The organism is Comamonas aquatica (assembly GCF_018064205.1).
Classification (GTDB): domain Bacteria; phylum Pseudomonadota; class Gammaproteobacteria; order Burkholderiales; family Burkholderiaceae_C; genus Comamonas; species Comamonas aquatica.
The window spans coordinates 2,091,050-2,318,990 of sequence record NZ_CP072916.1 but is presented as its reverse complement, the minus strand read 5'-3'; the positions used below and the strand labels follow the sequence as shown (position 1 = coordinate 2,318,990).

At 64.7% G+C, this 227,941-nt stretch carries 202 protein-coding genes, 11 tRNA genes, 3 rRNA genes, 1 other RNA gene and 2 riboswitches (2 of these 219 cut by a window edge); of the genes, 155 read left to right on the top strand and 62 right to left on the bottom strand.

All coding sequences use genetic code 11. From position 1 onward, the window contains the following. Positions 1-297: the beginning of a hydroxymethylbilane synthase gene (hemC, locus tag KAQ61_RS11000; RefSeq protein WP_210929196.1), read on the bottom strand. It extends 639 nt beyond the left edge of the window; 297 of the gene's 936 nt are visible here — the first part of the coding sequence; its start codon is at positions 295-297; the stop codon falls past the left edge of the window. Between the two features lie 83 nt (positions 298-380). Between hemC and ppc the strand changes: the two genes are divergently transcribed. Beyond that, on the top strand, positions 381-3,239 hold the full coding sequence (gene ppc, locus KAQ61_RS10995; RefSeq protein WP_210929195.1) for a phosphoenolpyruvate carboxylase: 2,859 nt from the start codon (positions 381-383) through the stop codon (positions 3,237-3,239). Between the two features lie 427 nt (positions 3,240-3,666). Here the strand turns inward: ppc and KAQ61_RS10990 are convergent, their stop codons facing one another. Continuing rightward, complete coding sequence (locus KAQ61_RS10990) at positions 3,667-4,122, bottom strand: Fur family transcriptional regulator (protein WP_210929194.1); 456 nt, start codon at positions 4,120-4,122, stop codon at positions 3,667-3,669. Positions 4,123-4,234: 112 nt separating this feature from the next. Further along, on the bottom strand, positions 4,235-5,251 hold the full coding sequence (locus KAQ61_RS10985; RefSeq protein WP_043386976.1) for a cytochrome-c peroxidase: 1,017 nt from the start codon (positions 5,249-5,251) through the stop codon (positions 4,235-4,237). A gap of 325 nt (positions 5,252-5,576) precedes the next feature. Between KAQ61_RS10985 and KAQ61_RS10980 the strand changes: the two genes are divergently transcribed. The 7 genes from KAQ61_RS10980 to KAQ61_RS10950 all read left to right on the top strand — a co-directional run bounded on the left by KAQ61_RS10980 (position 5,577) and on the right by KAQ61_RS10950 (position 14,223). Further along, positions 5,577-7,223 (top strand): acyl-CoA synthetase, encoded by a 1,647-nt coding sequence (locus tag KAQ61_RS10980; protein ID WP_183301902.1) that lies wholly within the window; start codon positions 5,577-5,579, stop codon positions 7,221-7,223. A 114-nt stretch (positions 7,224-7,337) separates the two neighbouring features. Continuing rightward, positions 7,338-7,456, top strand: a riboswitch (TPP riboswitch). A 309-nt stretch (positions 7,457-7,765) separates the two neighbouring features. After that, positions 7,766-9,700, top strand: a complete 1,935-nt coding sequence (gene thiC / locus KAQ61_RS10975) for a phosphomethylpyrimidine synthase ThiC (RefSeq protein WP_244982871.1) — start codon at positions 7,766-7,768, stop codon at positions 9,698-9,700. A gap of 45 nt (positions 9,701-9,745) precedes the next feature. Continuing rightward, complete coding sequence (locus KAQ61_RS10970; protein WP_210929193.1) at positions 9,746-9,946, top strand: hypothetical protein; 201 nt, start codon at positions 9,746-9,748, stop codon at positions 9,944-9,946. Positions 9,947-10,063: 117 nt separating this feature from the next. After that, positions 10,064-10,504: a tripartite tricarboxylate transporter TctB family protein gene (locus KAQ61_RS10965; protein WP_210929192.1), complete on the top strand. Its 441-nt coding sequence runs from the start codon at positions 10,064-10,066 to the stop codon at positions 10,502-10,504. 8 nt (positions 10,505-10,512) lie between these two features. Beyond that, positions 10,513-12,012, top strand: coding sequence for a tripartite tricarboxylate transporter permease (locus KAQ61_RS10960; RefSeq protein ID WP_042413897.1), 1,500 nt, complete (start codon positions 10,513-10,515; stop codon positions 12,010-12,012). A 117-nt stretch (positions 12,013-12,129) separates the two neighbouring features. Further along, entirely contained in the window at positions 12,130-12,825 is a 696-nt protein-coding gene (locus tag KAQ61_RS10955; protein ID WP_042413894.1) for a response regulator transcription factor, read from the top strand. Further along, on the top strand, positions 12,826-14,223 hold the full coding sequence (locus tag KAQ61_RS10950; protein WP_210929191.1) for a sensor histidine kinase: 1,398 nt from the start codon (positions 12,826-12,828) through the stop codon (positions 14,221-14,223). It abuts the gene before it with no gap. A gap of 35 nt (positions 14,224-14,258) precedes the next feature. Here the strand turns inward: KAQ61_RS10950 and KAQ61_RS10945 are convergent, their stop codons facing one another. The 5 genes from KAQ61_RS10945 to KAQ61_RS10925 form a co-directional block, all read right to left on the bottom strand. Continuing rightward, a complete protein-coding gene (locus tag KAQ61_RS10945) occupies positions 14,259-15,470 on the bottom strand; it encodes an ABC transporter substrate-binding protein (protein ID WP_210929190.1) in 1,212 nt (403 codons plus the stop codon). A 131-nt stretch (positions 15,471-15,601) separates the two neighbouring features. Next, on the bottom strand, positions 15,602-16,762 hold the full coding sequence (gene mltB / locus KAQ61_RS10940; RefSeq protein ID WP_210929189.1) for a lytic murein transglycosylase B: 1,161 nt from the start codon (positions 16,760-16,762) through the stop codon (positions 15,602-15,604). After that, entirely contained in the window at positions 16,759-18,783 is a 2,025-nt protein-coding gene (locus tag KAQ61_RS10935; protein WP_210929188.1) for a transglutaminase TgpA family protein, read from the bottom strand. The genes mltB and KAQ61_RS10935 overlap by 4 nt, the downstream gene beginning before the upstream one ends. Positions 18,784-18,841: 58 nt before the next feature. Beyond that, positions 18,842-19,861 (bottom strand): DUF58 domain-containing protein, encoded by a 1,020-nt coding sequence (locus KAQ61_RS10930; protein WP_210929187.1) that lies wholly within the window; start codon positions 19,859-19,861, stop codon positions 18,842-18,844. Continuing rightward, positions 19,861-20,778 carry an AAA family ATPase gene (locus tag KAQ61_RS10925; RefSeq protein WP_210929186.1) on the bottom strand — a complete coding sequence of 306 codons (918 nt, stop codon included), beginning with the start codon at positions 20,776-20,778 and terminating at the stop codon, positions 19,861-19,863. Before KAQ61_RS10925 ends, KAQ61_RS10930 begins: the two co-directional genes overlap by 1 nt. Before the next feature lie 44 nt (positions 20,779-20,822). On the opposite strand from KAQ61_RS10925, the gene KAQ61_RS10920 reads away from it, so the two are divergent. From KAQ61_RS10920 to KAQ61_RS10845, 16 genes are all read left to right on the top strand, one after another. Beyond that, positions 20,823-21,776, top strand: coding sequence for a histone deacetylase family protein (locus KAQ61_RS10920; protein ID WP_244982870.1), 954 nt, complete (start codon positions 20,823-20,825; stop codon positions 21,774-21,776). A gap of 12 nt (positions 21,777-21,788) precedes the next feature. Next, positions 21,789-22,568, top strand: coding sequence for an enoyl-CoA hydratase (locus tag KAQ61_RS10915; RefSeq protein ID WP_210929185.1), 780 nt, complete (start codon positions 21,789-21,791; stop codon positions 22,566-22,568). A gap of 88 nt (positions 22,569-22,656) precedes the next feature. After that, the gene (locus KAQ61_RS10910; RefSeq protein ID WP_210929184.1) at positions 22,657-23,961 is read left to right on the top strand and encodes a mechanosensitive ion channel family protein; all 1,305 of its coding nucleotides are present in this window, start codon (positions 22,657-22,659) and stop codon (positions 23,959-23,961) included. 199 nt (positions 23,962-24,160) lie between these two features. Then, on the top strand, positions 24,161-24,910 hold the full coding sequence (locus KAQ61_RS10905; RefSeq protein ID WP_210929183.1) for an electron transfer flavoprotein subunit beta/FixA family protein: 750 nt from the start codon (positions 24,161-24,163) through the stop codon (positions 24,908-24,910). A gap of 20 nt (positions 24,911-24,930) precedes the next feature. Then, positions 24,931-25,863 (top strand): electron transfer flavoprotein subunit alpha/FixB family protein, encoded by a 933-nt coding sequence (locus KAQ61_RS10900; protein ID WP_210929182.1) that lies wholly within the window; start codon positions 24,931-24,933, stop codon positions 25,861-25,863. A gap of 106 nt (positions 25,864-25,969) precedes the next feature. Continuing rightward, a complete protein-coding gene (locus KAQ61_RS10895) occupies positions 25,970-27,118 on the top strand; it encodes an ABC transporter substrate-binding protein (protein WP_244982869.1) in 1,149 nt (382 codons plus the stop codon). A 66-nt stretch (positions 27,119-27,184) separates the two neighbouring features. Beyond that, entirely contained in the window at positions 27,185-28,975 is a 1,791-nt protein-coding gene (locus KAQ61_RS10890) for an acyl-CoA dehydrogenase (protein WP_210929181.1), read from the top strand. Positions 28,976-29,118: 143 nt separating this feature from the next. Continuing rightward, positions 29,119-30,081: an NAD(P)H-dependent flavin oxidoreductase gene (locus KAQ61_RS10885; protein WP_210929180.1), complete on the top strand. Its 963-nt coding sequence runs from the start codon at positions 29,119-29,121 to the stop codon at positions 30,079-30,081. 264 nt (positions 30,082-30,345) lie between these two features. Continuing rightward, positions 30,346-30,675, top strand: coding sequence for a hypothetical protein (locus tag KAQ61_RS10880; protein ID WP_210929179.1), 330 nt, complete (start codon positions 30,346-30,348; stop codon positions 30,673-30,675). After that, positions 30,621-30,986 carry a hypothetical protein gene (locus tag KAQ61_RS10875; RefSeq protein WP_210929178.1) on the top strand — a complete coding sequence of 122 codons (366 nt, stop codon included), beginning with the start codon at positions 30,621-30,623 and terminating at the stop codon, positions 30,984-30,986. Before KAQ61_RS10880 ends, KAQ61_RS10875 begins: the two co-directional genes overlap by 55 nt. Before the next feature lie 275 nt (positions 30,987-31,261). Next, on the top strand, positions 31,262-32,950 hold the full coding sequence (gene cydD / locus KAQ61_RS10870; protein ID WP_210929177.1) for a thiol reductant ABC exporter subunit CydD: 1,689 nt from the start codon (positions 31,262-31,264) through the stop codon (positions 32,948-32,950). After that, positions 32,947-34,686 (top strand): thiol reductant ABC exporter subunit CydC, encoded by a 1,740-nt coding sequence (gene cydC / locus KAQ61_RS10865; protein WP_210929176.1) that lies wholly within the window; start codon positions 32,947-32,949, stop codon positions 34,684-34,686. The genes cydD and cydC overlap by 4 nt, the downstream gene beginning before the upstream one ends. An 18-nt stretch (positions 34,687-34,704) precedes the next feature. Continuing rightward, on the top strand, positions 34,705-36,291 hold the full coding sequence (locus KAQ61_RS10860) for a cytochrome ubiquinol oxidase subunit I (protein WP_042415749.1): 1,587 nt from the start codon (positions 34,705-34,707) through the stop codon (positions 36,289-36,291). Positions 36,292-36,306: 15 nt separating this feature from the next. Beyond that, complete coding sequence (gene cydB / locus KAQ61_RS10855) at positions 36,307-37,458, top strand: cytochrome d ubiquinol oxidase subunit II (protein WP_210929175.1); 1,152 nt, start codon at positions 36,307-36,309, stop codon at positions 37,456-37,458. 120 nt (positions 37,459-37,578) lie between these two features. Beyond that, entirely contained in the window at positions 37,579-37,716 is a 138-nt protein-coding gene (gene cydX, locus KAQ61_RS10850) for a cytochrome bd-I oxidase subunit CydX (RefSeq protein ID WP_052369891.1), read from the top strand. A gap of 139 nt (positions 37,717-37,855) precedes the next feature. Then, the gene (locus KAQ61_RS10845) at positions 37,856-38,758 is read left to right on the top strand and encodes a DUF3014 domain-containing protein (protein ID WP_210929174.1); all 903 of its coding nucleotides are present in this window, start codon (positions 37,856-37,858) and stop codon (positions 38,756-38,758) included. A gap of 69 nt (positions 38,759-38,827) precedes the next feature. On the opposite strand, the gene KAQ61_RS10840 is transcribed toward KAQ61_RS10845, so the two are convergent. The 6 genes from KAQ61_RS10840 to KAQ61_RS10815 form a co-directional block, all read right to left on the bottom strand. After that, the gene (locus KAQ61_RS10840) at positions 38,828-39,442 is read right to left on the bottom strand and encodes a GbsR/MarR family transcriptional regulator (protein ID WP_154164865.1); all 615 of its coding nucleotides are present in this window, start codon (positions 39,440-39,442) and stop codon (positions 38,828-38,830) included. A 142-nt stretch (positions 39,443-39,584) separates the two neighbouring features. Next, complete coding sequence (gene rnk / locus KAQ61_RS10835) at positions 39,585-39,998, bottom strand: nucleoside diphosphate kinase regulator (protein WP_210929173.1); 414 nt, start codon at positions 39,996-39,998, stop codon at positions 39,585-39,587. A 215-nt stretch (positions 39,999-40,213) separates the two neighbouring features. After that, positions 40,214-41,548 carry a phosphoglucosamine mutase gene (gene glmM / locus KAQ61_RS10830; protein WP_210929172.1) on the bottom strand — a complete coding sequence of 445 codons (1,335 nt, stop codon included), beginning with the start codon at positions 41,546-41,548 and terminating at the stop codon, positions 40,214-40,216. 17 nt (positions 41,549-41,565) lie between these two features. Next, complete coding sequence (gene folP, locus KAQ61_RS10825) at positions 41,566-42,408, bottom strand: dihydropteroate synthase (protein ID WP_210931862.1); 843 nt, start codon at positions 42,406-42,408, stop codon at positions 41,566-41,568. A gap of 75 nt (positions 42,409-42,483) precedes the next feature. Continuing rightward, on the bottom strand, positions 42,484-44,409 hold the full coding sequence (gene ftsH / locus KAQ61_RS10820) for an ATP-dependent zinc metalloprotease FtsH (protein ID WP_042415728.1): 1,926 nt from the start codon (positions 44,407-44,409) through the stop codon (positions 42,484-42,486). A gap of 171 nt (positions 44,410-44,580) precedes the next feature. Next, on the bottom strand, positions 44,581-45,234 hold the full coding sequence (locus tag KAQ61_RS10815) for an RlmE family RNA methyltransferase (RefSeq protein ID WP_042415726.1): 654 nt from the start codon (positions 45,232-45,234) through the stop codon (positions 44,581-44,583). A gap of 32 nt (positions 45,235-45,266) precedes the next feature. On the opposite strand from KAQ61_RS10815, the gene KAQ61_RS10810 reads away from it, so the two are divergent. The 8 genes from KAQ61_RS10810 to KAQ61_RS10775 all read left to right on the top strand — a co-directional run bounded on the left by KAQ61_RS10810 (position 45,267) and on the right by KAQ61_RS10775 (position 51,954). Then, on the top strand, positions 45,267-45,734 hold the full coding sequence (locus KAQ61_RS10810) for a YhbY family RNA-binding protein (RefSeq protein ID WP_043387171.1): 468 nt from the start codon (positions 45,267-45,269) through the stop codon (positions 45,732-45,734). Positions 45,735-45,752: 18 nt separating this feature from the next. Next, a complete protein-coding gene (locus KAQ61_RS10805; RefSeq protein ID WP_210929171.1) occupies positions 45,753-46,502 on the top strand; it encodes a glycosyltransferase in 750 nt (249 codons plus the stop codon). Positions 46,503-46,581: 79 nt separating this feature from the next. Continuing rightward, a complete protein-coding gene (locus tag KAQ61_RS10800; protein ID WP_210929170.1) occupies positions 46,582-46,824 on the top strand; it encodes a VF530 family protein in 243 nt (80 codons plus the stop codon). Between the two features lie 558 nt (positions 46,825-47,382). After that, complete coding sequence (locus tag KAQ61_RS10795) at positions 47,383-48,315, top strand: GGDEF domain-containing protein (protein ID WP_244982868.1); 933 nt, start codon at positions 47,383-47,385, stop codon at positions 48,313-48,315. A gap of 5 nt (positions 48,316-48,320) precedes the next feature. Continuing rightward, positions 48,321-48,620 carry a putative quinol monooxygenase gene (locus KAQ61_RS10790; protein WP_210929168.1) on the top strand — a complete coding sequence of 100 codons (300 nt, stop codon included), beginning with the start codon at positions 48,321-48,323 and terminating at the stop codon, positions 48,618-48,620. 66 nt (positions 48,621-48,686) lie between these two features. Beyond that, the gene (locus KAQ61_RS10785; RefSeq protein ID WP_210929167.1) at positions 48,687-49,097 is read left to right on the top strand and encodes a DUF2946 family protein; all 411 of its coding nucleotides are present in this window, start codon (positions 48,687-48,689) and stop codon (positions 49,095-49,097) included. A 202-nt stretch (positions 49,098-49,299) separates the two neighbouring features. After that, on the top strand, positions 49,300-51,360 hold the full coding sequence (locus KAQ61_RS10780) for a TonB-dependent copper receptor (protein WP_210929166.1): 2,061 nt from the start codon (positions 49,300-49,302) through the stop codon (positions 51,358-51,360). A 114-nt stretch (positions 51,361-51,474) separates the two neighbouring features. Continuing rightward, positions 51,475-51,954, top strand: a complete 480-nt coding sequence (locus KAQ61_RS10775; protein WP_210929165.1) for a VOC family protein — start codon at positions 51,475-51,477, stop codon at positions 51,952-51,954. 39 nt (positions 51,955-51,993) lie between these two features. On the opposite strand, the gene fghA is transcribed toward KAQ61_RS10775, so the two are convergent. Next, positions 51,994-52,857 (bottom strand): S-formylglutathione hydrolase, encoded by an 864-nt coding sequence (gene fghA, locus KAQ61_RS10770; RefSeq protein ID WP_210929164.1) that lies wholly within the window; start codon positions 52,855-52,857, stop codon positions 51,994-51,996. 289 nt (positions 52,858-53,146) lie between these two features. On the opposite strand from fghA, the gene KAQ61_RS10765 reads away from it, so the two are divergent. Next, complete coding sequence (locus tag KAQ61_RS10765) at positions 53,147-53,653, top strand: hypothetical protein (protein ID WP_210929163.1); 507 nt, start codon at positions 53,147-53,149, stop codon at positions 53,651-53,653. A gap of 38 nt (positions 53,654-53,691) precedes the next feature. Here KAQ61_RS10765 and KAQ61_RS10760 read toward each other — a convergent pair whose 3' ends face one another. Further along, complete coding sequence (locus KAQ61_RS10760) at positions 53,692-54,978, bottom strand: DEAD/DEAH box helicase (protein WP_210929162.1); 1,287 nt, start codon at positions 54,976-54,978, stop codon at positions 53,692-53,694. A gap of 157 nt (positions 54,979-55,135) precedes the next feature. Between KAQ61_RS10760 and KAQ61_RS10755 the strand changes: the two genes are divergently transcribed. After that, a complete protein-coding gene (locus KAQ61_RS10755; protein WP_244982867.1) occupies positions 55,136-55,594 on the top strand; it encodes a methyltransferase family protein in 459 nt (152 codons plus the stop codon). Between the two features lie 107 nt (positions 55,595-55,701). On the opposite strand, the gene KAQ61_RS10750 is transcribed toward KAQ61_RS10755, so the two are convergent. Both KAQ61_RS10750 and KAQ61_RS10745 read right to left on the bottom strand, forming a co-directional pair. After that, complete coding sequence (locus KAQ61_RS10750; protein ID WP_210929161.1) at positions 55,702-56,811, bottom strand: S-(hydroxymethyl)glutathione dehydrogenase/class III alcohol dehydrogenase; 1,110 nt, start codon at positions 56,809-56,811, stop codon at positions 55,702-55,704. Between the two features lie 160 nt (positions 56,812-56,971). Further along, positions 56,972-57,703, bottom strand: coding sequence for a hypothetical protein (locus tag KAQ61_RS10745; RefSeq protein ID WP_244982866.1), 732 nt, complete (start codon positions 57,701-57,703; stop codon positions 56,972-56,974). 236 nt (positions 57,704-57,939) lie between these two features. Here KAQ61_RS10745 and KAQ61_RS10740 point away from each other — a divergent pair, with 236 nt between their 5' ends. Next, the gene (locus tag KAQ61_RS10740; protein ID WP_210929160.1) at positions 57,940-58,935 is read left to right on the top strand and encodes a GlxA family transcriptional regulator; all 996 of its coding nucleotides are present in this window, start codon (positions 57,940-57,942) and stop codon (positions 58,933-58,935) included. Positions 58,936-58,968: 33 nt separating this feature from the next. Here KAQ61_RS10740 and KAQ61_RS10735 read toward each other — a convergent pair whose 3' ends face one another. The 4 genes from KAQ61_RS10735 to gltS all read right to left on the bottom strand — a co-directional run bounded on the left by KAQ61_RS10735 (position 58,969) and on the right by gltS (position 64,344). Further along, positions 58,969-59,346, bottom strand: coding sequence for a helix-turn-helix domain-containing protein (locus KAQ61_RS10735; protein ID WP_210929159.1), 378 nt, complete (start codon positions 59,344-59,346; stop codon positions 58,969-58,971). A 54-nt stretch (positions 59,347-59,400) separates the two neighbouring features. Continuing rightward, positions 59,401-61,005: a phospholipase D family protein gene (locus KAQ61_RS10730; protein ID WP_210929158.1), complete on the bottom strand. Its 1,605-nt coding sequence runs from the start codon at positions 61,003-61,005 to the stop codon at positions 59,401-59,403. A 69-nt stretch (positions 61,006-61,074) separates the two neighbouring features. Next, entirely contained in the window at positions 61,075-62,934 is a 1,860-nt protein-coding gene (locus KAQ61_RS10725; protein WP_210929157.1) for a gamma-glutamyltransferase family protein, read from the bottom strand. A gap of 171 nt (positions 62,935-63,105) precedes the next feature. Beyond that, the gene (gene gltS / locus KAQ61_RS10720; protein ID WP_183301868.1) at positions 63,106-64,344 is read right to left on the bottom strand and encodes a sodium/glutamate symporter; all 1,239 of its coding nucleotides are present in this window, start codon (positions 64,342-64,344) and stop codon (positions 63,106-63,108) included. Between the two features lie 111 nt (positions 64,345-64,455). Here gltS and KAQ61_RS10715 point away from each other — a divergent pair, with 111 nt between their 5' ends. Further along, entirely contained in the window at positions 64,456-64,704 is a 249-nt protein-coding gene (locus KAQ61_RS10715; protein WP_210929156.1) for a hypothetical protein, read from the top strand. Positions 64,705-64,876: 172 nt separating this feature from the next. On the opposite strand, the gene KAQ61_RS10710 is transcribed toward KAQ61_RS10715, so the two are convergent. After that, the gene (locus KAQ61_RS10710; RefSeq protein WP_210929155.1) at positions 64,877-66,412 is read right to left on the bottom strand and encodes a GGDEF domain-containing protein; all 1,536 of its coding nucleotides are present in this window, start codon (positions 66,410-66,412) and stop codon (positions 64,877-64,879) included. Between the two features lie 149 nt (positions 66,413-66,561). Here KAQ61_RS10710 and surE point away from each other — a divergent pair, with 149 nt between their 5' ends. The 30 genes from surE (at position 66,562) to KAQ61_RS10560 (ending at position 97,009) form a co-directional block, all read left to right on the top strand. Further along, positions 66,562-67,350 carry a 5'/3'-nucleotidase SurE gene (surE, locus tag KAQ61_RS10705; RefSeq protein ID WP_043386562.1) on the top strand — a complete coding sequence of 263 codons (789 nt, stop codon included), beginning with the start codon at positions 66,562-66,564 and terminating at the stop codon, positions 67,348-67,350. Beyond that, entirely contained in the window at positions 67,347-68,135 is a 789-nt protein-coding gene (locus tag KAQ61_RS10700; RefSeq protein ID WP_183301864.1) for a protein-L-isoaspartate(D-aspartate) O-methyltransferase, read from the top strand. Before surE ends, KAQ61_RS10700 begins: the two co-directional genes overlap by 4 nt. 13 nt (positions 68,136-68,148) lie before the next feature. Beyond that, positions 68,149-69,012: a peptidoglycan DD-metalloendopeptidase family protein gene (locus KAQ61_RS10695; RefSeq protein WP_210929154.1), complete on the top strand. Its 864-nt coding sequence runs from the start codon at positions 68,149-68,151 to the stop codon at positions 69,010-69,012. A 96-nt stretch (positions 69,013-69,108) separates the two neighbouring features. Continuing rightward, on the top strand, positions 69,109-70,122 hold the full coding sequence (locus KAQ61_RS10690; protein ID WP_210929153.1) for an RluA family pseudouridine synthase: 1,014 nt from the start codon (positions 69,109-69,111) through the stop codon (positions 70,120-70,122). 117 nt (positions 70,123-70,239) lie between these two features. After that, positions 70,240-70,950, top strand: a complete 711-nt coding sequence (scpB, locus tag KAQ61_RS10685) for an SMC-Scp complex subunit ScpB (RefSeq protein ID WP_210929152.1) — start codon at positions 70,240-70,242, stop codon at positions 70,948-70,950. Positions 70,951-71,024: 74 nt separating this feature from the next. Further along, positions 71,025-72,275, top strand: a complete 1,251-nt coding sequence (gene rluB / locus KAQ61_RS10680) for a 23S rRNA pseudouridine(2605) synthase RluB (protein ID WP_244982865.1) — start codon at positions 71,025-71,027, stop codon at positions 72,273-72,275. A 106-nt stretch (positions 72,276-72,381) separates the two neighbouring features. Continuing rightward, positions 72,382-72,807, top strand: a complete 426-nt coding sequence (gene ndk / locus KAQ61_RS10675; protein WP_042415683.1) for a nucleoside-diphosphate kinase — start codon at positions 72,382-72,384, stop codon at positions 72,805-72,807. An 88-nt stretch (positions 72,808-72,895) separates the two neighbouring features. Continuing rightward, positions 72,896-74,020, top strand: a complete 1,125-nt coding sequence (gene rlmN / locus KAQ61_RS10670) for a dual-specificity RNA methyltransferase RlmN (RefSeq protein ID WP_210929150.1) — start codon at positions 72,896-72,898, stop codon at positions 74,018-74,020. 46 nt (positions 74,021-74,066) lie between these two features. Beyond that, entirely contained in the window at positions 74,067-74,873 is an 807-nt protein-coding gene (locus tag KAQ61_RS10665; protein WP_210929149.1) for a tetratricopeptide repeat protein, read from the top strand. After that, positions 74,866-75,855, top strand: coding sequence for a helix-turn-helix domain-containing protein (locus KAQ61_RS10660; RefSeq protein WP_210929148.1), 990 nt, complete (start codon positions 74,866-74,868; stop codon positions 75,853-75,855). The genes KAQ61_RS10665 and KAQ61_RS10660 overlap by 8 nt, the downstream gene beginning before the upstream one ends. Positions 75,856-75,858: 3 nt before the next feature. Beyond that, complete coding sequence (gene ispG, locus KAQ61_RS10655; protein ID WP_045267103.1) at positions 75,859-77,130, top strand: flavodoxin-dependent (E)-4-hydroxy-3-methylbut-2-enyl-diphosphate synthase; 1,272 nt, start codon at positions 75,859-75,861, stop codon at positions 77,128-77,130. A gap of 126 nt (positions 77,131-77,256) precedes the next feature. Continuing rightward, on the top strand, positions 77,257-78,552 hold the full coding sequence (gene hisS / locus KAQ61_RS10650; RefSeq protein ID WP_210929147.1) for a histidine--tRNA ligase: 1,296 nt from the start codon (positions 77,257-77,259) through the stop codon (positions 78,550-78,552). Positions 78,553-78,571: 19 nt separating this feature from the next. After that, positions 78,572-79,252, top strand: a complete 681-nt coding sequence (locus KAQ61_RS10645) for a YfgM family protein (RefSeq protein WP_042415674.1) — start codon at positions 78,572-78,574, stop codon at positions 79,250-79,252. A 65-nt stretch (positions 79,253-79,317) separates the two neighbouring features. After that, a complete protein-coding gene (gene bamB / locus KAQ61_RS10640) occupies positions 79,318-80,418 on the top strand; it encodes an outer membrane protein assembly factor BamB (RefSeq protein ID WP_210931856.1) in 1,101 nt (366 codons plus the stop codon). Between the two features lie 13 nt (positions 80,419-80,431). Beyond that, positions 80,432-81,766 carry a ribosome biogenesis GTPase Der gene (gene der, locus KAQ61_RS10635; RefSeq protein WP_210929146.1) on the top strand — a complete coding sequence of 445 codons (1,335 nt, stop codon included), beginning with the start codon at positions 80,432-80,434 and terminating at the stop codon, positions 81,764-81,766. Between the two features lie 113 nt (positions 81,767-81,879). Then, positions 81,880-82,134, top strand: a complete 255-nt coding sequence (gene hfq, locus KAQ61_RS10630; RefSeq protein WP_042415668.1) for an RNA chaperone Hfq — start codon at positions 81,880-81,882, stop codon at positions 82,132-82,134. Positions 82,135-82,189: 55 nt separating this feature from the next. Continuing rightward, on the top strand, positions 82,190-83,401 hold the full coding sequence (hflX, locus tag KAQ61_RS10625) for a GTPase HflX (RefSeq protein WP_210929145.1): 1,212 nt from the start codon (positions 82,190-82,192) through the stop codon (positions 83,399-83,401). A 69-nt stretch (positions 83,402-83,470) separates the two neighbouring features. Further along, positions 83,471-84,829 (top strand): FtsH protease activity modulator HflK, encoded by a 1,359-nt coding sequence (gene hflK, locus KAQ61_RS10620; RefSeq protein WP_210929144.1) that lies wholly within the window; start codon positions 83,471-83,473, stop codon positions 84,827-84,829. Positions 84,830-84,840: 11 nt separating this feature from the next. Continuing rightward, entirely contained in the window at positions 84,841-85,731 is an 891-nt protein-coding gene (gene hflC, locus KAQ61_RS10615) for a protease modulator HflC (RefSeq protein WP_042415662.1), read from the top strand. Positions 85,732-85,777: 46 nt separating this feature from the next. Then, positions 85,778-85,969 (top strand): DUF2065 domain-containing protein, encoded by a 192-nt coding sequence (locus tag KAQ61_RS10610; protein ID WP_045267101.1) that lies wholly within the window; start codon positions 85,778-85,780, stop codon positions 85,967-85,969. An 89-nt stretch (positions 85,970-86,058) separates the two neighbouring features. Continuing rightward, positions 86,059-87,207: an ATP phosphoribosyltransferase regulatory subunit gene (locus KAQ61_RS10605; RefSeq protein ID WP_210929143.1), complete on the top strand. Its 1,149-nt coding sequence runs from the start codon at positions 86,059-86,061 to the stop codon at positions 87,205-87,207. 30 nt (positions 87,208-87,237) lie between these two features. Further along, positions 87,238-88,614, top strand: coding sequence for an adenylosuccinate synthase (locus KAQ61_RS10600; RefSeq protein WP_154164544.1), 1,377 nt, complete (start codon positions 87,238-87,240; stop codon positions 88,612-88,614). Between the two features lie 54 nt (positions 88,615-88,668). Further along, positions 88,669-89,193 carry a phosphoribosyltransferase gene (locus KAQ61_RS10595; RefSeq protein ID WP_042415649.1) on the top strand — a complete coding sequence of 175 codons (525 nt, stop codon included), beginning with the start codon at positions 88,669-88,671 and terminating at the stop codon, positions 89,191-89,193. A 240-nt stretch (positions 89,194-89,433) separates the two neighbouring features. Then, entirely contained in the window at positions 89,434-90,273 is an 840-nt protein-coding gene (locus KAQ61_RS10590) for an EI24 domain-containing protein (protein WP_244982864.1), read from the top strand. A gap of 270 nt (positions 90,274-90,543) precedes the next feature. After that, positions 90,544-91,959: a type I glutamate--ammonia ligase gene (gene glnA, locus KAQ61_RS10585; RefSeq protein ID WP_042415646.1), complete on the top strand. Its 1,416-nt coding sequence runs from the start codon at positions 90,544-90,546 to the stop codon at positions 91,957-91,959. Positions 91,960-92,178: 219 nt separating this feature from the next. Beyond that, positions 92,179-92,691 carry a hypothetical protein gene (locus KAQ61_RS10580; protein WP_210929141.1) on the top strand — a complete coding sequence of 171 codons (513 nt, stop codon included), beginning with the start codon at positions 92,179-92,181 and terminating at the stop codon, positions 92,689-92,691. A 28-nt stretch (positions 92,692-92,719) separates the two neighbouring features. Then, positions 92,720-93,793: a nitrogen regulation protein NR(II) gene (glnL, locus tag KAQ61_RS10575; RefSeq protein ID WP_210929140.1), complete on the top strand. Its 1,074-nt coding sequence runs from the start codon at positions 92,720-92,722 to the stop codon at positions 93,791-93,793. Positions 93,794-93,837: 44 nt separating this feature from the next. Continuing rightward, the gene (ntrC, locus tag KAQ61_RS10570) at positions 93,838-95,391 is read left to right on the top strand and encodes a nitrogen regulation protein NR(I) (RefSeq protein WP_210929139.1); all 1,554 of its coding nucleotides are present in this window, start codon (positions 93,838-93,840) and stop codon (positions 95,389-95,391) included. Between the two features lie 204 nt (positions 95,392-95,595). Beyond that, complete coding sequence (locus tag KAQ61_RS10565) at positions 95,596-96,471, top strand: ferritin family protein (protein WP_210929138.1); 876 nt, start codon at positions 95,596-95,598, stop codon at positions 96,469-96,471. Positions 96,472-96,670: 199 nt separating this feature from the next. Further along, entirely contained in the window at positions 96,671-97,009 is a 339-nt protein-coding gene (locus KAQ61_RS10560) for a MoaF-related domain-containing protein (RefSeq protein ID WP_231499244.1), read from the top strand. A 220-nt stretch (positions 97,010-97,229) separates the two neighbouring features. On the opposite strand, the gene KAQ61_RS10555 is transcribed toward KAQ61_RS10560, so the two are convergent. Beyond that, entirely contained in the window at positions 97,230-98,033 is an 804-nt protein-coding gene (locus KAQ61_RS10555; RefSeq protein WP_210929137.1) for an META and DUF4377 domain-containing protein, read from the bottom strand. Positions 98,034-98,287: 254 nt separating this feature from the next. Here KAQ61_RS10555 and KAQ61_RS10550 point away from each other — a divergent pair, with 254 nt between their 5' ends. After that, positions 98,288-98,890 (top strand): DUF2242 domain-containing protein, encoded by a 603-nt coding sequence (locus KAQ61_RS10550; RefSeq protein WP_183301844.1) that lies wholly within the window; start codon positions 98,288-98,290, stop codon positions 98,888-98,890. 65 nt (positions 98,891-98,955) lie between these two features. Here the strand turns inward: KAQ61_RS10550 and KAQ61_RS10545 are convergent, their stop codons facing one another. Continuing rightward, the gene (locus KAQ61_RS10545; RefSeq protein ID WP_210929136.1) at positions 98,956-99,807 is read right to left on the bottom strand and encodes a peptidoglycan DD-metalloendopeptidase family protein; all 852 of its coding nucleotides are present in this window, start codon (positions 99,805-99,807) and stop codon (positions 98,956-98,958) included. Positions 99,808-100,029: 222 nt separating this feature from the next. On the opposite strand from KAQ61_RS10545, the gene KAQ61_RS10540 reads away from it, so the two are divergent. The 4 genes from KAQ61_RS10540 (at position 100,030) to KAQ61_RS10525 (ending at position 104,111) form a co-directional block, all read left to right on the top strand. Then, on the top strand, positions 100,030-100,407 hold the full coding sequence (locus KAQ61_RS10540; protein WP_042415629.1) for an oxidoreductase: 378 nt from the start codon (positions 100,030-100,032) through the stop codon (positions 100,405-100,407). A 192-nt stretch (positions 100,408-100,599) separates the two neighbouring features. Further along, the gene (locus tag KAQ61_RS10535) at positions 100,600-101,571 is read left to right on the top strand and encodes an AAA family ATPase (protein WP_210929135.1); all 972 of its coding nucleotides are present in this window, start codon (positions 100,600-100,602) and stop codon (positions 101,569-101,571) included. Positions 101,572-101,583: 12 nt separating this feature from the next. Continuing rightward, positions 101,584-102,738, top strand: coding sequence for a DUF58 domain-containing protein (locus tag KAQ61_RS10530; protein WP_210929134.1), 1,155 nt, complete (start codon positions 101,584-101,586; stop codon positions 102,736-102,738). Continuing rightward, the gene (locus KAQ61_RS10525; RefSeq protein ID WP_210929133.1) at positions 102,735-104,111 is read left to right on the top strand and encodes a hypothetical protein; all 1,377 of its coding nucleotides are present in this window, start codon (positions 102,735-102,737) and stop codon (positions 104,109-104,111) included. The genes KAQ61_RS10530 and KAQ61_RS10525 overlap by 4 nt, the downstream gene beginning before the upstream one ends. 33 nt (positions 104,112-104,144) lie before the next feature. Here the strand turns inward: KAQ61_RS10525 and KAQ61_RS10520 are convergent, their stop codons facing one another. Both KAQ61_RS10520 and KAQ61_RS10515 read right to left on the bottom strand, forming a co-directional pair. After that, positions 104,145-105,506, bottom strand: coding sequence for a DUF945 family protein (locus tag KAQ61_RS10520; RefSeq protein WP_210929132.1), 1,362 nt, complete (start codon positions 105,504-105,506; stop codon positions 104,145-104,147). Between the two features lie 262 nt (positions 105,507-105,768). Further along, positions 105,769-107,580, bottom strand: a complete 1,812-nt coding sequence (locus KAQ61_RS10515; protein ID WP_210929131.1) for a glutamine--tRNA ligase/YqeY domain fusion protein — start codon at positions 107,578-107,580, stop codon at positions 105,769-105,771. A gap of 175 nt (positions 107,581-107,755) precedes the next feature. Between KAQ61_RS10515 and KAQ61_RS10510 the strand changes: the two genes are divergently transcribed. The 7 genes from KAQ61_RS10510 to KAQ61_RS10480 all read left to right on the top strand — a co-directional run bounded on the left by KAQ61_RS10510 (position 107,756) and on the right by KAQ61_RS10480 (position 112,095). Then, the gene (locus KAQ61_RS10510; RefSeq protein ID WP_154164976.1) at positions 107,756-108,100 is read left to right on the top strand and encodes a hypothetical protein; all 345 of its coding nucleotides are present in this window, start codon (positions 107,756-107,758) and stop codon (positions 108,098-108,100) included. 85 nt (positions 108,101-108,185) lie between these two features. Then, positions 108,186-108,632 carry a type II 3-dehydroquinate dehydratase gene (gene aroQ, locus KAQ61_RS10505; protein WP_042415618.1) on the top strand — a complete coding sequence of 149 codons (447 nt, stop codon included), beginning with the start codon at positions 108,186-108,188 and terminating at the stop codon, positions 108,630-108,632. Between the two features lie 11 nt (positions 108,633-108,643). Then, on the top strand, positions 108,644-109,579 hold the full coding sequence (locus KAQ61_RS10500; protein ID WP_210929130.1) for an alpha/beta fold hydrolase: 936 nt from the start codon (positions 108,644-108,646) through the stop codon (positions 109,577-109,579). An 8-nt stretch (positions 109,580-109,587) separates the two neighbouring features. Further along, positions 109,588-109,989: an alternative ribosome rescue aminoacyl-tRNA hydrolase ArfB gene (gene arfB / locus KAQ61_RS10495; protein WP_210929129.1), complete on the top strand. Its 402-nt coding sequence runs from the start codon at positions 109,588-109,590 to the stop codon at positions 109,987-109,989. A gap of 76 nt (positions 109,990-110,065) precedes the next feature. Next, positions 110,066-110,887 carry a DODA-type extradiol aromatic ring-opening family dioxygenase gene (locus KAQ61_RS10490; RefSeq protein ID WP_210929128.1) on the top strand — a complete coding sequence of 274 codons (822 nt, stop codon included), beginning with the start codon at positions 110,066-110,068 and terminating at the stop codon, positions 110,885-110,887. A gap of 95 nt (positions 110,888-110,982) precedes the next feature. Then, positions 110,983-111,642, top strand: coding sequence for an alpha/beta hydrolase (locus KAQ61_RS10485; protein WP_210929127.1), 660 nt, complete (start codon positions 110,983-110,985; stop codon positions 111,640-111,642). A gap of 156 nt (positions 111,643-111,798) precedes the next feature. Continuing rightward, positions 111,799-112,095, top strand: coding sequence for an HP1242/YdcH family protein (locus KAQ61_RS10480; protein ID WP_081770817.1), 297 nt, complete (start codon positions 111,799-111,801; stop codon positions 112,093-112,095). Between the two features lie 49 nt (positions 112,096-112,144). On the opposite strand, the gene KAQ61_RS10475 is transcribed toward KAQ61_RS10480, so the two are convergent. The 5 genes from KAQ61_RS10475 to KAQ61_RS10455 form a co-directional block, all read right to left on the bottom strand. Further along, entirely contained in the window at positions 112,145-112,993 is an 849-nt protein-coding gene (locus KAQ61_RS10475) for a M90 family metallopeptidase (RefSeq protein WP_210929126.1), read from the bottom strand. Next, positions 112,990-113,820 carry a UDP-2,3-diacylglucosamine diphosphatase gene (locus KAQ61_RS10470; RefSeq protein ID WP_420839313.1) on the bottom strand — a complete coding sequence of 277 codons (831 nt, stop codon included), beginning with the start codon at positions 113,818-113,820 and terminating at the stop codon, positions 112,990-112,992. Before KAQ61_RS10470 ends, KAQ61_RS10475 begins: the two co-directional genes overlap by 4 nt. Before the next feature lie 9 nt (positions 113,821-113,829). Continuing rightward, positions 113,830-114,357: a peptidylprolyl isomerase gene (locus tag KAQ61_RS10465; protein WP_183301832.1), complete on the bottom strand. Its 528-nt coding sequence runs from the start codon at positions 114,355-114,357 to the stop codon at positions 113,830-113,832. Positions 114,358-114,402: 45 nt separating this feature from the next. Beyond that, positions 114,403-114,987 (bottom strand): peptidylprolyl isomerase, encoded by a 585-nt coding sequence (locus KAQ61_RS10460; protein WP_210929125.1) that lies wholly within the window; start codon positions 114,985-114,987, stop codon positions 114,403-114,405. Between the two features lie 115 nt (positions 114,988-115,102). After that, complete coding sequence (locus KAQ61_RS10455) at positions 115,103-115,630, bottom strand: tetratricopeptide repeat protein (RefSeq protein ID WP_154164969.1); 528 nt, start codon at positions 115,628-115,630, stop codon at positions 115,103-115,105. A 190-nt stretch (positions 115,631-115,820) separates the two neighbouring features. Between KAQ61_RS10455 and cysS the strand changes: the two genes are divergently transcribed. From cysS to KAQ61_RS10395, 12 genes are all read left to right on the top strand, one after another. Beyond that, complete coding sequence (gene cysS, locus KAQ61_RS10450; protein WP_210929124.1) at positions 115,821-117,200, top strand: cysteine--tRNA ligase; 1,380 nt, start codon at positions 115,821-115,823, stop codon at positions 117,198-117,200. A 19-nt stretch (positions 117,201-117,219) separates the two neighbouring features. Next, the gene (locus tag KAQ61_RS10445) at positions 117,220-117,876 is read left to right on the top strand and encodes a DNA-3-methyladenine glycosylase family protein (protein ID WP_210929123.1); all 657 of its coding nucleotides are present in this window, start codon (positions 117,220-117,222) and stop codon (positions 117,874-117,876) included. A 46-nt stretch (positions 117,877-117,922) separates the two neighbouring features. After that, the gene (locus tag KAQ61_RS10440) at positions 117,923-118,894 is read left to right on the top strand and encodes an acetyl-CoA carboxylase carboxyltransferase subunit alpha (RefSeq protein ID WP_043386455.1); all 972 of its coding nucleotides are present in this window, start codon (positions 117,923-117,925) and stop codon (positions 118,892-118,894) included. Positions 118,895-119,097: 203 nt separating this feature from the next. Beyond that, entirely contained in the window at positions 119,098-120,045 is a 948-nt protein-coding gene (tilS, locus tag KAQ61_RS10435) for a tRNA lysidine(34) synthetase TilS (protein ID WP_210929122.1), read from the top strand. A 99-nt stretch (positions 120,046-120,144) separates the two neighbouring features. Next, entirely contained in the window at positions 120,145-121,410 is a 1,266-nt protein-coding gene (locus tag KAQ61_RS10430; protein ID WP_210929121.1) for an aspartate kinase, read from the top strand. A 54-nt stretch (positions 121,411-121,464) separates the two neighbouring features. Further along, positions 121,465-121,557: transfer RNA gene (locus KAQ61_RS10425), tRNA-Ser, on the top strand. 302 nt (positions 121,558-121,859) lie between these two features. Beyond that, positions 121,860-123,388, top strand: a 16S ribosomal RNA gene (locus KAQ61_RS10420). An 85-nt stretch (positions 123,389-123,473) separates the two neighbouring features. Then, a tRNA-Ile gene (locus tag KAQ61_RS10415) sits at positions 123,474-123,550 on the top strand. Positions 123,551-123,574: 24 nt separating this feature from the next. Then, a tRNA-Ala gene (locus KAQ61_RS10410) sits at positions 123,575-123,650 on the top strand. A gap of 375 nt (positions 123,651-124,025) precedes the next feature. Continuing rightward, positions 124,026-126,903: ribosomal RNA gene (locus KAQ61_RS10405) — 23S ribosomal RNA — on the top strand. A gap of 122 nt (positions 126,904-127,025) precedes the next feature. Further along, positions 127,026-127,138 (top strand): 5S ribosomal RNA (gene rrf / locus KAQ61_RS10400). The 16S, 23S and 5S rRNA genes sit together here with 3 tRNA genes alongside, the layout of an rRNA operon. A gap of 190 nt (positions 127,139-127,328) precedes the next feature. Beyond that, positions 127,329-128,066 (top strand): 16S rRNA pseudouridine(516) synthase, encoded by a 738-nt coding sequence (locus KAQ61_RS10395; protein ID WP_042419877.1) that lies wholly within the window; start codon positions 127,329-127,331, stop codon positions 128,064-128,066. 172 nt (positions 128,067-128,238) lie between these two features. Here the strand turns inward: KAQ61_RS10395 and KAQ61_RS10390 are convergent, their stop codons facing one another. Further along, positions 128,239-129,162, bottom strand: a complete 924-nt coding sequence (locus KAQ61_RS10390) for a Ppx/GppA family phosphatase (RefSeq protein ID WP_210929120.1) — start codon at positions 129,160-129,162, stop codon at positions 128,239-128,241. A gap of 199 nt (positions 129,163-129,361) precedes the next feature. Here KAQ61_RS10390 and ppk1 point away from each other — a divergent pair, with 199 nt between their 5' ends. Further along, the gene (ppk1, locus tag KAQ61_RS10385; protein ID WP_420839310.1) at positions 129,362-131,479 is read left to right on the top strand and encodes a polyphosphate kinase 1; all 2,118 of its coding nucleotides are present in this window, start codon (positions 129,362-129,364) and stop codon (positions 131,477-131,479) included. Positions 131,480-131,651: 172 nt separating this feature from the next. Here ppk1 and KAQ61_RS10380 read toward each other — a convergent pair whose 3' ends face one another. Further along, positions 131,652-133,124 carry a Ppx/GppA phosphatase family protein gene (locus KAQ61_RS10380; RefSeq protein ID WP_210929118.1) on the bottom strand — a complete coding sequence of 491 codons (1,473 nt, stop codon included), beginning with the start codon at positions 133,122-133,124 and terminating at the stop codon, positions 131,652-131,654. A 272-nt stretch (positions 133,125-133,396) separates the two neighbouring features. Between KAQ61_RS10380 and pstS the strand changes: the two genes are divergently transcribed. From pstS to phoR, 7 genes are all read left to right on the top strand, one after another. After that, positions 133,397-134,437, top strand: a complete 1,041-nt coding sequence (gene pstS / locus KAQ61_RS10375) for a phosphate ABC transporter substrate-binding protein PstS (RefSeq protein ID WP_043384963.1) — start codon at positions 133,397-133,399, stop codon at positions 134,435-134,437. A 94-nt stretch (positions 134,438-134,531) separates the two neighbouring features. Further along, on the top strand, positions 134,532-135,548 hold the full coding sequence (gene pstC, locus KAQ61_RS10370; RefSeq protein ID WP_225890751.1) for a phosphate ABC transporter permease PstC: 1,017 nt from the start codon (positions 134,532-134,534) through the stop codon (positions 135,546-135,548). After that, entirely contained in the window at positions 135,545-136,429 is an 885-nt protein-coding gene (gene pstA, locus KAQ61_RS10365) for a phosphate ABC transporter permease PstA (RefSeq protein ID WP_042419867.1), read from the top strand. Before pstC ends, pstA begins: the two co-directional genes overlap by 4 nt. Positions 136,430-136,447: 18 nt before the next feature. Next, positions 136,448-137,248: a phosphate ABC transporter ATP-binding protein PstB gene (gene pstB, locus KAQ61_RS10360; protein ID WP_045267077.1), complete on the top strand. Its 801-nt coding sequence runs from the start codon at positions 136,448-136,450 to the stop codon at positions 137,246-137,248. 19 nt (positions 137,249-137,267) lie between these two features. After that, positions 137,268-137,969: a phosphate signaling complex protein PhoU gene (gene phoU / locus KAQ61_RS10355; RefSeq protein ID WP_042419860.1), complete on the top strand. Its 702-nt coding sequence runs from the start codon at positions 137,268-137,270 to the stop codon at positions 137,967-137,969. Between the two features lie 20 nt (positions 137,970-137,989). Continuing rightward, on the top strand, positions 137,990-138,688 hold the full coding sequence (phoB, locus tag KAQ61_RS10350) for a phosphate regulon transcriptional regulator PhoB (protein WP_043384957.1): 699 nt from the start codon (positions 137,990-137,992) through the stop codon (positions 138,686-138,688). Positions 138,689-138,700: 12 nt separating this feature from the next. Next, a complete protein-coding gene (gene phoR / locus KAQ61_RS10345) occupies positions 138,701-140,068 on the top strand; it encodes a phosphate regulon sensor histidine kinase PhoR (RefSeq protein WP_420839410.1) in 1,368 nt (455 codons plus the stop codon). A 57-nt stretch (positions 140,069-140,125) separates the two neighbouring features. On the opposite strand, the gene KAQ61_RS10340 is transcribed toward phoR, so the two are convergent. From KAQ61_RS10340 to trxA, 5 genes are all read right to left on the bottom strand, one after another. After that, positions 140,126-141,466, bottom strand: a complete 1,341-nt coding sequence (locus tag KAQ61_RS10340) for an MATE family efflux transporter (protein WP_210929117.1) — start codon at positions 141,464-141,466, stop codon at positions 140,126-140,128. Between the two features lie 12 nt (positions 141,467-141,478). Next, positions 141,479-143,176: a hypothetical protein gene (locus KAQ61_RS10335; protein WP_210929116.1), complete on the bottom strand. Its 1,698-nt coding sequence runs from the start codon at positions 143,174-143,176 to the stop codon at positions 141,479-141,481. Between the two features lie 163 nt (positions 143,177-143,339). Then, on the bottom strand, positions 143,340-143,585 hold the full coding sequence (locus KAQ61_RS10330) for a type B 50S ribosomal protein L31 (RefSeq protein ID WP_042419852.1): 246 nt from the start codon (positions 143,583-143,585) through the stop codon (positions 143,340-143,342). Positions 143,586-143,726: 141 nt separating this feature from the next. Then, entirely contained in the window at positions 143,727-144,989 is a 1,263-nt protein-coding gene (rho, locus tag KAQ61_RS10325) for a transcription termination factor Rho (protein ID WP_042419847.1), read from the bottom strand. 275 nt (positions 144,990-145,264) lie between these two features. After that, positions 145,265-145,597: a thioredoxin TrxA gene (trxA, locus tag KAQ61_RS10320; RefSeq protein WP_043384947.1), complete on the bottom strand. Its 333-nt coding sequence runs from the start codon at positions 145,595-145,597 to the stop codon at positions 145,265-145,267. Positions 145,598-145,841: 244 nt separating this feature from the next. Between trxA and KAQ61_RS10315 the strand changes: the two genes are divergently transcribed. Further along, complete coding sequence (locus KAQ61_RS10315; protein ID WP_244982862.1) at positions 145,842-147,179, top strand: TIGR03862 family flavoprotein; 1,338 nt, start codon at positions 145,842-145,844, stop codon at positions 147,177-147,179. 326 nt (positions 147,180-147,505) lie between these two features. On the opposite strand, the gene ffs is transcribed toward KAQ61_RS10315, so the two are convergent. After that, an RNA gene (gene ffs / locus KAQ61_RS10310) (signal recognition particle sRNA small type) lies at positions 147,506-147,601 on the bottom strand. A 102-nt stretch (positions 147,602-147,703) separates the two neighbouring features. On the opposite strand from ffs, the gene dnaX reads away from it, so the two are divergent. The 3 genes from dnaX (at position 147,704) to recR (ending at position 150,725) form a co-directional block, all read left to right on the top strand. Continuing rightward, positions 147,704-149,647 (top strand): DNA polymerase III subunit gamma/tau, encoded by a 1,944-nt coding sequence (gene dnaX, locus KAQ61_RS10305; RefSeq protein ID WP_210929114.1) that lies wholly within the window; start codon positions 147,704-147,706, stop codon positions 149,645-149,647. A gap of 82 nt (positions 149,648-149,729) precedes the next feature. Continuing rightward, complete coding sequence (locus KAQ61_RS10300) at positions 149,730-150,062, top strand: YbaB/EbfC family nucleoid-associated protein (protein ID WP_042416157.1); 333 nt, start codon at positions 149,730-149,732, stop codon at positions 150,060-150,062. Between the two features lie 72 nt (positions 150,063-150,134). Next, complete coding sequence (gene recR / locus KAQ61_RS10295) at positions 150,135-150,725, top strand: recombination mediator RecR (RefSeq protein ID WP_210929113.1); 591 nt, start codon at positions 150,135-150,137, stop codon at positions 150,723-150,725. Between the two features lie 183 nt (positions 150,726-150,908). Here recR and KAQ61_RS10290 read toward each other — a convergent pair whose 3' ends face one another. Both KAQ61_RS10290 and gloB read right to left on the bottom strand, forming a co-directional pair. Next, positions 150,909-152,420, bottom strand: coding sequence for a transglycosylase SLT domain-containing protein (locus tag KAQ61_RS10290; protein WP_210931850.1), 1,512 nt, complete (start codon positions 152,418-152,420; stop codon positions 150,909-150,911). Beyond that, entirely contained in the window at positions 152,417-153,193 is a 777-nt protein-coding gene (gene gloB, locus KAQ61_RS10285; protein ID WP_210929112.1) for a hydroxyacylglutathione hydrolase, read from the bottom strand. The genes KAQ61_RS10290 and gloB overlap by 4 nt, the downstream gene beginning before the upstream one ends. Between gloB and KAQ61_RS10280 the strand changes: the two genes are divergently transcribed. The 16 genes from KAQ61_RS10280 (at position 153,192) to cobT (ending at position 169,244) form a co-directional block, all read left to right on the top strand. Continuing rightward, positions 153,192-153,965, top strand: coding sequence for a class I SAM-dependent methyltransferase (locus tag KAQ61_RS10280; RefSeq protein ID WP_234686559.1), 774 nt, complete (start codon positions 153,192-153,194; stop codon positions 153,963-153,965). The two genes, gloB and KAQ61_RS10280, sit on opposite strands and share 2 nt — an antisense overlap. Then, positions 153,962-154,411 carry a ribonuclease HI gene (gene rnhA, locus KAQ61_RS10275; RefSeq protein ID WP_042416145.1) on the top strand — a complete coding sequence of 150 codons (450 nt, stop codon included), beginning with the start codon at positions 153,962-153,964 and terminating at the stop codon, positions 154,409-154,411. The genes KAQ61_RS10280 and rnhA overlap by 4 nt, the downstream gene beginning before the upstream one ends. Positions 154,412-154,582: 171 nt before the next feature. Continuing rightward, positions 154,583-154,808, top strand: a riboswitch (cobalamin riboswitch). Between the two features lie 61 nt (positions 154,809-154,869). Then, the gene (locus KAQ61_RS10270) at positions 154,870-156,750 is read left to right on the top strand and encodes a TonB-dependent receptor domain-containing protein (protein ID WP_276514440.1); all 1,881 of its coding nucleotides are present in this window, start codon (positions 154,870-154,872) and stop codon (positions 156,748-156,750) included. A 55-nt stretch (positions 156,751-156,805) separates the two neighbouring features. Next, positions 156,806-158,203, top strand: coding sequence for a cobyrinic acid a,c-diamide synthase CobB (locus KAQ61_RS10265; protein WP_154163346.1), 1,398 nt, complete (start codon positions 156,806-156,808; stop codon positions 158,201-158,203). Between the two features lie 15 nt (positions 158,204-158,218). Beyond that, complete coding sequence (locus tag KAQ61_RS10260; RefSeq protein ID WP_244982861.1) at positions 158,219-158,821, top strand: bifunctional adenosylcobinamide kinase/adenosylcobinamide-phosphate guanylyltransferase; 603 nt, start codon at positions 158,219-158,221, stop codon at positions 158,819-158,821. Beyond that, on the top strand, positions 158,818-159,738 hold the full coding sequence (locus tag KAQ61_RS10255; protein ID WP_210929111.1) for an ABC transporter substrate-binding protein: 921 nt from the start codon (positions 158,818-158,820) through the stop codon (positions 159,736-159,738). Before KAQ61_RS10260 ends, KAQ61_RS10255 begins: the two co-directional genes overlap by 4 nt. After that, on the top strand, positions 159,728-160,765 hold the full coding sequence (locus KAQ61_RS10250; protein WP_210929110.1) for a FecCD family ABC transporter permease: 1,038 nt from the start codon (positions 159,728-159,730) through the stop codon (positions 160,763-160,765). Before KAQ61_RS10255 ends, KAQ61_RS10250 begins: the two co-directional genes overlap by 11 nt. Before the next feature lie 21 nt (positions 160,766-160,786). Continuing rightward, the gene (locus KAQ61_RS10245) at positions 160,787-161,563 is read left to right on the top strand and encodes an ABC transporter ATP-binding protein (protein ID WP_420839306.1); all 777 of its coding nucleotides are present in this window, start codon (positions 160,787-160,789) and stop codon (positions 161,561-161,563) included. A 61-nt stretch (positions 161,564-161,624) separates the two neighbouring features. Next, positions 161,625-162,302: an energy-coupling factor ABC transporter permease gene (locus KAQ61_RS10240; RefSeq protein WP_210929108.1), complete on the top strand. Its 678-nt coding sequence runs from the start codon at positions 161,625-161,627 to the stop codon at positions 162,300-162,302. A gap of 172 nt (positions 162,303-162,474) precedes the next feature. Further along, complete coding sequence (gene cobO, locus KAQ61_RS10235) at positions 162,475-163,044, top strand: cob(I)yrinic acid a,c-diamide adenosyltransferase (protein WP_210929107.1); 570 nt, start codon at positions 162,475-162,477, stop codon at positions 163,042-163,044. A gap of 10 nt (positions 163,045-163,054) precedes the next feature. Then, positions 163,055-163,768, top strand: coding sequence for a 5,6-dimethylbenzimidazole synthase (bluB, locus tag KAQ61_RS10230; RefSeq protein WP_042416121.1), 714 nt, complete (start codon positions 163,055-163,057; stop codon positions 163,766-163,768). Next, positions 163,765-164,832, top strand: coding sequence for an adenosylcobinamide-phosphate synthase CbiB (gene cbiB / locus KAQ61_RS10225; RefSeq protein WP_210929106.1), 1,068 nt, complete (start codon positions 163,765-163,767; stop codon positions 164,830-164,832). Before bluB ends, cbiB begins: the two co-directional genes overlap by 4 nt. Continuing rightward, entirely contained in the window at positions 164,825-165,847 is a 1,023-nt protein-coding gene (locus KAQ61_RS10220) for an aminotransferase class I/II-fold pyridoxal phosphate-dependent enzyme (protein ID WP_210929105.1), read from the top strand. The genes cbiB and KAQ61_RS10220 overlap by 8 nt, the downstream gene beginning before the upstream one ends. 68 nt (positions 165,848-165,915) lie before the next feature. Then, positions 165,916-167,343, top strand: a complete 1,428-nt coding sequence (locus KAQ61_RS10215) for a cobyric acid synthase (RefSeq protein WP_210931842.1) — start codon at positions 165,916-165,918, stop codon at positions 167,341-167,343. Positions 167,344-167,461: 118 nt separating this feature from the next. After that, a complete protein-coding gene (locus KAQ61_RS10210) occupies positions 167,462-168,016 on the top strand; it encodes a hypothetical protein (RefSeq protein ID WP_210929104.1) in 555 nt (184 codons plus the stop codon). Between the two features lie 148 nt (positions 168,017-168,164). Then, positions 168,165-169,244, top strand: a complete 1,080-nt coding sequence (gene cobT, locus KAQ61_RS10205) for a nicotinate-nucleotide--dimethylbenzimidazole phosphoribosyltransferase (RefSeq protein ID WP_210929103.1) — start codon at positions 168,165-168,167, stop codon at positions 169,242-169,244. A gap of 229 nt (positions 169,245-169,473) precedes the next feature. On the opposite strand, the gene KAQ61_RS10200 is transcribed toward cobT, so the two are convergent. The 3 genes from KAQ61_RS10200 to KAQ61_RS10190 form a co-directional block, all read right to left on the bottom strand. Then, positions 169,474-170,781 (bottom strand): NAD(P)/FAD-dependent oxidoreductase, encoded by a 1,308-nt coding sequence (locus tag KAQ61_RS10200; protein WP_210929102.1) that lies wholly within the window; start codon positions 170,779-170,781, stop codon positions 169,474-169,476. Between the two features lie 279 nt (positions 170,782-171,060). Further along, on the bottom strand, positions 171,061-172,500 hold the full coding sequence (locus KAQ61_RS10195; RefSeq protein WP_210929101.1) for a sensor histidine kinase: 1,440 nt from the start codon (positions 172,498-172,500) through the stop codon (positions 171,061-171,063). After that, positions 172,497-173,195, bottom strand: a complete 699-nt coding sequence (locus KAQ61_RS10190) for a response regulator transcription factor (RefSeq protein ID WP_210929100.1) — start codon at positions 173,193-173,195, stop codon at positions 172,497-172,499. The genes KAQ61_RS10195 and KAQ61_RS10190 overlap by 4 nt, the downstream gene beginning before the upstream one ends. Before the next feature lie 176 nt (positions 173,196-173,371). Between KAQ61_RS10190 and KAQ61_RS10185 the strand changes: the two genes are divergently transcribed. The 3 genes from KAQ61_RS10185 (at position 173,372) to KAQ61_RS10175 (ending at position 176,516) form a co-directional block, all read left to right on the top strand. Next, complete coding sequence (locus KAQ61_RS10185; RefSeq protein ID WP_045267962.1) at positions 173,372-174,331, top strand: Bug family tripartite tricarboxylate transporter substrate binding protein; 960 nt, start codon at positions 173,372-173,374, stop codon at positions 174,329-174,331. Between the two features lie 107 nt (positions 174,332-174,438). Then, positions 174,439-174,993: a tripartite tricarboxylate transporter TctB family protein gene (locus KAQ61_RS10180; protein ID WP_042416107.1), complete on the top strand. Its 555-nt coding sequence runs from the start codon at positions 174,439-174,441 to the stop codon at positions 174,991-174,993. Next, entirely contained in the window at positions 174,993-176,516 is a 1,524-nt protein-coding gene (locus KAQ61_RS10175; protein WP_042416104.1) for a tripartite tricarboxylate transporter permease, read from the top strand. Before KAQ61_RS10180 ends, KAQ61_RS10175 begins: the two co-directional genes overlap by 1 nt. Before the next feature lie 113 nt (positions 176,517-176,629). Here KAQ61_RS10175 and nth read toward each other — a convergent pair whose 3' ends face one another. Then, positions 176,630-177,280 (bottom strand): endonuclease III, encoded by a 651-nt coding sequence (gene nth, locus KAQ61_RS10170; RefSeq protein ID WP_154163357.1) that lies wholly within the window; start codon positions 177,278-177,280, stop codon positions 176,630-176,632. A gap of 180 nt (positions 177,281-177,460) precedes the next feature. On the opposite strand from nth, the gene KAQ61_RS10165 reads away from it, so the two are divergent. Together KAQ61_RS10165 and KAQ61_RS10160 are read left to right on the top strand one after the other, a co-directional pair. Then, entirely contained in the window at positions 177,461-178,657 is a 1,197-nt protein-coding gene (locus KAQ61_RS10165) for an aminotransferase-like domain-containing protein (RefSeq protein WP_210929099.1), read from the top strand. Then, positions 178,654-178,881 (top strand): SlyX family protein, encoded by a 228-nt coding sequence (locus KAQ61_RS10160; protein ID WP_210929098.1) that lies wholly within the window; start codon positions 178,654-178,656, stop codon positions 178,879-178,881. The genes KAQ61_RS10165 and KAQ61_RS10160 overlap by 4 nt, the downstream gene beginning before the upstream one ends. Before the next feature lie 175 nt (positions 178,882-179,056). On the opposite strand, the gene KAQ61_RS10155 is transcribed toward KAQ61_RS10160, so the two are convergent. Together KAQ61_RS10155 and map are read right to left on the bottom strand one after the other, a co-directional pair. Then, positions 179,057-181,648, bottom strand: a complete 2,592-nt coding sequence (locus KAQ61_RS10155; RefSeq protein ID WP_210929097.1) for a [protein-PII] uridylyltransferase — start codon at positions 181,646-181,648, stop codon at positions 179,057-179,059. A 169-nt stretch (positions 181,649-181,817) separates the two neighbouring features. Beyond that, the gene (map, locus tag KAQ61_RS10150; RefSeq protein WP_210929096.1) at positions 181,818-182,633 is read right to left on the bottom strand and encodes a type I methionyl aminopeptidase; all 816 of its coding nucleotides are present in this window, start codon (positions 182,631-182,633) and stop codon (positions 181,818-181,820) included. A 241-nt stretch (positions 182,634-182,874) separates the two neighbouring features. Here map and purL point away from each other — a divergent pair, with 241 nt between their 5' ends. Then, entirely contained in the window at positions 182,875-186,885 is a 4,011-nt protein-coding gene (purL, locus tag KAQ61_RS10145) for a phosphoribosylformylglycinamidine synthase (protein ID WP_210929095.1), read from the top strand. Between the two features lie 121 nt (positions 186,886-187,006). Here purL and KAQ61_RS10140 read toward each other — a convergent pair whose 3' ends face one another. Then, the gene (locus tag KAQ61_RS10140; protein ID WP_210929094.1) at positions 187,007-187,243 is read right to left on the bottom strand and encodes a hypothetical protein; all 237 of its coding nucleotides are present in this window, start codon (positions 187,241-187,243) and stop codon (positions 187,007-187,009) included. A 48-nt stretch (positions 187,244-187,291) separates the two neighbouring features. On the opposite strand from KAQ61_RS10140, the gene KAQ61_RS10135 reads away from it, so the two are divergent. The 4 genes from KAQ61_RS10135 to KAQ61_RS10120 all read left to right on the top strand — a co-directional run bounded on the left by KAQ61_RS10135 (position 187,292) and on the right by KAQ61_RS10120 (position 190,911). After that, on the top strand, positions 187,292-188,161 hold the full coding sequence (locus KAQ61_RS10135) for a rhodanese-like domain-containing protein (protein WP_210929093.1): 870 nt from the start codon (positions 187,292-187,294) through the stop codon (positions 188,159-188,161). 102 nt (positions 188,162-188,263) lie between these two features. Then, positions 188,264-189,271, top strand: coding sequence for a DUF808 domain-containing protein (locus KAQ61_RS10130; protein WP_045267053.1), 1,008 nt, complete (start codon positions 188,264-188,266; stop codon positions 189,269-189,271). A 196-nt stretch (positions 189,272-189,467) separates the two neighbouring features. Continuing rightward, positions 189,468-190,055 carry an OmpW/AlkL family protein gene (locus KAQ61_RS10125; RefSeq protein ID WP_210929092.1) on the top strand — a complete coding sequence of 196 codons (588 nt, stop codon included), beginning with the start codon at positions 189,468-189,470 and terminating at the stop codon, positions 190,053-190,055. 94 nt (positions 190,056-190,149) lie between these two features. Then, a complete protein-coding gene (locus tag KAQ61_RS10120; protein ID WP_210929091.1) occupies positions 190,150-190,911 on the top strand; it encodes a LysR family transcriptional regulator substrate-binding protein in 762 nt (253 codons plus the stop codon). 10 nt (positions 190,912-190,921) lie between these two features. On the opposite strand, the gene KAQ61_RS10115 is transcribed toward KAQ61_RS10120, so the two are convergent. Both KAQ61_RS10115 and KAQ61_RS18970 read right to left on the bottom strand, forming a co-directional pair. After that, the gene (locus KAQ61_RS10115) at positions 190,922-192,199 is read right to left on the bottom strand and encodes an O-acetylhomoserine aminocarboxypropyltransferase/cysteine synthase family protein (RefSeq protein WP_210929090.1); all 1,278 of its coding nucleotides are present in this window, start codon (positions 192,197-192,199) and stop codon (positions 190,922-190,924) included. Positions 192,200-192,511: 312 nt separating this feature from the next. After that, on the bottom strand, positions 192,512-194,158 hold the full coding sequence (locus KAQ61_RS18970) for a methyl-accepting chemotaxis protein (RefSeq protein ID WP_210929089.1): 1,647 nt from the start codon (positions 194,156-194,158) through the stop codon (positions 192,512-192,514). Positions 194,159-194,307: 149 nt separating this feature from the next. On the opposite strand from KAQ61_RS18970, the gene KAQ61_RS10105 reads away from it, so the two are divergent. Then, complete coding sequence (locus KAQ61_RS10105; protein ID WP_210929088.1) at positions 194,308-194,553, top strand: hypothetical protein; 246 nt, start codon at positions 194,308-194,310, stop codon at positions 194,551-194,553. A 46-nt stretch (positions 194,554-194,599) separates the two neighbouring features. On the opposite strand, the gene KAQ61_RS10100 is transcribed toward KAQ61_RS10105, so the two are convergent. From KAQ61_RS10100 to KAQ61_RS10085, 4 genes are all read right to left on the bottom strand, one after another. Next, positions 194,600-194,767 (bottom strand): hypothetical protein, encoded by a 168-nt coding sequence (locus tag KAQ61_RS10100; protein ID WP_162858919.1) that lies wholly within the window; start codon positions 194,765-194,767, stop codon positions 194,600-194,602. A 17-nt stretch (positions 194,768-194,784) separates the two neighbouring features. Further along, complete coding sequence (locus KAQ61_RS10095) at positions 194,785-195,882, bottom strand: YeeE/YedE thiosulfate transporter family protein (RefSeq protein WP_210929087.1); 1,098 nt, start codon at positions 195,880-195,882, stop codon at positions 194,785-194,787. Between the two features lie 126 nt (positions 195,883-196,008). After that, positions 196,009-196,956, bottom strand: coding sequence for a sulfurtransferase (locus tag KAQ61_RS10090; protein ID WP_210929086.1), 948 nt, complete (start codon positions 196,954-196,956; stop codon positions 196,009-196,011). Between the two features lie 106 nt (positions 196,957-197,062). After that, positions 197,063-197,983: a LysR family transcriptional regulator gene (locus KAQ61_RS10085; RefSeq protein WP_210929085.1), complete on the bottom strand. Its 921-nt coding sequence runs from the start codon at positions 197,981-197,983 to the stop codon at positions 197,063-197,065. Between the two features lie 201 nt (positions 197,984-198,184). Between KAQ61_RS10085 and KAQ61_RS10080 the strand changes: the two genes are divergently transcribed. Genes KAQ61_RS10080 through KAQ61_RS10070 form a run of 3 tightly spaced genes read left to right on the top strand, consistent with a single transcriptional unit; the run spans position 198,185 to position 201,418 of the window. Beyond that, on the top strand, positions 198,185-199,408 hold the full coding sequence (locus tag KAQ61_RS10080; protein ID WP_210929084.1) for a CaiB/BaiF CoA transferase family protein: 1,224 nt from the start codon (positions 198,185-198,187) through the stop codon (positions 199,406-199,408). Further along, complete coding sequence (locus KAQ61_RS10075) at positions 199,405-200,382, top strand: hydroxymethylglutaryl-CoA lyase (RefSeq protein ID WP_210929083.1); 978 nt, start codon at positions 199,405-199,407, stop codon at positions 200,380-200,382. Before KAQ61_RS10080 ends, KAQ61_RS10075 begins: the two co-directional genes overlap by 4 nt. Before the next feature lie 55 nt (positions 200,383-200,437). Then, positions 200,438-201,418, top strand: a complete 981-nt coding sequence (locus tag KAQ61_RS10070; protein ID WP_210929082.1) for a Bug family tripartite tricarboxylate transporter substrate binding protein — start codon at positions 200,438-200,440, stop codon at positions 201,416-201,418. A gap of 76 nt (positions 201,419-201,494) precedes the next feature. Here KAQ61_RS10070 and KAQ61_RS10065 read toward each other — a convergent pair whose 3' ends face one another. From KAQ61_RS10065 to hemH, 3 genes are all read right to left on the bottom strand, one after another. Then, on the bottom strand, positions 201,495-202,733 hold the full coding sequence (locus KAQ61_RS10065; protein WP_210929081.1) for an MFS transporter: 1,239 nt from the start codon (positions 202,731-202,733) through the stop codon (positions 201,495-201,497). Between the two features lie 305 nt (positions 202,734-203,038). After that, positions 203,039-203,557 (bottom strand): nucleoside deaminase, encoded by a 519-nt coding sequence (locus KAQ61_RS10060; RefSeq protein WP_210929080.1) that lies wholly within the window; start codon positions 203,555-203,557, stop codon positions 203,039-203,041. Between the two features lie 80 nt (positions 203,558-203,637). Next, positions 203,638-204,705 carry a ferrochelatase gene (gene hemH, locus KAQ61_RS10055; RefSeq protein ID WP_210929079.1) on the bottom strand — a complete coding sequence of 356 codons (1,068 nt, stop codon included), beginning with the start codon at positions 204,703-204,705 and terminating at the stop codon, positions 203,638-203,640. A 79-nt stretch (positions 204,706-204,784) separates the two neighbouring features. Between hemH and KAQ61_RS10050 the strand changes: the two genes are divergently transcribed. From KAQ61_RS10050 to KAQ61_RS10040, 3 genes are read left to right on the top strand one after another with little or no spacing between them, the layout of a single operon-like run. Beyond that, entirely contained in the window at positions 204,785-205,483 is a 699-nt protein-coding gene (locus tag KAQ61_RS10050; protein ID WP_043384853.1) for an HAD family hydrolase, read from the top strand. 35 nt (positions 205,484-205,518) lie between these two features. Beyond that, the gene (locus KAQ61_RS10045; protein WP_045267041.1) at positions 205,519-206,364 is read left to right on the top strand and encodes a DUF2189 domain-containing protein; all 846 of its coding nucleotides are present in this window, start codon (positions 205,519-205,521) and stop codon (positions 206,362-206,364) included. A gap of 19 nt (positions 206,365-206,383) precedes the next feature. Further along, positions 206,384-206,596 carry a DUF2788 domain-containing protein gene (locus KAQ61_RS10040; RefSeq protein ID WP_042416044.1) on the top strand — a complete coding sequence of 71 codons (213 nt, stop codon included), beginning with the start codon at positions 206,384-206,386 and terminating at the stop codon, positions 206,594-206,596. A 90-nt stretch (positions 206,597-206,686) separates the two neighbouring features. Here the strand turns inward: KAQ61_RS10040 and hpnE are convergent, their stop codons facing one another. Beyond that, complete coding sequence (hpnE, locus tag KAQ61_RS10035) at positions 206,687-208,009, bottom strand: hydroxysqualene dehydroxylase HpnE (RefSeq protein ID WP_210929078.1); 1,323 nt, start codon at positions 208,007-208,009, stop codon at positions 206,687-206,689. 5 nt (positions 208,010-208,014) lie between these two features. Beyond that, positions 208,015-208,854, bottom strand: a complete 840-nt coding sequence (gene hpnD / locus KAQ61_RS10030; RefSeq protein ID WP_210929077.1) for a presqualene diphosphate synthase HpnD — start codon at positions 208,852-208,854, stop codon at positions 208,015-208,017. Between the two features lie 149 nt (positions 208,855-209,003). On the opposite strand from hpnD, the gene KAQ61_RS18965 reads away from it, so the two are divergent. After that, on the top strand, positions 209,004-210,725 hold the full coding sequence (locus tag KAQ61_RS18965; RefSeq protein WP_210929076.1) for a methyl-accepting chemotaxis protein: 1,722 nt from the start codon (positions 209,004-209,006) through the stop codon (positions 210,723-210,725). 63 nt (positions 210,726-210,788) lie between these two features. Here the strand turns inward: KAQ61_RS18965 and hpnC are convergent, their stop codons facing one another. Beyond that, complete coding sequence (hpnC, locus tag KAQ61_RS10020) at positions 210,789-211,655, bottom strand: squalene synthase HpnC (RefSeq protein WP_210929075.1); 867 nt, start codon at positions 211,653-211,655, stop codon at positions 210,789-210,791. A gap of 82 nt (positions 211,656-211,737) precedes the next feature. On the opposite strand from hpnC, the gene KAQ61_RS10015 reads away from it, so the two are divergent. From KAQ61_RS10015 to KAQ61_RS09990, 6 genes are all read left to right on the top strand, one after another. Next, positions 211,738-212,850, top strand: a complete 1,113-nt coding sequence (locus tag KAQ61_RS10015) for an efflux RND transporter periplasmic adaptor subunit (protein WP_210929074.1) — start codon at positions 211,738-211,740, stop codon at positions 212,848-212,850. A gap of 14 nt (positions 212,851-212,864) precedes the next feature. Beyond that, positions 212,865-216,056: an efflux RND transporter permease subunit gene (locus tag KAQ61_RS10010; RefSeq protein ID WP_210929073.1), complete on the top strand. Its 3,192-nt coding sequence runs from the start codon at positions 212,865-212,867 to the stop codon at positions 216,054-216,056. A gap of 96 nt (positions 216,057-216,152) precedes the next feature. Further along, positions 216,153-216,238: transfer RNA gene (locus tag KAQ61_RS10005), tRNA-Leu, on the top strand. Positions 216,239-216,310: 72 nt separating this feature from the next. Continuing rightward, complete coding sequence (locus KAQ61_RS10000; protein ID WP_210929072.1) at positions 216,311-216,553, top strand: hypothetical protein; 243 nt, start codon at positions 216,311-216,313, stop codon at positions 216,551-216,553. Positions 216,554-216,600: 47 nt separating this feature from the next. After that, positions 216,601-217,452: a DNA adenine methylase gene (locus KAQ61_RS09995; RefSeq protein WP_210929071.1), complete on the top strand. Its 852-nt coding sequence runs from the start codon at positions 216,601-216,603 to the stop codon at positions 217,450-217,452. A gap of 30 nt (positions 217,453-217,482) precedes the next feature. Further along, positions 217,483-219,150: an AlwI family type II restriction endonuclease gene (locus KAQ61_RS09990; RefSeq protein WP_210929070.1), complete on the top strand. Its 1,668-nt coding sequence runs from the start codon at positions 217,483-217,485 to the stop codon at positions 219,148-219,150. 42 nt (positions 219,151-219,192) lie between these two features. Here the strand turns inward: KAQ61_RS09990 and KAQ61_RS09985 are convergent, their stop codons facing one another. Continuing rightward, positions 219,193-219,444 carry a helix-turn-helix transcriptional regulator gene (locus KAQ61_RS09985; RefSeq protein ID WP_210929069.1) on the bottom strand — a complete coding sequence of 84 codons (252 nt, stop codon included), beginning with the start codon at positions 219,442-219,444 and terminating at the stop codon, positions 219,193-219,195. 9 nt (positions 219,445-219,453) lie between these two features. Between KAQ61_RS09985 and KAQ61_RS09980 the strand changes: the two genes are divergently transcribed. The 13 genes from KAQ61_RS09980 to KAQ61_RS09920 form a co-directional block, all read left to right on the top strand. Continuing rightward, positions 219,454-219,879: a helix-turn-helix domain-containing protein gene (locus KAQ61_RS09980; protein ID WP_210929068.1), complete on the top strand. Its 426-nt coding sequence runs from the start codon at positions 219,454-219,456 to the stop codon at positions 219,877-219,879. Between the two features lie 509 nt (positions 219,880-220,388). Next, positions 220,389-221,699, top strand: coding sequence for a trigger factor (gene tig, locus KAQ61_RS09975; protein WP_043384835.1), 1,311 nt, complete (start codon positions 220,389-220,391; stop codon positions 221,697-221,699). Positions 221,700-221,842: 143 nt separating this feature from the next. Next, positions 221,843-222,451 carry an ATP-dependent Clp endopeptidase proteolytic subunit ClpP gene (gene clpP / locus KAQ61_RS09970; protein WP_042420295.1) on the top strand — a complete coding sequence of 203 codons (609 nt, stop codon included), beginning with the start codon at positions 221,843-221,845 and terminating at the stop codon, positions 222,449-222,451. Between the two features lie 104 nt (positions 222,452-222,555). After that, entirely contained in the window at positions 222,556-223,818 is a 1,263-nt protein-coding gene (gene clpX / locus KAQ61_RS09965; RefSeq protein ID WP_043384832.1) for an ATP-dependent Clp protease ATP-binding subunit ClpX, read from the top strand. A 132-nt stretch (positions 223,819-223,950) separates the two neighbouring features. After that, complete coding sequence (gene lon / locus KAQ61_RS09960) at positions 223,951-226,398, top strand: endopeptidase La (protein ID WP_210929067.1); 2,448 nt, start codon at positions 223,951-223,953, stop codon at positions 226,396-226,398. 108 nt (positions 226,399-226,506) lie between these two features. Continuing rightward, positions 226,507-226,582 (top strand) — tRNA-Gly (locus KAQ61_RS09955). A gap of 34 nt (positions 226,583-226,616) precedes the next feature. After that, positions 226,617-226,692: transfer RNA gene (locus KAQ61_RS09950), tRNA-Gly, on the top strand. Between the two features lie 34 nt (positions 226,693-226,726). After that, a tRNA-Gly gene (locus KAQ61_RS09945) sits at positions 226,727-226,802 on the top strand. A gap of 34 nt (positions 226,803-226,836) precedes the next feature. Beyond that, a tRNA-Gly gene (locus tag KAQ61_RS09940) sits at positions 226,837-226,912 on the top strand. A 31-nt stretch (positions 226,913-226,943) separates the two neighbouring features. Continuing rightward, positions 226,944-227,017: transfer RNA gene (locus KAQ61_RS09935), tRNA-Cys, on the top strand. A gap of 4 nt (positions 227,018-227,021) precedes the next feature. Further along, a tRNA-Gly gene (locus KAQ61_RS09930) sits at positions 227,022-227,097 on the top strand. A 94-nt stretch (positions 227,098-227,191) separates the two neighbouring features. Beyond that, a tRNA-Leu gene (locus KAQ61_RS09925) sits at positions 227,192-227,281 on the top strand. A gap of 433 nt (positions 227,282-227,714) precedes the next feature. Then, positions 227,715-227,941 carry the 5' portion of a DUF6806 family protein gene (locus KAQ61_RS09920; protein WP_210931840.1) on the top strand. It continues 409 nt past the right edge of the window, so the window shows 227 of its 636 coding nt (coding positions 1-227); its start codon is at positions 227,715-227,717; its stop codon lies beyond the right edge, outside the window.

Sequence of the window (227,941 nt, the reverse complement as noted above, 5' to 3'; positions counted from 1 at the left end):
GCAGGCCAGGGCAAAGCCATCCGGCATGTCCATGGGCACGTCCTTGAGCGAGTGCACGGCGATGTGGGCGGTGCCTTCTTCCAGGGCCACTTCCAGCTCCTTGACGAACAGCCCCTTGCCACCGACCTTGGACAGGGTGCGGTCCAGGATCTGGTCGCCCTTGGTGGTCATGCCCAGCAGTTGCACCTGGTGCCCCTGTGCTTGCAGCAAGGCCTTGACATGCTCGGCCTGCCACAACGCCAGGCGGCTCTCACGGGTGGCGATGACAAGCGGGGGGAGGGGTGTGGCGAGGGTCATGACTTCAGTGGTTTGGCGTGTGCCTTCGGATCAACGGGGGATGCTAGCATGGCAAGTTGCCATAGAAACCGGTGGGAGTATTCATGAAAAAGCTTGCTGCGCGAAAGAACGACCAAGATCAAAACGCTGCTTCTTTGCAGGCCAGGGCGGCACGCAAGCACGACAAGGATTTGCCGCTGATCGAGGACATCCGTCTGCTGGGGCGCATTCTGGGCGACATCATTCGCGAGCAGGAAGGGGTCGCGGTCTATGAGCTGATCGAGCAGGTGCGCCAGTTGTCGGTGGCCTTTCGCCGCGACCACGACCATGAGGCCGACAAGGCGCTGAAGAAGCTGCTCAAGGGGCTGAGCACGGACCAGACGGTCAGTGTGATCCGTGCCTTCACCTACTTTTCCCATCTGGCGAACCTGGCTGAAGACCGGCACCACATCCGTCGCCGGGCGGTGCACGAGCGTGCCGGCAATACGCAGGAGGGCAGCGTCGAGGTGGCCCTGTCGCGCCTGCGCTGGGCCGGCATCACGCCCGATGAGATCGCGCAGACCCTGGCCCAGGCCTATGTCTCCCCGGTGCTGACGGCCCACCCCACCGAGGTGCAGCGGCAGAGCATCTTGCAGGCCGAGCACGACATCGCCCGCCTGCTGGTGGAGCGCGATGACATCCAGGCCCGTGCCCAGCTGTTCAACAGCGCCAAGGACGCACTCACGCCGCGTGAACTGGCCAGCAATGAGTCCATGTTGCGTGCCCGCGTGGCGCAGCTGTGGATGACGCGCTTGTTGCGGTATTCCAAGCTCACGGTGGCCGATGAAATCGAAAACGCCTTGAGCTATTACGAGGCCACTTTTCTGCGCGAAGTGCCCAGGATCTACGCTGCGCTGGAGGATGCGCTGGAAGGGCGTTCCATCCACAGCTTCCTGCGCATGGGGCAGTGGATTGGCGGGGATCGCGATGGCAACCCGAATGTCACGGCCGACACACTGAAGCTGGCGCTGTGCCGCCAAAGCGAAGTGGTGCTGCGCCACTACCTGACCGAGGTGCACTACCTGGGGGCCGAGCTGTCCATGTCGGTGCGCCTGGTGGATGTGTCGGCAGCAATGCGGGCGCTGGCGAATGCATCCCCGGACAGCAATCCACACCGCCAGGACGAACCTTATCGCCGTGCCTTGACCGGTATTTATGCGCGTCTGGCCGCCACGCTGGAACACCTGACTGGGGGGCAAGCGGCCCGCCATGCCGTGGCGCCGCAGAACCCGTATGTGCAGGCCGAGGAACTGCTCAGCGATCTGCTGGTGATTGGCGATTCCCTGCGTGCCCACCATGGCGAGAGCCTAGCCGCGCAGCGCCTGAACCCCTTGATTCGCGCGGTGAAGGTGTTCGGTTTCTGCCTGTCGACGGTGGATTTGCGCCAAAGCTCGGACAAGCATGAGGCGGTGGTGGCGGAGTTGGTGGCGGTGGCCCAGGTCGACGCCAACTACGCGCAGCTGGATGAGGCCCACAAGTGCGCGTTGCTGCAGCGTTTGTTGCAGGAGCCGCGGCCACTGCGCGTGGTGGCCGGTCAGTATTCGGATTTGGCCTGCAGTGAACTGGCGATTTTCGAGGCTGCCAAGGAGATGCGTGCCCGTTATGGGCGGGATGCCATCATCCACTACATCATCAGCCACACCGAAACAGTTAGCGACCTGCTGGAAGTGCTGCTGCTGCAAAAAGAGGTGGGCCTGCTGCAGGGCTGCCTGGACCAGCCGGATGCCCGACTGGATCTGATCGTCGTGCCCTTATTTGAGACCGTCGGTGATCTGCGCGCCGCCGCCGACATCATGCAGGCCTACTACGCCATCCCCGGTGTAGCCGCGCTGCTGCAGCGTTCGGGCGGCGTGCAGGACATCATGCTGGGTTATAGCGACAGCAACAAGGATGGCGGCATTTTCACCAGCAACTGGGAGCTGTACCAGGCCGAGCTGGCGCTGGTAGAGCTGTTCGATCAACTGGGTCAGCAGCATGGCTTGCGGCTGCGCATGTTTCATGGCCGTGGCGGCACGGTGGGCCGCGGCGGTGGCCCCAGCTACCAGGCCATCCTGGCGCAGCCCCCAGGCACCGTGCGCGGCCAGATCCGTCTGACCGAGCAGGGCGAGGTGATTGCCTCCAAGTATGCGAATCCGGAGATCGGCCGGCGCAACTTGGAGACCCTGGTTGCCGCCACGCTGGAGGCCACGTTGCTGCAGCCCACCAAGCCGGCCACCAAGGCCTATCTGCAGGCGGCAGAGCAGCTGTCCCAGGCCAGCATGGCGGCCTATCGCAAGCTGGTGTACGAGACCCCGGGGTTTGCCGACTACTTCTTCGGCTCCACACCCATCCGGGAGATTGCCGAACTCAACATCGGCTCACGCCCGGCGTCACGCAAAGCCACGCAGGCGATTGAAGATCTGCGTGCCATCCCCTGGGGGTTCAGCTGGGGGCAGTGCCGCTTGACCTTGCCAGGCTGGTATGGCTTTGGTTCTGCGGTGGAGGCCTTTGTGCAGCTGGAGGGGGCGGATCCACGCCGTCAGCTGGCATTGCTGCAAAAAATGTACCGCCAGTGGCCGTTTTTCCGCACGCTGCTGTCGAACATGGACATGGTCATCGCCAAAAGCGATCTGGCCCTGGCATCGCGCTACAGCGAGCTGGTGACCGACACCCGCCTGCGCAAACGCATCTTCTCCAGCATCGAAGCCGAGTGGCTGCGCACCACCGATGCCTTGGCGCGCATCACGGAAGAGAAGGACCGCTTGGCCAGTAACCCGGCGCTGGCGCGTTCGATTCGCCACCGTTTCCCGTACATCGACCCGCTGCACCACCTGCAGGTGGAACTGGTGCGGCGCTGGCGTGCCGGTCAGGTGGATGAACGCCTGAAAAACGGCATCCATATCTCCATCAACGGGATCGCGGCCGGCTTGCGCAACACGGGCTGATTCTCTACGTCGCGCACGCTTGAAAAACTCCATCCAGTGCGCCCAGGGCGCTGGGTGGAGTTTTTTTACGTGGCCCAAGAAAAAAGGCCTGCATCAGTGATGCAGGCCTGGCCTCCTCCGCTCTGGTGAGTCCCAGAGCATTCCTCATTTGTTTGTCTCGCCGCACTGTGTGTGGCGATGGGATGGATTGTAGGAACGAAATGGCAGTCTGTCAGCAGAAAGGCCATTTTTTCGTAAAAGATGTCTTATATAAAACATGTTTTCTTTTGGTGATAAAAGGCATTCTTTGAGAGACATATTTTTGTTTTAAGTGATTGATTTTTAAATGATTAATAGATTTCTATAATTATTGAATGGCAAGATTGATCATTGGGTTTTTTGCAAATACCCCACCCGGGATGTCAGTCATTGACCCGGAAAAATGGCATCACTGAGGCTGGGGATGCACGGTTTTCTGGCGGACCCGCACGATGAGATCCAGACCCACCAGCTCCAGGTGTGCGGGAATGTCCGGAATGCTGGGCCACTGCAGCATTTCGGCCGGCAGGTCTTCCAGGGTTCCCGTGTCTTCATGGTAGATGTGCGAGTGCGTGTCGGTGCGGGAGTCGTAGACCGTGCGCTCGGGATCCAGGCGCAAGGCACGCAGCAGGCCTTTTTCGACAAACAGCGGCAAGGTGTTATAGACCGTGGCCCGGGACAGGCTGGGCAGCAGCTTGCGTGCTGCGGCCAGGATGTCGTCGGCCGCCAGGTGTACGGGGGCATGCAGCAGCACCTGGGCAATCGCCATGCGCTGGCGTGTTGGCTGGATGTCCGCGCTGCGCAGCCGGGCTTCCAGGGCGTGTGGGGTGGTGGTGTGGGAGGCGGAAAGAGGCTGGGCTGTCATGTCGGTGGGTGGTGAGAACCTGAAAAAGCGGCATCCGCACAAGGCGCTGCAGCACCTTGGCGGATGAATGCGCGCTCAAAAGTCAGCGCAAAGTCCCGAGGACCAGACGTTCTTACTTTTTAGCGAAAGGCTGGGGGCGCGGGGTCTTGTCGCTGGAGGGCGGCAGGATGGGCATGGTCAACTGGGGCTGATCGCCGGTCAGGGTCTTCAGGAAGGCCACGATCTTGGCGTTCTCCTGGGGCGTGAACTTCTTGCCCAGCTGAATGCGGCCCATGGTGTCCACGGCTTCGCTCAGCGTGTCCGCCGCACCGTCGTGGAAGTAGGGGTAGGTCAGCTCGACGTTGCGCAGGGTGGGTACCTTGAAGTTGAAGCGGTCGGCATCGGTGCCGGTCACTGCCACGCGGCCTTCGGCGGGGTTGTTGGTCTTGTAGGCTTCGACCACGCCCATGCGCTGGAAGGAGTTGCCGCCCACGGCCGTGCCGTTGTGGCAGGCCACGCAGCCGCTGTCGCGGAACAGCTTGTAGCCTTCCAGCTCGTCCTTGCTCAGTGCCTTCTGGTCGCCCTTGAGCCACTTGTCAAAGCGCGAGTTGGGGGTCACCAGGGTTTCTTCGAAGGCGGCGATCGCATCGGTCACCTGGTCAATGTCGATCTTATCCTTCTTGAACACCTGCTTGAACTCGCCCAGGTAGCCGGGGATGGAGTTCAGCATGTCCACCGCCAGCTCGTGAGTGAACGCCATCTCCATGGGGTTGGCAATCGGACCACCGGCTTGTTCCTTCAGGTTGGCGGCACGGCCATCCCAGAACTGGGCCACGTTGAGGCTGGAGTTCAGCACCGTGGGCGAATTGATGGGGCCTTCGGCCCAGTTGTGGCCGATCGAGGTCTTGAGGTTGTCGCTGCCGCCCATGGACAGGTTGTGGCAGGAGTTGCACGAAATGAAGCCGGACTTGGACAGGCGTGGATCGAACCACAGCTTCTTGCCCAGTTCCACCATCGCGGGGTTGGTCACCTTGTGGGCGACCAGGGGAGAGATTGGCTCGTTGTTGGGGGACATCGCCCAGGTGGCGGCGGATGCCAGGGCTGCAACGGTCATGGCAGCAGCAACGAGGGGGCGCAGTTTGAGTTTCATGTGTGGCTCCAAAGCACTTGTCGTTTTCAAAGGCACGGACAACCCGGATCGAGCGGACCGTGGCCATCTGCTCCGTCTGGCGGTGCGACCTCAGGATGCACACAGGGTGTTCCCATGGATGACTTGGCTTAGACCCAGTCCAGATGGCAATCCCATTTCACTGGATACTGAAATTTGTGACATTGCGCCGCATCAAACCCAGGGCCGTTGCCGGTTTGTCAAGTGACTTGCGGACCCTGGGGGTCCACGCTTAGCATGCGTGCGGCCGGCGGTATGCCAACATACGGTCACGTCAAAAATCACAACCCACAGGGAGACAACAGCCATGACCAGCACCTTCGACCAACACCTGGATCGCAATGCCGCCAACTTTGCAGCGCTGACCCCGCTGAGCTTTCTAGAGCGCACCGCCAGCGTCTACCCCGAGCGCCTGGCCATCATCCACGGTGACTTGCGCCAGACCTGGGCGCAGACCTATGCGCGCTGCCGCCAGCTGGCCAGCAGCCTGCGCCAGGCCGGGATTGGCAAGAACGACACCGTGGCCGTGATCCTGCCGAATACACCGCCGATGGTGGAAGCCCACTTCGGCGTGCCCATGGCCGGGGCGGTGCTGAACACCTTGAACACGCGCCTGGATGCCGAGGCCCTGGCCTTCATGCTGGACCACGGCGAAGCCAAGGCCTTGATCGTGGACCCTGAGTTCGCACCGGTGATCGCCAAGGCCCTGCAGTTGCGCGAACGCACCCAACCCATTCTGGTGATCCAGGTGGACGATGCCCTGTACGGCGAGGCCGCCGTGCAGGTCGGCAGCATCCGCTACGAGGACTTCGTGGCCCAGGGCGATGCCGCCTATGCCTGGGAGCTGCCCGAGGACGAGTGGGATGCGATTGCCCTCAACTACACCAGTGGCACCACCGGCAACCCCAAAGGCGTGGTCTACCACCACCGCGGTGCAGCCATCAACGCCATCAGCAACGTGCTGGAGTGGGACATGCCCAAGCACAGCGTGTACCTGTGGACCTTGCCCATGTTCCACTGCAATGGCTGGTGCTTCCCCTGGACCGTGGCGGCCCGCGCCGGGGTCAATGTCTGCCTGCGTCGGGTCGAGGCCAAGGCCATCTTTGACGCCATGCGCGAGCACGGCGTCACCCACTACTGTGGTGCGCCCATCGTGCAATCCCTGCTGGTGAATGCGCCGGCTGAGCTCAAAGAGGGCATCCCTGCCGGGGTGAAGGCCATGGTGGCCGGTGCCGCGCCCCCGGCCTCGATGATCGAAGGCATGGAGGCCATGGGGTTCGACCTGACCCACGTCTATGGCCTGACCGAAACCTACGGCCCCGCCACCGTCTGCGCCAAGCACGCGCGCTGGGACCAACTCGACATTGGCGAGCGTGCCCGCCTCAATGCCCGCCAGGGCGTGCGCTACCACCTGCAGCGCGAAGTGCGGGTCATGGACCCCGAGACCCTGCAGCCCGTGCCCCTGGATGGCGAGACCATGGGTGAGATCATGTTCCGTGGCAACATCGCCATGAAGGGCTACCTCAAGAACCCCAGCGCCACGGACGATGCCTTCCGCGGCGGCTGGTTCCACAGCGGCGACCTGGCCGTGCAGTACCCCGATGGCTACATCCAGATCAAGGACCGCAGCAAGGACATCATCATCTCCGGCGGCGAGAACATCTCCTCGATCGAGGTCGAGGACGTGCTCTACCGCCACCCCGCCGTGCTGGCGGCGGCGGTGGTGGCCAAGCCCGACCCCAAGTGGGGCGAGACTCCGTGCGCCTTCCTGGAAATCAAGCCGGGCGCCCAGGTCAGCGAGGCCGACATCGTGGCCCACTGCAAGCAGCACCTGGCTGGCTACAAGGTGCCGCGCGCCGTGGTGTTTGGCGAACTGCCCAAGACCAGCACTGGCAAGATCCAGAAGTTCGAGCTGCGCAAGCAGGTCGGCTCGGCCAGTGCCATCGTGGTCTGATTTTCAGCATTGATAGCTGCCAGCGCATGCCTGACAAGCGCTGGAGTCGGTTTTGATGCTGAAAGCCTAGGCGTTTGCCCGGTGTCCAGTGCCGGCGCAGATGCGCCTATACTCACGGCTGCTCCGGGGTGTGCGAAAGCGCTGAGATGCGAACCGCTGTGAAAACAGTGGCCAGCGAACCCGACGAACTTGATCCGGTTCATACCGGCGGAAGAAGAGCGGGACCCTGAAGCAGGGCCAGGAATGGACAGGCACATGGGCTTTTGTAAGGCCAGGCAGGTGCCCACCATCCCCAGGCACAGCAAACCCCAGGCGCCTCGCGCACTGGGGTTTTGTCTTTTTGGGGATGGAACACCGGGCGTGGCAGCCTTGGTCGGAATCGGTGGATTCCGGTGGCGTCGGTCAGGCATTGTGGGAGCAATGCCAGGGCTGGAGCCAGGTGCAGGCGAAGGTGGATGGCGCCAGCCATCTCCCACGCCATCAGAGCGTCCCAGCACTCCACGGAGCGTTTGATGAACTTCACACGCTTTTTGGAGACTGCGATGAACGCCCCCGATGCCATCTTTACGCCCGCCGCCGGCAATGCCCCCGATGCCGCCCGTTTCGCCGACCTGCTGGCCCAGTCGCGCCAGCCATTTCCGGCATCCACCAAAAGCTACCTGAGCGGTGCCATCCACCCCGATCTGCGCGTGCCGGTGCGCGACATCGCGCTGACCAACGGCGAGCAGGTCAGCGTCTATGACACCTCGGGCCCCTACACCGACCCCACCGCCCATATCGACGTGCGCCAGGGCCTGGCCAGCGTGCGCGGCGCCTGGATCGAAGCGCGTCGTGACAGCGAGTTCTATGTCGGCCGCCCGCGCGTGGCGCTGGACGACGGCGGCAAGCGTGGCGAGGAAGACGCGCGCGTGGCCCAACTGCGCGCCGAGGCGGCCGCGCTGCAACGCCAGCCGCGCCGCGCCAAATCCGGCCAGAACGTGACCCAGATGCACTACGCCAAGCGCGGCATCATCACGCCCGAGATGGAATACGTGGCCCTGCGCGAGAACGGCCGCCGCGAATGGATGGCGCAGTACCAGCAGGACGCGGCGCGGGAAGCACGCCTGGCCGGCAACAGCCTGGGCGCCGCCATCCCCAAGATCATCACGCCCGAATTCGTGCGCGACGAAGTGGCGCGCGGCCGCGCCATCATCCCGGCCAACATCAACCACCCCGAGATCGAGCCCATGGCGATTGGGCGCAATTTCAAGGTCAAGATCAACGCCAACATCGGCAACTCGGCCGTGACCTCGAGCATCGAGGAAGAGGTGGAAAAGCTGGTCTGGGCCATCCGTTGGGGCGCGGACAATGTCATGGACCTGTCCACCGGCAAGAACATCCACACCACGCGCGACTGGATCGTGCGCAACTCGCCCGTGCCCATTGGCACCGTGCCCATCTACCAGGCGCTGGAGAAGGTCGGCGGCATTGCCGAAGACCTGACCTGGGAGATCTTCCGCGACACCCTGGTCGAGCAGGCCGAGCAGGGCGTGGACTACTTCACCATCCACGCCGGCGTGCGCTTGGCCTACATCCACCTGACGGCCCAGCGCCGCACCGGCATCGTCTCGCGTGGCGGCTCCATCATGGCCAAGTGGTGCATGGCCCACCACCGCGAAAGCTTCCTGTACGAGCACTTCGAGGACATCTGCGACATCATGAAGCAGTACGACGTATCCTTCAGCCTGGGTGACGGCCTGCGCCCTGGCTGTGCCTCGGACGCCAACGACGACGCCCAGTTTGCCGAACTCAAGACCCTGGGCGAGCTGACGCAAGTGGCCTGGAAGCACGACGTGCAGACCATGATCGAAGGCCCCGGCCACGTGCCCATGCACATGATCCAGGCGAACATGACCGAGCAGCTCAAGCACTGCCACGAGGCGCCGTTCTACACCCTGGGCCCGCTGACCATCGACATCGCCCCCGGCTACGACCACATCGCGTCGGCCATCGGCGCGGCCATGATCGGCTGGTTCGGCACGGCCATGCTGTGCTACGTGACGCCCAAGGAGCACCTGGGCCTGCCCGACCGCGACGACGTCAAGCAGGGCATCATTGCGTACAAGATCGCGGCCCACGCCGCCGACGTGGCCAAAGGCCACCCGGGCGCGCGTTCGCGCGACGATGCGCTGTCGCAAGCGCGTTTCGACTTCCGCTGGGAAGATCAGTTCAACCTGGGCCTGGACCCCGACACGGCGCGCGCCTTTCACGACGAAACCCTGCCCAAGGACAGCGCCAAGGTCGCCCACTTCTGCAGCATGTGCGGGCCCAAGTTCTGCTCCATGAAGATCACCCAGGAGGTGCGCGACTTTGCCAAGCAGCAGGGCGTGGCCGAAGAGCAGGGGATTGCCGCCGGCATGCAGGCCAAGGCCGAGGAGTTCAACCGCACGGGCGGGGAGTTCTACATCCCCATCGCCAGCGATACCACGGCGCGTTAAGTGCAAAATTGGCTATCAGCGCTTGTCTGGTAAGCGCTGATAGCTATGAAAAGCAAAGCGCCCCTGGGCTGCGGAATACCCCCGCTGGCCCAGGGGCGTGGCCGTGAGGTGGCGGGTGGTATTCAGGCACACGGCCTGGGGGCTTTGATGATTATTTTTTGCATTACCCGATGCCTGGATGATGTCGAAAAATTAATTCCTTTTAATAAAAAACTGCAAATCAATACCTGGATTGGATTTGCATGATTATTTTTTAATGTTTTGCATGAAGCGTGGTTAATATAATCTGCGCTAGGTGGTATTACGTAAAAAAATCGCCATTTCTGCCATGAAGATACGCCTCCTCAATGCAATGGAGGTGTGATGTTACCTAGAGATTTACGGGATATTCTGGCCGGCCTGTTTGTGGCCGCGGTCGGATTATTTTTTGCCATCGCTGGAAGCGGCTACGCCATGGGTTCCGCCGCGCGCATGGGGCCCGGGTATATGCCGGTGATCCTGGGCTGGGTGCTGTTTGCCCTGGGGGTGTTGATCGTGTTGCCCGCCTGGTTCCGCCAAGGCGACCGCATCGTCGTGCACTGGGACAGTCTGGCGGCTTCCTTGGGGTCGCTGGTGGTATTTGCCTTCTTGCTAAATACCCTGGGCGTATTTTTCAGCACCATGGTGGCCGTATTGGTGGCCAGCCTACCCAAACCGATGCACATGGGTATGCGCTTGGTGATTGCCGGCATCATTGCCGTGATTACCGTCCTGATTTTCATCGTCGGTCTGAATATGACGATTTCCATGTTTCCTGAATTCTGATTGTCACGATGGAACTATTCAATAATCTGTTGATGGGGCTGCAGGTGGCTTCCGATCCCACCATCCTGTGGTATTGCTTCCTGGGGGTGTTTCTCGGCACGGCCGTGGGCGTCCTGCCCGGCATCGGTGCCCTGGCGGCCATCTCGCTGCTGCTGCCGATGACCTACCACATGTCGCCCACCGCGGCGATCGTGATGCTGGCCGGCGTGTACTACGGCGCGCAGTACGGCGGATCGACGGCCTCGATCCTGATGAATTTGCCCGGGGGGCCCGCGTCGGCGGTCACCTGCCTGGATGGCTACCCGATGGCCAAGAACGGCAAGGCCGGCATTGCCCTGTTCATCACCACGATCGCGTCCCTGGTCGGCGCCATGATCGGCCTGGTGCTGCTGGTGCTGTTCTCGCCCGCGATTGCCGAGGTGGGCCTGAAATTCGGTCCCGCGGAACTGTTTGCCATGATGGTGCTGGGCCTGGTGGCGGCCTCGTCCATGGGCACCGGCTCCCCGGTCAAGGGGTTGGCGATGGTGGTCATGGGTGTGCTGCTGGGCATGGTGGGCACGGACGTGAATTCCGGTGCCGCCCGCTTCACCTTCGATATTCCGGAGCTGATGGACGGCATCAACCTGGTGGCCCTGGCCATGGGCCTGTTCGGTGTGGCCGAGGTGGTGCGCAACATCCACGGCCAGGACGACTCGCAGAAGGTGGAGAAGGTCACGCTGCGCTCCATGATCCCCGCGCGCGAGGAGATGAGGCGCAGCTATCCCGCCATGCTGCGTGGCTCGGCGCTGGGCTCGGCCCTGGGGGCGCTGCCAGGCGTGGGTCCGTCGATTGCCGCGTTCATGTCGTATGCGATTGAAAAGCGTGTGGCCAAGGACCCCAGCCAGTTTGGCCAGGGCGCCGTGCAAGGCATTTCTGCCCCCGAGTCCGCCAACAACGCCGCGGCGCAGACCGCCTTCGTGCCGTCGCTGTCGCTGGGCATTCCCGGGGATGCGGTGATGGCCATCATGCTGGGGGCGCTGATCATCCACGGCATCACGCCCGGGCCGATGCTCATTAACGAGCAGCCCGAAATGTTCTGGGGCCTGGTGGTCAGCTTTGCCATCGGCAATCTGATGCTGGTGCTGCTGAACATTCCCACCATCAGCATCTGGGTGTCGCTGCTGCGCATTCCGTTCACCTGGCTCTATCCCGCCATCCTGGTGTTCGTGGCCCTGGGGGTGTACAGCGTCAACAACAACCACTTCGACATCTACATGGTGGCCGGGCTGGGGGTGCTGGGCTACCTGTTCATGCTGCTGCGCTTCGAGGCCGCGCCACTGCTGCTGGGCTACATCCTGGGGCCGATGGTGGAGGAAAACCTGCGCCGCGCGCTGCTGCTGTCGCGTGGCGATCCGGCCATCTTCTTTGACCGGCCCATCAGTGCCACCCTGCTGTACGTGACCCTGGCCATGCTGGGCTGGACCCTGTTCAAGTTCCTGCGCCGCAGCCTACGTACATCTCACATCTGAGCGCGCTGCGCTTCCCGACAGAATGGCTCTGGGGCATGGTGGTGCCCCAGAGCCATTCGTGAACCTGCCGCCCCCTGGGGCGGCTTTGTCCTGTGCCCACCGTTGTGGTGTTGACGCATGAAGCATATTTTGTTGATTGAAGACGATGCAGCGATTGCGGAGTACATCTCCAGCAACCTGTGTCCAGCCACCTACCAGGTCGTGCATGTGACCGAGGCCAACAGCGGCCTGCAGCATGCGCTGTCACGCGCCTGGGATTGCATCTTGCTGGATCGCATGCTGCCCATGGGGGTGGATGGGCTGGATGTGCTCAAGGCCCTGCGGGCCGTGGCCAACACCACGCCGACCATGGTGGTCAGCGCGCTGGGCCAGACGGACGAGCGCGTGCGCTGCCTCAAGGCTGGGGCGGACGACTACCTGCCCAAGCCTTTCATCATGGAGGAGCTGGAGGCCCGCATCGAGGCCCTGGTGCGCCGCACGGCAACGTCCACGCCCCCAGCCAGCCATGTGCTGCAGCTGGGGGACCTGCAGGTGGACCTGATTGCGCACGCGGTGTTCCGCGCGGGCGAGCGGATCGCACTCAACCCGCGCGAATTCAAGCTGCTGGGCTATCTGCTGAAGAACGCCGGGCAGACCGTGACGCGCACCATGGTGCTGGAGAACGTCTGGGCCTACGACTTCCAGCCCGAGACCAACATCATCGACGTGCACATCAGCCACCTGCGGCAGAAGATTGACGTGGGCGGCGGGCCTTCGCTGATCCGCACGGTCCGCGGCATGGGCTACCGCATCGACGTGCCCGTGGCGATGTAAATGACCACGGCGACACACCCCGTGCTGGGGCCCTTGCACCGGGCCTGGAAATCCAGTTCCTTTCGGCTGGCGCTGTGCTTCAGCGCCGTGGTGGTCAGCATCCTGGTGGGCACGCTGTCCGTGTACTACGTGGAGATCGTGGGCACGGTCAGCCAGCGGCTGGATGACTACGCGCTGCGCAACAGCAAGCGCCTGCTCAGCGTGTATGCCCAGCAGGGTGAGGCCGGACTGGTGGAGGAGATCCAGCGCCTAGTCAGCGACGGCATCGACAGCCAGGACGAGATCTTCATTTATCAGCACCTGGATGGCGCGGTCTGGGCGGGCAATGCCACCATCGACCTGGTGCATGCGCCGCGCGTGGCGGCGCTGCAGGATTTGCCCGTGGAGCAGGAGGCGCGCAGCTTCAATGGCCGGCTCAAGATCGACGACCTGGGGCAGCAGCGCTTCTTGATTGTTGGCAGTGACCTGCAGGCCCTGACCGACATCCAGCACCGCTACATGAAGGCCACGGCGCTGGCACTGGGTCTGGCAGTGGGCCTGTCGCTGCTGGGCGCAATGGTGTTCCGCCGCCTGATGGACAAGCGCGCCGCGGAAGTCCGCCAGGCGATCCGCCAGGCTGGCCAGGGCAACCTGCACTTTCGCATTCCCATGAACCGCAAGAGCGATGAGTTCAGCCTGCTGGAGCAGGACATCAACCAGATGCTGGAACAGCTGGAGCAACTGGTGCGCGGTATCCGCCATGTCTCGCACATGGTGGCGCACAACCTGCGCACGCCGTTGAACCGTGCATTGCACCGGGTGCAGGCGGCCAAGCTGGCGCCGGAAAGCCTGCGCCCGGCGCTGCTGGACCAGGTGCAGGAGGAGCTGGACCACCTGCAGCGCCTGTTCAGCAAGATGCTGTTGCTGGCCGAGGTGGAGGCCGGGGTGGGGCAGCACAACTTCGAGCCCCTGGATCTGCAGCAGGTCCTGCAGGAGGTGCTGGAGTACTACGAACCGCTGTTCAGTGACCGGCAGGTGGAACTGCAGCTGGCACTGGAGCCCGGTGGCTGGGTGCTGGGGGACTCGCACCTGCTGGCGAATGCGATGTCCAACCTGCTGGACAACTTCCTGAAATACGGGCTGTCCGCCGAGCAGCGCTGCCTGGAAGTGCACCTGCAGCGCCAGGGCCACGAGGTGCAACTGCGGTTGCGCGACCATGGTGCCGGCGTGGCGCCCGCGATGCTCGAGCGCCTGTCCGAGCATTTCGTGCGCGACCCGCAGCACCAGCAGCAGCCGGGGCATGGCCTGGGGTTGGCCAGTGTCAAGGCCATCGTGCGCTTGCACCAGGGGCGCATCGGCTGGCGGCTGGCGCAGCCTGGGCTGGAGACCTGGGTGCGCCTGCCGTTGCACCAGCCCTGAACGGAGGCCGGGCCGTCAGGGCCCGGGTCACCCGTTCACTTCCAGTACTGGCACTTGCTTTCGGCCTTGGTGGTCCAGACCTGGTCGGCGGGCAGCTTCTTGATCAGCTTGTAGTAATCCCAGGTGCCTTTGGATTCGGCCGGGGACTTCACTTCCATCAGGTACATGTCGTGGGCGTAGCGGCCATCGGGGCGGATCACGCCTTCGCCAAAGAAGTCCTTGATGGGCTTGCTCTTCCACTCGGCCATGACCTTGTCGGCTTCCAGCGTGCCGGCGCGCTGGGCGGCCTGCAACCAGGTCATGGTGGCCGAATAGTCGGCGGCCTGGATTTCGCTGGGGCGGCGCTTGGTCTTGGCCATGAACTTGTCGGCGAACTTGCGCGACTCGTCGTTCATGTCCCAGTACCAACTGGTGGTGAACTGCAGGCCTTCGGTGTTCTTCACGCCCAGGCTGTGGATGTCGCTGAAGAAAATCAGCAGACCGGCCAGCTTCATGCCCTTGGTGACGCCGAATTCGCGGGCCGCCTTGATGGAGTTGATGGTGTCGCCACCGGCATTCGCCAGACCCAGGATCTGGGCCTTGCTGTTCTGGGCCTGCAGCATGAAGCTGGAGAAGTCGCTGGCGTTCAGCGGCGTCCGGACCGCACCCACCACCTTGCCGCCATTGGCCTCGACGATCTTGGAGGTGTCGGCTTCCAGCGCATGGCCGAAGGCGTAGTCGGCGGTCAGGAAGAACCAGCTCTTGCCCCCGGCTTCCACCACGGCCTTGCCCGTGCCCTTGGCCAGGGCCACGGTGTCGAAGGCGTAGTGCACGGTGTAGGGGCTGCACTGCTCATTGGTCAGGGCCGAGCTGCCGGCGCCGTTGTCCACAAAGATGCGTTTCTTCTCCTGGGCGACCTTGGCCATGGCCAGGGCGGTGGCGCTGTTCGTGCCGCCAAACACCAGGCTGATGTCCTGCTGGTCGATCCATTCGCGGGCCTTGCTGGCGGCGATGTCGGCCTTGTTCTGGTGGTCGGCGGTGAGCAGTTCGATGGGCTTGCCCAGCAGCTTGCCGCCAAAGTCATCGATGGCCATCTGGATGGCGACCGCCCCGTTCTTGCCTTCCACGTCGGCATACAGGCTGGACATGTCGGTGATGAAGCCGATCTTGACGATGTCGGGCTCTTTGAAGGTCTGGGCCTGGGCAGCGGCAGACCACAGGCCCATGCCGCACAGAGCCAGAACCAGGGGAGAGAGAGCGTGGCGCATTCCGAAAACTCCTTGTGTACCGTGTGACAAAAAGGGGTTCAGATTGCGCCGCCGACGCCATCTTTCCAACTGGGGCAAGCACGGGCGGGGAATGTCCTTGCTTGCCACGCAGGTGGACTTTGTGCTGCGCTCTAGGGCGCTGTGGCGGTGGCCGCGGCGGCGAGGCCGGGGATGGTGGCCGGCTGGGCCACCTCGGGCGCGCGGTTCTGGCGCGCGGCCTTGACCTCCTGGCCCAGGTCGTACACGGCGGTGGCGTAGTAGCTGGACCAGTTGTAGCGCGTGATGGTGTAGAAGTTCTGGGTGCCGACGAGGTAGCTGGGCGCGGCTTCGCCGTTTTTCAACTCGATCAGCGCCAGTGGGCCGTCATGGTCCAGCCCGCCCTGGGGCACCACGCCCAGCTCGACCATCTGGGCCGCTGTGAAGCTGGGGCGGATGTCCGGTGCCAGCAGGGTCGGCAGGTTCAGGCGGTCGGTGTTGAACAGGGCGGGGTACCAGACTGGCTGCCCGCTGACCCAGCCATGGGCCTTGAAGTAGTTGGCCACCGAGCCGATGGCATCGGCCGCGCTGTTAAACAGATCGATGCGTCCATCGCGGTCAAAGTCGACGGCCCACTGGGCCCAGCTGGTGGGCATGAACTGGCCCAGCCCCATGGCCCCGGCGTAGCTGCCGCGCGGCTCTGTGGTGGGGGTGCCAACGTTGTGCATCATCACCAGGAACTGCTCCAGCTCACCCTGGAAATAGCGCTGGCGTTCTGCGGCCCTTGGATGTGCCTGTGGGAAATCGAAGGCCAGGGTGGCCAGGCTGTCCAGTACGCGCAGGTTGCCCATGTTGCGGCCGTAAATGGTCTCGACGCCGATGATGCCGACCACCATTTCGGCGGGCACGCCAAACATCGCCTCGGCGCGTGCCAGGGTGTCGGCGTTCTGGTCCCAGAAGCGCACCCCGGCGTTGATGCGCACCGGGTCGATGAAGCGGCGGCGGTAGTCGCCCCAGTCGCGCGCGGTGGTGCTGGTCTTGGGGGCCGGCGTCATCAGGCGCGGCACCTGCGGCAGGAAGCGCGCCTGCGCCAGCTGGGCCTGGATCCATGCCAGGTCCAGGTGCTGGCGCGCGGCCATTTCGCGTGCCCAGCGCTGGGCATCGGCGCGTTGTGCATACGGGGCGCTGGCGGCCGTGCTCTTGGGAGGGGTGTTTTTGGGCGCGCGGGGTGCGCTGTTCTGGGCGTCTGCAGGCAGGTGGGTGGCGCAGCCTGTGACCAGGCCGAGCAGGAACAAGGAGGGAAGCAAACGTTTCATGGAGTACGGGGGCTGGGCCAAATCAAAGCGCGGTATGCACGCCGCAGCTGGGCCAGGCTGGGCGTCTGGGGGCCATGCGGTGCATAGCGCCATTGTTCCATCTGCAGCAGCCAGTGCTGCAGTGGCTGGGATTCATCCCCCCATTGTGCTTGGGCAGCGGCCGCCAGGGCCTGCAGCCCCCGCGTGTCCGCATGTTCCAGGCCATGGCGCTGCAACTGCTGACGGGCCTGCTGCATCAGGCGCAGCCAGGGGTCGGCCACCCAGCGCCGGCGCCAGCGCTGCCAGGCCGCACCGAGGGTGGCGAGGGCCAGCAGGCCGCTGAGCCCGGCCGCCAGTTGCGGGATGCTCCAGTCGGTCCAGCCCAGGCGCTGCAGCAGGGCCGACTGGTCGCGCGGGGTGTAATTCAGCACCCAGTCGTTCCAGCGGTGGTTGAGGGCTTCCCAGTTGGCGCGCAGGCGGCGCAGGACGTCGGGGCTGATGACCTGCTCCATGGCGCCACCGAAGGCCGAGGTGGGCGGTGACAGCCGTTGCAGCTGCTCGGTGCGCGAGGGCGCCACGGCCGAGGTGGGGTCGATGCGCAGCCAGCCCTCGTGGGGCAGCCAGACTTCGGTCCAGGCGTGGGCGTCGCTTTGGCGCACGGTCCACAGCCCGTCCACCGGGTTGCGCTCGCCACCCTGGTAGCCGGTGACGATGCGTGCCGGAATCCCGGCGGCGCGCATCAGCACCGTGAAGGCCGAGGCGATGTGCTCGCAAAAGCCGTTGTGCGTCTCGAACCAGAAGGCGTCGGTCGTGTGTGGGCCGGGCACCACATCCGGCGCCAGGGTGTAGACGTAGCGGCCGCTGCCCAGGTGATTGAGGGCGGCCTGGACGATGGCGGTGTCATCCGTGCCGTGGTCGCTGCGCAGCGTCTGCGCCCATTGCATGGTGCGGGGGTTCAGGTCGGGTGGCAGCTGCAGGTGCTGGCGGCGCTGGAAGTCCGACAGTTGCTGGCCATAGGCGTAGTGCAGGTGGGCCTGGGCGCGGTAGCGCAGCACCTCGGTGAGGGGGCGCGCCGTCAGCCACTGCAGGTCGGCGGTGCGCTGCACCTGGCGCTGGGCGTCCGGGGGCGACAGGGTGGCATCCAGGGTCAGCAGCCAGCGCTGCTGGTGGGCCTCCAGGGTGATTTCATAGTCGATGGCCGTCCCCAGCCCCGCGGCGGCGTCCTGGGCCGTGGCCGGCAGCGCATACGGGGCGCCGTCGGCGTCCGCTTGCCAGTTGCGCCCGTCAAAGCGGCTCAGCACCGGCCCCCGGAAGTACAGCAAGCGCTGCGGCGGGGCTTTGCCATCGGGGCTGTCAAAGCGCACGCGCAGGGCCACGCTGTGGTTTTGCGCCAGCTCGGCCACCTGGCCGACGGTCATGTCGTTGGACAGGCCGGTCGTGCCTTTGCTGGCCTGCGTGGGCAGGCCCCACAGCGGTGGCAGGCGCGGGAAGGCCAGGAACAGCACCAGCATCAGGGGCGCGCCCAGCAGCATCAGCAGGCCCGCGGTGCGCACCAGTTGCCGCAGGCTGGGGTAGCCGGACGGCATGTGCGCATTCACCAGGCAGACCAGCAGCCCCCATACGGCCACCAGCATGGCGAGGGCCATGCTCAGCGACTGGGACTGTAGGAACAGGGTGAGCAGCGTGAAGAAGCCCAGGAAGAAAATCACCATGGCGTCGCGGCGGGCGCGCATCTCCAGTGTCTTGAGCACCAGCAGCAGGATCACCAGGACCACGCCGGCCTCGGGGCCGACGATGGAGCGGAACTGCAGCGCCGTGGCACCCACGGCCAAGGCCAGCAGGGCCGCCAGCAGCCAGGTGCCCGGCAGGCGCTGGCCGCTGTGGGCCAGCCACATGCGCCAGCCCAGCAGCAGTGCCGCCAGCGCACTGGCCCACGGCGGCAGGTAGGCCACCTGCGGCAGCAGCACCAGGGCCACCACCCCCAGCACCAGCAAGGTGTCGCGGGTCTCGCGCGGCAGGGGAGGGGTGGTGGTGGAATCCATTTTTGATAGCTGCTTGCGTAGGCTGTATGCGCGCTGGAAGGTGATTTGATTCAAAACTCTAATGGGGTGCAGCGGATTTGCCGTCCACGGCCAGTGCCGCCAGGCAGGCGTGCAAATGTGGCTCGCCCATGGCCTGGGGCAATTGCTGGCCGCTGGGCAGTCGCAGCCCCCACAGCGCCTGTTGGGCGTGGGCCTGCAGCACCCAGGCGGTGAGGCGGGCGATCTGTGCCTCGGGATCGGTCAGGCCCGTGGCGCGGGCATCCAGCCACAGGCGGTCGGTCTGGGGCGCCGTGCCGCTGCGCACCACCAGGTCGCCGTGGCCCAGGGCCAGGGCCGAGGCGGCTTTCTTCCACACGATGCTGCGCAGGCTGTCGCCGCGCTGGTAGTGGCGCACGTTGTCGGGCTCGACCATGCCGCTGTGCTGCGGCAAGCTGGTGCCGGAGTGGGCGTGGTCCAGGTGCTGGATGGGGGGCGCCGGTGTTTCGGGGCACGGGTAGACCAGCACCCGGCCATCGGGCTGCCAATAGCTCCACAGGCGGAACACGCCCAGCGGGTAACGGCTTTCCAGCACCACCCGGGGCACGCGGTGCCAGCCGCGCTGGTGTGGCACGCTGCCCAGCTCGACCACCTGTGTGTGGCCGGCGGCTACGTCGGCATGCACCCAGGCCAGCGGGCCTTGCGAGCGGTTGAGCGCCACGGACAGTCCGTGGCGATGCGGACCGGCGGCCGGGGCCTGCAGGTGCAGCGGCACGGTGGCGCGTTCGCCCTGGAACACGGGCTGCAGCGGTCCCAGGTGCAGTTGCAGGCCCTGCAGGTTGCGGTGGCCCACCCAGACGCTGGCCAGTGCGCTGCCTGCTATCAGGAAGGTGAGCAGGTAGCCCAGGTTGAGCTGGAAGTTGATCGACGCGACCAGCAGCACCAGCAGCGTGGCCGCCAGCATGCAGCCGGCGGCCGAGGGCAGCACATAGATGTTGCGGTGCCCCAGCGTGTGCTCGGCACTGGGTACCTGGCCGCGCGTGACCCAGTTGTGCAAGCGCTGTCGCCAGCGGCTGCGGGTGGGGCGCTGTGGCTCGGACATCAGGGCAGGGCGACCGTGTGCAACAGCGCCTGGACCTGCGCGACCGTACCCCGGCCGGCGCGCGCCACAGCGTGCAGGCGGTGTGCCATGGTGGGCACGAACATGGCCTGCACATCGTCGGGCGATGCGTAGTCGCGCCCGTGCAGCAGGGCATTGGCCTTGGCCGCGCGCAGCAGGGCAATGCCGGCGCGGGGGGACAGGCCCTGCACAAACCACTGCCCGTTGCGCGTGGCATCCACCAGGTCCTGGATGTAGTGCAGCAAGGGCTCGGCCGCATGGACCTGCAGCACCGCCTGCTGCAACGCGGCCAGTTCCTCGGGCGTCAGCTGGGGCGGCATCTGGTCGGCGTGGGCGCGGTGGCCGTGGTGGGCCAGCAGTTGCAGCTCCGACGCGCGGTCGGGATAGCCCAGGCTGACGCGCATCAAGAAACGGTCCAATTGGCTCTCGGGCAAGGGGTTGGTGCCCAGCTGTTCCTGCGGGTTCTGGGTGGCAATCACGAAAAACGGCGTGGGCAGCGGGTGGGTCCGGCCTTCGATGGAGACCTGTTTTTCCTCCATGGCTTCGAGCAGCGCACTCTGGGTCTTGGGGCTGGCCCGGTTGATTTCATCGGCCAGCAGCACCTGCGCAAACACGGGGCCGGGGTGGAACACAAAGCCTTCGCGGCCCCGGTCGTAGACGGACACCCCGGTCAGGTCGCTGGGCATCAGGTCGGCGGTGAACTGCACGCGGGCAAACTGCAGACCGAACGCATGGGCCAGGGCATGGGCCAGGGTGGTTTTGCCCACGCCCGGCACATCCTCGATCAGCAGGTGTCCACCGGCCAGCAGGCAGGCCACGCAGTCCTGGACCTGCTGTTTTTTGCCAACGATCACCGTGTTAAGCTGATCCAAAAGAGACCGGATTTTTTGTGATGTCATGCACAGAAGGTATCCGAAAACAATGACAACAGGGGACAAGAAAAGTGGGCAAGACAGGCTATTTTTCTCATCACTCATGCCGACAGCATGAGATGGGGCCAGGGCATCCGGAGTGTCCGCAGCGCCTGGATGCGATCGAGGACCGGTTGCTGATGACCGGGGTGCTGGACGGTCTCGAACGGATCGATGCACCCGCCGCCGCGCTCAGCGATGTCGAGCTGGCCCATGACCGCATGCATGTGGCGGCCCTGCGTGGCCTGACCGACAGGCTGGTCGAAGAGCAGGCCGCCGGCGGCCCCGAGTACACCCAGCTGGACACCGACACCTCCATCAACGCCCACACCTTCACTGCCGCGCTGCACGCGGCCGGCGCGGCGGTGGCGGCCACCGATGCGGTGCTGGACGGCGAACTGGAAAACGCCTTTTGCGCCATCCGTCCCCCCGGCCACCACGCCACGCGCGACAAGGCTATGGGCTTTTGCTTTTTCAACAATGTGGCGATCGCCGCCTTGCACGCCCTGCAGCGGCGCAACCTCAAGCGGGTGGCGATCGTGGACTTCGACGTGCACCACGGCAATGGCACGGAAGACATCCTGGCCGGTGACAACCGCGTGCTGATGGTGAGTTTCTTTCAGCACCCCTTCTACCCGTTCAGCGGCGACAAAGAGCCGGCCGCGAACATGCTCAACATCCCGGTGGCGGCCTACACCAAGGGCATGGACATCCGCGAACTGGTCGAGATGCTGTGGATCCCGCGGCTGGAGGCTTTCAAGCCCGAGATGATCTTCGTCAGCGCCGGTTTCGATGCCCACCGCGACGACGACATGGGACAGCTGGGCCTTACGGAAAACGACTACATCTGGCTGACCGAGCGCATCAAGGACATTGCCCGCCGCTTCAGCAAGGGGCGCATCGTCTCCTGCCTGGAAGGGGGCTACATGATGGGGCCGCTGTCACGCAGTGTGGAAGCGCACCTGCGTGTGCTGGCCGATGTTTGAGTGGAGGTGGGTATGGATGCAGAGATGCTGGTGCAAACGCGCGATGCGCGCGGCGTGGTCACGCTGACCTTGAACGATCCGGTGCGCTTCAACGCCCTGGGGGCCCCCATGCTGGAGGCCTTGCAGTCGGCCCTGACGGAGCTGGCCACCGACACCGACGTGCGCGTGGTGGTGCTGGCCGCCCAAGGCAAGGCCTTTTGTGCCGGGCATAACCTCAAGGACATGGCGGCCCACCCGCAGCTGGACTATTACCAGGACTTGTTCGCGCAATGCTCGCGCATGATGCTGAGCATTGCGCGCCTGCCCGTGCCCGTGATCGCGCGGGTGCAGGGCATGGCCACGGCGGCGGGCTGCCAACTGGTGGCGCAGTGTGATCTGGCGGTGGCCAGCACGCAGGCCAGCTTTGCCACCAGTGGCATCCAGTACGGGCTGTTCTGTGCCACGCCCAGCGTGCCCCTGGTGCGCAACATCCCTTTCAAACAGGCGATGGAAATGCTGTTGACGGGCGACTTCATGGACGCCGAGACGGCCCAGTCCCGGGGTCTGGTGAACCGCGTGGTGGCCCCCGAGGATCTGGATGCCGAGGTGCAGAAGCTGGTGCAGGCCATCGTGCAGAAGCCGGCAACGGCGGTGCGCATGGGCAAGGAACTGCTGTATCGCCAGCGTGAGCTGGGCCTGCAGGCGGCCTACCAGCTGGCCGGCGAGGTCATGGCCTGCAACATGATGGATGCCGATGCCCAGGAGGGCGCGCAGGCCTTCGCGCAAAAGCGCGTGCCCCACTGGCGCCAGTAGGCCGGGGCATGCTGGGTGGGCCGCAGGCCGGCCACCCCGGCAGACTGCGCCACAATCAGCCCATTCATAGCCGCAGGGTGGTTGCACCATGGACATCGTTGACAAGCTGATTGATGACTTCAACAACTCCAGCGCCTGGCTGGAGTTTTTTATCGTGCTCGGCGGTTTGCTGCTGGCCTACGTCTGCGTGCGCTTCTGGGGCCGCCACCTGAAGCACAAGGGGCGCGCCGCCTCGGTCTGGTTTGGCTCCAAGCCGCTGAATGGGGCGATGTTCCCCTTGATGGCGTTGCTGTGGATCTACATCGCGCAAGCCATCATGGTGCAGTACATGCCAGTGTTCTGGCTGCGGATCGCCATCTCGTTGCTGTGCTCGCTGACCGTGATCCGCTTCGTGGCCCGGGTGCTCAGCAAGTCGTTCCCCCAATCCACCGGCATGCGCCTGATCGAGCGGGTGTTCTCGTGGATGGTCTGGGGGCTGGCCGTGCTGCACAGCCTGGGCCTGCTGACGCAGGTGCTGGAAGAGCTGGATGCCGTCCGGCTGACGCTGGGCAAGTCACAGATTAGCCTGCTGAGTCTGATTGAGGGTGCGCTGTCCACTGGCCTGATGCTGGTGGTGGTCCTGTGGGTGTCCAGCCTGTTCGAGCAGCATGTGATCAACCGCTGGGTCGGCGACCTGTCCATGCGCAAGGTCAGTATGAATGTGACCCGCGGGGTGCTGATCACCGTGGGCCTGCTGCTGGCGCTGTCCTGGGTTGGCATGGATCTGACCACGCTGTCGGTCATGGGGGGCGCGATCGGCGTTGGCCTGGGGTTCGGCATGCAGAAAATTGCCTCCAACTACGTCAGCGGCTTTCTGGTGCTCATCGAGCGGGCCCTGCGGATTGGCGACAACGTCCGCGTCGATGGGTTCGAGGGCCGCATCACCGACATCAAGACCCGGTTCACGGTCATCCAGGCCTTGAATGGCCGCGAATCCATCGTGCCGAATGAAACCCTGATCACCCAGCGGGTGGAGAACCTGACGCAATCCGATCGCCGGTTCAGCCTGTCAACCACGATGGTGGTCGGCATGGACAGCGATGTGGAGCAGGTGCGCCAGGTCCTGCTGGCGGCGGCGACCAGCCAGCCCCGCGTGCTGGCCCAGCCGGGGCCCTCGGTGCAACTGGTGGATTTCCTGGAGCATGGCCTGCAGTTCAGCCTGAACTACTACATCAGCGACCCGCAGAACGGGCAGGGCAACATCCGCTCCGACGTCAACCTGGCGGTGCTGCAGGGCTTGCGCGCGGCGGGCATCCAGCTGCCGGTGCCACGGCAGGTGCTGGAGTGGTCGGGCGGTGCGCCCGGTGCCAAAGACGTCAAGGTTGACCCTGAGGCTGTGGACCATCGCGCCTAGGTGAAGACCCTAGGTTGATCAAAAAACGCTGGGGATTTCACAAGCTGCGTGCATAAAATGGAACGATCGTTCTTTTTTATCCGCCCTGCTTGGCAACGTCTTTTTACGGGACTTGCTGCATCGCGGCATAGAATGTTCCAAGTTTACGTTTACGTCAATTCAAACAACTTGCAATCACACTGATCCAAGGAGCAGCAGCATGAAGGTATTGGTTCCAGTCAAGCGCGTGGTGGACTACAACGTCAAAGTCCGCGTGAAGTCCGACGGCACAGGCGTGGACATCGCCAACGTCAAGATGAGCATGAACCCGTTTGACGAAATCGCCGTGGAAGAGGCGGTGCGTCTGAAGGAAAAGGGCGTGGTCAGCGAAGTGATCGCCGTGTCCTGCGGCGTGACCCAGTGCCAGGAAACCCTGCGCACCGCCATGGCGATTGGTGCCGACCGCGCCATCCTGGTGGAGAGTGATGCCGAGCTGCAGCCGCTGGCCATTGCCAAGCTGCTCAAGGCCCTGGTGGACAAGGAGCAACCCGGCCTGGTGATCCTGGGCAAGCAGGCCATCGACGGCGACAACAACCAAACCGGCCAGATGCTGGCGGCCCTGGCCGACCTGCCCCAGGCCACCTTCGCCTCCAAGGTCGAAGTCGCTGGCGACAAGGTCCACGTGACGCGCGAAGTGGACGGCGGCCTGGAAACCCTGGCGCTGAGCACCCCCGCCATCATCACCACCGACCTGCGCCTGAACGAGCCCCGCTACGTGACGCTGCCCAACATCATGAAGGCCAAGAAAAAGCAGCTGGATGTGGTCAAGCCCGAAGAGCTGGGCGTGGACGTCGCACCCCGCATCCAGACCCTGAAGGTGGCCGAGCCCGCCAAGCGCGGCGCTGGCGTCAAAGTCCCTGACGTTGCCACTTTGGTGGACAAACTGAAGAACGAAGCCAAGGTCATCTAAGCGTCCAGGAGAGAAACATCATGTCCGTACTCGTTATTGCTGAACACGACAACGCCTCCATCAAGGGCGCCACCCTGAACACCGTGACCGCGGCCAAGGCCTGCGGTGGTGACGTGCACGTGCTGGTCGCCGGTGAAGGCGCCGCTGCCGCTGCCCAGGCCGCCGCCCAGATCGCCGGTGTGTCCAAGGTCATCCACGCCGATGGCGCCAGCCTCAAGGACGGCCTGGCCGAGAACATCGCCGCCCAGGTGCTGGCCATCGCTGGCAGCTACAGCCACATCCTGTTCCCCGCCACCGCCTCGGGCAAGAACGCCGCCCCCCGCGTGGCCGCCAAGCTGGACGTGGGCCAGATCAGCGACATCACCGCCGTGATCGCCGCCGACACCTTCGAGCGCCCCATCTACGCCGGCAACGCCATCGCCACCGTGCAGTCGGCCGATGCCACCAAGGTCATCACCGTGCGCTCCACCGGCTTTGACGCCGCGGCAGCCACCGGTGGTTCTGCGGCGGTGGAAACCGCCGCTGCCGTGGCCGACTCTGGCAAGAGCGCCTTCGTGGGCCGTGAAGTCACCAAGAGCGACCGTCCCGAGCTGACCGCCGCCAAGATCATCGTCTCTGGTGGCCGTGCCCTGGGCAGCGCCGAGAAGTTCAACGAAGTCATCACCCCCCTGGCCGACAAGCTGGGCGCGGCCATCGGTGCCAGCCGTGCGGCGGTCGATGCGGGCTACGCCCCCAACGACCTGCAGGTGGGCCAGACCGGCAAGATCGTGGCGCCGCAGCTGTACATCGCGGCGGGTATCTCGGGCGCGATCCAGCACCTGGCGGGCATGAAGGACTCCAAGGTGATCGTGGCGATCAACAAGGACCCCGAGGCGCCGATCTTCTCGGTGGCCGACTATGGGCTGGAGGCCGACCTGTTTACCGCGGTGCCTGAACTGGTGAAGGCACTGTAAGCAGCGAAGACAAAAAGGAGGGGCGTGCCCCTCCTTTTTTGCATCGGGGGATGCAGGGCGCCAGGACTTTTCACACAACAACAGCCTGCGAACACGGAGACGGGATATGCAAGAGACAAGCATGCGTATGCGCTATCGGCTGGCCTTGGCCGTGGTGTGCGTCGCCAGCGCCAGTCTGGCGCACGCGGACTGGGTGGTGGCCCAAGTGGCGCCGTTGACCGGGGCCACGGCGGTGCAGAGCAAGGCCTACGCCCAGGGCATGCGCCTGTATTTCAACGAGGTGAACAAGTCCGGCGGCGTGCACGGCGACCGCCTGCGCCTGGTCTCCGCCGATGACCGCGGCAGTCCTGAGGAAACGGTCAAGCAGACGCAGCGCCTGCTTCAGGAGGCCAAGCCCGTGGCCCTGGCTGGCTACTTTGGCAACCGCAACCTGCAAGCCCTGCTGGACAGCAAGCTGCTGGAACAGGCCTCCACCAGCCTGGTCGGCTTTCACAGCACCGACATGCGGGTGCTGAAGGCGCCCCAGCTGTTCAGCACGCGTGCCGGCTTGCCAGAGGAGGTGGAGAAGATTGCCAAGCACTTGGCCACCCTGGGCCTGACGCGCCTGGCCCTGGTGTACGACGAGCGCAGCGAGGACGAGGCCAAGGCCCTGACCCAGCTGGTCGGCAGCCTGGTGACCGTGTCCGGCGGACAGTTGCTGGCGCACGTGCCCTGGAAGGCCGGCAAGCAGGCACAGGAGGCGGCCATCGACAGCTTGCAGCGCGCGGAGCCGCGTGCGCAGGCCGTGCTGGTGGTGGCGTCCAGCCCCGCCAGTGCGGCGTTCCTGGAGGCCTACCGCCTGGAAGGCGGGGCCGCCCAGGTGTATGCCACCTCCAGCGCCGACATCGAGCAGCTGGCCACCCGCCTGCCCGTGGAGCTGATGCGCGGGGTGTCGATCGCGCAGGTCGTGCCCAACCCCTACCGCTCCACCAACCGCCTGAACAAGGAATTCCGCGACCTGCTGGCCAAGCAGCCCAAGGACGAGGCGCTGAGCGTGAGCTATCCCATGATGGAAGGCTATGTGAACGCCAAGGTGCTGGTCGAAGCCATGCGCCGCACCCAGCCACTCAGCAGCGAGCGGCTGGCCGACAGCCTGCGCAGCATCCAGTCGCTGGACCTCGGTGGCTACTGGGTCACCTTTGCGCGGGGCTCGCAGTCGGGCTCCCGGTTTGTGGATTTGAGCATCGTCAACGCGCAAGGCCGTGTGACGCAATAAATAGCAGTCAGCGCAAGCTGGACAAGCGCTGGAACCCATTTTTACTCTCAAGAAGAAAGCTGAGACATGAGCTATACCGCCCCCATCAAAGACATGCTGTTTGCCATGGAACACCTGGCCCATCTGGACCAGGTGGCGCAGATTCCGGGTTTCGAGGATGCCGGTCTGGAGACGGCGCAGGCCGTGCTGGAAGAAAGCGCCAAGCTGTGCGAGGGCGTGGTGGAGCCGCTGAACATTCCCGGCGACACCCAGCCCTCCAGCTTTGAGGGCGGTAAGGTCACCACCACCCCGGGCTTCAAGGAGGCCTACCAGCAGTTCGTGGAAGGCGGCTGGCAAGGCCTGCAGCACCCCGCGGCCTATGGCGGCCAGGGCCTGCCCAAGACGATTGGCGCGGCCTGCGTGGAAATGCTCAACAGCTCCAACATCAGCTTTGCGCTGTGCCCGCTGCTGACCGATGGCGCCATCGAAGCCCTGCTGACCGCCGGCAGCGACGACCTGAAGGCCACCTACCTGGAAAAGCTGATCACCGGCGAGTGGACCGGCTCCATGAACCTGACCGAACCCCAGGCCGGCTCGGACCTGGCCCTGGTGCGCACCCGGGCCGAGCCCCAGCCCGATGGCAGCTACAAGGTGTTCGGCACCAAGATCTTCATCACCTACGGTGAGCACGACATGGCGGACAACATCGTCCACCTGGTGCTGGCCCGGGTGGCCGGTGCGCCCGAGGGTGTCAAGGGCATCAGCCTGTTTGTGGTGCCCAAGTTCCTGGTGAACGCCGATGGCTCGCTGGGCGCGCGCAACGACGTGCACTGCGTCTCCATCGAGCACAAGATGGGCATCAAGGCCTCGCCCACGGCCGTGCTGCAGTACGGCGACCACGGTGGCGCCGTCGGCTATCTGGTGGGCGAGGAAAACCGCGGTCTGGAATACATGTTCATCATGATGAACGCCGCGCGCTATGGCGTGGGCATGCAGGGCATCGGTGTGTCCGAGCGGGCCTACCAGCGCGCCGTGCAGTACGCGCGCGACCGGGTGCAAAGCCGCCCCGTGGATGGCAGCGTGGCCGGCAGCGCCGCCATCATCCACCACCCCGATGTGCGCCGCATGCTGATGACCATGCGCGCCACCACCGAGGCCTGCCGCGCCATGGCCTCCACGGCCGCGGCGGCCTATGACGCGGCCCACCACCACCCCGATGCCGAGGTGCGCAAGGCGAACGCCGAGTTCTATGAATTCATGGTGCCCCTGGTCAAGGGCTACAGCACCGAGATGAGCCTGGAAGTGACCAGCCTGGGCGTGCAGGTGCACGGCGGCATGGGCTTCATCGAGGAAACCGGCGCCGCCCAGTACTACCGCGACGCCAAGATCCTGACCATCTACGAAGGCACGACCGCCATCCAGGCCAATGACCTGGTGGGCCGCAAGACGGCCCGTGACGGTGGCAAGAACGCCAAGGACATTGCCGCCCAGATCGCCAAGACCGAAGAGCAGTTGCGGGCCAGCGGCACCGCCGCCGCCCAGGCCATGGCCCTGCGCCTGCAGGCCGCGCGCGAGGCGTTCCTGGACGTGGTGGACTTTGTGGCCGGCAAGGCCAAGGCCTCGCCCAACGCCGTGTACGCGGGCAGCGTGCCCTACCTGATGCTGACCGGCAATCTGGTGGCCGGCTGGCAGATGGGCCGCGCCCTGCTGGTGGCGCAGGACAAGCTGGCCCAGGGCGAGGACGTGGCCTTCATGCAGGCCAAGGTGGCCACGGCGCAGTTCTACGCCGAGCACATCCTGACCCGCACGACCAGCCTGCGCGACAGCATCCTGGCAGGCGGCGACAGCGCCTGCGCCCTGGCACTGGACGCCTTCTGACGCCCTGGCGACAGACAGCACCGCAGTAAGGGCAGACCATGGGATGGCTGCTCTTATCATTAGAAAAGTGAGCTGCTGGCGCTTGTCTGGTCAGCGTTTGAAGCTGTTTTTCTATCAATCACAATAGATTCGGAGACCGTTGCATGTCCAAAATTCCTGCAGTGCTGCAAAACTTGGCATTGCCCGTGATCGGCTCGCCCCTGTTCATCATCAGCAACCCCAAGCTAGTCATTGCCCAGTGCAAGGCCGGCATCGTGGGCTCCATGCCCGCCCTGAATGCCCGCCCTGCAGAAATGCTGGAGGACTGGCTGGCCGAGATCACCGAAGAGCTGGCCGCGCACAACCGGGCGCACCCTGAAGCGCCGGCCGCCCCGTTTGCCATCAACCAGATCGTGCACAAGAGCAACGACCGCCTGGAGCACGACCTGCAGGTCTGCGCCAAGTACAAGGTGCCGCTGATCATCACCAGCCTGGGCGCGCGCGAGGACGTGAACCAGGCCGTGCACAGCTGGGGCGGCGTGGTGATGCACGACATCATCAACAACAAGTTCGCCCACAAGGCCATCGAGAAGGGCGCGGACGGCCTGATCGCCGTGGCGGCGGGGGCTGGCGGCCATGCCGGCGTGAAAAGCCCGTTTGCCCTGATCCAGGAAATCCGCCAATGGTTTGATGGTCCGCTGGCGCTGTCGGGCTCGATGGCATCGGGCGGTGCCATCCTGGCCGCCCAGGCGATGGGGGCGGACTTTGCCTACATCGGCTCGGCCTTCATCGCCACCGAGGAGGCCCGTGCCGCCGAGGAGTACAAGCAGGCCATCGTGGCGTGCAACTCGGACGACGTGGTGTATTCCAACCTGTTCACCGGCGTGCACGGCAACTACCTGGCGCCGTCGATCCGCGCAGCCGGCCTGGACCCGGACAACCTGCCGGTGTCGGACCCCAGCGCCATGAACTTTGGCTCGGGCCGCACCAAGGCCTGGAAGGACATCTGGGGCTGCGGCCAGGGCATTGGCGCCATCGACAAAGTGCTGCCTGCGGCCGAGCTGATCGCGCGTTTCAAGCGGGAATACCAGGAAGCCCGCCAACGCCTGCAACTGGCCACGACCTGACCCCTGGGCTGCCTCCCATCGGGGACTGGAAGCGCAGGACATAGAAAGTTACAATTCGGGCGCCTCGATAGGCCATGGTCTGCCGTGCCCAGCCCCTGTGTGCCAGGCTATCTTCTGCGAAGTGGGCGGTCTGTACCACAGGGGCTTGTCTTTTTTCAGTGCGCTCTCGCGTGCGCTGTTTTGTGAATTTTTTATGCAATTGACATCCTTCGGCGCCGTGGCGCTGGCATCGCCGGCCCTAGCCGCCGAATCCACCCCCAGACGGTGACCGCCCTGGGCCTGAAGTCCATCGTCCAGATCGATGTCAAGTCCATGGAAGCCCTCAACGCCTACCTGCGCCCAGCGCGGTCCTTCCCTGGCCAGGGGGATTTCATCAACGTTGCCGAGATGCAGGAGGTCGACCGGGACTATCCCAAGGACCTGGCCGCGACCTTCCTGGAAAACGTCCGCCTGAGCGATGCCGACAAGCAGGCGCTGGAACCTGCCGCGGTGCAGCTGTTTGCCAACGTGCGCGATTCGCAAAAGCGCATCACCTCTACTTGGGCAAGCCCCAGAACGTCACCGAGGGCGTGCACCCGGCGATGGTGGCCGTGAACGTGCCCTTCAACTGCCTGGCGCCCAATCCGCCAGAGAAGATCGTGGCCTTCCTGCAGCGCGCCGGTGTCGCCCAGCGGGACCTGCAGCAGTACCGCGAGCAGGTGCAGGCCCTGGCCAAGGGCTTTGAGGCCGCCCCGCTGACCCAGGCCGGGGAAGGTGAGCTGCCGCTGGCCGCCGAGAAGAAGAAAAAGCCCCTGGTGTGGCAGAACAACTTCCGCGCAAAAGCATCGACGTCACGCCCCTGCAGTACTGCGCCACGCGGCCAAGCACGGCCCCTGCGATGGCTACGCATGGCAACCATGCGCTGAACGCGGCAGACCATGCGGCGCACCGCGTGTGTGACATCGCTGCGGCATGCCGCCATCACCCAACAGCGCCTTTCGGGGAGTTTTTTTTTGACCTGCGCACCACGGGGGCTTGGTGTAGGTCATGACACGGCCATTACCCCTCTTGCTATTTGGGTGATTTGATGGAAATCAACGCCGCAGTGTTTCACTCGACTACCTGAGCCCGTGTGGAAGTTGTTCTGCAGAAACCCTAGCATCTGCACAAATTTCAGTAAATACTGAAAATTCGGAATCAAATGGAATCCACTGACTTCGATCAAACGGCAAGCAAGCCCCGCGCCCAGCGTCGCCGTCCCGACCGCGGTACCGCGTGGTCGGTCGTGGCCTCGCTGTTGTGGCTGCCGCAGGCGGCATTGCTGGCCACCGCCGTGCAGTGGATGGCCACAGGCCGTGCCGCCGAGGTGGGTGGGTTGGCGCTGGGTCTGCTGGTGCTGGGTGCGGCCAAGGCCTGGTGCGAGGGCCATGGCATGCGCTTGAGCTTTGAGGCTGCCCGGGCCCAGGTGGACACCCTGCGGGCCCAGGTGGTGCAAGCGCTGGCCAGCAGCTCGCCCCTGGACACACGGCGCGTGCCGTCGGGCCAGGCCGCCAGCGCCGTGGCCGAACAGGCGGAGGCGATTGTGCCCTGGCTGTCGCGCTACCAGACCGCGATGTGGCGCACCCGGGTGCTGCCGCTGGTGATTGCTGCCGTGGTGGCCTGGCAATCCTGGGTGGCGGCGCTGATCCTGGTGGTGGCAGCGCCCTTGATTCCCCTGTTCATGGCCATTGTGGGCTGGCGTGCCCAGGTGGCCAGCCAGGAGCAGATGGTGCAGCTGGGTCAGATGAACGGTTTTCTGCTGGACCGCCTGCGCGGCCTGACCACGCTGCGCGCCCTGGGCGCGGTCGATGCTACGGCCCGGCGGCTGCGTGCACATGCCGAATCCCTGCGCCAGCGCACCCTGCGCGTGCTGCGCATCGCCTTCCTGTCCTCGGCCGTGCTGGAGCTGTTTTCGGCGCTGGGCGTGGCCATGGTGGCCGTGTACGTGGGCTTTCACCTGCTGGGCTATCTGGAGTTCGGCACCTGGCACGGCCGCCTGAACCTGGGGCAGGCCCTGTTCGTGTTGCTGCTGGCGCCCAGCTTTTTCGAGCCGCTGCGCGAACTGGCAGCCGTGTGGCACGACCGCGCCGCCGGCGAGGCCGCAGTGCAGACCCTGCAGGACATGGCCCGTGAGGCCCAGCCCTTGCCCGGGGCGCTGGCGGCCCACGCGCCCCAGGTCCCCGGGGCGCGGCAGGACGCAGCGCGGGTGACGCTGCACAACGTGCACATCCAGGCGCCGGGTGTCGCCGCTTCGGCCGCACCGGTGCACCTGGACATACAGCCGGGCGAACATGTTGCCCTGTGGGGGGCTAGTGGCAGCGGCAAGTCGGTGCTGCTGGCGCAGATCGCCGGCCTGCTGCCCACCCACCAGGGGCAGGTGCGGGTGGATGGCGTGCCCATAGAGGACTGCAACGCAGCGACATTGCGCCAACGCATGGCCTGGATGGGCCAGCACCCGCATGTGTTTGCGGGTTCGGCCGCCCGCAACATCCGCCTGGACCGTCCCGACGTGGCCGAGGCCGACGTGGCCACAGCCATGCAGGCCGCAGGCCTGGGGGCCGTGCTGCAGGCGCGCCCCATCAGCAGCCTGGGGGAAGGCGGGCAGGGCCTGTCGGGCGGCGAAGCCGTGCGCCTGGCGCTGGCGCGCCTGGCCGTGGCGGCGCCCCAGGCCGGGGTGCTGCTGGTGGATGAACCCACGGCCCACCTGGATCCGATGACGGCCTCGCAGGTCATGCAGGCCTTGCTGCAGCTGGCCCAGGGGCGCACCCTGATCGTGGCCACCCACGACCCAGTGCTGGCGGCGCGCATGGACCGGGTGGTGCCGGTGCAGGGCGCGGAGGTACTGGCATGAAGGCATCCCGCAGCAGCACACGCGCCATGCTGGTGGCGCTGGCGGCCATGGCGCCGCGCCACCTGTGGCTGGGGGGCATGGCCCTGGCCAGCTTGACCGTGCTGATGGGCATGGCGCTGCTGGGCCTGTCCGGCTGGTTCATTGCCGCCACGGCGCTGGCCGGGCTGGTGCCGGCCACTGCCCTGGTGTTTGACGTCTTCATGCCCAGTGCTGGCATCCGCTTGCTGGCCCTGGGGCGCACCGGGGCGCGCTATGGCGAGCGCCTGGTCACGCACGATGCCACGCTGGCCGTGCTGGCGGCGCTGCGCGAGCGCCTGTTCCGCAGCTGGGCCCCGGCCGGTGCTGCGTGGCAGCTGTGCCTGCGGCCCGCACGCTGGCTGCAGCGCCTGACCAGCGATGTGGACGCGCTGGACAGCCTGTACCTACGCCTGGCCGTGCCCCTGGTGTCGGCCTGCGCGGCCGCGCTGCTGGCGGCCGTGGTGCTGGGCACCATGCACGCGGGCCTGGGCCTGCTGCTGGGCCTGTGGCTGCTACTGACGGGCATGGCGATTGCCGCCGTGCTGGCCCTGCGTGCCCGCCGCCCGGCCTTGCGCCGTGCGGCCGCCCTGGAGCGCCTGCGCACCCAGGCCGTGGACCTGGTGGCCGGCCAGACCGAGCTGTTGATGGCCGGCCGCCTGCCGGCGCAATGTGCCCGCCTGGCGGCCACGGAGCGCAGCGTGGCCCAGGCCGACCGCCAGCTCAACCGCCTGGAAGCCCGGGCCAGCATGGCCTTTGGCATGGCCAGCACGCTGACCCTGGTGGGCGTGCTGCTGGCGGTGGGCTGGCTGGTCGAGCAGGGCGTGGTGGGGGCGCCGGGGGCGGCCCTGGCCCTGCTGGTGGCCCTGGCTGCGATGGAGCCTTTCGCCGCCTTGCGCCGTGGCGCGGTGGAAGCCGGTCGTACCTGGTTGTCCATCAAACGGCTGGCACCCCAGGTGGTGCAAGCGCCAGTAGCTATCGAAATCAAAGTGACTGAACCACCGCCAGGCTGTGCCGTGCGGCTGCAGCAGGCGGCGGCCCAGCACCGCGGCAGCCCGCACCGGGCGCTGGCGGCCATGGATCTGCAGATTCCCGTGGGCACCCAGGTGGCGCTGATCGGCGCCAGCGGTGCCGGCAAGAGCACGCTGCTGTCGCTGATCGCCGGCGAGCTGCCCGCCGTGCACGGCCAGGTGCTGGCCCAGCCCTGCACCTGGCTGACCCAGCGCACCGAGCTGTTCCAGGACAGCCTGCGCGACAACCTGCGCTTGGCCCAGCCGGACGCCAGCGATGCCCAGCTGTGGCAAGCGCTGGAGGATGCCGGCCTGGCCGCCGATGTGCGCGCCCTGCCCCAAGGGCTGGACACGCGCCTGGGAGAGGGCGGCTTGGGCTTGTCCGGCGGGCAGGCCCGCCGCCTGGCACTGGCGCGGCTGCTGCTGCACCCCGCTGCGTGCTGGCTGCTGGATGAGCCCACCGAAGGATTGGATGCCGCCACGGCCCGGGACGTGCTGCAACGCCTGCGCCAGCAGATGCACGGGCACACCGTGATCGTTGCGACCCACTGGCGCAGAGAGGCTGAAACAGCGGACCGTCTGCTCTGGGTGGAGGGGGGCCGCTTGCTGGCAGAGGCCCGGCGCGGCACGACGGATTTCGACAAGCTGCTGGGCCGGCTGCGCGAGGACGCAGCGGTGGTGGCAGCACCTGCAACGGCCAAGGGTTTTTAAGAGAGAAAGGACTTCCCCATGGACCTCGACATCGTCGACCTATCGCGATTGCAATTCGCGGTAACGGCGCTCTACCACTTCCTGTTCGTACCGCTGACCATTGGCCTGGCGGTGCTCGTGGCCATCATGGAGACCGTCTACGTGATGACCGGGCGCACCATCTGGCGCGACATGACCAAGTTCTGGGGTGTGCTGTTCGGTATCAACTTCGCCATGGGCGTGGCGACCGGCGTGGTGATGGAGTTCCAGTTCGGCATGAACTGGAGCTACTACAGCCACTATGTGGGCGACATCTTCGGCGCGCCGCTGGCCATCGAAGGGTTGATGGCCTTCTTCCTGGAAGCCACCTTTGTCGGCCTGTTCTTCTTCGGCTGGGACCGCATGACCAAGGTGCAACACTTGATCGCCACCTGGCTGGTGGCCATCGGCTCCAACTTCTCGGCGCTGTGGATCCTGATCGCCAACGGCTGGATGCAAAACCCCGTGGGCGCGGCGTTCAACCCGCAGACCATGCGCATGGAGGTGACTGACTTCTTTGCCGTGCTGACCAACCCCGTGGCCCAGGCCAAGTTCGTGCACACCGTGTCGGCCGGCTACACCGTGGCGGCGATCTTCGTGCTGGGCATCTCGGCCTGGTACCTGCTCAAGGGCCGTCACGTGGCCCTGGCCAAGCGTTCGATGACGGTGGCGGCCTCGTTTGGCCTGGCGGCCTCGCTGTCGGTGGTGGTGCTGGGGGACGAAAGCGGCTATTTGTCGTCAGAGCACCAGAAGATGAAGCTGGCCGCGATCGAAGCCATGTGGGACACCGAACCCGCGCCGGCCGCCTTCACGGCCGTGGGCATTCCGGACACGGCGGCGCGCGAGACGCACTATGCCGTGCACATCCCCTGGGTGATGGGGCTGATCGGCACCCGCTCGCTGGACACGCAGATCCCCGGCATCAACGACCTGGTGGCGCGTGCCGAAGAGCGCATCGAATCCGGCATCAAGGCCTATGACGCGCTGCAGACCATCCGCAGCTACAAGAAGCCGTCGGAAGTGCCGCAGAGCGCCGTCGACACATTCGAGGAGCATGGCGCCAACATGGGCTACGCCCTGCTGCTGATGCGCTATACCGACGATCCGCGCCAGGCCACCCGCCTGCAGATCCAGAAGGCCGCGGCGGACACCATCCCGCCCGTGGGTCCACTGTTCTGGTCCTTCCGCGTGATGGTGGCCCTGGGCATGTTCTTCATCCTGCTGACGGCCACCTTCTTCGTGCTGTCGGCCCGCCACAAGCTGGACGCCTACCCCTGGTTGCTGAAGGTGGCGGTGTTTGCCATCCCTCTGCCGTGGATTGCGGCCGAATGCGGCTGGATCGTGGCCGAGCTGGGCCGCCAGCCCTGGATCATTGAAGGCGTGTTGCCCACGGCCATGGCGGTGTCCAACCTGGGCGCCAGCACGGTGCTGCTGACGATTGCGCTGTTCGTGGCCATCTACACCGTCATGTTCGTCATCGAAATGGTGCTGATGCGCAAGGCCATCCTGAAGGGCCCGCAGGAGGAAAGTGCCCCCCACCTGAGCAGCTACGCGAAAAAGCTCGTGGATGCCTACAGCGCCAAGTAACCGAGGGAGTCACACATGATCTTGCATGAACTTTTGAGCTATGACGTGCTGCGCGTCATCTGGTGGCTGCTGCTGGGCATTTTGCTCGTGGGCTTTGCGGTCACCGACGGGTTTGACCTGGGGGCCGCCGCCTTGCTGCGCGCCACCGGCAAAACCGATGTCGAGCGCCGCGTGGTGATCAACACCATCGGCCCGGTGTGGGAGGGCAACCAAGTCTGGCTGATTCTGGGGGGGGGCGCCATCTTTGCCGCCTGGCCCCAGCTGTATGCCATCTCCTTCTCGGGCTTTTACCTGGCCATGTTTGCGGTGCTGGTGTGCCTGATCTTGCGCCCGGTGGCCTTCAAGTTCCGCAGCAAGCGCGAAGGTGCCGCCTGGCGCAATGGCTGGGACTGGGTGCTGACCCTGTCCGGCTGGGGCGCGGCCCTGGTGTTTGGCGTGGCCATGGGCAATGTGCTGCTGGGCGTGCCATTCCGCCTGTCGGATGACATGCGCATCTACTGGGATGGCAGCTTTTTTGACCTGTTCACCCCCTTCGCGCTGCTGTGCGGCCTGGTGTCGCTGAGCATGCTGCTGATGCACGGCGCAGCGTGGCTGGTGTTCAAGACCGAAGGTGCCGTGCAGGCGCGTGCCACCCGCTGGGGCGTGGGGGCCGCGGTGCTGACCACGGTGCTGTTTGCCGGTGCCGGCGTCTGGCTGGCGCAGCTGAGCGGCTATGTGCTGACCGAAGCCATGAGCACCACCGGTCCGTCCAACCCGCTGCTCAAGTCAGCAGCGGTGGGGCAGGGCGCCTGGATGGCCAATTACGCCCAGCAGCCGCTGCTGTGGATCGTTCCCGCGCTGGGGGTGATCATGCCTTTGATCGCGGCCCTGGGCATGAAGCTGCGCCGTGAGTGGCTGGGCCTGCTGTCCAGCGGCCTGGGCATTGCCGGCATCGTGCTGAGTGTGGGCGTGTCCATGTTCCCCTTCATCCTGCCGTCGTCGGTCAACCCGCAGTTCAGCCTGATGGTGTGGGACGCATCGTCCAGCCACCTGACCCTGTTCATCATGCTGGTGTCCACCATCATCTTCCTGCCCATCATCCTGGCCTATACCAGCTGGGTGTTCCACATCATGCGGGGCAAGGTGAGCCCGGACGAGATTGCGCAGGGCAAGGGCCATGCTTACTAAAAAGTGAGTGGCCAACGCTTGTCCCATCAAGTTATTTCAAATGTTTCATCTCGAAATGTTTGATGGGCAAGCGCCACGCGCTCTGTTTTTTGAACAATGAATCGCTGAAAGGAAGTTGCTATGTGGTACTTCGCCTGGATTTTGGGACTGCCGCTGGCGGCCGCGTTTGCCGTGCTCAACGCCATGTGGTTTGAGTTGATGGACGACGAGGCCACGCGCAAGGAGCTGCTGGCCAAGGCCGGCGCCACGCACGACTGACGCGCGGGCTCGCACACCATGACCGCCTTCCCGGGAAGGCGGTTTTTTTATGCCTGCTCGCACCATGGGTAGGCAAGCGCGGCAGGGCGCGGTATGGTGGGACACCTGATCAAGCCCGCAGACAGGAGGACCCCAGGCCATGACCGATCACGACCTCAGACCCCCAAGGCCATCCGCGTCCCGTGCCCGCGGCAACAAGCTGGCGGCTGCCGCCCTGTTGCTGGCGCTGGCGGCGGGCGGCTGGTATGCCTGGCAGCGCATGCAGACCCCGCCAACCGTGGCACCGCCAGCACCGGTGCCGAGCGCAGCCCCGGAGGCCGCCCCTGTGCCGCAGCCCCCAGAACCTGCGCCCGCTGCCGCACCGGCACAGCCCGAAGGCCCACAGCACCCGGTGGCCGAACCCACCCAGGCCGGTGCGCCTGCGCCCGATGCGGCCGGGTTGGAACAGGCGGTCAGCGACTGGCTGGGTCGCACGCAGGTGCTCAAGTTCGTTGCCTTGCAGGGCCTGGCCCACCACATCGTGGCCACCATCGACAACCTGCCACGCGGCCATGCCGCGCCGCGCCTGTGGCCCTTGTACCCCATCGGGGGGCGCATGCTCACACAGCAAACAGCCGATGGCCGCTTGCAGATCGCCCCGGAGAACAGTGCGCGCTATGACGCAGTGGTCGGCTTTGTGGCTAGTGTGGACGTCGCCCAGGCGGCAGCACTGTACCGCCGCTTCTATCCTGTGCTGCAGCAGGCCTACGAGGCGCTCGGCTACCCCGGCCAGTACTTCAACGACCGGCTGGTGGCGGTGATCGACCACCTGCTGCAGGCGCCCGAGGTCCAGGGCCCGCTGGCCTTGCGGCTGGTCGAGGTGCAGGGCACAGTCGCGCCCCAGCAGCCCTGGCTGCGCTATGAATTGGCCGATCCGCAGTGGCAGTCGCTGTCGGCAGGCCACAAGATCCTGCTGCGCCTGGGGCCTGCGCATGCACAGACCCTCAAAACCCAGCTGCGTGCCTTGCGCAGCCAGATTGCCACCGTGCGCCCGGGGGGCTGAGGGCCGTGCCCGGCGCCGCCAAAACAAAGGGCCTGCATGGCAGGCCCTGGGGTGCGGGAGGCGGGGTGGTTACGCGCCTGCGGGTGGCTCGGTCGAGGATGCGTCCTTGGCGGCCTTGCCCTTGCCCCCGATCAGGCGGTCCTTGAAGTCCAGCACCCGGGTCACGGCAGCACCCATGCCCATGAGCTGCATAGCAGTCTCTGGCTTGAGGCGCTGCACATCGTCGAACCAGGTCATCAGCTTCTCGATCAGTTCGTACATTTCCTGCATGCGCTGCTGGGCGTGGCGCTCGTCATCGGACGAGGCCTCTTCCAGCAGGGCCGAGCGCAGCATGGACTGGGTCGGCTCGATCTCGCGGCGGCGGCGTTCCTCGGCCAGGCGGCGGAAGATTTCCCACACGTCCTGCGGCGCTTCGAAGTACTCGCGCCGATCACCGGGGTGGTGGCGCAGGTTGACCAGCCGCCACGATTGCAGCTCCTTCAGCCCCATGCTGACGTTGGAGCGCGAGAACTCCAGGGTTTCCGAGATTTCCTCCGCATTCAGCGCACGTGGCGACAGGTAGAGCAACGCGTAGATCTGCCCGACGGTGCGGTTGATGCCCCAACGGCTGCCCATCTCGCCAAAGTGCGAGACGAATTGCCGGTTCAGTGGAGGAAGTGGGGGTGTCTGTGTCATGGCGGACATTGTGCCTAGGAATGGATGCTTTTCAGCATTGTCTGAATTCACAGGCTCGGCAAGGATGGGTAATTCCCAGTGCCGCTGCCTTGTGGTTCGGTGTTTCGCTAGGCAGTGCAGGTGCGTGAAGCTGCGCCAGGGCTTTGCGGGTTCAGCGGTGCAGCTCGCCAGCGCTTTCGGGCTGGTAGGTGATGGCGTCCACGCGCACGGTGACGCGCTTGCCGGCCGGGCTGGGCAACGCAAACACATCGCCTTCACGCAGGCCCAGCAGGGCCGTGCCCACGGGCGCAAACACCGAGACCTTGTCCGGGCTGCCATCGGCTTCCTTGGGGTAGACCAGGGTCAGGGTCTGGCTCTTGTCGCTTTCCAGCAGGGTGAAGCGGACGGTGGAGTTCATCGTGACCACATTCGCGGGCATTTCGTGCGGCTCCAGCACGTCCGCGCGGTTGAGTTCTGCCTCCAGGGCTTGCAGGCCCGCGAAGTTGCTGGGCAGCTTTTCCATCAGGGTTTCGAGGCGGTCCATATCCAATGCAGACAGGGTGATAGCAGGCTTGGTAGTGGCCATGAGGTGCTTCCTAGCGGATGTGTGGAACAAACCGTGTGTCAAAGGTCAGACGCCTACACGGAGAAAGGCCCGGGCAACAGGGTTGTCCGGGCCATAAGGCTGCACAAAAGTGGTGCGTTTCGTGGATTGTGGCCGCTTGCCAAATAAATGCAAGCAATTCGCACGCAGTTGGTGCGGATCTGGGCCCGGGGCCGGCCCCGCGCTGCCACCGTGGGTCAGCCCGCCCGGGCGGCGTCGGCCAACTGCTGGGCGCAGTGGCGGGCTTGGGCGGCATCGCGCGCTTCCACCATCACGCGCAGCAGCGGCTCAGTGCCACTGGCGCGGATCAGCACGCGGCCGCTGTCGCCCAGCTGCTGTTCGATGGCCGCTTGGGTCTGGGCCAGCTGGGTGTTGCTCTTCCAGTCCTGGCCCGGGGCCAGGCGCACGTTGATCAGCTCCTGCGGGAACAGCGTCAGCTCCTGCAACTGCTGTGCCAAGGTCTTGCCGCTGCGCACGCAGCTTTGCAGCACCTGCAGTGCGGAAACCAGGCCGTCGCCCGTGGTGTGCTTGTCCAGGGCGAGCAGGTGGCCGGAGCCCTCGCCACCGATCTGCCAGCCCTTGTCGTTCAGGGCTTCCAGCACGTAGCGGTCGCCCACCTTGGCGCGCACAAACTCGATGCCGCGCTGCTTGAGGGCCACCTCCACGGCCATGTTGGTCATCAAGGTGCCCACGGCACCCGGCACCTGCATGCCGCGCTGCACGCGGTCCTGCACCATCAGGTACATCAGCTCGTCACCGTTGTACAGGCGGCTGGCCTGGTCGACCATCAGCAGGCGGTCGGCATCGCCGTCCAGCGCCACGCCATAGTGGGCGTGGTTGGCACGCACCGCGAGTGTCAGCGCTTCGGGGTGGGTGGCGCCGACATCGTGGTTGATGTTCAGGCCATCCGGCTGGCAGCCAATCGCAATGACTTCGGCCCCCAGTTCATGGAACACCTTGGGGGCGATGTGGTAGGCCGCGCCGTGAGCGGCATCGACCACAATCCGCAGCCCGCGCAGGGACAGGTGGTTGTCGAAGGTGCTCTTGCAAAACTCGATGTAGCGGCCTGCGGCGTCATCCAGGCGCTTGGTCTTGCCCAGCGCGGCCGAGTCGACCCATTGCGGGGCTTCGTCCAGGGCGGTCTCGACAGCTTCTTCCCAGGCATCGTCCAGCTTGGTGCCCTGGGCACTGAAGAACTTGATGCCGTTGTCATAAAACGGGTTGTGGCTGGCGCTGATGACCACGCCCAGGCTGGCGCGCTGGGTGCGCGTCAGGTAAGCGACGCCGGGGGTGGGCAGGGGGCCCAGCAAGGTGACATCCACGCCGGCGGCGTTGAAGCCCGCTTCCATGGCGGCTTCGAGCATGTAGCCCGAGATGCGGGTGTCCTTGCCGATCAGCACGGAGGGGCGCTCCTGGGTGCGCTTGAGCACCCGCCCCACGGCATGTGCCAGGCGGAGTGCGAAATCCGGGGTGATGGGCGACTGGCCTACTTTGCCGCGGATGCCATCGGTGCCGAAATAGGTGCGTGCCATGCGTGTTGTCCTTGGTTTTATGCGGAGGTGGCGGGTGGTTGCATGGCTTGCCAGACGGACAAGGCGGCCCGGGTCTCCGCCACATCGTGGACCCGGACCACCCGTGCGCCGCGCTCGACGGCCAGCAGCGCCGCAGCGACGCTGGGGACCATGCGTTGCTCGACCGGAAGGCCACTGACTGTGCCCAGGGAGCCCTTGCGCGACCAACCTGCCAAAAGCTGGAAGTCTAGTTCCAGCAGCTCGTGCTGGCGCGCAAGCAGTGAAAAATTTTGTGCCACGCTCTTGCCAAAACCAATTCCGTAGTCCCAGACGATGCGGTTGCGCTGCACCCCGCGCTGCAGCAGCGACTGGGTTTCGTGCAGCAGGAAATCACGCACCTGCGGCACCGGGTCACCGACCATGTGGTCCAGGTGCATGTTCTGGGGCGTCTGGTGCATGTGCATCAGGCAGACCCCACAGCTGGGGTGGCGGGCCACCACATCCTGGGCGCCGGGTTGCCGCAGGCCCCAGATGTCGTTGACGATGTCCGCACCAGCGTCCAGCACGGCCTGCATCACGGCGGGCTTGTAGGTGTCCACGGAAATCGGGACCCCAAGCTTGACGGCTTCCTGCACCACGGGCAGGACGCGGCGCATTTCCTCGTCCTGCGGCACGGCTGGGGAGCCCGGGCGTGTCGATTCGCCGCCGATGTCCAGGATGTCGGCGCCGTCGCGAATCAGCTTTTCCGCGTGGCGCACGGCCTCCAGATCCCGGTATCGACCCCCGTCGGAAAAGGAGTCCGGGGTGTTGTTGACAATGCCCATGATCAGCGGGCGTTGCAGGTCCAGTAGAAAGCGTGAGGTTTGCCAATGCATGGGCAGGCTCCTAAAGAATCGCGCCAGGAGGCGGCCAAAAGAAAACGGGGCGCGAAGGCCCCGTTGCTGTGCTGTGTCCGCTTAAGCCGCAGTCGGTGATGGGTCGGCGTCCACAGCGGGTGTGCCGCCCCCGGACGAATTGCCATCATCGCTGGACTTGGGCGTGCGGGGGACCCAGTCCTTGGGAGGACGGGGATCCTTGCCGGCAAAAATGTCATCCAGCTGTTCGGTGTCGATGGTTTCCCATTCGAGCATGGCCTTGGCCATGGCGTGCATCTTGTCGCTGTTGTCTTCGATCAGCTTGCGCGCCAGGTTGTACTGCTCGTCAATGATGCGGCGCACTTCATCGTCCACCTTCTGCATGGTGGCCTCCGAAAGGTTGGCACCCTTGCTGAAGCTGCGGCCCAGGAAGGGCTCACCATCCTGTTCGGAATAGACCATGGTGCCCAGGGCGTCGCTCATGCCGTAGCGCGTCACCATGTCGCGCGCGATCTGGGTCGCACGCTCGAAGTCGTTCGAGGCGCCGGTGGTCATCTGGTTCATGAACACCTCTTCGGCGATGCGGCCCCCAAACAGCATGGCGATCTGGTTCAGCATGTACTCCTTGTCGTAGGAGTAGCGGTCCTTCTCGGGCAGGCTCATGGTCACGCCCAGTGCACGGCCACGCGGGATGATGGTGACTTTGTGCACGGGATCGCACTTGGGCAGCAGACGGCCGATCAGGGCGTGGCCGGCTTCGTGGTAGGCCGTGTTGCGACGCTCTTCCTCGGGCATGACCATGGACTTGCGCTCGGGGCCCATGATGATCTTGTCCTTGGCCTTCTCGAAGTCCTGCATCTCCACGGTGCGGGCGTTGCGGCGTGCTGCCATCAGGGCGGCTTCGTTGCACAGGTTGGCCAGATCGGCGCCGGACATGCCGGGCGTGCCGCGGGCAATCACGGACGGATTCACGTCCTGGCCCACGGGGATCTTGCGCATGTGCACGTTCAGGATCTGTTCGCGGCCACGGATGTCGGGCAGCGTCACATAGACCTGACGGTCGAAGCGGCCGGGGCGCAGCAGGGCAGCGTCCAGGATGTCGGGACGGTTGGTGGCCGCTACGACGATCACGCCGAGGTTGGTTTCAAAACCATCCATCTCGACCAGCATCTGGTTCAGCGTCTGCTCGCGTTCGTCATTGCCACCGCCCATGCCGGCACCGCGCTGGCGACCCACGGCATCGATTTCGTCGATGAAGATGATGCAGGGGGCATTCTTCTTGGCGTTCTCGAACATGTCGCGCACACGAGCTGCGCCCACGCCGACGAACATTTCCACGAAGTCGGAGCCGGAAATCGAGAAGAAGGGCACCTTGGCCTCGCCGGCAATCGACTTGGCCAGCAAGGTCTTGCCGGTACCGGGCGGGCCGACGAGCAGCAGACCACGGGGGATGCGGCCACCCAGCTTCTGGAATTTGTTGGGGTCCTTCAGGAAGTCGACGACTTCCTTGACTTCTTCCTTGGCTTCATCGCAGCCGGCCACGTCGGCAAAGGTGACGGTGTTGTTGTTCTCGTCCAGCATGCGCGCCTTGGACTTGCCAAAGCTGAACGCACCGCCCTTGCCGCCGCCCTGCATCTGGCGCATGAAGTACACCCACACGCCAATCAGCAGCAGCATGGGGCCCCAACTGATCAGCAGGCTCATCAGCAGCGAGCCTTCTTCGCGGGGTTTGACGTCGAACTTGACATCGTTGGCAATCAGGTCGCCGACCAGACCGCGGTCCAGGTAGGTGGCCGTCGTGCGAATGCGACGATCGTCGGTGGTCAAGGCAACGATCTCGGTGCCGCCCTGACCTTCCTGAATGGTTGCACTCTTGATGCGGTTGTTGCGCACCTCAGAGAGGAATTCCGAATAGCCGATGTGGTTTGCACCAGTGCTGCTGCGGTTATCAAATTGCTTGAAAACCGTAAACAACACCATGGCAATGACCAGCCAGACGGCAATTTTTGAAAACCACTGATTGTTCAAGCGGGGCTCCAAGGAAAAAAGGAGAAATACAGTCACACATGGACGCTATGCATCCATATGCGACCCATTTTAGGTCTTTCAAGCAGCAGGGCCGAACCCTTATTCCCGCCAAGGCAATAGGAAACTGGGTTTTTCCGCTGTGCGTTGGGTCAATCCTGGCGTTCCTGGTTTTTATTTTAGGCCCATGCCGATCAGGAAAGTCTCGGACGATTTGTCGCGCGAGGACTTGGGCTTGAGGGTCTTGACGACCTTGAAATGCTCACGGAACAGCTTGACCAGATCGTCGTAGCCGGGGCCATGGAAGACCTTGGCCACCAGGGCACCTTCGGGGCGCAGGTGGTGGCTGGCAAAGTCCACGGCCAGCTCGATCAGGTGCTCCACCCGGGCACCATCGGTGGTGCTGTTGCCAGACAGGTTGGGGGCCATGTCGGAGACCACCACGTCGACAGGGCGTCCCTGGACGACGGCTTCCAGCTGGGTGAGTACAGACTCTTCACGGAAGTCGCCCTGGATGTAGTGCACGCCCTCGATGGGCTCCATGGGCAGCAGGTCCAGCGAGATGATGGTGCCGTTCAGCGTGCCGGCGGCAGCCCCGGCGGGCGACATCTTGCGCCGCACATACTGGCTCCAAGCGCCGGGCGTGCAGCCCAGATCCACCACGATCTGCCCGGGGCGGATCAGTTTGAAGGTTTCGTCGATTTCCTTGAGTTTGTAGGCCGCGCGGGCGCGGTAGCCGTCCTTTTGGGCGGCTTGCACATAAGGGTCGTTCAGGTGGGCATTCAGCCAATTCTTGTTGACCTTCTTGCTTTTCGTTTTGGTATTCATCGCAAATTTCTTCCAGCCTCGATAATACGGGCATGCCCCAAATTGAATTAACTCCCGCGGAGCGCCGGGAACACCGCGCCAACGCCCACCATCTGGACCCCGTGGTCATGATCGGTGGTGACGGCTTGACACCCGCCGTCCAGAAGGAAGTTGACGCCGCCCTGAATGCCCATGGCCTGATCAAGGTGCGTGTGTTCGGCGACGACCGTGCCGCGCGCGAACAGGTCTACCTGCAACTGTGCGACGAACTCAACGCCGCTCCCATCCAACACATCGGCAAGCTGCTGGTCCTGTGGCGCCCCATTCCCGACAAGGAAAAGGCGCTGGACGAAGACCGCAAGGCCGGCCCCCGCGACATCAAGTTGCTGAAGTTCGGCCGTGCCGGCAGCAAGCCCGAGGTCAAGCAGATCCGCGTGCTGGGCAACCAGCGCCTGACCCAGGGTGGTCTCGTCAAGCGTGCCAAGAAGGCAGGCCCCAAGTCGACCAAAAAAGGCCACTAAGCCTTGCCGCGCACCAGCATGAGCACAACCACCTCCACCGCGCCACAGCGCCATATCCTGTGCATGAAGTGGGGCACCAAATACGGGCCGGAATACGTGAACCGCCTGTACGCCATGGTGCGCCGTCATCTCAGTGGTGATTTTCGCTTTGTCTGCCTGACCGACAACGCTGAGGGGATTCGTTCCGAGGTCGAATGCCTGCCCATTCCCTCGCTGGACCTGCCCCCGGGCATCCCCGAGCGCGGCTGGACCAAGCTGACCACGTTCACCAAAGACCTGCACGGCCTGCGCGGAACGGCGCTGTTCCTGGATGTGGACGTGGTCATCACCGGTCCTCTGGATGACTTCTTCACCTACCCCGGTGAGTTCCTCATCATCCACGACCACAAGCGTCCGTGGCGCATCACGGGCAACTCGTCCGTGTACCGCTTCGAGCTGGGGGCGCATGCCGACGTGCTGGAGTATTTCCGCGGCCACTTCGAGGACATCCGCAAGCAGTTCCGCAACGAGCAGGCCTACTTGTCGGATGCGATCCACAAGCAAGGCAAGCTCAAGTACTGGCCGGCCGAGTGGTGCCCGAGCTTCAAGTACCACTGCATCCCGACCTGGCCGACCAATTTCTGGAGGCCCACGTTCGTGCCACCGAATGCGCGCATCGTGATCTTCCATGGCGAATGCAACCCGCCCGATGCCCTGGCGGGCCGCCGCAACCGGCGCTTCCGCTACATCCAGCCTGCCACCTGGGTGGCGGAGCACTGGCGCGAGTGATACCTTGCCCGCGATGCGCGAGCAAGCCCCTCCTGGCCCACGGCCGGAGGGGCTTTTTTAACGATTCCATGATCTGGTGATGACTTCCCAAGAACAACCGCGCAACCCCCTGCATGGCCTGACGCTGGAGCGCATGCTCACCGACCTGGTCGGCCACTACGGCTGGGCCGAGCTGGGCGCGCGCATTCCCGTGCGCTGCTTCAACCTGGATCCCAGCATCCCGTCCAGCCTGCGCTTTCTGCGCAAGACCCCCTGGGCGCGCGAGAAGGTGGAGCAGCTGTACCTGTACACCTTGCGGCAACACCAGCGTGCCCAGCGCTGACCATGAATCACCCCGCACCCGATGGTGATGGCGCACCGACGAACGGGAGACGGGCCTGCCACAAGGCGGGTGAGGGCCTGTTGGCAGCGACCCCGGCAACAGCAACGCGGCTCAATGTCTGCGTCATGACAGCGTGAACCCCACCCAGCTCGGGCGTGGCGTCTCACCCGGTGTTCAGGGCGGTTCGTCTGTCTGATGGGCTGTGGATGGACATCACCGAGAAATGTGCCAAAAAATTGGCGGATAGTGCTTATCCAGACTGCGCAAGCCGCTATGTATTTTTTGCAGCTGGAATCCATGGTCAGCATCAATCATCTGCCTGCCTGCCTGCCTGCCTGCCTGCCTGCCTGCCTGCCTGCCTGCCTGGCGGGTGGTGCCGCCGGTTGCACAGGGTTATAGGCTGGACTGTGTGGCGCCGGGGAGCGCCGTGCCTGTGCCCGACATCCAGGCGCAACCCGGAGGGTGTCAGTGCCCACCTCCGTAGTTTCCAGGGCGGTGGCGGCCCTTTCGCGGCGGATGAATCTGAGAGAATTTGCTGTCCCTGCTCTGGCACTTGTCATGACCGATACCACTTTCTTCACGGCCAGCCAGTACGAAGCCATCTGCGCCAGTCTGCCCGACCCCACCTTCATCCTGACGGAGACGGGGCGCTACGCGGCCATCCTGGGCGGCAAGGACAAGCGCTACTACCACGACGGCAGCTCCCTGGTCGGCAAGTACATCGCCGATGTGCTGGTGGCGTCCAAGACCGACTGGTTCTTGCAGCAGATCCGGGATACGTTGGCCCGCCAGCAAATGCTGGTGGTCGAGTACGAACTGAGCGCCCACGATGTGCTGGGCCTGCCCACCGACGGACCGGTGGATGCCATCTGGTTCGAAGGCCGGATCACCGCCTTGGACCAGCCTTACTGCGGCGAGCGCGCCGTCGTCTGGGTGGCCAGCAACATCACCGCCAGCAAGCGGCTGCAGCAGCAATTGCAGCAGCAGGCCATGAACGACGAGTTGACGGGGCTGCACAACCGCCGGCGCTTCATGCAGGTACTGGAAGAGGCCTACGCCGCCTTCCAGCGGCAGGCCACGCCCACCTGGTTGGTGAGTTTTGATGTGGACCACTTCAAGGCCATCAACGACGATTTGGGCCACCCGGCGGGCGACCAGGCGCTGCGCGATCTGGCCGGCATGGTGCAACAGGCCGCGGCGGTCGAGGACCTGGTGTGCCGCCTGGGTGGGGATGAGTTCGCCCTGCTGTGCCCCGTGCGCAGCCTGGCGGAGGTCACCGCGCTGGCGCAGCGCCTGCTGCACGGTGGGCGCCAGGTGCTGCAGCCCTATGCCACGGGGGCGCCCGCCCCCACGCTGAGCATCGGGATCGCCCATTTCCTGCCCCAGGACCGCAGCACCGAAGACATCCTGCGCCGTGCCGACCAGGCCCTGTACCTTTCCAAGACCCAGGGGGGGCACCAGATGAGCACCACCGGCTGCGCCCCGGAGTGAACACCATGTTGTTGATCGTCGGTACCGTCTCTCTGCCCGCTGAGAACCTCGTGCACGCGCGCCCCGCTATGCGGGCGATGGTCGATGCCTCGCGCGCCGAAGCCGGCTGTCTGGCCTACCACTACGCCGAGGATGTGCTGGTGCCCGGTCTGATCCATGTCAAAGAACTGTGGACGGACCAGGCGGCCCTGGATGCCCATTTCGCCTCGGCCCACCTGCAGGCCTGGCGGGCCAGCTGGCCCGCGCTGGGCCTGGGCAACCGGGATTTGCAGGTGTACGAAGTCGGCGCGCCGCGCGCCACCTAGGCCTTTTTTCAGTCCCTGCGTGCCCGTTCAGGGGGCGGTTTGTGCACGTTACACTGCGCAACATCTATGTTGCAGCGCATCCGTCAACACAAAACTTTCGCCGCGGTGGTCATCGCGGTGTTCGCTTTGCTGTTGCTGGCGGCCGCGCTGTCCGGCGCACGGGTGCGTGCGGCATCGCCCGCCGACCTGGTGGGTGCCGATGTGTGCACCACCAGCCAGATGCTGGCCGTGGGCCATGAAGACCACGCGGTGCACGCCCCCTGGGACACGGTGGCGGCCGATGGCTCGCACGGTGCGCACACGCCCGATTGCGTGCTGTGTATTGCACTGGCGCCGCCGGTGCTGTGGGCGGCCGATGTGCACCGTCCACCCGCTCCGTCCTTCCACCTGAAGTGGCGCAGCCTGCCCGCCCAGCTGGCCCTGCTGGAGGTGGCAGCCCCCCCGCCAGCACGCGGCCCGCCCCAGCGCTTCGTGTGATGGCGTGCAGGCAGGCCTGACGGCCTGCCACCTCGCGCGTCCTGCATCTTCCCCGCATCAGTCCTGGCCACCGCGCACTGCGCCGTGGCGGGCTGTGCCTTTGATGATTGGCTGGTGTGCCTGCCCTGCGGGGCGGTGCACCAGCCTGGCCGCTCGCGCCGCCCCGCTTGGGGCCGGGGCGCAGTGGGCCGAGGATTTTTCTATGCATATTTCCACGAAGACCGCAGGCTCTGCCGCGGCAACCCGCCGTCCTTCCGCCTTGTCCCAGGCCCATGCCGCCCGTACGGCGGTGGCCCTGGCCGTGCTGAGCCTCGGTGGCTGGCAGTCGAGCGCCTGGGCGCAAACGCCCGAGGCCGCCTTGCAGGAGGTGGTGGTGACCGCCGTGCACGACCACGCCCCGGTGCAGGTCGTGGCCGACCCCAAGCAGCCACGCCAGCCGGTGCCGGCCAGCGACGCGGCCGATTACCTCAAGAGCATTCCCGGCTTCTCGGCGATCCGCAGCGGCGGCTCCAACAGCGACCCGGTGTTCCGCGGCCAGTTCGGCTCGCGCCTGCCGCTGCTGACCAACGGCACGACGCTGCTGGGTGCCTGCCCGGGGCGCATGGATGCGCCCAGCTCCTACATCTCTCCCGAAACCTACGATGCGCTGACCGTGATCAAGGGGCCGCAGACCGTGGCCTGGGGCCCGGGGGCGTCTGCGGGCGTGGTGCGCTTCGACCGCGAAAAGCCCCAGCTGAGCGAGCCAGGCATCGAGTTTTCGGCCAGTCTCCTGGCGGGCACGGCAGCGCGCAGCGACCAGAACGTGGACTTTCTGGCCGGTAATGACCAGTTCTATGTGCGCCTGACGGCCAACCACTCGCAAAGCAAGGATTACCGCGACGGCAATGGCCGCGTGGTGCCCGCGCACTGGGACAAGTGGAATGCCGATGTCGCCCTGGGCTGGACGCCCGATGCCGACACCTGGCTGGAGCTGACCGCCGGTGCCGGCGACGGCGAGGCCCGCTATGGCGGCCGTGGCATGGACGGCACGCAGTTCCAGCGCGAAAGCGCCGGGCTGCGTTTCGAGAAAACCGATCTCTCGCCCGTGCTGCGCAAGCTGGAGGCGCAGATCTACACCAACCGTGCCGACCATGTGATGGACAACTTCAGCCTGCGCAGCTTTGCGCCAGGCGGTGGCATGGCCATGCCCATGGCCAGCAATGTGCGGCGTACGACCACAGGGCTGCGCACCGCAGCCACCTGGCAGTGGAGCCCGGCGACCACGCTGCTGACCGGGGTGGATGCCCTGCGCAGCCCGCACGACAAGCGCATGGGCTCGCAGATGGTGCCCTACACCACCAAGCCCTGGGTGCGGGATGCCAAGTTCAGCAATCTGGGGCTGTTTGCCGAGCTGACGCAGCAGTTGGATGCCGACGACAAGCTGCTGACAGGCCTGCGCCTGGACCGTGCCCAGGCTTGGCGCTACCCCGGCGTGCAGGGCGACAGCAACCACCGCGAACGCCAGGCGCTGCCCAGCGGTTTTGTGCGCTGGGAGCGCGCATCGCCGGATGGCACCACCGTGTACGCCGGCCTGGGCCATGTCCAGCGCTTTCCGGATTACTGGGAGCTGATCTCGCCGGGCAACAGCACGACCGCCTTCCAGCGCCTGCAACCCGAAAAGACGACGCAGATCGACGTGGGCGCGAGCTGGAAACGCCAGGACTGGCAGGCCTGGACCTCGGCCTATGTGGGCCAGGTGCAGGACTACATCCTGTTTGACTACCAGGGGGGCATGTCCTCCTCGGTGCGCAACGTCCAGGCGCGCATCGCCGGCTGGGAGGCTGGTGCCAGCTACCGCCTGAATGCGGCGCTGACGGCCCAGGGCACGCTGGCCTACGCCTGGGCGCAGAACACCACGGACGACCGTCCGCTGCCCCAGACCCCGCCGCTGGAAGCCAAGCTGGGCCTGGATTACCAGCAGGGCGCCTGGAATGCCGGGGCCCTGTGGCGCCTGGTGGCGGCCCAGCACCGCCATGCCACCGGCCAGGGCAATGTCGTCGGCAAGGACTTCGGGCCCAGCGCAGGCTTTGGCGTGTTATCGGTGCATGCCGGCTACAAGGTGGACCGCAGGCTCAAGCTCACGGCCGGCATCGACAACCTGTTCGACCGCGCCTACGCCGAGCACCTGAACCTGGCGGGCAACGCCGGCTTCGGTCTGCCGGCCGGTGTGCGCATCCACGAACCCGGCCGCACGCTGTGGCTGCGTGCCGATCTGCGCTATTGAGGCACCGTGGGGCTGCCCGCCGGTGACGGCGGGTGGCCGCTGTGGCACGGCCTTGCCTGCGGAGGATGCCGGGGGCCAGAATGGCCGCTGGCGCTGCTGCACAGGAGGTTCGCCATGGCATCCCCGATCACCGTGTGTCTCTGGTTCGATGGCGCCGCCCTCGAGGCGGCCGAGTTCTATGCCCAGACCTTTGCCGACAGCGCCGTGCAGGCCGTGCACCGTGCGCCCGCGGACTATCCGGCGGGCCGCCAGGGCGATGTGCTGACCGTGGAATTCACCGTGCTGGGCCTGCCCTGCATGGGGTTGAACGGTGGGCCGACCTTCCCGCACAGCGAGGCCTTTTCCTTCCAGGTGGTGACCGAGGACCAGGCCGAAACCGACCGCCTGTGGCAGGCGGTGGTCGGCCACGGCGGGCAGGCCAGTGCCTGCGGCTGGTGCAAGGACCGCTGGGGCGTCTCCTGGCAGATCACGCCGCGCGTGCTGCTGCAGGCGATCGTCCACCCGGATGCCGCCGCGGCCCGGCGTGCCTTCATCGCCATGATGGGCATGGGCAAGATCGACATTGCCGCCATCGAGGCCGCGTTGCGCGGCTGAGCGCCGCCCGGGACATTCGCCGCATGGCGCGGCGCAGGCTCAGGCGTCCAGTTGTGCCGCGTGGTGGCGCAGGTGGTCGTCGATGAAGCTCTGGATGAAGTAGTAGCCGTGGTCGTAGCCGGCCTGGCGGCGCAGCGTCAGGGGCTGGCCGACCTGGGCGCAGGCGGCTTCCAGCGCTTCGGGCAGCAATTGCTGCTCGTGCAGGAATTTGTCGGCCAGGCCCTGGTCGACCAGGATGCCGGCTGGGTAGGGGGCCTTGCCCTGCGCCGCCATCAGGCGGCTGGCGTCGTGCTGGGCCCAGACGGCCTGGTTGTCGCCCAGGTAGCCGCTGAAAGCCTTCTGGCCCCAGGGGCAGTTCATGGGGTTGGCGATGGGCGCGAAGGCCGACAGGCTCTTGAACACGCCGGGGTGGCGCAAGGCCAGGGTCAGCGCACCATGGCCGCCCATGCTGTGGCCGAAGATGCCCAGGCGCTGTGTGTCGATGGGCAGGTAGCGGCCCAGCAGCGGCAGCAGTTCCTCGATCAGATAGCTTTCCATGCGCCAGTGCTGCTCCCACGGCGCCTGTTGGGCATTCAGGTAAAAGCCGGCGCCCACGCCGAAGTCCCAGGCCTCGGCCTCGCCCGGCACGTTGGCGCCACGCGGGCTGGTGTCGGGGGCGATCAGGGCCAGGCCCAGTTCGGCCGCCAGGCGCTGCGCACCGGCCTTGGTCATGAAGGTTTCCTCGGTGCAGGTCAGGCCCGCCAGGTACAGCAGGGCGGGCACTTTCTCGCCCATCACCGCCTTGGGGGGCAGGTAGACCGAGAACTTCATGGGCAGCCCGATTTCGCGCGCCTCGTGCTTGTAAAAGCGCTGGGCGCCGCCGAAGCAGGCGTGGGCGGTGAGCAGTTCGAAAGGCGTGGACATGGATACTCCTGAAAGAAGAGCTGTTGGCGCTCGTGTTGCAAGAACTTTAGAGGTTTTTATGCCCGAAGTGCACGCTGGGTGAGCGCATCCAGCTCTTGTTTTTGATGTGGTGCTGTGGGCCAGCGCAGGCTGGCCAGGGCCTGTGGCGCAGTGTAGGGGCTTCCGCTTGTCCCCATGGGGGCGGGGTGCTTGCCGGACTGGGACTGCCGGCGCCTGCCTGCACCGTCCTACGCGGGGTGGGGTGTGGCAATGGAAAGATGCGCCTTTTCCATGTTGGAGGGGCAGGCCCATGAAACTGGTTCATTCGTTGTTTGTCGGGGTGCATGTGCTGATGGCGCTGCTGTTCGCCCTGGTGTCGATGGCCCTGCTGTGGATGGCCGTGAGCAAGGGCTGGGGCACGCTGGTGCTGGGCCTGGACGACGGCGCCACCTTGCACCTGGTGGAGGCCCTGGGCACTCTGGCGGCGGCCGTGGTGGCGCTGCAGATTGCGCAGACCGTGGTCGAGGAGGAGGTGGTGCGCGATGCCAGCATTGCCGGGCCCACGCGGGTGCGGCGTTTCCTGTCGCGGTTTCTGGTGGTGATTGTGGTGGCCCTGGCCATTGAGGGCCTGATTGCCACCTTCAAGGCCCAGGAAGACCCGGCCACCCTGCGCTATGCCGCGCTGCACATCGCCAGCGTGGGCGTGCTGCTACTGGGCTGGGGGCTGTTCGTGCACCTGAACCGCTCGGCAGAGGAGCTGGAGCCCGAGGCCCTGCATGCGGCCAAAAGCGAGGACGCCGCGGTGGATGGCACCTGACGGTGCCGTTTCAGCACGCGCAGCCCCGAGGCCTGGCTTCAGGCCTTGCCGGTGCCGGGCGTGTTGGCAGCGGCGGCCGCGGCGCGCAGCTTGTCCTTCTTGCTCATGCGCTTGCCCTTGACGCCGCCGCGGTCGCCGTCTTCGTGCGCGGCGCGCTCGGGCACGGTTTCGGTGACGGGGTGGTCCGGCAGTGTTTCCAGCTCCAGCTGCAGCTGGTTGCGCTTGGCAATCAGCTTCCAGTGCGCGGCGGTGGTGGGGGACACCAGGCTGATGGCCGTGCCAGACAGGCCGGCGCGGCCGGTGCGGCCGATGCGGTGGGTGTAGTCGTCGGCCGAACGCGGCAGGTCGTAGTTGATGACCACGGGCAGGGCATCAATGTGGATGCCGCGCGCCGCCAGGTCGGTGGTCACCAGCACCTGCCACTGGTTGGCCTTGAACTCCTGCAGCACGCGCTGGCGCGCGCCCTGGCTCAGCTCGCCATGCAGGGCGGTGGCAAAGATCTTCTTGGCATACAGCTTGTTGGCCACATGCTCGGCGCTGTAGCGGCTGGCCACGAACACCAGCATGCGCTGGCCGGGGTGCTGGACGATCAGCGCGCGCAGCACATTGGTGCGCTGGGCGGCGTCCACATACAGGGCGCGCTGGGCGATGGTGGCGTCTTGCTGGTGGGTGTTTTCCACTTCCACGCTGGCGTGGCCGGGGCACAGCAGTTGCGCCACCAGGTCTTGCACGGCAGGGCCGAAGGTGGCCGACAGCAGCAGGGTCTGGCGCTGGCCCTTGGCGGGCAGCAGGGCCAGCACTTGTTCCAGTTCCTCGGCAAAGCCCAGGTCCATCAGGCGGTCAGCCTCGTCCATCACCAGGGTCTGCAGGCTGTGCAGCTTGAGCTGGCTGTGCGCCACCACGTCCAGCAGCCGCCCGGGGGTGGCGATCACCCAGTCCACGCCGCCGCGCAGCGCCATCAGCTGCGGGTTGATGGAGACGCCACCGGTCAGTACCGCCACCTTGGGGCGCTGTCCCAGGGCTTCGCCCAGGTGGTAGACCTGCTCGGCCACCTGGGTGGCCAGCTCGCGCGTGGGCACCAGCACCAGGGCCTGCGTGGTGCGCGGCCCGGAGCGCTGGCCGGCATCGCCCAGCATCCAGGCCTGCAGCAGCGGCAGCACATAGGCCGCTGTCTTGCCCGAGCCCGTGGGCGCGCAGACGCGCAGGTCCTGGCCATCCAGCACGGCGGGGATGGACTGGGACTGCACCGGCGTGGGCGCGATCAGGCCTTGGGAGGCGGCGGCATGGGCCAGCGATGGGGCAAGGCCAAGGGCGGTGAAGGGCATGGGCGAAGGGCCAAAAAGCAGCAAAGGCGGTGATTGTCGGGCTTTGGCGGCAGGCGATGCCTGGCGCAAGCAGAAGCCGCAGCAAATGACATGGCATAGCCCGCCGGCCGCCGGTCTTTGCACCATGCCTGCATCCCTGACAACAAGGAGAGCACGGGTGAATGCTTGGGAATTGAAGGTGCCGCCGGTAGCCCTGGTGCTGGTGTGTGGGCTGCTGATGGGGGGCATGGCTGCGGTGTGGCCGGCGGCCACACTGTGGGCCGTGCCCTGGTGGTGGGGGGCGCTGCCCATCGCGCTGGGGGCGGGCGTGGCGCTGGCCGGGGTGCTGGCCTTCCGCCGTGCGGCCACGACAGTGAACCCGACCACGCCGCAGGCCTTGTCCCGCGTGATGACCACGGGCATCTATGGCAACCGCCGCAACCCCATGTACCTGGGCTTTGCCCTGGCGCTGCTGGGCCGGGGCCTGTGGCTGGGCCATGCCGGGGCGCTGCTGGTGCTGCCAGCGTTTGTGCTGTACATGAACCGCTTCCAGATCGTGCCGGAAGAGCGCATGCTGGCGCAGAAGTTCGGCGCGCCCTACACCCGCTATCTGCAGCAAGTGCGGCGCTGGCTGTAAGCCGGGCTGGCGCTCTGCGGGCGTGCCCAGGACGCCGCCGCAGTCGCCCGGCCATAAAAAAAGCCACGGTGGCAACACCGTGGCGGGGGGCATCAACCCTGGCCGGGTCAGTACTTGACCACCGAGCGGATGGACTTGCCCTCGTGCATCAGATCGAAGGCCTCATTGATCTGGTCCAGGCCCATGGTGTGGGTCACGAACGGTTCGAGCTGGATCTTGCCGGACATGGCGTCTTCCACCATGCCGGGCAGCTCGCTGCGCCCCTTCACGCCGCCAAAGGCCGAGCCCAGCCACTTGCGGCCGGTCACCAGCTGGAAGGGGCGGGTGGAGATTTCCTGGCCCGCGCCGGCCACGCCGATGATGACCGACTGGCCCCAGCCGCGGTGGGCGCATTCCAGCGCGGCACGCATCACCTGGGTGTTGCCGATGCACTCGAACGAGTGGTCCACGCCCCAGCCGGTCATCTCCACGATGACTTGCTGGATGGGCTTATCGAAGTCCTTGGGGTTGACGCAGTCGGTTGCACCAAACACCTTGGCCAGGTCGAACTTCGAGGGGTTGGTGTCGATGGCGATGATGCGCCCGGCCTTGGCCAGCTTGGCGCCCTGGATCACGGCCAGCCCGATGCCGCCCAGGCCAAACACGGCGACGGTGTCACCTTCCTGCACCTTGGCGGTGTTCTTCACGGCACCCAGGCCGGTGGTCACGCCGCAGCCCAGCAGGCAGACCTGCTCGGGGTTGGCGTTGGGGTTGATCTTGGCCAGCGACACCTCGGCCACCACGGTGTATTCGCTGAAGGTGGAGCAGCCCATGTAGTGGTAGATGGGCTGGCCGTTGTAGGAAAAGCGGGTCGTGCCGTCGGGCATCACGCCCTTGCCCTGCGTGGCGCGCACGGCCACGCACAAGTTGGTCTTGCCGCTCTTGCAGAACAGGCATTCGCCGCATTCCGCGGTGTACAGCGGGATTACGTGGTCGCCGGGCTTGACGCTGGTCACGCCTTCGCCCACTTCGACCACGATGCCGGCGCCTTCGTGGCCCAACACCACGGGGAACAGGCCTTCGGGGTCTTCACCGCTCAGGGTGAAGGCATCGGTGTGGCACACACCGGTGTCGGTGATCTTGATCAGCACTTCGCCTGCCTTAGGTGGGGCGACGTCGATTTCGACGATTTGCAGGGGTTCTCCGGCCTTAAAGGCCACGGCGGCGCGGGATTTCATGATGGTCTTTCTGTTGAAGGCGTGGGAAGGCGAGGCGCGGGACGGCTTCGCGGTGCAAGTCTCTGACTCTAAAGCATGCCGGGCCGCGGTGGCGGGCCATGGCCGCAGGTGCAGGTGTGTTGGCCGCAGATGCAGGTGCGCATCCGGGCGGCCGCGGTGTTCAGGGGCCGGCGTTCGGTGGCAGCGCGCCCCAGACGGGTGTGGCATCGGCAGGGCCGGCCGGCTGGAGTTCGATGGGTCCCCAGCTGCTTTCGCAGTGCGTCACCGCCCACTGGCTGGGGCGGAAGCGCGCGGCGGGCCCGTCGGGCTCGGGTTGGCCGAATTCGGCCTCGATGTCGTAGTCGATCAACGGCCGGTGGAACCAGGCGTATTCGCCCTGCTGGCAGTCCAGATCCGGACGGGCGGGGTCTGAGACCCAGGCGCCATACCCATCGCCAGCTTGGCGGTCGAAGTGGGCGACAGGGCGAATTTGCTGGTCGTGCGCCAGCTCCAACCGGGTGGGGTTGATCTCCATGGCCGTGGCCCAGGTGCCGGCCACCTGTACCGGGTGGGGGAAGCGCACGGCCCGTAAGCCGCGCAGGCTCAGCGGTCGTTGGGGTTCACCGTGGTCAAACGGGTCATAGCGGTCGATCAGGCTGCCCAGGGGGATCAGTAGCTCGCCATACTGAAAATCCTGCGGCAGCACGAAGTGCTGGCGGCTGTGGCGGTAGCGGTGCTGCTGCTCCAGCGTCTGCTGGATCTGCCAGACTTGGTGCACCAGCACCAGCCCCCAGAGGCTGCCAACCGTTGCCAGCACCGACAGCGCCACGATCCCCGCCCGCCAGAAGCGGGGGCGCTGCGCAGCGGGCAGGCGGCGGTGGCGCCAACACCACCGCAGGCGGTACAGCAGCAAGCCTGCGCCCAGCGCCGCAGCCAGCCACGGGGCCAGGAAAACAAAGGGCCGGGAATCATGGGTCGGGGAGTGGGCAGCGCAGGCGGCGATGCCCCAACTGTAGCGATGGTTGCCAGACGCGCCGCGTGGGCGCAGGTACGGGCCTGCGTATAGTCGGCGGTAGCGCGGTGGCCGGTTTTGAATCAAAAATGCCTGTCGCCCTCTGTTTACCTGTGTTTTAAGCTACTTTTTTTGATATGGAACACCGCCACGCAGGCGCCCACCGCGTCGATATTGTCGTCTACCCCGGCTTCAAGGCGCTGGAGGCCATCGGCCCGATGTCGGTCTTTGAGTACGCCAATGTGTACCTGCGCGCCAAGGGTCTGGCCGATGGCTATGCCCTGCGCGTGGTGGCCGCGCAGCGCGGGCTGGTGCGCTCGGACACGCTGATGGCGCTGGAGGCCACGCACACCCTGGCCGATGTGGAGCAGGACACGGGCTGCACCGTGCTGCTGGTGGGCGCGCGCCACATTGCCACGGTGCTGCAGGCCAGCGCGCCGCTGGTGGACTGGGTGGGGCGTGTGGCGCCCCAGGTGGCGCGCACCATTGCGTTGTGCAGCGGCAGCTTCTTCCTGGCCGAGGCCGGGCTGCTCAATGGCCGTCGCGCGGCCACGCACTGGAGCGTGGCGCAAGAGCTGCAGCGCCGCCACCCCCTGGTGCGGGTGGATGCCGACGCCATCTATGTGCGCGAGGGGCCGTACTGGACCTCGGCCGGGGTCACGGCCGGCATCGATCTGGCCCTGGCCGTGGTGGAGCAGGACTTTGGCCACGCGCTGGCGCTGGAGGTGGCGCGCGACCTGGTGATGTACCTCAAGCGCCCCGGCGGGCAGTCGCAGTTCAGCGTGCAGCTGGCCAGCCAGGCCGTGCAGCACAGTGGTGTGCGCCTGGTCCAGCAGTGGGTGCTGGCGCATCTGGACCAGCCCATGCCGCAGGCGCTGCTGGCCGACAAAGCTGCCATGAGCGAGCGGCACTTCCGCCGCGTGTTCCAGCAGGAAACCGGCGTCACGCCCAGCGCCTTTGTCGAGAACGCGCGCCTGGAGGGCGCCAAGCAGTTGCTGGAGACGCGTGGCGATCTGCCCCTGAAGACCGTGGCGGCCAAGGTGGGGCTGGGGTCGGAACAGGCGCTGCGCCACCTGTTCCAGAAAAGGCTGGGCATCACGCCCGTGGCCTACCGCGAGCGCTTCGGGGATTAGGCGTCGGGCGCACGGGGCTTGCGTGGTGCGGGCTCAGAGTGCCGGGGTGCTCCAGGACGCCAGCAGATCGGCCAGCTCGTCGGCGGCCGATGGTGGCGGGCTCTGTGCTGGCGCTGGGGTGGCCGCCGCCTGTGCCGGGGGGACTGCGGGCAGCCCCGAGGGCAGCAGCTGCCGCAGGTCCAGCTGCGGGTTGACCAGCCACAGGCACATCACATAGGTGGCCGTGGCAATCGCCGGGTCACCGCGCTCCAGGCGGGCCATGGTCGGTTGGGAGATGCCCAGCCGCTGTGCCCACTGTGCCTGGGTTTCCCCGCGCGCCTTGCGGGTGGCGACGATCTGCTGGGCCACTTGCTCGATCTGCGACAGGATGAACGGCGGAAAGTCGGCGGGACAGGTGTTCTGGCGGGGCATGGAGGCCGATGGTAGTACCGTTCATCGGACTTCTGGACAAGTCTATGAATAATTTCACAGCAGCCATTCGATCGGCAGCAGACCCAGGAACCAGAGCGACAGGCGCTGGTGCCAGCGGCTCTGGGGCTCGGTGCCGTACACCGGCGCGGGATCGCCGACGCCGCTGTGCCAGCGCAGTTGTCCCTGCGCGTTCAGGCTGACGCGGTAGGCCAGGGCCGGGATGGTCTGGTCGAAGCTGTGGCTGATCTGCTGGGCCAGGCGTGGGCTCTCGATCATCAGGCCCATCTCGGTATTGAGCTGCAGCGAGCGCGGGTCGAAGTTGAAGGAGCCGACAAAGGCCCGCTGCCCGTCGACCGCGAAGGTCTTGGCATGCAGGCTGCTGCCGGAGCTGCCCAGGGCCGTCAGTTGCAGGCGCAGCCGGTCGCCGTCCTCGGCATAGTCCGGCGGTGCGCCGCGTTTCTCGTACAGCGCGATGCCGGCTTGCAGCAAGGGCTTGCGGTACTTGGCGTAGCCCGAGTGCACGATGGCCACGTCGGTCGCCTCCAGGGCGTTGGTCAGGATGCGAACGCGCAGGCCCTGGGCGCGCAGCTGGGCGAAGGCCTGGACTCCGGCTGCTGTGGGCACGAAGTAGGGCGACACCAGGTCCAGCGACTGCGTGGGTGTGCCGATGGCGCGGCGCAACTGCTCGCCGATGAGGGCGGTGCTCGGGGCCTGGCCCTGGATTTTTTCGGGCGGGTCGCTCACCAGGTGGGCCACGGCCCAGTCCATGGGCAATTGCGCCTGCAGCAGGTGCTGCACGAAAGGGGTGGCCTCCAGCGCCTGGCGGTAGTCCTGGGCTGCGGGTGACTGCCCCAGCGCCTGGCCGCTGCGGCGCAAACCCTCGAGTGCCCCGGGGGCGACCGGGCGCGCCACCTGGTCGACGGGGTAGGCGGCGACATGGTTCCAGTAGCGGTCGAAGTCCTGCTCGATGGCGAGCACGGCCGGGCCGATGGCCAGCACGTCCAGGTCGGCAAACACGACGCCATCGGTGGCGCCGAAGTATTCGTTGCCGACATTGCGTCCGCCCACGATGCTGGCCTGCCCGTCGGCCGAGAACGACTTGTTGTGCATGCGCCGGTTGGTGCGGCGAAAGTCCGTGACATAGCCCAGGGGCTTGAGCCAGCCGCGCAGGGGCAAGGGGTTGACCAGCCGCACTTCGGCGTTCGGGTGGCTGTGCAGGGCCTGCAGGGCGTCGTCCAGCCCGGTGGTGCCACCGTCGTCCAGCAGCAGGCGCACGCGCACGCCGCGGTCGGCGGCCAGCAGCAGCTCGTGCAGCAGCAGCAGGCCGGTCTTGTCGTGGCGCCAGATGTAGTACTGCACATCCAGCGTGTGCTGGGCCGCACGGGCCAGCAGGCTGCGGGCGGCGAAGGCTTCGCGCGGATCGCCCAGGGCGTAGACGCCGGAGTGCGTGGCCGGGGCCTGCGCCTGCTGCCGCAAGGCCGCATGGGCCTGGCCCAGGGCGGTCTGTGCGGACACGTCCGGGGCAATGGCCTGCGTGGCCTGGGGCGGCTGGACGGGGGCGGGCAGGCTGCAGGCGCCCAGCCCGCCCGCCAGCACGGCAGCCCCGAGCCACGGCAGGCGCCGGTACCGGTGCTGGGGCGTGGTCTTGCTAAAAAGCATAGCTTTCAGCGCTTGCTGGATAAGCGCTACAGGCTAAAGCGTCGTGGAAAACGGTGGACTGCACCGGCATCAGTCGCCCATCACCACGCCTTCGCGGCGCGGATCGGCGCCGCCAAACCAGAAGCGCTTGCCGTGGGCTTCGCCGCGCGTGATGGCCTGCAGGCCGCTGGTCAGGTCCTGCTCCTTCACTTCGGCGCCGCGTGCCTGCAGGGCCTGCACGGTGGCGGCGGGGAAGCGCTTCGCCTCCAGCAAGGTCGGGCCGTTCAGGCTGCTGAAGTTGGGCAGGTTGATGGCCTGCTGCGGCGTCAGCCCCCAGCCCAGCACGCCCTGCAGCGTCTTGGCCGTGTAGTGGATGATCTGCGCGCCGCCGGGGCTGCCGGCGCTCATGATGACCTGGCCCGTGGCCTTGTCGAAGACCAGGGTGGGGGCCATGGACGAGCGCGGGCGCTTGCCGGGCTGCACGCGGTTGGCAATCGGCTGGCCGTCGGCGGCCCGGGGGGCCATGCTGAAATCGGTCAGCTCGTTGTTGAGCAGAAAGCCCTGGACCATCTGGCGGCTGCCGAACTGGTCCTCGATGGTGGTGGTCATGGCCAGGGCGTTGCCAAAGGCATCGACGATGCTGATGTGGCTGGTGCCGTATTCGATCTGCTCGGGCATGGGCGCATGGCCGACCTTGAACTGGGCCGGGTTGCCGGGCTTGGCCACCTGCATGCTCTGCGCGCCGATCAGGCGGGCGCGCTCCTGCAGGTAGCGGTGGTCCAGCAGGGTGTGCCAGCTGCCGCCCGGGGGCTGGACGAAGTCGGGGTCGGCCACGTACAGGGCGCGGTCGGCAAAGGCCAGGCGTGCGGCCTCGGTGTAGTAGTGCAGCCAGTCGGCGCTGGGCAGGCCGTCGCTGCCCAGCGGCATGTGCGCGGCGGGCGTGTGGCCCAGGATGCCCAGGATTTGGCCCACGGCGATGGCGCCTGAACTGGGCGGCGGAAAGCCGCAGAGGGTGTAGCTGCGTGCGGTGCCACCGGGCGCGCTGGCGGGCAGGTTCCAGTCGTGGCACAGGGCCTGACGCTTCTTGGGCTGGTAGCCGGCCAGGTCCTGCAGCGACAGCACGCCGGGGTTGGTGGGGTGGTTGCGCACCTTGTCGACGATGGCCTGGGCCACGGGCCCTTCGTGCAGCGCCTGGCTGCCGTGCTGGGCGATGGCGCGCAGCACCTGGGCGTATGCGGGGTTCTTCAGCAGCGTGCCCACGGGCAGGGGCTGGCCGTCGGCGCCATAGAAGTAGGCGTGCGCGACGGGGTCGCTGGGCAGGAATTTCTCGCTGCGCAGCAGGGTGTGCAGGCGCGGGCTGACCTTGAAGCCCTGCTCGGCCAGCTGGATGGCTGGCTGCAGCAGGCTGGCCCAGGGCAGCTTGCCGTGTTCCCGGTGGGCCAGCTCCAGCATGCGCACAGCGCCGGGCGTGCCCACCGAGCGGCCGCCGACGACGGCATCGTGGAAAGCCATGGGCTGGCCGTCGGCCTTCAGGAACAGGTTCTCGGTGGCGGCGGCCGGGGCGGTCTCACGCCCGTCATAGGCCAGCACCTGGGAGCCCGCGGCGTGCAGCAGGAAGGCACCGCCGCCGATGCCGCTGGACTGTGGCTCGACCAGGCCCAGCACCATTTGCACGGCAATCGCGGCATCGATGGCGCTGCCGCCGGCCTTGAGCACCTGGTAGCCAGCATCGGTGGCCAGCGGGTTGGCCGCGGCGACGGCGAATTGCTCGGTGGCCCAGCCGGGTTTCTCGGTGTAGCCAGAGCTGCCTTCGGGCTGTGCGGGGATCTGGTAGTTCAGTCCTGTGGTTTGACTGGGGGATGTCGAGCCGCAGGCCGCCAGCAAGGCGGCAGAAATGGCGACGCCCAGCGCACAGGCTGGGCGTCGGAAGGTGTGGCTTAGATCACGCACAGGGCAGTCTCCTTGGTGGGTGGGAATGCCTGCAGTGTGCGTGAAAACAGCGCGCTTGGCTGTAGGTCTGCCACGCAGCTATCGGCGGCGTGCCGCCTGGATGGGGACACACCGCCGAGTGCTGGCAGACCACTCCGGTGCGAGGCCTGTGGCTGCGCCCGGGGCGGGTGCTTAACGCACCAGGTTGATGGCGGCCTGGATCAGGAAGGCGTTCACGATGTCGATGAAGAAGGCGCCCACCAGTGGCACGATCAGGAAGGCCTTGTGCGAGGGGCCGTACTGGTTGGTGATGGCCTGCATGTTGGCGATGGCCGTGGGCGTGGAGCCCATGCCGAAGCCCACTTGGCCGGCCGCCAGCAGGGCCGCGTCGTAGTCCTTGCCCATGGCGCGGAAGGTGATCCAGTAGGCGAACAAGGCCATGGCCAGCGTCTGCGCCACCATGATGATCAGCAGCGGCGCGGCCAGATCGGCCAGTTCCCACAGGCGCATGGACAGCAGGGCCATGGCCAGGTACAGCGACAGGGCGGCATTGCCGAAGACGTCGATGGCGCGGTCGAAGACCTTGAAGCCGAAGATGTAGTCCAGCACGTTGCGGATGATCACGCCGCCACCTAGGCACCACACGAAGGTGGGCATCTGGAAGGCAGTACCCGCGGTCAGGTTGCGCATCAGCTCGCCAAAGGCCAGGCAGCCGGCGAACAGGGCCATGGTTTCGATGGCGGCATCGGCGGTGATCAGGCGGGGGGCCTTGTTCGGCGTTTCAAAGTTCAGGGCATCGCTGCCTTCGACGACGGGGGGCAGGTCCTCGCGGGTCTGCTCGCTCAGGCTGCGTGGCTTGGCCAGCTTGTAGCGGGTGACCAGGCGCTTGGCCAGGGGGCCGCCCATGATCGAGCCGATGACCAGGCCGAAGGTGGCGCAGGCGATGCCCAGCGTCGTGGCGCCGGTCAGGCCGTATTCCTTTTCCAGCACCGGGCCCCAGGCGCCGGCCGTGCCGTGGCCGCCCACCAGGGTGATGGAGCCCGCGACGATGCCGATCAAGGGGTCCAGCCCCACGGCGGCCGCAATGCCCATGCCCACGCCGTTCTGCACGACGATGAAGCCGGAGATCACCACCAGGAAGACCACCAGGCCGATGCCGCCTTCGCGCAGCTTGGCGAAGTTGGCGCTCAGGCCGATCGACGAGAAGAACACCAGCATGAAGGCGGTCTGCAGGTCGGTGGCGAAGCCGAAGGTCCAGCCCAGCGAGAGGTTCAGCGTCAGGATGACTGCGGCCACCACCAGACCGCCGGCCACGGGCTCGGGGATGTTGTAGTCGCGCAGGAAGCGGATGCGCGAGACCAGGAGCTTGCCCAGCAGCAGCACCAGCACGGCGAGGATGAGCGTGTAATACGCACTGAAGTTCACATGCATGAAGGGTCCTCTTTCACAAGAAGCAGCAAAGCGACTGTCCATGTCCGGCTGCAGCAGGGACATGACCAAAAGCGCTTAAGTTGGAAGGTCAAAGACTTGTGACTGCCAGTTATGCGTGATGCATATATCTGCAGCTATCAAGCAGATAGCTGGAAGCGCATTGAAATGAAGCGCTGTCTGGCAAATGTCTTTGGATTTTTTGAAAAGCCATCTATGACTTTTCGAGATGTGACTGTCCTGCCGCAGGGGCAGAACGTCCTGCGCGCGGACTATGCACCAAGATGTGCGCTAGCGCTTGCTGATTGCGGGTTTTCCCTGTTGCATTCTGGGAATGCGATGGGAGCTATCTGCGAAATGTGATAGCAGTTTTGTACCAGACGCCGGGGCGCTGCGTGGCCCATGGCCTGTGGATCGCGCAGGTGCGGGCTGTGCGCCGCAGTGGGCACTGGCGCACCCTGTGCACCAGCGTGGTGCAATGCCATGCAGCGGGTGGGGCTGAAGGCGGCACGCGGCGCGCCTTCGCCAGCGGTGATTAGGACAGTGCCACGCGGGCACGTCCCATGCGCTGGGCCTGTTCGCAGGTCTGGGTGGCCCGTGCCAGGGCTTCGGCCGGGGTCTCGGAGCTGCGCACGGCGATCAGCCCGGCGCTGAAACTCAATCCCAGCTTGTGTTCGGCATGCAACAGCGGGCGCTGCGCCAGCTCGGTCTGTAGGCGTGCCAGCGCCTGGGCGGCATCACCGGGGTCGGTGGCCGGAAAGACGATGGCGAACTGCAGGTCATTCACCCGCCCCAGGGCATCCTGCGGGCGCAGGGTGCTGCGCACCAGCCGCGCCACATGGGTCAGTGCGGCCAGCTCGGCCGGCGGCAGGTCCTGGCTGGGCAGGTCCGTGGCCGCCAGCGGGTCCAGCTGCAGCGTGGCCAGGCTGACATGCTGCGCATGGCGCTGGGTGCGGGCCACTTCCGCCTGCAGGGTTTCCTGCAGACCCTGCAGGTTCAGGGCGCCCGTCAGTGGGTCGTGGCGGGTGCTGCTCTCGAACTGGGTCAGGATGTCGGTCAGCTCGGCAATCTTGCGCTCCTGGGCCAGGGCCTGGGCGCGCAGATCTTCCAGCTGGGCCTGGGCCATGCGGTTTTCGGTAGCCAGGGCATGGCCGGACTGGACCACGGATTCCAGCACCTGCGCCAGGCTGCCCAGGTCCTGGGTCTGCTGGATCTGCTGGGCGCAGTCCTGCAAGGCCTCGGCGTGGGTGGCGCTGAGCTTGCCCAGACTGGCCAGCTGGCTGGTGTGCTCGCCCAGCAGCTGCTTGAGCTGCTGGTAGGCATCGTTGCGCGCGCCTTCGATCTGCAGGTGGCGGAACAGCAGGTTCTTCAGGTGCGTCTGCATCGTGTCGAGCTGTGCCAGGGTCCAGGGTTGCTGGATGGCGATCGTCAGCGCCTGGGCCTGTTGCTGCAGGGTCTGGTCCTGCGCGGCGATGGCGGCGATGTGCTCGGCCACCATGCGCAGCATGGCCAGCATGCTCTGCCGGCGCTGCGCCTGGTCCTCGGCGGTGAAGGACAGCCGGTAGCTGTAGTTGTGCAGCATTTGCTCCAGCGCGGGCAGCGGCGGCGGCGCGGTGCGCAAAAAAGTGGCCAACTGGTCGGTCAGCTCGTGCATGCGCTGGTCTTCATCGCCCAGCACGGCCAGGGTGCTTTCCATCATGCGCGCCATCTGGTCGGCCAGGGCCGGGGGCAGGACGTGCACGGTCTCGGTCACGGGGCCGGGTGGGGGTAGCAAGGTGGAATTGCCCAGGTCCAGCTTGGCGAAGCTGGCAATGGCGCTTTGCAGGCCGGTCCAGTCTTCGGCTTCCACCGCTGCGGCAAACTCGTGGGTGATGCGTTTTTGCGCCGGGGTCTGGGTGGGCAAAATGCTGGCGATGCGGCGCAGCGGTGGCTTGGGGAAGGGTAGCTTGGGCAGCAGGCCGGCGACTTCTTCGTAGATGGCCTGGTAATTTTCCGGGGTGGGGGGCAGCCGGCGCGAAGCCAGCAGCTTCAAGGTGTCGCGTGCAATTTCAGCGGGTGAGAGGGCGGCCACAGCAATGCCTTCTAGTTATGGGGTGGATTTCAGGAGTGTGCCGAATTTCGGGGCGGTCTCGCGGCCCAGAGGGTGTGTAAGTGTGCCCTCATACTCCGCTGGAGATTGTCTGGATGCCACCTACAATCGGTGTAATCTGTTTAGAGCCCATGAAGATTCTCATTTCCAACGACGACGGTTATCAGGCCCCCGGCATCGTCGCGCTGCACGCTGCCTTGACTTCCATTGAGGGGGTGGAAGCCGAGGTCGTCGCCCCCGAGCACAACAACAGCGCCAAGTCGAATGCGCTGACACTGCATTCTCCGCTGTACGTGCACCGTGGCGCGAATGGCTTTCGCTATGTCAACGGAACCCCCGCGGATTGCGTGCACATCGCCATGACCGGCTTGCTGGGCTACCGCCCGGACCTGGTGGTCTCCGGCATCAACAACGGCGCCAACATGGGTGACGACACCATCTACTCCGGCACGGTGGGCGCCGCGATGGAGGGCTACCTGTTTGGCGTGCCCGCCATCGCCTTCTCCCAGGTGCAACGCGACTGGGTCGAGCTGCAGGCGGCCGCGCAGAAGGCCAAGCAGATCGTGCAGCAGATGCTGCAGCAGCAACTGGTGGGCCAGGCCCCCTGGCTGCTCAACGTGAATATTCCCAATCTGCCGCTGGAGCAGATGGGGGGCGTCAAGCTGTGTCGCCTGGGGCGCCGCCATTCGGCCGAGCCCGTGATCACCCAGGTCAGCCCGCGCGGAGAGACCATGTACTGGATCGGCAGCGCGGGCGCGGCCAAGGACGATGCGGAGGGGACGGATTTCCATGCCACCGCCCAGGGTCATGTGTCCATGACGCCGCTGAAGGTGGACCTGACGGACCATGAGCATTTGGTCTATTGGGCGCAGACGGCTTCCCGCCTGGATGGCAGCGCAGGTGCGAGGGCCGCGGCATGAACCAACCCAAGCGGCCCGGTTTCCCGGCATGGATTGCGTCCTCCGCGGCGCCCAAACCTGCAGCAGGTGCGCGCACGCCCGTGGCGGCCGGCACCACCCAGCGCCCGGCGATGGCGCCCGTGGGGTGGGGGCTGGATTCGGTGGCTGTGCGCATGCGCATGGTGCAGCGGCTGGCGGCCTCGGGCATCCAGTCGCAGGCGGTGCTGTCTGCCATGGGTGGCGTGGAGCGGCACCTGTTTGTGGACAGTGCCCTGGTGAACCAGGCCTACGAAGACACCAGCTTGCCGATCGGCTTGCAGCAGACCATCTCCAAGCCCAGCGTGGTGGCCCGCATGATCGAGCTGCTGGAAGGCGCCGAGTGCGCGCGTGCTCCGGGAGGCTTGGGGCGCGTGCTGGAAATCGGCACCGGCTGCGGCTACCAGGCTGCGGTGCTGGGGCGCGTGGCGCGCGAGGTGTATTCCATCGAGCGGCTGCGCGGCCTGCATGAAAAAGCGCGGAACAATTTGCGGCCGCTGCGACTCAGGAATGTGCACCTGTTGTTTGGTGACGGAATGCAAGGGTATGCGCAAGGTGCACCCTACGCGGGCATCATTGCGGCCGCGGGCGGCGATGCCGTCCCCCAGGCATGGCTGGATCAGCTGGCCGTGGGAGGGCGTCTGGTTGCGCCCATGGTGAGAAATGCCGGTCAGCAGGTGCTGCTGGTGATCGATAAAACGTTGCACGGGTTTACGGAATCCGTGCTCGAGGCAGTGCACTTTGTCCCCCTAAAATCGGGGATTGCCTGAAAGGGAAATGAATATGTTGTTATCGCGAGGTCTTGGTTCTTTGGGTGCGGTCTTGGTGGTTGGCGGATTGCTGGTGGGGTGCGCTCAGGTGAACAAGGCTCCGGTGGAAGACCGTGGTGGCTGGGGCGGTGGGTCCGCTGCGCGCGTTGACCCTGCCACGCTGCCTGGTGCAGAGAATGCGGGCAAGCCGGGTTACTACACGGTGCAGCCTGGTGATACCTTGATCCGGATCGGCCTGGAGCACGGTCAAAGCTGGAAGGACATTGCGCGCTGGAGCAATCTGTCCAATCCCGACCTGATCGAAGTGGGTCAGGTGGTGCGCGTGGTGCCGCCAGGGGGCGCGGATGGTGAAGGTGCCCGCCCCGTGGTCAGCACCAAGGTGCAGGCGACGCCCTTGCCGCCGGCCGGCAGCTCGGGCAGCGCAGCGCCCGCACCTGCTCCAACGCCCACACCCGTGGCGACCCCTCCGTCCGACGCGGCGAAGAATGGTTCGGTGGGCGGCGATGCCAGCGGTCTGGGCTTCATCTGGCCCGCTGCGGGTCCGGTGATTGCCGGCTTCAACGAGTCGACCAACAAGGGGGTGGATATTGCCGGCAAGGCTGGCGATCCCGTGATGGCCGCCGCCGATGGCCGTGTGGTGTATTCGGGGGCTGGCCTGCGCGGCTATGGGCATCTGATCATCCTCAAGCACAACAACACCTACCTGACGGCCTACGCCCACAACCAGAAGCTGCTGGTCAAGGAAGACCAGAATGTGAAGAAGGGGCAAAAGATTGCGGAGATGGGCAACAGCGATGCCGACCGCGTCAAGCTGCACTTCGAGGTGCGCCGTCAAGGCAAGCCGGTCGACCCTTCGCGCTATCTGCCTGCACGTTGATGTGCGGCCGGAGGTCTGTCGGATCTCTGGTGCAAATGCCCGGTGCAACCCGCACCGGGCATTTTTGTTTTGACATCTTTTGACCCAGGAGCTGGTGTGAGCGAAACGTCCTTGCCCCCCGATCATGACCTGTCCGTTGAGGACGATGCCGCCGACGTGGAGGTCGCGACGACGGAGGTGGAGTTGCGCGTGCTGCAGGTGTCCCTGGAGCAGCACGGCAACCGGCTGGACAAGGCGCTGGTGGACCTGGTGCCGGAGTTCTCGCGCAGCTATCTGCAGCAGTTGCTGGCGCAGGAGGCCGTGCAGGTCAATGACCGCCGGGTGACTAAGGCCTCGCACAAGGTCAAGCTGGGTGATGTGCTGGCGGTGGAGATGCGTCCTACGGCGCAAAGCCAGTCCTTCCGGGCGGAGGCGATGGCGCTGGACGTTGTCTACGAGGATGAGCACCTGCTGGTGGTCAACAAGCCGGCCGGTCTGGTGGTCCACCCGGCGCCAGGCAACTGGAGCGGCACCTTGCTGAACGGCTTGCTGGCCCACCATGCCGGAGCAGCGGCCGTGCCGCGCGCCGGCATCGTGCACCGTCTGGACAAAGACACCAGCGGTCTGATGGTCGTCGCCAAGACGCGTGCCACCATGGACGCGTTGGTGGCCTTGATTGCACGCCGCGACGTCAGTCGACGCTATCTGGCCCTGGCGCACAAGCACTGGAGCGGCCCGGAGCTGCAGGCGGTGAATGCGCCGATCGGGCGCGATCCGCGCAACCGCCTGCGCATGGCGGTGGTGGATCTGGCGCAGCATGCCGGCAAGGAAGCACGTACCGACATCACCTGCTGGGATACAACGCAGGCGCATTGTCTGGTGCATTGCAAGCTGCACACCGGGCGCACCCACCAGATCCGTGTGCACATGCTTTCCTTGGGGCACCCCTTGGTGGCCGATGCCTTGTACGGGGGCGCGCAGGCCGGTGGCATGGTGCGGCAGGCACTGCATGCGTTTCGCCTGTCGTTCGCCCATCCGGTCACAGGCGCGAGCCTGGAGCTGGCGGCCGAGCCGCCTGCGGATTTCCTGCGGGCCATCGAAGAATTGGGCCTGCGCTACAATCCGTCCTGATTCTGAAGCTGGGCGCCTTGTGGGTGCCCATGCGATTGTTGGTGCACTTGCCCGTGAGGGTCCGGTCCATCTGTCTGCCATCCCCCTCTTTTGATGAGGCTATCCCGCGCTTGAACCATGCATACGGTTGACGCCAAACGGGTTCTGGAAACCGCTTTGATCTGTGCGCAGCAGCCTTTGCCGCTGCGGGATCTGCGCGCGCTGTTCGATGGCAACCTGGGGGCGGACACCCTCAAAGACTTGTTGCTGGGCCTGCAGCAGGAGTGGGTGGGGCGTGGGGTGGAACTGGTGCAGGTGGCCTCGGGCTGGCGTTTTCAAAGCCGCCCGGAAATGCGGGCCTTCCTCGACAAGCTGCACCCCGAGAAGCCTCCGCGCTACAGCCGTGCCGTGCTGGAGACCCTGGCCATCATCGCCTACCGTCAACCCGTGACGCGTGGCGATATCGAGGACATTCGCGGCGTGACGGTCAACAGCCTGATCATCAAGCAGCTGGAAGACCGTGGCTGGGTGGAAGAGATCGGTCACCGGGAAACGGTGGGGCGTCCCGCCTTGCTCGCCACAACGCGCCAGTTTCTGGATGATCTGGGGCTGAAGTCGCTCGATGAGCTGCCCATGCTGGATGAGCCGGAGGCACAGGCCACCTTGTTCTCCGCCCTGGATGCAGAGGCGGGCGACGCCGTGGTGGCGCAAGACCCTGCCGTAGCTGTGGACACCGCACCCGACGATCTGTTTGCCGAACCTGCGTTGCCCATGGACCAGGTGTTTGTGCCGGTGGAAGCGCCGGCTGCCGTGGATGCGGTGGACACCGGCGAGGCCGATCCCGCCTGAATCTGGGGCAAGTTGCCTCGTATTGAATGCAAGCGTCGTGCCGATAGGAATGGGCGGGCGCAGAAATGGAAATCATGACCAAAGAACACAAGCCTGCTCGCCGTGCGCCACGCAGCACCGAGCGCAAGCCACAGGTGGACCGTGCGTCCGCGCCCGAAGTGACAAATGCCCCTCAGCTCGTTTCGACGGATGTCTCGAATACCGAATCTGGCTACGATTTTGCGGCCGTGATTGCCGGGGAGCTGGATGCGGCCGAGACGCAGCCCGAGTCCGCGATGGTCAAACGCGTGCTCAAGCCCGAGGTGGAGTCGCCGAAGCTGCACAAGGTGCTGGCGCAGGCCGGCCTGGGCTCGCGCCTGGAGATGGAGCGCATGATTGTCGAGGGGCGTATCACCGTCAACAGCGAGCCAGCCCACGTGGGGCAGCGCATCCAGTTGGGTGACAGCATCAAGGTGGACGGCAAGCCCATCAAGGTGCGCATCGATCCACCGGCTGTGCGCGTGCTGGCTTACCACAAGCCGGCTGGTGAAGTGGTGACGTTGGATGATCCGCAAAACCGCCCCACCGTGTTTCGTCGTCTGCCCAAGCTGCACAACGGCAAGTGGCAGTCGGTCGGTCGCCTGGACTTGAACACCGAAGGCCTGTTGCTGTTCACCAGCTCGGGCACCCTGGCCAACAACCTGATGCACCCCCGCTTCGGCCTGGAGCGCGAGTACGCCGTGCGCGTGCTGGGTGCGTTGACCAAGGAAGAAAAGCAGCTGCTGACCAGTGGTGTGCAGCTGGAAGATGGCGAGGCCGCCTTCGGTTCCATCGAGGATGGCGGGGGTGAGGGCGCCAATGTCTGGTACCGCGTGACCATCTCCGAAGGCCGCAACCGTGAAGTGCGTCGCATGTTCGAAGCGGTGGGGCGCGCCGTCAGCCGCCTGATCCGTATCCGCTACGGCGCCATGCAGCTGCCCCGCGGCCTGCGCCGTGGCGCCTGGATGGAGCTGGACGAGCAGGACGTGCAGGCCTTGATCCAGGCCACCGGCATCGCCATGGCCAAGCCGCGCAAGCCTGTGCAGCAGGGCAGTGCGCGCCGCGAGTCGGATCGTGCCGGTTCACGTGCCAAGGCCCGGGTGACAGCCGCTGCAGAGGCGCGCGAGCTGCGTGCGCGGCGCAAGGCCAAGTCCGCGCCCAAGCGGACCAGCAACAACGACTACCAATTGCCGTCCGTTCAGCCGGATCCGTTGAAGACCTCGGTCGGCTACATCGGTCACGACAGCCTGGCGCGTGCTCGCGCACAGGCGAAGCGCAAGCCTGGCGCGCGGCGCGGCGGGCGCTGATTGGCTGGGCTAGGTCAGCGCTTTCTAGGGTTGCCCACTGGCCCGTTAGAATCAAGGGTTTTGCCGATACGGCAAAAAATCATTCCATTTTCACTAGGAAAACCAAATGGCTATCGAACGCACCCTCTCCATCATCAAGCCTGACGCCGTTGCCAAGAACGTGATCGGCCAAATCTACAGCCGTTTCGAAGGCGCTGGCCTGAAGATCGCCGCTGCCAAGCTGGTGCACCTGTCGCGCGCCGACGCCGAACAGTTCTACGCTGTGCACGCTGCCCGTCCTTTCTTCAAGGACCTGGTGGACTTCATGATCTCCGGCCCCGTGATGATCCAAGTGCTGGAAGGTGAAAACGCCATCCTGAAGAACCGCGAACTGATGGGCGCTACCGACCCCAAGAAGGCTGAAGCCGGCACCATCCGCGCTGACTTCGCTGACAGCATCGACGCCAACGCTGTGCACGGTTCGGACGCCGCTGAAACTGCTGCTGTCGAAGTGGCTTTCTTCTTCCCTGGCATGAACGTCTACGCACGTTAATACCATGTCTCCCATGCTGGCCGTGCTTGCTGTAACGGCGGCACCCCTGCATGGGAGTGCCGCCCTGTAAGTGGTCCAGGTACTGCATATGACCACGAATCTTTTGAATTTCGACCTCCAGGGGCTGACCGCATATTGCGAGTCGCTGGGGGAAAAACGTTTTCGCGCCACGCAGCTGTTCCGCTGGATCCACCAGCGCGGTGCCAGCGACTTCGACCAGATGACCGATCTGGCCAAGTCCCTGCGCGAAAAACTCAAGGGCAACGCCTGCATCGAAGGCCTGTCCGTCATCACCCAGCACGAATCGCAGGACGGCACCATCAAGTGGCTGTTCGACGTGGGGGATGGCAACGCGGTGGAATCGGTCTTCATCCCCGAGGATGATCGCGGCACGCTGTGCGTGTCGTCCCAGGCCGGTTGCGCCGTGGGTTGCCGTTTTTGCTCCACCGGCCACCAAGGCTTCAGCCGCAACCTGACCACGGGCGAAATCCTTGCCCAGCTGTGGTTCGCCGAGCATTTCCTGCGCAAGCACCTTAAGACCGATGAACGCGTCATCACCAATGTGGTGATGATGGGCATGGGCGAGCCCCTGCAGAACTACACGGCCCTGGTCCCCGCGCTGCGCACCATGCTGGACGACCATGCCTACGGCCTGTCGCGCCGCCGCGTGACCGTGTCGACGTCGGGCGTGGTGCCGATGATGGGCCGCCTGGCACAGGACTGTGCCGTGGCATTGGCAGTGTCGCTGCATGCGCCCAACGATCCCTTGCGCGAGAACCTGGTGCCCTTGAACAAGAAGTACCCGCTGGACGAGCTGATGCAGGCCTGCGTGCGTTATCTGGAATTTGCACCGCGCGACTTCATCACCTTCGAGTACTGCATGCTGGACGGCGTCAACGACCAGCCGGAGCATGCCCAGCAACTGATCGACCTGGTGCGCAAATACAGCCACCAGGGCAAGCCCTGGTGCAAGCTGAACCTGATACCGTTCAACCCCTTCCCGGCTTCCGGGTTGCTGCGGTCCTCGAATGCGGCGGTGACGGCCTTTGCCAAGGCGCTCAGCGATGCGGGCATCGTGACGACGGTGCGCAAAACCCGCGGGGATGACATCGATGCCGCCTGCGGGCAGCTCGCCGGCGATGTCAAGGACCGGACCCGGGCTGCGGAACGCATGGCAAAGCAACGTACCATACCGCTGACGCCCATTTCGTAACCGTTTCTTGACCGCAAGGATGTGCATGCCAGCCCCATTCATTCCCATGAAGCAGATATTCAGCAAGGCCCATCTGGGCGTGGGGGTGGTGGCAGCATGTATCTTGGCCGGGTGTGTGTCCACGCCGGCGGCAGTCAAGCCGGAGGCCATTCCCGGGTCTGCCGCCGAAACAGAGGTGCACCGCCTGGCCAAGACGCGCTTGCAACTGGCGGCCTTGCACTTTGAGGAAGGCCGCGCCGAAGTGGCGCTGGGCGAAATTGCCCAGGCGCTGCAGGCCTACCCCCGTTACGTCGATGCCTTCAACCTGCAAGGCTGGATCTACCTGAGCCTGCAGGACTACAAGAATGCGCACCAGAGCTTTGTGCAGGCCCTGGCCCTGCGCCCCGGCGATGCCGACAGCCTGTACAACCTGGGCTGGGTGCAGTGCCTGCAAAAGCAATTCGCGGTGGCCGATGGCAATTTCGATGCTGCCTTGGGTGCGCCGCGTGTCAGCGGCCAATCGGTGGCACGCATCTGGCTAGCCAAGGGGGTGTGCCTGCGCCAAGCTGGTCAGATCGACAAGGCCTTGCAGGCGCTGGAAAAAGCCAACGAAATCGAGCCGGGCAGCCCTGCGGTTGCCTACAATTTTGCCGATGCCCTGCTGGCGCAGGGTGAGGCCGAGCGTGCGCGCTTCTATGTGCGTCGCATCAACAATGGGCAATGGGCATCGGCGCAGTCGCTGTGGCTGGGCATCAAGGTGGAGCGCAGCCTGGGGGACCGGGTGGCGATGCGGCAATTGGCGGATCAATTACATAAGCGATTCCCTGACTCCAAGGAATGGCAACGGTTTGAGCGGGGAGCGTTTGATGACTGAGGTGGTGGATGTGAGCAACGCAGAGCAACAAGTTGGTGGCGGCACGGGCACGCTGCCCAGCAGCAGTGCGGGGCAGATGCTGCGCCAGGCGCGTGAGCAGCGACAGGTGTCGCTGCAATCCTTGGCGGGCGCACTCAAGGTACCGGCACACAAGCTGCAGGCCCTGGAGGAAGACCGCTGGGACTTGCTCACGGATTCGGTGTTCACGCGTTCGCTGGCACTCAGCGTGTGCCGGGTGCTGCAGATTCCTTCGGCGCCGGTGATGGCCGGCCTGCCCAAGCACGAGGCGGCCAAGCTGGCGTCCAACCCCGAGGGCATCAACACGCCGTTCAAGGAAAAGACGCTGCGCTCCCTGATGTCGCCCACGCAGGACAGTGGCTCCGGCAGTGCGGTGAAACTGGGGATCGCCGTGCTGATTGCCGCCATCGGTGGCGCCGGCCTGTATTTCCTGCCGCAGTGGCAGGAAGCCCAGGACGCGGCCGGCGGCGAGACCTCTCTGAGCGAGGCCGCCCCCGCTGAGCCGCTGTTCATGCCTGCCCCCGAAGCCGCAGCACCTGCAGCCACCGAGGCTGCACCTGCTGCGGAGGCGGCCCCCGCCGTGGCGGAAAAGGCCGTGGCCCCTTCGGCTGCTGCGCCAGCCGCCCCTGCACCCAGCAGCGCCGCCGAGCCTGCCGCGGCACCTGTGGCCACCCCTGCCACGCCGGCTGCGACAGCCGCTGCCGCCGCAGCTCCGGCGGCAAATGGCATGCAACTGCGTTTCACCGCGAATGCCGAGAGCTGGGTACAGGTGCGCGATGCGCAGCAGCGCGTGGTGATGGAAAAGATTTTGAAGTCTGGCGATGTGTTTGAGGACACGGCCGCCGGACGGCCTCTGCACGTGGTGGTGGGCAATGCCGGCGCCACCACCTTGCAGATTGATGGCGCTGCATTCGATCTGGCCGCTGCGGCCAAGAACAATGTGGCCCGGTTCGAGGTGAAGTAACAAGTGTCTGACAACACATTCCAGGCGTCGCCGATCGCGCTCGCTGCCCCGCTGCCCCGCCGCAGCCGCCAGGCCCGTGTGGTGTGGCGCAACAACGTGGTCACTGTCGGGGGCGATGCGCCCGTGCGCGTGCAGTCCATGACCAACACCGACACGGTGGATGCGGTGGAAACCGCCATCCAGGTGCGCCAGCTGGCGCAGGCCGGCTCGGAGATGGTGCGCATCACCGTCAACACGCCGGAGGCGGCGGCGGCCGTGCCCTACATCCGCGAGCAGCTGGACCGCATGGGCGAGTACGTGCCGCTGGTGGGCGACTTCCACTACAACGGCCACCGCCTGCTGACCGATTACCCGGCCTGTGCCGAGGCGCTGTCCAAGTACCGCATCAACCCCGGCAACGTGGGCAAGGGCGAGAAGAAGGACAAGCAGTTCGGCCAGATGATCGAGATCGCCGCCAAATACGACAAGGCGGTGCGCATCGGCGTGAACTGGGGCTCGCTGGACCAGGAAATCATGGCCGAGCTGATGGATGCGAATAGCCGGCGCGCCCAGCCCTGGGAAACGCGCCAGGTCATGTACGAGGCGCTGATCACCTCGGCCATCACCTCGGCCGAGCTGGCCCAGAGCATCGGGCTGAACCCTGACAACATCATCCTGTCCTGCAAGGTCAGCGGGGTGCAGGATCTGATTGCCGTGTACCGCGAGCTGGCGCGCCGCTGCGACTACGCGCTGCACCTGGGCCTGACCGAAGCCGGCATGGGCACCAAGGGCACGGTGGCGTCGACCGCCGCGCTGGCCGTGCTGCTGCAAGAAGGCATTGGCGACACCATCCGCGTCTCGCTCACGCCCCAGCCGGGCGAAGCGCGCACGCAGGAGGTGGTCGTGGCCTCGGAAATTCTGCAAAGCCTGGGCCTGCGCGTGTTCGTGCCCAGCGTGACGGCCTGCCCCGGTTGCGGCCGCACCACCAGCACCACCTTCCAGGAGCTGGCCAAGCAGATCGACGACTACCTGCGCGGCCAGATGCCAGTGTGGCGCATGAAGTACCCGGGCGTGGAGGCGATGAAGGTGGCCGTCATGGGCTGCATCGTCAATGGACCGGGCGAGAGCAAGCATGCCGACATCGGCATCAGCCTGCCGGGCAATGGCGAGGCGCCCGCAGCGCCGGTGTTCATCGACGGCGAAAAAGCCATGACGCTGCGCGGGGAGGGGATTGCGCAGGAGTTCCAGGGCATCGTCGAGTCCTATGTGCAGCGCCGCTGGGGCGCAGGTGCTTGAATAAAACAATAGCTTTCAGCGCGCGTGTTTAAATACTTTCAACGTTAAAAGTTTCTGAAAACCGCGCTGAACCAGCGCAAACAGCTCTTCTTTTTGAAGAGCTGTATTTTTGGTGAGATTTCTGAAGTGGCAAAGACCGACAAACTCTCCGCCGTCAAAGGCATGAACGACATCCTTCCCGGCGAGTCCGCCCGCTGGGAGTGGCTGGAAGCGCAGGTGCGCGATCTGATGGGGCGCTTTGCCTACCGCAACGTGCGCACGCCCATCGTCGAACACACGCAGCTGTTTGTGCGCGGCATCGGCGAGGTGACGGACATTGTCGAGAAGGAGATGTATTCCTTCGAGGACAAGCTCAACGGCGAGCGCCTGACGCTGCGCCCCGAAGGCACGGCCAGCCTGGTGCGCGCCACCATCGAGAACAACCTGCTGTACGACGGCGGCAAGCGCATGTGGTACATCGGCCCCATGTTCCGCCACGAGCGGCCGCAGCGCGGCCGCTACCGCCAGTTTCACCAGATCGGCGCCGAGGCCCTGGGCTTTGCCGGCCCCGACGTGGACGCCGAGTTGATCCTGCTGGCCGTGGCCCTGTGGAAGCGCCTGGGCCTGACCCAGTGGCGCCTGGAAATCAACAGCCTGGGCCAGCCCGAGGAGCGCAAGGCGCACCGCGAGGCGCTGATTGCCTACCTGGAGCAGCACACTGAGGTCATGGACGAAGAGGCCAAGCGCCGCATGTACAGCAACCCGCTGCGCGTGCTGGACACCAAGAACCCGGCCATGCAGGAGATGGTGAACGCAGCGCCCAAGCTGCTGGATTACCTGGGTGAGGCATCGTTGGCGCACTTTGACGGCCTGAAGGCCATCCTGGACGCGAATGGCGTGCCCTGGACGGTCAATCCCCGCCTGGTGCGCGGCCTGGACTACTACAACCTCAGCGTGTTCGAGTTCGTGACCGACCTGCTGGGCTCGCAAGGCACCATCTGTGCCGGTGGCCGTTACGACTACCTGATCGAGCAGGTCGGTGGCAAGCCGGCCCCGGCCGTGGGCTGGGCGCTGGGCGTGGAGCGTGTGCTGGAGCTGGTCAAGGAGCTGGGCACCGACATCCCCGAGCCTGGTCTGGACGTGTATGCCATCGTGCCCGATGCCGCCGCCATGCCCGTGGTGCTGCGCACCCTGACCCAGTTGCGCGATGCGGGCGTGCGTGCGCAGATGCACACGGCTGGCGCCGAGGGCATGGGCTCGATGAAGTCGCAGTTCAAGAAGGCCGACGGATCGGGCGCGCGCTTTGCGCTGATCTTCGGTGCCGACGAGCTGGCGCAGGGCCTGGTGACCGTCAAATCGCTGCGCGATGGACAGGGCGCCCAGGTGCAGCAGCCGCTGGCGCAGGTGGCCGATTGGGCCGCCACCCTACAATCTCAGGCTTGAATCTCTTACAACACCCAGTATGGCAACGCATCTCGACCTCGAAGAACAAGAGCAACTTGATCAGATCAAGCACTTCTGGAACAAGTGGGGCACCCCCATCACCGGCGTGGCCGTGATTGTGATGGGCGGCTTTGCCGCCTGGAATGGCTGGCAGATGTGGCAGCAGCGCCAGGCGGTGCAGGCCTCCGCCCTGGCCGATGTGGTGGCGGTGGCCGTGGAAAGCGGCGACCAGGCCCGCGTGGCCCAGGCGTTCGATGCCGTGAAGGCCGACTACGCCGGCACCCTGCAGGCTGGGCATGCCGCCTTGCTGGTGGCCCAGTCCTCCGTGAAGGCGGGCAAGCTGCCCGAGGCCAAGTCGGCCCTGCAATGGGTGGTGGACCACACCAAGGACGAGGGCTACCAGGCCACGGCCAAGCTGCGTCTGGCAGCGGTGCTGATGGAAGAAAAAGACCTGGAGGCCGCCGCAGCCGTGCTGCGTGGCAGCTTCCCTGCCGAATTCAAGGGCCTGGCGGCCGATCGCCTGGGGGATGTGCTGCAGCAGCAGGGCAAGACCAGCGAAGCGATCACAGCCTACCAGGAAGCCTGGAAGCTGCTGGACCCGCAGGTGGACTACCGCGCGCTGGTGGGCTTCAAGCTGAATGCATTGGGGGTGGCAACCTCTGAATCCGGAATGGCGACTTTGACGGAGACCAACAAGTGAATCACAACGCGCAACGCGATCAAGGACGAGTTTGGGGAGTGACCGTGCAGCGCACGGTGGTGGCCATGGCCATGGTGACAGCCCTGGGTGGCTGCGCGTGGTTCGGTTCCGGCAGTGCACCCAAGCCCATGGACTTGGGTCCGAACGTGGTCAATTTGCCGGTGCGCCAGGCCTGGACGGTGCGCATTCCAGCGATCAAGGACGCCAATGTGCGGGCCCAGGTCCAGGGGCAGGACGTGATCGTGGCAGCGGCCGACGGTACGGTGGTCAGCATCAACGCCAGCAATGGCCGTGAAAGCTGGCGTGGCCAGGCCGGCAAGGCCTTGCAAACCGGCGTCGGCGCCGATGGCCGCCATGCGGCCGTGGTGACCACCGGCAACGAGCTGGTAGTGCTGGAGGGCGGCAACAAGCTGTGGAGCAAGCCGCTCAGCACCTCGGTCTTCACCGCCCCGCTGGTCGCGGGCGGTCGCATCTTTGTGCTGGCGGCCGACCGTTCGGTGTCGGCCTTCGATGCGCAAAATGGTGCCCACCTGTGGACCCAGCGCCGGGAGGGCGAGCCCCTGGTGCTGCGCCAGCAGGGGGTGCTGATGCCCTATGGCAACACCTTGCTGGCCGGCCTGTCCGGCCGCCTGGTGGCCCTGAATCCGGATGATGGCCGCGTCGAGTGGGAGGCTCCGTTGGCATCGCCGCGCGGCACCAACGATGTGGAGCGTCTGGTGGATCTGGTCGGCCCTGCCAGCCGCGTCGGCAATGCCGTCTGCGCGCGCGCCTTCCAGGCGGCCGTGGGCTGCGTGGATGCGAATGTCGGTCGCACCGCATGGTCACAAACTGCCAAGGGAGCAGTGGGAATTGCAGCTGATGCAGAGTACGTGTTTGGTACGGAGAGCAATGGCATCCTGCAGGCCTGGAATCTGGCCGACGGCACCAAGCGCTGGTCGGTCGATCGCTTCCAGCACCGCAAGCTGTCCGCACCGCTGGTGCTGGGGCGTGCCGTGGTGATGGCCGATGAGACGGGCCTGGTGCACCTGGTGTCCAAGCAGAACGGCTCGCACCTGAACCGATTGAATACCGATGGAACCGGCGTGGCAGCAGCGCCGGTGGTGGCCGCCGATACCTTGGTGGTTGTGACACGCGGCGGCGGCATTTACGGCTTCCGCCCGGATTGACAAAAATTTTCGAATGAAGCCAGTTATTGCCCTTGTCGGGCGGCCCAATGTGGGCAAATCAACCTTGTTCAATCGACTGACCAAGTCGCGCGACGCCATCGTCGCCGACTTTGCCGGTCTGACACGCGATCGCCACTACGGCCAGGGTCGCCAGGGCAAGCACGAGTACATCGTGATCGACACGGGCGGTTTTGAGCCCGATGCCTCCAAGGGCATCTTCCGCGAAATGGCCAAGCAAACGCGCCAGGCCGTGGCGGAAGCCGACGTGGTGCTGTTTGTGGTCGATGCGCGCGACGGCCTGTCGGCTCAGGACCATGACATCGGCAACTACCTGCGTCGCCTGGGCAAGCCGTGTGTGCTGGTGGCCAACAAGGCCGAAGGCATGAAGGCGGGCACGCAGCTGGCGGAGTTCTATGAGCTGGGCCTGGGGGATGTCTATCCGGTGTCCGCTGCCCACGGGCAGGGCGTGCGCGGTCTGGTGGATTTGGCGCTGGGTTCTTTGAACCTGCCCGAGCCCGAAGAGGAAAGCATCGAGGACGTGGAAGCGCGCCCTGTGCGCTTGGCCCTGGCCGGACGCCCGAACGCGGGCAAGTCCACCTTGATCAACACCTGGCTGGGTGAGGAGCGCCTGGTGGCGTTCGACATGCCGGGCACGACGCGCGATGCGATTGCTGTGCCGTTCGAGCGCAACGGCCAGCGCTTCGAGCTGATCGATACCGCCGGTCTGCGCCGCAAGGGTCGCGTCTTCGAGGCCATCGAGAAGTTCTCGGTGGTCAAGACCTTGCAGGCGATCGAAACCGCGAACGTGGTCTTGCTGCTGATCGATGCCACCGAAGGGGTGACAGACCAGGATGCCCACATTGCGGGCTACGTCCTGGAAAGCGGCCGTGCCGTGGTGGTGGCGGTGAACAAGTGGGACGCCGTGGACGATTACCAGCGGCAGCTGGTCGAGCGTGCGATTGAAACCCGCTTGGGCTTCCTGAAATTTGCCGCGCTGCACTTCATCTCCGCCATCAAGCGCCAGGGCTTGGGGCCCTTGTGGGCTTCCATCGTGCAAGCGCACAAGGCGGCCACCTGCAAGATGCCGACGCCTGTGCTCACACGCGTCCTGCTGGAAGCCGTGCAGTATCAAACGCCAAAGAAGGCGGGAGCGTATCGCCCCAAGCCGCGCTACGCGCACCAGGGGGGCATGAACCCGCCCGTGATCGTGGTGCATGGCAACTCCTTGGAGCACATCACCGAGGCCTACCGCCGTTTCCTGGAAGGACGTTTCCGCAAGGAGTTTGATTTGGTGGGTACCCCCCTGAGGATCGAGTTCAAGACTTCCCACAACCCCTATTCCGACTAAGCTGGGAAGCCATCACCGCAGTGCCAGAGGGCGAATCCCTGCAAGGGAAATGCACAAAAGGCGCTGTGGTAAGGTGTCGGTTTACAACAACATTTCCGAACACGGAGAATATCGTGAGCAATAAAGGCCAACTCCTGCAAGATCCATTTTTGAACGCACTGCGCCGCGAGCACGTGCCGGTTTCCATTTATTTGGTCAACGGCATCAAGCTGCAAGGCCAGATCGAATCGTTCGACCAGTACGTGGTGTTGCTGCGCAATACCGTGACTCAGATGGTCTACAAGCACGCCATCTCGACCATCGTCCCTGGTCGCCCTGTGAACTTCAGCCTGGCTGACAACAACGACAACGAGGCCGCTGCCGCTTGAAACTGTTGACTTATCCCTTCCCTGCACAGCCGTGCAGGGTGGGGGAGGTGATGGCATGAGCGTGAACGCCGCATCCTCCCCCGAAGAGGCCACCCCTGTTGTGCTGGTGGGCGTTGACTTCGGACTTCCACACTTCGACACAGAGCTTGAAGAACTGGGCCTGCTGGCACAAACCGCCGGCCTGCGCCCTGTGGCACGCATCACCTGTAAACGCAAAGCACCCGACGCAGCCTTGTTTGTGGGCAGTGGCAAGGCGGAAGAAATCCGCATGCTGGCCCAGATGCATGGCGCCCGCGAGGTGCTGTTTGACCAGGCCCTGAGTCCGGCGCAGCAGCGGAACCTGGAACGCCATCTGGAAATGCCGGTCAATGACCGGACGTTGTTGATCCTGGAGATCTTCGCCCAGCGCGCGCGCAGCCATGAAGGCAAGCTGCAAGTGGAACTGGCGCGCCTGCAGTACGTGGCCACACGCCTGGTGCGCCGCTGGACCCACCTGGAGCGCCAGATGGGCGGTATCGGCGGGCGTGGTGGGCCGGGCGAAAAGCAGATCGAACTGGATCGCCGCATGATTGCAGATGCCATCAAGCGCACCAAGGACAAGCTGCAGAAGGTCAAGAAGCAGCGCGCCACCCAGCGCCGGCAGCGTGAGCGCCGAGATGTGTTCAACATCTCGCTGGTCGGCTACACGAATGCTGGCAAATCCACGCTGTTCAACGCCCTGGTGAAAGCGCGAGCCTACGCGGCGGACCAGCTGTTTGCCACGCTCGATACGACCACGCGCCAGCTGTACCTGAGCGAAGCGGGCATGTCCGTGTCCCTGTCGGACACCGTGGGCTTCATCCGCGATTTGCCCCACGGTCTGGTCGAGGCGTTCCAGGCCACGCTGCAAGAAGCGGTGGATGCCGATCTGCTGCTGCATGTGGTCGATGCGTCGAATGAAACTTTCCCTGAGCAGATGGATCAAGTCCGCAGGGTGTTGGGCGAGATCGGTGCCTTGGATATTCCCCAGGTGCTGGTCTTCAACAAGCTGGATGCCTTGCCGCCGGAGCGCATGCCTGCCATCACGCAGGACACCTACGAGGTGGATGGGGTGGCCGTTCCTCGTGTGTTTGTGAGTGCGCGCACGGGCGAAGGCCTGGTGCAGTTGCGCCAGTTGCTGGCTCAGGCCGCTTTGGCAGCCCGGAATGCATCCGACGAAGGGGAGGTCCAAGATGGTCGCGATGGCCTAAGGTCTGAACCAATGTCCCTTGATGACTACGACGATTGAGCAAAGTGCACCTGCACATTTCGGCACAATGCCACATGGTTCATAGCAATACCAATTGAGACTTTTCGCATGAATTTCCTGAATCGCGCCCCTCGCTGGGCAGTGCTGCCAGAACGCTTGCGGGGAATGTTCAATCTGAATGATCCCCGCTGGGGGCGTGGAGAGGACAACCACACAGGGGAGGGCGATTCGCGCCCGGATTCTGACCGTCCTGCACAGCCTCCTTCCTCTCCACCTCCGCCGCGTGGCCAGCAGCAGGCGGGCCAGCCACCGGATCTGGATGAGCTGTGGCGTGACCTGAATCGCAAGCTCTCGGGCCTGTTCGGGGGCAAACCACCCCGTGGCCCCCAAGGGGGCAACAGCAGCCAGCCGCCAGAAATGAAGGGGGCAGGCATTGGCGTCGGCGTTATTGCCGGCATCGCCGTGCTGATCTGGCTGGGCACGGGTTTCTTCATCGTGCAGGAAGGCCAGCAGGCGGTGATCACGCAGTTCGGCAAGTACCACTCGACCGTGGGTGCTGGTTTCAACTGGCGCTTGCCATATCCCGTGCAGAACCATGAGCTGGTGTATGTGTCGCAGATCCGTTCCGTGGATGTGGGGCGTGACACCATCATTAAGAGCACCGGTCTGCGTGAATCGGCGATGCTGACCGAGGACGAGAACATCGTCGAGATCAAGTTCGCGGTGCAGTACCGCCTGAGCGACGCCCGGGCTTGGCTTTTTGAGAGCAAGAACCCCGACGTCGCGGTGGTGCAGGCGGCAGAGACCGCGGTGCGTGAAGTGGTCGGCAAGATGAAGATGGATACCGCACTGGCGGAAGAGCGCGACCAGATCGCGCCGCGCGTGCGGGATCTGATGCAGACCATCCTGGACCGCTACAAGGTGGGTGTGGAAGTGGTTGGCATCAATATGCAGCAAGGCGGTGTGCGTCCGCCCGAGCAGGTACAGGCGGCATTCGACGATGTGCTCAAGGCTGGCCAGGAACGCGAGCGTGCCAAGAATGAGGCGCAGGCCTATGCCAACGACGTGATCCCCCGTGCCACAGGTACGGCTGCGCGTTTGAAGGAAGAGGCGGAAGCCTACCGTGAGCGCATCGCGGCACAGGCCGAGGGTGATGCACAGCGCTTCAGCTCCCTGCTGGCCGAATACAAGAAGGCGCCCCAGGTGACGCGTGATCGCCTGTACACCGAAACCCTGCAAGAGGTGTACAGCAACGTGACCAAGGTGCTGGTGGATTCGCGCCAGGGCTCCAACCTGCTGTATCTGCCGCTGGACAAGATCCTGCACAGCTCTGGCGCGGCACCGCAGGCTGCACAGGATGCGGCGGCTCGCACACCTGCGCAGAACGGTGTCACCGTGGTGCCCGCAACCCCCATTGATGCCCGTGCGCGCGATGTGAATCGCTCGCGCGAGCGTGAGTCCCGCTGAGGAGATCTGTTGTGAACAGAGTTGGATTTATTGCCTCTAGCCTGCTGGTGGTGCTGGCCGTGCTGAGCTCCATGCTTTTTGTGGTGGACCAGCGCCAATTCGGCGTGGTCTATGCCCTGGGGCAGATCAAGGAAGTCATCACCGAGCCGGGCCTGAACTTCAAGATGCCACCGCCGTTCCAGAACGTGCGCTACATCGACAAGCGTCTGCTGACACTGGACAGTACCGATACCGAACCCATGCTGACCGCCGAAAAGCAGCGCGTGGTGATCGACTGGTACGTGCGCTGGCGCATCACCGATCCGTCGGAATATATCCGCAACGTGGGTCTGGACGAAAGTGCCGGTGCCATGCAGCTGAACCGTGTGGTGCGCAATGCCTTCCAAGAGGAAGTCAACAAGCGAACCGTGCGCGAGCTGCTGTCCAGCAAGCGCGACACCCTGATGGCCGACGTCAAGCAGGAAGTCCTGAATGCCGTGACCGGTGGCAAGACCTGGGGAGTGGATGTGGTGGACGTGCGCATCACCCGTGTGGATTACGCTGAGACCATCACCGAGTCCGTCTATCGCCGCATGGAAGCCGAGCGCAAGCGCGTGGCTAACGAGCTGCGTTCGACTGGTGCTGCCGAGGGTGAAAAGATCCGTGCGGAAGCCGATCGCCAGCGCGAAATCACCGTGGCGAATGCCTACCGGGATGCACAAAAGATCAAGGGCGAAGGCGACGCCGAGGCAGCCCGAACCTATGCCGGAGCTTTTGGGCAAGACCCCCAGTTCGCGAAGTTCTACCGCAGTCTGGAAGCCTACAAGGCCAGCTTTGCGAACAAGAGCGACGTGATGCTGGTTGACCCCAGCAGTTCTGACTTCTTCAAGTCCTACCGCAGCAGTGGAGCCAGCAGCAACTAAGCGCGCGCACCGTCTGTAGCCCTTCAGGCCAAGGCCAGCCCACCCCATGGAATCCGGATTTTCTTGGTGGACTGCCTTGGCCTTGTTGTTGGTGGTCGAGGGTTTGCTGCCGTTTGCATCACCGCGCTACTGGCGCGCCACCTTGATCCAGCTGCTGGCCCTGCGCGATGGCCAGATACGCGCTGTGGGGCTGCTCTGTATCGCAGTCGGTTTAAGCCTGCTGTGGTGGCTTGAATAACGTGGATCATGGCTAGGCCTTAAGGCTTTGTTGGGGGCGGCCGGCGATAGCCGATAGAATCACGTTTTTAACAGCCTCCCCCTTTTTCCATGTCCGCTTGGGTCCTGCCGGATCACATCGCCGATGTGCTGCCCTCCGAGGCACGCCACATTGAAGAGTTGCGCCGAGGTTTGCTCGATACGGCGCGCAGCTATGGGTATGAGTTGGTCATGCCTCCGCTCCTGGAGTATCTGGAGTCCTTGCTCACCGGCACCGGTGAAGCACTGAACCTGCAGACCTTCAAGTTGGTCGACCAGATTTCCGGACGCTCCCTGGGGCTGCGTGCGGACATGACGCAGCAGGTGGCGCGCATCGACGCACATTTGCTGAACCGCCAGGGCGTGACGCGCCTGTGCTATTGCGGTCCGGTGCTGCATGCCACGCAGGATCGCCCCCGTGCCACGCGGGAGCCGCTGCAGTTCGGCGCTGAAATCTATGGCCATGCAGGACCCGAAGCCGACGTAGAGGCGCTGAGCCTGGCGCTGGCCTGCGTGCAGGGTGCGGGCGTGACCGGTTTCACCGTGGACCTGGGCGATGTGCGCATCGTGCGCAGCCTGCTGGCCGGGGTCATGGTGGATGCCAGCGTGCTGCAGAAGGTGCACGCGGCGCTGGCCGCCAAGGACGCCACGGGCTTGGCGGCACTCACCAAAAGCTTTCCCCAGACCGCGCGCGAAGGCCTGCAGGCCTTGCTGCAGCTGTACGGTGATGTCTCCGTGCTGGACGAGGCAGAGAAGGCGTTGGCCCGCACACCCGGAACGCTGCACGTGCTGCAGCACCTCAAGTGGTTTGCCACACAGTTTCCGCAAGCGAACCTGACGTTCGATCTGGCGGACGTGCGTGGCTACTCCTACTACAGCGGCACACGCTTTGCCGTCTACGCCCCGGGCGCCAGCGATGCGCTGGTGCGTGGCGGCCGTTACGACGAAGTGGGGGCTGTGTTTGGACGCAACCGCCCTGCGGCGGGCTTCTCACTGGATATCAAGCAGTTGGTGTCGGTGGTGCCATCGCGTCCGCTGCGTGCGGCCATTCGCGCTCCCTGGGGCAACGATGCACAACTTAGTCAAGCCATTGCGCAGTTGCGCAGCCAAGGCGAGACCGTGGTGTGTGTGTTGCCAGGTCATGAGAGCGAAGTGGACGAATTCGACTGCGACCGCGCACTGGTGCTCAGCGCCGGGCAATGGGTCGTTCAAGCCATCTAAGGCATTTTTCAATTCATCGGATTTGAGATTATGAAAGCAACCAAAGGTCGCAACGTGGTCGTCGTCGGTACCCAGTGGGGCGACGAAGGCAAGGGTAAATTGGTCGACTGGCTGACCGAAAGCGCCCAAGGCGTGGTGCGCTTCCAAGGCGGCCACAACGCCGGCCACACCCTGGTGATCAATGGCGTGAAGACCGCACTGCACCTGATTCCCAGCGGCATCATGCGCCCTGGCGTGAAGTGCTACATCGGCAACGGCGTGGTGCTGTCCGTGGGCAAGCTGTTCGAGGAAATCGAAGGCCTGGAAAAGGCCGGCGTGTCCGTGCGTGACCGTCTGCGCGTGTCCGAAGCCTGCCCCCTGATCCTGCCTTTCCACCAGGCCCTGGACGTGGCGCGTGAAGCCGCCCGTGAGCAAGGCGGCACGCAGAAGATCGGTACCACCGGCAAAGGCATTGGTCCTGCGTACGAAGACAAGATCGCCCGCCGCGCCCTGCGCGTGCAGGACCTGAAGCACCCCGAGCGCTTCGCCACCAAGCTGCGCGAGCTGCTGAACCTGCACAACCACATTCTGGTGAACGTTCTTGGCTCCAAGCAGTTCGACTTCGGTCCCCACCTGGCCCCCTACATGAAGGACGGCGAAGTGCAGTTCGACGCGGTGTACACCGAAGCGATGCGCCATGCCGAGCTGCTCAAATCCATGATCGCCGACGTGTCGCGCGAGCTGAACGACGCCCATGCCGCCGGTGCCAACCTGCTGTTTGAAGGCGCGCAAGGCACGCTGCTGGACGTGGACCACGGCACCTACCCATACGTCACCTCGTCGAACTGCGTGGCTGGCAATGCCGCCGCCGGTGCGGGCGTGGGCCCTGGCATGTTGCATTACATCCTGGGCATCACCAAGGCCTACTGCACCCGCGTGGGCGGCGGGCCCTTCCCCACCGAGCTGGAGTGGGAAAAGGAAGGCACACCGGGCTACGTCATGTCCACCGTGGGCGCCGAAAAGGGCGTGACCACCGGCCGTTCGCGCCGCTGTGGCTGGTTCGATGCCGCGCTGCTCAAGCGCTCGGCCCAGATCAACGGCCTGTCCGGTCTGTGCATCACCAAGCTGGACGTGCTGGATGGCATCGAAGAGCTGCAACTGTGCGTGGGCTATGAGCTGGACGGCGAGAAGATCGACATCCTGCCCATGGGCGCGGACGACATCGAGCGCTGCAAGCCCATCTACGAATCCATTCCCGGCTGGACCGATTCCACCGTGGGTGTGACCGACTACGACAAGCTGCCTGTGAATGCACGCCGTTACCTGGACCGCATCGCCGAAGTGACCGGTGTGCCGATCGCCATGGTTTCCACCAGCCCCGACCGCGACCACACCATCCTGATGCAAAACCCCTACAGCGCGGGCTGAAGCGGCGTTGCCTCTATAAACACGCTCCTCGCGAAATTACACAGGAACACGACCATGTTGACTGAAGACGGCAAGCACCTGTACGTCAGCTACGACGAATACCACGGCCTGATCGAAAAGCTGGCCCTCAAGATCCACCAGTCCGGCTGGGAATTTGACACCATCCTGTGCCTGGCCCGTGGCGGCCTGCGCCCCGGTGACATCCTGAGCCGTATCTTTGACAAGCCCCTGGCCATCATGTCGACCAGCTCGTACCGCGCCGAGGCCGGCACCGTGCAGGGTCATCTGGACATCGGCCGCTTCATCGCCACCCCCAAGGGTGAGATCGCCGGCCGCGTGCTGCTGGTGGACGACCTGGCCGATTCGGGCGTGACGCTGAATGCCGTGGTGAAGATGCTCAAGGAAAACTACCAGCCCATCACCGAGCTGCGTACCGCCGTGATCTGGACCAAGGGTGTGTCGACCTTCCGCGCCGACTACTCTGTGGAAGACCTGCCCACCAACCCCTGGATCCACCAGCCCTTCGAAGGCTACGACAACCTGTCGCCCGAGAAGCTGATGGACAAGTGGAAGCTGTAAGCCAGCATGCACGTCGGCACAAGGAGCCCCCCGGGGCTCCTTTTTTTATTTCCAAAATCTATAAATAAGAGCAGTCGGCGCTCGTCATCCAACGCTTTCAATCCAAAAAGTATCTACAACCCAGTGTTGATGAGCGCCAGCAGCTCTGCTTTTTGATGTGCTTGATGCGATTGGGGTGTGCAGGGGCCAGCGTGCCACTGGCCTTGTGCCGGGCAGGTCGGCGCCGCTATGCTTGGCAGCATGCACATGATCTTGGATGCGCTGTGGCGCGCGGTGACCGATTGCCTGCGGGGTCGGGTGATGGCCTGGTCCTTGTTTCCTCTGCTGCTGGTGGCCGGCATGGCGGCGCTGGTCGGGGTGTTCTGGTGGGACGCTGCCGCGGCCAGCGTGCAGGCCTGGCTGGAAGCTGTCAGCTGGCTGCAATGGTTGTGGGGCTGGATGGGGCAGGGCACGGCAGCGGCCAGCGCCGTGGCGGCGGCGGTTTTGCTGGTGCTGGTGATCAGCCCGGTGATGGTGATGGTGGCCTTGGCCATCGTGGCCGTGGTGATGACCCCGCAGATGGTGGCACTGGTGGCCGAGCGCCGCTTTCCGCAACTGCAGCGCAAGCATGGTGCGGGCTGGGTGGGCAGCGCACTGTGGGCCCTGGGATCGACGGCCGTGGCCTTGCTGGCCCTGGTGCTGTCCATGCCGCTGTGGCTGGTGCCACCGCTGGTGCTGGTGCTGCCGCCGCTGATCTGGGGCTGGCTGACCTACCGTGTCATGGCCTTTGACGCCCTGGCCGAGCACGCCAGCCCGGCCGAGCGCCAGACCCTCCTGGCCACCCACCGCTACCGCTTGCTGTTGATGGGGGTGGTCTGTGGCTACCTGGGTGCTGCGCCCAGCCTGGTGTGGGCGTCTGGGGTGGTGTTCGCCGCCGCGTTCTGGGTGCTGATTCCGGTGGCCGTGTGGATTTATGCGCTGGTGCTGGCGTTTTCCTCGCTCTGGTTTGCGCACTATGGCCTGGCCGCCCTGCACAGTCTGCGGGAGCATGCCGCGCTGGATGCCGGGCAGGTGGCACCACCGGCAGACGCGCGGCCGTGAAAACCGTTGTGTGTTTTTTGCCACTTGGTGCAGGGCATGCCGCATATTGGTGATTGCACCAATGTGGCGCACATCCAGGAACTAAAATAGTGCATGGAAAGCAAGTCCGGAATGGCTTGTTGAATTTGCACCAAAGTGGTGAATTGCAAAAGGCTGTGAAAACATGGACTTCACAGCCTTTCCGCTTGTGGATGGGTGTGGGGCGAGCTGGCACACAAACTGCTTTGCTAACTGCGTACTTTCTATGAAGCGCTTTTCCAGGAGAACCTGATGGCTAAGACCGTTGCAGATGTGATGAACCTAGTGAAGGAAAACGAGGTCAAGTTTGTTGACCTGCGCTTCACTGATACCCGTGGCAAAGAACAGCACGTGACCGTGCCTGTGTCGCACTTTGATGATGACAAGTTCACTTCGGGCCACGCCTTTGACGGTTCGTCGGTTGCTGGTTGGAAGGGTATTGAAGCGTCGGACATGCTGCTCATGCCCGATCCCAACACCGCCAACATCGATCCTTTCTTCGAAGAAACCACGCTGATCCTGCAGTGCGATGTGATCGAACCCGGTGACGGCAAGGCCTACGACCGCGATCCCCGCTCTGTGGCCAAGCGCGCTGAAGCCTACCTGAAGGCTTCCGGCCTGGGCGACACCGCCTACTTCGGTCCCGAACCCGAATTCTTCATCTTCGACGGCGTGCGCTGGGGCACCGAACCCCACAACCCCTTCTTCGAAATCGAAGAGTACGAAGCCCCCTGGAACACCGGTACCAAGTTTGAAGGCGGCAACCGTGGCCACCGTCCCCGCGTTAAGGGCGGCTACTTCCCCGTGCCTCCTGTCGACAGCACCCAGGATATGCGTGCCGAGATGTCCCTGATCCTGGAATCCCTGGGCATCCCCGTCGAAGTGTTCCACCACGAAGTGGCCGGCGCTGGCCAGAACGAACTGGGCACCAAGTTCTCCACCCTGGTGGAGCGTGCCGACTGGACACAGCTGCAGAAGTACGTGATCTGGAACGTGGCCAACACCTACGGCAAGACCGCGACCTTCATGCCCAAGCCCTACAGCGGTGACAACGGCTCCGGTATGCACGTGCACCAGTCCGTGTGGAAGGACGGCAAGAACCTGTTCGCCGGCGACGGCTATGCCGGTCTGTCCGACTTCGCGCTGTACTACATCGGCGGCATCATCAAGCACGCCCGTGCCCTGAACGCCATCACCAACCCCGGTACCAACTCGTACAAGCGCCTGGTGCCTGGCTTCGAAGCCCCCGTGAAGCTGGCCTACTCGGCCAAGAACCGCTCGGCCTCGATCCGCATTCCTTACGTGGCCAACCCCAAGGGCCGCCGCGTGGAAGCTCGCTTCCCCGATCCACTGATGAACCCCTACCTGGGCTTCGCAGCGCTGCTGATGGCCGGTCTGGACGGCGTGGAAAACAAGATCCATCCCGGCGAAGCTGCCACCAAGGACCTGTACCACCTGCCGCCCGAGGAAGACAAGCTGGTGCCGACCGTGTGCCACAGCCTGGACCAGGCGCTGGAAGCCCTGGACGCGGACCGCGCCTTCCTGACCAAGGGTGGTGTGTTCTCCGACAGCATGATCGACGCCTACATCGAACTGAAGATGGGCGAAGTGACCCGCTTCCGCCAGGCCGTGCACCCCGTCGAGTACGACATGTACTACTCGCTGTAATTCCGGCGGCAGGGGCTGGGCATGCATGCGTGGCCCCTGTGCTGGAACGACACAACTAGGCAGCCGAGAGGCTGCCTTTTTTGTCGGCGGCAGCGGGTGGCCCAAGTCGGACAATCCGGGACAGTGCAGGTCGGGCATTGCACAATGCCATACAGACACGCCATGCATGCTGGTTCTGCGGTACGGCGCCTGGATTTGAACGTTGGAGGTGTGAACACTATGAAGCAACTGATCGGAGCAACCGCCTGCTGGCTGGCCTGTGCCGCCGTGCTGCCTGCGGCACAGGCCCAGGAGCGCATTTACCGTTGTGGCAATGAGTACACCAACAGCGCTGCCATTGCCAAGCAGCGCAACTGCCAGGTGGTGGAAGGTGGGCATGTGACCGTGGTGCACACCCGGCCCGCGCCTGCCACCCCCGCCGGGACTGGTGAGGGCAAGGCCTCCACGCCTGCGCCGGCGGGCGCCCGTGCGGTGCAGGTCGATCCCAGCCAGCAGAAAGCCCGTGACAGCGATGCCCGGGCCATCCTGCAGGCCGAGCTGGTCAAGGCCCAGGAAAAATTGAAGGCGCTCAAGGCCGAATACAACGACGGCTACCCGACCAAGTCGGCGCTGGAGTTGCGCAACGCGCAGGTTTACAACGAGCGCCTGGAGAGCTTGAAGGCCAGCATTGCCCGCCAGGAGAGCGACATTGCCGGCATCCAGCGAGAGCTGGCACGCCACTCTGGTGGCTGATTGTTTTTGAAAGTTGAGTGGTCTGTCCATGTCGCTTGCAGTTCCCCGTGATGTGCAGCGTTTTGCTGCGTTGGATTTGCTGTCTACCTTGGCGGTGGTGGTCGACCAGCAGGGTGCCGTGGTGTTTGCCAACGCCGCCCTGGAAAGCGCGATGGGCATGTCGCGGCGCATGCTTGAAGGGGTGGAGTTCGCCCAGTACCTGTCCTCGCCCTCGCTGCTGCGCACGGGCCTGCAATCCTCGGATGGGCACGGCTATGCGGCGATGAGCTTCGACACCGGCCTGCAGCGCACGGTGCAAGAGCCGCTGTTCGTGCACGTCACGCTGACACCGATCGAGCACACGGACTTGAGCCTGGTGGAGCTGTGGGTGCTGGAGCAGCAGGCCCGCCAGGACCGCGAGGAGCGCCTGGTCGAGCAGGCCCAGGCGAACAAGGAGCTGGTGCGCAATCTGGCGCACGAGATCAAGAACCCGCTGGGCGGCATTCGCGGCGCGGCCCAGTTGCTGGAGATGGAGCTGGACAGCCGTGAGCTCAAGGAATACACCCAGGTCATCATCCATGAGGCCGACCGCCTGCAAAGCCTGGTCGATCGTTTGCTGGCCCCGCACCGTCACCCGCACCAGCTGGCCGACCTGAACATCCATGAGGTGTGCGAGCGGGTGCGTTCCCTGGTCCTGCTGGAGTACCCCCAGGGCCTGAAAGTGCGCCGGGATTACGACATTTCCATCCCGGAGTTCAAGGGGGATCGTGCGCAGCTGATCCAGGCGCTGCTGAATATCGTGCAAAACGCCGCACAGGTGCTCTCAGACAAGATTGCCAGTGGCGAGGCCGAAATCGTGTTGCGCACCCGGGTGGCCCGCCAGGTGACGATTGGTCGCCAGCGCCACAGGTTGGCACTGGAATTGCATGTGATTGACAACGGACCCGGCGTACCGGACCACATCAAGGAGCGGATTTTCTATCCGCTGGTGACGGGGCGGGATGGCGGTTCGGGCTTGGGGCTGCCGTTGGCGCAGACATTCGTGCAGCGCCACCATGGCCTCATCGAGTGCGAAAGCATGCCGGGGCGCACGGATTTTCGTATCCTGATCCCGCTGCCGTGAGACCGGGTCTTTCAAGAACAAACAACGGAAGGTAAACACAGCATATGAAGCCGATCTGGATAGTAGATGACGACCCCTCGATCCGCTTCGTCTTAGAAAAGGCGTTGGCTCGCGAAAACCTGGACACCCGCAGCTTCAGCAACCCCCGCGAAGTGCTGGCCGCCTTGGCCGATCTGCCGGAAGGCGATCCTGCACACCAGGGCCCGCGGGTCCTGGTCAGCGATATCCGCATGCCTGGCGGCTCGGGCTTGCAACTGCTGGAGCAGGTGCATGCGCAGCAGCCGGAACTGCCGGTCATCATCATGACCGCCTACTCGGACCTGGACAGTGCGGTGTCGGCCTTCCAGCGCGGCGCGTTCGAGTACCTGCCCAAGCCTTTCGATCTGCCCAAGGCGGTGGAGTTGATTCGCCGCGCGGTGGAAGAAAGTGAGCGCGAGCAGGTCGCCGAGGAACGCCAGACGGCCATGCCCGAGATGCTGGGCCAGGCGCCCGCGATGCAGGATGTATTCCGGGCGATCGGCCGCCTCAGCCAGAGTGCCGTCACCGTGCTGATCACCGGTGAATCCGGTTCGGGCAAGGAACTGGTGGCGCGTGCCTTGCACAAGCACTCGCCCGTGGCGAATGGCCCTTTCGTGGCCATCAACACCGCCGCCATTCCCAAGGATTTGCTGGAGTCGGAGCTGTTCGGCCATGAGCGTGGCGCCTTCACCGGGGCGCAGACGCAGCGCCGTGGGCGTTTCGAGCAGGCGGAGGGCGGGACCTTGTTCCTGGACGAAATCGGTGACATGCCCTTCGATCTGCAGACCCGGCTGTTGCGCGTGCTGTCCGATGGGCAGTTCTACCGGGTTGGTGGCCATACGGCGGTCAAAAGCAATGTCCGCGTGATTGCTGCCACCCACCAGAACCTGGAGCAGCGGGTCAAGGATGGGGTGTTCCGTGAAGACTTGTTCCACCGCCTGAATGTGATCCGGCTGCGTCTGCCCTCGCTGCGCGAGCGTTCCGAGGACGTGCCCATGCTGGCCAAGCATTTCTTGCAGCGCAGCGCCAAGCAGCTGGGGGTAGAGCCCAAGCGCATTTCGGAGGCCGCCTTGCAGCGTCTGGCGCAGTTCGGTTTCCCCGGTAATGTGCGCCAGCTGGAGAACATATGCCACTGGCTGACGGTCATGGCCCCGGCCCAGCAAATTTCAGTGCAGGACCTGCCTCCGGAGGTGCTGGGTGCGTCTGCCAGTACTGCACCGGTCGAGCCCGCGGGCCTGGTGCCTCTGCAGATCGGCACGGTGGCGGAGGTTCCGGTCGCCAGCGCCGCACAGCCGCAGGCCAGTGGGGCGGCCACTGTCGCCGCGGGGTATGTCGGGCCTGGCTGGGAAAGCCTGCTGGAGGCCGATGCCCGCAAGCTGTTGCAGGGTGACTGCAAGGAGGTCTGGGACGTGCTGAGCAAGCGCTTCGAGTCCAGCCTGATCACGACCGCCTTGAGCCTGACCCACGGCAAGCGCATGGAAGCCGCGCAGCGCCTGGGGATCGGGCGCAACACCATCACGCGCAAGATCCAGGAGTTGGGGCTGGACGGCCCCGAGCGTGGAGCAGGTGACGAGAGCTAGCCGCATCCGCCGACAGGCACCACGGCACAAGGGCATATCTGCGATATGCCCTTTTTTCATGTCGATGGCGGGGTCGGGCAGGGCAGACGGGGCCGTCCTACATCGACCGTTCGTATCAGCCGACCGTCGGGCTGCGCATGGTTTCTGAGAATCAAAAGCATCGCCAAGTTGGCGTTCACTTGCTTTTGAAATCTGTCATAGCCCATGCTGCTGACTTTCCCCCGCTATCCGGCATGTAGCACGGCACTGTCCGCGGTGCAGACCGGCGTGGCACGCTATGACCCCCCTCCTGACAGCGACATTGCCGTGCTGACCCTAGATATCCACATGCGCCTGGTTTCCGAGCAGGAGGACACCTACTGGCGCGAGCACTTCTCACAGGCGCCTTATTACGTCGCCGGCCGCAGCTACGACCAGTACCGCCCGGCCTATGAACTGGGCTGGCAGACGGCGCTGCAATACCCGGATGCTGAGTTTGAAGACCTGGCTGATCGCCTGCACCGGCAGTGGGCCGTGCGCAGTGGCTCCAGCCTGCTGCCCTGGCGCGAGGTGCACCAGGCCGTGCATGCGGCCTGGCTGCATGCCAGCCAGCAAATGCGCAAGGTGCAGCAGCCGGCCGCGCGAGTGGAGTGCAGCCGCGAGACCGCGGCCAGCCTGTTGCCGCTGCAGCGCGGCTGCGCCCTGCTGGCCGAGGATTTGCAACGCATGTGCGCCATCCCCATGAGTGACTTCGCCCACCAGGTCATTCAACGACACATCCTGATGTTGCGTGACTTTGCCTACACCTTGCACAGCCATGTGAAGCGTGCGTTTCACAAAGAGGACATGGGCTTGACCACGTGGCCCAGCAGGTTGCGCCGTCGCTGGATGGCCTGGCGCGATGACCTGTCGGACTGGGCGCCGGCGCAGGTGTTCGAGGTCTGCGAGCTGCGCGAACGCACCCTGCTGTCCAGCTACCAGCGGGCGCTGCGCAAGACGCTGCCCGTCGAGGTCCGGGAGCTGCTGCAAATGCAGTCCAAGCGCTTGGGTGTGCACATGGAAAAGCTCAGCTGGGTGCGCCACAACTGGAATCTCGAATAAGACGCGGTACCCACCGGGCCGTTGCAGGCCACATAGGGGTGTCCCGTATCAGCCAAACGCCTATGTCGCCATCTGCCAAGGTGATGGCTTGAGGATGCGCCAAATTCTCACAGGATGGGCTGTGGCGCCCGCAGAACAATCAAGTCTAGGCGATGGCGACCAGCGCCGTATCCAAAGCATGGTTGCAAAGGGGGCTTGTATGACAATGCACTACACCGGGGCCTTGTTGGGACGCGAGGCAGTGATTCAATTCCCGGAAAGCACGGCACAGGTCCGATATTCTGTGCGTGGAGACTTGCACTGGTGCGTCACGGACAAGAACGGCAATGTGACCCAGGGCAATGAGCGACTGAGCTATCTCCAGCTGTCAGACACGCTGCATTTCCTGAACTGGATCGAAAAGACGGGCTTCACGGTGAGCCAGGTGATCGATACTGAAAACGGCACCGTGAAAGCCTTCTGGTCGTACGCCGACGAATTCAGTGAACGTGGGCACCGTGCCTCCATGTTTGTGGATGGCACCTTCCATTTCGTCTGAGGACGATGGGGCGGCTGACCGATTTGTGGAATTTACTTAATTTTTGAGCAGCTTATAAAAGTTGTTTTGATTCAAAAGCTTGGCAGATTTTCCAATGGGTTGTCCACAGCTGGGCCCACAGATGCTGGGTACAAATGGCGGTGAGCAGTGGGCCATTAAAAAGCCCTTGGAGGTGATCCAAGGGCTTTTTGCATGGTGCAAGCGCCGGGGCGCGGCAGTATCAGCGCACGCGTTCGCTTTCCACCGTCATGTCCAGCACGTACAGGTACTTGGAGGCATCGGCAGGCACTGGCGAGCGGGTGTAGCGCTTGAGGCGCAGCACATTGCGCACCCCGTCCTGGTGGGTATAGCCTTCGATTGCGCCGTAGAACGCCTCCCAGGCGCCGTGGCCTTGTTTGATGCCTTGGGCGTCGTAGGTCACTTCGCGCACCTGCAGGCATTTGGCGTTCGGCATCAGGGGGTGGCTGCAGGCCATTTGCTGGGGGGCCACCTCGAGGAAGATGCGCTCGCTGCCGCCGTACAGCGTTTCGTAGGTGGGGCTGCCTGTAAGTTGCCAGCGCGCGCCATTGTCAAACTGCAGCTCCAGCACCGGGGCGTTGGGATTGCCCACGATCCTCCAGGTCCGGGCCTGGGGCAGCCATTGTCCGACCTTGCGCTCCAGGGCCATCAGGTTGGCGTTGGGGCAGGCCATCAGGGTGCTGGCCAGGCGCTCGACCTGGATGTTGGTGCCGTTGAGGGTATAGCGCCCATGCATGCGGTTGCACAGGTTCTCCGCGCTGACCGTCTGCGCATCGACAAAGCGCAGGCCGACGGTGGGGGCTGGCCCCTGGGGCGTGCCGGGCAACTGCCATTGCGGGTCCACCGTCCCTTGTGCGTTCAAGGCTTTATGCAGTTGCCATTCATGGGATTGCAGACTGACCGAAGATGGGGTGGCCGGTGCCGTGGCATGCGGTGCCGAGGTGCAGGCTGCCAGGGTCATGGCGGCCAGCACGCTGGTGGCGGTGAAGCTTGTACGGTTCAGCATGGGTGTTCTTCTCCTCAAAATGGACAACGCCCCGGTGGGGGCGTATGCAAACCCCAAGTATGTTGGCGGTGTGGGGGCGCTTGTGTGAGACAAGCCCTGAAATCGTATGCCGATGTATCAAGCCGTTCATGACGGCTGTGCATGCCCGGCGTGCGAATGGCAGGAGCTATAAAATAGTGAGCGATGGGGCTGGTCTGCAGTGCCCGCCCGTCGCTTTTTTAGAAAGTTGGATCTCGGGTCTTGTGGAAACGTTCATGTCCAGATTGTTGCGAGGCCGTTGGGCCAAGGCCGCCGTGCGTGGCGGCACCGCAGTGGCGGTGGCCCTGTTGATGACGGCGTGTGGTGGCTTGGGGCGCTCGCCCGTGCCCGAGGCCATGCCCAAGGTGCAGGAAAAGTTCGGCTCGGCCGCGACCTATTCGCGCCTGTTTGATGCGACGCCGGCGCAGACCTGTGAGGCGGCGCGGCGTGCCCTGCTCAGCCAGGGCTACATCGTGAACAAGGCCGACCAGGAAACGGTCGAGGGGCAAAAGAGCTTCCAGCCCCAGCCGGACCGCCATGTGCAGATGAACATCCGTGTCACCTGCGTGCCCGAGAGCAGCGACGGCCAGCTCAGCATGGGTTTTGTGAGTGCGCTGCAGGACAGCTTTGCGCTGAAGATGGCCAGCAACTCGGCCAGCCTGGGCGTCAGCATGCTGGGTTCGGTGTCGGTGCCCGTGGCGGCCGGCCACGACTCCATGATCAAGATCGGCAGCGAGACCGTGACCAGCGACCAGTTCTACGACAGCTTTTTCGACCTGATGCGCCGCTACCTGCTGGTCGATGTGCCGGCGGAGCCCGTGGCCCACAGCAAACGCTGAGCCGCGCTGCGGCTATGGATTTTGAATTGATAGCAGTCAGCGCTTGATAGACAAGCGCTGAGGGCTTATTCGGCCAGGAACAGCGCGGGGTCCACCATGCTGCGGTTGAGCATGACCCCCCAGTGCAGGTGGGGACCGGTCACGCGGCCGGTGGCGCCCACCTTGCAAAACGCCTGGCCGGTGCGCAGCGTATCGCCCACCTGGCACTGCACGCTGGACAGGTGGCAGTACATGGTCAGCAGCCCGCCGCCATGGTCCAGCCAGACGGTGCCACCGTTGAAGAAGTAGTCCCTCACATCCACCACCTTACCCGGCAGCGGCGCCACGATGGGCGTGCCGGTGGCGGCGGCAATGTCCATGCCGCTGTGCGGATTGCGCGGCTGGCTGTTGAAGACACGGCGCAGGCCGAAGCTGCTGGAGCGGCGCCCGGGGCAGGGCTGGCGCATCTGCAGGTCCCCCGTCTGCGGTGCCGGGCTGCTGAACAGGGCCATGATGGTCTGCTGGTGCGCCCGTTCGCGCTCGTGGCGCGCCAGGTCTTGGGGCGAGAGATCGACGGTCTTGGGCGAGACCTTCAACTGCTGCTCGGTGTAGCGCTTGTCGCGCACGGCATAGTCCACGGATTGGGTGCCGTCGTCGCTGTGCACGGTGACGGTGTGCACGCCCAGCTTGGCCGACAGCGGAATGCCGACCAGGGCCGTCCACTCGATCATGTCGCCCACCACCAGCACCGGGATGCCTTCCGATGTGGTGACCTGCGGCCGAAAGGACGAAGGGCCCAGCGACAGGCGGGCCACACCGCCCGGGACGCGGCTGTCCAGGGGGAACCAGGGGGTGTCGGCCGGGGTTGCGGCCCAGGCGGGCAGGGCGGCGCACAGGCCCAGTTGGCCCAGTGCGGCCAGGTAGTCGCGTCGTTGCATGAGAGATTCCGAAACTGCGGTTCGCATCGCTGCATTGTCGCGTGCCTGCGCTGGGGCGCGGGGCACACCCGTGCACGGCCGCGACAGCGGGGTGATGGGGGCGGCCTGCCGAGTCCTTGACGTGGCGCAGAAAACGCAGCCGGCAGCGCGGGGACACTTGCGGGTTCTGACCAGGTCCGCGCCTCTGGGGCGAACGGCTGGCTGATGGAAGGTAGTTATCTCATGCAAGCTTTTCGCATCGTAGTCATCGGCGCCGGTGATACTGGCACCCCGCTGCTGCAGCAACTGTTCAATGCACCGTTCGTGCAGGTGCTGGGCGTGGCCGATCTGAACCTGGAGCTGCCCGGCATCGCGCTGGCCCGCCAGCACCAGGTGCCCGTGACCGACAACTTCATGGAACTGGTGAGCCTGGGCTCCCAGGTGGACATCATCATCGACGTGACCGGTGCCACCAAGGTGCGCGAGCAGCTGCGCCAGTACATGGTGGATTCGCGCAATGCCCACACGGTCATCATGCACGAGCAGATCGCGCTGCTGATGATGTCCCTGTCGGCGGGCAAGCTGGTGGACAGCAAGCACGGTCTGCAGCAATACGCCTAAAAGCATAGCTGTTGGCGCTTGCTGGATAAGCGCTGAAGGCCATTTTTGTTCGCAAGCACGCAGCCGAGGCTGCCCCCGGGGCAGCCTTTTTCATGCCTGTGGCATTTTGGGGGCGGGGGCTTGCTGGCGCGGCGGCTTCTTTGGAAGATGGCGGCATTCCAGAACCAGACACAAACACAGAGAGGGAATGACATGGACGCTGCGGTGACCGAGGCCGCCCCTGCACAGTCGGGGGCCCCACTGGCGCAAGCCATCGTGCGCAATGTCGAGCAGGTGCTGCAGGGCAAGCACCAGCAGGTGGAGTGGGCGCTGGCGGCCATGGTGGCCAGCGGCCACGTGCTGCTGGAGGATGTGCCGGGCCTGGGCAAGACCATGCTGGCACGGGCCCTGGCCACCTCGGTGGGGCTGTCGTTCAAGCGCATCCAGTTCACGGCCGACCTGATGCCCTCGGACATCGTGGGCGGTCCGGTCTACAACCCCAAGGACGGCAGCTTTGCGCTGCGCCCCGGCCCCGTGTTTGCCCACATCGTGCTGGCCGACGAGGTGAACCGCGCCAACCCGCGCGCCCAGTCGGCCTTGCTGGAATGCATGGAGGAGGGGCAGGTGACGCTCGATGGCCACAGCCTGCCTTTGCCCCAGCCGTTTGTGGTGCTGGCCACGCAAAACCCCATGGACATGGCCGGCACCTTCCCCTTGCCCGAGGCGCAGATGGACCGCTTTCTGATCCGCCTGTCGCTGGGCTACCCGGACTTCGCGATCGAAGCCGGGCTGATCCAGAGCCAGCAGTTCGTCCACCCCATCCAGCGCCTGCAGCCGGTGTGCACGCCGGCACAGTTTGCGGACCTGGCCGAGGGCGCCCGCGCCGTCATCGTGACGCCGGAGATGGCCCAGTTCATGGCGCAGATCGTGGCGGCCACGCGCACGCACCCGATGCTGCGCTTCGGCGCCAGCCCGCGCGGCACGCTGGGCCTGGCACGCATGGCCCGCGCCCTGAGCCATGTGCGCGGACAGCGCTACGTGGAGCCCGCGGTGGTGCGCGAGGTGGCACCGGCCGTGCTGGCCCACCGCATCGTGCTGGCCCAGCCGCATGTGCAGGCACACCCCGTGCAGGCCACGGAAAACGTGGTGCGCGAGATCCTGGCCCTGCAACGCACGCCGCGCTGACGGCACGCCGCCATGGAACGCTGGCTGTCCAAGTCGCGCGTGCTGCTGGGGCTGTGTGCCCTGATGCTGCTTGCGGCCTTCAACCGCCGGGACCCCATGGCCTATGGCGTGTTCCTGTTTCTGGCGGTGATCTGCACGCTGGGCTATCTGCTGCCCTGGCTGTCCCTGCGCGGCATGCAGCTGCGCTGGCTGGGGCAGGAGGCGCCACAAGTGACCGAGGGCCAGGCCTACCCGCTGCACCTGGTGCTGGAGCGCCGTGCGCGCTGGCCAGCCTTCCTGGTCGAGATCGAGGCCGAGTGGGTCTGGGCCTCGCAGCGCCTGGTCATGCGCCATACCGTGGCGCTGGTGCGCAGGGGGCGGTCGGTGGCGCTGGAACAACTGTGCACCTTTCCGTGCCGGGGGGTGTACCGGCTGCAGTCGGTGCGCTTGGCCAGCGGTTTCCCGCTGGGCTTGCTGCGCGCGCAACTGCAGATGCCCACGCCCGAGCTGGCGGTGCAGGTGCTGCCGCGGCCCAGCCCGTTTGTCTGGCCCCTGCCCTGGACCGTGACGGCCGATCCGCAGGGCGAGCGCTCGACACGCCACCTGGGGCCGTCCATGGAGCTGGGCCTGCTGCGCGCCTATCAGGATGGGGAGCCTCTGGGGCGCGTGAGCTGGCGCGCTTCGGCGCGCGCGGGGCAGCTGGTGATCCAGCACTTTCAGCAAACCGGCAGCCTGCGCCTGCATGTGCTGGTGGCTGTGCCCGATGCACAGGCGTGCGGCCAGCCGGACAGCGACGGTGAGCAGACCATGCGCCTGGCTGCCGGCATCGTCGCCGCGGCGCAGGCCCACCATGTGCAACTGCGCCTGCACCTGCCGCCACATGCCGAGGCCCTGACCGATCCCGCGGCGGCCCTGCTGGCGCTGGCCACCGCCCCGGCGGTGCCCGACAGCCTGCCAGTGGTGGTGCACCAGGCCTTGCCCCTGCTGCAGGCCGGGGCGTCGGTGGCCGTGGTGCTGCCGGCCAGCCTGCCACCCTCGCAGGTGCTGCAGGCCCTGCAGGGCTTGCGGGCGCGAGGCGGGCCGGTGCTGGTGTGCCTGGCGCAAGGGGCAGCAGGGGCGGCAACGCCGCAGGTGCTGGCGCCGGCCTTGGCGCAGGCCGGGTATCTGACCCATACGGAGGTGGCATGAATCTGTGGCGTCGCACGCCCGCGGCCGCACCGACCTCGCCGCGGCTGGGCACGCGCGGGGTGGTGGTGCTGACCGCGCTGAGCTACTGGTGCACCTGCATGGCCCTGATGTACCTGAACCGCCGCGCCGGGGGCATGGGCTTTGGCTTGGTCACCTGGTCGCTGTGGACCTGGTGGGGGTTCCACGGGGCCTGGAAGCACGTGTTGGCCCAGGAGGCCCAGGCTGGGCGCAAACGCAGCATCGCCATGGGCAGCGTGACCGCGCTGGTGGCCGTGTTGCTGTTCCCTGGGCTGTTGCGCGGGGGCGCCATCTTGTGGCTGTGCCTGTGCCTGATGCTGATCATCGGTGCCCGTGCACCGCGCATGCGCACCGACCGTGACTTTTATCTGACCTTGCTGGTGATCATGACCGTGGGTTTTTGGCTGGCGACGGACTGGGCGGCCGACTGGACGCTGTGGTTCTACCTGGGGCCGGCCTGGCTGTGGGGGGCGCTGTCACTGGCCTGGCACCATGCGGCCCAGGCCCCCTTGGCGGGCTGGAAGAAGATCGCACTGGCCTGCGGTTTCATGGCGCTGGTGGTCACCCTGACCAGCAGCCTGTTCCTGTGGGCACCGCGTCCACCGTCCCTGGGCTTTGGCTTCCTGCCCGGTGGGGATGTGCAGGGCTGGGCGGGTTCCCGGCCCGAGGCGGGCGAGGGGCCGGCGGCCTTGGGCGCGGGGGCGGACGCGCCCCGTGGCTCAGGATCCGGTGGCGCGGGGGGGCAGGGCGGTGCCGGTCAGGCCGGGGCCTCGGATTGGCAGGCCCTGATCAATGCCATGCGCCACAGCGCCCAGGATGGGAGCATTCCGCAGTGGCAGCGCCGTGCGATGCACGGCATGGCAGACCAGGGGCAGGCCCTGTTGGAGCGCTGGCAAAGCCTGCAGCAGACGCTGTCCATCCCGTATCCGCCCTGGTGGTGGCTGCTGGTGCTGGCCGCGGCCTGGTGCGGGTGGCACTGGCGATACCGGATCGGCGTGCAGCTGGGGCTGCTGGTGGCCTGGGGGCTGCAACCAGTGAGCCCCTGGCTGTCCATGCGCCTGTCCACGCGCAGCCTGGACTGGGCCTTGCACGGCAAGGGCTGCAGGGCCTTGCCCGGCGAGTCGCGGCGCGAACATTGGCTGCGCTACCCCCATTGGCCCCAGGTGGCGCATGCCTGGGTGCTGCAGGTGCTGGATACCTATGGCAGCGTGCGTTTTGGCGACGCAGCGGCCACGGTGGACCAGGCCCAGCGCGTGCGCCAAGTGGCGGCCGCGCTGGCGGACATCCTGCATGAGCTGCCGGCCATGCCCCGCCCGGCAGGCCCGGGACTGGGGCCTGCGCCACGCAGGGCCTAGCCGGCGGCCGCAGGTGCGGTCCCGGCCGTCAGGTCACAGGGCGCCGCCAATCCCCAGCAAATGCTGCAGGGGCTGGGGGCGGCCATTGAGCTTGAAGCTGCCCTGGGAGAACTCCAGCGTGGCCTCCAGTGCATCGCCGCGCTTTTCCAACACACCCTGGCTGAGCAGGGTCTTCATGCGCTTGACCACGCCGTCGTCGACGGCCGCCTGCAGCTGTTCTTCGCTCATCTCCTGGCCCAGTTGCTCCAGCAGGGTCAGGTAGTCGCTGCGCACCTTGGCGTCCAGCAGTTGCACCAGCATGGGTTGGGGCAGCAGCGCCTTGAACTGCCCTTCGATGTCCGTGGCCGGGTTGAAGGCTTCGGGCTGCTGGCCCACGTAGGCAAGGCGCGCCGACAGCTCGGCCGGGCCGTCCGGGGTCTGCATGCCCAGGCGCGTGATGGCGAATTCGGGCTTGCCGGCCAGCAGCGTCGGCAGGCTGCGCAGCAGGGCGATGCCCTGGTCTTCCGCAGCCCCGTTGCCCTGGGCCCAGCGCATCCATTCGTCCAGCCAGGTGGCGTCGATGCGCTGGAGTTGCACGCTCGCCACCAGCTCGCTGGCGCTGTAGGTCGGGCTTTCCAGCTTGGCCATGCGCGTGTCCAGCCCCATGTCGACCGACTGGTCTTGCAGGCGGGTGGTGCTGTCCATCTGCAGCTGCTGGATCTTGAACGCGCTGTCGTCGCCGGGGTTCAGCACCGACAGCAGCCCCAGTTTGAACGAGGCCGGGCCGTCCCAGAAGCTGTGGCCCTCGGGAATGCGGGAGTCGAAGGCCAGTTCGGCATCTTCCAGGTCCATGCGGCTGCCGTCTTCCGACTTGAGGCGCAGCACCGGCATGCGCACCTGGCCCTGGGCGGCGTGCTGTTCGGCCGACAGTGTCCAGTCGGCCTTGAGGCCGCCCCAGGTCAGCGTCGAGCCGTCCGCGAAATGCGCCGTGAAGTGTGGCGAGGTCATGGCGTGGCTGGTGTTCCCCTGCCAGCCGACCAGGGTCACCCATTCCAGCGGGGCGCGGTCCTGCAGGGCTTCGACCAGTTCGGGCTCGCTGTCCTCGGGCAGGACAAAGCGCGACACCACCTTGCCCGCGCGGCCCAGGGGCCAGGGGCCGTGGACGATGTCGTGCGTGACCACGATGTCGTAGGTGTTCTCGGCATCGGCGAAGGACCACAGCGTCTGCGCCTGGGCCGTGACCAGGCCACGGTGGTATTCCAGGATGCGCACGGCAAAGCCATCTTCGGTGCTCCAGGTGTCGGCCGTCTGTTCAAACGCTGTCTGGATGCGCCCGCCGATGTAGTAGCTGGTTCCCAGTGCGCCGGCGATTGCCAGAGCGCCTGCGCAGAGAACGCCCATCGCCAGTTTTTTCATGATTGCCCCTTGTTGTCGTGCTGGTGCACGCCGCGCGGTCGCGTGGCGCCCAGCGATTCTAGAAAGCCCGGGCAGGGCCTGGGGGGACGCCACCGCGCTGTTGTTTTTTGGCGCTGCGGCGGCCCCGCACGGTGCGGCCACGCGCTGTCAGGCACTTTGACTTTAATAGCTGGCTGCGCATGCCGGACGCACGCCAAAGCCGAAAAGTCTTGAAAGAAAAAAGGCTGCCCGCAGGCAGCCTTGGCGGACCCACACCCAGGGCTTACTTGCCCCAGCTGTCCTTCAGGCCGGTGATCTTGTTGAACACGGGCCGGTCGGCACAGTGGTCCTTGCGGTCGGCGACGAAGTAGCCAAAGCGCTCGAACTGGAACTTGTCATCAGCCTGTGCAGCCTTGAGCGAAGGCTCCACATAGGCGGTGACGACCTTGAGGCTGTCGGGGTTCAGCAGGCTCAGGAAATCCTTGCCGCCGGCATCGGGTTGCGGGTCGGTGAACAGACGGTCGTACAGGCGCACTTCGGCCTGCAGGCCGTCGGCCACGCCCACCCAGGTGATGGCGGCCTTGACCTTGACGCTGTCGGCGCCGGGGGTGCCGCTCTTGGTATCGGGCACCACGGTGGCCAGCACCTTGGTGATGGTGCCGTCGGCATCCTTTTCGCAGCCCGTGCACTCGATCACATAGCCGCCCTTGAGGCGCACCTTGTTGCCGGGGAACAGGCGCTTGTAGCCCTTGGGGGGCACTTCGGCAAAGTCCTCGCGCTCGATCCACACTTCGCGGCCCAGCGTGAAGTGGCGCTCCGGCACGGTGGCACCTTCGGCGTGGTGGGGCAGGGCGGGCAGGCTGCAGGCTTCCAGGTGCGCGGCATCGCCGAACACCTCGGCCCAGTTGGTCAGCTCCAGCTTCACAGGGTCCAGCACCACCATGGCGCGGTGCGCCTGGTTCTCCAGGTCTTCGCGCAGGCAGCCATCGAGTGTGGCGTAGTCGATCCAGCTGTAGTCCTTGGTCACGCCGATGCGTTCGCAGAAATTGCGGATGGACGCGGGCGTGTAGCCACGGCGGCGCAGGCCGACGATGGTGGGCATGCGCGGGTCGTCCCAGCCGGTCAGCGTGCCGCTGTCGACCAGGTGCTTGAGCTTGCGCTTGGACGTGACCACATAGGTCAGGTTCAGGCGAGCAAATTCGTACTGGCGCGGCTGGGGCGCGGCGATCAGGCCGCCTTCACGCAGGTGGTCCAGCAGCCAGTCGTAGAACGGGCGTTGGTCTTCGAATTCCAGCGTGCAGATGCTGTGCGTGATGTGCTCCAGCGCGTCCTCGATGGGGTGGGCGAAGGTGTACATCGGGTAGATGCACCACTGGTTGCCGGTGTTGTGGTGCTCGGCATGGCGCACGCGGTAGATGGCCGGGTCGCGCAGATTGATGTTGGGCGCGGCCATGTCGATCTTGGCGCGCAGCACGGCGGCACCATCGGCCAGCTGGCCATTCTTCATGTCGGCAAAGCGCTGCAGGTTCTCGGCCACGCTGCGGTCGCGGAACGGGCTGTTCACGCCGGGGCGGGTGAAGTCACCGCGGTTGGCCTTCATGTCCTCGGCGGATTGCTCGTCCACATAGGCCAGGCCCTGCTCGATCAGGTAGACCGCGCAGCGGTGCATGAAGTCGAAGTAGTTGCTGGCGTAGTAGAGGTGGCTCTCGCCATTGGCGCCTTGCCAGTCAAAGCCCAGCCACTGGACGGCATCCTTGATGCTGTCCACGTACTCCTGGTCTTCCTTCTCGGGGTTGGTGTCGTCAAAGCGCAGGTGGCACACACCGCCGTAGTCCTTGGCCAGGCCGAAGTTCAGGCAGATCGACTTGGCATGGCCCAGGTGCAGGTAGCCATTGGGCTCGGGGGGAAAGCGGGTGCGAATCTTGGCCGCATCCACCTGGCCCTGGGCATGGTGGGCGGCATCACCGGGCGTGCCGCCCCAGTGACGTTGCGCGTGGGTGCCTTTTTCCAGGTCGGCTTCAATGATCTGGCGCAGGAAGTTGGTGGGCTTGACCACTTCCGGGGTGTCGTTGTTGGTGTTGGCGGGTGTGCTCATAGGGGGAAGATTGTAGGCCGGCTCGCGAGCAAGGGCGGCATGCGCGGGTGTTCTGCCTGGCATACCCATGGCAGCAAGGCTTACGTTCTGATGCAGGCTCTTACGTTCTGTGTGACATCCAGGGCCGGGGCTCAGGCGTTGAAGAAGCACCGCGACATTGAAAGGACACAGACACATGGACCGAAACCTGGACACACTGCGCAGGCATGGCCGTCGCTGGCTGGCCGCCACCGGGCTCCTGGCCCTGGCGGCTGCGGGCAGCGCCCATGCTGGCGGTAATGTGGGCATCTCGGTGGGGATTCACGTGCCGGGTGCGCCCGTGTATGTGATGCCGCCACCTCCACCGCCGCGTGCGGTCTACTACGCGCCGCCGCCCCCGGCGGTGGTCTACCAGGCGCCCCCTGCCTACGGCTACTGGGCACCCCCCCCGCCGCGCGGCTATGGCTACTACCAGCCCTACAGGCCTTACAAGCACCACAAGCACTACCACCGCCACCACCGGCATGGCGACCGTGATTGAGGCTATGGCCAGCCGCTGAGCGCGGTATGACCCCGGACAAGGGCCGCATAATCGCGGCTCTTGTGCTTTTTACAGAGTGGTTGCAATGGCGAAGACCGTTTTTGTCCTGAATGGCCCGAATTTGAATTTGCTGGGCACGCGCGAACCCGCCGTGTACGGCGCGCAGACCCTGGCCGATGTGCAGACCCTGTGCGCGCAGGCCGCCCAGCGCCAGGGCTTGGCCCTGCGGTTTCACCAGAGCAACCACGAAGGCCAGCTGATCGACTGGATCCACGAGGCCGGACAACTGCATGCGCGCGGTGAACTGGCGGGGCTGATCTTCAACGCCGGGGCCTACACCCACACCAGCGTTGCCCTGATGGATGCCGTCAAGGGCACGGGCGTGCCGCTGCTGGAGCTGCACATCAGCAATGTGCACGCCCGCGAAGCCTTCCGCCACCATTCCTATCTGTCGCCGGTCGCGCGTGCCGTGGTCTGCGGCCTGGGTGTGGCGGGCTACAGCCTGGCGATCGATGCGGTGGCGCAGTGGTGAGTGGCGCGCCAATGACTGCGGAACCCGTCGAGGATGTGCCTGTCTGGGTCCCCTGGGCGGGTCCGCAGGCCGACTATGAAGCCGTGGCGGCCGGCACGGTGCTGTCCCTCGAAGTGCAGCACTGGCTGCAGCAGGCCGAGCGCGTGGAGCATCCCCATGCGGGCGGGGCGGTGGTGCTGCACCACTGGGCGGCCACCGTGCCGAACGGCCTGGCGCCCGTGGTGCTGTTCCACGGTGGCAGCGGCAGCTGGACCCACTGGGTGCGCAGCATCGGCCCGCTGACCGAGGCTGGGCACGATGTCTGGGCGGTGGACCTGCCCGGTTTCGGCGATTCGGCCCCCTTGCCCGGCGTGATCGATGCCGACGGCATGCTGCCCGGCCTGGCGCAGATGCTGGAGGCGCAGTTTCCCCTGCAGGCCGTGCGGCTGGTGGGCTTTTCGTTTGGCGGCATGACCGCCGGCATGCTGGCGGCGGCCTATCCGCACCTGGTGCAGCAACTGGTGGTGGTCGGGGCGCCGGGCATTGGTCTGACGGACAAACACCCCTTCCGCCTCAAGGGCTGGCGCCACCTGGAGGCTGCGCAGGCCCAGCTGGCCCACCATGTCTTCAACATCGGGGCGCTGATGCTGCACGATGCCACGCGCATCGACCGCGATACCGTGGCCCTGCATGTGCACAACGTCTGGCGTGACCGCTTGCCACGCCGCCGCATCTCCAGCACCGACATCCTGGTGCGTTCGCTGGCGCAGGTGGAATGCCCGGTGGCCGCCATCTACGGCGCCGAGGATGCCCTGTACCCCGGCACGCTGGACCAGGTGGCGGCATGCATGGCCGCCGCCGCGCGCGAATGGCAGGGGCTGCAGCGCGTGGCCGGGGCGGGCCACTGGGTGCAGTACGAGCAGCCCGCCGCCTTCCACGCGGTGCTGCTGCCGCTGCTGGCCGGCTGAGGCGCGCCATGCGCTGGCACATCCCTGCGATCGAGTACAGCTGGACGGCGGTGCGCGCCCAGGGGGCCGGCGGGCAGAACGTCAACAAGGTCTCCAGCGCCGTGCACCTGCGCTTTGACATCCGGGCCTCGTCGCTGCCCGAGGATCTGAAGCAACGCCTGCTGGTCTGGCACGACCACCGCATCACCCTGGACGGGGTGGTCATCATCAAGGCCCAGGCCCACCGCACACAGGAGCAGAACCTGCAGGACGCCGTCGCCCGCCTGCATGCCCTGGTGGCGCATGCCGGCCATGTGCCCAAGGCGCGCAAGGCCACGCGGCCCACCCTGGCGTCGCGCCAGCGCCGGGTGGAGACCAAGAAGCGCACGGCCGCCACCAAGGCCTTGCGCGGCAAGGTGCAGTTGGGTTGATTGGTTTGGTTTTTGGGACATTTAGTATTGTTCTGAAGAACTAGTTTTTCTTGCAGGACAACCTACCATGCAAGCCATGGACCACACTGTCTCTTCCCCCTCGACCACCGACCGCTTGCCGGTCCTGTTTGTCTCGCACGGCTCGCCCATGTTTGCCCTGGAGGCCGGCGAGACCGGCCCGGCCCTGACCCGCTGGGGTCAGGCGCTGCGCCAGCGCCATCCGGGCTTGCGTGGCGTCGTCATCCTGTCGCCGCACTGGATGGCGCACGGGGTGGAGGTGATGGCCCATGCGCAGCCGCCCACCTGGCATGACTTTGGCGGCTTCCCGCCTGCGCTGTACCGCTTGCAATATCCCGCACCCGGCGCGCCGGTGCTGGCGCAGCAGGTGCAGGCCCGGCTGGCGCAGGCCGGCATCGCCGCCACGCTGAACCCCGAGCGCCCTCTGGACCATGGGGCCTGGGTGCCGCTGATGCACCTGCTGCCCCAGGCCGATGTGCCGGTGGTGCAGCTGGCCTTGCCCGTCGATGCAGACGCGCGGGCGGTGTATGCCCTGGGCCAGGCCCTGCAAGACCTGCGGTCACAGGGCGTGTTGCTGGTCGGCAGCGGCAGCATGACCCACAATCTGCGCGAATTCTTTGGCGGGGAGCGCCAGGCGGCCAGCTATGTGGTCGAGTTCAGCCGCTGGGTGGAGCAGCAGGTGCAAGCCGGCGCCATCGATGCCTTGCTGGACTGGCAGCAGCAGGCCCCGCACGCCCTGCGCGCCCATCCGACGGACGAGCATTTCCTGCCCCTGTATTTCGCCCTGGGCGCCGGTGCCGGCAGCACGCCCCACTACCTGAGCCGCGAGGTGATGTACGGCATGCTGGCCATGGATACCTTTGCCCTGCAGGATGAATAATTGATAGCTGCTGGCGCTTGCTGAATAAGCGCTACAGCCCGTTTTGACTTGAATTTAAACCCCCGGGTGCCACGCGTGGCACCGGAAAGACTGAGATGCTGAACCTGCCACTCCACCACCTCCACCGTCCGGCCGCAGCGGACACGCCCGCGCCCTGGCTGCTGGTGCTGATGCACGGGGTGGGCAGCAATGCCGACGACCTGTTCGGCCTGGCAGATGTCGTGCCACCCCAGTTCCACGTGCTCAGCCTGCAGGCCCCGAATGTGATGGGTCCGCAGGCCTTCGCGTGGTTCATGTTTTCGGTGAACCCCGATGGCTCGCGCCACATCGATGCCGCCCAGGAGCAGCACAGCCGCGCCCTGGTGGCGCAGACCGTGGCCGCCGCCAGCGCCCAGCTGGGCATCCCGGCCGAGCGCGTGATCGTCGGCGGTTTCAGCCAGGGCGGCATCATGAGTCTGAGCCTGCTGCTGACCCAGCCGCAACTGCTGCAGGGCATCTGCGTCTGGCACAGCCGGCTGCTGCCCGAGGTGCTGCCGCAGCAGGTGGCGGCGGACCAGTTGCAGGGGCGCGAGGTGTGGCTGAGCCATGGCACAGTGGACCAGGTCATTCCGCTGGGCAGCGCCCACGCCATCTGCCGCCATCTGGAAACCCTGCCCGTGGATTTGGTCTATAGGGAATACCCTTGCGCGCACAGCATCCACCCCCAGGAACTGCGCGACAGCATGCAGTGGCTGGCACAGCGCACGGCGGCGTGAGTTGTAACGCCTGCCCGGGTCCGGAATTGCTGCGGCGCAGCACGACTTGGGTGTAGGGTTGTTACAGCCTGCGCGCCGCGACGGTGGTCACAATGGTCTTGCCTCAAGGGCAGTGGAGGTTCAGCTGCCCGGCCTGTAGTTGACGAAAGGATGGACATGTTTCCTGAATACCGTGACCAGATTGCCGATTTGCGTGCGAATGACCGCAATTTCAGTCGGCTGTATGACAAGCATTGCGCGCTCGACCAGCAGGTTGAGCAGCTGGTGGCCCGCAAGTCCAACGACTTGCAACTGGAGATTGAGCGGCTGAAAAAGCAGAAGCTGGCGGTGAAAGAGCAGATTTACGCCATGCTGGTCAATGCGGCGCCCACCATGGCGCTGAAACAGTACAAGAATTACATGGACCAGGAGTGGCGCGAAACCGCAGCGCCGATGGCCTACCGAACGGCCTAGTTCCCCACCCGGCAGCGCCGGCCCCAACAAGCACCCTGCGGGGTGCTTTTTACATGGTGCGCGGTGTGGCGGGGCGCTGGAACAGGGCGTCCAGCAAGGGGCGCAAGGTCGGCTGGGCCTGGGCGAAGGCGGCGGGGGCCACCCAATAGGCCTCGCAGGCCACGGCAAAAAACTCGGCCGGGTGCGTGGCGGCATAGGCATCCAGCCAGGGCGCGGACTGGCCAAAGCGCTCGTGTGCGGCCAGGGCCTCGCAAAAATCCTCGTAGGCAGCCATCCAGACCCGGGACCAGTGCTGGTGCGCCTGCTGGGCCGAGGTGTGGCCCATGAAGCCGGCCGGCAGCGGCGGGCAGCCATCGGCACCGCCATGCGCCATGTCCAGCTTGTGCGCGAACTCGTGGATCACCACATTGCTGCCAGCGCCCAGCCCGGGGTGGGCGCCCGGCTGGATGGCCGACCAGCTGAGGGTGACCGGCCCGCGCTCCATGGCCTCGCCCATCAGGGTTTCGTTGTAATGGTGGACCACGCCGGCCTCGTCCACCACCGTGCGGCGCGCGACCATGTCATCGGGGTGGATCACGATGCCCACGAAGTCGTCGTACCAGCGCAAGGCCTGCTGGGGCGTGCCCCAGTGGATCAGCAGCACGCAGGCCTGGGTGGCGACGGACAAGGCCATGGCATCGGTGATGACCAGGCCGTGGGCGCCCGTGAACTCCTTGTGGTGCAGGAAATGCTGGCACAGCGCCCGCAATTGCAGCAGCTCATCCGGGGTGAGCTGCTGCAGGAAGGGGTGGGCATCCAGCGTGGCCTGCCACAGGCCGTCCGGGATCGGCTGCGGCGCGCCGGGCGCGTGCGTGCGCCAACGCTGCAGTCCCTGGGCGATGCGGCGCCACCAGCTCATGCGCGGGGCACGGCCATCTCGAGGGGCAGGCGCTGCCAGCCCTGCGGGTCCACGCGCAGCACTTCGGCGCGGTGCGTGTGCGCATCCAGGTGCCAGTCGCTGAGCACAATGCGGGTGCGGGGGCGGCCCCGGGCATCGGCGGGCAGGGCATGGTCTGCCGGTCGGTGCGTGTGGCCGTGGATGAACCACTGCGTGTCCGTGGCGTCCATCCACTGCAAGGTGGCGGACAGGTCCACGTTGGCGTATTCCGCACCGCTGTCCTTGCGCAGCTGGCTTTCCGTGCGCATGGCCTTGCCCAGGGCGCGGCGGGCGGCCAGTGGCTGGCCCAGCGTGTGCTGCATCCAGGCGGCAGAGCGGCTGAGGGCGCGGAATTTCTGGTAGTCCACATCCTCCAGGCACAGCGCGTCGCCGTGGCTCAGCAGGATGCGGCGTTCACCCAGCACCAGCACGGTGGGGTCGCTCAAGCCGGTCATGCCGCTGCGTTGCAGGAAGGCAGCGCCGGCCAGGAAGTCGCGGTTGCCCACCATGAAGAACAAGGGCCGTTGGGCCGCAGCCTGCTGCAAGCTGGCGGCAGCGTCGGCTTCGAAGCTGCCGGGCTCGTCCAGCGTGTCGTCGCCCACCCACACCTCGAACAGGTCGCCCAGCATGAAGATGGCATCGGCGCGGGAGCTGCGCAGGTAGTGGCGCCAGGCATCGAGCGTGCCGGGCTCGGCCGGGTCCAGGTGCAGGTCGGAAATGAATTCGACCGTGTGCCAGTGCGCAGGGGCCACAAGCTCCTGCGCGGGCAACACGGTCGACAGGTGGTCGGCGGTCAAGACCTGGGCCAAACCAGCAACTTAGATGGCAACGGCCTTGTCGATGACCACGGCGTCGAACGGCACGTCGTCATGGAAGCCCTTGCGGGTGGTGCGCACCTTCTTGATGGCGTCGACGATGTCTTCACCCTTGACCACCTTGCCGAACACGGCGTAGCCCCAGCCTTGGGGGGTGGGGGAGGTGTGGTTCAGGAAGCCGTTGTCCACCACGTTGATGAAGAACTGGGCGGTGGCGCTGTGGGGGTCGCTGGTGCGGGCCATGGCCACGGTGTACTTGTCGTTCTTCAGGCCGTTCTTGGCTTCGTTTTCGATGGGGGCCTGGGCTTCCTTTTGCTTCATGTCGGGGGTCATGCCGCCGCCCTGGATCATGAAGTTCTTGATCACGCGGTGGAACACCGTGCCGTCGTAGAAGCCGGCGTTGACGTAGTTCAGGAAGTTTTCGGTGGACTTGGGGGCATTCACGGCGTCCAGTTCCAGGGTGATCACGCCCTGGGTGGCGGTGTCGGCCACGTTGATGGTGACGTGCAGCTCAACTTGAGGATTGCTCATGGGACAACTTTCTAGAAGGTTTGTACAAAAGGGAGGGGCGCGCCATCACTTGAGCAGCGTGGCTGCCGTGATGGTGACGGCCGTGGTGGGCACATTCTGGTGCATGCCACGGTTGCCGGTGGCCACGGTACGGATTTTGTCCACCACGGCTTGGCCTTGCACGACCTTGCCAAATACGGCGTAGCCATGGCCATCCGGCTGCGGGGCGTTCAGCATGTCGTTGTTGGCCACGTTGATGAAGAACTGCGCGGTGGCCGAGTCGGGATTGCTGGTGCGGGCCATGGCAATCGTGTAGCGGTCGTTCTTCAGGCCGTTCTTGGCTTCCAGGGGAATGGCCGCGCGCGTGGGCTTTTGCTGCATGTCGGCGGTGAAGCCACCGCCCTGGATCATGAAGCCGTCGATCACGCGGTGGAACACCGTGCCGTCGTAGTGCTTGTCGGCCACGTACTGCAGGAAGTTCTCGACCGTTTTGGGCGCCTTGGCGGGGTCCAGTTCCACCACGAAGTCGCCCAGCGAAGTGGTGAACTTGACACGGGGCTTGGCGATGTCGGCCGCGATGGCCCAGTGGGTGCTAGTGGTGGCCAGGACGGCGGCCAGGGACAGGGTGAGGGTTCTGCGGGACAGGGTCATGGCAGGGCTCCTGAGCATTCGGAAAACGGGAAACAGATCGCGCAAGGGATCACGAAGGCCAGCCGGGTCGGCTGGTCACAGCCCTGTGGGAGTGCGCCACAGGGCAGAGGTTCCGTCAGCGCGCGCGCGGCTGCAGCATCTCGGTCAGGGTAGACAGCTTGAGCTGGAGCGCGCGGTTGTTGCCGTGCAGCTGCAGCGAGCGCTGGTAGGCGTCGTGCGCCAGACGGGCATAGATGTCGCCCAGGTTTTCGTGGGCCACCGCGTAGTTGGGGTTGTTGCGTACCGCCATTTCCAGCGCACTGCGGGCCTTGTCCAGCTGGCTCTGGCTGGCGTAGATCACGGCCAGGTTGTTGTAGGGCTCGGGCAGTTCGGGGTATTCCTCGATCAGGGCCTCGAACGTGGCGGTGGCGGCGGTCAGGTCGCCGGCCTGGGATTGCGCCACGCCCTTGAGGAAGCGCATCTGCGGATCACGCGGGTTGCTGCCCAGGTACTGGTCGGCCTTGGCAATCGCTTCCGCCGTCTTGCCCGATTTGGCCAGGCTCGAGACATCGCCGTACACATCGGCGTGTGCCGCGCCCGTCAACAGCAGGCCGGAAAGGGCCAGCAGGCGCAACAGGGGACGGGTGCGGAGGACAAGAGACATGTAGGTGCTTTCCAAGGGGGACGGGAGATGGCCTGCGTGGCGGGCTTATACTGCGGAAGATTGTAGCTGAGGGGGTCGAGGCCATTTGCTGTCCGCAACCCTGTCGCAGGCTTTGGCCCGGCTGCACGGAGACGGCGCCGCGCACCGGCGTCTGTGCCGCTCCCACCCCATATTCCGTTTCTGACACTCCATGAGTTTGCGTATCTACAACACGCTGTCGCGTGCATTGGAGGCGTTTTCGCCGCTTGAACCTGGACACGTGCGCATGTACGTGTGCGGCATGACCGTGTACGACCTCTGCCATCTGGGCCACGCCCGTTCCATGGTGGCGTTCGATGTGGTGCAGCGCTGGCTGCGTGCCAGCGGCCATCGCGTGACCTATGTGCGCAACATCACGGACATTGACGACAAGATCATCAAGCGCGCCGTGGAAAACGGCGAGACCATCCGCAGCCTGACCGATCGCATGATCGACGCGCTGCACCAGGATGCCGATGCCCTGGGCATCGAGCGCCCCACGCACGAGCCGCGCGCCACCGAGTACGTGCCGCAGATGCTGTCCATGATCGGCACGCTGCAGCAAAAGGGCCTGGCTTACCAGGCCGGCAACGGCGATGTGAACTTTGCTGTGCGCAAGTTCCCTGGTTACGGCAAGCTGTCCGGCAAGTCCCTGGATGAGCTGAACGCCGGCGAGCGCGTGGCCGTGGCCGATGGCAAGCACGATCCGCTGGACTTCGTGCTGTGGAAATCCTCCAAGCCCGAAGAGCCTGCCGACGTGAAGTGGGCCAGCTCGTTTGGCGAAGGCCGCCCAGGCTGGCACATCGAGTGCTCGGCCATGGGTTGCGAGATGCTGGGCGAGAGCTTCGACATCCACGGGGGTGGTGCCGACCTGCAGTTTCCCCACCACGAGAACGAGATTGCACAAAGCGAAGGCGCAACCGGCAAGCCGTTTGCGCAGGTGTGGATGCACAACGGCTTCATCAACGTGGACAACGAGAAGATGTCCAAGTCGCTGGGCAATTTCTTCACCATCCGCGATGTACTTCAAGCGTACGACGCCGAGACCGTGCGTTTCTTCGTGGTGCGCAGCCACTACCGCAGCCCGCTGAACTATTCCGACGTGCACCTGGACGATGCGCGCAACGCCTTGAAGCGCCTGTACACCGCGCTGAGCCTGGTGGAGCCGGCCGACGTGCAGATCGACTGGGCTTCGCCCTACGCCGCGCGCTTTCAGGCCGCCATGAACGAGGACTTCGGCACGCCCGAGGCGGTGGCCGTGCTGTTTGACCTGGCCGGCGAAGTGAACCGCAGCAAGTCGCCCGAGGCGGCGGGGCTGCTCAAGGCCCTGGGGGCCTGCCTGGGCTTGCTGCAGGACGAACCGCAAAAGTTTTTGCAGGCGGGCGCTGCCGGCGTGGATGCCGCCGCCATCGAGGCGCAGATTGCCGCGCGTGCCACGGCCAAGGCTGAAAAGAATTGGGCAGAGGCCGACCGAATCCGCAAGGCCTTGCTGGAGCAGGGCATCGTGCTCAAGGACTCGCCCGCTGGCACCACCTGGGAGGCCGCCCAGTAAGCGCTGGGTGCGAGCATTCATGTCGCCCTCTCCCAAAGAATTGCCGGCCCTGCCGGCGCATGCGCCTGCCTACTGGGCCGAGGCCTGCAAGCACCTGGTCAAGAAGGACCGGGTCATGCGGCGCCTGATTCCCCAGTTCAGCGCCGAAGCCTTGCAGACGCGCGGCGACCCGTTCATCACGCTGGCGCGCTCGATCGTGGGCCAGCAGGTGTCGGTCAAGTCGGCCGCCTCGATCTGGAAGCGTTTCAGTGCCTTGCCGGCAGAGATGACGCCGTCCCAGGTGCTGCTGCTCAAGGTAGACGACATGCGCGCCGCCGGGCTGTCGGCACGCAAGGTGGACTATCTGGTCGACCTGGCGCTGCACTTCACGCAAGGCCGCCTGCATGTGCAGGAATGGGCACAGATGGACGACGAATCCATCATTGCCGAACTGACCACCATCCGTGGGATCGGCCGCTGGACGGCCGAAATGTTCCTGATTTTTTACCTGCTGCGCCCCAACGTTCTTCCGTTGGATGACGTGGGCTTGCTCAAAGGGATCAGCCAGAGTTATTTCTCGGGCGATCCGGTGAGCCGCAGCGATGCCCGTGAGGTGGCCGAGGCCTGGAAACCTTGGTGCACCGTGGCAACTTGGTATATTTGGCGCTCGCTCGACCCGCAGCCTGTGGCCTATTGATTGACTCTCAGGCCCCATTGCGCAGGCCGGGACAAGGAGAATTAACTTGGCGAAAAAGACCTTTCTGGATTTCGAACAGCCGATCGCTGAACTCGAATCCAAAATCGAAGAACTGCGTTACGTGCAGACCGAAAATGCAGTCGACATCTCGGAAGAGATCGACCAGCTGAGCAAGAAGAGCCAGCAGCTCACCAAAGACATCTACAGCGACCTGACGCCTTGGCAAGTCACCAAGATTGCGCGCCACCCCGAGCGTCCCTACACGCTCGACTATGTGCGCGAGTGCTTCACCGATTTCGTGGAAATGCACGGTGACCGCCACTTTGCCGACGACAAGTCGATCGTCGGTGGCCTGGCCCGCTTCAATGGCCAGCCCTGCATGGTGATTGGCCACCAAAAGGGCCGCGACACCAAGGAGCGTGCGCTGCGCAACTTCGGCATGACCCGCCCCGAAGGCTATCGCAAGGCCCTGCGTCTGATGAAGACGGCCGAGAAGTTCAAGCTGCCGGTGTTCACCTTCGTGGACACGCCCGGTGCCTTCCCCGGCATTGACGCCGAAGAGCGCAGCCAGTCCGAAGCGATCGGTCGCAACATCTACGAAATGGCCCAGCTGCAGACCCCCATCATCACCACCATCATTGGTGAAGGTGGTTCGGGCGGTGCCCTGGCGATTGCCGTGGCCGACCAGGTACTGATGCTGCAGTACTCCGTGTACTCCGTGATCAGCCCCGAGGGTTGCGCGTCCATCCTGTGGAAGACCGGCGAGAAGGCGCCCGAGGCCGCCGAGGCCATGGGCATCACGGCCCACCGCCTGAAGGCCCTGGGCCTGGTCGACAAGATCGTCAACGAGCCCGTGGGCGGCGCCCACCGCGACCACAAGCACATGGGCAGCCTGCTCAAGCGCGCCCTGGGCGATGCCTGGCGCCAGCTGTCGGACCTCAAGCCCAAGGAATTGCAGGACCGCCGCTACGAGCGTCTGCAAAGCTACGGCCGCTTCTCCGACACCAAGGCCAGCTGATGCCGGGGTCGTGGAGATCCTCCACGGCGGCATGTGCTTCCTTGAATGGCCCTATGGGGCCATTTTTGTTGGGCATTTGATCGTGTCAAAAAACGTAGCGGGTGGCGTGCGATAGATAAGGACTTCCAATACTTTGGATGTTGAAGTGACCGAATGGCATGCGCTGACAGCTATCAAATGGTGATCAATATGAAAGGTGTGTGGTGACGGTTGCGGTCGACCAGGCCTTGCAGGCATGGATGCCGGCGCTGCCCCTGGCCGTGGCGTACAGCGGCGGGGCGGATTCCACCGCCTTGCTGCACGCCTGCGCCCGGCGCTGGCCAGGGCAGGTGTATGCCATCCATGTCCACCACGGGTTGCAGGCGGCGGCCGATGGCTTTGCCGCCCACTGCCGCCAGGCTTGTGACCAGTGGCAGGTGCCGCTGGTGGTGGCTGCCGTGGATGCGCGCCACCAACCCGGCCAAAGCCCGGAAGATGCCGCGCGCCGCCACCGCTATGCCGCACTGGCGGCGCAGGCGCATACGGCCTTCGACCGGCCCATGGCCAGCGTGGCCCTGGCCCAGCATGCCGACGACCAGGTGGAAACCTTGCTGCTGGCCCTGTCGCGTGGGGCTGGTGTGGCGGGCCTGGCGGCCATGCCGGCGCAGTGGCAGCGCGATGGCCTGCACTGGCACCGGCCGTTGCTGGGGGTGAGTGCGGCCGACATTCGCCAAAGCCTGCTCGATCAGGGCGTCGCCTGGATCGACGATCCCACCAATACCGACCTGCGCTACACACGCAACCGCATTCGCCAGCAGTTGCTGCCGGTGTTGGAGCAGGTGTTTCCGCAGTTTCGGGACACGTTTGCCCGCAGCAGCGCCCACGCGGCACAGGCCAAGCAGCTGCAGCAGGAGCTGGCGCAGCTGGACCTGCAGGCCATTGGCGTGCCGCCGCGCATTCAGGCGTTGCAGCAGCTCAGCCCTGCCCGCCAGGCCAATGTGCTGCGGCATTGGCTGTTGCAGCACCACCAGGCGACCCCGACGGCGGCGCAGCTGCAGGAACTGCTGCGACAGATCGGTGCATGCCAAACGCGGGGGCACCGCATCCATATCAAGGTGGGCTACGGGTTTGCCGTAAGGAATGGCGCGAACCTCGGTTGGTACAATCCCTGAGTTTTGGTCCCAATCTTTGAGTACGAAAACCGGCGGCGCGCCAAAACACGCTTTCATCCAACAGCGCCGTGGCAAGCAGTTTCGTCACCCCAATATCCAATGGCACTGATCGTTCATAAATACGGCGGCACCTCGATGGGCTCTCCCGAGCGCATCCGCAACGTCGCCAAGCGCGTGGCCAAGTGGGCTCGGGCGGGTCACCAGATGGTGGTTGTGCCCAGCGCCATGAGTGGCGAAACCAACCGCTTGCTGGGTCTGGCCAGCGAGCTGGCGCCTTCCTCTGCCAAGACCTCCTACTACCGCGAGCTGGACATGCTGGCCGCCACGGGCGAGCAAGCTTCGTCGGCACTGCTGGCGATTGCCCTGCAGGCCGAAGGCATGGATGCCATCAGCTATGCCGGCTGGCAAGTGCCTGTGCGCACCGACAGCGCCTTCACCAAGGCCCGCATCGAGTCGATCGACGATGTCCGCGTGCGCAAGGATCTGGATGCCGGTCGCGTGGTCATCATCACCGGCTTCCAGGGGATCGATCCCGAAGGCCATGTCACCACTTTGGGCCGTGGCGGCTCGGACACCTCGGCTGTGGCCGTGGCGGCGGCAATGAAGGCCGACGAGTGCCTGATCTATACCGATGTGGATGGCGTCTATACCACCGACCCCCGTGTGGTGTCTGCTGCCAAGCGCCTGGGTACCGTGAGCTTTGAGGAAATGCTGGAAATGGCCAGCCTCGGCTCCAAGGTGCTGCAAATCCGTTCCGTGGAATTCGCGGGCAAGTACAAAGTGCCCATGCGCGTGCTCTCCAGCTTCACGCCCTGGGACATCGACCTGGTTGAAGAAGCCAAGTCCGGCACCCTGATTACTTTTGAGGAAGACGAAAAAATGGAAAAGGCCGTCGTTTCCGGCATCGCATTCAACCGCGGCGAAGCCAAGATCTCCGTGCTCGGCGTGCCCGACACCCCCGGCATCGCTGCTGGCATCCTGGGTCCTGTGGCCGATGCCAACATCGAAGTCGATGTGATCATTCAGAACATCTCCAAGGATGGCAAGACCGACTTCTCCTTCACCGTGAACCAGGGCGACTACCAGCGCGCCCTGGAATTGCTGCGTGACAAGGTGGCGCCTGCGCTGGGTGCTTCCGAAGTGGTGGGCAATACCAACATCGCCAAGGTCAGCATCGTCGGCATCGGCATGCGCAGCCATGTGGGTGTGGCCTCCACCATGTTCCGTGCGCTGAGCCAAGAGGGCGTGAACATCCAGATGATCTCGACCTCCGAAATCAAGACCTCGGTGGTGATCGACGAGAAGTACCTGGAACTGGCTGTGCGCGCCTTGCACACAGCGTTTGGCTTGGACAAGAGCGAATAATTTTCGCAACTTTCCAAAAACGCTCAAAAAAGCTGTTTACAATAACGTCATTCCGGAAACGTGACCGAGTGGCCGAAGGTGCTCCCCTGCTAAGGGAGTATGGGGTGTAGAGCCTCATCGAGGGTTCGAATCCCTCCGTTTCCGCCAGATGCAAGAAAGAAGCTCGCAAGAGCTTCTTTCTTTCTGGTGAGGAGTTTTAAAGAATTTCCTAAAAATTTTAGGGTTAAAAATTCTGGTATAGTTCAGGGTTTCGCTGATCACGGCGAAGCAAGAAATCTGAAGTAATTCAGGTTTGCATCTTTAAAAAGATACAGCCGATAAGCGTGGGCGTTTGAAGGCGAATTGCCAAGTTCTTTGGAACTAAAAACAAACGCTCATGGAAATAGAGAAGTGAAGTTCACTTCAATTCCGTTTTTATGAGTGAGTCGCAAGACTTTAAATTCAAGATCGAACTGTAGAGTTTGATCCTGGCTCAGATTGAACGCTGGCGGCATGCCTTACACATGCAAGTCGAACGGTAACAGGTCTTCGGATGCTGACGAGTGGCGAACGGGTGAGTAATACATCGGAACGTGCCTAGTAGTGGGGGATAACTACTCGAAAGAGTGGCTAATACCGCATGAGATCTACGGATGAAAGCAGGGGATCGCAAGACCTTGTGCTACTAGAGCGGCCGATGGCAGATTAGGTAGTTGGTGGGATAAAAGCTTACCAAGCCGACGATCTGTAGCTGGTCTGAGAGGACGATCAGCCACACTGGGACTGAGACACGGCCCAGACTCCTACGGGAGGCAGCAGTGGGGAATTTTGGACAATGGGCGCAAGCCTGATCCAGCAATGCCGCGTGCAGGATGAAGGCCTTCGGGTTGTAAACTGCTTTTGTACGGAACGAAAAGCCCTGGGTTAATACCCTGGGGTCATGACGGTACCGTAAGAATAAGCACCGGCTAACTACGTGCCAGCAGCCGCGGTAATACGTAGGGTGCAAGCGTTAATCGGAATTACTGGGCGTAAAGCGTGCGCAGGCGGTTTTGTAAGACAGAGGTGAAATCCCCGGGCTCAACCTGGGAACTGCCTTTGTGACTGCAAGGCTAGAGTACGGCAGAGGGGGATGGAATTCCGCGTGTAGCAGTGAAATGCGTAGATATGCGGAGGAACACCGATGGCGAAGGCAATCCCCTGGGCCTGTACTGACGCTCATGCACGAAAGCGTGGGGAGCAAACAGGATTAGATACCCTGGTAGTCCACGCCCTAAACGATGTCAACTGGTTGTTGGGTCTTAACTGACTCAGTAACGAAGCTAACGCGTGAAGTTGACCGCCTGGGGAGTACGGCCGCAAGGTTGAAACTCAAAGGAATTGACGGGGACCCGCACAAGCGGTGGATGATGTGGTTTAATTCGATGCAACGCGAAAAACCTTACCCACCTTTGACATGTACGGAATCCTTTAGAGATAGAGGAGTGCTCGAAAGAGAGCCGTAACACAGGTGCTGCATGGCTGTCGTCAGCTCGTGTCGTGAGATGTTGGGTTAAGTCCCGCAACGAGCGCAACCCTTGCCATTAGTTGCTACGAAAGGGCACTCTAATGGGACTGCCGGTGACAAACCGGAGGAAGGTGGGGATGACGTCAAGTCCTCATGGCCCTTATAGGTGGGGCTACACACGTCATACAATGGCTGGTACAAAGGGTTGCCAACCCGCGAGGGGGAGCTAATCCCATAAAGCCAGTCGTAGTCCGGATCGTAGTCTGCAACTCGACTGCGTGAAGTCGGAATCGCTAGTAATCGTGGATCAGAATGTCACGGTGAATACGTTCCCGGGTCTTGTACACACCGCCCGTCACACCATGGGAGCGGGTCTCGCCAGAAGTAGGTAGCCTAACCGCAAGGAGGGCGCTTACCACGGCGGGGTTCGTGACTGGGGTGAAGTCGTAACAAGGTAGCCGTATCGGAAGGTGCGGCTGGATCACCTCCTTTCTGGAAAATGAAGCAGTTCAAGTTTGAACGCCCACACTTATCGGTTGTTGGATGGCAACTGTTGGAGCGCAAGTTCTGATGGATTGGGTCTGTAGCTCAGCTGGTTAGAGCACTGTGTTGATAACGCAGGGGTCGTTGGTTCGAGCCCAACTAGACCCACCAAACTTCCAATGCGAAAAACCCGATGGGGGATTAGCTCAGCTGGGAGAGCACCTGCTTTGCAAGCAGGGGGTCGTCGGTTCGATCCCGTCATCCTCCACCAAGGATTGGTTAGAAAATGATAGCGCCGAATGGTGCTATAATCGTTGGCTCACCTCAATACAAAAGCAGTCTTGCAAAGACTGCTTTTGTATTGATCGATCCGATCAATAGGCTGTTCTTTAAAAATTCATAGAGTCGAAATCAGCGTTGCTGGCGGAAAGCATGAAACATTGCACCGTGCCGCCAGCAACTATTTGATTGCGTCACACGAATTCAACTAATGAATTCGATGTAATGACGAATCATTCTCTAGGCTGTGTCCGAAAGGATGCAACCGAAGAATCATTCACATTACGGCATAACGCGTGAGGTGCAAGACCTCACCAGTCTTTGAACTCGAAATGGCGAGCTCTGGCAACAGAGATCAAAGTTATAGGGTCAAGTGACTAAGAGCATATGGTGGATGCCTTGGCGATTACAGGCGAAGAAAGACGTGATAGCCTGCGATAAGCTTCGGGGAGCTGGCAAATAAGCTTTGATCCGGAGATTTCTGAATGGGGAAACCCACCCGCAAGGGTATCGTTAGCTGAATACATAGGCTAACGAGGCGAACCTGGAGAACTGAAACATCTAAGTACCCAGAGGAAAAGACATCAACCGAGATTCCGATAGTAGTGGCGAGCGAATTCGGAGGAGCCTTCTAGTGATAGCACGACGGTTAACAAAACGGAATGGAAAGTCCGGCCATAGTAGGTGATAGCCCTGTATGTGAAAACTGACGTGTGGTACTGAGCTAGAGAAAAGTAGGGCGGGACACGTGTAATCCTGTCTGAATATGGGGGGACCATCCTCCAAGGCTAAATACTCGTAATCGACCGATAGTGAACCAGTACCGTGAGGGAAAGGCGAAAAGAACCCCGGGAGGGGAGTGAAATAGATCCTGAAACCGTATGCTTACAAAAAGTCGGAGCCTCGAAAGGGGTGACGGCGTACCTTTTGTATAATGGGTCAGCGACTTACATTCAGTGGCAAGCTTAACCGAATAGGGAAGGCGTAGAGAAATCGAGTCCGAATAGGGCGTTCAGTCGCTGGGTGTAGACCCGAAACCAAGTGATCTAACCATGGCCAGGATGAAGGTGCCGTAACAGGTACTGGAGGTCCGAACCGACTGATGTTGCAAAATCAGCGGATGAGCTGTGGTTAGGGGTGAAAGGCTAAACAAACTTGGAAATAGCTGGTTCTCTCCGAAAACTATTTAGGTAGTGCCTCAAGTATTACCTGCGGGGGTAGAGCACTGTTTTGGCTAGGGGGTCATGGCGACTTACCAAACCAAGGCAAACTCCGAATACCGCAGAGTACAGCTTGGGAGACAGAGCACCGGGTGCTAACGTCCGGACTCAAGAGGGAAACAACCCAGACCGCCAGCTAAGGTCCCTAAAATTGGCTAAGTGGGAAACGAAGTGGGAAGGCTAAAACAGTCAGGATGTTGGCTTAGAAGCAGCCATCATTTAAAGAAAGCGTAATAGCTCACTGATCGAGTCGTCCTGCGCGGAAGATGTAACGGGGCTAAGCCAGTTACCGAAGCTGCGGATGTGCAATTTATTGCACGTGGTAGGAGAGCGTTCTGTAAGCCTGTGAAGGTGTCTGGTAACGGATGCTGGAGGTATCAGAAGTGCGAATGCTGACATGAGTAGCGTTAAAGGGGGTGAAAAGCCCCCTCGCCGTAAGCGCAAGGTTTCCTACGCAACGTTCATCGGCGTAGGGTGAGTCGGCCCCTAAGGCGAGGCAGAGATGCGTAGCTGATGGGAAACAGGTCAATATTCCTGTACCGATCAATAGTGCGATGTGGGGACGGAGAAGGTTAGCTCAGCCAACTGTTGGAATAGTTGGTTCAAGCCTGTAGTCGTGCCTGGTAGGCAAATCCGCCGGGCTGAGATGAGGGGTGATAACGAGTGTGCTTGCACACGAAGTGAGTGATACCCTGCTTCCAGGAAAAGCCACTAAGCTTCAGCTATTGACGACCGTACCGCAAACCGACACTGGTGCGCGAGATGAGTATTCTAAGGCGCTTGAGAGAACTCAGGAGAAGGAACTCGGCAAATTGATACCGTAACTTCGGGAGAAGGTATGCCCCTAGTAAGTGAAGTTGAACAAACGGAGCTCAACGGGGTTGCAAAAAATCGGTGGCTGCGACTGTTTAATAAAAACACAGCACTCTGCAAACACGAAAGTGGACGTATAGGGTGTGACGCCTGCCCGGTGCTGGAAGATTAAATGATGGGGTGCAAGCTCTTGATTGAAGTCCCAGTAAACGGCGGCCGTAACTATAACGGTCCTAAGGTAGCGAAATTCCTTGTCGGGTAAGTTCCGACCTGCACGAATGGCGTAACGATGGCCACACTGTCTCCTCCTGAGACTCAGCGAAGTTGAAATGTTTGTGATGATGCAATCTCCCCGCGGAAAGACGGAAAGACCCCATGAACCTTTACTGTAGCTTTGTATTGGACTTTGAACGGATCTGTGTAGGATAGGTGGGAGGCTTTGAAGCCAGGACGCTAGTTCTGGTGGAGCCGACGTTGAAATACCACCCTGGTGCGTTTGAGGTTCTAACCTAGGTCCATTATCTGGATCGGGGACAGTGCATGGTAGGCAGTTTGACTGGGGCGGTCTCCTCCCAAAGCGTAACGGAGGAGTTCGAAGGTACGCTAGGTACGGTCGGACATCGTGCTAATAGTGCAATGGCATAAGCGTGCTTAACTGCGAGACTGACAAGTCGAGCAGATGCGAAAGCAGGACATAGTGATCCGGTGGTTCTGTATGGAAGGGCCATCGCTCAACGGATAAAAGGTACTCTGGGGATAACAGGCTGATACCGCCCAAGAGTTCATATCGACGGCGGTGTTTGGCACCTCGATGTCGGCTCATCTCATCCTGGGGCTGTAGTCGGTCCCAAGGGTATGGCTGTTCGCCATTTAAAGAGGTACGTGAGCTGGGTTTAAAACGTCGTGAGACAGTTTTGTCCCTATCTTCCGTGGGCGCTGCAGATTTGAGGAAGCCTGCTCCTAGTACGAGAGGACCGGAGTGGACACACCTCTGGTGTACCTGTTGTCACGCCAGTGGCATCGCAGGGTAGCTACGTGTGGAAGAGATAACCGCTGAAAGCATCTAAGCGGGAAACTCGTTTCAAGATAAGATCTGCCGGGGCCTTGAGCCCCCTGAAGGGTCGTTGTAGACCACGACGTTGATAGGCTGGGTGTGGAAGCGCAGTAATGCGTTAAGCTAACCAGTACTAATTGCCCGTGAGGCTTGACCCTATAACTTTGATACTGCTGTGCAGTGTTCAAAAGACTTTATGCCAATGTGCGCAATCGAATAAAAGCTGATTAGGCTCTATGAATTTGCAAGGCAGCGATGAGCTGCTTTGCTACAAGTTATGCCTGGTGACCATAGCAAGTTGGCCCCACTCCTTCCCATCCCGAACAGGACAGTGAAACGACTTTGCGCCGATGATAGTGCGGATTCCCGTGTGAAAGTAGGTCATCGCCAGGCTCTTACAGCGACAAACCCCCTGACCTCCAACGAGGCAGGGGGTTTTGTTTTTGGGTATTTATCATTCAAGTGATAGCTGCCCGCGCCGTGTGAACGGTGCTTTGAGGATTGAAATATTGGGATAGTGGCTTTGCTTGTACGCAAGCAGCTCTGGTTTTTGATGCCGCCATCCGCGGCCAAGGTGATGTAAATGCAGTTGCAGGACATTCTTTATTCGCAAGGTTTCGGTATTCGCCGTGTGTGCTCGGGCCTGATCCAGCAGGGCTGGGTGGAGGTCTACACCCCTGGGGTGGAGCAACCCGTGCAAATCAAGGACTCGACGGCGGACTACGAGCCTGAAGGGCTGCGCTTCCGAGTCCAGGGTGTCGACTGGGAATACCACGAGAAAGGCTATGTCCTGCTGTACAAGCCCGAGGGCACGGAGTGTTCGCAAAAACCGTCGGCCCACCCCAGTATCTACACCTTGCTGCCCGCACCGTTGCGCCAGCGCCCGAACAAGGGCGCCGTGCAGGGGCTGCAGGCCGTGGGGCGCCTGGACCAGGATACGACGGGTTTGCTGCTGCTCAGCGATGACGGGCAGTTCATCCACCGCATGAGCTCGCCCAAGAAGCATGTGCCCAAGGTGTACCGCGTGACCACCAAGCACCCGATCACGCAGGCGATGGTGGACAAGTTGCTGGCGGGCGTGGTGCTCGATGACGACCCCAAGCCGGTGAAGGCCGCCGCGTGCGTGCAAGTGTCGGAACTGGTGCTGGATTTGACCCTGACTGAAGGCAAATACCACCAGGTCAAACGCATGCTGGCCGCCGTCGGCAACCGGGTGGAGGGCCTGCACCGCTGGAAGATTGGCGGACTGGAGCTGCCTGCTGGCATGCAGCCTGGCGAGTGGCGGTGGCTGCACGCCGCCGATCTGGCCTTGCTGCGTTAATCGCGACGACGGGATTGCCCAGCGCCATATCCGGGTGGTGCCGCCCAGATTCGATGCTTATTCCTGCAAGTGGGCAGCACGAACTGGCTGCGGCTGGAACGGTCAATCCACATGGCAGTCTGCCAACCCTGGCAACCTGAAAGTCGTTTCCCCAAGCCCCGGGCGAGATGGTTCAGGCGTGAAGTGGCAGGGATTGGTACAGCTCGAACATCAGGCCATGGCGCAGGGCACCCTGGGCCACCCGCATGTGCTGCAGCTGCAGTGCATCGAACACGGCGCACATGATGCTGACGCCCCCGCCGATCACGGGGCGCAGTTCCTCGCGCACACCGGGCAAGGGCAGGTGCTGGATGTGCCCAGCCTGTATCAATTGCGCGCGCAGTTGGTGCAGTGCGGTGCGGCTGATTTCGCCTGCGGGGTGGCCCATCTGGTGCAGGGCCTTGCCAATCGCCCCTGCGGTGCCGGAAGAACCGAACACCTGTTGCCAGGGCAGTGCCTGCAATGGCGCCACATGGGGCTGCAGGGCCGCCTGGGCCGCCGCCTGGGCGGCTTCAAAGCAGGAGGCGGCCAGGGTGCCCTGGTCAAAAAAGCGCTGGGCCCAGGCCACGCTGCCGATGGGGCAGGAAATGGCCGCCTGCAGCGTGTGGTGGCGGCCGATGCAGATCTCGGTGGAGCGCCCGCCAATGTCGATCACCAGGCGTGGCGCCGTACTGTCGGGCAGCAAGCTGCTGACGCCCTGGTAAATGAGTGTGGCCTCACGCTCGCCAGAGATTAGCTCCACCGCACAGCCTAGGATCGTGCGGGCCTGTGACAGGAAGATGTCGCGATTGTGGGCTTCGCGCAGAGTCTGGGTGGCCACGGCGCGGCGGTGTTCGGGCGCCACCTGGGTCATCAGGCCGGCATAGCGGCGCAGGCAATCCAGGCCGCGTTCCAGGGCCTGCGGTTGCAGGTTGCCGCTGGGGTCCAGGGCGCCCCCCAGGCGGATGGTTTCCTTGCGCTGGTGTTCGATCTGCAGCCTGCCGTTGACGATGCGGCCCATCAGCAGCAGGATGCTGTTCGAGCCGATGTCGATGGTGGCGAGCAGGGGAGCTTTCATGGGGCAGGGAGAAACGCGCAGCCCGCCAGATTACCATCAGCACAGTGCCTTCCGGAGAACCGCCTGTGTTTGGTGTGCATCAAACAGTCATGTGACTGTCACGGTTTCGTCACACATCTTGCGGATACTGAATTGGCGTAGCCAAAGAGTTTCCATGCCATCCAGAACAGAACCGACCATTGCCCCGCTTCCTGAATTCATGACACTGCCTGCCGAGGTTCCCAAGGCAGCCGAAGCCGGCGTGGTTGACGATGTGGCCCCCTCGGGCGAAGCCGCTGCGATGGCGGGTTTGCCACTGCTGCCGCGCGACCACTGCATTCTGGCGTTCAACGAACGGGTCATGGACTGGGCGCGGCGCGAGGATGTGCCGCTGCTGGAGCGCCTGCGCTATCTGTGCATCGTCTCGTCCAATCTGGATGAGTTTTTCGAGGTGCGGGCGGCCCCGCAGATCGTCGCCGTGAAAACCATGGCGCAAGGCGTGTACAACGCCGCCGACGGCCTGCAGCTGTTGCGCAAGGCCCAGGACCTGGTGGCCCGCCAGTACGCGCTGTACAACCAGTCCCTGCTGCCGGCCTTCCATGCGGCGGGCATCCGCATCGTGCACCACCACGAACGCACGGCCGCGCAGCGCAAGTGGGTGCACCGGCACTTCGTGCAGGCGGTCAAGCCCTTGCTGGTGCCCGTGGCGCTGGACCCGGCCCACCCGTTCCCGCAGGTGGCCAACAAATCCCTGAACATGGTGGTGCGCCTCAAGGGCGGGGATGCCTTTGGTCGCGCCAACGAGGTGGCCATCGTGAAGCTGCCGCGCGCCTTGCCGCGGTTGATGGCCTTGCCCGCCAGCATTTCGGGCAAGCAGCGCTTGTTTGTCAGCCTGTCCAGCATGGTACGTGCCCACTTGGCCGAGCTGTTCGATGGCCGCGAGGTGGTCGAGGCAGTGCAGTTCCGCGTGACGCGCAACACCGAGTTGCTGGTGGAAGAGGACGAGGTGGACGATTTGCGCACGGCGCTGCGCCAGGAGCTGGCCTACCGCCAGTTCGGCCAGGCGGTGCGGCTGGAAGTCAGCGATCGCTGTTCGGATTTTCTCGCCGGTACGTTGCTGCAGGAGTTTGACCTGCCGCCACAGGCGCTGTTCCGCGTGCCGGGGCCGGTGAACCTGGTGCGCCTGTCGGAGCTGATCGACCTGGTCAACGCGCCGGGCATGCTGTTCCAGCCCTGGCAGGCCAGCTGGCCGCGCCAGCTCAAGCCCACGGCCAAGGTGATGGCACAGATGCGCAAGCAGGATGTGCTGATCCACCAGCCGTTCGAGCAGTTCGATGCCGTGCTGGAGCTGTTGCGCGAAGCCGTGCACGACCCCGACGTGGTGGCGATCAAGCAGACGATTTACCGCACCGGGGCCAAATCCGAGCTGATGGACCTGCTGGACAAGGCGGTGCGCCTGGGCAAGGAAGTCATGGCGGTGGTGGAGCTCAAGGCGCGCTTTGACGAAGAGGCCAACATCAACTGGGCCGATGCGCTGGAAGCGGTGGGCGCCCAGGTGGTGTATGGCGTGGTGGGCCTCAAGACCCACGCCAAGATGCTGCTGATCACGCGCCGCGAGGGCCGGGGCCTGCGCCGCTACGGCCACCTGTCCACCGGCAACTACAACCCCAAGACGGCGCGCCTGTACACCGACCTGAGCTACCTGACCTGCGACCCGGTGCTGACGGCCGACATGGACGCGGTCTTCCGGCACCTGGCCAGCCCCAACACCCGCCCGCAGCTGAACAAGCTGGTGATGGCGCCCTTCATGCTGCAGCAGACCATGCGGGCGCACCTGGAGTCCTGCAAGAAAGCGGCCCTCAAGGGCGAGTACGCGCGGGTGGTGATCAAGAGCAATGCCATGACGGACGAGGTCCTGATCCAGGCGCTGGTGGAGGCCGGGCAGGCCGGCGTGCAGATTGATCTGATCGTGCGCGGCGCCTGCATGCTCCCGCCGCAGGTGCCGGGGGCGACGGACAACATCCGCGTGCGCTCCATCATCGGCCGCTTCCTGGAGCACTCGCGCGTGTTCTATTTCGCCTGGGGTACGCAGCACGAGCACCTGCTGCTGTCGAGCGCCGACTGGATGCGCCGCAACATGACGCGCCGGGTGGAACTGGCCTGGCCGGTGACCGAGCCCCGCCTGCGCCAGCGCGTGATCGACGAGTGCCTGGTGGCCTATCTGCACGACGACCGCGATGCGTGGATCCAGCAGCCCGATGGCAGCTACCTGCCGGCGGCGCACCCGCAGACCGGCCATGGTGCGCAGACCGCCTTGATGCAGCTGTACGGCGCCTGACGCCGGCATCACCACGGCGCGGGCTGCACGGTGGCCTGCAACAAAAAAGGATGCCTGGGCATCCTTTTTTTGTCTGGCTTGTAAAACCATAGCTGTGGGCGCCTGCTGTGCAATGCTTTCCTTTTGAAAAGCATCGAAAAACCTTGCTTGGCAAGCGCTGCCAGCTCCTGTTTCAGTCCAGTTGCAGCAGCAACTGCCAGTCGCTCTTGCTGATGGCTTCGGCTTCTTCATGCAGCAGCTGGGCGCTGAGCGGGAAGCGTTGGGCCCAACCCGCAGGCGTGTGCAGCCGCAATTGCTGGCCATCGCGCTGCAGTTCCACACCGTGCAGGTCGGGTGCGCGGCGCGAGTTGCACAGCACCGTGGCCAGGCGCAGGCACAGCAGTTGCAGCGCGTGGTCCGGGCGGTGCATGAAGGCTTCCATTTTCTTGATCTTGCCGCGGTGGCCCAGCACCAGCTGGCCCAGGTGCTCCAGCTCGGCGGGGGTGAAGCCCGGGGCGTTGCTGTGCTCCAGGATGTAGGCGCTGTGGCGGTGGTAGTTGCTGCGCGAGATGCGGCAGCCCACCTCGTGCAGCAGGCCGGCCCAGGCCAGGCTGGCCGGGGCATGGGCCTCGCCGGAGTGCAGCTGCAGCCACAGCTGTTGCGCCGTTTCGGCCACGTGGCGCGCATGCACGCTGTTGACGCCAAAGCGTTGCATCAGCCCCAGCACGCTGGCGGTGTGGATGTCGCCGATCTGCTCATCGTCCACCAGGCCATACAGCACCCCCAGGCGCAGCGCGCCCTGGGCCACCTGCATGCTTTCCAGGCCCAGCAGGTCGAACACGGCGCGCAGCACCGCCAGGCCGCCGGCCACCACGGGGCGGCGGTCTTCCTTCAGGCCTTCCAGCTTGACGCGGTCCAGGTGCTGGGCGCGCAGCAGTTGCTGCTGCAGCCAGTCCAGCCCGGCGCGGGTGATGACGCCCTGGCCCTGGCCATTGGCGGCCAGGGTTTCGCCCACGGCGTTGGCCGTGCCGGCGGAGGCGTAGGCCACGTCCCAGCTGCCGGGGCGGAAGGTGTCCAGGGCCTCGTCCAGCACGGCGCGGGCGGCGATTTCTGCGGTCTGGAAGGCTTCGGCCGTGATCGCGCCGGTGGGGAAGTAGCGCGACGTCCAGGCCACGCTGCCGATGCGGTAGGAGGCCACGGACTGGGCCACGCTGCCCTGGCCGAGCACGAATTCGGTGGAGCGCCCGCCGATGTCGATCACCAGGCGGCGTTCGTCCGTGGCCGGCAGCTGGCTGACCACGCCGCGGTAGATCAGCGCGGCTTCTTCCTCGCCGGTGATGATTTCGATCGGAAAGCCCAGCAGTTCGCTGCCCTTGTCGATGAACTCATCGCGGTTGCGGGCCTCGCGCAGGGTCTGTGTGGCCACGGCGCGCACGCGCTGCGGGTCGAACCCCCGCAGGCGTTCGCCAAAGCGCGCCAGGCAGGCCCAGCCGCGCTCCATGGACTCCTGCGTCAGGTTGCGATTGCTGTCCAGGCCATTGCCCTGGCGCACGGTTTCCTTCAGGTACTCCAGACGGTGGATCTGGAGGTGTTCGTAGCTGCCGATTTCCAGGCGGAAACTGTTGGAGCCAAGATCTACGGCGGCAAGTGCAATCGCGTTGTTCATGAGGGAGATGTCAGCTGGCGGCGCAAAGGGTGCAGCTTAGCAGCCATGGAGGGTGGGACGAAGGGGGTGGAGACATGTCCAAGCATGCAGCAGGGCTGGCATGCTAGGGCGCGGATGTGACGCGACTGTGACGGGTTTTTGAAACCCCGCGTTGTGGTTTTTTGGCCTGCGGACATAAATTTATGCATGTCACAGACATGTCACAAAGGATTCTTACATTCACGTCATCGAGCTTTCTTCAACCTTGTTCTGCAACCTAGAGAGGTGCTTACATGAAAATGTCCATGATGCGTGTTTTGGTGACCGGTGCCCTGGTATCGGGCGGTTTGCTCAACGTGGCTGCTGCACAAGAATCCACCGGTGCTGGCGCCAGCTTCCCCGCACCCCTGTACTCCAAGTGGGCGGCCGACTACAACAAGGCCACCGGTGTGAAGATCAACTACCAGTCCGTGGGCTCCAGCGCCGGCCTGAAGCAGATCGAAGCCAAGACCGTGGACTTCGGCGCTTCGGACGAACCCCTGAAGGATGCAGATCTGCAGGCCAAGGGCCTGGTGCAGTTCCCCACCGTGATCGGCGGCATCGTGCCCGTGGTCAACATCAAGGGCCTGAAGCCCGGCCAGCTGAAGCTGAACGGCCAGATCCTGGGTGACATCTACCTGGGCAAGATCAGCAGCTGGAACGACCCCGCCATCGTGGCCCTGAACCCCGGTGTGCCCCTGCCCGATGCCAAGATTTCCCCCGTGCGCCGCGCCGATGGCTCCGGCACCACCTTTGGCTTCACCAACTACCTGAGCAAGGTGAACGCCGAGTGGAAAGACAAAGTGGGCGAGGGCAAGGCTGTGAACTGGCCCACCGGTGCCGGTGGCAAGGGCAACGAAGGCGTGGCCGCGTTCGTGGGTCGCCTGGCCAACTCGATTGGCTACGTGGAATACGCGTACGTCAAGCAAAACAACCTGGTGTTCGCCCAGCTGCAAAACAGCGAAGGCAACTTTGTGGCCCCCAACGAAGCGTCCTTCAAGGCCGCTGCTGCGGGCGCGGACTGGAGCAAGAGCTTCTACCAGATCCTGACCAACCAGCCTGGCAAGGACGCATGGCCCATCACCAGCGCCACCTTCATCCTGATGCACAAGAGCCAGGACAAGCCCGCCCAGGCTGCCACCGCCTTGAAGTTCTTCGACTGGGCCTACAAGAGCGGCGACGCCACCGCCAGCGGTCTGGACTATGTGCCCATGCCCGACTCGGTGAAGACGCAAGTGTTCAAGGCCTGGGGTGAGATCAAGGATGCTTCTGGCAAGCCTGTGGCTTGGAAGTAAACGGCTGACTTGAACAGTCGCTTCCTGCCGGACGCAGTCCTTGCGTCTGGCAGGTCTTGTTTTTTGTAAAGAGGTGACCCCCGTGTCCTCCATCATGTCTTCCGCAGCTGCCGAGTCGGCGGACCGCCCCCGGTCGATCGCCCAGCCGTCGCCAGCTCCACGCAAGAACGCATGGCTGCCCTCCAGCTTTGCAGACCGTTTGTTCGCCTGGTTGGCCAAGGGTGCGGCCCTGCTCACGCTGGGCCTGTTGCTGGCCATCATGGGGTCGCTGCTGGTGGGCGCCTGGCCGGCCATCAGCGAATACGGCCTGGGCTTTTTCACCCGCACCGAATGGGACCCCGTGCAGGACCAGTACGGCGGTCTGGTCATGATTTATGGCACCTTGATGACCTCGCTGATTGCGCTGATCATCGCCGTGCCCGTGAGCTTCGGGATTGCCCTGTTCCTGACCGAACTGGCCCCCAACTGGCTCAAGCGCCCTCTGGGCACGGCCATCGAGCTGCTGGCCGCCGTGCCTTCCATCGTCTACGGCATGTGGGGTTTGATGGTGTTCGGCCCGGTGCTGGCCACCTATGTGCAACAGCCGCTGCAGGCACTGTTTGACGGCGTGCCCTACCTGGGTGCGCTGGTGTCCGGCCCGCCCGTGGGCATTGGCATCCTGTCGGCCGGCATCATCCTGGCCATCATGATCATCCCCTTCATCGCTTCGGTGATGCGCGATGTGTTCGAGGTGACTCCCGCGCTGCTCAAGGAGTCGGCCTACGGTCTGGGCTCCACCACCTGGGAGGTGGTCTGGAAGGTGGTGCTGCCCTATACCAAGGCCGGTGTGCTGGGCGGCGTCATGCTGGGTCTGGGCCGTGCGCTGGGTGAGACCATGGCCGTGACCTTCGTGATCGGCAACATGAACCAGCTCAATTCGGTGTCCATGTTCGAGGCGGCCAACAGCATCACCTCGGCCCTGGCCAACGAGTTCGCCGAAGCCGGTGAGGGCCTGCACCAGGCTTCGCTGATCTACCTGGGCCTGGCCCTGTTCTTCATCACCTTCATCGTGCTGGCGCTGTCGAAGATGCTGCTCAACCGCCTGCAAAAGAATGAAGGGGCACGCACATGAGTTCCTCCAGCCAAAAATTGATCGCCGCGGAGCAAAAGACCGCCGAGCGCCAGGCCCGCTATGCGGTGCGCAAGCGCGTGAACCAGATCGCCCTGGGGCTGTCCCTGGGCGCCATGGCCTTTGGCGTGTTCTGGCTGATCTGGATCCTGTGGGAAACCATCCGCCTGGGTCTGGGCGGGCTGAGCCTGACGCTGTTCTCCGAGATGACGCCGCCGCCCAACGAGGCCGGGGGCCTGGCCAACGCCATCTTCGGTTCCTTCGTCATGGTGGCGCTGGCCACGGGCGTGGGCACCCCCATCGGGGTGATGGCCGGGGTCTACCTGGCCGAATACGACAAGCGCAGCTGGCTGGCCAGCACCACGCGCTTTGTGAACGACATCCTGCTGTCGGCGCCCTCCATCGTGATCGGCCTGTTCGTGTATGCCGTGGTGGTGGCCAAGTTCCGCAGCTTCTCGGCCTATGCCGGCATCGTGGCGCTGGCGCTGATCGTGATTCCGGTGGTGATCCGTACCACCGAGAACATGCTCACCCTGGTGCCGTCGGCGCTGCGTGAAGCGGCCTATGCCCTGGGCACGCCCAAGTGGAAGGTGATCAGCGCCATCACGCTGCGCGCCGCGCGGGCCGGGGTCATCACCGGCGTGTTGCTGGCGGTGGCGCGCATTGCGGGCGAGACCGCGCCGCTGCTGTTCACGGCGCTGAACAACCAGTTCTGGAACGGCGATCTGTCCAAGCCCATGGCCAGCCTGCCAGTGACCATCTTCAAGTTTGCCATGAGCCCCTATGAAAACTGGCAGCAGTTGGCATGGGCCGGCGTTTTCCTGATCACCTTGGCCGTGCTGGGCCTGAATATCCTGGCCCGCGTGCTCACGCGCCAGAAATAAAACCGCAAGGATTTCACGATGTCTACAACCCCTCTGATGGCCCCGGCCATTGCGCCGATCGCGGGTCGCGCCAAGCTGTCGGTGCGTGACCTGAACTTCTACTACGGCAAGTTCCACGCCCTGAAGAACATCAACCTGGAAATTCCGGAAAAGAAGGTCACGGCCTTCATCGGCCCTTCGGGCTGCGGCAAGTCCACGCTGCTGCGCACCTTCAACCGCATGTATGAGCTGTACCCCGAGCAACGTGCAGAAGGCCAGATCCTGCTGGACGGCGAGAACCTGCTGACCAGCAAGCAGGACGTGGCACTGATCCGCGCCAAGGTCGGCATGGTGTTCCAGAAGCCCACGCCGTTCCCCATGTCCATCTATGACAACATCGCGTTTGGCGTGAAGCTGTTCGAAAGCCTGGATGCGGCCGACATGGACGAGCGCGTGGAGTGGGCCTTGCGCAAGGCGGCACTGTGGACCGAGGTCAAGGACAAGCTGCACCAAAGCGGCGCCAGCCTGTCCGGCGGCCAGCAGCAGCGCCTGTGCATTGCGCGCGGCATCGCCATCAAGCCCGAGGTGCTCTTGCTGGACGAGCCCTGCTCGGCGCTGGATCCGATTTCCACCGCCAAGGTGGAAGAGCTGATCGCCGAACTCAAGGACGACTACACCGTGGTCATCGTCACGCACAACATGCAACAGGCTGCGCGTTGCAGCGACTACACCGCCTACATGTACCTGGGCGATCTGGTGGAGTTCGGCGAGACCGAACAAATGTTCTTCAAGCCCCAGCGCCGCGAAACCGAAGACTACATCACCGGCCGATTCGGCTGACCCCAGAGGAGACAGAGACATGCCAGACAAGCACTTGTCGACCCAGTTCGACAGCGAACTCAATCGTATTTCCACTCGGGTGATGGAGCTGGGCGGGATCGTGGAGCGCCAGATCAGCCAGGCCATCTTTGCCCTGACCCAGTTCAACCTGGAGGCCGTGGAACAGGTCGCCGCGCTGGAAGAGCGCGTGAATGCCATGGAGGTGGAGATCGACTACGAGCTGTCCTCCATCATCGGCCGCCGCCAGCCCACGGCGCGCGACCTGCGCATGCTGATGGCCTTTTCCAAGGTCACTGCCAACCTGGAGCGCATGGGCGACGAGGCGCACAAGATGGCGCGCATGGTCAAGTCCATCATCGAGAGCGGCGCGGCCCGCACCCTGCCCACCAGCGAGCTGCGCGTGGCCGCCGAGATGGCCTCGGGCCTGCTGCGCAAGGCCCTGGATGCACTGGCGCGGCTGGACACCAAGGCGGCCCTGGCCATCCTGAAGGAAGATGACCTGATCGACAACGAGTTTGATGGCTTCGTGCGCAAACTGGTCACCTACATGATGGAAGACCCGCGCACCATCTCGCCCAGCCTGGACCTGCTGTTCCTGGCCAAGGCGATCGAACGCATTGGCGACCATTCCAAGAATGTGGCCGAACTCATCATCTATCTGGTGGAAGGCAAGGACATCCGCCACCAGTCCATGGCGGTGATCGAGTCCACCGTGCGTTAAACAAGCTCAGGTAAACAAGCATGAAGAAACTGCCGCAAGTACTGATCGTCGAAGACGAGCCAGCCATTGCCGAGCTGATTGCCGTGAATCTGCGCCACAACGGCTTTGCGCCGTTGTGGGCCGAAGACGGAGTGAGTGCCCAGCGTGAACTGGATGCGGCCCTGCCCGATGTCATCTTGCTGGACTGGATGCTGCCCGGCGGCTCCAGCGGCCTGAACCTGGCGCGCAAGTGGCGGGCCGACCCCCGCAGCAAGCATGTGCCCATCCTGATGCTGACGGCACGCGGGGACGAGCCCGACAAGATCGCCGGGCTGGATGCCGGTGCGGACGACTACATCACCAAGCCGTTTTCCACGCAGGAGCTGCTGGCGCGCATCCGCGCCGTGCTGCGCCGTCGCACGCCCGAGCAGGCGGGCGAACGCGTGCAGGTGGGCGAGCTGGTGCTGGACGGGGAAACCCACCGCGTGAGCTTCCGGGAGCAGCCGCTGAAGTTGGGCCCCACGGAGTTCAAGCTGCTCAACCACCTGATGCACAACCCCGAGCGCGTGCACAGCCGCGCCCAGTTGCTGGACAAGGTGTGGGGCGACCATGTGTTCATCGAGGAACGCACGGTGGATGTGCACATCAAGCGCCTGCGCGAGGCCCTGGGCGACGCGGGCGGGCTGGTGGAAACCGTGCGCGGTGCGGGCTATCGCTTGTCGTCGCGCCAGGCGAGCTGAGGATTTGTGATGTTGGCATGGCGTTGGATGGAAGTGCTGGTGCTGCAGGCCGTGCTGGCGGGCACGGCGGGCTGGCTGTGGGGCCCCTGGGCCGCCCTGGCGGGCGCTTTGCTGGCCACCTGGCTGTGGATGCTCTGGGACCACTGGCAGGTCGAACGACTGCGCCAGTGGCTGATGGCCGGAGAGCTGGCGGCGTTCCCGGCGCTCAAGGGCGTCTGGAGCATGGTGGCCACCTACGTCCGCCGCGCCGTGCGCACGCGCGAACAGGCCGCCGCCGCGGCCGAGCAGCGCGTGCAGGACATCCTGGCGGCGCTGCAGGCCAGCCCCAACGGGCTGGTGCTGATGGATGCCGAAGGCCACATCGAGTGGTGCAACCGCATGGCCGAGCGCCATTTCGGCTTTGATGCCCAGCGCGACATCCAGCAGTCGATTGGCAACCTGGTGCGCGACCCGGCCTTCAGCAGCTACTGGGCGCACCAGGACTTCACCTACCCGGTGCTGATGGCGGGGCGCGACAGCTCGCCCTCGCGGCCCGTCATGCTGTCGGTGCACATCTACCCCTACGGGGTGGGGCGGCACCTGCTGCTGGCGCGCGACATCACGGCGCTGGAGCAGGCCGAGGCCATGCGCCGCGACTTCGTGGCCAACGTCTCGCACGAAATCCGCACGCCCCTGACGGTGCTGGTGGGTTTTGTCGAAACCCTGCAGACGCTGGACCTGTCGCCCGAGGAGCACAAGCATTACCTGGCGCTGATGGCCCAGCAGGCGGGCCGCATGCAGAACCTGGTGCAGGACCTGCTGACGCTGTCGCGCCTGGAGGGCAGCCCCCCGCCAACCTACAACGACTGGCTCCCGGTCGGTCAGATGCTGCGCCAGTGCGCGGTGGAGGCCCACGCCCTGTCCAAGCTGCTGACCAAGGGCGCGAATGTGGGCCACGCCCTGAGCTTTCCCGAGCCCGAGGCCCCGGCCATGGACTGGGAAATTGCCGGGGTGCAGGCCGAACTGATCAGCGCCTTCTCCAACCTCATCAGCAATGCGCTGCGCTACACCCCGGCCGGGGGCAGCGTGGAGGTGCGCTGGGAAGGATTGCTGGACGGTGGCGCGCGCTTTTCGGTCAAAGACTCCGGTCCCGGGATTGACCCGGCCCACATCGGCCGCCTGACGGAGCGCTTTTACCGCGTGGACCGCAGCCGCTCACGCGACACCGGTGGCACCGGCCTGGGGCTGGCCATCGTCAAGCACGCCTTGCAGCGCCATGGCGCCAAGCTGGAAATCCACAGCCAGCTGGGTGCCGGCGCAACCTTCAGCGCCGTGTTCCCGGCCCACCGCCTGCGCCACAGCGGCCGCGTGCATGCGGAACCGGAGCGCCTGCCCAAGTGAGCACGCCGTCCGCCAACTGCTGGCGGCGGGATGGAAAGCGGCCTGCGGGCCGCTTTTTCACTTGTGGGCGCGCAGCACCCGGTACAGCAGGTAAATGAAAATAATAGCTACCAGCGCAAGTGCTGAGGCACTTCCAATCCAAAACGGTGTTGGATTCATGGACCAATAAGCGCTGGTTGCTTCATTTTTGTAAGCCAGCCAGTAGCCGCCGCCCAGGCCACCGCCCCACAGCAGGCTGCAATAGACCACCAGCGGTGCCACGGTCACGCGCCAGCAGCGCATCAGGAAAATGCACACGCACTGCAGGCTGTCGGCGGCGTGGTACAGCGCCACCCAGGCCAGCAGCGTGGCCGTCAGGGCGATCACCGCCGGGTCGGCGGTGTACACCTGGGGCAGGTGGTGGCGCAGCAGCAGCAGGCTGCCCGACAGCAGCACGCCGCTGACCAGGGCGATGCGCAGCCCCAGCCAGGCCAGCCGCTGCGCCTGGGCCTCGTTGCCCGTGCCGCGCCACCAGCTGACGCGGGCGCTGATGGCAATCCCCAGGGACAGCGGCACCATGTAACACACGGCCGCCAGGTTGGCTGCGATCTGGTGGCTGGCGGCCGCCAGCGCGCCCAGGCGCGCCACGAACAGGGCCACCAGCGTGAAGGAGGTGACCTCCACCAGGATGGACAGGCCGGCCGGCACGCCCAGGCGCAGGAAGGCCGCTAGGCGCGCCCAGTCGGGCGCTTCCATGCGCTGCCACAGCTGCAGCGGGGCGTACAGGGCCTGCCGGCGCATCAGCACCACGGCAATCACGGCAATCGCGTAGTCCACCAGCAGCGTGGCCCAGGCGCAGCCGGCCGCACCCTGCGCCCCGATACCCCAGCCGCCAAAAGTGAACCAGATGGACAGTGGCACCTTCAGCACCAGTGCGCCGACCTGCAGCCAGGTCACCAGCTGGGGATGGCCCAGCGCCTGGTTGAGGGTGGTGTAGAGGCGAAAGAACATTGCCGAAGGCAAGGCCCAGCCGACGATGATGAGGTAGGCGCGCACATCGGCCTGCATCGCGGCAGGCACTTCGGTCCAGGCCAGGATGGGGTCGGGAAAGACCAGCACCAGCATGCCCAGCAGCGTGAAGCCGAGCGCCAGGTACAGCGACTGGCGGAAGGACGCGCCGATGGCGGTGGTGTCGCCGCGGCCATGCTGTTCAGCCCAGATCGGCAGCAGTGCCTGCAGCACGCCCATCAGCGAAACGTAGACGCTGACAAACACGGCCGAAGCCACGGACAGCGCAGCCAGTGCCTCGGAAGAGTAACGGCCGGCGACGATGGTGTCGGTGACGCCAAACGCCATGACCGCCAGCTGTCCGGCCAGCACGGTGCCCGCATGCCGCGCAATGGTGGCAAGTTCACGCATGGGCGCCTCGCATCAAGGACGCTGGCGCAGTACCAGCAGGTGGTCCTTGCGATCGGTTGGCCGGGCGACGGCTTGCACCAGCTCCCACTGCGCAGCCGGGGCGGTGTCGATGGCCGACCACGCCGCCGGCGTGGCCACCAGCCACTGGCAGCCTGCGGAGCTGGCATGCTGCAGGCCGCGCTCCAGGTGCCAGCCGGTGTGGAAGCGGAAGGCCGCGGTCTGCGCCTGGCTGAAGCCCAGCGTGCCCACGCACTGCACGTCGCGGGGCACCCAGTGGGCCACGGCCGCCACATGCGGCGCGTAGCTGCGTGCATAGTCCAGCATGGGCAGCCACAGCGTCATCAGCAGCACCCAGCCCAGCACGGTACCCCCGGCGGGGACGGCCAGGCTCTTCCAGATGGCGGCGCGGTGGCGGCGGGTGCGCCAGGTCACCAGCAGCAGCCAGGCAATGGTCGCGGCCACGGCCACGCTGAAGGGGAACAGGGCAAAGCTCGGTTCAAAGCCGACGGCCAGTCGCTGCACGTTCTCTGCCGGTTTGGCCGGGAAGCCGGTCTGCACGGAAATCCAGACCACCCAGATGGTGATGGCGGAGATGGTAAAGAAGAACAGTGTGAGCCAGTCGATCAGGGCGCCCAGGCTGCGCTTGAACGTGGGCAGGGCGAAGGCCGCCAGCGCGGCCACTGCGGGCAGGCTCAGGATCAGCGCCCGGTCACCTTCGAGGGTGAAAATGGTGCAGAACAGGGCCACGGCCCACAGCCACAGCGGCCAGGCCAGGTGGGGGTGGCGTGCCGGCTGGCGCAACTGCAGGCGCCAGCGCCACAAGGCCCACACGGCCAGCAGCCAGGCGGGCCAGCTGAACCACATCAGCATGCGCGCTGTGCTCTGCCAATCCTTGCCCTGCTGCCAGGGGTTGATCAGGCGGTAGCCCCATTGCCCCAGCATCCAGGCGCTGAGCGCTGCAATCGCCATGCACAGCAGCCACCACGCGGCCCAGCTGTAGCGGTGGGGCAGCCTGGGCTGGCTGGCCGACAGGGCGACGGTGATGGCGCCTGCGCCCAGCAGCATGGCCATGGCGGGCGCCCCCCCGAGGGCCATCGCCAGCATGCCCAGCAGGGCCGCCACGGCGGCCAGTTTGGGTTGCCAGGCCATGGCGGCAGCGGCGAAGAAAACGGCGCACACGGCACTCAACTGCACCAGGGTGTGGCTGGTCTCGTGTGCCAGCTGGGCCAGCCCCAGGCAGGCCAGCAAGGCCAGCAGGCCCCCATCGGCGAGGGCGCGTGCATAGTCGGTGGGCGAGGCCTCACCACCAAACGCGAAGGCCACAGGCTGCGCCCCGGGCGTGCGCGCCAGGCTGAAGACGGCCTGCCAGGTGCACAGTAAGGCCAGACCCAGCAGCAGTATGAAGGGCAGGCGCACCACCAGGTCCGCCGGCATGCCGGCTGGCAGCAGCTTCAAGGCCACAGCGCCCAGCCAGTACTGCAGCAGGCCGGGGGCCTCCGGGCGCAGGCCATCGAGCAGGGGCAGGGTCCACGACGCCTCGCCGTGTGCCAGGGTCTGCATGTAGCCAAAGGCCGCCATGTCCACGTCACGCCAGGGTTCGCGGCCCACAAAGCCGGCCAGCACGTAGGCGGCACACAGCAGCAGCATGATCCAGCGCGGGAGGCTGCGAACGGCATTCTGGGCAACGATGGCGGGCGAGGGTGGGTTCATGGAAAGCGAAAAAACGGCGCCCCCGGATCAGGGGCGATGAATCGGTGCGGTCACTTGGGTGCCCAAGCATGCCACGACTGCTGCAGGCGCGCAGTCATGGTGCGTGCAAAGAAAAAAGGCAGCCCGGTTGCCCAGGCTGCCTTTTGGCAGGGGAAGTAAAAGATTACTTCTTGCCGAAGCGGTTGCGGAAACGCTCCACACGGCCACCCATGTTGTCCACCGACTTTTGGGTGCCGGTGTAGAAAGGGTGCGATTCCGAGGAGGTGTCCAGCTTGAACAGCGGATATTCCTTGCCTTCGAAAGTTTCTGTTTCCTTGGTGTTCGCGCAGGAGCGTGTCACGAACTTGAAGCCGTTGGACAGGTCAACGAACAGAACTTCGCGGTAATTGGGGTGGATGCCTTCTTTCATGATCTTCCTTTAGTCAACTGCGGCAGCCGTGTCGGACCCGAAACAACCTCTGTTTCGAAAATGCATCCCACATACTTACCGCAAGAAAAAGCCCCTCAGTATAACCTGAAGGGCGAGGGTTGTGCTCAGGGGCTGCGTGTATCAGCCACCGCGGCGCATCATGTCGAAGAATTCGCTGTTGTTCTTCGTGGCCTTCATGCTCTTGAGCACCATTTCCATGGACTCGATTTCGTCCATGTTGTACATGAACTGGCGCAGGATGCGTGTCTTTTGCAGCACTTCGGGCGGCAGCAGCAGTTCTTCGCGGCGGGTGCCGCTCTTGGACAGCTCGATCGCAGGGAACACGCGCTTTTCGTACAGGCGGCGGCTGAGGTGGATTTCACTGTTGCCGGTGCCCTTGAACTCTTCAAAGATCACTTCGTCCATGCGCGAGCCGGTGTCGACCAGCGCGGTGGCGATGATGGTCAGTGAGCCGCCTTCTTCCACATTGCGGGCTGCGCCGAAGAAGCGCTTGGGGCGCTGCAGGGCGTTGGAGTCCACACCACCCGACAGCACCTTGCCCGACGAGGGCACGACGTTGTTGTAGGCGCGGGCCAGACGGGTGATGGAGTCCAGCAGGATCACCACGTCCTTCTTCAGCTCGACCAGACGCTTGGCGCGCTCGATCACCATCTCGGCTACGTGCACGTGGCGGGTGGCGGGCTCGTCGAAGGTCGAGGCGATGATTTCGCCCTTGACCGAGCGCTGCATCTCCGTCACTTCTTCAGGGCGCTCGTCCACCAGCAGCACCATCAGGTGCACGTCGGGGTTGTTGGCCGTGATGGCGTGGGCAATGTGCTGCATCATCACAGTCTTGCCGCTCTTGGGCGGGGCCACGATCAGTGCGCGCTGGCCACGGCCAATCGGGGCAATGATGTCGATGATGCGGCCGGTGATGTTCTCTTCGCTCTTGATCTCGCGCTCCAGCTTCATCTGTTCCTTGGGGAACAGGGGCGTGAGGTTCTCGAACATCACCTTGTGCTTGTTCGACTCGGGCGAGTTGCCGTTGACCTTGTCCAGCTTGGTCAGTGCAAAGTAACGCTCGCCGTCCTTGGGCGTGCGCACTTCACCTTCGATCATGTCACCGGTGTGCAGGTTGAAGCGGCGAACCTGGCTGGGCGAGATGTAGATGTCGTCGGTGCTGGCGGTGTAGCTGGTGTCCGGGCTGCGCAGGAAGCCAAACCCGTCGGGCAGGATTTCCAGCACGCCGTCTGCGAACACTTGTTCGCCAGCTTTGGCGCGCTTCTTGATGATGGCGAACATCAGTTCCTGCTTGCGCATGCGGCCGACGTTTTCAATCTCAAGCGCTTCGGCCTGCTTCAAGACTTCAGACACGTGCAGTGCCTTGAGTTCGTTAAGGTGCATCTGGAGTTACTCCTTGGCGGAGTTCAAAGAAATCTGGGGAGGTGGCGAATGCCAGAGTAATCGGCGAAGAGCGCAGTACGTCGATGGCTTGCCTGGATGATCGGAAATGGCCGCCAATGCGCTGGGCCGTGATCAGGTTTTGATTATGACAGGAAAAGAAAGCGAACTGCACACGAGTTTGTGTCATGCATTCGCACAAGTGGGACGCGCGGCAGGGTGACACGGGCCTGCACGCGGGGCGCGCAGCCGTGTGTACGGCTGCGCAAAGGCGCTTATCAGGCGACGTGCTGGTCGATGAACGCCGTCAGCTGGGGCTTGGCCAGGGCGCCGACCTTGGTGGCCACCAGCTCGCCGTTCTTGAAGATCATCAGCGTGGGGATGCCGCGAATGCCGAACTTGGCGGGCACTTCACGGTTTTCGTCCACGTTCATCTTGGCGACGGTGATCTTGCCTTCGTAGTTCTTGGCCACGTCGTCGAGGATCGGGGCAATCATCTTGCAGGGGCCGCACCATTCGGCCCAGTAGTCCACCAGCACGGTGCTGCCGGGTTGCAGCACGTCCGATTCAAAGCTGGCGTCAGTGACATGCTTGATGAGTTCGCTTGCCATGGAGTTGTTCCTTGTTGTGAGTGTTGGGGCAGTTGCGCACGGGCGTGCGCAGAGAAAAATGCTGCCAATAATTGTGACAGAAACGAATGTCCGGACGTGCAGCATGGCTGGCTAAAAACGCCTATGAAAGCCATAGCGGCAGGCAATCTGCGGATGGCTGGGGCGGCCCCAGGTCTTCCCCATGGCGTTATGCTGCCTGCCCTTTGGCGCTGCGCGCCGGTGATGAGAAGAAAGAAGGATGCCTATGTCAGCTGCCGCCGTGCTGCCGGTTTTGAACTGCGATGTCGCGATTGTGGGGGCGGGCCCTGCAGGGCTGATGGCGGCGCAGCTGTTGTCGGCCCAGGGCACCAAGGTGCATGTGTTTGACGGCAAGGCCTCGGTGGGGCGCAAGTTCCTGCTGGCGGGCAAGGGTGGCTTGAACCTGACGCATGCGGAGGCCTTCGAGCGCTTTGTGGAGCGCTATGGCGATGCGCAGCCCCTGCTGCAGCCGCTGCTGCAGGACTTTGGCGCCGACCAGTTGCGTGCCTGGGCCGAGGGTTTGGGCATCGGGACGTTTGTGGGTACGTCGGGCCGCGTCTTCCCGACCGACATGAAGGCCGCCCCCTTGCTGCGCGCCTGGCTGGCGCGTTTGCGTGCCCAGGGCGTGGTGTTCCACATGCGCCACCTGTGGAAGGGTTGGGGTGCCGAGCGGACCCTGGTGATGGACACGCCCGACGGCGTGCAGCCGGTCCAGGCCCGGGCCACCTTGCTGGCCCTGGGGGGCGGCAGCTGGGCGCGCCTGGGCTCGGATGGTGCCTGGGTGCCGCTGTTGCAGGCGCAGGGTGTGCAGGTGCACGCGCTGAAGTCGGCCAACTGTGGTTTTGATGTGGGACGCACGGCGGCGCCGCTGCCGGTGGACGAAACCCGCCGCGCCTTCCTGCAGGAGCTGCTGGGGCAGCCGTCCGCGAACGCGCCGGGATGGAGTGAGTACTTCAGCCAGCGCTTTGCCGGTGCGCCGCTGAAGTCGGTGGCCATCCGCTTCACCGACAGTCTGGGGCGCAGCTTCGATCGCCGCGGCGAGTTTGTGGCCACGGCCACCGGGGTGGAAGGCAGCCTGGTCTATGCCGTCTCGCACCTGCTGCGCGACGAGATCGAACGCCATGGCGCCGCCACGTTCCAGCTCGATCTGCTGCCCGCCTTCAGCGCGGACAAGGTGCTGGAGCAGGTGCGCCACCCGCGCGGCTCGCGCAGCCTGTCCAGCCACTTGAAGGGCCGGCTGGGCCTGGACGGCGTCAAGGCCGCCTTGCTGTACGAGCTGCTGTCCAAGGAAGACATGCACGATCCCGTGCGCCTGGCCCATGCCATCAAGGCGTTGCCCATCACCGTGGTGGCGGCGCGCCCGATGGATGAGGCCATCAGCACGGCCGGCGGCGTCGCCTGGGCGGCCTTGTCCGAGGACCTGATGTGCCAGGCGCTGCCTGGGGTGTTCTGTGCCGGCGAAATGATCGACTGGGAGGCGCCCACCGGTGGCTACCTGCTGACCGCCTGCTTTGCAACGGGCGTGCGGGCGGCGCGCGGTATCCAGCGCTACCTGGCGGAGTAAATAATAAAAAAGAGAGCTGTTGGCGCTCGTGGATTCGGTATTTGCACTATTTTTGTCGTGCAAACTGGCTTATTCCTTGCGTGATCAGTTCTCTTTTTTATGGAGTAGGGGGCGACCGTGCGCTGGCGCTGCGGGGCCACGGGCCGTGCCGCAGTGCGGTCGCGGCGCCGGATTGGCAGGGCATGTCCAGCCGCATCCAGAACCATGCAGGCGAAAATGCCCGAGGCGGCCCGCTGTGCAGCGAAATCTCGTGGGAATGCAATGGTCTGGGGAGTGGTGCGCTTCGGAGCAAGGCCTCTTGTCAAGTAAGAGGAGTCGGAAGCGAAGTTGACAAGCCTTACCTCGGCACTGGTTTCACAGTTAGGGCTGCTTGGTTCCCCACCTGACCCGGTTGGCTGCTTCCCCATGCGAGGGGGCCTGTCAAGGACGGATTATAGGGCCTGTTGTGACCCCCTGCGGGTTGGCGCGAAGATAAACCGCCGGTGTTGGTGGTGTCCGGCGTGCAACCCGTAGAATCCGGCCCCATGTCTTATCTCGTGCTCGCCCGCAAATACCGTCCCCGCAACTTCGCCGAAATGGTGGGGCAGGAGCATGTCGTGCAGGCCCTGGGCAACGCACTGACGCAGCAGCGTCTGCACCATGCCTATTTGTTCACCGGCACGCGCGGCGTGGGCAAGACCACGGTGTCGCGCATTTTGGCCAAGTCGCTCAATTGCACGGGTGCCGATGGGCAGGGTGGTATCACCGCCACGCCTTGTGGCGTCTGCCCAGCGTGCATGGAAATCGATAGCGGCCGCTTTCCTGACTACATCGAGCTGGACGCGGCCTCCAACCGGGGCGTGGACGAGGTCCAAAGCCTGCTGGAGCAGGCGGTGTACAAGCCGGTGCAGGGGCGCTTCAAGGTCTTCATGATCGACGAAGTGCACATGCTGACCAACACGGCCTTCAACGCGATGTTAAAGACCCTGGAGGAGCCGCCGGAGTACCTCAAGTTTGTGTTGGCTACCACCGATCCGCAGAAGGTGCCGGTGACCGTGCTGTCGCGCTGCCTGCAGTTCAACCTGCGACCCATGGCGCCGGATACGGTGTTCGAGCACCTGACGCAGGTGCTGGCCCAGGAACACATTGCGGCCGAGCCCCAGGCCCTGAAACTGCTGGCGCGCGGTGCACGCGGTTCCATGCGTGATGCGCTGTCGCTGACGGACCAGGCGATCGCCTTTGGCTGCGGCCAACTGCAGGAAGCTTCGGTGCGCCAGATGCTGGGCAGCGTGGACCGCAGCTATGTGTTCCGCCTGATTGAAGCCCTGGCGCAGGGCGATGGCCGCACGGTGGTGGAGACGGTGGACACGCTGCGCTACAACGGCGTGTCGGCGGGTTCGACCCTGGAGGAAATGTCCAGCATCCTGCAACGCATGGCGGTGCTGCAGGCCGTGCCCGACATGGCCGCGGCCGGCGATGCTGCCGACCCCGATGCGCAGGAGATGGTGCGCCTGGCGCAGCTGATGCCCGCGGACGAGACCCAACTGCTCTACAGCATCTGTTTGCACGGCCGGCAGGAGCTGGGCCTGGCGCCGGATGAGTACGCGGCCTTGACCATGGCCTTGCTGCGGCTGTTGGCCTTCAAGCCCCAGAACGGGTCAGCCACCAGCGCTGCAGCGCCCCTGGCTGAAAAAAAAACACTGAAACCCGCTGACCGCGCAGCGCTGCAGGCTGAAGCTGCACAGCCACAGCCACAGCCACAGCCACAGCCACAGCCACAGCCACAGCCACAGCCACAGCCGGCCGTCGCAGCCACGCGGCTGGAGGCTGCCCAACCCGCCGAGCAGGCAGTCGCTGCTGAGCCGGTGGTGGTGCCACCCGAAGCCGTGGCGATGGACGATGCCACCTCTGCGGACGACGACCTGTCGCCGCCCTGGGACGATGTGCCAGAGCAGGCCGTGGAGCCGCAGGAGCCAGAGCCTCCGGTGTGGGACGATGTGCGCATGGAGGCGGCGCCCTGGGAGGGCATGGCCGCCGAGAGTGAGCCTGTCGACGCCGTGGCAGAGCCTGTGGCGCCACCGGCCGCGGCCATTGCGGTGGAGACCACGCCCTTGGGTGACGTCTGGCACGCCGTGGTCACGCAGCTGGATGCGGCGCAGGCGATCACGGCCTTGGTGCGTGAGCTGGCCTTGCAGTCGCAATTGATCGCCCAGGAGGCCGGTGTGTGGACGCTGCGCGTGGAGCGGGCGTCACTGAACCAGGCGGTGGCGCGTGAGCGCCTGGCCAAGGCCCTGGCCCAGGTCACCGACTGCACCAGCCTGCAGCTGGAAAGCGGCAAGGTGACCGATACCCCGGCCTTGCGCAACAAGGCGCGCGCCCAGGCACGGCAACTGCAGGCCGAGGCGATGGTGGCCAATGACCCGAACGTGCAGTTCCTGCAAACCACGTTTGGCGCGACCATCGTGCCTGGCAGCATCCGCCCGGTATAGCAGGCGCCGGGACTGGGGCATGCCAAGTCATGGCACCATCGCAGCATCTGATTTTTTGAGTGACAAATAAAGGAAGCCAACCATGTTCAACAAAGGACAACTCGCCGGTTTGATGAAGCAAGCCCAGACCATGCAGGACAACCTGAAGAAGGCGCAGGACGAGCTGGGCAACATCGAAGTGGAAGGTGAATCTGGCGCGGGTCTGGTCAAGGTGGTGATGACCTGCAAGCACGACGTCAAGCGCGTGACCATCGACCCCAGCCTGCTGCAGGACGACAAGGACATGCTGGAAGACCTGGTGGCTGCTGCGTTCAACGCCGCCGTGCGCAAGGCCGAGGAAACCTCGAATGAAAAGATGTCCAAGCTGACCGCGGGCATGCCCGGTCTGCCCGGTGGCATGAAGTTCCCTTTCTGAGCGCGTTGCGCCGCAGGACCCCAGGGGAAAGCCATGGTGCTTTCCCTTTTTCTTGGCACATGGGTTTGAGACATGTCTGACCTTCAACCGCTGGACCCGCTGATCCAGGCCCTGCGCCGCTTGCCTGGCGTGGGGGTGAAGTCGGCCCAGCGCATGGCGTTCCACCTGATGCAGCGCGACCAGGATGGCGCGCGCGAGCTCTCGCGCGCTTTGCAGGAGGCGGTGGATTCGGTGCAGCACTGCAGCCGTTGCAACACCTTCACGCACGACGCCGTCTGTCCCATCTGCCGTGATGCCGGTCGCGATGCCGCGCGCCTGTGCGTGGTGGAGACACCGGCCGATCTGGCCGCGATGGAGCGCACCGGCGCCTACAGCGGCTACTACTTTGTGCTGATGGGGCGCATCTCCCCGATGGACGGTGTGGGTGCCAAGGACATTGGTTTGCCACGGCTGCTGGAGCGGGTGGCCGATGGCGTGGTGCAGGAGGTGATTTTGGCCACCAGCTTCACCACCGAGGGTGAGGCCACGGCGCATGCCGTGACCGAGTTGATGCAGGGCCGCCAGGTGCAGGTGACGCGGCTGGCGCGCGGTGTGCCGGTGGGCAGCGAGCTGGAGTATGTGGACCTGGGCACGATTGCCCATGCCCTGGTCGAGCGCCGCTAAGAGTCGTTGACACTACCTCGGGTACGGCGTCGCTTGGCATGGTCGTACGGAGCGGCTGCCTGCGGCTTCGCATCTCATTTCAAGCCTTCATCTCCGAGGGGTTGGGTTGTGAGAGTGGCTCTCAGGCACCTTCCCCAATAAAAAAGGGCCCTGAAAAACCAGGGCCCTTTTTGTCGTCGGCGCTCAGCGCTTGCGCTGGGTCGGCGTGTCGCCGCGGGTTTGTTGCGCCACCTTGGTGACCACGGGTTTCTCTTTCGCAGTTCCGGTGGCGCGCGGGCGCTTGGAGGTGTTGCTTGCCTTGGCGCTCTTGCTGACCTGTGCGGTGCGGGTGGGGGCGGCGCTGACGCGCACGGTCTTGTACACCTCCAGCGACTGGCCGGCGCGCAGCGAGGCCGTGGGCTTCATGTCGTTCCAGCGCGCCAGGTTGGCCACGGTCACACCATGGCGGCTGGCCACCTTGGCCATGTTGTCGCCACGCAGCACCTTGACCGCGGTGCGGCGCGTCACTTCGGTAATCTCCGGCGCAAAGGCCAGGGTACCGTGGTCGGCGATGTGCGTGGACACGTCTTGGCGGTGCTGGGGCGAGCGCGGCACCATCAGGGCCGATCCGGCCTTGATCATCATGCGCGGCGGAATGCGGTTGACGCTGCGCAGGTCGGTCTCGCTCATGCCGACCCGCTGGGCGGCACTGGCCACCGTCATGGTACTGGGGGCGACCCAGACGGTCCAGCTGGCGTACTGGTCGTCATCGTAGGCGGCCAGGTTGCGCTGGAACACCTTGGCGTTGTCCCAGGGCAGCAGGATCTGGGTGGTGCCGGCAGCAAAGATGGTCGGGCGGCTGAACGAGGGGTTGAGAGCCTTGAAGTCCTCCAGGCGCACGTCGGCCAGGCGGGCGACCAGCTCGATGTCCATGTCGCGCTTGATCTCCACCGCCTGGAAGTAGGGGTGGTTCTCGATGTTGGGCAGCTCGATGTTGAACTTTTCCGGGTGGGCGATGATGTTCTTCACCGCTTGCAGCTTGGGCACATAGTTGCGCGTTTCGCCCGGCATGTTCAGGTCGGTGTAGCTGGTCTCCAGGCCCATGCGTTCATTGCGCTTGATGGCGCGCCCGACGCTGCCTTCGCCCCAGTTGTAGGCGGCCAGGGCCAGGTGCCAGTCGCCGAACATGCGGTGCAGCTTTTCCAGGTAGTCCAGGGCTGCGCGGGTGGAGGCCAGCACATCGCGGCGGTCGTCCCGGAACGCGTTCTGGGTCAGCTCGAAGTACGAACCCGTGGCCGGCATGAACTGCCACATGCCGGCGGCCTTGGCGCTGGACACGGCCTGGGGATTGAAGGCGCTCTCGATGTAGGGCAGCAGGGCCAGCTCCATCGGCATGTTGCGTTGCTCCAGCTCCTCCACGATGTGGAAGAGGTACTTGCTGGAGCGTGTGGTCATGCGCTCGATGTAGTCGGGGCGGCTGCTGTACCACTGCTCCTGGCTGCCGACCAGCTCGTGCTCCAGGTCGGGCATGGCAAAGCCGCGGCGGATGCGTTCCCACAGGTCGCTGTTGTATTCCAGCGAGGTGACCTTGGAGGTGCCGGGGGAGGCGCGGGTGATGGGCTTGAGCGGACCGTCGTACGAGGAGGTGGAGGGGGCGGTCGCGCAACCAGCGAGCCAAACCACGCTGGCGAGGACTAAAAGATGGCGCAAATTCATCGGAATGCGTTTTTCCATTCACGCAGCGCTGCGAACACGCTGGCGGGTTGTGTAGGGTCTACGGTGGAGCAAAAGTGGTGTGCGCTGTGCGCAACCTCTGTAACGTCGCAACGTAGAAAAGGGTTGATTGCCAGCTCCTGCCCCAGCGTCGAGGGCAGGGTGGGCTGCTGTTGCTGGCGCAGTGCCTCGCAACGCGCGCGGTATTGGAGCAAGGCTGGGTTGCTTGGTTCCACCGCGCAGGCAAATTTCAGGTTGCTCAGAGTGTATTCATGGGCGCAAAACACACGGGTGTCGTGTGGCAAAGCCGCCAGCGTCTGCAGCGAGTCGTACATCTGCTGCGCCGTGCCCTCGAACAGGCGGCCACAGCCGCCGGAGAACAGCGTGTCGCCGCAAAACAGCAGCGGGGCCGCATCCGCGGGGGCGCAGTACCAGGCGATGTGGCCGGCGGTGTGGCCGGGCACTTCCAGCACCTGCCAGTCTTGCCCCAGCAGGTGGATGCGGCTGTGCGCGTCGACGCGTACCACGGGCTCGGGCAGGGGCTCGTAGGCCGGGCCGTAGACCGTGGCGCCGGTGGCATTACGGAGCGCGTCCACGCCGCCCACATGGTCGGCATGGTGGTGGGTCACTAGAATGGCTTGCAGCTGCAGTCCCTGGGCGTGCAGCGCCGCTTGAACGGGACAGGCGTCGCCAGGGTCCACCACCACGGCGTGCTGGCCGTCGTGCAGCAGCCAGATGTAATTGTCAGAAAACGCAGGCAACGGCAACAGGTTCATGAACGATGCAAAGCAAGAGGGCCATCCGTGGATGGCCAAGGCATTTGGCCGCTATCTGCTCGACTGGGAGCAGCAGCGGTGTGATGAGGCGGTGGCGGATATTTTCGGCTATCACAGCGTGCAGCTGGGCTGGCCCCTGCTGCAGGCGCTGCGCCACAACCGCATGCCCAACCGCTGGGTGGCCGCGCAAAGCACCGATTGGAACCTTGAACCCGGGGCTTGCCAAGTCCCTGATGGTGTACAACTGTTGTGCGCCCCCGAGGCGCTGCCGTTCGCCGAGTCCAGCGTCGACCTGCTGGTCCTGCCCCACACCCTCGAACATTGCCAGGACCCGCATGCTGCCTTGCGCGAAGCGGTGCGCGTGCTGGTGCCCGAAGGGCGGCTGCTGCTGTTTGGGCTCAACCCCTATAGCCTGTGGGGGCTTCAGCATGGGCTGGAGCGTGTGCCGGAGCCTGGGTTGAACGCCTGGCGCGGCCTGCCGTACTGGCGCGTGCGCGATTGGCTGCAGGTGCTGGCCATGGACGTGGTGGCCGCCGATTTCGGTTGCCACGCCCCGGCGCTGGAGGCGCCGGCCTGGCTGCAGCGCTGGCGCTGGATGGATAGGCTGGGCAACAAGGCCTGGCCGGTGCTGGGCGGTGCATACTGCGTGCTGGCAGTGAAAAAGGTGCATGGCATGCGCCTGCTGGAGCCTGCATGGCGCAAGCGTGCGCCCGCAGCGCAGGCCCGCCCGGCGGCAGCGTGCCAGCAAGCACCACAAAGGAAAGAAATTTGAACCAAGTAGTGATTTACACGGACGGGGCCTGCAAGGGCAACCCGGGGCCGGGCGGCTGGGGCGTGCTGATGCAGGCCGGGCCGCACACCAAGGAGTTGTTTGGCGGCGAGCGCGAGACCACCAACAACCGCATGGAGCTGACCGCCGTGATCGAAGCGTTGCGCGCCCTCAAGCGCCCCTGCGATGTGACGCTGTTCCTGGACAGCGAGTACGTGCGCAAGGGCATCACGGAATGGATCCACGGCTGGAAAGCCAAGGGCTGGAAGACCTCGACCAAGCAGCCGGTGAAGAACGTCGAGCTGTGGCAGGCGCTGGATGCGCTGGTCAGCGGCGCGGGCCACCGCATCGAATGGCGCTGGGTCAAGGGCCATGCGGGCGATCCGGGCAACGAGCGGGCCGATGCCCTGGCCAACCTGGGCGTGGACCGGGCGCTGGGCAGAATTTGAAAAGATAGCGCCTGGCGCTGAATGAACAAGGGCTTCAGATAGGTTTGTATCTGAGGCCCTTTGTTTTTGTGCGGATGCAGCTCATTTTTTGTGCAGCCCTGCGCCAGGCTGCGGCACTGCTGTGCGGTGCACCATGGCCCGTCACGTCCAGTTAGAATCGCCAGCTTGCATTGTTGGTGCTCGCAACTTGGTTCGCAAGATTGCAGTTCAACGGGAAGCAGGATGGTGGGTCGGCCTTCGACCTGACCTAGCCTGCGCTGCCCCCGCAACGGTGAGTCCCTGGCGCCCGTCATAGCGCCCCTCCATCAACACAGCCACTGGGTGCCTTGAACAAGCACGTGGGAAGGCGATGGACTGAGGGACCAGCCCGGATACCGGCCAACATTCGTGTGTCTGCCCTCTGGGCAGGCATGTTTGCCCATTGTCGGCGGGGAGGCTGACACGGGTGGAATCTGGTGATGTTTCCAATGAATGTGTTCGAACAACGGCGTCAGCGTGCCTGGATGCCGGCGATGGCGTGGCGCCCGGTCTCTCTGGCGGTGGTCTGTCTAGCGGGCCTGGTGGCGCCGGCGGCCGCGGCGGCCCTGGATGAGGTGGTGGTCTCGGCCACGCGCTCCGAGCAGCGCCTGAGCGAGGTGCTGGCGGATGTGACGGTGCTGGACGGGGAGGCCCTGGAGCGCAGCGGCGCCCTGGCGCTGGAAGATGTCATGGCCAAGGTGCCGGGCATCCAGATCACCCGCACCGGTGGCCCGGGTTCGGACACCAACCTGTTCCTGCGCGGCGCGCACAAGCAGCACACGGCGGTGTATGTCGACGGCATCCGCATCGATGCCCAGAATGGCTCCGGTGGCGCACCCTGGGAGACGCTGCCGCTGGAATCGATCGAGCGCATCGAGGTGCTGCGCGGTGCGGCCGGTGCGCTGTATGGCTCGGACGCCATGGCGGGCACGGTGCAGATCTTCACCCGCCGTGGCGAGACCGGCTTCAAGCCCCATGTGTCCGTGGGCGCGGGCTCCTACGGCACCAAGAAGGGCACGGCTGGATTCAGTGGCGGGCAGGGCGCCTGGGACTATGCCCTGGGCCTGTCCTATGCCGACAGCGAGGGCTTCGATGCCAAGACCGGGGGCACCCGCCGCAACGTGGACAAGGACGGCTACGTGCGCAAATCGGCGAATGCGCGCGTGGGCCTGCAACTCAGCGCGGGCCAGCGCCTGGACGTCACGGCCCTGACCAGCGATTCGAACGCCGGTTATGACAGCCGCGCCCAGGGCAACGACGGTGCGGTCCGCACCCTGGATGCCTATGGCCTGAACTGGCAGGGCGACTGGACGCCCGCGTGGCGCACGCGTGTGGCCGTGAGCCAGTCGCGCCACGGCTACGACACCTGGACGGCCACGCACTACCGCACCGAAACCCTGCTGCGCAACTACCTGGTGCACAACGAATGGCGCAGCCGCGTGGGCACTTTCTCGGTGCTGGCCGAGCGGCGCGAGGACACGCTGGAGAACACCAGCCTGGTGGGCGGTGACGCGCGCTCGCGCCACCAGAATGCGCTGGGCCTGGGCTATGGCCTGCACTGGCAGCAGCACGCCGTGCAACTGAACCTGCGCCATGACCGGGACAGCGACTTTGGCGGCAAGCGCACGGCCACACTGGCCTATGGTTGGGACTTCGCCCCGCACTGGAAGGCCACGGCCTCGGTGGGCACCGGCTTTCGCGTGCCCACGCTGTTCCAGCGCTTCTCGCAAAACGGCGATGCCAGCCTGAAGCCCGAGGAAAGCCGCAACATGGAACTGGGGCTGCGCTGGGGCGACAAGGACCGCGCGTTCAGCGCCACGGCCTACCGCAACAAGATTGAGAACCTGGTGGTCTATGCCGCCAAGCAGGGCACCTGCCCGGTGGCGCTCAGCCAGGGCTGCTACCTGAACGTGGACGCGGCCCAGCTGGAAGGCATCACTCTGGCCGGCAACTGGCGCGCCGGCGTGCTGAAGTGGTATGCGTCGGTGGATTTCCAGAACCCACGCAATGCCCAGACCGGCCGCTTGCTGCAGCGCCGCTCGCAGCGCTATGCCACCCTGGGGGCTGAGACCACCCTGGCGGGCTGGACCCTGGGCTCCGAGCTGCAGGCGGCCAGCCGTCGCTTCAACGACGATGCGGAGGCCGTCAAGTCCCTGGGTGGCTACACCCTGGTGAACCTGTCCGCCTCGCGCCAGTTGGCCAGGGACTTCACGCTGACCGCGCGCATCGACAATGCGCTGGACCGTGACTACACCCTGGTCAAGGACTACGCCACCGCCGGGCGTACGCTGTGGCTGGGCGTGAAATGGATGCCCTGGTAACCGCCGACGCCGTATCTGCCCGCCGTGGCCCTGGCGGGCACCCCCGAGAGCTTGCATGTCACCACTGATCACTCCTCCATCCCCTCCCGTGCACCACTGCGTGGCGGTGCTGATTGCCGCCCCCGCTTCGGGCCAGGGCAAGACCACCATCACCGCGGCGCTGGCGCGCTGGCATGCCCGCCAGGGGCGCCGCGTGCGGGTCTTCAAGTGCGGGCCGGATTACCTGGATCCGTACTGGCACCAACTGGCCAGCGGGGCCACGGTGCACAACCTCGATGGCTGGATGGTGGGCATGGATGAGGTGCGCGCACGCCTGCATGCCGCGGCCGCGCAGGCCGATGTGATCCTGATCGAAGGCGTGATGGGCCTGTTCGACGGTAGCCCCACGGCGGCCGATCTGGCCACCCAACTGGGCGTGCCGGTGCTGCTGGTGGTCGATGCCTCGGCCATGGCGGGCAGCTTTGGTGCGCTGGTGCTGGGCATGCAGCAGTACCAGCCGGGCGTGCCCTGGGCCGGCGTGCTGGCCAACCGCGTGGCCACCGGCATGCACACGCAGATGCTGCAAAGCAGCCTGCGCGACCCGCAGCTGTGGCTGGGCGGCTTGCAGCGCATGGGGCCGGGCAAGGACGCGCAACTGCTGCCCGAGCGCCACCTGGGCCTGGTGGCGGCGCACGAGCTGCCCGATGCCATGGCGCGCCTGAATGCCGCGGCCGATGCCCTGGCCGACACGCCCCTGGGGCGCATGGACTGGCAGGACTGGCAGCGCTGGTCGGTGGCGTTTGCAGCCCCGGCGCAGCCCGTGGCAGCCCCCCAGCCCTGGCTGCGCGGGCACACCGTGGCCGTGGCCAGCGATGCGGCGTTCAGCTTCATCTACCCCGCCAACCTGGACTGCCTGCAGGCCATGGGCGCCAACCTGGCCTTCTTCTCGCCCCTGGCGGGCGAGCGCCTGCCGGTGTGCGATGCCGTCTGGCTGCCCGGTGGCTACCCCGAATTGCACGCCGCCACCCTGGCGGCCAACACCGGGCTGCAGGCCGACCTGCAGCAGCACGTGCAGGCCGGCAAGCCCGTGTGGGCCGAATGTGGCGGCATGCTGGCCCTGGGCCAGCGCATGACCGATACCCAGGACCAAAGCCAGCCGCTGTGGGGCATCCTGCCGGGTGAGGCGCGGATGCAGGAACGCTTGGCCGGCCTGGGCATGCAGCAGTGCGCGCTGCAGGGTGGGGTGCTGCGTGGGCACACCTTCCATTACTCGCGCTTCACCTGCCAGGCGGCCGAGGTGGCGCGCACCAGCCGCCCCCGGCAGCCGGTGGCGCCCGACAAGGGCGAGGCCATCTACCAGCACGGCAGCGTCCATGCCAGTTACTTCCATGCCTGGTTTCCCTCGCACCCGCGTGCCGTGGCCGCCTTGCTGGGGGCCGAGCCCGTGCAATGGGACACGGCCGCACAGCCATAATTTGCGCTCCACACCATGACTTCTCCGATGCAACCCTCCGCCCCCGCGCTGCCCTGGCAGGAATTGATCCTGGGCGGCCAGAAAAGCGGCAAGACCCGCCGGGCCGAGCAGGCGGCGCGCACCTGGCTGGACGGCGCCCCCGGGCGCGAGGCCGTCTACCTGGCCACGGGCCAGGCCTGGGATGCCGAGATGCGCCAGCGCATCCAGCGCCACCAGGATGACCGTGCCGCCCGCGTGCCCGGCATGCGCACCCAGGAGGCCCCGCGGGCCCTGGCGCAGGCACTGCAGGCCTGCAGCCAGCCGCAGACCCTGGTGGTGGTCGATTGCCTGACCCTGTGGCTGACGCACTGGATGATGCCCATGGAGGGCGTAGATTTTGGGGCTGATCAGGCTCCAGCCCAGGACTGGAGCGCGCAGCGTGCTTTGTTTTTGGAAGTGCTGGCCGCCTGCCCCGGCCCGGTGGTGGTGGTGGGCAACGAAATTGGCCTGGGGGTGATTCCCATGGGGCGTGAAGTGCGTGCCTTCGTGGATGCCCTGGGCAGCCTGAACCAGGACGTGGCGCAGGTGTGCCGCCACGTCACCTTGATGGCGGCCGGTTTGCCGCTGCACCTCAAATGATCCGGCTGTCACGCCGCAGCCTGTGGCTGGCGCTGGGCCTGTGGGCGGCCGGTCTGGGCCAGGTCCAGGCCGCCGATCCGGCGGCCGACCTGACGGCGTTGGGGGCCCAGGATGATCGCGGCCGCCCGGTGGCGCGCGTGCAGGCGCCACAGCGCATCGTCAGCCTGCTGCCGTCGCTGACGGAAACCGTCTGCGCCCTGGGCGCCTGCGACCGCTTGGTGGGCGTGGACCGCTACTCCAACTGGCCCGAAGACCTGCAACGCAGGCTGCCCGTGCTGGGCGGCGGGCTGGACCCGAACGTCGAGGCCATCGTTGCCCTCAAGCCCGATGTGGTGCTGCTGTCCAACTCGGCCCGCGTGGTGGAGCGCCTGGAGGCCCTGGGCCTGCGCACCGTGGCGCTGGAGCCGCGCACCCAAGCCGATGTGCAGCGCGTGCTGCATAGCGTGGGCCACCTGCTGCGCCTGCCGCCGGCGCAGGTGCAGCAGCAGTGGCAACGCATGCAGGACGGCATCGATGCCGCGGCCCGCACGCTGCCTGCCGGCGTGCAGGGCGGGCGGGTGTACTTCGAGGTCAGCCGTGGCCCGTTTGCGGCCGGGCCGTCGTCCTTCATCGGCGAGCTGCTGACGCGCCTGGGCATGCGCAACGTGGTGCCCGATGCGATGGGGCCGTTTCCGCGCCTGAATCCCGAATTCATTGTGCGCGCCCGTCCCGACGTGATCATGATGGGCAACCACAGCATGCAGCTGGCGCACACCTACCCGGGCTGGACCACGCTGGAGGCGGTCCGGCAGCAGCGCATCTGCGCCTTCGATGCCCGCGAGTCCAGCATCGTCGTGCGCCCCGGCCCCCGCATGGACGAGGCCGCGCGCATCATCGCCCGCTGCCTGCGTGACAAGGCCCCCCGCCATGCACCGTAACCCGCCACAGGGCGCCCTGTCGCACGAAGCTGCGCGCAGCCGCTGGCTGGCCGTGGGCCTGCTGGCGCTGACCGCCGTGCTGCTGCTGCTGGGCGCCAGCGTGGGCAGCACCGGCTGGGAAAGCATGTGGTCGCTGCGGGACGACCCGGTGGTGCAGCAGATCGTCTGGGACATCCGCCTGCCGCGCACCCTGGGCGCCTGGCTGGCCGGGGCCTTGCTGGGCCTGGCTGGGGCCGTGGCCCAGGGCTTGTTCCGCAACCCGCTGGCCGACCCGTACCTGCTGGGCAGCGCCTCGGGCGCGGCCTTGGGCGGCGCGCTGGCCATGGTGCTCAGCGGCACCGCGGCCATCGGCATGGCCTGGATGCAGCGCTTGGGCATGACCGGCATGGCGTTTGCCGGTGCGGCCGCAGCGGTGGTGCTGACGCTGGTGCTGGCGCAGGGCGTGCAAAACAGCCTGCGCATGCTGCTGGCCGGGGTGGTGGTGGGCGTGGTGCTGGGCGCCGTGCGCGATATGCTGGAGCTGCGCTACCCCGACATCCTGCAGCCCATGAAGGCCTTTGGCCTGGGCAGCACGGCCTTCATCGGCTGGCCGGCCTGCGCGCTGCTGCTCGGGGCCTGGGCCCTGTGCAGCGGCGTGGCCTGGGCCTTGTCCCGGGTGCTGGATGCGCTGACGCTGGGCGAATCCACGGCCGCCAGCCTGGGTCTGCCGCTGGCGCCCATGCGCGCCGGCCTGATCGCCGTGATGGCGCTGGCCACGGGCACGGCGGTGGCGCAGACCGGATTGATCGCCTTCGTGGGCCTGGCCGCGCCCCACCTGGTGCGCAGCATGGTGCGCGTGGGCCATGCCCGCAGCATCTGGCTGGCCAGTCTGATGGGCGGCGTGGTGCTGCTGGTGGCCGACATCCTGGCGCGCTGGGTGATGGCACCCGAGGAATTGCCCGTGGGCGTGCTGACTGCCTTGCTGGGCGGCAGCTACCTGCTGTGGCTGATGCACCGGGGCCATGCGGCCCGGCAGGTGCGGGGCTAGACCATGACCGAGGAGCCCATCTTGACGCCATCCCCCGCCCTGCAGACGCGCGACCTGCGGGTGTCCGCCGGTGCCCAGCCCCTGCTGCACGGCGTGCAGGTGCAGGTGCCGGCCCAGCGCTGGACCGCCGTGGTCGGCCCGAACGGCGCCGGCAAGTCCACGCTGCTGCGGGCCCTGGCGGGTTTGCAGCCGCGCAAGGCCTGGCAGGGCCAGCTGGACCTGCTGGGCCGCCCCTTGGCCGCATGGTCGGGCCGGCAGCGTGCGAGCACCCTGTCCTGGATGGGGCAGAACGAGGCGGTGGCGCAGGAGCTGTGCAGCTATGACGTGGTCATGCTGGGGCGTCTGCCCCACCAGGCCTGGCTGGCCCCCCCCAGTGCCCACGACCACGCCGTGGTGCGGCAGTGCCTGGAGATGACGCAGGCCTGGGACTGGCGCCATCGCCCGCTGGCCGAACTGTCCGGGGGCGAGCGCCAGCGCGTGTTGCTCGCCCGCACCCTGGCCGTGCAGGCGCAGGTGGTGCTGATGGATGAGCCCCTGGCCAACCTGGACCCGCCACACCAGAGCGACTGGATGCAGACCGTGCAGCAACTGGTGCGCCAAGGCCACACCGTGGTCAGCGTGCTGCACGAGCTGGGCATTGCCCTGCAGTCCGACCACATGCTGGTCATGCAGGCCGGGCGGGTGCTGCACCAGGGCGCCACGCACGATGCGGCCACGCATGCCGCGCTGGAGGCGGTGTTCGACCACCGCATCCGCATCCGCCAGGTCGAGGACATGTGGATGGCACTGCCCGGCTGAACCCTGTTTTTTTCGTCCCTCCCGCTTCTTCGCAAGCACCCACTCTGAAAGGAAATCTGCGATGCATATCGAACCCGGTCTCGTCGATGGAACCAAGATTCTGCTGAGCTATGCCACGGCCACGGCGGCGCTGGCCTATACCGCCAAGCTGGCCTGGGACATGGTGCGCAGCAACAGCGTGCAGGCCCTGTTGCTGCGCTCGGTGGTGGCCACGGCCCTGGTGTTTGCCTTCTTTGAAGTGTTTCCGCACCACCCGGTCGGGGTGTCCGAGGTGCACCTGATCCTGGGCACCACGCTGCTGCTCATCTTCGGCGCCGCGCCGGCAGCCATCGGCCTGGCGGCCGGCCTGCTGGTGCAAAGCCTGTTCTTCGCGCCGCAGGATCTGCCGCAGTACGGCATGAACGTGACCACCTTGCTGGTGCCGCTGTTCGCCACGGCCGTGCTGGCGCGCCGGGTGATTCCGACCGACATGGCCTATGTGGACCTGAGCTATGCCCAGACCTTCAAGCTGTCGGTGGCCTACCAGGGCGGCATCGTGCTGTGGGTGGGCTTCTGGGCGATCTACGGCCATGGCGTGGGCGCAGAGAACCTCGCCAGCATCGGCAGCTTTGGCGCGGCCTACATGACCGTGGTGCTGCTCGAGCCCCTGATCGATCTGGCTGTGCTGGCCGCGGCCAAGTCCTGGCGCCGCCTGCAGGGCAGCGCCGTGCTGGAGCGCCGCGTCTACCAGGCCGCCTGAAGCCGGCGGGCGCACAGCCCCTGTGCGTCCGTGCCCCGTTCCACCGGTGCGGTGCCCTGCGCGCGGCCGGTGGACCCCCGCGACCCGCGCAGGGCACACCGTGCCTTGCTTTTCCCCTGGATGCCAGGGCCTTGTTCACCCGGCGTGCGCTGCACGCGGGGACCTTTCCGTTATGCAAATCGAAACCCCACCTTCCACCAAACCCTACGAGAAGCCCGATGGCGAGCGCCGCGGCCTGGTCATCGTCAACACCGGCAATGGCAAGGGCAAGACCACGGCGGCCTTTGGCCTGGCCTTCCGTGCCACGGGCCGTGGCAAGGCCGTCAAGGTCTACCAGTTCATGAAGGTGCCCACGGCACGCTTTGGCGAGCACCGCCTGGCCGACCAGGTGGGCCTGCCCGTGCAGGGCCTGGGCGATGGCTTCAGCTGGAAGAGCAAGGACCTGGAGCAGTCGGCGCAACTGGCCCGCGAAGGCTGGGACAAGGCCAAGGCCGACATCCTGTCGGGCGACTATTTCCTGGTGGTGCTGGACGAAGTGACGTATCCCTTGATCTATGGCTGGTTGCCCCTGCAGGAGGTGCTCGACACTCTGCGTGCGCGCCCCAAGGACGTGCACGTCTGCCTGACGGGCCGCCGTTGCCCGCAGGAAATCATCGATATCGCCGATACCGTGACCGAGATGCAGATGATCAAGCACGCCTTCCAGGCGGGGGTCCCTGCGCAGCGCGGCATCGAAGACTGACAATCGCAGCATGAACGACACCCACGACCTCGACCACTACCGCACGATTGCTGCCACCGCGTTCACGGACAGCGAGCGGGCGGCCGTCTACCGCGCCATCCACGAGCGGCGCGACATGCGCCACTTTGCCGGTGGCACGGTCAGTGACGAGGTGCTGCTGCGCCTGCTGCGCGCCGCCCACCATGCGCCCAGCGTGGGCTTCATGCAGCCGTGGCGCTTCATCCGCGTGCGGGAGCGCGCGCTGCGCGAAGGCATCCACACGCTGGTGGAGCAGGAGCGCGTGCTCACCGCCCAGGCCCTGGGCGAGCGCGAGGAAGATTTCATGCAGCTCAAGGTGCAGGGTGTGCTGGACGCTGCCGAGCTGCTGGTGGTGGCCCTGCCGCCCGGGCGCGAGGCCCATGTGTTCGGTCGCCGCACCATGCCCGAGATGGACCTGGCCTCGGCCGCCTGCGCCATCCAGAACCTGTGGCTGGCCGCGCGCGCCGAAGGGCTGGGCATGGGCTGGGTGTCGATCTACGACCCGCAGGCCCTGGCCCAGTTGTTGGAGATGCCGGCCGGCAGCTACCCGCTGGCCGTGCTGTGCCTGGGGCCGGTGCAGGCCTATTACGCCGAACCCATGCTGCAGCAGGAAAAATGGGCCGCCCGCGCGCCCCTGCAGGACATGCTGTTTGAAGAACGCTGGGGGCAGGCGCCGCAGACCCCGCCACCGGCCGAGATGGAATGATTGCTATGGATGTGACGGCCGTGCTGGCCGTGGCCCTGAGCCCGCTGGCCTGGGCCTGGCAACTGTGGGGCGCCGAAGGCGCCTCGCAGCTTTTCTGGACCCAGCAACTCATGTCGGCCGCGCTGGCGGTGCTGGTGGCCCTGCTGCTGGACCGCCTGTGGGGCGAACCCCCCGTGTGGCTGCACCCCGTGGTGCTGATGGGCAAGCTGCTGGGGGCCTTAGGCAAATGGATAGCGCCCCGCGCTGAAAGAACCAGGGATTACGGGGCCTTTGTACTGGGAATGACGGCTTGGTGCGCGCTGGGAGCTCTCTTTTTTGTGGTCTATGCCCTGTGCCAGTGGCTGCTGCCACCGCAGGCCTGGTGGGGCCAGGGCCTGGTGCTGGGCGTGCTGCTCAAGCCACTGCTGGCGTGGCGCATGCTCCAGGATGAGGTGCTGGCCGTCGAAGCCGCCCTGCAGCAGTCACTGCCCGCAGGGCGCGAGCGCCTGTCCTGGCTGGTCAGCCGCGACACCACGCAGCTGGATGCGGGCACGGTGCGCGAGAGCGTGATCGAGACCCTGGCCGAGAACCTCAGCGACTCGGTCATCGCGCCCTTGTTCTGGTTCCTGCTGGCCGGCCTGCCGGGCGCGGCACTGTACCGGCTGGCCAACACCGCCGATGCCATGTGGGGCTACCCGGGCTGGCGCGGGCAGGGTGCCCAGCGCCGCCACTGGCAGTGGGCCGGCAAATGGGCGGCGCGTGCGGACGATGTGCTGAATTGGCTACCCGCGCGCCTGACGGCCCTGCTGCTGGCCGGTGTGGCGCGCGGCGTGGCCTGGTCCGCGCTGCGCCGCGATGCGGCCATCACGCCTTCGCCCAATGGTGGCTGGCCCATGGGCTGCATGGCACTGGCCCTGGGCGTGCGCCTGGGCAAGCCCGGCGTCTATGTGCTGAACCCGCAGGGCCAGGTGCCCCAGGCCGCGCAGGTGCAGCAGGCCGTGGGCCTGGCTGCGCGCGTGGTCGGGGCCTGCGCGATCGCCGCGCTGGTGGTGCTGCTGGGCCTGGGGGTGATCGCCCATGGTTGAGACGCTGATCCACGGTGGCACGGACGCACTGGGCGTGCCGGCGCACGATTTTTCCACCAACCGCAATGCCTGCGGCCCGTGCCCGCAGGCCGTGGCGGCGCTGCAGGCCGCGCACGTGGCCCAGTACCCGGACCCGGCCTACACCCACCTGTGCGCGGCCCTGGCGGCCTTCCATGGTGTGGACCCGGCGCGCGTGCTGCTGGCCGGCAGTGCCAGCGAATGCATCCACCGCCTGACCTTGCATGCCGTGCGCAGCGGGGCCCGCCAGGTCAGCCTGCCGCCGCACCACTATGGCGACTACCCGCATGCCGCGCGCCTGTGGCAGCTGCCGGTGGTGCCGCGCAGCCCGCACGCGGGCGGCCCCGGGCTGCACTGGGCCTGTGCCCCGTCCAGCCCCCTGGGCCTGGACGAGGACGTCTGGCCGCTGTGGCCATCGCCGGCCCCGGCGGGGGCCTGGCGCGTGCTGGACTGCGCCTATGCGCCGCTGCAGCTGGAGCCGGCCGCGGTGCAGCCGAACCTGGACCACGTGTGGCAGATGTGGACCCCCAACAAGGCCCTGGGCATGACCGGGGTGCGCGCCGCCTACGCGATTGCACCGGTACAGGCCACGCCGCAGGAGCTGGCGGCGCTGCGCGACCTGGCTCCGTCCTGGGTGGTGGGGGTCCACGGCGTGGCCATGCTGCAGGCCTGGACCACCCCGCAGGTGCAGGCCTGGCTGCAGGCCAGCCTGGTGCAGCTGCGGGCCTGGAAGGCGCAGCAAGTGCAGTTGTGCGCCCGGCTGGGCTGGCAGGTGCTGCCGGGCCACCAGGCCAATTATTTCGTGGCGCGCTGGCCCCAGGACGTGCAGGCGCGCATGGCGCAGGCCCTGGCCGTGCTGCGCGCGCAGGGCATCAAGCTGCGCGATGCCCACAGCTTTGGCCTGCCCGGCTGTGTGCGCCTGGGCGTGATGCCGCCGGCCTCCCAGCAGGCCCTGGCGCAGGCCTGGGCGGCGATGAACCTCAAGGAGTTGGCATGAGCCCGACCGCATCCGATACCGTGCAACTGCCACGGCCCCAGCCCGGGCAGACCCAGGCCCTGTGTGTCATGGTGCTGGGTACCAGCAGCAACGCCGGCAAGAGCTGGGTGGCCACGGCACTGTGTGCCTGGTACCGCGCCCAGGGCTACAAGGTGGCGCCCTTCAAGGCGCAGAACATGAGCAACAACGCCCGCGTGGTGGCCACGCCGGACGGGCAGTGGGGCGAGATCGGCACCGCCCAGTACCTGCAGGCCCTGGCCGCCGGCTGCGTGCCCGATGTGCGCATGAACCCGCTGCTGCTCAAGCCCGAGGCCGACACGCGCAGCCAGGTGGTGCTGCTGGGCCAGGTGGATGCCGCGCTGTCGGCCATGCCCTGGCGCGGGCGCAGCCAGCACGTGTGGCCGCAGATTGCCCAGGCCCTGGACAGCCTGCGGGCCGAGAACGACGTGGTGGTGATCGAGGGGGCCGGCTCCCCGGCCGAGATCAACCTGCACAGCAGCGATGTGGTCAACATGCGCGTGGCCCGGCATGGCCAGGCGCACTGCCTGCTGGTGGCGGACATCGACCGGGGCGGCGCCTTCGCCCACCTGTACGGCACCTGGGCCCTGCTGCCGCCCGAGGAGCAGGGCTTGCTGCGCGGCTTCGTGCTCAACAAGTTCCGGGGCGATGCACGCCTGCTGGCCCCGGCGCCGCAGATGCTGCAGGAGCGTACCGGCGTGCCCACGGTGGCCACCATCCCCATGCAGTGGAACCATGGCCTGCCCGAGGAGGACGGCGTGTTCGATGCCCGCAGCACGGGCGCCGGGGCCATCCACACCACGGTGGCCATCGTGGCCTATCCGCGCATGAGCAACCACGATGAATTCCAGCCGTTGCTGAACCTGCCCGGCGTGCGCGTGGTCTGGGCGCGCAGCCCAGCCCAGTTGCAGGGCGCGGACTGGGTGATCCTGCCGGGCTCCAAGGCCACGGCGGCCGACCTGGACTGGATGCGCCGCCAGGGGCTGGACGCCGCGGTCGTGGCCCATGCCCATGCCGGGCGCCGGGTGCTGGGCATTTGCGGGGGGCTGCAGATGTTGGGCGAGGCCCTGATCGACCTGCACGGTGTGGACGGTAACGCCGCCGGCCTGGGCCTGCTGCCCCTGGTCACGCTGTTTGCGCCGGACAAGACCGTGCGCCGCGTGCGCGTGCACCTGCCGGCGCTGCACGGGCCCTGGTCGTCGCTGGCGGGCATGGCGTTGGACGTCTATGAAATCCACCACGGCCAGACGCAGCTGCGCACCGACATGGAGGCCGGCCAGCCGCAGCGTTCCCGGGAGGTGGTGCCGGGCCTGGTCTGGCAGAACGGCCCCGGCCACATTTGGGGCACCTACTGGCACGGCATGCTGGAGAACACGGCCTTTGTCCAGGCCTTGTTCGGCGCCCAGGTCCCGTCGCTGGAGGTGGTGTTTGCCCGCCTGGCCGAGGGCGTGCAGGCCTGGTTTGCGCAAGAGGTGTAAGCGGGTGCTACGGTTGTAGGCTTGTGCCTGCAAGGCTGGGCGGGCTGGGCTGATAGTCCATGCCGGGCCATGGCAGGCATGCTGTTGGCATTGTTTGTCATCCAAGGAGAATGCTTCGATGAAGTTGCAATGGACCCCTTCCTGGCGCCTGGGCCTGTGCATGGTGGCACTGGCCGGCGCAAGCTTGGCCCAGGCGCAAACCGCTGCTCCCGCGTCCGCTCCCGCTGCGCTCACCCCTGGGGCGCACCACCCTGCAGCCGCCCACCATCCGGCCAAGGCGCCGCACCATCGCGCCATGCCGCACCACGGGACCCAGGGCACGGCCATGAGCCCGCAGCAGCGCGAGGCCGCCGCCGTTGCGGCGGAACAGCGCCGCGGTCAGGGGCCGGTCAACCCCCCGGGCATGGGCATGGATGAACTGCAGCGCAATGCGGTGCGCCGCTGCGACATCTTCAAGACCGAGCTGGACCGCAGTGCCTGTGTGGCGCGCGTGCAGCAACCGCAGCTCTCCGGCAGCGTCGAGGGCGGGGGGGTGATCCGCGAATACACCCAGACCATCGAGGTGCCCGCAGCACCGCCCGCCCAGCATCACCACATGATGCAGCAGCCCATGCCGCACGCGCCCATGATGCAGCAGCCGATGCCCCAGCACATGGAGCCGATGCGCAAGTAAGCGCCTGCGCTGCCCAGTACCCCCGACCCGGCCAGGCCGGGTTTTTTCTTGCCCGTGATTGATGTGGTGCGGGGCAAGGCCATGGGCGCAGGCGCATACTTGGGCCCGGGCGCTGGAGCGCCTTTTTTGTGTGTGATGAGGGATGGAAATGTCGACCGTGATTCCTGACGTGGCTTCGATCGAGGACGCCACATTTGCCGCCCATGTGCAGGGCTTGCTGGACGTGAAGACCAAGCCCGTGGGCTCGCTGGGCGTGCTGGAGCAGCTGGCGCACCGCCTGGCCTGCATCCTGGGCAGCGAGGCCCCCGTGCTGGATGCGCCGCAGATGGTGGTGTTTGCGGCCGACCATGGCCTGGCGGCGCGCGGTGTGTCGGCCTACCCCGTGGACGTGACCTGGCAGATGGTGGAGAACTTCATGGCCGGCGGCGCGGCCGTGAGCGTGCTGGCGCGCCAGCATGGCATTGCCCTGAATGTGGTGGACTGCGGCGTGGCGCGCGATTTTGCCGCCCGCGAGCAGGACCCCGAGGACAAGCTGCCCAAGGCCGGCCAGCCGCGCCTGTGGCGCCGCAAGGTGGCCTATGGCACGCAGGACTGCAGCCAGGGCCCGGCCATGACCGAGCAGGAATGCGCACTGGCCATCCGCAACGGGGTGGAGCTGGTCAAGCGCCTGCCAGGCAATGCCTTGCTGCTGGGCGAGATGGGGATTGGCAACACCTCCACCGCCTCGCTGCTGCTGTCGCGGCTGTGCGGTGTGTCCGTGGCCGACGTCACGGGCATGGGTACGGGCCTGGATCCGCAGGGCGTGCAACGCAAGATCGCCGTGCTGCAGCAGGTGCTGCAAACGCATGCCGCCGTGACCGAGCCGCTGCCGGTGCTGGCCGCCATGGGCGGGCTGGAGGTGGCGACCATGGTCGGTGCCGTGCTACAGGCCGCGGCCGAGCGGCGCGTGATCGTGGTCGATGGCTTCATCACCACGGCGGCGGTGCTGGTGGCCAGCCGCCTGCAGCCTGCGGTGCTGCAGCGCTGCGTGTACGCCCACCGCTCCGGTGAGCCCGGCCACACCCTGCTGCTGCAGGCGCTGGGCGCGCGGCCCTTGCTGGACTGGCAGTTGCGCCTGGGCGAGGGTTCCGGGGCGGCGGCGGCCTGGCCGCTGCTGCCTGCGGCCTGCGCCATCCTGCGCGAGATGGCCAGCTTCACCTCGGCCGGCGTGGCCACCAAGGCCGGCTGAAGTTTTTTCAAAAAAAGGAGCTGACTGCGTTCCTTCCGCCTACCTTTCAGAACGAATCGTTCTGCAAGGCCCGCAGGGAGTGCGCGGTCAGCTCCTTTTTTTATACCTGCTAACACGTCCCCTGAGACGTCGTTGCTGGGCCTGGTCGTACGCGGGGACTGCCTGCGGCTGCAGGCTGCGTCTCGGACGCCCATCTTCGATGGGCTGGGGGTGTTAGCGGCGCTTCGTATCAATCCAGCCGGATGGTGGGGCGCAGGCGGGAGTTCATCAAATCCACCAGCCACAGCAGGCCGCCGCGCCAGAAGCCGTACAGGCGCGCCTGGTGCGAGCGGTACAGCCAGATGTGGCTGAGCATGGCCAGCCGGCCCTTGATCATGCCGCCGTTGAACAGCCCGAACTTGCCCAGCGAGCCGTAGGCGTCGTAGTTGGCCAGCGACACCAGCGCCCCGAAGTCGCGGTAGGCAAAGCCCTTGCCGGCATACGGCTGGCGGCTGGCCAGCACCTTGGGCAGCAGCTCGATCAGGTAGCGCGCCTGCTGGTGGGCCACCTGGGCGGTGGGCGGCAGCGGCGTGCTTTGGCCGGGCAGGGTGTAGCTGGCGCAGTCGCCCACGGCGTAGATGTCAGGGTCGGCGGTCTGCAGATCGTCGTTCACGATCAGCTGGTTGCCGCGCGTGACGGGCAGGCCCAGCTGGGCCAGGAAACTGGGCGCCTTCACGCCGGCGGCCCAGACGCTGAGCCCGGCGGGGATGACCTCGTCGCCATCCAGCAGCAGGCCGTTGGCCAGTGCCGCCTGCACCTTGCGGTTGACCAGCACCCGCACGCCCAGGTGCTCCAGGCGCTGTTGGGTGGCCTGGGAGATCTCCTCGGGGAAGCTGGGCAGGATGCGCGGCCCGGCCTCGATCAGCACGATGCGGAACTTGGCGGCCCACCCCAGCGCGCCATAGGCTTCGGCGCTTTCGGACAGCTGCACCAGCTCGGCCGCCAGCTCCACGCCGGTGGCGCCGGCGCCGACGATGGCCACCTGCAGGGTCTCGCCCTCGGTCATGCCGCGCACCATGCGCAGGCGGATTTCGCGGTTGAAGTCGTCGGCCTTGCGGCGCGAATCGATCATGTAGCAATGCTCCAGCACGCCGGGCGTGCCAAAGTCGTTGGCCCCGCTGCCGACGGCGATGACCAGCTTGTCGTAGCCGATGCGGCGCGCGGGCACCATTTCGCGCCCGTCGGGGGCACAGATGGCGGACAGGATGATTTCCTTGCGTGCGCGGTCCAGGCCTTCCATGGCGCCGGGCTGGTAGGCGAAGCGGGCGTCCGTGGCCTGGGCCAGGTAGGTGGTCTGCTGCTGCGCCAGGTCGCGCGTGCCGGCGGCAATGGTGTGCAGCATGGGCTTCCAGACGTGGGCGGAATCGGCATCGACCAGGGTCACCGAGGCGGTGTGCGGGTCGCGCAGCTTGCCCAGTGCCGAGGCGATTTCCAGCCCCGCGACCCCGCCCCCCACGACCACGACCCGTGCTGCCTTGTCCTGCTGCGCTTCACCCATTGTTGTTTCCTGCCTGTGCTATCGAATGTTGTTGCGGCTGCGCGCATGCACCCGGCCTGCGCGGCGAAACGGGCATTCTGCTGATATTTTTGATAGCGCGATGCACAGGATGGGCCTGGAATTGCTTGAGATTTATGTCTTACAGCAGAGTGCTTCGCAATGCATAGCGCTGCAGGCCCGTGGGCCGCGCGGGCGTTGGGGCCAACGTTCCCCCGGCCCGCAAAAACTGGGGGATAACCGCTCAGGGGTCGAGGTTATTGCGGGCACGGGCGGCTGCCCTCAGGCGCCCTCGGCCGGGGCCATGGGCAGGCAGGCCATGGCCTCCAGGCCCAGGATGCGCGCGCCCTGCTGGCGGTTGTGCAGCTCCAGGCGGCCGTGCAGCGCCTGGACGATTTCCAGGCAGATGGCCAACCCCAGGCCGGAGCCGTTGCGCGTGTCCCCGGCCGAGAACGGCTGGTACAGGCGCTGCAGCAGCTCTTCGGACAGGCCCGGGCCCTGGTCGATGATGTGCAGGCAGGCGTGCTGCCTGTCGGCCTGCGGGGTCAGCGTGACCAGCAGGGCGCTGCCCGGTGGCGCGTGACGGATGGCGTTGTGCAGCAGGTTGCGCACCAGCTCGCGCAGCATCCATTCGTGCGCGGACAGCGGCACGGGCGTGTCGGCGCGCAGCTCGAAGTCCAGCATCTTGTCGGCGATCAGCGGGGCCAGGTCCAACGCCACCTCGCGCACGATGGCGTCCCAGCCGGTGGCGGTGGCGGCCTGCGGCTGCTGGCGCAGCTGTTCCACCTTGGCCAGCGACAGCATCTGGTTGGCCAGCTGCGTGGCGCGGTCCACGGTGGCCTCGATTTCCTGCAAGGCCGTGGCGGGCGGCATGTCGCCCTGGCGGGCCGACTGCACCTGCACCTTCAGCACCGCCAGCGGGGTGCGCAGCTGGTGCGAGGCATCGCGCACGAAGCGCTTTTGGTGGCTGAGCAGTTCGCGCAGGCGCTCAATGGCGCGGTTCATGCCGTCGATCCAGGGCTGCAGCTCGCGCGGCACGGCGTCGCGCTGCAGGGGCTGGAAGTCATGGTGCGGCCGCTGGCCGATGGCGTGGCCGACCTCGCGCACGGCGCGCGTGACGCGCTGCACGACGATCATGATGGTCAGCACCAGCAGGCCCAGGAGCACTGCGTTCTGCCACAGGGTCTCGGTCAGCAGGTTCCAGGCCAGGTTGTGGCGCAGCTGCAGGGTTTCGGCCACCTGGATCACGGCCATGCTGCGGCCCGTGGCGCTGGACACGGGTTGCAGCAGCACGGCGATGCGCACCGGCTGGTCGCGGTAGCTGCTGTCGTAGAAGTCCACCAGGGCCGCGTAGGGGGGCTGGGCCGGGATGATGCCGCGCCAGAAGGGCAGGTCGTCAAAGCCGGAGATCAGCTGCCCATCCAGGCTGGACACGCGGTAGTACAGGCGCGTGTGGGTGTCGGCCTCGAAGGCCTCCAGCGCCGAGTAGGGCACCAGGGCGTGGATGCGGGCGTGCTCGTCGTAGCCGTCCACGTCCAGCTGCTCGCCGATGGTCTTGGCCGAGGCCAGCAGCGTGCGGTCGTAGGCCGTGTGCAGCGCCTGCAGCGAGGCACGGTAGGACCACAGCATGTTCAGCGCGATGCAGGCAATCACCGGCAGCAAGATGCCCACCAGCAACTGGCTGCGCAAGGACCAGATGCCGCGGTGCTGGGGCTCGCTCATGCCGCGGCCCCCGAGGGCGTGGGCTTGAGCAGGTAGCCCAGGCCGCGCAGCGTGACCAGGTCCATGCCGGTGCCGGACAGCTTCTTGCGCAGGCGGTAGACCACCACCTCGATGGCCTCGTACTTGACATCGACCTCGCCGGGAAACACCAGCTCGTACAGGCGCTCCTTGGCGATGGCCTGGCCCGGGCGCGCCAGCAGGGCGTGCATCAGCGCGCGCTCGCGCGGCGTGAAGTCCATGGGCAGGCCCAGGTGGTAGATGGCGCCGCTGGCGCGGTCCAGGCGCAGGGTGCCGAAGCTGTCATGGTCGGTTTGGGCGGAGGCACCGCCCGTGCCCTGGGCGCGCCGCTCCAGGGCACGCAGGCGTGCTTCCAGTTCGTCCAGGTCGAAGGGCTTGGCCAGGTAGTCGTCGGCCCCGGCGTTCAGGCCCAGCACGCGGTCGCCCACGGTGCTGCGCGCGGTCAGGATCAGCACCGGCGTGGTGGCGCGCAGCGCGCGCAGGTGCTCCAGCACCTGCAGGCCATCCTGGCCGGGCAGCGTCAGGTCCAGCACCACCACGTCGGGTTGCAGGGCCTGCCACTGCGGGATGGCCTGCAGCCCGTCCGCGCACAGGCTGACATGGATGCCGCGGCGCGCCAGGGCGCGCTGCAGGCTGGTTTGCATGGCGGGATCGTCTTCGACCAAGAGAATGTGCATGGGCGGCACGTTAGCACTGCGGCGACCGGGTTTTGTTGCTGTGCAGCTTGGGGTTTTCACGGCCCCTGCAGGACAGCCATTTGACAGGCAGTCACCGCATCATGCTGCCCAAGCAGTGCAGGTTGCGGCTGGTGCTGCTTTTCCTGACGACGAACCTATAAACAGGAGACAAGATGATGCGACGCGATACTTTCTTGAAGAGCATGGCTGCCCTGGCGGTGGCCGGCACCGTCCCCACCAGCTGGGCCCAGGCTGCGGCCATGAAGATGATGCTGCCCGCCAATCCCGGTGGCGGTTGGGACACCACGGGCCGTGCCCTGGGCAAGGCCCTGCAGGATGCGGGCGTGGCCTCGTCGGTGACCTATGACAACAAGGGTGGCGCGGCCGGTGCCATCGGCCTGGCGCAGTTCGTCAACGGCAGCAAGAACGATGCGAACGCCCTGATGGTGATGGGCGCGGTCATGCTGGGCGGCATCATCACCGGCAAGCCCCCGGTGACCCTCAAGCAGGTGACGCCCCTGGCGCGCCTGACCAGCGAATACAACGTGTTCGTGCTGCCCGCTAATTCGCCGTTCAAGAACATGGGCGAAGTGATCGCCCAGCTCAAGAAAGACCCTGGCAGCGTGAAGTGGGGCGGTGGCTCGCGCGGATCGACCGAGCACATCGCCGCCGCGATGATTGCCAAGGCCGTGGGCGTGGACCCCGCCAAGATCAACTACGTGGCTTTCCGTGGGGGCGGCGAGGCGATCTCGGCCATCCTGGGTGGCAACGTCACCATCGGCGGCAGCGGCTACAGCGAGTTTGCCGAGTACATCGCCAGCGGCAAGATGAAGCCCGTGGGCGTGACCTCGGCCGAGCGCCTGTCCTCCCTGGACGTGCCCACGCTGAAGGAGCAGGGCATTGACGTGGAAATCGGCAACTGGCGCGGTGTCTACGGTGCCCCCGGCATCAGCAAGCAGCAGCGCGACGAGCTGATCGCCAAGCTGGAAAAGGCCACCAAGAGCGCGGCCTGGCAGGAAGCGCTGAAGAAGAACGACTGGACCCCGGCATGGCTGGCCGGCGATGCCTTCGCCACCTTTGTGGACAAGGAGTTCAGCAGCCTGCAAGACACCATGACCCGCGCCGGCATGGTGTAACGCGCGGTCCTGCAGCACGGTGCGTGCGCCGTGCTGCAGAACTTGATAGCTGAAAGCGCTTGCTGCACAAGCGCTAGAGCCTGATTTCTCTCTTAAAGGAGCTCTGCATGTCTGAGAGCTTGAACCCTGTGCCCGCCGAGCCGGCCTGGCACAGTGCAATTCCGTCCGCGCGCTGGCAAGCCGCCGTGGGTGTGGGGGTGGTGCTGGTCGCCGTGGGCATGGGCGTCGGTGCCAGCCAGATTGCCGGCGACGCCGGCTACGGCGGCGTAGGCCCCAGTTTTCTGCCCTGGTTGTGTGCCGCGGTGCTGGCCCTGTGCGGCGTCTGGCTGGTGTGGGAGGCCCTGACTGGGGGTTACCGCAAGGCAGGTGAGCCCGGCGGCAGTGCCAAGGCCGATGTCGGCCCCTTCGTCTGGGTCTCTGCGGGTCTGCTGCTCAATGCCGGACTGATCGAGCACCTGGGCTTCATCATCAGCTGCACGCTGTGCTTCACCCTGGCCGTGCAAGGCCTGCGCCGGGCCCAGGGCCAGACGGGCACCCTGAGCGGCAAGGCCCTGCTCAAGGACGTGCTGGTGGGCTTCACGATTGCGGCCCCGGTGTTCTGGGCATTCACACAGTTCCTGGCCATCAACCTGCCAGGTCTGACGGAAACAGGGTGGCTGTGATGGACATGTTCGACGCACTGATGCAAGGCTTTGCCACGGCGGCCACTCCGATCAATCTGCTGTGGGCGTTGCTGGGCTGCGCCCTGGGCACGGCCGTGGGCGTGCTGCCGGGCATCGGCCCTGCCGTGGCTGTGGCCATGCTGCTGCCGATCACGGCCAAGGTGGAAATCACCGCCTCCATGATCTTCTTCTCGGGCATCTACTACGGTGCCATGTACGGGGGCTCGACCACCTCCATCCTGCTGAACACGCCGGGGGAAACCGCCAGCATGGTCACGGCCATGGAGGGCAACAAGATGGCCAAGAGTGGCCGCGCCGGCGCGGCGTTGGCCACGGCGGCCATCGGCTCCTTCGTGGCGGGCACGGTGGCCACCGTGGTGGTGACGCTGTTCGCGCCCACTGTGGCGGACTTTGCCGTGCGCCTGGGCCCGCCCGAGTACTTCATGCTGATGGTGCTGGCCTTCACCACCGTGAGCGCGGTGCTGGGGCAAAGCAGCCTGCGCGGCATGACGGCCTTGTTCGTCGGCCTGGCCCTGGGTTGCGTGGGCATGGACCAGATCACCGGTTCGGCCCGTTACACCGGCGGCAAGATGGAACTGATGGACGGCGTGGACATCGTGCTGGTGGCCGTGGGCCTGTTCGCCGTGGCCGAGGTGCTGTACGCGGCCCTGTACGAAGGCAAGGTCGACCAGTCGCAGAACAAGGTGACGCGCGTGCACATGACGCGCCGTGACTGGAAGCGTTCCGTGCCGGCCTGGCTGCGCGGCACCATCATCGGCACGCCGTTTGGCTGCATTCCCGCCGGCGGCACGGAAATCCCGACCTTCCTGAGCTATGCCACCGAGAAGAAGCTGGCCAAGGGCGAGGACAAGGCCGAGTTCGGCGGCAAGGGCGCCATCGAAGGCGTGGCCGGCCCCGAGGCGGCCAACAACGCCACGGTGACGGCGGCGCTGATTCCGCTGCTGACGCTGGGCATTCCTACCAGCAACACCACGGCCGTGCTGCTGGGCGCGTTCCAGAACTACGGCATCAACCCCGGGCCCCAGCTGTTCAGCAGCGCCGGTGCCCTGGTGTGGGCGCTGATCGCCTCGCTGTACATCGGCAACCTGATGCTGCTGGTGCTGAACCTGCCCATGGTGGGCCTGTGGGTGAAGCTGCTGAAGATTCCCCGCCCCCAGCTGTACGCCGGGATCCTGATTTTCGCCACCGTCGGTGCCTATGGCATGCGCCAGAGCACGTTCGATTTGTTCCTGCTGTACGGTATCGGTTTGCTGGGTGTGCTGATGCGCCGCTTCGACTTCCCCACGGCCCCCGTGGTGGTCGGCATGATCCTGGGCCCGCTGGCCGAAGCGCAGATGCGCAACGCCGTGTCGATCGGCGAGGGCAGCTTCTGGATCTTCCTGCAACGCCCCATGTCGCTCACGCTGGTGGTGATCGTGCTGCTGGTGCTGATCGTGCCGCGTGCGCTGCAGTACTGGGCGGCCCGCCGTGCCGTGCAACGCCACGATTTCGCGGCCCACTGAACGGCACGCCGTCGACCCCTCCAAGCCCCGCTGTGCGGGGCTTTTTTCATGGGCTGAACTCGCCACACCGAGCCTGTGGCGGGCAGGGTCGGTAAAGCGCTGCGGGCCCGGGCCTAGGCGCGTCCGGTGGGCGCGGCGGTCTTGGGCTTGAAATCGCAATGCGCCGCGACCAGGCATTCCCAGCACTTGGGCTTGCGCGCCTGGCAGACGTAGCGGCCCAGCAGGATCAGCCAGTGGTGGGAGTCCACGGCAAATTCGTCCGGCACCCGCTTGAGGAGCTGCTTTTCCACCTCCAGCGGGGTCTTGCCGGGGGCCAGCCCGGTGCGGTTGCTGACGCGGAAGATGTGCGTGTCCACCGCCATCGTGGGTTGGCCGAAGGCCACGTTCAGGACCACGTTGGCCGTCTTGCGGCCCACGCCGGGCAGGGCCTCCAGGGCTTCGCGGGTGGCGGGCACCTGGCCGCCATGCTGGTCGACCAGGATGCGGCAGGCGGCCATCAGGTGCTTGGCCTTGCTGCGGTACAGGCCGATGGTCTTGATGTAGCCCTCCAGCCCCTCCAGGCCCAGGTCCAGGATGGCCTGGGGCGTGTTGGCCACGGGAAACAGCTTGCGCGTGGCCTTGTTGACGCCCACGTCCGTGGCCTGGGCCGACAGCAGCACGGCCGCCAGCAGCTCGAAGACGGTGGTGTATTCCAGCTCGGTCTGCGGGCTGGGGTTGGCGTCGCGCAGCAGGGTGAAGAAGGGCACGATCTCGGATTTTTTCATGGCGCTCGGTGGGGATGGCAACTGCGGATTTTGCTTCAAGCGCCGGGCGGCGGTGGCCAGCCATGGCGCGGTGTGGCCTGTGGCAGGCGCGATAATGCAGCGCATAGGCGGCAGGCCGCTGCCTGTCTGGTGCACAGCCCCGGCACCAGGCACTGGATTTTTACCGAGAGGACATGCTCCATGCAGTTTGCACAACGTTTGGACAACGTAGAAACATCCGCGATCCGTGAATTATTCAAGCTGCTGGGCAAGCCCGGAATCATCAGTTTTGCCGGGGGCTTTCCCGACAGCGCCATGTTCGACGTGGCGGGCATCCAGGAGGCCTCCCAGAAGGCCCTGGCCCAGGACGCCGGCCTGGCCCTGCAGTACGGCGCGACCGAAGGCTTCATGCCGCTGCGCGAACAGCTGGCCGCCTTCACCGCGGCCAAGGGCGCCAAGGATGTGTACGCCGACAACCTGGTCGTGACCACGGGCAGCCAGCAGGCGCTGGACCTGCTGGGCAAGTGCATGATCTCGCCCGGCGACAAGGTGATCGTCGAAGGCCCGACCTTCCTGGCCACCATCCAGTGCTTCCGCCTGTACGGCGCTGAAGTGATCAGCGCGCCCATCGACAGCCAGGGCGTGATCGTGGACGAGCTGGAAAAGCTGATCGCCGAGCACCAGCCCAAGCTGGTCTACCTGATCCCCACCTTCGGCAACCCCAGCGGTGCCACGCTGAGCCTGGAGCGCCGCCAGCGCGTGCTGGAGCTGGCCGTGAAGTACCAGACCCTGGTGGTCGAGGACGACCCGTATGGCGACCTGTACTTCGACGCCCCTCCGCCCGCCAGCCTGCTGGCGCTGTCCAGCGAGGTGCCCGGCAGCCGCGACTGGCTGGCGCACTGCGGCTCGCTGTCCAAGGTGCTCAGCCCCGGCCTGCGCATCGGCTGGCTGATCGCACCGCCCGAGCTGCTGGCCAAGGCCGTGATGTGCAAGCAGTTCAGCGACGCCCACACCAGCACCTTTGCCCAGGCCACCGCGGCGCACTACCTGCTGGCCGGCCACATGCCCGCCACGCTGGCCAAGGTGCGCAAGGTCTATGCCCAGCGCGCCCAGACCATGATGGCGGCGCTGCGCAGCGAGCTGGGCGATGCCGTGGCATTCACCGAGCCGCAGGGCGGCCTGTTCCTGTGGGTGCGCCTGACCGGCGCGCACGGTGCGCTGGCCGATGCCAACGTGCTGGCCAAGCAGGCCATCGCGCAAGGCGTGGCCTTTGTGCCGGGCGCCCCGTTCTTCAGCCAGCACCCCGACCTGTCCACCTTCCGCCTGTCGTTCGCGACGGCGGACGAGGACAAGATCCGCGAAGGCGTGGCACGCCTGGCCAAGGCGCTGCGGGCATGAGCGAGCAGCCCACGGCCGAGGCGCTGGAGGCGCGCATCATGGACCTGGAGGTCAAGGCCAGCTACACCGACGATCTGTTGGAGCAGCTGAACATGACCATCTACCGCCAGCAGCAGCAGATCGACGCGCTGATCAACGAGGTGCGGCAGCTGCGCCAGCAGGTGCCGGAAGGCGGGCAGGGCGCGCCGCGCAACCTGCGCGACGAGCTGCCACCGCACTATTGAGCGGTGTGGCGCACGGGCCTGCAGGGGCCTGCAGGGGCCTGGTGCCGGTGGAGCCACTTCCAATAACAAAGCGCCTGGCGCAGGATCTGCAAGGCTTTCAGAGTCAAAACCCTCTAAAATCCTTGTCAGGCCTGCGCCAGGCGCTCTTTTTTTCGGACCGCGTGCGGGCCGTGGCTCACTCCTGCAGCATCTGCACCAGCTGGGTTTCGATCAGCAGCTGCTGGGCATTGCTGTTGAGCCGCGGGCCTTGCACCAGGAAGCTGTCTTCCACGCGCTCGCCCAGGGTGGAGACCTTGGCCAGCTGCACGCTCAGGCCGTGCGCCGCCAGGATGCGCGCCACGGAATACAGCAGGCCGGCGCGGTCGCTGGCCGAGATGTTGAGCAGCCAGTTCTGCGCCTTGTCGTCCGGCGTGAGCGTGACGCGCGGCACCATGGGGAAGCTGCGCACGCGCCGCGACAGGCGGCGCTTGCCGGGTTCGGGCAGCGGCTCCTTGCTGAGGATGGCCTGGGGCAGGCCGTTTTCGATCAGCGTCGTCAGCTCGCGGTAGTGCATCTGCAGCTGCTCGGAGGCGATCTGGAAGGTGTCCAGCGCATAGCCATTGCGCGCCGTGTGGATGCGGGCGTCCACCACCATCAGGCCGGCGTTGTCGAAGTAGCCGCAGATGCGGGCGAACAGGTCGGACTGGTCCGGGGCGTACACCAGCACCTGCACGCCTTCGCCCACCAGGGACTGGCGCGCGCGCACCACGGGCACGGGGCTGCCCACGTGGCGCGACAGCTGGCGCGCATGCCAGGCGATGTCGGCCGGCTCGTGGCGCATGAAGTAGCTCACATCCAGCGTGTCCCACAGCGCCTTGTGCGACTCGTAGGGCTGGGCCGTCAGGGCCAGGGCCACCTGGGCCTCGCGCTTGCGCGCCTCCACCAGGGCGGCGGCATCGGGCGCGCGCCCACCCAGCACGCGCAGCGTGGCGTGGTACAGGTCTTCCAGCAGCTTGCCCTTCCAGGCGTTCCAGACCTTGGGGCTGGTGCCGCGGATGTCGGCCACGGTCAGCAGGTACAGCGCCGTCAGGCGGCGCTCGGTGCCCACGCGCTCTGCAAAGGCGCGGATCACGTCCGGGTCGCTGGTGTCCTGCTTTTGCGCCACGGTGCTCATCTGCAGGTGCTCGCGCACCAGGAATTCGACCAGCTCGGCGTCCTCGGCGGCCATGTTGTGCTGGCGGGCGAAGCGCCGCACCTCGATAGCGCCGATCTCGGAGTGGTCGCCGCCGCGGCCCTTGCCGATGTCGTGGAACAGCGCCGCCAGGTACAGCAGCCAGGGCTTGTCCCAGCCGCTGGCCAGTTGCGAGCACAGCGGGTACTCGTGCACGTGCTCGGCCATGAAGAAGCGCCGCATGTTGCGCAGCACCATCAGCGTGTGCTGGTCCACGGTGTAGACGTGGAACAGGTCGTGCTGCATCTGGCCCACGATGCGGCGGAAGGACCACAGGTAGCGCCCCAGCACCGAGGTGGCGTTCATCAGCCGGAAGGCATGGGTCTGGCCGCGCGGCTCCTGCAGGATCTGCATGAAGGTGTCGCGGTTCACCGGGTCCTGGCGGAAGGTGTTGTCCATCAGGTCGCGCGCGCTGTACAGGGCACGCAGCGTGCGTGCCGACAGGTCGCGCAGGCCGGGCGACTTCTGATAGGTCAGGAAGGTCGCCAGGATGGCCTGCGGGTCCTTCTGGTACAGGTCGTCGCTGGCCACCTCGATCAGCCCGTCCTTGTCGAAGAAGCGGTCGTCGATGCGCTTGAGCTCGGCATTGTTCGGGTACAGGTGCTCCTCGATGTTCAGCAGCAGGATTTGCTGCAGCTGCATCACCGCCTTGGCCGCCCAGTAGTAGCGGCGCATCAGCACCTCGCTGGCACGCACGGGCATGGTCTCACCCACGGGCGTGTGGCTCTGGATGCCGAAGGACTCGGCCACGGCGGTCTGCAAATCGAAGATCAGCCGGTCCTCGTGCCGGCCCGACAGGGCGTGCAGCTTGGCGCGGATCAGGCTCAGCGTGGCCTCATTGCGCTCCAGCTGCGTCGCCTCGAACTCGGTGGCAATCCCGCTGGCCGCCAGCTCGCGCCAGTTGCTGCCCAGGCCGGCGGCCTGCGCCACCCACAGGATGGTGTGCAGGTCGCGCAGGCCGCCGGGCGATTCCTTGCAGTTGGGCTCCAGCGAATAGGGCGTGCCCTCGTGCTTGATGTGGCGCTGGCGCAGCTCCAGCGTCTTGGCGGTGAAGAAGGCCTTGGGGTTGAGCGAGGCGCGGTACTGGCGCTGGAATTCGGCAAACAGTGCCGCATCGCCGTCGATCAGCCTGGCTTCCAGCAGCGAGGTTTGCACGGTCACGTCGTTCTGGGCCTCGGCCACGCATTCGCTGATGGTGCGCACGCTGGAGCCGATTTCCAGGCCCGCATCCCAGCAGGCGCCGATGAAGCGCTCCAGGTCCTCCTTCAGCGGGGCGTGCCCCTCGGTGCTGTGGCCGGGCAGCAGCAACAGCACGTCCACGTCGGAGGCGGGGAACAACTGCTCGCGGCCATAGCCGCCCACGGCCACCAGGGCCACCTCGGCCGGCAGCCCGCTGGCCGCGCGGATGGCACACAGGTGCTGGTCGGTCAGCCGCGAGAGCTTTTGCAGCACGCTGCGGATGCCCCGGGTGCTGCTGGCAGGGGTGCGCAAGGCGTCGGTGAGGGTCGCCTTGTCCTGGCGGTAGGCAGTGCGCAGGGCGCCGAGTTCGATGTTCATGGCAAGAAAGACCTGTCAGGCAAAAACTGGACCACAGGCAAGCAAGAAATATGCAAGGCGTGGCGGCGGCATGGACCTGGAGCCCGAGTGTGCACGATCCCGCCATGAAAAAAGGCAGTCCGCCTGCAGCGGGACTGCCTTGTCACAGGGCGTCAGGGCCGGTGCCGCATCAGGTGCGGATGCCGCTGATGAAGTCGGGCGGCGTGGGCGAGCCCTCGGACCAGGTCAGGATGTCGTAGCCGGTCTGGGTCACGGCCAGCATCAGCTCCCACTGGGCCGACAGGCTGCGGTCCTTGGTGATGATGGTCCAGCCGTCGTTGCCCAGTTCCTTCACCTCGCGCTTGCCCAGGTTCAGCATGGGCTCGATGGTGAAGACCATCCCTTCTTCCAGCACCGTGCCCGTGCCGGGCTTGCCGTAGTGCAGCACCTGGGGTTCTTCGTGGAATTTCTGACCGATGCCGTGGCCACAGTATTCGCGTACCACCGACAGGTTGTGCTTTTCGGCAAAAGTTTGGATGGCGTGGCCAATATCGCCCAAGGTGTTGCCCGGTTTGACTTGCTGGATGCCCAGCCACATGGCTTCAAACGTCAGCCTGTCCAGGCGCTTGCCTGCAATCGTGCCTTCGCCAATCTGGAACATGCGGCTGTTGTCGCCGTACCAGCCGTCTTCGGTGATGACGGTGACGTCCACGTTCACGATGTCGCCTTTTTTCAGCGGTTTGTCGTTCGGGATGCCGTGGCACACCACATGGTTGGGCGAGGTGCACAGGTGGCCGGGGTAGGGCGGGTAGCCCGGGGGCTGGTAGCCGATGGTGGCGGACCGGGTGCCCTGCTGGGCCATGCACTCGGCGCCCAGGCGGTCGATCTCTGCGGTGGTGATGCCGGGCTTGATGTGGGGGGTGATGTAGTCCAGCACTTCCGAAGCCAGTCGGCCTGCAACGCGCATGCGCTCGATGTCTTGCGGGGTTTTGATGGTGATGCTCATGCCATGGATTATTCCATCGGCCGGCTTTCGGTGGCGGCACAGGCCCGCTTGGGGAAGTTGCTAGCAGGGTGTTGGCGATTGTGTGCAAAGCATGTGTCTATTCCCCCTGCTCATATTGCTTTCCATATATAGGGTATTCGACCCGGTAAAATCGCAACTCTCTCAATTCAGCGTCCCTGCCTTGGTGCTTGTCCTCAGGGCGGGGCGCTTTTGACCAGCCTTCACATAAACAGGCCGCCTCGTGACCTTGCATTTGACTCAGTTTGAGGGTGGAAACGCCCTGAGCTCGTTCCGCGCCCAGCAACTCCTGACCGATCTGGTCGCCATCCACCCCAAGATCACGGGCATCAGCGCCCGATTTGTGCACCTGGTTGCCACCGAGGCCGCCCCGACCGCCGAGCAAGCTCAGCGTCTGGCGGCCTTGTTGACGTATGGCGACCCGTATGTCGGCGGCAGCGACGGTGTGGCCCTGGTCGTCACCCCGCGCCTGGGCACCATCTCGCCCTGGGCCTCCAAGGCCACCGACATCGCGCGCAACTGCGGCCTGGAGGTGTTCCGCGTCGAACGCATGACCGAGTACCGCGTGGAGGTGAAGTCCGGCCTGTTGGGCGGCAAGCCCGAGCTGTCGCAAGCGCAGACCGCGCAGATCGCGGCCTTGCTGCACGACCGCATGACCGAATCGGTCTTCGCCACCCGTGCCGAAGCCGAGCAGCTGTTCTCCACCCTGCAGGCCCAGCCCATGGAGTTTGTGGACGTGCTGGGCGGCGGCCGCGCGGCGCTGGAAACCGCGAACAAGCAGTGGGGCCTGGCCCTGGCCGACGACGAGATCGAGTACCTGGTCAACGCTTTCAATGACCTCAAGCGCAATCCCACGGACGTGGAACTGATGATGTTTGCGCAGGCCAACTCCGAGCACTGCCGCCACAAGATCTTCAACGCCAAGTTCACCATCGACGGTGTGGAGCAGGACAAGTCGCTGTTCGGCATGATCCGCAACACCGAAGCCGTCTCGCCCCAGCACACCGTGGTGGCCTACTCCGACAACGCCTCCATCATGGAAGGCCATGTGGTCGAGCGTTTCGTGGCCCAATTCGATGCCAAGGCAGGCACAGTCAGCGCGCCCAGCTATCAAAAGAAGGTCGCGACCAACCATGTGCTGATGAAGGTGGAGACGCACAACCACCCCACGGCCATCTCGCCCTTCCCCGGCGCCTCGACCGGTGCCGGCGGCGAAATCCGTGACGAAGGCGCGACCGGCCGTGGCTCCAAGCCCAAGGCCGGCCTGACCGGCTTCACCGTCTCCAAGCTGTGGGGCAGCGAAGTCGGCAAGCCCGAGCACATTGCCAGCCCGCTGCAGATCATGATCGAAGGCCCCCTGGGTGGCGCGGCGTTCAACAACGAGTTTGGTCGCCCCAACCTGACCGGCTACTTCCGCGAGTACGAGCAGCAGGTCGGCGACATCACCCGTGGCTACCACAAGCCCATCATGATCGCCGGTGGCCTGGGCGTGATCGACGCCGAGCTGACCAAGAAGATCGAATTCCCCGCTGGCACGCTGCTGATCCAACTGGGCGGCCCTGGCATGCGCATCGGCATGGGCGGCGGTGCAGCCAGCTCCATGGCTTCGGGCACGAACGCGGCGGAACTGGACTTCGACTCGGTGCAGCGCGGCAACCCCGAGATCGAGCGCCGTGCGCAAGAAGTCATCAACCACTGCTGGGCGCAGGGCACCGAGAACCCCATCTTGGCCATCCACGACGTGGGCGCCGGCGGTATCTCCAATGCCTTCCCTGAGCTGACCAACGACGCCGGCCGTGGCGCGCGCTTTGACCTGCGCGCCGTCAAGCTGGAAGAGTCGGGCCTGTCGCCCAAGGAAATCTGGTCCAACGAATCGCAAGAGCGCTACGTGCTGGCCATCGCGCCCGAATCGCTGGCGCAGTTCACCGCCTTCTGTGAGCGCGAGCGCTGCCCGTTCGCCGTGATCGGTGTGGCCACCGAAGAGCGCCAGCTGGTGCTGGAAGACACAGCGGTCGAGTCCGGCGACCAGAAGTTCCCCGTGGACATGCCCATGAACGTGCTGCTGGGCAAGCCGCCCAAGATGCACAAGGACGTGACCAGCGTGGAGCGCACGCTGCCCGCGATGGACCTGACCGGCGTGGCGCTGGAGCAGGCCGTGATCGACGTGCTGGCGCACCCCACCGTGGCGTCCAAGCGCTTCCTGATCACCATCGGCGACCGCGCCGTGGGCGGCCTGACCCACCGCGACCAGATGGTCGGCCCCTGGCAGGTGCCCGTGGCCGACGTGGCCGTGACCCTGGCCGACTACCAGGGCTTCAAGGGTGAAGCGATGGCCATGGGCGAGCGCACGCCGCTGGCCGCCATCAACGCCCCGGCCTCGGGCCGCATGGCCGTGGCCGAAGCCATCACCAACATGCTGGCTGCACCGATTGAGTTGCCCAAGGTGAAGATGTCGGCCAACTGGATGGCCGCCTGCGGTGAAGCCGGAGAAGACGCCGCGCTGTACGCCACCGTCAAGGCCGTGGGCATGGAGTTGTGCCCCGCGCTGAACATCTCGATCCCCGTGGGCAAGGACAGCCTGTCCATGCGCACGCAGTGGAACGAGGAGGGTGTGATCAAGAAGGTCACCTCGCCCGTCAGCCTGATCATCACCGGCTTTGCCTCCATCGACGACGTACGCACCACGTTGACCCCGCAGCTGAACGCCGAGGTGGACGACAGCACCCTGGTGCTGATCGACCTGGGCCGCGGCAAGATGCGCATGGGCGGCTCCATCATTGCCCAGGTGCTAAACCAGTCGGGCAACGAGACGCCCGACCTGGACGACGCCAAGGACCTGATCGCCCTGGTCGATGCGGTGAATGCACTGCGCGCCAAGGGCCTGATCCTGGCCTACCACGACAAGGGCGACGGCGGCTTGCTGGCCACCGTGGCCGAGATGGCCTTTGCCGGCCATGTGGGCGTGGCGCTGAACGTGGACATGCTGATCACCGAAGGCGACGGCATCAGCGACAGCCGCATGGACAGCGGCGAGGGCAAGAACTGGGGCAAGCAGGTGGCTGGCCGCCGCGAGGACCTGACGCTGCGCGCGCTGTTCAACGAAGAGCTGGGCGTGGTGCTGCAGATCCGCACCGCCGACCGCGCCGAAGTCATGCACGTTCTGCGTGAGCACGGCCTGATCCAGTGCAGCCACACCATCGGCAAGACCCGCCCCGCATCGTCCCCCGTGGACGCCGGCAAGGGCGAGCTGCAAGTGTGGCGCGACGCGAACAAGGTGTTTGGCGCGACATTGAGCGACCTGCACCAGGTCTGGGACGCCGTGAGCTGGAAGATCTGCCAGCAGCGCGACAACCCCGTGTGTGCCGACAGCGAACACGCCGCCGCCGGTGAGCCCACCGACCCCGGCATGCACGTGCACCTGACGTTCGACCCCCAGGACAACGTGGCGGCGCCCTTCATCAACGTGGCCGCCAAGCCCCGCGTGGCCGTGCTGCGCGAGCAGGGCGTGAACTCGCACGTGGAAATGGCCTACGCCTTCACCGAGGCCGGTTTTGACGCCTTCGACGTGCACATGAGCGACTTGCAGGCCGGCCGCGCAGAGTTGAAGAACTTTGCTGGTGTGGTCGCCTGTGGCGGTTTCAGCTACGGCGACACCCTGGGTGCGGGCATTGGCTGGGCGCGTTCCATCACCTTCAACGACCGCCTGTCCGAGCAGTTCCAGACCTTCTTTGGCCGTCAGGACACCTTCGGTCTTGGCGTGTGCAACGGCTGCCAGATGTTTGCCGAGCTGGCCGACATCATCCCCGGCGCACAGGACTGGCCACGCTTCACGCAGAACCAGAGCAACCGCTTCGAGGCGCGCCTGTCCATGGTGGAAGTGCTGGAGTCGCCCTCCATCTTCCTGCAGGGCATGGCCGGTTCGCGCCTGCCGATTGCCGTGGCGCACGGCGAGGGCTATGCCAACTTCCAGTTCCGTGGGAATGCAGACCAAGTCGTGAAGGCCATGCGCTATGTGGACAACCACGGCCAGCCGACCGAGCAGTATCCGTTCAATCCCAACGGCTCGGCCGGTGGCCTGACGGCAGTGACCACGGCCGATGGCCGCTTCACGGCCATGATGCCCCACCCCGAGCGCGTGTTCCGCAACGTGCAGATGAGCTGGACCTCGGGCGACAAGTCCGCCTTCAGCCCCTGGATGCGCGTCTGGCGCAACGCCCGCAAGTGGTTGGGTTGATGGCCACCGCAAGCTGCTAGGCAGCTTGCGCGCTTGGCACACGAGGCTCTGCGCAGGCAGGGCCTTTTTTTATGGACACTGAATCAAAAAGAGAGCGTGCTGCGCTGGTCATTCAAGCACTTCAAGCCTGAATGGCGTTGAACAGCAGATTGGGGCAGCGCAAGCTGCTCTCTTTTTTAAATTGCAACCTGGGCAACACCGGACCCAGCCAGCGCAGCAGGGCCAGCATGCCTGCCAATACATTGGTGGGTGGACTGCCGGCGGCGCAGCACGGGGTGACGACCTGGTGCAGGCCCAGCCATGTCCACGGCGGCGATGCGGTGGCGCAGGCCCGGCGCCCCTCTATGATGGCGGCCACAGCGCAGGCGCAGTCTTCGTGCCCGCGGGTTCTTCTTTCACCATGTGTATGCAAACCTCTTCTTCCTGGGTCCTGAAGGCGTTGGCCTTGTCGTCCGTGCTGCTCACTTCGGGCTGTGCCTATGTCCAAGGCTGGTATGGCGGCGGCAAGAGCACGGCCCCCACCGTGGCCAAGGCCGCACCGGCGCAGCCCCTGTACGCCCCCGTGCGCCATTACGCGGGTGACATCAGCGCGGCCCGGGCTTATGTGGGTACGCAATTGCCGGCCAGCCAGCGCATGGCGCTGATCGATGTGCGCGATGCCACGGAATACCGCCTGGGCCACCCCGAGGGGGCGCGCCACCTGCCGTTTCCGCGCCTGTACCAGCAGTGCCAGCCCCACCCGTTTGGTGCAGCCGAGGCACAGATCCGTTCGGACGATGGCAGCCAATGCCGCTATGGCGCAGTCCCGGGCACCGAGGTGCGCGTCAGCGCGGCGGACTTCTGGCAGGCCGTGCAGGCGGTGCTGCCCTACAAGGATGCCCCAGTGGCCGTGCTGTGCCGCACGGGCGCCTGCGCGGCCGAGGCGGCCAATGTGCTGGCGCGGCCCGACCTGCTGGTCGATCAGCGCTGGGCCGGCCAGGGCTATACCGAGGTGTATGTGATCCGCGAAGGCTTTGTCGGCGAACCGCTGGTGGCCGTGGATGCCGCGAGTGGCCGCGTGCTCAGCACGGACAAGAAGGGCGACAAGCTCAAGCTGGACGGCGTAGGCGGCAGCTTCTACGGCGTGGCGCCGGTGGCGCTGGATGTCAACAAGGACGGCAAGCTCACCGAGGCCGACCGGGGCGGCTGGCGCAACTTCCTGGGCCTGCCGTATGCGGTCAGCATGCATCCCAACCTGCTGAGCGACACGGCCCAGGCGTATTACGACAAGCCCTGAGTCCCGCAGCCGCCAGCCTGTGGCGGGGCGGCTGCTATGTTTTGAAGATTCACGTCATGCCGCGCAAGCAAGCGTGCGGCGGACATTCACCAAGGAGTCGAGATGGCCGGTGCTGGACTGTTGATGCTGCTGGATGACATTGCCGCCGTGTTGGACGACGTGGCCCTGATGAGCAAGGTGGCCGCGCGCAAATCGGCCGCCATGGCCGACGACGTGGCGGGCATGACCAAGGTGGCCATGCAAAAGACCGCGGGCGTGCTGGGCGATGACCTGGCCCTGAACGCCGAGCAGGTGACCGGCGTGCGCACCCACCGCGAACTGCCCGTGGTCTGGGGCGTGGCCAAGGGATCGCTGCTCAACAAGGTGATCCTGGTGCCTGCCTTCTTGCTGATCAGCGCCTTCATGCCCTGGCTGATCACCCCGTTGCTGATGGTGGGCGGCGCCTTCCTGTGCTTTGAAGGGGTGGAGAAGATCTTGCACACCCTGCACCAGCGCCGCAACGGCCACGATCCCGTGCAGGAGGCCCAGGAAGCCCAGGCCCAGGGCGTGGCGCAGTCCTCGGTGCGTGAGGCCAAGCAGCGTGGCATGGACGCCGCAGACTATGAGCAGCAAAAGATCAAAGGTGCCATCCGCACGGACTTCATCCTCTCGGCCGAAATCCTGGCGATTGCGCTGAGCACCGTGGCCAACGAGCCGCTGGTCAAGCAGTTCAGCGTGCTGGTGGCTGTGTCGCTGGCCATCACCGTGTTCGTGTATGGCCTGGTGGCCTGCATTGTGCGCATGGACGATGTTGGCAACGCCTGGATGTCCAAGGACCGTGCCAGCCTGCAGGCCCTGGGCCGCGGCCTGATTGCCTTCACCCCCTGGCTGATGAAGGGCCTGTCGATCGTGGGCACGGCGGCCATGTTCCTGGTGGGCGGTAGTCTGCTGGTCCACGGCCTGCGGCCAATCCAGGCCTGGCTGGATGCCAGCATTGCCCCGCTGGGTGGCGTCGTGGCCTTGCTGGTGCCGCTGCTGGTCCATGTCGGGGTGGGCGCCTTCATTGGCGGGGTGATCGTGGTGCTGGTGCAAGCAGTGCAGCGCCTGCGCGGCACTGCGGACGCGCACTAGTCCCTGGGGCACCGTGCATGGCCTATGACAGTGGGTGTGTGTTGCTGTGGCAGGGTTTGTTGCTCAATTCCAACATTTCAGCAAACTCTGAAATCGCGCTGGTGGCCGGGTTGACCTAAGGCAAACCCCAGGGTGGGGCGCAGTGATGCAATGGCTGTCACGGGGGTTGTCCCCGGACTTTGACCAAACACCTACTATGAAAAAGACTCTGCTGGCCGTGGCCGCTCTGTGTGCAATGACTTCCGGTGCTGCCATGGCGCAGCAGCAAGATGGCAAGTGGCAAGTGCGCGTGCGCGCTGTGCACCTGGAAAGCGACAACGGCGGTGCTGCCGGTGCTGCTGGCGTTAGCATCAACGACAAGGTGATTCCTGAGCTGGACATCAGCTACTACTTCACCCCCAACTTCGCCGCAGAACTGGTCCTGACCTACCCTCAAAAGCAGGACGTGCGACTGAATGGCGCCAAGATTGGTTCGCTGAAACACCTGCCTCCCAGCCTGATGGCCCAGTACCACTTCACCAACTTTGGCGCTTTCAAGCCTTACTTGGGTGCAGGTATCAACTACACACGCTTCTCGAATGTTGACCTGCCCGCTGGCCTGGATGTGAAGCGCAACAGCTGGGGCGGTGCTCTGCAAGTCGGTTTTGACTATGCGCTGGACAAGAACTGGTCGCTGAACTTCGACGTGAAGAAGGTGTATATCGACACGACCATCAACAACGGCATCGGCAAGTTCAAGATTGACCCCATCCTGGTGGGCGTGGGCGTTGGCTACCGCTTCTAAATTTCCTGCTCTCTCCAAGGGCTTCCAACCGCTGCCATGGCAGCGGTTTTTTTATGCCTGCAACCCTGGGGCATTAGAGTGACGCCACCAGGGCGTGGGCCATCAGGCGCAAACCGCTCAGCACCCACAGGTCACAGATGCGCCGGCGCAAGGCCATCGGCGACACCTACAGTGCCAGGCCAGCAGGGGCACGGTGCACATCGGCTGCGCCACGGCGGCCAGCCTGTTCATCATGCCGCGGGTGATGGCGCAATTGCTGGTCAGTGCGATGAAGCTCACGGTCCATGTGCACGAGGGGGAAACCGGCTACCTGCTCCAGCGTCTGCGCGAGCGCAGCCAGGACCTGGTGATCTGCCGCAGCCAGTTTGCGGCGCCGGAGCTGCAGAACCAGGAGGTGATGAACGAACCCTTGCGGGTGGCCTTGCCGCCGCAGCATCCCTTGTGCGGGCAGACCCAGATTGCCTTGGGGGCGTTGCGCGCAGAGCGCTTTTTGCTGCACAGCTCGCTGCTGGGCACCGGCATTTCGGACATGCTGCTGCGCGCCTGCCAGGAAGCCGGGTTCACGCCGGAAGTGGCCTACTGGGGGGTGGAGACTTTGCCCATGCTGTTGATGGTGCAAAAGGGTCTGGGCGTGGCCTTTGCCCTCGACAGCTTTGCCCAGCTGGGCATGCAGGGCCTGCCCATGCTGGTGCCACTGGCCGATGCCAAGCTGCGCACGCACTTAAACATGATCTGGCCCCGGGACCATGCGTTGCCCCCGGCGGCAGAGCGGCTCAAGGAACGCATCCTGGCGCAGTGCCTGCCGCCGCCCACCTGCGCACAGGCCAGGAGCCTTGCGCAGGTGCCTGGGGCCTGAGCCCCAGCCCTTAGACCTGGGCCAGGGCCTGATCCAGGTCGGCCTGCAGGTCGTCGATGTGCTCGATGCCCACGGACAGGCGCACCATGCCCTCGGTCACGCCGGCCTTGGCCAGTTCGGCCGCGTCCAGTTGGCGGTGGGTGGTCGAAGCCGGGTGGGTGGCCAGCGACTTGGCATCGCCAATGTTCACCAGGCGGGTGAACAGCTGCAGGGCATCGAGGAAACGCGCGCCGGCCGCACGGCCTTCTGCGCCCTTCAGACTGAACGACAGGATGCCCGAGGCGCGGCCGCCCGACTGCTTTTGCACGATGGCGTGGTCGGGGTGGTCCTTCAGGCCCGCATAGCGCACCCATTCCACCTTGGGGTGGTTTTGCAGGGCTTCGGCAATCTTCTGCGTGTTCTCGCAGATGCGGTCCATGCGCAGGGTCAGGGTTTCAATGCCTTGCAGGATCTGGAAGGCGTTTTGCGGCGAGATGGCCGCACCCATGTTGCGCAGTGGCACCACGCGCGCGCGGCCGATGAAGGCGGCTGGGCCCAGGGCTTCGGTGTAGACCACGCCGTGGTAGCTGACGTCGGGTTCGTTCAGGCGCTTGAAGCGGGCCTTGTGCTCGGCCCAGGGGAACTTGCCACTGTCCACGATGGCGCCGCCCACGCTGGTGCCGTGGCCGCCCAGGTATTTGGTCAGCGAGTGCACGACGATGTCGGCACCGAACTCGAACGGGCGCAGCAGGTAGGGGCTGGGCACGGTGTTGTCCACGATCAGCGGCACGCCATGCGCATGGGCCACATCGGCCAGGGCGCGGATGTCGGTCACATTGCCCAGTGGGTTGCCAATGGACTCGATGAACACGGCCTTGGTCTTGGCGTCGATCAGTGCACCAAAGCTGGCTGGGTCGCGTGGATCGGCAAAGCGCACCTCGATGCCCTGCTGCGGGAAGGTGTGGGCAAACAGGTTGTAGGTGCCGCCATAGAGCGTGCTGGCGCTGACGATGTTGTCGCCGGCTTCGGCCAGGGTCTGGATGGCGGCGGTGATGGCCGCCATGCCCGAGGCCACCGCCAGCGCAGCAATGCCGCCTTCCAGCGCCGCGACGCGCTTTTCCAGCACGTCGGTGGTGGGGTTCATGATGCGGGTGTAGATGTTGCCCGGCACCTTCAGGTCGAACAGGTCGGCGCCATGCTGCGCGCTGTCGAAGGCATAGGCCACCGTCTGGTAGATGGGCACGGCCACGGCCTTGGTGGTGGGGTCGGGGCTGTAGCCGGCATGGACGGCCAGGGTTTCAATGCGCATGACAAGGGTCTCCGGGTTCAATCGTTGTGGAAGGTGCAACGATTGTGGAGAAGAACCCTGGCCGCGCCAACTACGCATCCGTGATGTGCTTATGCCGCCAACGGTGCGTGCGCAGCAGCGGTTGGGGATGCTTTGAAATGGAGAGCTGTCAGCGCTGGCTGCACCAGCGTCAACGGCACTTTGGGTGCTGAAGCTGGGCGCGCGGTGTGGCCCGGTGGGTGCGGTGCCTGCGCAACACGGCAGGGTGCGGTGGGCGGGGAGGAGGCCCGCACAGCCGGGCGGCCGTGCGGGAAGGCTGGACTGTGCCGGGGCTCAGTTCAGCAGGGCGGGCTCGTTGCCAGCCTGCGAAGTGGCAGCCACCTGACGGGCAGGGGCCGCGCTGCCGGCGGGGGCCAGCTTGGGCGCCACAGCCGCGAAGCGCGCCGAGGTGCCGGTGCCGGTCTTGAAGACGGCCACCAGCTGGTTCAGCTCGGCCGCCTGCATGTTCAGGCTGCTGGCGGCGGCGGCGCTTTCCTCGACCAGGGCGGCGTTCTGCTGGGTCACCTGGTCCAGCTGGGCAATCGCATCGCTGACCTGGCTGGTGCCCTGGCTTTGCTCGTTGCTGGCGTTGCTGATTTCCTGGATCAGCGTGGCCACGCTTTGCACCTGGCGAACGACCTCGTTGATGGTCTGGCCCGTGGTGTCCACCAGGCGCGTGCCTTCGTTGACCTGGTTCACGCTTTGCTGGATCAGCTGCTTGATTTCCTTGGCGGCTTCGGCGCTGCGGCCGGCCAGGGAACGCACCTCGCCGGCCACCACGGCAAAGCCACGGCCTTGTTCGCCAGCACGCGCAGCTTCCACCGCGGCGTTCAGCGCCAGGATGTTGGTCTGGAAGGCGATGCCGTCGATCACACCGATGATGTCGGCAATCTTGCGCGAGCTGGCCGAGATGGTTTCCATGGTCTGGGTGACCTGTTCCATGGCCTGGCCGCCGGCGTTGGCGCTTTGTGCCGCGCTGCGCGCCAGCTGGGTGGCTTGCTGGGCGTTGTCGGTGTTGTGGCGCACGGTGGAGGTCAGCTCCTCCATGCTGGCGGCGGTCTGCTGCAGGTTGCTGGCCTGCTCTTCGGTGCGCTGCGACAGGTCGTTGTTGCCGGTGGAGATCTGGTTGGAGCCGGTGGCAATCGATTCGCTGCTTTCACGGATGCGGTTCACGATGCCGATCAGGTTGCCGTTCATGGTCTGCAGGGCCAGCATCAGGCGGCCCAGCTCGTCCTTGGACGTGACCTGGATGCTGGAGCTCAGATCGCCCTGGGCCACGGTCTCGGCCACTTGCACGGCGCGGTCCAGGCTGCGGGTGATGGTGCGGATCAGCAGGGTGGCGCCGGCCAGGGCCAGCACCAGCACGATGGCGGCCACCACGCTGGCGGCGATCACGGCCTGGCGCAGGCTGGACTGGGCCTCGTGGTAGGCGCTCTGGGCCTGTTCTTCCTGCATGGCCGACAGCTGCTGCAAGGCCGCGGCCAGGGGGCTCACGCTGGGGAACAGGCGGTATTCGATGAAGGAGCCCAGCGAGTCGTGGTCTTGGCGCTCGAACAGGCGCAGCACGTCGTCAATGCGCGGGGTGATGGCGTCCAGCAGCACGCCCACGCGGTCGGCTAGTTCTTTTTCCTCGGGGGTGAGCACCGTGGGCAGGTAGGCCTGCCAGGCCGCCTCGGCGTTCTTCTTCACCTCGGTCAGCTGTTCCTTGCCCGAATCGGCCAGGATCTGCTGGTTGTAGACCTTGTTAGTGATTTCCACCAGCTTGATGCCATAGCCGTCCGAGATCAGCTTGATGTCCTGCATGGGCACGACCTGGTTGCTGTAGATGCTGGACAGGTGTTGATTGCTCTTGAAGAGCTGATAGCCCAGCATGCCGGTCATGGCCGCTGTCAGCAGCAAAAGGCCCGCGACGAGTGACCACAGCTTGCCCCGAATACTCATATTTCTCATTGCTTACGTGTTCCTAACCAAGGTCTTCCAGAAACTGCACATCCCTTGATGTGCACCATGGAACCTGATGCAAAGACGGTGCCCTGCGGGTTCTGTGTGACAAATTGTGGCAGATTGTTAATGGATGAGGAGACGCTCACATGACGCAACGCACGCGCTGCCGCGCCCAGGGTGCTCCTATTTGTAACATTTCGCTTATATCCGCTGGCGCGCACAGGCTGGGCATTTCCGACTTCTTTTGCGCGGGGTGCGAAATCGAAATTGGCGATGGTGTGGCTGCTATCCGGGTAAGACCAAAAAATTTGTATGGTTTTGTCGGCCCGGTTTGGGGGTTTTCAACCGATGGTGCACCGGTGGTCTGGGCCTATTGGGCGAATCCAGTATGAAAAAAGGCCGCATGCAGCGGCCTTGGGCAGGGTGGGCGTGCGGCGTTCAATCCGGCATGGAGCAGTGGCCGCCTTGCACGGCCACGCCGGAGCCGGCCGCGATCAGCGGGGCTTCGAAGCGCAGGTCCACGGGTTGGGAGTGGGTGTAGTCCCAGGCCAGAAAGGCCACCAGGATCACCCAGAACGCAGTGCGCAGCACGGTCGATTGGCTCATGGTCTTGTCCTCCGGGGTCAGAAGCCGAAATGGCGGCGGATGCGCAGGCCGAAGATGGTGCCGGCAAACGCCAGTGGCACCCAGATCCAGCCGTGGATGGAGCCGGTGGAGATGCCTGAGAACATGGCACCCACGTTGCAGCCAAAGGCCAGGCGCGAGCTGTAGCCCAGCACCAGGCCGGCGACCAGGGCCACAGCCCATTGCGTGCCCGTCAGCGGCTTGGCGCTGGCCGGTGTGCCGGCGCTGATCCACAGGGCACCTGCCAGGATGCCGATGTTGGTGATGCTGGTCACGTCCAGCAGCACCGTCTCCTGCAGGCGCAGGGCGTTGCCGGGTTGGCTCCAGAACCAGCTGCTGCCCACGTCGACCGCGCCGGTGGCGTTGGCGACCTTGGCGGCCCACAGGCCAAAGCCGTAGACCACGCCCCAGGGCTGGCCGGCGATGACCAGGTTCAGCGTGGCCAGCACGGCCAGCAGCACGGCGCCGACCACCCATTTGCGCACGAACAGCGGCTTGTACTCACGCCCGGCGCGGTGGTTGGCGCGCTTGCAGTACGCGCTCACGCCGGCGGCCACGGCGGCCAGGCCGGCCAGGGTGGCCAGCAGGGCGGTGGGCCAGCCCCAGGCACTCACCAGGCCCACGGGCTGGGCGCGGCCCAGGTCCAGCCACCAGCCCAGGTGCATGCTGCCCAGGAAACTGCCGATGGCAAACACGGGCAGGATGGCGGCGTTCATGGGGATGCCCAGGCCGGCCTTGTACAGCGTGCCGCTGCCGCAGCCGTCGGCAATCTGCATGCACAGGCCGAAGACGAAGGCGCCGACGATCAGGCTCACGCTGGGTGGGCCCAGGGCGGCGGTCAGCTCGGGAAAGTGGCCCAGCAGCGGCATGGCCAGGATGGCGGCCAGGGCCAGCAGCAGCAACTGGCCGAAGACGCCGGACGGGTCCTTGTCCTCGACCAGCATGCGCCAACCGGTGGTGAAGCCAAAGCGCTTGCCGGCCAGCACGGCACCCAGGCCGATGCCGACGGCAAACAGCGCGGCCTGGCGCACGGACACCGACCACAGCAGCCAGCCAAAGAACACGGCCATGAGGATGGCCAAGGGTAATCGCTTCATTCGAAGACAGCCTCTCTTGAAAAAACAGGAGCGGTTAGCGTGCGCTGCGCTTGCACTTTCCGCTGGTTGATGCCGGAAGTGCTCGTGGAGCCAGCGCCAACTGCTCTCTTTTTATGTAGTGTGGGATCAGTTGAACTTGCGCTGCCACCACTGCTGGGTGGCGCGCATCAGCTGCTCGCCGCGGCCGGGGGCGTTCTGCAGGGCCGGGTAATCGGGCTGCTGGGTCCAGTCGACCATGGAGCCGGCGTACAGCTTGACGTGCGGCATGCCGGCCACTTCGCTCATGCCGAACCAGTCGGTCGCGGCCCAGTGGCCGGTGTTGCAAAAGGCCACGGCGCCCTGGCCGCTGGGCACCTGGATCTGCGCGGCAATCGCCTGGGCCTTGGCCTTGTCGACGAACAGCGCAGTCTTGGGCTCGAACCACTGGTTGAAGTCCAGCTGCACGGCGCCGGGCAGGGTGCCGGCCAGCTTGGCGGCGGGCGCCTGGGTCTTGCCTTGGTAGAAGGCGTCGGGGCGCGAATCGACCAGCACGGCGTTGCTCAGCTTGAGGCTTTGCTGCACGTCCTCGCGCGTCGACAGCCAGGTGGCATCGAACGTGGGAGCGTAGGTGCTGGGCGCCACCTGTACCGGGGTGGTCGACAGCGGCAACTGGGCCTGCTGCCAGGCCTGCATGCCGCCGTTGACGATGGACAGCTCGGTCAGCCCCAGGGACTTGAGCGTCCAGTACACGCGGGCCATGGCGCCGAAGTCGGTGGCGTCCTTGCCGGTGGAGACCACCACGGCATGGGTGGCGGCAGTCAGTCCCAGTTTTTGTACCAGGGCGACCAGCTTGTCGTGGTCGGGCAGTTCGCCCGGGTTGGTGGCCGGGCCGCGCCACTGGCCGTAGGGCGCGTTCACGGCGCCGGGAATGTGCTGGGCGGCAAAGGCTTTGGGATCGCGGATGTCGATCACGCGCACGCCGGGTTGTTGCAGCAGGGGCGACAGGGCTTGGGGGGTGAGCAGTGGCTCAGCGGCCAGCGCCCAGCCGCTGGCACCCAGGCACAGGGAGACGGCAATCAGCTTGGAGGAGGTCATGGCATGTGTGCCTGGAGCAGCAGGCACCCACGGAAGTGACGAAGGGCCCTATTGTCGTGGCAGCGACAGGTTGCTTGAACGAACCATCGCTTTCAAACTTATGCCGTCAGGGAATAAGGCCGGGCCCCTCCGGGGCACCCGAAGCCGGTGCGACCAGGTGGTCCACCAGGGCCCGCGCCACCGGCGGCAGCGAGGCGTAATGGCGCAGGCACAGCACCAGTTCGCGCTGGGCCCAGGGCTCGTCCAGGCGCAGGGCTTGGATCGGCAGGCTACCCTGGTAGAGCGCTGCGCTCTGGCGCGGCAGCACGCCCACGCCCAGGCCGGCGGCGACCATCAGGCACAGCGCGTCGTAGCTGGTCACCTGGATGCGCAGCTTGAGCGGCAGGTCCAGCTGCGCCGCGCTGCGGGTCAGCACGCCGTTGATGGCGCTGCCGGTGTGGGCGCCCACAAAGTCGTAGGCCAGCGCTTCGCGCATGCGCACGCGGGTCTGGGCCGTCAGCGGGTGGCCCTGGGGGGCGATCAGGATCAGCTCGTCCCGGCGGTAGGGCATGTAGGTCAGCTCGCCGCCATAGCGCCCGGCGTTGAGGATGCCGAAGTCCGCCGTGTTCTGGGCCACGGCCAGGGCGATGTCGGTGGAGATCTTTTCCTGCAGGTGGACCTGCACCTCGGGGTGCTGGGCCAGAAAGCCCTTGAGCTGGGCCGGCAGGAACTGCGTGATGGCCGAGATGTTGGCCACCATGCGCACGTGGCCGCGCATGCCGCTGCCGTACTCGCGCATCTGGCGGGCGATGCCGTCCATCTCGCCCAGCACGCTGCGCGCCAGGTCCAGCAGGGTGTAGGCCGCCGGGGTGGGGGCGATGCCGCGGTTGCTGCGCTCGAACAGGCGCACCTTGAGCTGGTTTTCCAGCTCGGCCAGGCGGCGGCTGGCGGCCGAGGTGGCGATGTGCTCGCGCGCGGCGGCCCGGGCGATGGCCTGCTCTTCCATCACGGCCACAAACAGACGCAGGGAGGTGGGGTCTAGGCGCATTCCTACATTTTGCTTTGCTGTATGGGCATTGCCGATGGCCAATGTGGTGATTTCTATTAAGGGTAATTACCAGTATGGAGTGTTGCTTTGCTGAAATGCGATGGCAGCTTCGCCAATCAGCGTTTTGCGCCGGGCCTGGACTTTTGCATCATGCGACGGCAGCCCGCACACGGTGCAGGGCTGCCAGCACGGAGAAAGCAGATGCAAGACAGCACGATTGCCCCCACCACCCTCCAGCCAGGCGCCCTGGCCGGGGTGCGCGTGGTGGAGATGGGACAACTGATTGCCGGCCCGTTTGCCGGCAAGACCTTGGGCGAATTCGGCGCCGAGGTCATCAAGATCGAGGCGCCCGGCGCGGGCGATCCCTTGCGCAACTGGCGCATGATCAAGGACGGCACCTCCGTATGGTGGCAGGTGCAGTCGCGCAACAAGAAGTCGGTGGCGTTGGACCTGCGCCAGCCGCAGGGCCAGGACCTGGCGCGCCAGCTGCTGCGCGAAGCCGACGTGCTGATCGAGAACTTCCGCCCCGGCACGCTCGAGGGCTGGGGCATGTCGCCCGATGCGCTGCATGCCATCAACCCCGGGCTGGTGATCCTGCGCATTTCCGGCTATGGCCAGACTGGGCCCTACCGTGACCTGCCGGGCTTTGGCGTGGTGGGCGAGGCCATGGGTGGCCTGCGCCACCTGACCGGCGAGCCCGGGCGGGTGCCGGTGCGTGTAGGCGTGTCCATCGGCGATACGCTGGCCGCGCTGCACGGCACGATCGGCGTGCTGACGGCGCTGTACCACCGCAAGGTCAACGGCGGCCAGGGCCAGGTGATCGACGTGGCCCTGCACGAGGCGGTGTTCAACGTCATGGAAAGCCTGGTGCCCGAGTACAGTGCCTTCGGTGCCGTGCGCGAGTCCGCCGGCAGTGCCCTGCCGGGGATTGCACCGTCGAATGCCTACCCCTGCGCCGACGGCTGGGTGCTGGTGGCCGGCAATGGCGACAGCATCTTCAAGCGCCTGATGCAGGCGATTGGCCGCGAGGACCTGGGCCAGTCCCCCGACCTGGCCAACAACGCAGGCCGGGTGGCGCGGGTGCAGGAGATCGATGCCGCCATTGGCGACTGGACCCGCAGCCGCAGCATCACCGAGGTGTTGGACGTCTTGGCCCAGGCCCGTGTGCCGGCTGGCCGGGTCTACACCGCCAAGGACATCTGCGAAGACCCGCACTACCGCGCGCGTGACATGATCCTGCAGCAGGCCACGCGCGACGGCTACACCGTGGAGGTGCCGGGTGTCGTGCCCAAGCTGTCGGCCACCCCGGGCACGGTGCGCAGCAGTGCGCCGCACCTGGGCGATGACACGGATGCCGTGCTGGCCGGCATGGGGCTGAACGCCGCACAGATTGCGCAGTTGCGCAGCCAGGGGGTGATCCAATGAGCGCCCCCAGCGTGTGGCAAGGGGCCGGGCGGCGCCTGTTCATCCAGGAGGTCGGGCCGCGCGATGGCCTGCAGATGGAGTCGGTGTTCGTGCCCACTGCGCACAAAATCGCCCTGGTCAATGCGCTGGTGGCCACCGGCATGGCCAAGGTGGAGGTGACCGCCTTTGTCTCGCCCCAGGCGATCCCGGCGCTGGCCGATGCACAGGAGGTGCTGGCCGGCACCACGCGCCGTCCGGGCACTGTGCTGACCTGCCTGGTGCCCAACGTCAAGGGCGCGGAGCGCGCGATTGCCGCCGGCGCCGACGAGTTGAACCTGGTCATGTCGGCCAGCGAAACCCACAACCTGTGCAACCTGCGCATGCTGCGCGAGCAGTCCTGGGTCGGGCTGCAGGCCGTGATCGCCACCGCCCAGCAGGCGGGGGTGGCTGTCAATGTGTCGCTGTCGTGCAGCTTTGGCTGCCCGATGGAGGGCGATGTGCCGGTGGACGAGGTGTTCGCCTGGGTGCAGCGCTTTGTGGCGGCTGGCGTGCAGGGCATCACCTTGTGCGACACCACGGGCATGGCCCATCCGCGCCAGGTGCATGCCATGGTCCAGGCCTTCAAGGCGGGCTGGCCGGCCACCACGCTGACCCTGCATTTCCACGACACGCGGGGCATGGCACTGGCCAATGTGCTGGCCGCCATCGACGCCGGGGCCGACCGCTTTGATGCCTCGGTCGGTGGCCTGGGGGGTTGCCCCTACGCCCCTGGCGCCAGTGGCAACGCCTGCACTGAGGAGCTGGTGCACGCCCTGCAACTGATGGGTTATGACACCGGGGTGGACCTGGCGGCACTGACGCAGATCGCTGCCGGGCTGCCGGGCTTGCTGGGCCATGACATCCCCAGCCCCATCGTCAAGGCCGGGCCGGCGCACCAGCTGCACCCGGCACCGGCATCCCTGCCAGAAATTCGCGCCCGGGCTATGGCGCGCTAGCAGCCTGGGCAGGTCCCCTGCCCAGGCGTATGACAACAAAGAAGGAGATGAAACCATGTCGATGACTCGCAAGCAATTTGGACGCCTGGCGCTGGCCTCGGTACTGGCCACGACCGTGGCAGGCACAGCCCTGGCGCAGACGGCCTACCCCCACAAACCGATCACTATGGTCGTGCCCGCTGCGGCAGGCGGTACCACCGACCTGGCCGCCCGCATGACCGCCCAGGCCCTGGGCCCCATGCTGGGCCAGACCCTGGTGGTCGAAAACAAGGGCGGTGGCAACGGCAACATTGCGGCCGCGCAGGTCAAGCGGGCCGAGGCCGATGGCTACACCCTGCTGATGCAGTACTCGGGCTTCCACGTGATCTCGCCGCACCTGGGCAAGTCCAGCTGGGAACGTGACGATTTCGTGCCCGTGGCCAACGTGCTGTCGGCCCCGCAGATCGTGGTGGTGCGTGGGGACCTGCCGGTCAACACCCTGCAGGAGCTGGTGGCCTATGCCAAGGCCCACCCGATGAAGCTGAACTACGCCTCCTCGGGCAACGGCTCGCTGCAGCACGTCACCGGCGTGCAGCTGGAGCAGGCCGCCGGCATCCAGATGGTGCACGTGCCCTACAAGGGCACCGGCCCGGCGCTGCAGGATCTGCTGGGCGGCCAGGTGGACCTGACCTTCGGCACCGCACCGCCCTTCATGCCCCACATCCAGGCCGGCAAGCTGAAGGTGCTGGCCGTGACCAGCCAGGCGCGCCTGCCCAGCCTGGCGTCGGTGCCCACCACGGCCGAAGCCGGTCTGCCCGGGGTGAATGCCACCTCCTGGTTTGCGCTGTTTGCGCCGGCCAAGACGCCCGAGGCCATCGTGCGCAAGCTGGAAGGCGATGTGCGCGCCATGCTCAGCGACCCGGCGTTCCAGAAAAAGGCGCTGGACCAGGGGGCCACGGCCGACTTCATGGACAGCAAGGCCCTGGGGGCCATGGTCAAGCGCGACTGGGACCTGTGGGGCAAGGTGGTCAAGGCCGCCAACATCAAGGCCGATTGATGGCTGGGGCGACCCGCCGCCGATGAAAAAAGGGCATCCGAGGATGCCCTTTTTTTGTGGGATGACGCCGCTGGGCTCAGTGCAGTTCCTTGCCCTTGAGCTCGGGGATCAGCAGTGCCGTGGCAATCATGTCGATCACATAGATGGCGGCCAGCAGGGCGATCGCCATCTGGAAGCCATAGCCCATGGCCACCGCCCCCACCACCACCGGCCCCAGACCGCCGACGCCGCGGCCGATGTTGAACAGCACGTTCTGTGCTGTGGCGCGGGCCTCGGTGGGGTAGGCCTCGCTCATCACGGCCCCATAGCCGCCCATCATGCCGTTCACGAACATGCCGAGCACAGCGCCGGCCCAGAGCATGGCGATGGGGTCGGACAGCTGCGCATAGGTCAGCACCATGATGACGGCGCCCAGCTGGAACAGCAGGAAGCTGGGCTTGCGGCCGATGCGGTCGGCCAGCTGGCCAAAAATCCAGATGCCGGCCATCATCCCGACGATGGTGACGGCCGTCCACATCGAGGACTTGGTCAGGCTGAAGCCCAGCTGCTTGGACAGGAAGCTGGGCATCCAGATCATGATGCCGTAGTAGCCGAAGTTCTGTACCGACGTCAGCACGATCACGCCCAGGCTGACCTTGGCGGTGGCCTTGTCCTTGACCAGCAGGCGGAAGGCTTCGAAGCGCGAGGCTTTCGGGGCGGCGGGCTTGCGCACAAAGACTTCGGGTTCGTGGATCTTGTGGCGGATGAACCAGGCCACCAGCGCGGGAATCACGCCGACCAGGAACATGCCGCGCCAGCCGATCAGTGGCAGCAGCAGCGGGGTCAGCAAGGCGGCGCCCAGCACGCCCACCTGCCAGCCCAGGGCCACATAGGACGACACGCGCGCACGGTGGCGGGCCGGCCAGGCCTCGGCCGCCAGGGCCATGCCGATGCCGAATTCACCGCCCAGGCCGATGCCGGCGATGGTGCGGTAGACCAGCAGGTCCCAGTAGCCGGTGGCGAAGGCGCACAACCCGGTGAACACGGCAAACAGCACGATGGTCCAGGTCAGCACGCGGATGCGGCCATAGCGGTCCGACAGCGCGCCAAACACGATGCCGCCGAACACGGCACCGATCAGGGTCCAGGTGACCAGGGAGCCGGCCTGGCCGGGGGTGAGGTTCAGGTCGGCCGAAATCGCTGTGAGCATGAAGCCCAGGATCAGCAGGTCAAAGCCGTCCATGGCATAGCCCACGGCGGAGCCGCACAGGGCTTTCCAGCTGTAGCTGTTGACGGCCGTGGGCTGGCCGCTTGCAGTCGAAGAGGGGGAGGTCATGGCTGTTGTTGTCCTGTTTTTTGCTGGGGCACGGGCATGTGCCCCCAACAGGCCAAACCCCAGGGCGCGCAGGCCATGGGGGCAAAAGCAATCACCGAAAGATGCTGGCGCCGCTGGATGGGGCGCAGCAAAAGGCCTGCAGGAAAGTGCAGGCCGTGGATTCGGAGCGTGATTCTAGGGGTAATCGCTTGGCCTGCGCCGCGCCGGTGCAACAGGCCCGCAACTGCACCAGCTTAATTCGGCAGCCCTGCAAAAAATGTCGGAATGTGCCATGCAGGGTGCAGGTCGTGGATGACCGTGCGCGGTCAGCGGCGGGACCAGAAGCGCTGCTGCTGGGCGGCGATCTCCGCGGCCAGCTCGGGCACCGGGCCGATCAGCGCCACGGGCTTTTGGCAGTGGTCAAAGATGTAGCGTGCGGGCACGCTCATCGTCGGGTTCTCGCCGTGGTTGCCGGTGCATTGCAGCAGCGCATGCTCGGTCATGCCGAACACGATGCGGCCGATGTTGGCCCAGTAGGCCGTGCCGGCGCACATGCAGCAGGGCTCGACGTTCGTGTAGAGCGTGCAGCTCCACAGGAATTCGGGCGTGAAGTTGGTGGCCGCCATGCGCGCCAGGGTGGACTCGGCATGGTTGACGGTGTCGATGTTGCACTGCTCCATCAACACCGTCTCCTGGTCCGGGCCGACCAGGATGGCGCCAAACGGGTGGTGGCCCAGGGCCATGGCCCGTTCGGCCACCCGCTGGGTGTGGCGCAGGTGGCGGCACAGTTGCTTGTGCGTCGGGGCAAGGCCCTGGGCGGGCAGGGTGTGGGGTGGGGCAGTCATGGGTACAGAAAGTGTGTACCGCCACGCAAGCAATTAGCGTGCACGCCCGCAGCCCCGGCGTGTACGGTGCCTGGGGTGCCTCAGGTCCTAGGGGCTGTGGGGGGCACCGGTTGCACCGGCCAGCCCTGCAGGTGCTGGCGCGCCACATCGCGCAGCGCGCCGATCCAGGTGGCGTGGTCGTTCAGGCAGGGGATGAAGCGGTAGTCCTTGCCCCCGGCGTGCACAAAGGCTTCGCGCGCTTCCTGGTTGATTTCCTCCAGCGTCTCGATGCAGTCGCTGGTGAAGCCGGGGCACATGATGTCCACGCTTTCCAGGCCCTGGCCGGCCATCGCGACCAAGGTTGGCTCGGTGTAGGGCTCCAGCCACTTGGCCTTGCCAAAGCGCGACTGGAAGGTCAGCACATACTGGCTCTCGTCCAGCCCCAGGCGCGCGGCCAGCAGCCGGCCGGTGGCATAGCACTCGTCGCGGTAGGGGTCGCCCAGCTGCCAGGTGCGCTCGGGCACGCCGTGGAAGCTCAGGAACAGTTTCTGCGCCCGGCCGTTCTCGCGCCAGTGCTGCTCCACGGTCTGTGCCAGCGCCTCGATGTAGCCCGGGTGATCGTGGTAGCGGTGCACGAAGCGCAGCTCGGGGATGTGGCGCTGGGTCTTGGCCCAGTCGTAGACCGCATCGCACACGCTGGCCGTGGTGGTGCCGGAGTACTGGGGGTACAGCGGCAGGATCAGGATGCGGGTGGCGCCCTGGGCCTTGAGGGCGTCGAGCTGCGCCGGGATGGACGGATTGCCATAGCGCATGGCCGGTGCCACCAGCACATTCGCGCCGGCTTCGCCCAGCCAGCCGCGCAGCAGGGTGGCCTGGCGCTCGGTGAAGTACAGCAGCGGCGAGCCCGTGGCGCCGCCCTGGTTCCAGACGGTGGCGTACTTGGCGGCCGAGGCCTTGGGGCGCAATCGCAGGATGATGCCGTGCAGGATGGGCCACCACAGCAGCTTGGGGATTTCCACCACGCGGTCATCGCTGAGGAATTGCGCCAAGTAGCGGCGCACCGCCGGGGCGGTGGCGGCATCGGGGGTGCCAAGGTTGCACAGCAGCACGCCCGTGCGTTCAGGCTGGCCGGAAGGGAGCTGGGGTTCGGGGGCAAAGCGTGAGAGCATGCAGTGATTGTCGCAAAACCCGGGTGGGCTCCGCACCGCGGGGGCTGTTGCGTGTGGCGGCTTGCAGTAACCTCGGCCCATGCTTGACCCATCGCAAATCCGCGCCATCACCCTGGATCTGGACGACACGCTGTGGCCGATCTGGCCCACCATCCACCGCGCTGAAGAAGTGCTGCTGCTATGGTTGAAAGAGCGTGCAGCCAAGACCGCACAACTGTTTGACACCCCCAAAGCCCTGCGTGCCATCCGCGAACGCGTGGAGCAGGAGCGCCCCGACCTGCGCCATGACCTGAGTGCCATGCGCCGCGAGTCCATCCGGCTGGCGCTGCGCCAGGCCGGCGACGATGAGGATTTGGCGACCCCCGCGTTTGATCTGTTTTTTGCCGAACGCCAGCGCGTGCAGCTGTTTGACGACGCCTTGCCGGCACTGGAGTTCCTGGCCCGGCGCTGGCCCGTGGTGGCCGTGACGAATGGCAATGCCGACATCCACCACATCGGGATCGGCCGCTTCTTTCGCGACAGCTTCAACGTCATGCGCACCGGCTTTGCCAAGCCCGATGCGCGCATCTTTCACCTGGCGGCGGCGGCCGTCGATGTGCCGCCTTCGGCCGTGCTGCATGTAGGAGACGACGCCAAACTGGATGCCGTGGCGGCCCGGGATGCGGGTATGCACGCTGTTTGGCTGAACCGCAGCGGCTTAGATTGGCCGGTAGAGAAAGAGCACCCACCCACCACGGTGGCCAGCTTGCAAGCGCTGTGTGACATGCTGGCTGCCTGAGGGTTTTGCCCCCAGCGGGGCGCAGGAGCCAGCGTATGCCCAGCACTTTGTCGCGCAACCCCAGCATGGATCTGCCCGTCCCCCTGTCCGTTGGCCTGATGCAGCCCCTGGGCTGGCTGGCCCTGGGCTGGAAGGACATGTGCCGTGCCCCGGCACTGAGCTTGGCGCATGGCCTGTGCCTGACGCTGTTCGGCCTGTTGATCCTGTGGATCGGGCATGACCGCTTCTGGCTGATGGCCGGCGCCTTGTCGGGTTTTCTGGTCATGGGGCCGGTGGTGGCCACCAGCCTGTACGCCATCAGCCGTGCCCTGGAGCGTGGCGAGCCGGTGGGCTGGCGCCTGGTGCGGCATACTTGGTCCCATTGGCAACAGGGGCACAGCAAGCTCGGCAACGACTACTGGTGCCTGGTGCAGTTCGGCGTCTTGCTGTCCATCTCGGCCACGGGCTGGGTGCTGGTGTCGGCCTCGCTGATCACGCTGATGTCCCCCGTGCGCATCGCCACACCGCTGGACTTCATGCAGCACGTGGTGCTGGCGGCGGATGGCAGTCTGTTCCATCTGTGGCTGGCGCTGGGCAGCCTGCTGGCGGCACCCATCTTCGCTTCCAGCGTGGTTTCTATGCCTTTGTTGCTGGATCGCAAGGTTTCTTTGCCGCAGGCGGTGCTCACTAGCTGGTTGGTGATTTTGCAAAACCCCATTCCCATGGCCGTGTGGGCGGGGTTGATTTTGATGTTTACCTTGCTGGGCCTGGCGTCGCTGCTGCTGGGGTTGGTGTTTGTGATGCCCATGCTGGGCCATGCAAGCTGGCATGCCTACCGCGATCTGGTGGATGCCTCCGACTTTGCGCTGCGGGAGGCGGCGCACGGCGTGCCAGGGCGGTGAGGTTTCTAGGACCTGTGTTGTGATCTTCGGTTTTACAGAACAACAAATTTCGGAATTTTTCCTGACCTACGGCGTGGGGGCCTTCATCCTCTTCATGCTGTTCATTATTGGTCACCTGGCCTGGCAGTCCAAGGCGGGCAAGTTCGGCACCTTTGTGCTGTTCCTGGGCCTGGCCGTGGGCTTCATCGGCTTTCTGGCGAAGGTTGTGATCCAGTGGTACCTGGAAAAGTGATCGCTTCTTAAACCATAGCTGTCAGCGCATGCAAAGCAAGCACTTTGGGTTACAAAAGGCCTGAAGTGCTTTGTCTTTGAGCGCTGCCAGCTATGTTTTTAGAAAATTGCTCACCGCCGCTGCCGCCTGCAGGCCGCTGCGCACCGCACCTTCCAGCGTGGCCGGGTAGGGGCCTTGCACATAGTCGCCACAGGCCCACAGGCCCGGCAGGATGTCGGCAGCGGGGCGCTGCACGCCGGGCGTGCAGGCAAAGGTGGCGCGCTTGTCGATCACGGTTTTCAGCGGCTGCAGATCGGGCAGGCGCAGCTGCGTGCGGGCCTGCGCCAGCACCTGCGACTGCAGCAGTGCCTTGTCGCCCTGGCTGGCGCTGACCACCAGGGCCAGCAGGCCGGCCGGGCCCCCCAACTGTCCCTTGTCGAAGGCGAACTGCGCGGGGGCGTCCGCCTGGCTGCGCAGGGCCACCATGGGCGCCGGCAGGCCAGGGCCCTGCGCCGTGTGGGCATAGACCGTGGCGATCGCCGTGTGCGGCAGCGCCTGAGCGCAGTTGGCCCAGGCGGTGGTCCGCCCGGACAGCGGTGCGGGCACTCCCTGCAGGGCCTGCACCAGGCGTGCCGCCTCGGCGCAGGGCGTGGCCAGCACCACGGCATCCATGCTTTCGCCATCCACCTGCCAGGCAGCGCCATGGTCTGTCGGGGGGGTGAGGGCCTGCACGCGCTCGCCCAGGCGCAGCCGGGCACCGCGCTGGCGCAGCCAGGCGGCGGCCGTGGCCGGGAACAGGGTGGACAGGTTGGTGCGCGGAATCAGCAGGTTGGAGCCGCCCCGTCCGCTGAACAGTCCATCCTGCAGCACCCGCAAGAAGATCTGCCCGCTGGCGGCGCTGGCCGGCAGGTTCAGGGCCGAAATGCACAGGGGATCGACAAAGTCTTGCAGCAGGCGCGCCGGCAGGCCCTGGCACAGGTCGGCCACGCTGGCGCTGGCCGGGCACTGGAACTGCTGGCGCTGCCAGCGTTGGGCCGTGCGCAGCAGGGCCAGCTTCTCGCGCCAGTGCCAGCCGCGGGCGCGGGCAATGCCCCAGGCCGCGTCCCAGGGCGGGGCCCAGTCGGGCAGGTGCAACCCCAGGCCATCGGCGTAGCGCAGATCCAGCGGCAGACGTTGCAGGGCTGCGGTTTCCACGCCGACGGTGCGCATCAGCTGCAGGCAGGCCTGGTAGGCGCCGATCAGGATGTGCTGGCCGTTGTCGACCGTCCAGTGGCCGCCGTCGGGTGCGGGAATGTCCAGGGCGCGGGCACGGCCGCCCCACTGGCGGCTGGCTTCCCAGACCTGCACGTGGTGGCCCTGCTGCTGCAGGGCGACGGCGGCGGCCATGCCGGCCCAGCCGCCGCCCACGATGGCGATGTGCTGCGGCTGGGGCATGGCCCTTACATGCGGCCCAGGGCCTGCATCTTCCACGCCAGCCACAGCTTGCGCAGCGGCGTCAGGGCAATGCGCTGGTGCAGCACCTGGAACTGGCCGGCTTCGATCTCGCGCAGCAGGGTGCGGTAGATGCTGGCCATCATCAGTCCGGGTTTCTGGGTGCGGCGGTCGGCCGCCGGCAGCAGTGCCAGGGCTTCGTCGTAGAGCTGGTGGGCGCGTTGCGCCTGGAAACGCATCAGGGCCGTGAAGCGGTCCGAGTATTCGCGCTTGGTGATCTCGTGGGCCTTGACGTCGAACTGCTGCAGCTCGCTGATGGGCAGGTAGATGCGCCCGCGCATGGCGTCTTCGCCCACGTCGCGGATGATGTTGGTGAGCTGGAAGGCCAGGCCCAGCTTGTGGGCGTAGGCGGTGGTGGTCGGGTCGGTCTGGCCGAAGATGCGGGCCGCCACTTCGCCGACGACGCCGGCGACCAGGTGGCAATAGCGCTGCAGGCCGGCAAAGTCGAGGTAGCGGGTCTGCTCCAGGTCCATCTGGCAGCCCTCGATCACCGCCTGCAGGTGGCGCTGCTCGATCCCGAACTCGGCCACGTGCGGCATCAGGGCCTGCGTCACCGGGTGGCTGGGCTGGCCGCCAAAGGCCTGGGCGACTTCCTGCTGCCACCAGGCCAGCTTCTGGGCGGCCACGCCCACGTCCTGCACCTCGTCCACGACATCGTCCACTTCGCGGCAGAACGCATAGAACGCGGTGATCGCGGCCCGGCGGTTGGCTGGCAGAAAGAGGAAGGCGTAATAAAAGCTGCTGCCCGATGCGGCAGCTTTTTCTTGGACGTAGGTTTCCGGATTCATATGGCGGGCGATTGTCACATGCTTGGGCAGGGCCGCGGCGCTGTGTACTGGATTAGTGCGCGGCTTGATCTGCATCAATGGAAGGGTGTGCTGATTTTTCAGGCAAGCCCCTAAGATCATAGGGTTGCAATTTGATACAAGCATACGAGATGCCGAGCTTCAATTCCCTGCGTCTGACACAGCGGTACATGCTGGTCTTTTTCGGTTATTTCGCATCGATGGCGGTGGTCATCGGCATGAGTTGGTATGGCTTGATGAGCTCTCGGGATAGCCTGCGTTCCTTGCACGACGAGTCGCTGCAGCGCATCTTGCTGGCCGACTCGATCAACGAAAGCGTGTCGCAGATGCGCATGCAGACCCTGCTGTCGTTCCAGCACGCCCCCGACAACCCCCTGTCGGCCCTGCACGACCACCCCACGTCCAGCCACTTGGAGCTGATCCGGCACAACCTCGACAAGGGCGTGGAGTGGCAGCAGCAACTGGCCAAGATCGTCACCGAGCCCATGGAAAAGGAAATGTTCGCGGAGGCCATCCGTGCGCAGAACGCCTGGAACGCCAAGCTGGGCGAGATTGTGCGCAGCATGGAGAACGGCGACTTCAGCAGCGAGCAGATGTCGCGCTTCCTGGCCCTGGGGCGCGAGGAGGGCGACATGCTGGTGGCCCTGGTCGGCGCCTTCAAGGGCCTGCAGATCACGCAGGCGGATGTGGCCTACCAGGCGGCGTCCGAGCGCTACCACTTCAGCATCCTGGTGTTCGTGCTGTGCGTGCTGCTGGGCGGACTGCCGGCCACGCTGCTGTCGGTGTCGCTGCTGCGCCGCATGAGCCACGGCTTCAAGTCCGCACACCACACCGCCCAGGCGATTGCGGCGGGCGACATCTCCCAGCGCGTGGCGGTCAGCGGCAAGGATGAAATCACCGAACTGCTGGTGCAGATGGAAGACATGCGCACGCACCTGCACGACATCATCTACAAGGTGCGCAGCGGTGCCGATGCGATTGCCGGCGCCTCGACCCAGGTGGCGGCGGGCACGGGCGACCTGTCGATGCGCACCGAGCAGCAGGCGGCCTCGCTGCAGCAGACGGCCTCGGCCACCGAGGAGTTGTCGAGCACGGTGCAGCAGAACGCGGACAGCGCCTCGCGCGCCAGCGAGCTGGCCTCGGGGGCCACCGAGGTGGCGCAGCGTGGCGGCGAGATGGTGTCGCAGGTGGTGGCGACCATGGAGGACATCAACACCTCGGCCAAGAAGATTGAGGCCATCATCGGGGTCATCGACAGCATTGCCTTCCAGACCAACATCCTGGCGCTGAATGCCGCCGTGGAAGCCGCGCGCGCCGGCGAGCAGGGGCGTGGCTTTGCCGTGGTGGCCAGCGAGGTGCGTTCGCTGGCGGGCCGCTCGGCCGAGGCGGCCAAGGAAATCAAGGTGCTGATCAACGACTCGGTCAACCGCGTGCGTGTGGGCAGCGACCAGGTGCACCGCACCGGCAAGACCATGGAGGACATCGTGCAGAGCATCGCGCGGGTGTCCAGCATCGTGCACGAGATTGCCGATGCCAGCCGCGAGCAGTCCAAGGGCCTGGCGCAGATCAACGATGCGGTCTCGAACCTGGACGATGTGACCCAGCAGAACGCCGCGCTGGTGGAGGAAACCTCAGCCGCCTCGAGCGCGCTGCAAGAACAGGCGCGCCAGATGGCGGAAATGTCGACCCAGTTTGTGCTGGAAGCCGGCGCCACCACGGGCACGCCGTACATCAGCAGCTACAGCCGCCCCGGTGCGTCGACGGCCACGGCCAAGCCTGCGGTGTCCCAGGGGCAGCGCACGCTGGCTTCGCCTGTGCTGGCCCCGGCCGAGTCGGTGAACGAAGCCGCGTAAAACCGCGGTCCCTCTGCAGTTCCAGGCCGGTGCATGCACCGGTCTTTTGCATGGGGCGTGCGATCACATCCACAGCGCACGCCAGAGCATGCGCGGCAGGTCGGCCTTGCCCAGGGTGCGGCGCGTGTGCAGGCTGGCGCCTTGTTGTGCCTCCACCCGGTCCAGCACGCGCAAACCGCCTTGCACCACCAGGCGCAGCTCCCAGCCGATGCGCCTGGGCAGGCGGTGCACAAGTGGCAAGCCTTTTTGCATGCTGGCCCTGGCCCATGCTGCGTTGTCAGCTATGAGTTTCTGTATGGCTGGGGTGACCTGTTGCCGTGCCAGGTCCTGCCGGGTGACGGCCCAGCGTTGGCAGTCAGCATCGGTCAGGTAGTGCCGCTGGCGCGGAATGTCTTCGCTCAGGTCCTGCCAGAAGTTGATCAGCTGCAGCGCCGTGCAGATGGCGTCGCTGTACGCCAGGGCCTGCGCATCGTGCACGCCATACAGGTGCAGCAGCAATCGGCCCACGGGATTGGCCGAGCGGCGGCAATAGTCCAGCAGTGCCTCCCGGTCGGCATAGGTGGTGCCATCGCGCGTCTTCTCGATGTCCTGGATGAAGGCGCTGAGCAGGTCGTCCAGCAGCCCGACCGGCAACTGCCACAGCTGCAGCTGGTGTTGCAGCGGCGCAAAAATGTGAGCCCAGTGCGGCGCCGGTGGCTGGCCGCCGGCCGTGGCGTGCAGTTCGCTGCGGTAGGCCTGCAGCTGCTGCAAACGCTGGGCGGGTGTGGCCGTGCCTTCGTCGGCCAGATCGTCGGCTGCACGCGCAAACGCATAGATCGCGGCAATCGGCTGGCGCAGCGGGGCCGGGCACAGCCAGGACGCGACGGGGAAGTTCTCGTAGTGCGTGACCGGGGCGGCTTGCGGGCTGGAGGAGGGGGCGGGCGTGTTCACGCCGTGATTGTCGCTTGACAGGTTGCGGGGGCTCTCCTAGATTGCTAACCAATCAGTCAGTAACTTATCTTTCCCCCCCTCCATGGTTTCTACTCTTCGGTTGCGGCCCAGCCTGGGCCTTTGCGTTGTCGCGCTGGTGGCGTTGACCTTGTCGGCCTGTTCGCGCCAGGCGCCGGCGCCCGAGCCGGTGCGTGCGGTGAAGTTGCTGGAGGTGGGGGCCAGTCCACTGCAGACCCGGGTGGAATATGCCGGGGATGTGCGGGCACAGACCGAATCGCGACTGGGCTTTCAGGTGGCCGGCAAGCTGGTGCAGCGTGCCGTGAATGTGGGCGATGTGGTGCGCCAGGGGCAGGTGCTGGCCGAAATCGACGGCCAGGACTATGCGCTGGCCGCCCAGGCCGCGCAGGCCCAGGTGGCCGCCGCACGGACGCAGCGGGATCTGGCGCAGGCGGACTGGCAGCGTTTCTCGGCCCTGAAGGAGAAGGGCTTCATCAGTGGGGTGGAGCTGGACCGCCGCCGCGCCAGCCTGCAATCGGCCCAGGCGCAGCTGGAACAGGCCCAGGCTCAGGCTGCGGCCCAGAGCAACCAGAGCAGCTATGCCCGGTTGCTGGCGCCGGCCGCCGGGGTGATCACGGCGGTGAGTGCCGAGCCGGGTCAGGTGGTGTCCGCGGGCACCGCAGTGCTGCAACTGGCCCACGATGGGCCGCGCGATGCGGTGATCGCCGTGCCCGAAGGGGCGCGCGGTCAGGTCGCCGTGGGACAGGCGGTGCAGGTGCGCATCTGGTCCACGGCCGAGAGGCTGTCGGCCACGGTGCGTGAGATAGCTGCCAGTGCCGACCCGGTCACGCGCACCTACAGCGTGAAGGTGGGTCTGCAAGGCCAGCCCCAGCCGGATCTGGGCGCGACGGCCTATGTGTCCATGGATTCCGGGGCAGCGGCAGCCCAGGCCGCCTTGAAGCTGCCGACCACGGCGTTGTGGCAGCAGCAGGGTGCGTCCATGGTCTGGCGCTTCGATCCTGCCAGTGCCACCGTGCAAGCGCAGCGTGTGGAGGTGGGCAGCGTCGAGGGCAGCGAGGTGGTGATTGCCTCGGGTCTGGAGCCGGGCATGCAGGTGGTGGTGACGGGCACCCACGTGTTGACGCAGGGCCAGAAGGTCAGCGTCTATCAGCCACGCCACCCTGAAGCTGCGCACTGAGCCTGGAGCCAAGCATGAGTGACCAAGACCAAGCGCCGCAACCGGCGCCGGACAAGCAGGGCTTCAATCTGTCGCGCTGGGCGCTGCAGCACATCCCGTTGACGCGCTACCTGATGGTGGTGATCCTGCTGTTGGGTGGGGCCGCCTATTTCCAGCTGGGGCAGGATGAGGACCCGCCGTTCACCTTCCGTGCGATGGTGGTGCGCACCTACTGGCCGGGGGCATCGGCCCAGCAGGTGGCGGAGCAGGTGACCGACAAGATCGAGCGCACCCTGCAGGAGGTGCCCTACGCCGACAAGATCAGCAGCTACTCCAAACCCGGGGAGTCCCAGGTCATCTTCCAGTTGCGGGACAATTCGCGCCCCCAGGATGTGGCCAACCTCTGGTACACGGTGCGCAAGAAGATCGGTGACATGCGCTACACCCTGCCGCAGGGGGTGCAGGGGCCGTTCTTCAACGACGAGTTCGGGGATGTCTACGGGGTGATCTATGGCCTGTCGGGCGAAGGCTACAGCTACGCCGAGCTGAAGACCTTTGCCGACGACGTGCGCCAGCAACTGCTGCGGGTCAAGGATGTGGCCAAGGTCGAGCTGTTCGGCGTGCAGAACGAACGCATCTTCGTTGAGCTGTCCCAGAAGCGCCTGGCGCCCATGGGGCTGGACGTCAATCAGGTGGTGGGGCAGTTGAACCAGCAAAACGCCATCGAGGGGTCCGGCGTGCTGCAGCTGCCGCAGGAGCAGGTGCAGATCCGCGTGGCCGGTCAGTTTGATGCGCTGGAGCAGGTGCGGTCCATGCCGGTGCGTGCGCCGTCCGGGGTGCTGCTGAAGCTGGGCGACATTGCCAGTGTGACGCGCGGCTACGAGGACCCACCCAGTGTCAAGGTGCGTCACGAAGGGCGCGAAGTGATCGCCCTGGGCATTTCGATGACCAAGGGCGGAGACATTGTTGGCCTGGGCCACGCCCTGCGTCAGGCGGTGGCGCAGATCGGCCCCAAGCTGCCGGTCGGGGTGGAGCTGGTCAACATCCAGGACCAGCCGAGGGCGGTGACCGAATCGGTCAACGAATTCATCAAGGTGCTGGTCGAGGCGGTGGTGGTGGTGCTGGCGGTGAGCTTTGTCAGCCTGGGGCTGCACCAACGTGCGGAGGCCACCGTGTGGTGGCGCCGCTGGTACATCGATCCACGGCCGGGGCTGGTGGTGGCAGTGACCATTCCCCTGGTGCTGGCAGCGACCTTCCTGGCCATGTGGTACTGGAGGATCGGCTTGCACAAGGTGTCCCTGGGCTCGCTGATCATCGCCCTGGGCTTGCTGGTGGACGACGCCATCATTGCGGTCGAGATGATGGTGCGCAAGCTGGAAGAGGGCTACGACAAGCTGCGCTCGGCCACTTTCGCGTATGACATCACCGCCAAGCCGATGCTGACCGGGACCCTGATCACGGCGGCCGGCTTTCTGCCGATCGGCATGGCCCAGTCCATGACCGGGGAGTACACCTTTGCCATCTTTGCGGTCACCGTGATTGCACTGGTGATCAGCTGGGTGGCTTCGGTGTATTTCGTGCCCTACCTGGGGAGCCTGTTCCTCAAGGAGCCGCAGCGGACGGTGCCGGCCGGATTTGCCCAGGATCCGCACGAGGTGTTCGACAGTGCCTTCTATGAATGGTTTCGTGCGGCGGTGACATGGTGTGTCGCGCACCGCTGGCTGACGATCGCGGTCACGGCGGCGGTGTTTGGCCTGGGGCTGTTTGGCATGACGCGGGTACAGCAACAGTTCTTTCCGGATTCCAACCGGCCGGAGATTCTGGTGGACGCCTGGTTCCCCGAGGGGACTTCGTTTGCCGGCAACGAGCAGGTGGCCCAGCGCATGGAGACCTTCCTGCGGGCACAGACCGGGGTGCAGAGCGTGACGGTATGGGTGGGCTCGGGCGTGCCGCGTTTCTATCTGCCGCTGGACCAGGTGTTCCCGCAAACCAATGTGTCGCAATTCATCGTGATGATGGATGACCTGGCGGCGCGCAACCATTTGATGCAGGCTTTGCCGGCAGAGCTGGCGCAGGCGTTTCCCGAGGTGCGGTCGCGCGCCAAGCTGCTCCCCAGTGGGCCGCCCGTGCCCTATCCCGTGCAGTTCCGGGTGGTGGGGCCAGATGCGCAGCAGCTGCGTGTGCTGGCGGACCGGGTGAAGGCCGTGATGCAGCAGCACCCCGATCTGCGTGGGGTCAACGACAACTGGAACGAGTCGGTCAAGGCCATGCGCCTCGAGATCGACCAGGACAAGGCGCGTGCCCTGGGTGTCAGCAGCCAATCGATCGCCCAGGCCATGCAGACGATGTTCTCGGGCACCACGATCGGCCAGTATCGCGAGGGCGACAAGCTCATCAACATCGTCTTGCGCCAGCCTGTCGAAGAGCGCGACGCGTTGTCGGACCTGGCGGCGGCCTATGTGCCCACGTCATCGGGCAAGTCGATTCCTCTGCTGCAGATTGCCCAGCCGGTGTTTGCCTGGGAGCCGGGGGTGCTGTGGCGTGATGCGCGCAGCTATGCCATCACGGTGCAGGGCGATGTCCGCGAGGGGCTGCAGGGCGCGACGCTGACACAGGCGCTGAAGCCGCAGCTGGACCGTTTGCAGGTGCAGTGGACCGCAGAAGGCTGGGGGGGCTACCGCATCGTCGTGGCCGGTGCGGTGGAGGAAAGTGCCAAGGGGGCCTCCTCGATCGCAGCCGGCATTCCTGTCATGCTGTTCCTGGTGTTCACCTTGCTGATGCTGCAATTGCACAGCTTCAGCCGTGCCTTGCTGGTGTTCATGACCGGCCCGCTGGGGATTGCGGGCGTGGCGGCCGCCTTGCTGCTGCTCAACCGACCGTTTGGCTTCGTGGCCCTGCTGGGGGTGATCGCCCTGATGGGGATGATTCAGCGCAATTCGGTCATCCTGATCGATCAGATTGAATCGGACCGCGAGCGGGGTGTGCCGGCCTGGGATGCCATCGTGGAAGCAGCGGTGCGGCGCTTGCGCCCCATCGTGCTGACGGCCGCCGCTGCGGTCCTGGCCATGATCCCGCTGTCACGCAGTGTGTTCTGGGGGCCAATGGCGGTGGCCATCATGGGCGGTTTGATCGTGGCGACGGTCTTGACGCTGTTCGCCTTGCCGGCAATGTATGCGGCGTGGTTCCGCGTCAAACGCCCGGATGTCCACTTTTTCCCTGAAAAATGATGGGCGCTGTCGTTCTGCTGCGAAGTTTTCGCGGTTAAAATCGCCGATTGACCTATGACGCGGGTCGGTGTACGCCGGTCCGCTGTTATCCAGACCGCGCGGGTGGCGAAATTGGTAGACGCACCAGGTTTAGGTCTTGGCGGTAATGCACCGTGCCGGTTCGAGTCCGGCCTCGCGCACCATAAAATTGTTAGTAAATTCAAGGGCTTACGGAGTGATCTGTAAGCCCTTTTCTTTTTGTCAAGTTTCCGCTTTTGACCCCGTTTTTCCTGCTTTTTCCGGCTATTTCCAGAGGGAGTTTGGGAAAATTTTGGGAAGAAATTGGAGGTGGTAGCCAAACTTTGGGTTTGCACACATCCAGAACCAAGCACGGCAGCGCCAAAGTAGCAATGCTTTTGGATCTCATTGCTTGGGAAAAAAGCATTGACAAATTTCACACTTTGATGTATTTGAGTGAAATTATCTTTTTTCTGTATGTGTGTATAGAATACATGTGAAAATATATATTATTAGATAAGCATCAGATGAGAAATTGAGTAAAACTATGAAGCCATTAGTTAAATATAGAGGTGGAAAGTCTAAGGAAATTCCATATCTAATTAAACATATCCCTGAATTTAAAGGGCGCTACATAGAGCCTTTTTTTGGTGGGGGGGCTTTATTTTTTTATATAGAGCCAGAAAAATCTATTATCAATGACATTAATAAAAAACTTATAGATTTTTATCGAGATGTTAAAGATAACTTTGTTCAATTGCGTCATGAGCTTGATGAGATAGAATGTATTTATGAAAAGAATAGAGTTGAATACGAAACTAGAAAGAAATTAAATCCTACTGAACGTGTAGATGATGGAAATGAAGATTTCTATTACTTCATGAGGAATGAATTCAATAAAGATTTTTCGGATAGATATCTTTCATCAACACTGTATTTTTATATAAATAAGACTGCGTACTCTGGAATGATTAGATATAACTCAAAAGGTGAGTTTAATGTTCCGTTTGGTAGATATAAAAATCTCAATACAAAACTTGTGGCTAATGAACATCACTTGTTAATGCAGGGTGCTCAGATATTTAATGAAGATTACAGCGAGATCTTCAAGATGGCGAGAAAAGATGATTTTATATTTCTAGACCCTCCCTATGATTGCGTATTTAGTGATTATGGTAATGAGGAATATAAAGATGGTTTCAATGTAGATGCTCATGTGAAATTGAGTGAGGACTTTAAGAAATTGAAATGCAAAGCCATGATGGTTATCGGTAAGACTGAATTGACTGATGGGTTGTATAAGAAAATGATTATTGATGAATACGATAAAAGTTATTCTGTGAATATAAGGAATAGATTTAAGTCTGTTGCAAAGCATATAGTTGTTGCAAATTATTGAATTTCATAATAATTAAATTTAGGGAGTGTTATGGCAAAGCCTATTGATAGTAAAGTTCTATTTATTACTACGTCACCACGAACGCCTGAAAAGATGGTTCCTGAGATAGAGCTTTTAGATAAGAATTTTAATGGGGATGTTTGGAATAAAGATACCCAAACTGCATTCATGAAAATTCTTAAAGAAGAAAGTTTCTTTGATGGTGAAGGTAAGAATGATCCTGCATTTAGTGCTAGAGATAGAATAAATAGAGCGCCAAAATCACTAGGTTTTGTCATTTTGACACCTAAATTATCTTTAACTGATGCTGGTGTTGAGTTAATTAAAGCAAAAAGAAAAGATGATATATTTTTGAGGCAAATGCTTAAATTTCAGCTGCCATCTCCATACCATAAGTTATCAGATAAGGCAGCACTTTTTTATGTAAAACCTTATCTTGAAATATTTAGATTGGTTCGTCATTTTGGTTCTTTGACCTTTGATGAGTTAATGATTTTTGGTTTGCAAATTATAGATTTTAGAATTTTTAATCAAATTGTTGATAAAATTGAAGATTTTAGAGTGGGTAAGATTGAAAATAAAGGTAGGTATAAAACTTATAAAAAAGAGCGGTTTGAGGAAGAGCTTGGGAAAATATATAAAGATGAGTTGTTTGGTTTAACAGAGGCTTCGGCTAAAACGTTAATTACCAAAAAAGGTAACAATATGAGGGACTATGCTGATGCATGCGTTAGATATTTGCGTGCGACAGGGATGGTTAATGTTTCTTATCAAGGGAAATCTCTCTCAATTGTTCAAGAGAAAAAAGAAGAAGTTGATTTCTTTTTAAAGAATACTGAGAGAGAACCTTGCTTTATAAATGATGAAGCATCATATGTGAGTTATCTTGGTAATCCTAATTACCCCAAACTTTTTGTTGATGACGTAGATAGGATTAAAAAGAAACTTCGATTTGATTTTAAGAAGACTAATAAAGTTAATGCCTTGACACTTCCTGAGTTGAAAGAGGAGTTAGAGAATGAAATTCTAAGTAGAAAAGAGAATATATTAAAAAGTCAAATATCTGATATTAAAAACTTTAAGTTATACGAAGACATTCAAGAGGTTTTTGAGAAGATAGAAAATGATAGAACACTATCTGATGCTCCATTGATGCTTGAATGGAATACATGGCGTGCAATGACTATGCTGGATGGTGGTGAAATCAAAGCAAATTTGAAATTTGATGATTTTGGAAGTCCAATGTCTACGGCTATTGGAAATATGCCAGATATAGTGTGTGAATATGATGACTTCCAGTTGTCTGTAGAAGTCACAATGGCAAGCGGGCAAAAGCAATATGAAATGGAAGGTGAGCCAGTCTCGCGGCACTTAGGTAAACTAAAGAAAAGTTCTGAAAAACCAGTATATTGTTTATTCATTGCTCCTAAAATTAATCCATCCTCAGTAGCACACTTCTTTATGTCTCATAAAGTGGATATTGAATATTATGGTGGGAAAAGCCTAATTATTCCTTTGGAGTTAAGTGTTTTTAGGAAGATGATTGAGGATACTTTTAAAGCATCGTATATACCAAAATCTGATAATGTTCATAAATTATTTAAGAATTTTGCTTCAATTGCAGATGAGGCAGGTAATGAGAAAGTTTGGTATGAAGGTGTAAAAAGAACTGCAATGAATTGGCTTTCTTTAAGCTAAGGATAATGATAAATATTTTTCATATGATTGGGTTATGAATATTTACTCATTCCGATATGCTGTTTGTAAATATTTTTTAAAAATTTCCTCAGGCTCGTAGTTCATTGCATTGCAAATTTCTATGAATTCAACTATGTCAATGCTTCTTTCGCCATTTTCATATTTTGAAACATAAGATTGTGGGCGGCCTAGGGCTGTTGCAAGATCTTTTTGAAGTATTGATTTCTCCTTGCGAATTTGGGCTAGGAGATTTCTCAGTGCTAAAAGTTTTGGGTGATTGGGCGGGCGCGTCATCCAGTTAGCATGAAACCCGTTCTGGGATATCCCATTTTGGGATATCCCATTTTGGGATTTTTATGTATACTGTTTCAGCTTATGACTGCTACAAGCCACTTGGAACTGCTCAGGGAGATGTTTCCTGAAAAATTTGTGCTGGACATTGATGAGGTTGCGAAGGTGCTGGGGTGTAGCAAGCAGTGGATCTATGTGCAGAGTTCGAGGAATGCCCTTCCTTTTGCAAAACTACCCGGCTCACGTATTCGTGTGACGGTGATGGAACTTGCTAGGTATTTGGACGCATCAGGAGCACAGCCTGATGTGGGTGATGTTGTTGCTCCGATTGAGGATGGGGCTGCAAGCACAGGCGAAGTGCAGGAAGCTCAAGCAAAGAAGAAGATTGGACGGCCAAGAAAGATCGATAGCGTGCTGAACAGCCGAGGGAAAAGTTGATACACGCATCAGGATGCGCTCCTGAGGTTCAGTCTTTTGCAGACTGCGGTTTTGGTGTTTGAAATAGCCGTATACGGATGTGGCGAGAATGGCAGCATTGGCTGATGAATTTGCCAGCCTTAAAACTTGCTGTGAGTTTTTGGGAGCTATCAACAACAGGGATTTGGCTGTTGAAGTGTGCTAGCAGGCTGCTCAGAGCCATAAATGTCTCTTAATTTCATCCTGATGCGTGCTCTAACGTGAAATCTTTGGGAAACGCCAATTTGATTGGCTTTCATGGTTAGAATAGAAGGCTAATTTAACCTCGAAGCGTGGGGTTGGGGATGCTTTGTTTTGAAAAAGTCGTTTAAAATCAATGACTTACAAGATTTAGGTCCTGACGCCAGCAATGGTGTGGGGGTTCGAGTCCCCCCCCGCGCACCACATTCCAGTGAGACTATGCGGAATACGGTGCAGGCTGTGAACTGCAGCCGGCTCGGTCCACTACTTTCCCCGAATTAGGAATCACCATGGCCGTTACAGTTGAAACTCTCGAGAAGCTTGAGCGCAAAATCACGCTGAGCCTGCCCCTCGCTGCGATCCAGACCGAAGTTGAAGCGCGTCTGAAGAAGGTTGCACGCACTGTGAAGATGGACGGTTTCCGTCCTGGCAAGGTGCCCATGAATGTGGTGGCGCAGCGTTATGGCTACTCAGTCCAGTATGAAGTGCTGAACGACAAGGTGGGCGAGGCTTTTGCACAGGCTGTGGCCGAGACCGGTCTGCGCGTGGCAGGTCAGCCTCGTATTTCCGAAAAGGAAGGCGCTGCCGAAGGTCATGCCGATTTCGAAGCCGTGTTCGAAGTGTTTCCTGAAGTGAAGATCGGTGATCTGGCCGGTGCGGCAGTGGAAAAGCTGACCGCCGAGGTGGATGACGCCGCCATCGAGAAGACCCTGGACATCCTGCGCAAGCAGCGCCGCACTTTCGCCCAGCGTGCAGCCGATGAAGCCGCTGTGGATGGCGACCGCGTGACCGTGGACTTTGAAGGCAAGATCGACGGCGAAGCATTTGCCGGCGGCAAGGCTGAAGGCTTCCAGTTCCTGGTGGGTGAAGGCCAGATGCTCAAGGAGTTCGAAGACGCTGTGCGTGGCATGAAGGCGGGCGAGTCCAAGACTTTCCCTTTGGCCTTCCCTGAGGACTACCATGGCAAGGATGTGGCTGGCAAGACGGCCGACTTCTTGGTGACTGTCAACAAGCTGGAAGCTGCACACCTGCCCGAAGTCAACGAGGCGCTGGTGAAGTCGCTGGGCATTGCTGATGGCAGCGTGGAAGCTCTGCGCGCAGACATCAAGAAGAACCTGGAGCGTGAAGTGAAGTTCCGCCTGCAGGCCCGCAACAAGCAAGCTGTGATGGATGCCCTGGTGTCGGTTGCCGAGCTGGATCTGCCCAAGGCGTCTGTGCAAGCTGAAGTGGCCCGTCTGATGGAAGGCGCGCGCGCTGACCTGAAGCAACGCGGCATCAAGGATGCGGACAAGGCTGAAATTCCTGAAGACATCTTCCTGCCCCAAGCTGAGCGCCGTGTGCGCCTGGGCTTGGTGGTGGCTGAACTGGTCAAGACCAACAAGCTGGAAGCCACTCCTGAGCAACTGAAGGCCCACGTGGACGAGCTGGCTGCTTCCTATGAGAAGCCTGAAGAGGTGGTGCGTTGGTACTTCGGTGATCGCCAACGTCTGGCGGAAGTGGAAGCTGTTGTGATTGAAAACAACGTGACCGAATTTGTGCTGGGCAAGGCCAAGGTCAGCGACAAGGCAGTGTCGTTTGAAGAACTGATGGGTCAAGCGTAATCAAGCTGGCTTGCTGCCACATCTGCCTTGAGAAGGTGGGTTTGGCCTAAAAAGTTCTGATTCCGGGGCTTGTGCTTTCGAGTGCAGGCCCCATTTCATTTCTTGGTTACAGTATTTGTTCTGTTCCATCGTATGGAGAAAACATGAGCGCATTGGATATGCAAGGTTTGGGTATGGTGCCCATGGTGATTGAGCAGTCAGGCCGTGGTGAGCGGTCCTATGACATCTATTCCCGCTTGCTCAAAGAGCGCGTGATTTTTTTGGTGGGTCCGGTGAATGACCAGACGGCCAATCTGGTGGTGGCGCAGTTGCTGTTCCTGGAGAGCGAGAATCCTGACAAGGACATTTCCTTCTACATCAACAGCCCCGGTGGTTCGGTAAGTGCAGGCATGGCGATTTTTGATACCATGAACTTCATCAAGCCCGATGTGTCCACGCTGTGCTGCGGTATGGCTGCCAGCATGGGGGCTTTCCTGCTGTCTGCAGGCGCCAAGGGCAAGCGATTTGCCTTGCCCAACTCGCAGGTCATGATCCACCAGCCATTGGGTGGCGCCCAGGGTCAGGCAACGGAAATCGAGATCCATGCCCGCGAAATTCTGAAGACACGCGAGCGTCTGAACAAACTCTTGGCCGAGCAGACGGGCCAGCCGCTGGAAAAAATCCAGCACGACACCGAGCGTGACTACTTCCTGTCGGCGCACGAAGCCAAAGACTATGGCTTGGTCGACAGCGTGATCGAAAAGCGCGTGTAACACACGGCGCTGCTAGGCAGCAGGCGGCGCTTTCCCCTTCGGATAGCGCCGTTTTTTCATTGCTATCATCCTCTCTCTATTGACGTAAACAAGGCGTAGCCCCCATGGCCGAGAAAAAAGGCACATCCAGCGAAAAGAACCTCTATTGCACCTTCTGCGGCAAGAGCCAGCACGAGGTCAAAAAGCTGATTGCTGGTCCGTCCGTCTTCATCTGCGATGAATGCATTGACTTGTGCAATGAAATCATCCGTGATGAAGTGCCGGGCAATAGCCCACGCGAAGCGCGTGGAGATCTGCCTACGCCTGCAGAAATCAAGGCCAATCTCGACAACTATGTGATCGACCAGGAGCAGGCCAAGCGCACGTTGGCGGTGGCGGTCTATAACCACTACAAGCGTCTGAACCACAAGGACAAAGCAGGTAAGGACGATGTGGAGCTGTCGAAAAGCAATATTTTGCTGATCGGTCCCACGGGTTCGGGCAAGACCTTGCTGGCGCAAACCTTGGCGCGGCAGCTCGATGTGCCTTTCGTCATGGCCGATGCAACGACCTTGACCGAGGCGGGCTATGTGGGTGAGGACGTTGAAAACATCGTTCAGAAGCTGCTGCAAAGCTGCGACTACAACATTGAGCGCGCCCAGCGTGGCATCGTCTACATCGATGAAATCGACAAGATCTCGCGCAAGTCCGACAACCCCAGCATCACCCGGGATGTGTCCGGTGAAGGCGTACAGCAAGCATTGCTGAAGCTGATCGAGGGCACCATGGCCAGTGTGCCCCCGCAAGGCGGGCGCAAGCACCCCAACCAAGATTTTCTGCAGGTTGATACCACCAACATCCTGTTCATTTGCGGCGGTGCGTTCCAAGGCCTGGAAAAAGTGATTGAAAACCGGACGGAGGCATCGGGGATCGGTTTCGGGGCCGCCGTGCGCAGCAAGGCCAATCGTTCGTTGACCGAGCTGTTCCGCGAGATTGAGCCGGAAGACCTGATCAAGTTCGGCATCATCCCCGAGCTCGTGGGGCGTATGCCGGTTGTGACGGCGCTGACCGAATTGAACGAAGAAGCTTTGGTGCGCATCTTGACCGAGCCCAAGAATGCGCTGGTGAAGCAATTCAGTAAGCTGCTGGCCATGGAGGGTGTGGAGCTGGAAGTGCGTCCTGCCGCGCTGGGGGCGATTGCCCGCAAGGCGATCGCCCGCAAGACCGGCGCACGTGGATTGCGCTCCATTCTGGAGCAGTCCTTGCTGAGCACCATGTTCGAGTTGCCGAATCTTGAAAATGTAGAGAAGGTGGTGGTGGAGGAGTCCACCATCGCTGAAGGCAAGACTCCTTTGCTGGTGTACCGAGAAGCCGCAAAGAAAGCTTGAGTGAAATCGGATCGAGCTACTGGTGCGTACGGGTGTTCGTGCCGTGGCTCAAGCTGGCAGGTGCAAGCTGCCTGCAGCAGTGCAATTGATTAGTCAGCGTCCGCAATGCGGCGCTGGCGAGTAAGGAGTTCCATGTCTGGATCAACGGAGTTGTCAGTCAACGAGCGTGCGCAACTGCCACTGTTGCCTTTGCGCGATGTGGTGGTGTTCCCGCATATGGTGATTCCGCTGTTTGTGGGCCGTGCCAAGAGCATCAAAGCTCTGGAACTGGCCATGGAGGCGGATCGTCGCATCATGCTGGTGGCGCAGAAAACAGCGTCCAAGGATGAGCCCGCAGTCTCCGATCTGTTCGAGGTCGGAAGCATTTCAACCATTTTGCAAATGCTCAAGCTGCCCGACGGCACGGTCAAGGTGTTGGTGGAAGGGCAGCAGCGCGCCAAGTTGTTGGATGTGCAGGATCAGGAGACGCATTTCGTGGCTGCTTGTGTGCCCATGGATGCTGGCGAGCCTGTGGCGGATGCGAGTGAAGTGGAGGCGTTGCGCCGCGCTGTCTCGCAGCAGTTCGATCAGTACGTCAAGCTGAACAAGAAGATTCCCTCTGAAATCCTGACGTCGATTGCCGGGATTGATGATGCGGGTCGTTTGGCCGACACGATTGCGGCGCATTTGCCTTTGAAACTGGACCACAAGCAGTTGGTTCTGAATCTGGCAAACGTGAAAGAGCGGCTGGAGAATCTTTTCGAGCAACTGGAGCGCGAAGTCGATATCCTGAATGTCGACAAGAAAATCCGTGGTCGCGTCAAGCGCCAGATGGAGAAGAACCAGCGCGATTTTTATTTGAACGAGCAGGTCAAAGCGATTCAGAAGGAGTTGGGCGAGGGCGAGGATGGCGCCGATCTCGAGGAGATCGAGAAGAAGATCAAGGCCGCTAGGATGCCTGCAGAGGCGCGCAAGAAAGCCGAAGCGGAGTTCAAGAAGCTCAAGCTGATGTCGCCCATGTCCGCCGAAGCCACGGTGGTGCGCAACTACATCGATGTGTTGACAGGCTTGCCCTGGTCGAAAAAGACCAAGATCAAGCATGATCTGGCGAATGCTGAAGAGGTGCTGAACGCTGACCACTTTGGCCTGGAAAAGGTCAAGGATCGCATTCTGGAATATCTTGCCGTGCAGCAGCGTGTGGACAAGGTCAAAGCGCCCATTTTGTGCCTGGTCGGGCCACCCGGGGTGGGCAAGACCTCGCTGGGGCAGTCGATCGCCAAGGCGACGGGGCGCAAGTATGTCCGTATGGCCCTGGGCGGCATGCGCGACGAGGCGGAAATTCGTGGGCACCGCCGGACCTACATCGGTGCGATGCCCGGCAAGGTCTTGCAAAGCTTGGAGAAGGTCGGAACGCGCAATCCGCTGTTCCTGCTCGACGAGATCGACAAGCTGGGCATGGACTTTCGCGGGGATCCCTCCAGCGCTTTGCTGGAAGTGCTGGATCCGGAGCAGAACAATGCCTTTGGCGATCACTACGTGGAGGTGAACTTCGACCTGAGCGACGTGATGTTCGTGGCAACGTCCAATTCCATGAATATTCCTCCAGCGCTGCTGGATCGCATGGAAGTGATTCGTCTGTCTGGCTACACGGAAGACGAAAAGCTCAATATTGCCAAGCGGTACCTGCTGCCCAAGCAGATCTCCAACAATGGCCTGAAAGAAGGTGAGCTCGAGGTCAAGGACGATGCCATCCGTGACATCGTTCGCTACTACACGCGTGAAGCGGGGGTACGCTCTTTGGAGCGTGAGCTGTCGAAAATCTGCCGTAAGGTCGTCAAGGGCTTGCAGCTGAAGCAGCTCAAGCCCAAGGTGATTGTCAAGGCGGCAAATCTTGATGACTATCTGGGTGTCCACAAATTTACCTACGGACGTGCCGAGCAGCTCAATCAAGTGGGGCAGGTGGTGGGGCTGGCCTGGACCGAGGTGGGGGGCGATTTGCTGACCATAGAGGCAGCGACCATGCCCGGGAAAGGCAATATCCTGCGTACGGGCTCGCTGGGCGATGTCATGAAAGAGTCTGTCGAGGCTGCGCGGACCGTGGTTCGTAGCCGTGCGCGCATGCTCGGGATTGAAGATGCCGCTTTCGAAAAGCGCGACATCCACGTGCATGTGCCCGATGGCGCAACCCCCAAGGATGGTCCCAGCGCAGGTGCTGCCATGACGACGGCCTTCGTGTCGGCATTGACTGGCATTCCGGTGCGCGCCGATGCCGCAATGACTGGTGAAATCACTTTGCGAGGGGAAGTGACCGCGATTGGCGGCTTGAAGGAAAAGCTGCTGGCCGCATTGCGCGGTGGCATCAAAACGGTCCTCATCCCCCAGGAGAACGTGAAGGACCTGCAAGAGATACCGGCGAACGTCAAGGCCGAGCTGGAAATCGTTCCTGTGCGCTGGATCGATGAGGTGCTCAGGGTTGCCCTGGAGCGCATGCCCGTCGCATTGGATGAAGAAGTCGCAGCTGTCCCGCCGGCAGCCGTGGTGGCCACCAAGTCCGTGGTGCGCAAGCCTGCAGCCAAGAAGACGCGGGCAGTGAAGCATTGATGAAATTTTGTAGCGCTGTTTTCTGGAGTGTCAAAAAATTGCGCTACAATTCATGCCATCGCATCGGTGCTTTAGATTCTGTTGTAGAATTTAGGGCTTCGTTGATAAGCGGGAATAGCTCAGTTGGTAGAGCGATACCTTGCCAAGGTATAGGTCGTCGGTTCGAACCCGATTTCCCGCTCCAGGTTTTTTGGCTCTTTCAAGCAATTGAAAGATTCGCGGGAATAGCTCAGTTGGTAGAGCGATACCTTGCCAAGGTATAGGTCGTCGGTTCGAACCCGATTTCCCGCTCCAGGTTTTTTGGCTCTTTCAAGCAATTGAAAGATTCGCGGGAATAGCTCAGTTGGTAGAGCGATACCTTGCCAAGGTATAGGTCGTCGGTTCGAACCCGATTTCCCGCTCCAGGTTTTTTGGCTCTTTCAAGTAATTGAAAGATTCGCGGGAATAGCTCAGTTGGTAGAGCGATACCTTGCCAAGGTATAGGTCGTCGGTTCGAACCCGATTTCCCGCTCCAGTTCAGGTGGCCGTCACAAGCTTCCAGGTTAGGCGCGATAGCAAAGCGGTTATGCAACGGATTGCAAATCCGTCTAGTCCGGTTCGACTCCGGATCGCGCCTCCAAAATGCGGGAATAGCTCAGTTGGTAGAGCGATACCTTGCCAAGGTATAGGTCGTCGGTTCGAACCCGATTTCCCGCTCCAATTCAAAAAGGGAAGCAGCAGCTTCCCTTTTTTCATGTGTGTGCAGTCTGAAGCATGGCGGGAAGATCGGTTATGCTCGCGGGTTTGCAACAGTGCCCCGGTGGTGAAATTGGTAGACACATCGGACTTAAAATCCGCCGCCTATTAAAACGGCGTGCCGGTTCGATTCCGGCCCGGGGCACCACGAACACTGCAAGACTGTGCAGCAATTGCACAAACCCATATAAATCAAGGCCCTGCGGGGCCTTTTCTTTTGCTGCAGTGCATCCGCTGCACTGTTTTGTACAGCGCGTGCCCCCAATTTCCCCCACTTGTTCCCCCAATTTATGGCAACCCTCAAAAAAACGGCTGCTGGAACCTGGCGCATCCAGATCGAGGTGCTCACCGAGTGATGTTGACACGCTGACCGCATCGTCATGGGGCCTTGCTGCTTCCATGCAAGATGGGGGTGTTTTGCGTGTCACGGCATCTTGACCATGTGGTGGCTCTTGGTCTGCAGGTGGAAATTGCGGGCAATCTGCAGATCGCTCGGTGAGGGTGGGTAGGCGTGCGACAATCCTCAACTGATTATTTTGTGTGTCTGCGTCTTGCAGGCGCACGCTCGTGTGAAGAAAACAATGCCAAGCTATAACGCGCCCTTTGAAATCCATGTGCATGGACAGGTGCAACTGCGTGCAGATGTGACGTTTGATCAGTTGCAGGAAGCGCTCAAGCCGCTGTGGTCGTATGCCGGGGCACGCTCTTTGGCGGCTGGCGCGGCCAGTGCGTATGAAGAAGAGCCGGGCATCCAGTTCAACACCAAGGATGCGCTCTTGCAAATGTGCTGGACGGTGTCTGGTGACGA

Bases quoted from the DNA above. Each gene is read 5' to 3' on its own strand.
- clpP (WP_042420295.1), top strand. From the start codon at position 221,843: ATGAGCGCATTGGATATGCAAGGTTTGGGTATGGTGCCCATGGTGATT.
- KAQ61_RS10555 (WP_210929137.1), bottom strand. From the start codon at position 98,033: ATGCTGAACCGTACAAGCTTCACCGCCACCAGCGTGCTGGCCGCCATG.
- KAQ61_RS10890 (WP_210929181.1), top strand. From the start codon at position 27,185: ATGAGCTATACCGCCCCCATCAAAGACATGCTGTTTGCCATGGAACAC.
- KAQ61_RS10455 (WP_154164969.1), bottom strand. From the start codon at position 115,630: ATGTCTCTTGTCCTCCGCACCCGTCCCCTGTTGCGCCTGCTGGCCCTT.
- KAQ61_RS10935 (WP_210929188.1), bottom strand. From the start codon at position 18,783: ATGGATTCCACCACCACCCCTCCCCTGCCGCGCGAGACCCGCGACACC.
- KAQ61_RS10510 (WP_154164976.1), top strand. From the start codon at position 107,756: ATGGACCGAAACCTGGACACACTGCGCAGGCATGGCCGTCGCTGGCTG.
- ppc (WP_210929195.1), top strand. From the start codon at position 381: ATGAAAAAGCTTGCTGCGCGAAAGAACGACCAAGATCAAAACGCTGCT.
- KAQ61_RS10395 (WP_042419877.1), top strand. From the start codon at position 127,329: ATGCAGTTGCAGGACATTCTTTATTCGCAAGGTTTCGGTATTCGCCGT.
- KAQ61_RS10010 (WP_210929073.1), top strand. From the start codon at position 212,865: ATGAGTGACCAAGACCAAGCGCCGCAACCGGCGCCGGACAAGCAGGGC.
- KAQ61_RS10550 (WP_183301844.1), top strand. From the start codon at position 98,288: ATGTCCAGATTGTTGCGAGGCCGTTGGGCCAAGGCCGCCGTGCGTGGC.
- map (WP_210929096.1), bottom strand. From the start codon at position 182,633: ATGAGCATCACCATCAAAACCCCGCAAGACATCGAGCGCATGCGCGTT.
- KAQ61_RS10580 (WP_210929141.1), top strand. From the start codon at position 92,179: ATGAAGCAACTGATCGGAGCAACCGCCTGCTGGCTGGCCTGTGCCGCC.
- KAQ61_RS10175 (WP_042416104.1), top strand. From the start codon at position 174,993: ATGGACATGTTCGACGCACTGATGCAAGGCTTTGCCACGGCGGCCACT.
- KAQ61_RS10045 (WP_045267041.1), top strand. From the start codon at position 205,519: ATGCCCAGCACTTTGTCGCGCAACCCCAGCATGGATCTGCCCGTCCCC.
- KAQ61_RS10945 (WP_210929190.1), bottom strand. From the start codon at position 15,470: ATGCGCCACGCTCTCTCTCCCCTGGTTCTGGCTCTGTGCGGCATGGGC.
- KAQ61_RS10265 (WP_154163346.1), top strand. From the start codon at position 156,806: ATGTCACCACTGATCACTCCTCCATCCCCTCCCGTGCACCACTGCGTG.
- KAQ61_RS10775 (WP_210929165.1), top strand. From the start codon at position 51,475: ATGGCATCCCCGATCACCGTGTGTCTCTGGTTCGATGGCGCCGCCCTC.
- KAQ61_RS10220 (WP_210929105.1), top strand. From the start codon at position 164,825: ATGGTTGAGACGCTGATCCACGGTGGCACGGACGCACTGGGCGTGCCG.
- KAQ61_RS10765 (WP_210929163.1), top strand. From the start codon at position 53,147: ATGAAACTGGTTCATTCGTTGTTTGTCGGGGTGCATGTGCTGATGGCG.
- KAQ61_RS10460 (WP_210929125.1), bottom strand. From the start codon at position 114,987: ATGACCCTGTCCCGCAGAACCCTCACCCTGTCCCTGGCCGCCGTCCTG.
- KAQ61_RS10610 (WP_045267101.1), top strand. From the start codon at position 85,778: ATGGAATCCGGATTTTCTTGGTGGACTGCCTTGGCCTTGTTGTTGGTG.
- KAQ61_RS10560 (WP_231499244.1), top strand. From the start codon at position 96,671: ATGACAATGCACTACACCGGGGCCTTGTTGGGACGCGAGGCAGTGATT.
- KAQ61_RS10895 (WP_244982869.1), top strand. From the start codon at position 25,970: ATGCAAGAGACAAGCATGCGTATGCGCTATCGGCTGGCCTTGGCCGTG.
- KAQ61_RS10605 (WP_210929143.1), top strand. From the start codon at position 86,059: ATGTCCGCTTGGGTCCTGCCGGATCACATCGCCGATGTGCTGCCCTCC.
- KAQ61_RS10525 (WP_210929133.1), top strand. From the start codon at position 102,735: ATGAATCTGTGGCGTCGCACGCCCGCGGCCGCACCGACCTCGCCGCGG.
- rnk (WP_210929173.1), bottom strand. From the start codon at position 39,998: ATGGCCACTACCAAGCCTGCTATCACCCTGTCTGCATTGGATATGGAC.
- KAQ61_RS10335 (WP_210929116.1), bottom strand. From the start codon at position 143,176: ATGAACCCACCCTCGCCCGCCATCGTTGCCCAGAATGCCGTTCGCAGC.
- fghA (WP_210929164.1), bottom strand. From the start codon at position 52,857: ATGTCCACGCCTTTCGAACTGCTCACCGCCCACGCCTGCTTCGGCGGC.
- KAQ61_RS10485 (WP_210929127.1), top strand. From the start codon at position 110,983: ATGCTGAACCTGCCACTCCACCACCTCCACCGTCCGGCCGCAGCGGAC.
- KAQ61_RS10340 (WP_210929117.1), bottom strand. From the start codon at position 141,466: ATGCGTGAACTTGCCACCATTGCGCGGCATGCGGGCACCGTGCTGGCC.
- KAQ61_RS10530 (WP_210929134.1), top strand. From the start codon at position 101,584: ATGGAACGCTGGCTGTCCAAGTCGCGCGTGCTGCTGGGGCTGTGTGCC.
- KAQ61_RS10535 (WP_210929135.1), top strand. From the start codon at position 100,600: ATGGACGCTGCGGTGACCGAGGCCGCCCCTGCACAGTCGGGGGCCCCA.
- KAQ61_RS10155 (WP_210929097.1), bottom strand. From the start codon at position 181,648: ATGAACATCGAACTCGGCGCCCTGCGCACTGCCTACCGCCAGGACAAG.
- KAQ61_RS10645 (WP_042415674.1), top strand. From the start codon at position 78,572: ATGGCAACGCATCTCGACCTCGAAGAACAAGAGCAACTTGATCAGATC.
- KAQ61_RS10810 (WP_043387171.1), top strand. From the start codon at position 45,267: ATGCCCCAAATTGAATTAACTCCCGCGGAGCGCCGGGAACACCGCGCC.
- cbiB (WP_210929106.1), top strand. From the start codon at position 163,765: ATGATTGCTATGGATGTGACGGCCGTGCTGGCCGTGGCCCTGAGCCCG.
- KAQ61_RS10520 (WP_210929132.1), bottom strand. From the start codon at position 105,506: ATGAAAAAACTGGCGATGGGCGTTCTCTGCGCAGGCGCTCTGGCAATC.
- KAQ61_RS10280 (WP_234686559.1), top strand. From the start codon at position 153,192: ATGAACGATGCAAAGCAAGAGGGCCATCCGTGGATGGCCAAGGCATTT.
- trxA (WP_043384947.1), bottom strand. From the start codon at position 145,597: ATGGCAAGCGAACTCATCAAGCATGTCACTGACGCCAGCTTTGAATCG.
- pstS (WP_043384963.1), top strand. From the start codon at position 133,397: ATGAAAATGTCCATGATGCGTGTTTTGGTGACCGGTGCCCTGGTATCG.
- hflX (WP_210929145.1), top strand. From the start codon at position 82,190: ATGAGCGTGAACGCCGCATCCTCCCCCGAAGAGGCCACCCCTGTTGTG.
- KAQ61_RS10075 (WP_210929083.1), top strand. From the start codon at position 199,405: ATGAGCGCCCCCAGCGTGTGGCAAGGGGCCGGGCGGCGCCTGTTCATC.
- glnL (WP_210929140.1), top strand. From the start codon at position 92,720: ATGTCGCTTGCAGTTCCCCGTGATGTGCAGCGTTTTGCTGCGTTGGAT.
- hpnE (WP_210929078.1), bottom strand. From the start codon at position 208,009: ATGCCCCAGCCGCAGCACATCGCCATCGTGGGCGGCGGCTGGGCCGGC.
- KAQ61_RS10270 (WP_276514440.1), top strand. From the start codon at position 154,870: ATGTTTCCAATGAATGTGTTCGAACAACGGCGTCAGCGTGCCTGGATG.
- KAQ61_RS10730 (WP_210929158.1), bottom strand. From the start codon at position 61,005: ATGCTTTTTAGCAAGACCACGCCCCAGCACCGGTACCGGCGCCTGCCG.
- cobT (WP_210929103.1), top strand. From the start codon at position 168,165: ATGTCGACCGTGATTCCTGACGTGGCTTCGATCGAGGACGCCACATTT.
- KAQ61_RS10600 (WP_154164544.1), top strand. From the start codon at position 87,238: ATGAAAGCAACCAAAGGTCGCAACGTGGTCGTCGTCGGTACCCAGTGG.
- KAQ61_RS10190 (WP_210929100.1), bottom strand. From the start codon at position 173,195: ATGCACATTCTCTTGGTCGAAGACGATCCCGCCATGCAAACCAGCCTG.
- KAQ61_RS10860 (WP_042415749.1), top strand. From the start codon at position 34,705: ATGGACCTCGACATCGTCGACCTATCGCGATTGCAATTCGCGGTAACG.
- ppk1 (WP_420839310.1), top strand. From the start codon at position 129,362: ATGACACTGCCTGCCGAGGTTCCCAAGGCAGCCGAAGCCGGCGTGGTT.
- KAQ61_RS10590 (WP_244982864.1), top strand. From the start codon at position 89,434: ATGCACATGATCTTGGATGCGCTGTGGCGCGCGGTGACCGATTGCCTG.
- KAQ61_RS18970 (WP_210929089.1), bottom strand. From the start codon at position 194,158: ATGAGTATTCGGGGCAAGCTGTGGTCACTCGTCGCGGGCCTTTTGCTG.
- KAQ61_RS10930 (WP_210929187.1), bottom strand. From the start codon at position 19,861: ATGTCCGAGCCACAGCGCCCCACCCGCAGCCGCTGGCGACAGCGCTTG.
- clpX (WP_043384832.1), top strand. From the start codon at position 222,556: ATGGCCGAGAAAAAAGGCACATCCAGCGAAAAGAACCTCTATTGCACC.
- KAQ61_RS10790 (WP_210929168.1), top strand. From the start codon at position 48,321: ATGTTGTTGATCGTCGGTACCGTCTCTCTGCCCGCTGAGAACCTCGTG.
- dnaX (WP_210929114.1), top strand. From the start codon at position 147,704: ATGTCTTATCTCGTGCTCGCCCGCAAATACCGTCCCCGCAACTTCGCC.
- gltS (WP_183301868.1), bottom strand. From the start codon at position 64,344: ATGCATGTGAACTTCAGTGCGTATTACACGCTCATCCTCGCCGTGCTG.
- bluB (WP_042416121.1), top strand. From the start codon at position 163,055: ATGAACGACACCCACGACCTCGACCACTACCGCACGATTGCTGCCACC.
- KAQ61_RS10070 (WP_210929082.1), top strand. From the start codon at position 200,438: ATGTCGATGACTCGCAAGCAATTTGGACGCCTGGCGCTGGCCTCGGTA.
- KAQ61_RS10545 (WP_210929136.1), bottom strand. From the start codon at position 99,807: ATGCAACGACGCGACTACCTGGCCGCACTGGGCCAACTGGGCCTGTGC.
- KAQ61_RS10910 (WP_210929184.1), top strand. From the start codon at position 22,657: ATGGACATCGTTGACAAGCTGATTGATGACTTCAACAACTCCAGCGCC.
- recR (WP_210929113.1), top strand. From the start codon at position 150,135: ATGTCTGACCTTCAACCGCTGGACCCGCTGATCCAGGCCCTGCGCCGC.
- KAQ61_RS10065 (WP_210929081.1), bottom strand. From the start codon at position 202,733: ATGACCTCCCCCTCTTCGACTGCAAGCGGCCAGCCCACGGCCGTCAAC.
- KAQ61_RS10990 (WP_210929194.1), bottom strand. From the start codon at position 4,122: ATGACAGCCCAGCCTCTTTCCGCCTCCCACACCACCACCCCACACGCC.
- KAQ61_RS10795 (WP_244982868.1), top strand. From the start codon at position 47,383: ATGACCGATACCACTTTCTTCACGGCCAGCCAGTACGAAGCCATCTGC.
- glnA (WP_042415646.1), top strand. From the start codon at position 90,544: ATGGCTAAGACCGTTGCAGATGTGATGAACCTAGTGAAGGAAAACGAG.
- pstC (WP_225890751.1), top strand. From the start codon at position 134,532: ATGTCTTCCGCAGCTGCCGAGTCGGCGGACCGCCCCCGGTCGATCGCC.
- KAQ61_RS10185 (WP_045267962.1), top strand. From the start codon at position 173,372: ATGCGACGCGATACTTTCTTGAAGAGCATGGCTGCCCTGGCGGTGGCC.
- KAQ61_RS10780 (WP_210929166.1), top strand. From the start codon at position 49,300: ATGCATATTTCCACGAAGACCGCAGGCTCTGCCGCGGCAACCCGCCGT.
- KAQ61_RS10840 (WP_154164865.1), bottom strand. From the start codon at position 39,442: ATGTCCGCCATGACACAGACACCCCCACTTCCTCCACTGAACCGGCAA.
- KAQ61_RS10475 (WP_210929126.1), bottom strand. From the start codon at position 112,993: ATGAGCTGGTGGCGCCGCATCGCCCAGGGACTGCAGCGTTGGCGCACG.
- KAQ61_RS10750 (WP_210929161.1), bottom strand. From the start codon at position 56,811: ATGAAATCCCGCGCCGCCGTGGCCTTTAAGGCCGGAGAACCCCTGCAA.
- phoU (WP_042419860.1), top strand. From the start codon at position 137,268: ATGCCAGACAAGCACTTGTCGACCCAGTTCGACAGCGAACTCAATCGT.
- cobO (WP_210929107.1), top strand. From the start codon at position 162,475: ATGCAAATCGAAACCCCACCTTCCACCAAACCCTACGAGAAGCCCGAT.
- KAQ61_RS10665 (WP_210929149.1), top strand. From the start codon at position 74,067: ATGAAGCAGATATTCAGCAAGGCCCATCTGGGCGTGGGGGTGGTGGCA.
- cysS (WP_210929124.1), top strand. From the start codon at position 115,821: ATGAGTTTGCGTATCTACAACACGCTGTCGCGTGCATTGGAGGCGTTT.
- KAQ61_RS10985 (WP_043386976.1), bottom strand. From the start codon at position 5,251: ATGAAACTCAAACTGCGCCCCCTCGTTGCTGCTGCCATGACCGTTGCA.
- KAQ61_RS10015 (WP_210929074.1), top strand. From the start codon at position 211,738: ATGGTTTCTACTCTTCGGTTGCGGCCCAGCCTGGGCCTTTGCGTTGTC.
- KAQ61_RS18965 (WP_210929076.1), top strand. From the start codon at position 209,004: ATGCCGAGCTTCAATTCCCTGCGTCTGACACAGCGGTACATGCTGGTC.
- KAQ61_RS10700 (WP_183301864.1), top strand. From the start codon at position 67,347: ATGAACCAACCCAAGCGGCCCGGTTTCCCGGCATGGATTGCGTCCTCC.
- KAQ61_RS10095 (WP_210929087.1), bottom strand. From the start codon at position 195,882: ATGAAGCGATTACCCTTGGCCATCCTCATGGCCGTGTTCTTTGGCTGG.
- bamB (WP_210931856.1), top strand. From the start codon at position 79,318: ATGGCCATGGTGACAGCCCTGGGTGGCTGCGCGTGGTTCGGTTCCGGC.
- rluB (WP_244982865.1), top strand. From the start codon at position 71,025: ATGACCAAAGAACACAAGCCTGCTCGCCGTGCGCCACGCAGCACCGAG.
- KAQ61_RS10240 (WP_210929108.1), top strand. From the start codon at position 161,625: ATGCATATCGAACCCGGTCTCGTCGATGGAACCAAGATTCTGCTGAGC.
- KAQ61_RS10960 (WP_042413897.1), top strand. From the start codon at position 10,513: ATGGAACTATTCAATAATCTGTTGATGGGGCTGCAGGTGGCTTCCGAT.
- KAQ61_RS10125 (WP_210929092.1), top strand. From the start codon at position 189,468: ATGAAAAAGACTCTGCTGGCCGTGGCCGCTCTGTGTGCAATGACTTCC.
- rho (WP_042419847.1), bottom strand. From the start codon at position 144,989: ATGCACCTTAACGAACTCAAGGCACTGCACGTGTCTGAAGTCTTGAAG.
- KAQ61_RS09980 (WP_210929068.1), top strand. From the start codon at position 219,454: ATGAAACCCGTTCTGGGATATCCCATTTTGGGATATCCCATTTTGGGA.
- KAQ61_RS10845 (WP_210929174.1), top strand. From the start codon at position 37,856: ATGACCGATCACGACCTCAGACCCCCAAGGCCATCCGCGTCCCGTGCC.
- cydB (WP_210929175.1), top strand. From the start codon at position 36,307: ATGATCTTGCATGAACTTTTGAGCTATGACGTGCTGCGCGTCATCTGG.
- phoB (WP_043384957.1), top strand. From the start codon at position 137,990: ATGAAGAAACTGCCGCAAGTACTGATCGTCGAAGACGAGCCAGCCATT.
- KAQ61_RS10160 (WP_210929098.1), top strand. From the start codon at position 178,654: ATGAGCGAGCAGCCCACGGCCGAGGCGCTGGAGGCGCGCATCATGGAC.
- KAQ61_RS10115 (WP_210929090.1), bottom strand. From the start codon at position 192,199: ATGCGCATTGAAACCCTGGCCGTCCATGCCGGCTACAGCCCCGACCCC.
- KAQ61_RS10465 (WP_183301832.1), bottom strand. From the start codon at position 114,357: ATGAGCAATCCTCAAGTTGAGCTGCACGTCACCATCAACGTGGCCGAC.
- KAQ61_RS10090 (WP_210929086.1), bottom strand. From the start codon at position 196,956: ATGACCTCCTCCAAGCTGATTGCCGTCTCCCTGTGCCTGGGTGCCAGC.
- KAQ61_RS10315 (WP_244982862.1), top strand. From the start codon at position 145,842: ATGTCAGCTGCCGCCGTGCTGCCGGTTTTGAACTGCGATGTCGCGATT.
- KAQ61_RS10540 (WP_042415629.1), top strand. From the start codon at position 100,030: ATGCAAGCTTTTCGCATCGTAGTCATCGGCGCCGGTGATACTGGCACC.
- KAQ61_RS10735 (WP_210929159.1), bottom strand. From the start codon at position 59,346: ATGCCCCGCCAGAACACCTGTCCCGCCGACTTTCCGCCGTTCATCCTG.
- KAQ61_RS10660 (WP_210929148.1), top strand. From the start codon at position 74,866: ATGACTGAGGTGGTGGATGTGAGCAACGCAGAGCAACAAGTTGGTGGC.
- rlmN (WP_210929150.1), top strand. From the start codon at position 72,896: ATGACCACGAATCTTTTGAATTTCGACCTCCAGGGGCTGACCGCATAT.
- KAQ61_RS10210 (WP_210929104.1), top strand. From the start codon at position 167,462: ATGAAGTTGCAATGGACCCCTTCCTGGCGCCTGGGCCTGTGCATGGTG.
- KAQ61_RS10080 (WP_210929084.1), top strand. From the start codon at position 198,185: ATGCAAGACAGCACGATTGCCCCCACCACCCTCCAGCCAGGCGCCCTG.
- cydD (WP_210929177.1), top strand. From the start codon at position 31,262: ATGGAATCCACTGACTTCGATCAAACGGCAAGCAAGCCCCGCGCCCAG.
- KAQ61_RS10390 (WP_210929120.1), bottom strand. From the start codon at position 129,162: ATGAAAGCTCCCCTGCTCGCCACCATCGACATCGGCTCGAACAGCATC.
- KAQ61_RS10815 (WP_042415726.1), bottom strand. From the start codon at position 45,234: ATGAATACCAAAACGAAAAGCAAGAAGGTCAACAAGAATTGGCTGAAT.
- KAQ61_RS10885 (WP_210929180.1), top strand. From the start codon at position 29,119: ATGTCCAAAATTCCTGCAGTGCTGCAAAACTTGGCATTGCCCGTGATC.
- KAQ61_RS10105 (WP_210929088.1), top strand. From the start codon at position 194,308: ATGACGCAACGCACGCGCTGCCGCGCCCAGGGTGCTCCTATTTGTAAC.
- gloB (WP_210929112.1), bottom strand. From the start codon at position 153,193: ATGAACCTGTTGCCGTTGCCTGCGTTTTCTGACAATTACATCTGGCTG.
- glmM (WP_210929172.1), bottom strand. From the start codon at position 41,548: ATGGCACGCACCTATTTCGGCACCGATGGCATCCGCGGCAAAGTAGGC.
- hpnD (WP_210929077.1), bottom strand. From the start codon at position 208,854: ATGAATCCGGAAACCTACGTCCAAGAAAAAGCTGCCGCATCGGGCAGC.
- KAQ61_RS10805 (WP_210929171.1), top strand. From the start codon at position 45,753: ATGAGCACAACCACCTCCACCGCGCCACAGCGCCATATCCTGTGCATG.
- KAQ61_RS10430 (WP_210929121.1), top strand. From the start codon at position 120,145: ATGGCACTGATCGTTCATAAATACGGCGGCACCTCGATGGGCTCTCCC.
- KAQ61_RS10740 (WP_210929160.1), top strand. From the start codon at position 57,940: ATGGAACACCGCCACGCAGGCGCCCACCGCGTCGATATTGTCGTCTAC.
- KAQ61_RS10785 (WP_210929167.1), top strand. From the start codon at position 48,687: ATGTTGCAGCGCATCCGTCAACACAAAACTTTCGCCGCGGTGGTCATC.
- KAQ61_RS10100 (WP_162858919.1), bottom strand. From the start codon at position 194,767: ATGAGCCAATCGACCGTGCTGCGCACTGCGTTCTGGGTGATCCTGGTG.
- KAQ61_RS10380 (WP_210929118.1), bottom strand. From the start codon at position 133,124: ATGAACAACGCGATTGCACTTGCCGCCGTAGATCTTGGCTCCAACAGT.
- KAQ61_RS10715 (WP_210929156.1), top strand. From the start codon at position 64,456: ATGCGTGATGCATATATCTGCAGCTATCAAGCAGATAGCTGGAAGCGC.
- surE (WP_043386562.1), top strand. From the start codon at position 66,562: ATGAAGATTCTCATTTCCAACGACGACGGTTATCAGGCCCCCGGCATC.
- KAQ61_RS10215 (WP_210931842.1), top strand. From the start codon at position 165,916: ATGGTGCTGGGTACCAGCAGCAACGCCGGCAAGAGCTGGGTGGCCACG.
- cydC (WP_210929176.1), top strand. From the start codon at position 32,947: ATGAAGGCATCCCGCAGCAGCACACGCGCCATGCTGGTGGCGCTGGCG.
- KAQ61_RS10480 (WP_081770817.1), top strand. From the start codon at position 111,799: ATGTTTCCTGAATACCGTGACCAGATTGCCGATTTGCGTGCGAATGAC.
- KAQ61_RS10300 (WP_042416157.1), top strand. From the start codon at position 149,730: ATGTTCAACAAAGGACAACTCGCCGGTTTGATGAAGCAAGCCCAGACC.
- KAQ61_RS10970 (WP_210929193.1), top strand. From the start codon at position 9,746: ATGAAAAGCAAAGCGCCCCTGGGCTGCGGAATACCCCCGCTGGCCCAG.
- mltB (WP_210929189.1), bottom strand. From the start codon at position 16,762: ATGAAACGTTTGCTTCCCTCCTTGTTCCTGCTCGGCCTGGTCACAGGC.
- KAQ61_RS10695 (WP_210929154.1), top strand. From the start codon at position 68,149: ATGTTGTTATCGCGAGGTCTTGGTTCTTTGGGTGCGGTCTTGGTGGTT.
- KAQ61_RS10760 (WP_210929162.1), bottom strand. From the start codon at position 54,978: ATGCCCTTCACCGCCCTTGGCCTTGCCCCATCGCTGGCCCATGCCGCC.
- der (WP_210929146.1), top strand. From the start codon at position 80,432: ATGAAGCCAGTTATTGCCCTTGTCGGGCGGCCCAATGTGGGCAAATCA.
- KAQ61_RS10050 (WP_043384853.1), top strand. From the start codon at position 204,785: ATGCTTGACCCATCGCAAATCCGCGCCATCACCCTGGATCTGGACGAC.
- KAQ61_RS10900 (WP_210929182.1), top strand. From the start codon at position 24,931: ATGTCCGTACTCGTTATTGCTGAACACGACAACGCCTCCATCAAGGGC.
- KAQ61_RS10980 (WP_183301902.1), top strand. From the start codon at position 5,577: ATGACCAGCACCTTCGACCAACACCTGGATCGCAATGCCGCCAACTTT.
- KAQ61_RS10330 (WP_042419852.1), bottom strand. From the start codon at position 143,585: ATGAAAGAAGGCATCCACCCCAATTACCGCGAAGTTCTGTTCGTTGAC.
- KAQ61_RS10800 (WP_210929170.1), top strand. From the start codon at position 46,582: ATGACTTCCCAAGAACAACCGCGCAACCCCCTGCATGGCCTGACGCTG.
- pstA (WP_042419867.1), top strand. From the start codon at position 135,545: ATGAGTTCCTCCAGCCAAAAATTGATCGCCGCGGAGCAAAAGACCGCC.
- scpB (WP_210929152.1), top strand. From the start codon at position 70,240: ATGCATACGGTTGACGCCAAACGGGTTCTGGAAACCGCTTTGATCTGT.
- KAQ61_RS10135 (WP_210929093.1), top strand. From the start codon at position 187,292: ATGCAAACCTCTTCTTCCTGGGTCCTGAAGGCGTTGGCCTTGTCGTCC.
- KAQ61_RS09990 (WP_210929070.1), top strand. From the start codon at position 217,483: ATGGCAAAGCCTATTGATAGTAAAGTTCTATTTATTACTACGTCACCA.
- KAQ61_RS10595 (WP_042415649.1), top strand. From the start codon at position 88,669: ATGTTGACTGAAGACGGCAAGCACCTGTACGTCAGCTACGACGAATAC.
- KAQ61_RS10200 (WP_210929102.1), bottom strand. From the start codon at position 170,781: ATGGGTGAAGCGCAGCAGGACAAGGCAGCACGGGTCGTGGTCGTGGGG.
- hemH (WP_210929079.1), bottom strand. From the start codon at position 204,705: ATGCTCTCACGCTTTGCCCCCGAACCCCAGCTCCCTTCCGGCCAGCCT.
- KAQ61_RS10915 (WP_210929185.1), top strand. From the start codon at position 21,789: ATGGATGCAGAGATGCTGGTGCAAACGCGCGATGCGCGCGGCGTGGTC.
- KAQ61_RS10180 (WP_042416107.1), top strand. From the start codon at position 174,439: ATGTCTGAGAGCTTGAACCCTGTGCCCGCCGAGCCGGCCTGGCACAGT.
- KAQ61_RS10515 (WP_210929131.1), bottom strand. From the start codon at position 107,580: ATGAGCACACCCGCCAACACCAACAACGACACCCCGGAAGTGGTCAAG.
- KAQ61_RS09985 (WP_210929069.1), bottom strand. From the start codon at position 219,444: ATGACGCGCCCGCCCAATCACCCAAAACTTTTAGCACTGAGAAATCTC.
- KAQ61_RS10905 (WP_210929183.1), top strand. From the start codon at position 24,161: ATGAAGGTATTGGTTCCAGTCAAGCGCGTGGTGGACTACAACGTCAAA.
- hflK (WP_210929144.1), top strand. From the start codon at position 83,471: ATGAATTTCCTGAATCGCGCCCCTCGCTGGGCAGTGCTGCCAGAACGC.
- nth (WP_154163357.1), bottom strand. From the start codon at position 177,280: ATGAAAAAATCCGAGATCGTGCCCTTCTTCACCCTGCTGCGCGACGCC.
- KAQ61_RS10965 (WP_210929192.1), top strand. From the start codon at position 10,064: ATGTTACCTAGAGATTTACGGGATATTCTGGCCGGCCTGTTTGTGGCC.
- KAQ61_RS10950 (WP_210929191.1), top strand. From the start codon at position 12,826: ATGACCACGGCGACACACCCCGTGCTGGGGCCCTTGCACCGGGCCTGG.
- KAQ61_RS10250 (WP_210929110.1), top strand. From the start codon at position 159,728: ATGCACCGTAACCCGCCACAGGGCGCCCTGTCGCACGAAGCTGCGCGC.
- arfB (WP_210929129.1), top strand. From the start codon at position 109,588: ATGCGCTGGCACATCCCTGCGATCGAGTACAGCTGGACGGCGGTGCGC.
- KAQ61_RS10445 (WP_210929123.1), top strand. From the start codon at position 117,220: ATGTCGCCCTCTCCCAAAGAATTGCCGGCCCTGCCGGCGCATGCGCCT.
- thiC (WP_244982871.1), top strand. From the start codon at position 7,766: ATGAACGCCCCCGATGCCATCTTTACGCCCGCCGCCGGCAATGCCCCC.
- KAQ61_RS10565 (WP_210929138.1), top strand. From the start codon at position 95,596: ATGCTGCTGACTTTCCCCCGCTATCCGGCATGTAGCACGGCACTGTCC.
- KAQ61_RS10955 (WP_042413894.1), top strand. From the start codon at position 12,130: ATGAAGCATATTTTGTTGATTGAAGACGATGCAGCGATTGCGGAGTAC.
- tig (WP_043384835.1), top strand. From the start codon at position 220,389: ATGGCCGTTACAGTTGAAACTCTCGAGAAGCTTGAGCGCAAAATCACG.
- KAQ61_RS10255 (WP_210929111.1), top strand. From the start codon at position 158,818: ATGATCCGGCTGTCACGCCGCAGCCTGTGGCTGGCGCTGGGCCTGTGG.
- lon (WP_210929067.1), top strand. From the start codon at position 223,951: ATGTCTGGATCAACGGAGTTGTCAGTCAACGAGCGTGCGCAACTGCCA.
- ntrC (WP_210929139.1), top strand. From the start codon at position 93,838: ATGAAGCCGATCTGGATAGTAGATGACGACCCCTCGATCCGCTTCGTC.
- cydX (WP_052369891.1), top strand. From the start codon at position 37,579: ATGTGGTACTTCGCCTGGATTTTGGGACTGCCGCTGGCGGCCGCGTTT.
- KAQ61_RS10195 (WP_210929101.1), bottom strand. From the start codon at position 172,500: ATGAGCGAGCCCCAGCACCGCGGCATCTGGTCCTTGCGCAGCCAGTTG.
- aroQ (WP_042415618.1), top strand. From the start codon at position 108,186: ATGGCGAAGACCGTTTTTGTCCTGAATGGCCCGAATTTGAATTTGCTG.
- KAQ61_RS10490 (WP_210929128.1), top strand. From the start codon at position 110,066: ATGGACCACACTGTCTCTTCCCCCTCGACCACCGACCGCTTGCCGGTC.
- KAQ61_RS10085 (WP_210929085.1), bottom strand. From the start codon at position 197,983: ATGCGCCTAGACCCCACCTCCCTGCGTCTGTTTGTGGCCGTGATGGAA.
- KAQ61_RS10260 (WP_244982861.1), top strand. From the start codon at position 158,219: ATGACTTCTCCGATGCAACCCTCCGCCCCCGCGCTGCCCTGGCAGGAA.
- KAQ61_RS10500 (WP_210929130.1), top strand. From the start codon at position 108,644: ATGACTGCGGAACCCGTCGAGGATGTGCCTGTCTGGGTCCCCTGGGCG.
- KAQ61_RS10130 (WP_045267053.1), top strand. From the start codon at position 188,264: ATGGCCGGTGCTGGACTGTTGATGCTGCTGGATGACATTGCCGCCGTG.
- KAQ61_RS10060 (WP_210929080.1), bottom strand. From the start codon at position 203,557: ATGACTGCCCCACCCCACACCCTGCCCGCCCAGGGCCTTGCCCCGACG.
- KAQ61_RS10925 (WP_210929186.1), bottom strand. From the start codon at position 20,778: ATGACATCACAAAAAATCCGGTCTCTTTTGGATCAGCTTAACACGGTG.
- KAQ61_RS10165 (WP_210929099.1), top strand. From the start codon at position 177,461: ATGCAGTTTGCACAACGTTTGGACAACGTAGAAACATCCGCGATCCGT.
- KAQ61_RS09995 (WP_210929071.1), top strand. From the start codon at position 216,601: ATGAAGCCATTAGTTAAATATAGAGGTGGAAAGTCTAAGGAAATTCCA.
- ndk (WP_042415683.1), top strand. From the start codon at position 72,382: ATGGCTATCGAACGCACCCTCTCCATCATCAAGCCTGACGCCGTTGCC.
- pstB (WP_045267077.1), top strand. From the start codon at position 136,448: ATGTCTACAACCCCTCTGATGGCCCCGGCCATTGCGCCGATCGCGGGT.
- KAQ61_RS10290 (WP_210931850.1), bottom strand. From the start codon at position 152,420: ATGAATTTGCGCCATCTTTTAGTCCTCGCCAGCGTGGTTTGGCTCGCT.